This window comes from Methyloversatilis thermotolerans, assembly GCF_000372885.1.
GTDB lineage: Bacteria > Pseudomonadota > Gammaproteobacteria > Burkholderiales > Rhodocyclaceae > Methyloversatilis > Methyloversatilis thermotolerans.
This window is the reverse complement of sequence record NZ_KB889967.1, coordinates 1,319,719-1,548,200: the sequence shown is the minus strand read 5'-3', so window position 1 is coordinate 1,548,200 and position 228,482 is coordinate 1,319,719. Positions and strand designations below refer to the sequence as shown.

Sequence of the window (228,482 nt, the reverse complement as noted above, 5' to 3'; positions counted from 1 at the left end):
TGTAGCTCGATATGGCCGACAAGGGCTGGTTCAGTTCGTGGGCCAGCGTGGAGGCCATTTCGCCCATGGTGATGAGGCGGCCGGTGAAGGCCATCTTTTCCTGCTGCTGCCGATACAGCTCTTCCGCCTGCTTGCGTTCGGTGATGTCCTGCACCGAACTCATCCAGCCCACATGGCGACCGTCGGCATCGACCAGAGGCGCTTCGGTGATGAGCACGTCGAAGCGCTCGCCATTGCGGCGCACGAACTTCAGTTCGATCGCTTCATGCGACAACGCGCCGCCCTGCAGGATTTCGTCGTGCAGCGCACGTATCTCCTCGGCCTGCTCCGGTGCCCAGTAGGGCATGGGCGGACGCATGGCCATCAGTTCCCGTTCGCTCCACCCCACCATGCGGCAGAAGGCGGTATTGACATGGGTGATGCGTCCTTCGAGGTCGCGTGCGCGCAGGCCGATCACCAGCGAATTCTCCATCGCGCTGCGGAAGGCGTGTTCCGCCCGCAGCGCCTGCTCGGCCTCGAGACGGCGCGCGAGATGGCGGCGCAGCGCCCACATGCTCCACAGCATGGCCATGGCCAGACAGACGATGGTGGCCACCAGCAGCGCCGGCAGCAGCCGCGTTTCAGTGTGATAGGCGGTGACGCGCAGGCGCAGGCCATGTCCCGGAGGATCGAAGGACAGGGCGTAGCTCAATTCGTCCTGGCGCGCGTCGACCTTGGATTTGCTCGCCAGCACGGTTTCGACATTGTCGATCACGTCCAGCTTGTAGCGCTCGGCAAACCACCAGGGAATCGATTGCGCCAGCATCTGGCTGATCGCATAGCGTCCCCTGACCCAGCCTTCATCGCTGCCCAGTGGCACGAGGACATCGAAATGGACATCGCCGCCGATCAGATGAGGCGGCAGATAGACCGGTCGCCCGAGCTGGCTGGCGAGGCGGGCCGGACCGGCAAGATCGGGGTCGTCCACAACAGAGCTGTCCTGCGGCTCGACCGCAACCAGACCGTGACCATTGGCGATCAGGTTGCGCGCACGCAGTTCGAACGCGTACGCGTCGAGCTGCCGTTCCAGGCGCTCGCGGCCGAGCTGTGCCATGAGTTCCGCGTTGCGGTCGAGATGGAAGCGCAGGTCCTGCTCCATCCACAGCACATCGCTGATCATGGCCTGACGCTGGTCTTCGCGGTCCTGCTCGTGCAGCCACCCGATCAGCGCGGTAATGGCCAGCAGGAACAGCACCACCGCCACGCGCGGCAGCATCCAGTACCAGCCGTGGCTGGCAGCGGGCGGAGCGGGACGCAGCGGGGGATGCGGCAGCGAACTCATCAAGGGGATGTCGGGGCTTGAGGGAGCGTGCCGATCATACGTCGGAGCGGGAGCCCGACCGCTTCGGATATCCACAGTCACCGAACTCACGGCTGGTCGCGCCGGCGCGTGGAGATATCCCCGCATAAAGAGCTTAAGTCCGTACGCGTACAGGTCGTAAATGTGCCTAGAGGGGCAACGTCAATGTGCGACGGTCGCGCCGAACGGCCTCTATTGAGGGAGTGAAGAACTTGGCAAAAACCTTGCTGATATTGGCTCAGGGCATCGCGGCAGCGGGTGCGGGCGCACTCGCAGTCGTGCCGGCTGGCATGCCTGTTGCCGCCCGCGCGAGCGGGCTGCTCGTGCTGTGTGCGGTCGCAATATGGGCAGCCTTCAGACTTGGACGAACATCTGTTCAAGATATGCCCCGCGACATGGCGGAACCGGTCGGCGCCGATCCTGTGATCGGTGAACTGGAAAGTGACCTCAAGCTGGTGGCCGGCACCGCCGCCCCGATCTGGAAGCGACAGATATCGGTCGTGCGCCAGCAGGCCGAGGTGGCCATCGGCGAACTGGTACAGCGCTTCTCCGGACTGGCTTCGCGCCTCGACGCTGCGGTGTCGACCTCCGGCGCAGCATCGGCGGACGGCTCGCAGGCCGCGGTCGACCAGGTACTGAAGTCCTCGCAGAGCCAGCTCACCCAGGTGTTGAGCGGCATGTCCGGCGCGCTGGAAGACAAGAACAAGGTGCTGGCGCAGATACGCGAACTGGCCAGTTATGCGGAAGACCTGCGCGGCATGGCGACTTCGGTGCAGCAGGTGGCCGACCAGACCAATCTGCTGGCGCTCAATGCCGCGATCGAGGCGGCGCGCGCTGGCGAGGCAGGGCGCGGTTTCGCGGTGGTCGCCGACGAAGTGCGCAAGCTGTCGACGGCGTCCGGAGACACCGGTCGCAAGATCGCGGAAAAGGCGCAGCTCGTCAGTGACGCCATCGTGAGGTCGGCGCGCATGGTGGAGAACTCCACCAGCCGTGACATCGAATCCTTCAAGACTTCCGAGACCAGCATCCAGGGCGTGCTGTCCGATTTTTCCCGGCTGCTCGACGTGCTCGAGCACTCCAACGCGGAACTGCGGCATCAGGCCGAAGGCATACAGCAGGAAATCGCGGCCACGATGCCGCATCTGCAGTTCCAGGACCGCATAGACCAGGTGCTGGCCCATGTCTGCGCCAGCCTGGACGAGCTGGGCGAGCGCGTCGCCTCGGCTCCGGAAGGTCGGGCGCCCGACCTGAAGCCGCTGATCGACAACCTGGAACGCAGCTACACCACCCCCGAGGAACGGGGCAATCACGCAGGCGGCAAGGGTGGCCAGGCGGCCGCCAGTGACGATCTCGTCTTTTTCTGAGGAGTTCACGCGATGGCAAAAACAATCATGGTGGTCGACGACTCGTCGTCGCTGCGCCAGGTGGTCAGTCTTGCGCTGAAGAGCGCCGGCTATGACGTGTTCGAGGCGGCCGACGGCAAGGACGCGCTGTCCAAGCTCACCGGCCAGAAGGTGCATCTGGTGATCAGCGACGTGAACATGCCGAACATGGATGGCATCACCTTCGTGAAGGAAATGCGCAAGCTGGCCGCCTACAAGTTCACGCCGGTCATCATGCTCACCACCGAGAACCAGGAATCGAAGAAGGCGGAAGGCCAGGCGGCCGGCGCCAAGGCCTGGATGGTGAAGCCGTTCAAGCCGGACCAGATGCTGATGGCTGTGTCCAAGCTCTGCCTGCCCTGATCCGGGAGTCCGCCATGGAAATCGAACGCAGTGACGATGGCGCCACGGTAGAGCTGGCCATGATCGGCGAACTGACCATATTCGGCGCCGCGGAGACCTACGGCATGCTCACGCGCGTGCTGTCGGAAAAGCGCGATCTGCGCATCCACCTCGGTCGCGTGACCGAAATCGACAGCAGCGGCGTGCAGATACTGCTTGCCGCCAAGCGCGCCGCAGAAAAACAAGGTCATGCCTTTTCCCTGGTGGCACACAGCGAGGCCGTCCTTGAAGTGATGGATCTGATGCAGCTCAGCCCGGTGTTCGGCGATCCGGTCGTCGTTCCCGCACAGGCGGCCTGAGTCGCTGCCCCCGCACAGAAAGGACGGACTCATGAATCTGGAACCCGCACTCGAAGCCTTCTTCGCCGAAGCGGACGAGCTGCTTACCCGCATGGAAGAATCGCTGCTCGGGCTGGAAAGCGCGCCCGACGACAGCGAACTCATCAATGACATCTTCCGCGCCGCGCATACCATCAAGGGCACGGCCGGGGTGTTCGGCTTCGACGACGTCGTGCGCTTCACGCACGAGGTGGAAAGCGTGCTCGACCGCGTGCGCGATGGCGAAATCGCCGTCACGCCGGACGTGATCGGCCTGTTCCTGCGCAACAAGGACCATATCGGTGCGCTGGTGCGCGCGGTGGCGGAGAAGACCGACATCGACGACGCGCAGCGTGCCGACGGCGAAACGCAGCTCGCGGAACTGCGCGTATTGCTTGGCAAGCCGGCAGCGGTGCCCGCCGCGACGGGTCTGGTCGCTGCGGACAAGCCGGCGGTGGGTGCAAGCGCTCCGGACATGGAATCCGGCAGCGGCAACTGGCACCTGTCCCTGCGCTTCGGAACAGACGTGCTGCGCGGCGGCATGGATCCGCTGTCCTTCCTGCGCTATCTGCGCACGCTGGGCGACATCGTGCACCTGACCACGGTGATCGAGGCGCTGCCGAACTGGCTCAAGCTGGATCCGGAATCCTGCTACCTCGGTTTCGAGATCGATTTCCGCAGCGACGCGAGCAAGGCGGAAATCGAGGGCGTGTTCGAATTCGTGCGCGACGAATGCGTGCTGCACATCGTGCCGCCGCATGCCCAGGTTTCCGAATACATCAGCGTCATTCGCGCGCTTCCGGAAGACGTGACGATGCTGGGAGAAATGCTGGTCGCCAGTGGCGCGCTGACGCGCGCCGAACTGGAGCGCGGGCTGGCACTGCAGGCGGGCGCCGCGAGCGCCGCCGTCGAGCCGACAGCCGAGGGCGAACAGCCGGCAGCCGCGGTCGCACCGCCCCCGCTGGGTGAAATCCTGGTCGAGACCGGCGCAGTCAGCCCGGGCGTGGTCGACGCGGCGCTCACCCGGCAGAAGCAGGTGAAGGATGCCAAGGCGCAGGAGGCCCGTTCGCTGCGCATCGATGCCGACAAACTGGACCAGTTGATCGAACTCGTGGGCGAACTGGTGGTGGCCAGCGCCGGCGTGCAGAACGTTGCGCAGATGCTGGCGCAGAGCCAGCTCACCGAGGCGAGCGAAGTGCTGTCGCGGCTGGTCGAGGAGGTGCGCGACCAGGCGCTGTCGCTGCGCATGGTGCAGATCGGCGCCACCTTCCAGCGCTTCCAGCGCGTGGTGCGCGATGTGAGCCGCGATCTGGGCAAGGACATCGAATTGCAGATCAGTGGTGCCGACACCGAACTGGACAAGACCGTGGTCGAGCGCATCGGCGATCCGCTGATGCATCTGGTGCGCAATTCCATGGATCACGGCATCGAACCGACCGAGGTGCGCATCGCCGCCGGCAAGTCGGCGCGCGCCAAGGTGATGCTCAATGCCTATCACGAAGCGGGCAGCATCGTGATCGACGTGGCCGACGACGGCGGCGGTCTGAACCGCGCCAAGATTTTGCGCAAGGCGATCGAGCGCGGTCTGGTGCCCGAGGAGAACCAGCTATCCGATCGCGAGATAGACCGTCTCATATTCGAACCGGGCTTCTCGACCGCCGATGCGGTGAGCAATCTGTCCGGCCGCGGTGTCGGCATGGACGTGGTGCGCCGGGACATCGAAGCGCTGCGCGGCACGGTCGAAATCGACACCGAACCGGGCAAGGGGACACGCATACGCATCCGCCTGCCGCTGACGCTGGCCATCATCGATGGCTTCCGCGTCGGCATCGACAAGGCCAGCTTCGTACTGCCGGTGGACATGATCGTCGAATGCGTCGAACTGGCGGGTGCCACCCGCGATGCCGCGCGCATCCGCGGCTATCTGGACATGCGCGGCGAGGTACTGCCCTTGCTGTGGCTGCGCCAGGTGTTCGACATCCACAGCGATGCGCCCCCGCGCCGCGAGAACGTGGTGGTGGTGCAGTTCGGCCAGACCAAGGCCGGCATCGTGGTCGATCACCTGATGGGTGAACACCAGACCGTCATCCGTCCGCTGGGCAAACTGTTCAGTTCGCTGCGTGGCGTCAGCGGTTCAACCATCCTGGGCAGCGGCGAAATCGCGCTCATCCTGGATGTGGCGGGGTTGATGAAGATGGCGGTGAGCGGGACGACGGTGTCGCAGGCGGAATTGGCGGGATCGGCAGGTTGAAGATGAAGCGCGTTGCCGGCAGGCGGCGCATGGGGATATGGGAACGCAGGATCGTGGCTGAGCGGAGGCGAAAGCCAAACAGGGAAGGATGGAAAAATGTTCGGGAATATGAAGGTCGCCACGCGGCTGGCGCTGGGCTTCGGCATCGTGATCGCGCTGCTGCTGACCATATCGGTGATGAGCATCGTCAAGCTGGGCACGCTGAATGACAGCATGGATTTCATGCTGAAGGATCGTGTCGCGAAAGCCAGGATGCTGCAGGAACTCGTCAGGAACACGGTCGACAACGGCCGGCAACTGCGCAATATGCTGCTGGCCACCAGCGAAGCCGAGGCCGAAAAGAGCAAGGAAAAAGTGCTCGCCAATCGCGCGCGCAATTCGGAAGTGATGGCGACGCTGGAAAAGATGATCACGACCGATACCGGCAAGCGCTATATGGGGGTCATCCTGACTGCGCGCGCCACGCTCGGTGAGAAATACGAGCCGTTTTTCGCGATGGTCAAGGCGGACAAGGCCAAGGCAGTGGAGTTTCTGAAGGGCGACATGCTGCCGGCCAATACGGCCTACGAGAATGCGCTCAAGGATGTCGAGAAGTTCCAGGTCGAGCTGATGGAAAAGGATGCGCTGGCCGCCGCCGAAACCTTTCAGCAGACCAATACACTGGTGATCGGCATTTCCATCGGCGCGGTGCTGCTGGCGGCTCTGCTGGGTGTGCTCATCACGCGCGGCGTGCTGAGCCTGCTCGGCGGCGAACCGGGGTATGCGGTCGAGGTGATGAAGGAAGTGGCCGATGGCAATCTGGCGGTCGACATCGTGACCAAGCCGACCGATCGCAGCAGCCTGCTGTACGCGCTGCGCAGCCTGGTCGAACGCCAGGCCGAAGTGATTACCCAGGTGCGCGGCAGCTCGGATGCGCTGGCCAGCGCATCGGAAGAGGTGTCGGCGACGGCGCAATCGCTGAGCCAGGGCGCAAGCGAACAGTCGGCGGGCGTGGAACAGACCTCGGCATCGGTGGAAGAAATGTCGGCGTCGGTGAACCAGAACAGCGAGAACGCACGGGTGACCGACGGCATCGCGACGCAGGCCTCGCGCGAAGCGGCCGAGGGCGGCGAAGCGGTGAAGCAGACGGTGGAGGCGATGCGCAAGATCGCCGAGCGCATATCCATCATCGACGACATCGCCTACCAGACCAATCTGCTGGCGCTGAATGCGGCGATCGAGGCGGCGCGTGCAGGCAGCCATGGCCGCGGCTTCGCGGTGGTGGCGACCGAGGTGCGCAAGCTTGCGGAGCGTTCGCAGGTGGCGGCGCAGGAAATCGGCGGCGTGGCGAACGAATCGCTGAAGGTGGCGGCGCGCGCGGGCGAGGTGCTGGAGCAGCTTGTGCCGTCGATCCAGAAGACATCTGATCTGGTGCAGGAGATTGCGGCGGCGTCGGGCGAACAGGCCAGCGGCGTGACGCAGATCAACAGCGCGATGAGCCAGTTGAGCCAGACGGTGCAGCAGACGGCGTCGGCGTCGGAGGAACTGGCGGCAACGGCCGAGGAAATGAGCGGTCAGGCGCAGCAACTGCAGCAAGCCATGGCTTTCTTCCGGCTGCGCGGCGGCGCATCGGGCGGCACGCCGTCCGCACGTCGCAGCAGCGCGACCGTACGGCCGACCGCGGCACATCACGCGTCGGCGGCGGTGGATGGACCGTCCGAAACGGATTTCGCCCGCTTCTGAACATGAACAGCCCGGCGGACATGGCGACCGTCTGCCGGCATGCTGGATTGATCGGATCCTTGTCGCCCTTGATCGGAGGAGGTTGTGCAAATGAGTGATGCAAACGCAGGGCGATTCATCACACCGGGGATGCTGGGTTTCTTGGGCATTGCCGTACTCGCGGTGGGTGCCGGCTGGGCCGGCGTGCATCATCTCGACGGCCTGAAAAGTCTGGCTCTGATCAAGGATGCAGACGTAGCGGCGATCAACGACATGGCGAGCGATGGCCGCGGCCTGCTCATCGCGCTGAGCGCGGCGGTCGTTCTGCTGACGGCGGTGTGCGCCGCGCAGTTCGCGCGTCTGCGCAGCCGCACCTTGGGCGCCGAGCCGGCCTATCTGGCGGGTGTCGCGGAGCGTCTCGCTGCGGGCGACTTCTCCGCGGCGCGCGAACTGGGGGCCTCCCCCTCCGGTACCCTTGCCGCATCTCTGAATACCTTGTCGGCAAAGCTGGGTCTGCTGATGCAGCAGATGAAGCACATGTCCGCCGAGCACGACAAGGGCGATATCGATGTGGCGGTCGACCTGTCGCGCTTCGAAGGCGACTACCGCACCCTGGCGCAGGACGTGAACGATCTGGTTGCCAGCCACATCGCGGTGAAGAAGAAGGCGATGGCGGTATTCAGGGAATTCGGCGAAGGCAATATGGATGCGCCGATGGAAGCGCTGCCGGGCAAGAAGGCCTTCATCAACGACACCATCGAACAGGTGCGCCGCAACATCAAGACCTTCATCGAGGAAATGAATCACATGGCGGTCGAACATGATCGCGGTGACATCGACGTCATGATGGATGAGGGCCGGTTCAAGGGCGCCTACCGCACGATGGCGGAAGGGGTGAACCGCATGGTCGCCGGCCATATCGCGGTGAAGAAGAAGGCGATGGCGGTATTCAAGGAATTCGGCGAAGGCAATATGGATGCGCCGATGGAAGTGCTGCCGGGCAAGAAGGCCTTCATCAACGACACCATCGAACAGGTACGTCGCAACATCAAGACCTTCATCGAAGAGATGAACCACATGTCCGCCGAGCACGATCGCGGCGACATCGACGTCATGATGGATGGCGGCAAGTTCAAGGGCGCCTACCGCACGATGGCGGAAGGCGTGAACCAGATGGTCGCCGGTCACATCGCGGTGAAGAAGAAGGCGATGGCGGTGTTCAAGGCCTTCGGCGAAGGCAATATGGATGCGCCGATGGACGCGCTGCCGGGCAAGAAGGCCTTCATCAACGACACCATCGAACAGGTGCGCGGCAATATCAAGATGCTGGTCGCCGACACCGATCTGCTGGTGCAGGCGGCGCTGGCAGGCGACCTGGACAAGCGCGCCGATTCCGACAAGCACAAGGGCGATTTCCGCCGCATCGTGCAAGGCATCAATGACACGCTGGATGCGGTGATCAATCCGGTCAATGAAGTCATGACCGTGCTCGCGGCGATGGAGCGCAACGACCTGAGCATGCGGGTCGAGGGCAATTACCGCGGCAAGCTGCAGGACCTGAAGAATTCGGTCAACAGCACCAGCGACCGGCTGTCGCAGACCATAGGCGAAGTGATCAGCGTGGCCGACGGCCTCGCCAGTGCTTCGGAAGAGGTGTCGGCGACGGCGCAATCGCTGAGCCAGGGGGCGAGCGAACAGTCGGCGGGCGTGGAACAGACCTCGGCATCGGTTGAACAGATGTCTGCGTCGGTGAACCAGAACAGCGACAACGCGCGGGTGACCGACGGCATCGCGACGCAGGCTTCGCGCGAAGCGGCCGAAGGCGGCGAAGCGGTGAAGCAGACGGTGGAGGCGATGCGCAAGATTGCCGAGCGCATTTCCATCATCGACGACATCGCCTACCAGACCAATCTGCTGGCGCTGAATGCGGCGATCGAGGCGGCGCGTGCAGGCAGTCATGGCCGCGGCTTCGCGGTGGTGGCGACCGAGGTGCGCAAGCTGGCCGAACGTTCGCAGGTGGCGGCGCAGGAAATTGGCGGCGTGGCGAACGAATCGCTGAAGGTGGCAGGTCGCGCCGGCAAGGTGCTGGAACAGCTCGTACCGTCGATCCAGAAAACGTCGGACCTGGTGCAGGAAATCGCGGCGGCGTCGGGCGAACAGGCCAGTGGCGTGTCGCAGATCAACAGCGCCATGAACCAGCTCAGCCAGACGGTGCAGCAGACCGCTGCCGCGTCCGAGGAACTTGCCGCGACCGCGGAGGAAATGAGCAGTCAGGCGCAAACCCTGCAGGAAGCGATGTCGGTGTTCCGCCTGTCCGGCGAACAGCCGGGCTCGAAGCGATCCGCGCGCGGGCAGAGAGCGACCCACGAAGGCGTACGCGGCCAGGCCAGGCGCCTGTCGGGCACGGCCGAAGTGGATGCAGACAACGATTTCACCCGCTTTTGAGGAGTCGGCAACATGAATGCAAGAAATGCGCTGGCGCTGGCGGTGCCGGACGAGGATCCGGATGCCGACCAGCAGGAGCAGTACCTGACCTTCCGGCTGGGCGACGAAAGCTATGCGCTGGGCCTGCTGTCGGTGAAGGAAATCATCGAATACGGCGGCGTGACGCAGGTGCCGATGATGCCGGGCTTCGTGCGCGGGGTGATCAATCTGCGCGGTCGCGTGGTGCCGGTGATCGATCTTGCTGCGCGCCTGCGCAGCGAAAGCGCGGCGGTGACGCGGCGAACCTGCATCGTGATCGTGGAAGTTGAGAACGAGGGCGAAGCGCAGGACATGGGCATCATCGTGGATGCGGTGAGCCAGGTGGTGGACATACCGCCGGAGGCGGTGGAACCGGGGCCGTCGTTCGGTGCGAAGGTGAGGGCGGATTTCATCGCCGGCATGGGCAAGCTGGACGAGGGCTTCGTGATCATGCTGGATATCGATCGCGTGCTGTCCGGCGAGGACATGGCTGCAGTGAATGACATGAAGGCGGTGGCTTGATCGTCCGTGACACGGTCGATCGGTGACTGCGCGCAAACAGGAAGAATGGGTTCCGAAAAAAGGGGAATGAAATGACAGTCGCTCAGCGCTTGTATCTTCTGGTAGGTGCGGCCGTGCTCGGCTTGCTGGCCGTGGTCGGAGCGTCGCAGTATCAGATGCGCAAGGTGTTCGATTCGGCCAACTATGCGAACGTGAACACCGTTCCGAGTATCGTCCTGCTCGACGAAGCGATTCGCAATGTGATGAATCTGCGACTGTCCGTCATGCGACACGCGGTGAATACCGAAGCCGACAAGATGACGGAAATCGAGTCGCTGATCCGAAAGTACCGCGACGATGCCGAAGCGGCATTCAAGAAGTATGAAGGCGTGCTCTCGGACGACAAGGACAGGCAGCTCCTGGCGAACGATGTCGCCCAGCTTCGCGAATACGAGGCACTCATCGATCCCATCCTCGTCGTGTCCCGCGCGAACAAGAAGGAGGAAGTGCTCGTTCTGCTGGCCAAGGGCGCAGCAGTCGGTCAGCGCGCCAGCGATGCCATCGACGAGCACATGAAGTTCAACGTCGAACTGAGCGCAAAGGGGGCACAGGAGGCGACGGCCAGCCTGGACTCGGCGACCTGGCAGTCGCTGATCGTGGCGGTGCTCACCATGATTGCGGTGGCCACCATCGGCGTCATCATCATCCGCGCACTGTCGCGTCAGCTTGGCTGCGAACCGTCGGATGCCGCCGATATCGCGAACAGGATCGCGTCCGGCGACTTCTCGTCGGACATCAAGCTCCGCGCGGGAGACACGCAAAGCCTGGCGGTGAGCATGCGTGCCATGTCGACCGCCATCCAGCAGTTGCTGGCCGACATGCGCGACATGGCTGCGGCCCATGACCGGGGCGACATCGACGTCATGATGGAAGGCAGCAAGTTCAAGGGCGATTATCGGGCCATGGCCGACGGCGTGAATGCCATGGTGCAGGGTCATATCACGATGATGAAGGACGCCATGGCCTGCATACAGCAGTTCGGCGAGGGCAATATGGATGCACCGATGGCCAGGCTGCCGGGCAAGAAGGCCTTCATCAATGAAATGATCGAACAGGTGCGCACCAATATGAAGGCGCTGGTGAGCGACACCAATATGCTGGTCGAGGCGGCGCTGGCTGGCGAACTGGACAAGCGTGCGAATTCGGGCAAGCACAAGGGTGACTTCCGCCGCATCGTTCAGGGCATCAATGACACGCTGGATGCGGTGATCACGCCGCTGAACGAGGCGATGGGCGTGCTTGCCGCGATGGAGCGCAACGATCTGAGCACTTCGGTCACCGGCGATTACCGCGGCAAGCTGAAGGAACTGAAGGAGTCGGTGAACAACACCTGCGCCACGCTGTCGCGCACCATAGGCGAGGTGATGGGCGTGGCCGACGGCCTCGCCAGTGCTTCGGAAGAGGTGTCGGCGACGGCGCAATCGCTGAGCCAGGGGGCGAGCGAACAGTCGGCGGGCGTGGAACAGACCTCGGCATCGGTGGAACAGATGTCTGCGTCGGTGAACCAGAACAGCGACAACGCGCGGGTGACCGACGGCATCGCGACGCAGGCTTCGCGCGAAGCGGCCGAAGGCGGCGAAGCGGTGAAGCAGACGGTGGAGGCGATGCGCAAGATTGCCGAGCGCATTTCCATCATCGACGACATCGCCTACCAGACCAATCTGCTGGCACTGAATGCGGCGATCGAGGCGGCGCGTGCAGGCAGCCATGGCCGCGGCTTCGCGGTGGTGGCGACCGAGGTGCGCAAGCTGGCCGAGCGTTCGCAGGTGGCGGCGCAGGAAATCGGCGGCGTGGCGAACGAATCGCTGAAGGTGGCGGCGCGCGCCGGCGAAGTGCTGGAACAACTCGTGCCGTCGATCCAGAAGACCTCGGATCTGGTGCAGGAGATCGCGGCGGTGTCGGGCGAACAGGCCAGCGGCGTGACACAGATCAACAGCGCGATGAGCCAGTTGAGCCAGACGGTGCAGCAGACCGCGTCGGCGTCGGAAGAGCTGGCGGCAACGGCCGAGGAAATGAGCGGTCAGGCGCAGCAACTGCAGGAAGCCATGGCGGTGTTCCGCGTGAGCGGGGCGTCCGCGCCGTCATCGGCATCGCGCCGCAGCGCCACGGGCAAGACCGCGGCGCCACGGGTGACGCAACCGGCAGAGGGTATTTCCGAAGCCGATTTCGCACGTTTCTGATCGGGGAGAGGTGCGATGAGTCGTAGTGCATTGGCGCTGGCGGTGGCGGACGAAGATCCGGATGCCGATCAGCAGGAACAGTATCTGACCTTCCGTCTGGGCGATGAAAGCTATGCGCTGGGCCTGCTGTCGGTGAAGGAAATCATCGAATACGGTGGCGTGACGCAGGTGCCGATGATGCCGGGTTTCGTGCGCGGGGTGATCAATCTGCGCGGTCGCGTGGTGCCGGTGATCGATCTTGCTGCGCGGCTGCGCAGCGAAAGCGCGGCGGTGACGCGGCGCACCTGCATCGTGATCGTCGAGGTAGACAACGAAGGCGAGGCGCAGGACATGGGCATCATCGTGGATGCGGTGAGCCAGGTGGTGGACATACCGCCGGAGTCGGTGGAACCGGGTCCGTCGTTCGGCGCGAAGGTAAGGGCGGATTTCATCGCCGGCATGGGCAAGCTGGACGAGGGCTTCGTGATCATGCTGGATATCGATCGCGTGCTGTCCGGCGAGGACATGGCTGCGGTGAATGACATGAAAGCGGTGGCTTGAGCGGGGCTGGACCATGAGTGGCAGTGAGGTGATGAATGTCATGCCGGCGCAGCGCGCGCCGCAGTCCGAGTTCGGGCCCAAACCCATCAGCGAAACTGAATTCCGGCGCTTCCAGCGCTGGTTGCATGAGGTCGCGGGCATTTCGCTCGCCGATCACAAGAAAACCTTGTTGATGGGGCGACTGTCCAAGCGGCTTGCACCGTGCGGCGTGCGTGGTTGGGGCGATTACTTCGACCTGCTCATGAGCGGCACCCGTCCGGGCGAACTGCAGGTGGCGATCGATCTGCTGACCACCAACGAAACCTATTTTTTCCGCGAACCGGCGCATTTCACCTTTCTGGCCGAGCAGGTGCTGCCGCGGTACCCCGGTACCGAGCCACTCCGCGTGTGGAGTGCCGCCAGCTCGTCCGGCGAAGAATGCTATACGCTGGCCATGGTGCTGGCCGACACGCTGGGCATGGGGCGGCGCTGGGAGGTGTTCGGATCCGACCTGAGCACGCGCGTTCTTGAAACGGCTCGCCGCGGGCAGTATCCGATGCCACGCGCGGAAAAGATTCCGCTCGATGTACTCAAGCGGCACTGCCTGAAGGGGACCGGACCGCAGAGCGGCACCTTCCTGATCGACAGGCCGCTGCGCGAGCGCGTATCGTTTGCCCAGATCAATCTGAACGAGCCGCTGCCCGACATCGGCCAGTTCGACATCGTGTTCGTGCGCAACGTGATGATCTATTTCGACCTGCAGACCAAACAGCAGGTGATGAACCGCATCCTGGCCAAGCTCAAGCCACGCGGGTTCGTGTTCGTGAGCCATTCCGAGAACCTGCATGGCGTGACGGACCGTGTCGACATTGTCAAACCATCGATCTACCGGCTCAGGTAGCGCCATGTGCATGCGTCCTCCTGCGCTCACCGACATCTACCTGAAACCCGGAGACCTGTTCTTCGGTGACGGCATGATGCGGTTGCGCACGGTGCTCGGCTCCTGCGTCGCCATTACGATGTGGCATCCCAAGCGCCTGATCGGCGGCATGTGCCATTTCATGCTGCCGGGCGCCTCGCGCAACGCCGACAAGGACGGTCTGAGTGCGCGCTATGCGGACGATGCGTTGAAGGCCATGATCCGCGGTGCGCGAAGTTTCGGCACCGACGAGCACGATTACCAGTTCAAGCTGTTCGGCGGCGGCAACATGTTTCCGCATGTGCCCGGCAGTCGGCAGAAGCCGGTCGGCGAGGCGAACGTGAAGCATGCGCGCAAGCTGCTCGCGTCCCTGGGCGTGCAGCCCCTGGCCGAACATACCGGTGGCTTCGGGCAGCGGGTGCTGGTGATGGAGGTATGGAGCGGCGTGGTATGGGTGCGCCACGACGACACCCGTGCCGAAAAGAAGACCGATGCGCGAGGAGAATTGCCATGTTGACACCCGCAGTGGCCCGCTCGCCTGCGCCCGCCGGCAAGCACATCCGGGTGTTGGTGGTCGATGACTCCGCGGTGGTGCGTCAGGTGCTGTCCGAACTGCTGTCCGCCGATCCGTCGATCAGGGTGATCGCCACCGCATCGGACCCGCTGGTCGCCATCGAAAGGCTGAAGGTCGAATGGCCGGACGTCATCGTGACCGACGTCGAAATGCCGCGCATGGACGGGGTGACTTTCGTGCGGCGCATCATGTCGGAACGGCCGACGCCCATCGTGGTGTGTTCATCGCTCACCGAAAAGGGGGCGGAAACCACGATGGATGTGCTGGCAGCCGGCGCGCTCAGCGTGGTGACCAAGCCCAAGCTGGGCGTCAAGCAGTTCCTGCAGGAATCCGCCCACGCACTGACCGATGCGGTCAAGGCGGCGGCACGCGCCCGTGTGGGGCGGCCGCGGCCGGCCGTGGCGCCGGGGCCGAAATCCGGCCCCAAGCTCACGGCGGACGTGATGCTGCCGCCGGTGACCGGCGACGCGATGCGCATGACCACAGAGAAGTTGATCGCGCTCGGTACCTCGACCGGTGGCACGCAGGCGCTGGAAGCGGTGCTCACCCAGTTGCCGCGCGTGTCGCCCGGCATCGTGGTGGTACAGCACATGCCCGAGCAATTCACGGCGGCGTTCGCGGCGCGGCTCAACGGCATCTGCCAGATCGAGGTGCGTGAGGCGGTCAACGGCGACCGGGTGCGGCCCGGCCTCGCTCTGATCGCGCCCGGCGGCCGCCACATGATGCTCAAGCGCAATGGCGCGCTGTATGTGGTGGAGGTGAGCGACGGCCCCTTGGTGAACCGGCACAAGCCTTCGGTGGATGTGCTGTTCCGGTCGGTTGCGCGCTATGCGGGCAAGAATGCGCTCGGCGTCATCATGACCGGAATGGGCGACGACGGCGCGCGCGGCCTGAAGGAAATGCGCGACGCCGGCGCCCAGACCTATGCCCAGGACGAAGCCAGTTGCGTCGTGTTCGGCATGCCCAAGGAGGCGATCAAGCTGGGGGCGGTCGAGCACGTGGTCGGGCTGGACCAGATTCCCGGAGTGATCACGCGCTATGGCAAGTGAAGAGCCGCCATTCGAGCGCGTGAACGCATCCGGTGTGCTGGTGGTCGAGGACAGCCTGCCGCAACGGATGACGCTCGTGGCCATGCTGCGCGATCTGGGCGTACACGCGATCGAGGAGGCCGCGCATGGCCAGGAGGCGCTGCATGTCATGCAGGCCATGGACCGGGAGCCGGCGATCATGCTGGTCGACCTGGAAATGCCGGTGATGGATGGCGTGGAACTGCTGCACCGCGTGGCCGCGGCGGGCTACCGGCCCGAGGTCATCATTTCCAGTTCGCGGGAAGCCATGTTGCTCGAGTCGGTCGAGGCCATGGTGTCGGAACTCGGGCTGACGGTGCTGGCCACGCTGCACAAGCCGGTCACCGAAGCCGCTTTGCGTACCGCGTTGCTCCGGTATGGGGCTGCGGTGTCCGAGCCCGCGCTTCGCGCGCCGCGGGCTCGCGGTCATTTGCCCGAAGCGTCACCGCAGGCGCTTGCCCAGGCTCTGGACGAAGCGCGCATCGTGCCCTGGTTCCAGCCCAAGGTCGATCTGCAGACTGCGATGCCGCGCGGAGCGGAAGTGCTGGCGCGCTGGATCGAGTGCGACGGGAGCGTGATCGAGCCGGCCCGTTTCATCGACGTGGCGGAGCGCTGCGGGCTGATGCCGCGGCTGACGGTGGCCATGCTCGCGTCGTCGCTTGTGGCGCTGCGCAAGTGGGACAGTCGCGGCTTGAGATTGTCGGTCGCGATCAATCTGTCGCCGGTCACGTTTTCCGACCGCAAGCTGGCCGACGATCTGATCGCGCAGGTGGCGGACGCCGGCATAGACGCGTCGCGCATCACCTTCGAGGTGACCGAAACCGCGATGACCAAGGGTCCGGAGGCACTGAAAACCCTGCTCCGGTTGAAGCTGAATGGCTTTGCACTGGCCATCGATGATTTCGGCACCGGCTTCTCGTCGATGCAGCAACTGTCCAAGGTGCCGTTCTCGGAACTGAAGATAGACCGCTCCATCGTGCACGAGGCCTGGCGTCGCCCGGCGCGCCGCACCATACTTGAATCGGCGATAGACATGGGTCATCGTCTGGGCATGGTGACGGTGGGCGAGGGCGTGGAAACGCTGGAGGACTGGCAGTTGCTGTCGCAGCTCGGCTGCGATCTCGCACAGGGCTATTTCATGTCGCCTCCGGTGTCCTTCGACGAATTCGTACCGGTCACCACCCGCCTGCATCGCACGCTGCGCGATCGCCTGCCTACGCAGACCGACGCGGTCTGAGCCGGAGCCCGCCTCGGGTTGCGGATATCCACAATGGCCGGGCCGCACCTCTCTGTCCAGAATCCGCCCACCGCACCGCCTGCAAGGCGTGTGTCCACCGAGGAGGAGACATCATGAAACTGCATTCCCTGCTGTTCGGCCTGCTGACGCTGGCACTCACCCCCGCTGCGTTCGCGCAGCAACCCATCGTGATCAAGTTCAGCCACGTGGTGGCGACCGAAACGCCCAAGGGCAAGGCGGCAGAATTCTTCAAGAAGCGCGCCGAGGAACTGACCGGCGGCAAGGTGAAGGTGGAGGTCTATCCGAACAGCCAGTTGTACAAGGACAAGGAAGAGATGGAGGCGCTGCAGCTCGGTGCCGTGCAGATGCTGGCACCGTCGCTGGCCAAGTTCGGTCCGCTGGGCGTGAAGGAATTCGAGGTGTTCGACCTGCCGTTCATCTTCGACAGTTATGCCGAACTGCACAAGGTGACCCAGGGCCCGATCGGCGCCGGCATCCTGAAGAAGCTGGAACCCAAGGGCATCGTCGGTCTGGCGTTCTGGGACAACGGTTTCAAGTCCTTCTCCGCCAACACGCCGATCAAGGTGCCGGCCGACCTGAAGGGCAAGAAGATGCGCATCCAGTCGTCCAAGGTGCTCGAGGAACAGATGCGTTCGCTGGGCGCTCTGCCCCAGGTGATGGCCTTCTCCGAGGTCTACCAGGCGCTGCAGACCGGCGTGGTCGATGGCACCGAGAATCCGCACTCCAATATGTATACCCAGAAGATGCACGAGGTACAGAAGCATATGGCCGTGACCGATCATGGCTACCTCGGCTACGCGGTCATCGTGAACAAGAAGTTCTGGGATGGCCTGCCGGCTGACGTGCGCGGCCAGCTCACCACCGCAATGAAGGAATCGACCGACTACGCGAACAAGATCGCGAAGGAAGAGAACGACGGCGCGCTGGAAGGCATACGCAAGAGCGGCAAGACCCAGGTCTATGTGCCGACGGCGGAAGAGCGGCTGGCGTTCAAGAAGGCACTGGTTCCGGTGCACAAGAAGATGGAAAGCCGCATGGGCGCGGACCTGATCGAGGCCATCTACAAGGAAACGGCGTTCGACCCGGCCAGGCTCTGACCTGATTGCAGGCGTGCGGCCACCGGGTCGCACGCTCCCGCCTTTCGCGCATCCGCGCACAATCCCGAGCATCCACATCCGGGAGACCCATCTTGCTCCGCTTACTCGACCACATCGAGGAGTGGCTCATCACGCTGCTGATAGGCGTGGCCACCCTCATCATTTTCGTGGCGGTCGTGCACCGCTACGCGGCAGGACTGTCCATTCCGGGCCTGCAGGACTGGCTGCTTTCCGTCAATCTGGGTTGGGCGCAGGAACTGTGCATCATCCTGTTCGTATGGATGGCCAAGTTCGGCGCCGCCTACGGCGTGCGCACCGGCATCCATGTCGGCGTCGATGTGTTGATCAACCAGTTCAAGCCGGCGCTGCGCAACAGGTTCGTGGTGTTCGGTCTGGCGGCCGGTGCGCTGTTTACCGGCATCATCTGTGCGCTGGGTGCCCACTTCGTGTGGGAGAACGGTGCCGCCTACGCCGTGCTCAGTACCCTGGGGCGCGATACCGGCGATCTGTTCGAAGGTCCGACCACGCCCGATCTCGAGTGGCCGACCTGGATCGTCTACATGGCGATTCCGCTCGGTTCAGGCCTGATGTGCTTCCGCTTCCTGCAGGTCATGGTCACCTTCCTGCGCACGGGTGAACTGCCGCATCACGATCATTCCCATGTTGAAGGCATGGACGAGGTCAAGCCGGTGCTGGTGGGTGAAGCGATCGAGGACGCCGAACAGCGCGAACATGGCAGGGGAGGCCGGCCATGAGCGCAGCCATCATCTTCGCATTGCTCGTCGTACTCATGCTCACCGGCATGCCGGTGTCGATTTCGCTCGGGCTGACGGTGCTCACCTTCCTGTTCACCATGACCGACGTGCCGGTCGAATCGGTGGCGCTGAAGCTGTTCACCGGCATCGAGAAGTTCGAAATCATGGCGATTCCGTTCTTCATTCTTGCCGGCAATTTCCTGACGCATGGCGGCGTGGCCAGGCGCATGATCAATTTCGCCACGTCGCTGGTCGGCCATTTTCATGGTGGCCTGGGCATGGGGGGCGTCGTCGCCTGCGGTCTGTTCGCCGCAGTCTCCGGTTCCAGTCCGGCGACGGTGGCAGCGATCGGCGCCATCCTGCTGCCGGCCATGGTGAAGCAGGGTTTCCCGATGAAGTTCGGTGCCGGCATCGTCGCCAGTTCCGGTGCGCTGGGCATATTGATTCCGCCCTCCATCGTGATGGTCATGTATGCGGTGTCGACCAATTCGTCCATCGGCGCGCTGTTCATGGCCGGCATCATCCCCGGTGCGCTGCTGCTGTTCATGCTGGGCTTCACCACGTGGTGGCGGGCCAGATCGAACAACTATCCGCGCCTGCCCAAGGCACCGATGGCGGATCGCATCAAGGCTTTCCGCGAATCGTTCTGGGGCCTCATGCTCATCGTGGTGGTGATGGGCGGCATCTACACCGGCATCTTCACGCCGACCGAGGCGGCCGCGATGAGCGCGGTGTATGCCTTCATCGTCGCGGTGTTCGTGTATCGCGACCTGCCTCTGAAGCGCATCCCGAAGGTGCTGCTGGATTCGGCGAACATGAGTGCGATGCTGCTCTACATCATCACCAACGCCATCCTGTTCTCCTTCCTGCTCACCTCGGAGCAGATCCCGCAGGCGGTGGCGGCGTGGCTGGTCGAAAGCGGCATGGGGGCGCTCGGTTTCCTGCTGGTGGTCAACCTGCTGCTGCTGCTCGCAGGCAACATCATGGAGCCATCATCCATCATCCTGATCACCGCGCCCATCCTGTTCCCGGTGGCGATGGCGCTGGGTATCGATCCGGTGCATTTCGGCATCATCATCACGGTGAACATGGAAATCGGCATGATCACGCCGCCGGTCGGTCTGAACCTGTATGTTGGCAGCGGTATTGCGCGGCTCGGCATGACAGACATGACCAAGGCGGTGACGCCCTGGCTGGTCACCATGCTCATCTTCCTGGCCATCGTGACCTACTGGCCGACACTGTCGCTCTGGCTGCCCCGGACGCTTGGCATGGTCAGTTGAAGCCGTTCGCTGCAGCCACGAAAAAGCCACGCCCGGGGTGTGGCTTTTTCATTTTCCGGGTGCTCAAGTCCTTGCCTTCCCTGTCGTTAATCAGCCACGAGGAGATCATTGACGCCGGGCGACATCCGCGGCCGACCGACGCCATCAAATGACCGCCATTTCAGTTAGGCAGACATAGAGAGACCAAGGACCGGACCATGAAGAACATGCTGAGCATACGCAAGGCCTTCCTTTTTCATTCGATACTCGCGTCGGTGGTGTGCACCGCCGTGTTCACGACGCAGGAGCTGTTCTTCCCCGGTGTGGCCGGGGTGATCGTTGCGGCGGTGATCTGCACCGCTCTCATCATGGGCGTGGGTATCTGGTTCGGCACCGGCTTTGGTCAGCGCGCGGAACTGCTGGTCAATGCGATGCACGCACTGGCCGAAGGCAAGTTGAATCACAAGCTGAGCCTGTCCGGCAAGGACGATTTCGCGTGGCTGGGCTATGAATACAATCAGGCTTGCAAGTCCTTCCGCAAGCTGATCGAGAAAATGACGGTGCTGTCCTCGACATTGACGTCCTCGGCCGAGGAACTGTCGCGACTGACCGTGCATGCCAACCAGACCGGCGGCCAGCAGGCGGACCGCATCCGCACCGTTGCCGAGGCGATGGAACAGATGACCGCCTCGGCGCGTCAGGTGGCCGACCTGTCAGCCGACATGGATCGCATCGTGCGCGAAGCCGGTGACAGCACCCGCAGCGGCAAGAGCGATCTGGAAGTGTCGATGGAAGGCGTGAGCCGCATCGCCCGGGAGATGGAAGAGTCGCTCCAGGTGATCGAACGCCTGGTGAAGGACTCGGAAGAGATCGCCAAGATCAACGACGTGGTGAAGGATATTTCCGACCAGACCAATCTGCTGGCGCTGAATGCGGCGATCGAGGCCGCGCGCGCAGGAGAGCAGGGCCGCGGCTTTGCGGTCGTGGCCGACGAGGTGCGCAAGCTGGCACAGCGCACCCAGGGTTCCACCGCCGATATCGAACAGATCGTTGCCAAGATCCGCCACGACGCGCAGGAAACCGTGGAGCGCGTGGGACAGGCCAGCCAGCGCGTCAGCGGTGCCGTGACCACGTCGCGCGGCGCCGTGGAAACGTTCGAGAACATCCTCGGCCGCATGGAGGAACTGGTGAACAAGTCCGGCGAGGTCGCCACCAGCATGCGCGAACAGGACACCACCGCCAATTCCATCCTGCGCAATGCCGGGGAGCTGTCGGCGCTGTCCGAGGACAATGCGCGCGGTGTTGCGCTGACCGCGACCCAGGGCGAATCGGTGGCGTCGTCGGCGCGCGAACTCGAAGGCAGCCTGCGTACCTTCCAGATCTGATCCAGGCGGCAGGCGGGGGCAAGGAACGCCGGCATTGTTGCCGGCGTTTCTCTTTTGTACCTGCGGCTCGTCCCGGCGAGGTGGATGAACCGTCAGGGACCCGGTGCCGGCCCCGAGGTGACATGATGATCGCCAAGCTTTTCGGCGATGCGTGCCTCGATGAAGGTCTTGATCGCCCACACGCCCTCCTGTGGCATCACGCCTTCCCAGGGAGGCATGTGCTGCACATCGAGCACGCGTTTGCCGTGACGCACGCTTTTCACGAAGTAGTGATCGACGTCGGACAGGCAGCGCTTCAGCAGTCCGGATTCGCTCACTTTCTGGCAGCCGCGGTGCAGGCGCAGCAGATTGGGGCCGGGCTGGTTCTTCGGATTGCCGTCCATGCCATGACAGATGGCGCAGGATTCGTTGAACAGCGCGCGGCCGGTGGCGATCACCGCCGGATTGTCGCGGTAGGGATTGCTTTCCAGCCATCGTTCGCCCAACGCGGGCAGGGCGCTCAGATCGGTCTTCGGTTTTTCCGCCTGCATCGACGGATCCGCCGCGCCGGCACTTGCGCCCAGAGCCAGCAGCACGGTGGCGCACAGTCGTTTCATTCGTTTCTCCCTGCTGTGCGCGGTCACCATCCGACCGGACAGCCCTTGCAGTCCTCGAACGTGGCGTCCAGGAACACGGTGTAGCGGATCAGGCAACCTTCCATGATGGCGTGCCGGAAGTCGGCGCTGCCGAACTTGGTTTCCTGAAGATTGGCGTCGATCAGGCGTGCATACTGGAAGCGGGCGAACATGGGGCGGGAGGCCTCCAGGTTGGCGGCGGTCAGATCGGCGTAGCTGAAATCGGCGCGGAACAGGCGGGCAAACTCCAGATTGGCGCCGACCAGGCGTGCGCCGCGGAACCGGGCGACCGGCATACTGGCCTTCTGCATCTGCGCAGCGGTGAGATCGGCGCGATCCAGGATGGCGCCGGCCAGATTGGCGACGCGCAGATCGGCGCGCACCATGTTCGCGCCGGTGAAGTCGGCGCCGGATAGATCCTGGGCCGACAGGTCGGCATGGCGCAGATCGGCACCCGGACAGCGCGTGTAGGGCCAGATCGGACAGCCGTTGATCACCCGCGTTTCGCTGTCCTCCTCGGCGCATGCCGCCGCAGGCAGCCCAAGCGCGAACAGCAGGAGCCAGGCGTGGCGTCCCGATCCGGGACGCGGAGAAGGGAAGGGCATCGGAAGCTCCTGGGAAAGGCACCCGGTTGCCTGACCGCGAAGGGCCGGCAACCGGGCGCAACACCGGCTGCCTGGGCCGGCGGAGGAGAGGCCTCCCCGCGCATCGCGGGGGGAGGCAGGCATGCCGGGCGTTGTCAGCGCTTCGGCAGCTTGAAGGCCCAGAACGAACCGCCCTGGCTCACCTGTTTGGTCAGTTCGGCCATGTCGCCGCCCCACAGCGGCACGGCGCCGCCATAACCGGACGAAATGCCGATGAACTGCTCGCCATCCTGTTCCCACGTGATGGGGACCGATACCACGCCCGAGCCGGTCTGGAACTTCCAAAGTTCCTTGCCGGACTTCGCGTCGAACGCCTTCACGTAGCCGTCCGACGTTCCGGTGAACACCAGGCCGCCCGCGGTGGTCAGCGTGCCCGCCCACAGCGGGAACTGCTCCTTGTGCTCCCACGCGATCTTGCCTGTCTTCGGATCGATGGCGCGCAGCACGCCGACATGATCCTCGAACAGCTTCTTGATGCGGAAGCCCTGGCCGAGATAGGCCGCACCCGGCTTGTAGGTCACGTTCTCGGTCCAGTAGTCCATGGCCCAGTGGTTGGCCGGGATGTAGAACAGTTCGGTGTCCGGGCTGTAGGACATGGGCATCCAGTTGGTGCCACCGAGGAAGGGCGGCGACACGAAGATGCTCTCTCCCTTGTCGGCACCGGCCTTGGGCTTCGGCGGATACTGGCTTTCGTCCACGTTGGGCATGCCGGTCTTCGCGTCGAATCCCTTGGCCCAGGTGATGCCGTCGACAAAGGGCCAGGCACCGATCAGCGCCGTCTGCTTCCAGGGGTAGCCGGCTCCCTGGGCCAGCTTTTCGCGGTCGGTCACGAAGAAGTAGCCGTTGCGGTCGGCGTGAGCCGAAGCCTTCACCATCCTGCCGGTCTTGGGATCCTTGTATTCGAACAGCAGCACCGAGTTGTTGCCGGAGAAATCCCAGGCGTCGTTCGGGGTGTGCGAGAAGAAGCCCTTCAGTTCGCCGGTGGAGGCGTCGACATAGGCCTGGCCCGACGTGAACAGGCTGGGCCACCTGGTCGGGCTGTCGCCTTCGGCGGTGCGCTTCCAGGTGTTCCACGGCGCCGGGTTGCCGGTACCGATCACCACCATGTTCTGTTCCACGTCGAACGATGCGGTCTGCCACGGGGCGCCTCCGCCGTGACTCCAGGCCTCGACCTTGCCGGTCGCCGAATTCGGGTCGTTCGGCCAGCTCGGTGCCTTGGCGTCACCGGTTGGCGTACTGTCCTTGCCATTCAGGCGGCCCATATGACCTTCCACCATCGGACGGGCCCAGATTTCCTCGCCGGTGTCGACGTCGCGCGCGAACAGATAGCCGACCACGCCGAATTCGTCGCCCGATGAACCGTGCACCAGCATCACGCGACCCGACTTCGCATCCTTCACGATGAAGGGGGCGCCCGACATGGTGTAGCCCACCTTGTGGTCGCCCCACTTCTTGGACCACACCACCTTGCCGGTGTCCTTGTTCAGCGCCACCATGCCGGCGTCCAGCGTGCCGAAGAACACCTTGTCGCCATAGATCGCGGCGCCGCGGTTCACCACGTCGCAGCATGGACGGATGTCGTCCGGCAGGCGATGTTCGTACGACCACAGTCGCTTGCCGGTCCGCGCATCGAGCGCCACCATGCGCGAGTACGAGCCGGTCACGTAGATGACGCCGTCGTGCACCAGCGCCTGACCTTCCTGGCCGCGCTGCTTTTCGCCGCCGAAGGAATAGGACCAGGCCGGCACCAGACCGGCCACTGTCTGCGCATTGACCTGCTTGAGCGTGCTGTGGCGCTGGGCCTTCATGCCCAGGCCGTAGGTCAGCACATCCTTGGTCGTCTTGTCGTCATTGACGATATCGTCCCAGCTCACCGTCTTCGCGGCATGGGCGGGGGCAATCACGACAGCGCTCAGCGCGGCGGCGAGCACCGGATTGCGGAGGGAAAGCGTTTTCATCCTGACTCCTCTTTCAGTGGTGATGAATGGCGTGTCGGGTTCGCCCCGCTTGGTGAAATGAGTCCGGGGTCGGCAACACGAGCTGCAGACTAGGCAGTCGGCGCGCAGGATGTGCGGACGGTTTTCCCGTGGAAACAAGGAGTAAATCCCGTATTCGGGTGGTGTTCAGGCACTGGACATTTTTCTGTTCCAGCCTTGGACATGCGGTCGCGCCGCAAGCGTCGTGCCGTTTCATGCCCGTTCCGTGGGCGTGGTCCTGCTCTTGCTTCGGTCTGGCGAACGCGCCGCGGCAGCGGTGCGTCTGCGACGCCCGCGATGATGGGTTTGCGGGCGGTCGGACCTCGAAAAAAGAAGAAATGGAGGAGTGCCCCATGAGCAAGTTCATGCTGGTCCTGTGTGCCGGCCTGGTCTGCGGCATGCCGCTCGCAGCGCCGGTGAAGGATCCGCTCGATTCATCGCGCTGGCCCGACCTGCAGCGTCAGTATGTCGATGACGCCGATGTCCGCTTCGACCCGCGCGTCGAGGTGCTCGCGCCGCGCGTGGCCGAGGATTCGATGAACGTGCCGGTCACCGTCAGACTGCGCGATCTGCCCGATGTGAAGCGCGTGCTGGTGATCGCCGATTTCAATCCCATCGTGAAGGTGCTCGAGTACGAACCCTTGATCGCGCAGCCCGGTCTGTCCTTCCGCCTCAAGCTGCAGCAGGCCAGTCCGGTGCGCGCGCTGGTGCAGACCGGCGATGGCCGGTGGTTTGCCGGAGGGCAGTGGGTCGACGCCGCCGGCGGCGGCTGCACTGCACCGAGTGCCGGTCGCAGCGCGCCGGACTGGACGCAGAAGCTCAATCAGGTACAGACGCGCATCTGGCGTGACGGGCGCAACCAGCGCCTGCGGCTGCGCATCCAGCATCCGATGGATACCGGACTGGCGCCGGGCATCCCGGCCTTCTATATCGAGCAGCTCGCGGTGGTCGATGAAAAGGGGCAGCCCCTGTTCAGACTGGATACCTTCGAACCGCTCAGCGAAAATCCGGTGTTCTCGTTCGATCTGCCCGATACCGGCGACGCGCCGTTGCGCCTGGTGGGGCGCGACAATAACGGCAATCGCATCGATGCGCGGGTGCAGCCATGAGCGCGCGTGTCCTGCTGATCGCCTGTGCGCTGCTGTGTGCGTGCGGCGTCCGCGCGCAGGCGGGGTTGGATTACGGGCTGACCCCGGAACGCATTGCCGAGGACACCTGGGTGGTGGTCGGGCGCAGCGAGGACATCACCCGTGGCAACGGCGGCAATATCTCGAACAGTGCCTTCATCGTGACGCGCGACGGCGTGGTGGTGATCGATACCGGGGCCACCCGCCGCTACGGCCAGCAGTTGCGCGCCGCCATCGCCCGCGTGACGCCGCGACCGGTGATCCGCGTCTACAACACGCACCATCATCCTGACCATTTCCTGGGCAATCAGGCGTTCGCGGATGCACCGCTGCTGGCGCTGCCCGCCACCCGCGCCGGTCAGCGCGACGACGGCAACGCGTTTTCCGACAATGTGTATCGCATGGCGGGCGACTGGGCGTCGGGGACCGAAGCGCTGGTCGCGTCGCAGGACGCGCGCGCCGGCAGCGAGGACGTGGGGGGCCATCGTCTCGAACTGCTGGCGCTGCACGGACATACCGCCGGCGATCTCGTGCTGGTCGACCGGACCACGGGGGTGCTGTTCGCCGGTGATCTGGTGTTCCTCGATCGCGCGCCCACCACGCCGCATGCACACATCGCCGACTGGCTGGCTGCGCTCGACCGCATCGCCGCCGTCCGTGCGCGCCGCATCGTGCCGGGACACGGCCCGGTGCACGACGGCCTGCGCGGCGTGGAACAGACCCGCGACTGGCTGCGCTGGCTGGATGCCACGCTGCGCGACGCGGCCGAGCGCGGGCTCGACATGGCCGAAGTGATGCGTCTGCCCATGCCTGAAGGTCTGGCGGGTCTGCCGCTGGCGCGCAGCGAATACGAACGCTCGGTCAGTCATCTTTATCCCGGATATGAGGAGGATGCGTTCCGCCATCGCGCGGCAGCCGATGGACAGTCTGTGCAACAGAAATGAACACCTGAACCGTTTCGCGTCGCCGTCGGCGATGCCGGTCCGCGCCGCGTGCTGCCCTCCGGCTCCGCATGCCGCCCCGGTGGGTCCTCTACAGGACTTCCCGACCGCCACCGCGGGGTGCCGTCGATGCTGACCGGGTGGCCCGCTTCTTGCCAAGAGGCCTTCGCTTGCAAAGGGAAATCAACCCGGCGCAAGAAGGAAAAAATCATTGACGAGGAGAGGATGTATGAAAGGCTTGCGCTATTCCACGCTGTCCCGCTTGCTGTTCGCGGCATTTGCCGCCGCATCGGCACCGCAACTGATGGCCGGTGTGACCGATCGCGACATCGAGAACGATGCGCGCACGACCGGAGATGTGCTGTCCTGGGGAATGGGGACAGAGGGGCAGCGCTACAGCCCGCTCGACAAGATCAATGCCGGCAACATCAAGAATCTGGTGCCGGCCTGGTCGTTCTCGTTCGGCGGCGAGAAGCAGCGCGGCCAGGAATCGCAGCCGCTGGTGGTCAATGGAAAGATGTTCGTGACCGGCTCGTATTCGCGCCTGTTCGCGCTGGATGCGCGGACCGGAAGCAAGCTGTGGCAGTACGAACATCGTCTTCCCGACGGCATCATGCCTTGCTGCGACGTGGTGAATCGCGGTGCTGCGGTGTATGACAATCTGGTCATCTTCAGCACGCTGGATGCGCAGCTCGTCGCACTGAACCAGGACACCGGAAAGGTGGTCTGGAAGGAGAAGATCGACGATTATCAGGCCGGCTATTCGAATACAGCGGCCCCCATCATCGCCAAGGGCCTGGTGCTGACCGGCGTGTCCGGTGGTGAGTTCGGCATCGTCGGCCGGGTCGAGGCACGCGACGCCCGGACCGGCAAGCTGGTGTGGGTGCGGCCGACCGTGGAAGGCCACATGGGCTACAAGTTCGATGCCGCCGGCAACAAGACGGAGAACGGCGTCAGCGGCACCACCAATGCGAGCTGGCAGGGCGATCTGTGGAAGACCGGCGGCGCGGCGACCTGGCTGGGCGGCACCTATGATCCGAAGACCGGTCTGGCCTATTTCGGCACTGGCAACCCGGCGCCGTGGAACAGCCATCTTCGCCCCGGCGACAACCTGTACTCGTGCTCGACGGTGGCGGTCGACGTGGCCACCGGCAAGATCGTGTGGCACTTCCAGGGCACGCCGAACGACGGCTGGGACTACGACGGTGTGAATGAGTTCGTCACCTTCGATGCTGACGGCAAGCGCCTGGGCGGCAAGGCGGACCGCAATGGCTTCTTCTACGTGCTGGACGCGCAGACCGGCAAGTTCGAGCGCGGCTTCCCCTTCGTGAAGAAGATCACCTGGGCCAAGGGGCTGGATGCGAACGGCCGGCCCATCTACGACCCGGCCAACCGTCCCGGCGATCCGACGCGGGGCACCGATGGCAAGAAGGGTGAGGTGGTGTTTTCCGCGCCGTCCTTCCTGGGCGGCAAGAACCAGATGCCCATGGCCTACAGCCCCGATACCGGCCTGTTCTACGTGCCGGCCAACGAATGGGGCATGGAAATCTGGAACGAGCCCATCACCTACAAGAAGGGTGCCGCCTATCTCGGTGCCGGGTTCACCATCAAGACCATCGATGACAAGTACATCGGTGCGCTGCGGGCGATCGATCCGAAGACCGGCAAGATCGTGTGGGAGGTCACCAACAACGCGCCGCTGTGGGGCGGTGTGCTGGCCACCCGGGGCGGGCTGGTGTTCTGGGGCACGCCCGAAGGCTATCTGAAGGCGGCCGATGCCAGGACCGGCAAGGAAGTGTGGTCCTTCCAGACCGGGACCGGCGTGGTTGCGCCTCCGATCACCTGGGAGCAGGACGGCGAACAGTACATCGCGGTCGCAGCAGGCTGGGGCGGTGCGGTGCCGCTGTGGGGGGGCGAGGTGGCGAAAAAGGTGAACTTCCTGAATCAGGGTGGTTCGATGTGGGTGTTCAAGCTGCACCAGTAAGCGGGCACGCCGCTTGCATTGACGACGTCGGGGCGCGGCGCGCTTTCCGTTGTCATCATGACGGAGCGCGTTCAAGCCGGGGTGCGATCCACCCTGGCGGTGTGCTTCTTCTGAGCGACTGCGAAACTCCGGGTGGGGCAGTCGAACCAGACATGGCTCTTGGACCGGCTTGTCCAGCCGGTCTTTTTTTGCCTGTCCGGAAAACGGTCGGTGTGCCCGTCCGATCGCCGGACGAGCGTGGTCGGCAGTGGGGCTCAGCCCTCTTTCAGCTTGCGATAGAGGGTGGTGCGGCTGATGCCGAGTTCGCGCGCGGTCGCCGCCACATTGCCGTCGTGACGCGACAGCGATTCGCGTATCGCGCGCAGCGTCAGGCTGTCCAGGTCGCACGGGGCATGCGGGCTGAGGGATGGGGTGGCCGGGCGGGCGGATGCTGCCGGATCGCAGGATGCGCTGCTCAGTTCGTCGATGAAGTCGTCGGGCAGATGGTGGCGACGGATGCAGCCTTCTTCTGCAGCCATGACACCCGCGGTCCGCAACAGGTTTGCAAGTTGCCTCATGTTTCCGGGCCACGGATGCCGTTCGAACAGACCGACCACTTCGTTGTCGATGTGCAGGCCGCGTGGCAGCGACGCTTCCTCGTCCAGGATGCGATGAACCAGGGCCCGCAGGTCGCCTCGATCGCGCAAGGGCGGCAACATGACGGTGAGGCCGTTCAGCCGGTAGTAGAGGTCGGCGCGAAAGCTGCCCTGTGCGACCAGATCGCGCAGCTTGCGGTGGGTCGCGCAGATGACCGACAGATCGACCGGCGTGGCGCGCGCGCTGCCCAGCGGCGTTACCGTGCGCTCCTGCAGCACGCGCAGAAGACGCGCCTGCAATGCAAGAGGCATGTCGCCGATCTCGTCGAGGAAGAGCGTGCCGCCATCGGCCTGCATGATGCGACCAGGGTAGCCCTTGCGTCGTGCGCCGGTGAACGCGCCCTCTTCATAGCCGAACAGTTCAGATTCGATCAGGCCGTCGGGAATGGCCGCGCAATTGACGGCGACGAAAGGCTTGTCGTGACGCGGGCCGTCGTCGTGGATGGCGCGCGCCAGCAGTTCCTTGCCGGTGCCGGTTTCCCCCTGGATCAGGATGGGGATGTTGCGCCCGATCACGCGTCTGACTTTGTCCACCACCGTGTGCATCTGGGTGTCGCCCGTATTGAGCCGGTCCAGGCTTGCGCTGTCCGGATTGCATGCGGGCTGCCGCGCGTCCATGCTGATGACGCGCGCAGGGGGGCGGCTCTGGCTGCCCGGCTGCGGCCGGCCGTACAGAGTGCGCCCGCCGAACAGGCGCAGTTCGAGCAGCTCCGCGCCGCGCAGCAGCGGGTCGTACAAGGCCGACAGCGGCTTGTCGAACATGGACGCGAAACTGTGCGTCAACAGCTCGGCGTGGCTGCGTCCGATCAGCCGGCAGGCGCTCCGGTTGGCCGACAGCACGCGCCCGTCATGATCGAATGCCAGCAAGGCCTCGAATACGGTGCCTATCAGCTCCTGCTGGACATGGAAATGAAGCAGGAAGCCCTCCGGATAGGCATGGGCGAAAAGCTGGTTCTCTATCGTCTGCACCGCCAGGTTGATCAGTGCGAGGCTGTGATGCGACGGATTGCGCGAATCGCCGGTCACGTCCAGTACCCCGAGCATGCGGCTGCTCGGATCGAAAATGGGCGAGGCCGAACAGGTGAGGAAGTGGTTGGCGGAAAAGAAGTGCTGCGACCCGTGCACCGACACCGGCACCTTCTCGACCAGGGCCGTTCCGATCGCGTTCGTGCCCTTGTTTTCCTCCGACCATTCGACGCCCGGGGACAGGGCCACCTTCGAGGCGCGATCGAGGAAGGTCTGGTCACCGACCGAGTGCAGGATGAAGCCCGATGCATTGGTCAGCACGATCATGCTGCCCGAGCGGGCGATCTGCGCATACAGCCCGTTCATGACCGGTGCCGCATGCTTGAGCAGACAGGCGTGGCGGTCACGCTCGGACATGAGCAGGTCGCGCCGGGCACGCTCAACCTCGCGCGCGCTCCTGTCGGCATCAAGGCCACGGCTGATGCAGCGGCTCCACGATGTCTCGATCAGCGAGGGCAGCACGCCTGCCGGTATCTCGCCGGCGTTGCGCATCAGGCGGTGGGCCTGCTCGCTGCCCGCGAATTCGGCCTTGTTCGTTTCCATGATTCTCCTCCGGGCTTGCCGGCCGCCTGCTGACGGCTCTCGTCCGATGGTCGATTGCCCATGCTTTATATCCGGAATCCCCCGGCACTGCCAGAGCGCCGCGCCGCCGCTCGTCGGCGCGTGAACTTGACATGGACAACGCGCATCGACAGCGCAAACACGATGTTCAGCAAGAACAGTGCCGAAATCCGCCGGGCACGATGGCATGGATTCTGCAGGGATGTGCGCCGCTGATCGACATGCAGCGTCCATACATCGAAAAAAGGAGGAGTCATGAAGTCCATATGTGCAGTGTTCAAGCGAAGTTCCATGGTGTGCGGGGTGGCCGCATTCGGCGCGCTCGCCGCCGCGGGCGTGGGCGCACACGGTGATGTCGTGCCGCAGGCTGTCGATGTGAGCACGCTCAAACCGCTCGGCAGCGAGTGGCGCCACGAGAACCCTTACCGCGGCGACAAGGAAGCCATACGCATAGGCAGTTCGGCGTACAACCAGAACTGCGCGCGCTGTCACGGGCTGGAGGTGGTGAGCGGCGGCATCGCGCCCGATCTGCGTCTGCTGCCCATCGATGCGGAAACCGATGACTACTTCATCAACACCGTACGCCGGGGCCGCGTACGCAACGGCGCGGTGTACATGCCACCGTTCGAGCAGGTGCTGCCGCAGGAAGCGATCTGGGCCATCCGTGCATACATCGAAACCCGTCATGAAGACTAGGCGGCGGCAGCTCCTGCTCGGCGCAGCCGCCTTCGCCATGACCGGTCGAGCGAGGGCGGACGGCGATGGGCAGTGGTCGAGGATACGGCAGAGCGGTGTCCTGAAGGTCGCCTTCTACAATGACTTCGCGCCGTTTTCGGACGACGGCAAGGGGGTGGACGTGGATGTCGCCACCGCGCTTGTCGCTCGCATGGGGCTCAGGATGGCGCCGATGTTCTTCGATGCCGACGAGAACATGGACGACGATCTGCGCAATATGGTCTGGAAAGGGCATTACATGGGCTATGGCCCGGCCGACCTGATGATGCACGTGCCGGTCGATCGTGATTACATGGCGCGTCAGGACAAGGTGGACTTCATCGCACCCTATCATCGCGAACGCTATGCCGTGGCCTATGACCGCGACAAGGTGGACAGGCTGGAATCGATGCAGCCATTCGAGCAACTGGACTTCGGCGTAGTCGTCGATACCTTGCCTGACAGCTTGATGTTGTCGGCCGATGGCGGCCGCTACCGCAGCCGTATCCGCCATTTCCCGACGCTTGATCTGGCGGTGAAGGCGCTGCAGGCGGGGGAGGTCGCCGGCGTGATGGCCCTGCAGGGCGAACTTGAAGCGGCGCTGGCAGGCGCCGCGCGCTTCGCGGTCGTCGTGCCTCCGCTCGCCTTGCTGAACACGCGGCAATGGCCGGTGGGCATAGCGATCCGCCGGGGCGAGTCCGAACTGGGGCGCAGCATCATGACGGCGATGAACGATTTGACGACGAATGGCGAGATCGGCGACATCATGGCGAAACACGGGGTGGTCTGGCGCAAGCCCTGAGCGTTTCCCGGCATGTGTCCATCTGTCCAGTTTCTGGACAGATGGACACATGCCCGATGCGGCACACGATGCGATCCTGCGCTGTCCGCGAACCGCTGCAGCGGTATCATCCGCGCCTTACTGTTCAATCCCGTGATGTCGTGAGTGCGTCCAGGCAATCTTCACGTTCCGGCTCTGACGCGGTCGTCCGCATGCTCGGTCTGACGCGCGACGAGTTCTTCACCGCTTTGCCCTGCGCGGTGGATCTGCCCATGGTGCATCGGGCAGGTGGTGCGAACGGACGCGGTTGGTCGCTCGCGGTCGATATCCAGCCGCCGCTCAGCATCGCCCCGCAGGGCTTGCCGCGGCTGCGGGTGCAGATCGAGTTCACCGGGCGCGATGCGGCGTACATCGAGGCATTCATGGCGCGCTTCGATCGCCATTTCCGCCTGGCAAGCGCGTGAGTCCGGCGTCACTCTGGTCGAGCGGGGGCTTCCCGGGTTAATATTCGTTGTGGCGGGTCTCCCCGCATCGTGGCGCGGTGAACCTGGTCAGGTCCGGAAGGAAGCAGCCACAGCTGCTCACCACGAGTGCCGGGGGTCAGGCTCGCCACCCCCCGAATTCACCGTCTTCAGATTCGTCTGCCCGACTTCCCTCACACGCCAGCGTCCAGATGACTTATCAGGTTCTCGCGCGCAAGTGGCGTCCCCGCAGCTTCGAAACGCTGGTCGGGCAGGACCATGTGGTGCGCGCGCTGACACATGCGCTCGAACAGCAGCGGTTGCATCACGCCTATCTGTTCACCGGTACGCGCGGCGTCGGCAAGACCACCATATCGCGCATCCTGGCCAAGAGCCTCAACTGCGAGACCGGCATCACCGCAAAGCCCTGCGGTCAGTGCGCCGCCTGCACCGAGATCGATGCCGGGCGTTTCGTCGATTACGTCGAAATGGATGCCGCCTCCAACCGCAGCGTGGACGACATGGCCGCGCTGCTCGAGAAGGCCGCCTACGCGCCGGCGCGCGGCCGTTACAAGGTGTACATGATCGACGAAGTGCATATGCTCACCGGGCATGCGTTCAACGCGATGCTCAAGACGCTGGAGGAACCGCCGGAGCATGTGAAGTTCATTCTGGCCACCACGGATCCGCAGAAAATCCCGGTGACGGTGCTGAGCCGCTGCCTGCAGTTCAACCTGAAGCAGATGCCGGTGGAGGCCATCGTCGGCCATCTGGCCTCGGTGCTGGATGCCGAAGGCGTCGAGTACGAGGCGGTGGCGTTGCGTCCGATCGCGAAGGGCGCGGCGGGTTCCATGCGCGATGCGCTGTCATTGCTCGACCAGGCGATCGCCCACGGCGCCGGCCGGCTGGTCGAGCGCGAGGTGCTGGACATGCTGGGCACGGTCGGCGACGAGCACCTCTACCTCATCCTCGATGCGCTGATTGCCGGCGACGGTGCTGCGCTGATGGCGCTGGTCGACCAGATGCGGGCGCGCAGCGTCGATTTCGACCAGGCGTTGCGCGAACTTGCAGTGCTGCTGCATCGCGTTGCGGTATTCCAGCGCGTGCCGGATGCGGTCAGTGACGAAGCCGAGCGTGCCCGCCTCGAGCCCTATGCGCATTCGATGGATGCCGAAGGATTGCAACTGGCCTACCAGATCGTCGTCCAGGGCTGCAACGATCTGCCGCTGGCGCCGGATGAACTCACCGGTTTTTCGATGACTTTGCTGCGTCTGCTCGCGTTCCGACCGGAAACGCCGCCAGCCCTGGGTGCTGCGCCCCGCGGACAGAGTGCGGCCCTGCAGGCTCCCGCGCGCATCGCGCGCATGTCGACGCCGGTTCCGCCCGCTACGTCTCCGCGCGAACGCGTGCCCGGGGTGACCGGGGTGGCGGGATCCGATGCAGCGCCGGCGGACGGATTGTCCGGTTCGACGGCCGCCCCCGAAGCGGCGGCATCCTCGCTGGCCGAGGACAATCCGCCGCCGCCGCCCTGGGCAGAGGACGAGGATGTCGTCGGTAGCGAAACACCGGTGGCGACCGCCACCGAACCGACCGCCACCGAACCGACCGCTTTCCCGTCGCTGACCGCCGATGCTGTGATGCCGCGTACCAACGAGGACTGGCATGCGCTGGTCGATGGACTGGACGTCGGCGCATTCAGCAAGCAGCTCGCCCACCAGAGCGAATGGCTGGGCAGCGAGGGCGAAGTGATCCGTCTGCGCCTGTCGCGCGACATGTCGCACCTGATCGCCTCGGGCCAGGACAGGCTGCGAGCGGCATTGCAGACGCGGCTGGGCGGCGCGGTGCGGCTGCAGTTCGAACAGGGCGATCCCGTTGGACAGACCGTCGCGCAGAGACTGAGCGCCGAACAGAGTGCCCGCGAGGCGCAGGCGCGTGCGGCGATGAAGAACGACCCCTTCGTGCAGCAGGTGATCGAACAGTTCGGCGCCCGGCTGATCGAAGATTCAATCAAACCCGTTTGAGGATGCGATCATGATGAAAGGCGGTCTCGGTGGCCTGATGAAACAGGCCCAGCAGATGCAGGAAAACATGCGCAAGATGCAGGAGCAGCTCGCCAGCGTGGAGGTCGAGGGCCAGTCGGGTGCCGGCATGGTCAAGGTCGTGATGACCTGCAAGCACGACGTGAGGCGCGTGTCGATCGACCCGTCGGTGATGGACGACCGGGAAATGCTGGAAGACCTGCTGGCGGCGGCGGTCAATGATGCCGTGCGCCGGGTCGAAACGACCACGCAGGAAAAGATGGCCGGCTTCACTTCGGGCCTGAACCTGCCGCCCGGTTTCAAGCTGCCTTTCTGACCTACTGCATGTACGCATCTTCCGCCGCATGAATCCAGGCGTGCTCGACGAGCTGGTCGGTGCGCTGCGCTGCCTGCCATCGGTCGGACCGAAGAGCGCGCAGCGCATGGCCTTCCATCTCCTGCAGCGCGACCGTGCCGGCGCCGAACGGCTGGCACGGGCGTTGGGTGATGCACTGGCGCGCTTGCACAACTGTGCGCGCTGCAACACCTTCACCGAACTGGATGTCTGCGAACGCTGTACCTCGCCGCGTCGCGATGCCGGCCTTTTGTGCGTGGTGGAAACGCCGGCCGACATGCTCATGATGGAGCAGGCGCAGAGCTACAGTGGCCTCTATTACTGCCTGATGGGCAGGATTTCTCCGCTCGAGGGCATCGGTCCGCGCGAACTCCGGCTCGAGCGGCTGATGGAGCGTGCCGCCGATCCTGCGGTGCGCGAGGTCATTCTCGCCACCAATTTCACCAATGAAGGCGAGGCGACCGCCCACTACATCGGCGAAATGTTGCGCGCGCGCGGTGTGCTGGTCAGCCGCATCGCTCGAGGTCTGCCGGTGGGCGGCGAACTCGAGCATTCGGATATCGGCACGCTGGCGCAGGCGATGTCGGAGCGACGGCCGGCATGAAGGCGTCGCATGCCACGGCCGATGCGCCGCGTCCTCTCGACGGTCTGAAGGTGATCGAACTGGGCACCTTGATCGCCGGGCCCTTCGCATCCCGCATCCTCGCCGACTTCGGCGCAGAGGTGATCAAGATCGAGTCACCCGATGGCGGTGATCCGCTGCGCAAGTGGCGACTCATGTACGAGGGCACCTCGCTGTGGTGGTTCGTGCAGTCGCGCAACAAGAAGTCGGTTGCGCTGAACCTCAAGCATCCGGAGGCGCTGGATGCGCTCAGGGCGCTTCTGCACGACGCGGACGTGCTGGTCGAGAACTTCCGGCCGGGTGTCCTGGACAAACTCGGGCTGACTGAAGCGGTATTGCGCGAGCTCAATCCTGCGCTCGTGGTGGTCCGCCTGTCGGGCTTCGGGCAGACCGGACCGCTCGCGCAGCAGCCGGGCTTCGGTGCAATCGGCGAATCCATGGGCGGCCTGCGTTTCATTACCGGGTTCCCGGACCGGCCACCGGTCAAGGTGGGTATTTCGATCGGCGATTCGATCGCTTCGCTCTGGGGGGTGATCGGCGCGCTGATGGCCTTGCGCCACCGCGATGCGACCGGAGGCCGGCGCGCCGGGCAGGGGCAGACCGTGGATGTCGCTCTTTATGAGGCCGTGTTCGCGATGATGGAAAGCATGCTTCCCGAGTTCGACGTGTTCGGTTTTGTACGTGGCCGAACCGGCAACATCATGCCGGGCATCACGCCCTCGAACACCCATACCGCTCGCGATGGCCGGCACATTCTCATCGGCGGCAACGGCGACGCCATATTCCGTCGGCTCATGCACGCCATCGGTCGGCCGGACCTTGCGGACGACAGGACGCTGGCAGACAACGCAGGCCGCGATGCGCGCCGCGACGAACTGTATGCCGTGATCGACGCCTGGGTGGCGCGGCACGATGGTGCCGACGTGATCAAATGTCTGGAAGAAGCGGAAGTGCCGGTGAGCCAGGTGTATTCGATCGAGGACATCGCGCGTGATCCGCACTACCTTGCGCGTGCGGTGTTCGAACAGGCACATCTGCCGGATGGACGCGCATTTCGCATGCCGGCGCCGATGCCGAGGTTGTCGGCGACACCGGGACGAACCGAATGGACAGGACCTGCGCTGGGTCAACACACCGATGAAGTGCTCGTTTCACTGGGGTATGACCGGGACAGAATAGTGGCGCTGCGGCAGGCCGGCGCCATTGGTTGAAGGCCCCGAGGGGCGCTGCGCCGCCCGTCGGAGCTGTTTGCAGTGCAGCAGGGCTTTAAACGGGGTGTCGCTTGCGGATATAATCGCAGGTTGTGCCGAATCAATCGTCAAAACGGGAAAAAGCATGAGTGGCAATGAACGGACAGCGGACGGCGCCCGGCGCAGTCTGCTTGTGGCAACGGCCTGTGCGGGTGGCGTGGCCGGAGTTGCGGTGGCAGTGCCTTTTCTGACCAGTCTTGCGCCTTCCGAGCGCGCCAAGGCAGCCGGCGCCCCGGTCGAGGTGGATATCTCCAAGCTTGCGCCGGGTGAAATGACTACCGTCGAATGGCAGGGCAAGCCGGTATGGATCATGCGCCGTACGCCCGAGCAGATCGATGCCCTGGGCAAGATGGCGGACAAGCTGGCCGACCCGAACTCCGAGCGCAATCCGTCCGAATTCACGCCGGAATATGCCCGCAACGACCTGCGCTCGCGCGAGGACCACAAGGATGTTCTGGTCGTGGTCGCCATCTGTACCCACCTGGGCTGTTCGCCGTCCGGTCCGTTCGCGTCGGGCTCCAATCCGCAACTGGGTGGTGACGCCGGTTTCGTGTGTCCCTGCCATGGCTCCACCTTCGACCTTTCGGGGCGTGTGTTCAAGGCCAAGCCTGCCCCGGACAACCTGAAGGTACCGCCGTACATGTTCCTGTCTGACACGCGCATCCTGGTTGGCCAGGATACCAAGGAGGGTTGATCGAGATGGCTGGCGAAAAGGTTGTCACCACCACCGGCCTGCTCGGCTGGATTGACGAGCGCTTCCCGCTCACCACGCTCTGGAAGGAGCATCTGGCGGAATACTACGCGCCGAAGAATTTCAACTTCTGGTACTTCTTCGGCTCGCTGGCACTGCTGGTGCTGGTGATCCAGATCGTGACCGGCATTTTCCTGGTCATGCACTTCAAGCCGGATGCGTCGCTGAATGCAGCCGGCGTGCCGGTCGCGTTCGCGAGCGTCGAGTACATCATGCGCGACGTGCCGTGGGGCTGGCTCATCCGCTACATGCACTCGACCGGCGCATCGGCGTTCTTCATCGTCGTGTACATGCACATGTTCCGCGGCCTGCTCTACGGTTCCTACCGCAAGCCGCGCGAGCTGGTATGGATCTTCGGCTGTCTCATCTTCCTGTGCCTGATGGCGGAAGCCTTCATGGGCTATCTGCTGCCGTGGGGACAGATGTCCTACTGGGGCGCCCAGGTGATCATCAACCTGTTCTCGGCCATCCCGCTGGTGGGCAACGATCTGTCGACCTGGCTGCGCGGTGACTTCGTGATCGGCGACGCCACGCTGAACCGCTTCTTCTCGTTCCACGTGATCGCGGTGCCGCTGGTGCTGATCGGGCTGGTGGCGGCGCACATCATCGCGCTGCATGAAGTCGGCTCGAACAACCCGGATGGTGTGGAGATCAAGAAAACCAAGGATCCGGTCACGGGCATTCCGCTGGACGGGATTCCCTTCCATCCGTACTACACGGTGAAGGACATCGTCGGCGTCGTGGTTTTCCTGATCTGCTTCTCGGCTGTGGTGTTCTTCGCGCCCGAATTCGGCGGCTACTTCCTCGAGTACAACAACTTCATTCCGGCCGATCCGATGAAGACCCCGCCGCATATCGCGCCGGTCTGGTACTTCACGCCGTTCTATTCGATCCTGCGCGCCAATACGGTGAACTTTTTCTGGATCGACGCGAAGCTGTGGGGCGTCATCTTCATGGGCCTGTCGGTGATGATTTTCTTCGCGCTGCCCTGGCTCGACCGTTCGCCGGTGAAGTCCATCCGCTACAAGGGTCCGATCTTCAAGATCGCGCTCACCATATTCATCATCGCCTTCCTGATCCTGGGCTATCTCGGCATGCAGGCGCCGAGCCCCATGGGCACCCTGGTATCCCAGGTATGCACGGTCATCTACTTCCTGTTCTTCCTGCTGATGCCTTGGTACACGGCGATCGACAAGTACAAGCCCGAACCTGCGCGTGTGACCGGACATTGAGAGCTCGATGATGAAACAACTCAAAAAACTGCTTGTGGGTGTGCTCTGTGCGCCTGTGCTGGCCTTCGCATCCGGTGAGGCCGTCCATCTCGATCGCGCGCCCTCGGAAAAATTCCGCGACGCGCTGGCCATCCAGCGTGGTGCCCAGGTTTTCGTCAATTACTGCCTGAACTGCCACTCGGCGTCCTATATGCGTTACAACCGCCTGAAGGATGTCGGTCTGACGGAAGACCAGATCAAGGACAATCTGCTCTTTACCGCCGACAAGGTGGGCGAGACGATGAAGGTGGCGATGACGCGTGACGATGCCAAGGCATGGTTCGGCGCGGCACCGCCCGACCTGACGGTGGTTGCCCGCTCGCGTGCTTCCGGCGATGGCAGCGGTGCAGATTGGCTGTACACTTATCTGCGTACCTTCTACCGAGACGAAAACCGTCCGACCGGCTGGAACAATGTGGCGTTCTCCAACGTGGGCATGCCGCACGTCCTGTACGAACTGCAGGGCGAGCAGACCGCAAGGCACGTCAAGGTGTCCGACGGCCATGGTGGCGAGAAGGAAATCATCGAGCTGGAACTGAGCAAGCCTGGCAAACTGAGCAAGGCTGAATATGACTCGCTCGTCGGTGACCTGGTTGCCTACCTGGTTTACATGGGTGAGCCGGGAGCGGAAAAGCGCCGCCAGACCGGTCTCATCGTCATCCTCGGTCTTTCCGTCCTGCTGGTGCTGAGCTATCTGCTCAAGCGCGAGTTCTGGAAAGACGTCCATTAAACCTACACGCCCGAAAGTCATGCAAGCTCTCGGTCATCGCGAAGCGACCTCATCGCGCGTTCGACGCGTGGTGAGGGATGCCGAGTACTCCTGGGGTGTCACCACCATGATGAATCTGTACTCGGGGACAACTGATCCCTTTTCCCATCGTTGCCGGATAGTGCTCTACGAAAAGGGCATGGATTTCCAGGTGATCGATGTCGATCTCTATAACAAACCTGAAGACATCGCTGTCATCAACCCCTACAACCGCGTGCCGGTTCTGGTGGATCGCGACCTCATTCTGTACGACTCGAACATCATCAACGAGTACATCGACGAGCGCTTTCCGCATCCGCAACTGATGCCGCCGGATCCGATCATGCGTGCCCGGGCCCGCCAGTTGCTGCACACCGTGGAGAGCGAGCTGTTCTCGCACATTGACGCCCTCGAGAAGAATGCGCGTACGGCGGACAAGTCGCGCGCCCATCTGCGCGACCGGCTGACCGAGCTCACCGCCATCTTCGCGAAGCAGAAGTACATGCTCGGCGAGGAATTTTCCATGCTCGATGTGGCCATCGCTCCGTTACTATGGCGACTTGACCACTACGGCATCGAGTTGCCGAAGTCGGCAGCGCCGCTGATGAAGTACGCTGAGCGCATCTTCTCCCGGCAGGGATTCATCGATGCACTCACCCCGTCCGAAAAGGTGATGCGCCGCTGATTCCCCGACGGCTTTTTCCCTTATCCTGATGGACGTCATGAGTTCGGTTTCCACCAAGCCCTATCTGCTGCGCGCACTGTTCGACTGGTGTGCGGACCAGGGTCTCACACCGTATATCGCGGTCGTCGTCGATGACCGCGCAGGTGTGCCTCGCCAGTATGTGAAGGACGGCCAGATCATCCTGAATATCGGCCGCGAGGCGGTGCACCAGCTCGTGATGGGTAATGAGCTGATCACCTGCTCGGCCCGTTTTGGCGGCGTCGCGCAGGAGCTGACCATTCCGGTCGATTGCGTCGCTGCCATCTATGCGCGCGAAAACGGTCATGGCATGGCATTCGAGGTCACCCCGCCGGGCCAGTCCGCGCCCCGTGCCGATCTGGCGGCAGCGCCGGTCGCCGAAAAGCCCGAGCAGGGCGTGCTCACGACACCGGAACGGCCGCCCAGCAAGCCCCATCTGCGTCGTATCAAGTAAGCAAGGCCGGCATTCGCCGGCCTTGTGTTTTCTGTTTCCGCCCTCCGGCGGCGATCCGCACGATACGATCGTGTCAGGCGGGCTGACGCGCTAGAATTGCGCACCCTTGTTTCCGGTCAGCTTGATGAAAACCACCTTTCTCGATTTCGAACAGCCCATCGCCGAACTCGAAGCCAAGATCGAAGAGCTGCGTTTCGTGCAGGACGATTCGGCCGTCGACATATCGGAAGAGATTACCCGGCTCGAGGCAAAGAGCCAGGCGCTGACGAAGGACATCTATGCCAAGCTGACGCCGTGGCAGATCGCGCAGGTGGCCCGTCATCCGCAGCGTCCCTACACGCTGGATTACCTCAGGCTCATGTTCACCGATTTCCAGGAACTGCATGGTGATCGCGCGTTTGCCGACGATCACGCCATCGTTGGCGGCATCGCCCGCTTCAACGGGCAGCCCTGCATGGTGATCGGTCATCAGAAGGGCAGGGATACCAAGGAAAAGATCCTTCGCAATTTCGGCATGCCCCGTCCGGAAGGCTACCGCAAGGCCTTGCGTCTGATGAAGCTGGCAGAGAAGTTCGCCATGCCGGTGGTCACTTTTGTCGATACGCCGGGCGCCTATCCGGGCATCGATGCGGAAGAGCGGGGCCAGTCCGAAGCGATCGGTCACAATCTTTATGCCATGGCTGAACTGCGCGTGCCCATCATTTCGACCATCATCGGTGAAGGCGGCTCCGGCGGTGCGTTGGCCATCGCCGTCGCGGACACGCTGATGATGCTGCAGTATTCGACCTACTCGGTCATTTCACCGGAAGGGTGCGCATCCATTCTGTGGAAAAGCGCCGACAAGGCCGCGGATGCCGCCGAAATCATGGGTATCACCGCGTCGAGGTTGAAGACGCTGGGTCTGATCGACAAGGTGGTGAGCGAACCCGCGGGCGGTGCGCACCGCGATCACACGACGATTGCTGCGTCCCTGAAACGCGCACTCGCCGAATCGCTGCGTCAACTGGCGGACCTTACGCCCTCGCAGTTGGTCGAGCGCCGTTTCGAGCGCGTGATGGCCTATGGAAAGTTCAAGGAGCAGGCGGTCGCCTGACATGTATGCAGACATCGCCGCCTCGACTGCAGCGCACGTCGAGGACGGTGCGCCGCTGCTGATTGCCTTCAGCGGCGGTCTCGATTCCACCGTGTTGCTGCATGCTCTGGCGTCCGCGTCACGCTGGCGGCTTCAGGTCGCTCACGTTCATCACGGCTTGCAGACGGCGGCCGAGGCATGGGCCATTCACTGCGCCCGTCAGGCGGCCTCCCTCGATCTGCCGTTCTTTCTGCATCGCGTCGATGTCGCCTCGGACAGCCCCGATGGCATAGAGAGCGCGGCGCGCGATGCCCGTTACCGGGTGCTGGAGCGGCAGGCCCTGCAAACGGGGGCACGCGCCATCGTCACCGCTCATCACGCGAACGACCAGGCGGAAACGCTGTTGCACAATCTGGTGCGAGGTGCCGGTCTGATGGGCTTGGCCGGCATGCCCGAGTGGAGGCCGGCTGCGTCCGGCACCCCGGCGCGCCTGCGGCCGCTGTTGCGCCTGACCCGGGCGGAACTGGAGCAGATCGCGTGCAGAGAGCGGCTGTCCTGGATCGAGGATGGTTCCAACACCGATGTGCGTTTCGCCCGCAATTACCTGCGTCAGTCGGTGATGCCCCGGCTCGCGTCCCGCTGGCCGCGCGCTGCGCAGACGCTGGCCGGCGCGGCGCGACGGCTGGCTGAAGCGCAGTCATTGCTTGATTGCCTGGCCGATAGCGATGCCACAGCCCTGAAGGTCGAGACCGGATGGGGACATGCCTGGTCGATAGAAGGTTTGCGGGCGCTGGATGCCGCTCGCCAGCGCAATCTTCTGCGGCGGTTGATTCGTATAGCCGGTGCCCGCAAGGCGCCGGGCGAGGCATGGCTTGATGAGTGGCGCCGCCAGTTGATGACGGCAACGCCCGAGGCCGAATGCCCCGTCCGTCATGCCGGCATGGCGGGTTTCTGCCATCGCGGTCTTTTGTGGCTGGTAGCGGACCGGCCCGCGCCGGCGCCGCACGTCGTGCGGTGTGAAGACGAGCTGGAATCCGGAATCGAATGGGCGGGACGCCTGACTTTCGTCGCCGTACCGGGCGGCTTTGCCGCCGACCGCCTGCGGGCCGCGCGTGTCGAACTGCGCACGCGGCAAGCCGGAGACCGGATCCGGCGCGGGCCGGGCAGGCACCGGACCGGGGTGAAAGTGATCGCGCAGGAGATCGGCTTGCCCGGCTGGTTGCGCGAGCGGGCACCCATCATGGTGATCGATGGCGAGCCGGTCTGGATGCCCGGTTGCGAACCGGCCCCTCCGTGGCGCGCGGCGGCCGATGCGCCAGGCCTGATGCCGGTCTGGTCGCCGGCCATGTGATCAGGATATCGTCACGCCTTCATCTGCGACCCGCCGGACTGTCACCGTGTGGCGATATCATCCGGGGCTTTTGCACAGCCCCGATGGCCCGATGACTTCCCAATCGCCTTCCCTGTTCAATCGCGCTGTGCTTGCGCGTGCGCTGCCTTTCGCGATCTACATCCTGTTCCTGGCGATCGGCGCGCCGCTGGCCGATCTGCTCGGTACCGACGCGCGCTGGATGTATGCGGTACAGATCGCCTGCGTCGTCATCGCGCTCATTGTTTTCCGGCGCGATTACGTCGAACTGCGCGAGGTTGCGCCGGACGGACCGCTGCATGGCACGGCCGGCATCGTGGTCGCACTGCTGCTCGGTGCCGCCGTGTGGGCGCTGTGGATCTGGCTGGACTTCCCGCCCTTCGCATTCGGGCCGGGCGCGGGCTACCGTCCGCTGGACGAAGCGGGCATGCTCATTCTGCCCATGGTGGTGGTGCGCATTTTCGGCGCCGCGGTTGTCGTGCCGGTGATGGAAGAGCTGTTCTGGCGTTCCTTCATCCAGCGCTGGCTGGACAAGCCGGATTTCCTGTCGGTTGCAGCCCGTTCCGTCACGCTGCGCAGCGTGCTGATCGCCTCCGTGGTATTCGGTTTCGAACACGGGCAATGGGCGGCCGGCATTGTGGCCGGACTGGCCTATGGAGGCCTGTATCGGCTTACCGGTCGCCTCTGGCTGGCCATACTGTCCCATGCGCTGACCAATTTCATGCTCGGCATGTGGGTGGTTCATTCCGGGCAATGGCAGTTCTGGTGAGCGGACGGTCAAGCGGACGCCGTGCGCTGCCGTTAAACAGGAGATTCCCTGTGCCTGCCTTCCATGTCGCGTCAGCATCGACCTCATCGAGCATTTCACCGAGCCGGCCTCGCCTGCGCGGTATTGCTTTGCGCGATGGCACAGGCCACGGCATTCAATTACCAGGGCTATCTGCTGGCGGCGCGCACCGATCTGCAGCAGAGGATGAGCGCGCGGTTCGGCGACAAGGCAGGGCCACGCATGGTCGAACTGGCGGAAGCGCTGTCTGCGGCCGGTCGTATTGCCGATGAGGCGCAGCGTGTGGAGCGCATCAACCAGATCATGAATCGCGCGCGTTATGTCACCGATCCCCAGCTCTGGCAGTCGGAGGACTACTGGGCGACGCCGGCGGAATTCATCGCGCTTGCCGCCGGCGATTGCGAGGACTATTCGCTGGCGAAGTATTTCGCCTTGCGCGAGCTCGGCATGCCGGCCGACAAGCTTCGCATCACCTATGTGCGGCTGCTCAGACAGGGGCGACTGGAAAACCACATGGTGCTTGCCTATTACCCCGAACCCGATGCCGAGCCCTGGGTGCTGGACAATCTTGAGAAGCGCTTCCTCCCGGCACGCGAACGCCCCGATCTGACGCCGGTGTACAGCTTCAATGACGACCGCGTCTGGAAGGTGCAGACCGGCGGGGATCGCGAGCTCGGATCGCCGCAACAGTTGCGCAAATGGCGCGAATTGCTGGACAAGGTGAGGGCGGAGGTCAAGGAATGAACAGCCTGCGTGTGCGCCTGCTGGCCGCGCTCATCGGCGTGGGTGTGGTTGCTTTCGCGGCTGCGCTCGCCACCGCGCTCTGGGTGTCGCGCGACCGGGTGGAAGCGCAGATGGCGAGCCAGGCCCAGTCCATTGCGCTTTCGCTGACGGTGGCCTTGACCGCGGGTGGCGAACCGGCACTGCAGAACGCGGAAAGCCTGGTCGAGCCGGTGTTCGACCAGAGCTATCTGCGACGGATAGAAGTGCGCGATGCGCGTGGCCGGGTGGTGGCGTCGCGCCAGGCGGCTGCACGCTTGCCGGGTGGCGCACCGCAGTGGTTCGCCGACCTGCTGCCGCTGGCTGCCGGTGCCCAGACCTCGGACATCCTGCACGGCTGGCGCATTGCCGGCAGCGTTACCGTGGAACCTCATCCGCACTGGGCTCAGCTCCAGCTGTGGGCGGTTGCCGAAACGCTCTTGTTGTGGATGGGCGGGGGGCTGGCGGCAGCCAGCGTTCTGGGCATGCTGGCGCTGCGCTGGGGACTGCGGCCGCTCAAGCGCGTCCAGCGCTCGGCGGTGGCCGCCGCATCGCGCAAGTTCCGGCCGATCGATGAGCATCGCATGCCGCGCGAACTGCAGCCTCTGGTATCGGCGTTCAACCGCATGCTCGAGTCGCTGGCGCAGGCGCTCGAAGGGGAAGCGACGCGTGCCGCGCGATTCCGCGATCTCGCGCTGGTCGATGAACTGACCGGCCTGGCCAATCGGCGCGGTTTCCGGGCTGCGCTCGAGGCGCGCATCGAGGCCGGGCGCAGCGATGGCTGGCTCGCCTTGTTGCGGGTAGAGGGGCTGGAGGATCTGAACCATCTGTACGGACGGGAGGCGGTCGACGATCTGCTGGTTGAATCCACTGCCTTCATGCGCCAGATCGAGGGCAGTGCGCTGTGCGGCCGGGTCGAAGGCTCGTGTTTCGCGATGTTGCTCGACCGCGACATCGACCATGCACGATCGACGCTGACTGCCTTGCTGGCACGCCTGAACGGGCTCGCATCGGCAGCGGGCGCCGGTCAGGCCCAGGCCTGGCGCATCGGCGCCGCGGACTGCGCGGGCGAAGCGAATGCCGATGTCGGCCGCTGGCTGGCCGCCGCCGATCGCGCCTTGCACGGCTGGCGCGTCGAAGCGGGCAGCGAGCCGGTGTTCGAACATGCGCGCGCGCAGGAAGCGGGCGCGGGCACCTTGCGCAACCAGGTGCGCGAGCTGATCGGCGCGGGACGCATCGTGTTTGCCGCACAGACCACGCACGCACTGTCGCTGAACGATGGCGTAGCCTGCGTCGGTGCGCCACTGCACCGGGAATTGCGGGCGGCACTCGATGGTGGAGGCCGCCTCATACGCGCTGCCGAGTACATGAGTTACGCCGGCGAGGCGAGAGTGGCCGCTGCGCTGGACAGCGCCTGTCTGGTGCGCGCGCTCGATGTCATGCGTCAGCAGCGGGATCGCATGGCGACCGTGATCAATCTTGGCGCGGCCGCCCTGGGCGATGAGGGCATACGGCGCTGGATAGCGGGCTACCGCCAGGATGCGCGCGGCGGGACAGTCGTGCTCGAATTCCCGGAAGCGGTCCTGCTGTCGGATGTCGAGGCGGCCGAAACCCTGGCCCAGCAAGCGCATGCCCGCGGGCTGGTGCTGGGCATCAAGCACTTCGGTCTGCATGCGAATGCGCTCACGCTGCTGCGACGCGTGCGGCCGGGTCACGTCAAGTTTTCGCTCACGCTGACGCGCGAGGCACTGCTCAATCCCGATTCCGGCGCCTACGTCCGCTCGCTGGCGGGCATCGCATCCGCGCTGTCCATCACGCCGGTGGCGATTGCGGTCGAATCGCTGTCAGACCTTCAGGCTCTGTACGAACTGGGCATGCGCGGCGTGCAGGGTGCCGCGGTGGCGCCCGAGCAGATGCTGGCGGCAGGAACGCGGAGCTGAACCGCCTCGCCGCCTGGCGGCGGCTTGCCGACGCTCTCCGCCTCCGCGCTGCCGTCCTTGCCGACTAATGCAGCGACGGTCGATTGTCCGTATTCAGCCGGGCAAGAGGTTCCGCCAGATTCACGTGCAGCAACTTCGCGGGTGCGCCCACCCGCGGGCAGCGCGTTTCCGGACCGAATTCCCGGAAACCGAATTCCCGGCGGTAGTAACGGGCATGGCGCGGATTCACTTCGATCACGCAATCAGTGGCCGCGAGCGATATGTGGGCGAGCAACAGGGCGCGACGCATCAGTTCCGACGGCAGGTTGTCGGGCACCGGCTGCTCACGGTCGATCGCGAAACGCGTGTACTCCACCAGGCGCCGCCCGGAAGCGCGCAGCGCTTCGACGTGCTCGGAGTAGGCGGTTTCCGCCTGCAGGCGCAGACGGGTTCCGCTGCGAACGGTGAGGGTGCCGACCACGCGACCATCGATGCGCGCCAGCAGCGTTGTTTCGCCCGCAGCCGCTTCCGCCGTCATCGGTGCATCGTAGCCGCGCCACGCGTAGCACCGCGCAACCAGCTCCCATGCTTCGGCCAGTTCCTCCTGCAGGGTGGCAATCACGAAGTCGACGCGTGACCGGACCGGGGCTGCATGCGCTTCGATCGGCTGCGAGGGGGAGGAAAAACCGGAATCGTTGGCGGCGTCATGGCCGGTGGTGCGTGGAGACATGGTGTTCAAGACCTCGGCAGAGTTGTGTCTTTTGGCAAAGGTCCTGTCTTTCGTGATTCATTCCCTTGCTGGGCGCGAAGCATGTGCGGTGTCGGTTGCAGTCGCTTGATGACAGCTTGACGTTTTCATGTCAGGGGACAATGGTCCTCGATGATCCACCGCGGCAGGACGAGGGCATGACTGGGCGGCCGCTCGTCCGGGCATCACGCCTGCCCTTCGCCTGCAGTCAGACGGGCAGCGGCCGCCTCGAGCGCGCCGGTGCTCGCGGCCGATACGTCCACCCGGAGGCCGCTGCCATCGACCCGCATGCGCAGTCCCATGCCTTCGAATATCGCCATGACCCGGATGCGCAGCAGGTCGAGCTGCACGGCCCGATCCTCGTTCCGGCTGTTCGCGGCGCCGGCGAGCAAGGCGGAAATGCGCGGCCATTCGCGGGCGATGAAGGCGTTGTCCAGAGCGTCCTTCAATTCCGGGGCGATGTCCGCCACGGTACGCCCCAGGCCCGCGAGATAGCCCAGGCTGAAGGCGACGCTCTGCATCAGCAGGGCGAGCCGCGCCATGGAAAGTCCGGTCAAGGCATCCAGATCGCCGTCGAGCTGATAATCCGCGCGCGCCCGGTCGCAGGCCGCGGGCAGTTCCTGCAACAAGCCCATCAAGTGCGGCAGCAGGAGGTCCGAACGTCCGGGAAGCGACCACGCGCTCGCGCGATTCGCGCGATATTCGTCGAACATCAGATCGACGATGGGAGAGAACTGCGCCATCAGCGCATCCTCGTCTGCGCGCTTGGGCGCATGCTCTTGTGCCAGTTCACCACGCCACAGTTCCCGGTGCAGCAGATGCACCAGTTCGAGCACTTGTTCGGGGTCGCCGGCGAGCGCCTGTTCGGCGAATCGCGCGGACAGTGTCAGCCTGTAGCCGTCCGCAGTATCCGTGCGCTGCAACGGAGACCGTCCGGCCGCTTCCCCTTCGGTCGCCGTCTCGTCCGTCACGAGCAGGGAAGCAAGCCTGTGTGCGGGCAGCGCAGTGTCCCGGGCGTACAGCCGTTCCAGCGCATCGCTCAGCGTGGTGCGCAGGGCGGAAGCAGAGGCTTCCCGTCCAGGCATGTGGATATGAAGCGGGAACATGGTGCAAGTGATTGATTCGTCGGGGCGCGCAGCATAGCGTTGCGCGCACGGGGCGTCCACGGGCGGGGGCGCACGATGATTCACGTCACCCGCGACGGGGTGCCCGACATGCCCGTGCGCATCGGATGCGAGGATAATCCGCCCGGTCATGACAAACGGGCGGTGTTCGATGGCGAACAGATCGGTGGTTGCCTGGGCGGTGGCGCTCATGCTTGCGCTGGCGGCGGCCGCGGCGTGGTGGCAGTCCGCTCGCGAACAGGGTGTGGCCGGGATGCTCGCGGTGGGGGACGATCCGTCCTTGCCATTTTCGGTGCAGGGGTGCAGCGCGCGCAGCCGCGATGGCGGTCCTGCGCTCGCGGTCACGTTCAGTCGGCCGCTGGCTCCGCGCCAGTCCCTGTCGGAACTGATGCAGGTGACCGATCTGGGCGAGGCCGATGCCGGACGCGACGCGGCCGACAAGGTGGCCGGATCCTGGGTGCTCGGCGACAACCCGCGCCTTGCCTTCTTTTCCGGCGTGTTGCCCAAACGCCGCTATCGCATCGAGGTGGCGGCGGGCGTGGCCGCGCGCGGCGGCGACACGCTCGGGGCCGTCCATCGGTGCGAAACCCTCGTTGAGGACATGCCTCCGGCCCATTTCTTTGCCAGCCGCGGCACCGTACTGCCGGCCGGCCAGAATGGCGGGCTGCCGGTGGTGACCGTCAATACGCCGGAAGTCGACGTGGAGTTCCTGCGCGTCGAACCGGCCCAACTGCCGGCCTTCCTCGACAAGGTGTATGGAATACGCCGCGCTGACCCGGCGGAAGCCGACCAGGCCGGCTCCTACGATGAGGACGCGTACTACGGCGATGATGGCATGGATCTGCGCGGTCGTACTTCAGGCTGGTATCTGGATCGGCTGAAGGACCTGTCGAAGAGCGTCTATATCGGCCGTTTCCTGACCGACGACGGGAAGGACCGCCGGCATGTGAGCTTCCTGCCGGTCGAACGCATCAAGGAACTGCGGGAGCCCGGCGTCTATGTTGCGGTGATGCGTGCTCCCGGGAGTTTTTCCGGCGACTATCAGACCACCTACTTCTACGTCAGCGACATCGGTCTGCATCTGCACCGCAACGGAAGCCGCATCGACGCCTTCACCACGTCGCTGAAATCCGGCCGTGCGCTCGACGGTGTCGAGCTGGAACTGCTGGATGGCGAGGGCCGGCGCGTCGGCTCCGTCGCGGCCGATGGCGACGGTCGTGCCAGCCTGGGTTCGGTGCCGGCCAATGCACGACTGCTCATAGCCCGCCATGGACGTGAAATGTCCGTGGTGTCGCTGGCCGAGGCTGCTCTTGACCTGTCCGAATTCGATACCGCCGGTCTGCTGCCGGCGCAGACCCGGCTGTTCGTGTGGAGCGGCCGCGATCTGTACCGGCCGGGCGAGTCATTCGACGTATCGATACTTGCGCGCGACGCCGATGGCCGCACCATGGATGAACTGCCGCTGACGGCGGTGATCAAGCGCGCCGACGGTCGCATCGTGAGTCAGCGGGTGTGGAGGACTTCGGGCGAGCAGCCCGGCTATTACCGGCAGGCCATCACCCTCCCGCCTGACGCGCAGACCGGCAACTGGATGCTGGAACTTCGCACCGATCCGGCTGCGAAGAAACCGGATGCGCAGATGCGCTTCAAGGTGGAAGAGTTCATGCCGGAACGCATGAAGCTGGAACTGCGCGCCGACGAACGCGTGCTCACCGACGGCGCACCATTCGATATCGATGTGCAGGGCGATTATCTGTTCGGCGCACCGGCCGCCGGCAACCGCCTGCTTGGTGCGCTGGCGACCGAGCGCATGCGCTTTGCATTGCCGCAGAAGAAGCCTGGTTTCATTTTCGGCGACTTCGCCGATGACGCGCTGAAAGGACGGCGCGAACTGGAAGAGCGCGCACTCGACGAGCGCGGTACGGCCCGGCTGGAAGTTCCATATGACTCCGCTGCCGCGCGCTCGCCTCTGTCGCTGCGCGTGGCACTCAGTTTGCTGGAAAGCGGCGGTCGCCCGGTGGTGCGTTCAGTCGAGCGCGCCTGGTGGCCGGCACCCGCGCTCATCGCGGTGCGCCCGCTGTTCGAGCGCGACGTCGCTCGCGAATCCTCGCTGGCCGAGTTCGAAATCGGCCGCTTCGTGCCGGATGGCGGTTTCGCCCCGATCGCGCATGCCAACGTGCGGCTGTTCCGCGAGGAGCGTCAGTACTACTGGCGCTTCGACGACCAGCGCGGCTGGCATTCCGGCTTCAGCGAGAGCGATGAGCTGGTCGACAGCCGCGCCGTCGCACTGACGGCGCAGGCGAAGGTGGGTTTTCCGGTCGGCTGGGGCCGTTACCGGCTGGAAATCGACGATCCGCAAACCAGGCTTACCCTGCGCTATCGCTTCTATGCGGGGTGGGGCGCGCAGGATGACGAGGCCTTGGGCAACCGGCCCGACCGCGTGCAGGTCAAGCTGGACGGTGCGCCATACAAGGCCGGCGACACGCTGAAGGCCACCGTTACGCCGCCGCACGATGGCGAGGCGCTCGTGCTGGTGGAGGGCGACCGCGTGCTGTGGGCGTGGCGGGTAAGGGTGAGCGCTTCCGGCACCGATGTCCATGTGCCGCTGGACAAGGACTGGAACCGCCACGATCTCTATCTGTCTGTGGTCGCTTTCCGCCCGGGCAGCGAAGGCAACCGCGTTACGCCGGCACGTGCGCTCGGCCTGGCCCATATTCCGCTTGCGCGCGACGAGCGCAGGCTCAAGGTGGCACTTGATGCGCCTGCCAAGGTCGAGCCGGAAACGACGGCCACGGTGAAGGTCCGGGTCGAGGGCACTGGCGGGCAGGCTGCCTGGGTCACGCTGTCGGCGGTGGATGAGGGCATCCTGAACATCACGAAGTTCGCCACACCCGATCCGTTCGCCTATTTCTTCGGCAAGCAGCGATATGCCGCCGATCTGCTGGACATCTATGGCAGGCTGATCGAGAAGATGGATGGATCGCGCGGCAAGCTCAAGTGGGGCGGCGATTCGGGCATGCGAGATACGCAGGGCATGCCGAAGAAGGTGAAACTGGTCGATCTGTTCTCCGGCCCGGTCAAGCTCGATGAAAAGGGAGAAGCGGCCATCAGTCTGGCGCTGCCGGATTTCAACGGCAGCCTGCGACTGATGGCGGTCGCCTCGACGCCGGAACGCTACGGTCACGGTCAACGCGAACTTGTCGTCGCCGCGCCCATCGTGGCTGAACTGGCTACGCCGCGATTCATCGCGCCGGGTGATCGGGCGCGGGTTGCGTTGGATGTGACCAATCTGACCGACGCGCCGCAGCAGATTCGGCTGGCGCTGTCGGCCGATTCGCCGGTTCGCATTGCCGACGGCAGCCGCACGCTGATGCTGGCGCCGAAGCAGCGCGAAACGCTGCGCTTCGATGCCGAGGCGATCGAGGCCGAAGGTCTGGCTCGCATCCGGCTGAGGCTCGATGCCACCGGTGGCGGCAAGCCCCTGCATATCGAACGCGAGGTGGCTCTGCAGGTGACGCCGCCGGTCGCGCTCGAACGTTCGGCGGTGCGGGTCAAGCTGGAGCCGGGCGCGCGGCACGTCATCGATGGCGCACTGCTGGAGCGTTTCTGGCCCGCCTCGGCCACCTTGAATGCGAGCGCATCCTCGAGCCCCCCGCTCGACATACGCGACAACGTGCGCGGCTTGTTGCGCTATCCCTACGGCTGCGCCGAGCAGACGGTGAGTTCGGCCTGGCCGCACGTCATCATCGACGAGGCGTACGCCAGGGAACTGGGGCTGAAGGAATACTCGCGCGCCGAACGCACCGCGCTGGTCGAAGGCGCCATAGGCCGTCTGGCCGGCATGCAAGGTGCGGCCGGAGGCATGACACTGTGGGGAGGTGGCGAGTACGAACACTGGATCACCGCCTATGTCGCCGGCTTCCTGATCGACGCGAAAGCCGCCGGCTTCGCGGTGCCGGAAACGATGCAGAAAAGGATGGGCGACTGGATGTTGAAGGAGTTCCAGCTCGCGCCTTCGCAGATGCCCCGGCTGCCGGCGCAGGCGGGCAGTCAACCGGGCGAGAGCGAGCTGTTGCGCGGAGCACACGCGCGTTTCGCGCACGCGGCCCATATCGGCTATGTGCTGGCGCGCGAACAGCGGGCACCGCTGGCCACGCTGCGGCTGTTGCACGACGAACACCGGCATCTCGCGAAGTCGCCGCTGGCGCTTGCCCACCTGGGCCTGGCACTCAAGCTCATGGGGGATGAGGCGCGCTCAAGAATTGCGCTGGACGAGGCGCTGCTCAAGCCCTACGGGCTGCGCGGGAACGATGCCGAATACGAATGGCTGGGCGACTATGGCAGCGCATTGCGCGACCGCGCCATGCTTTACGCGCTGCTCGCGCGTCACGAGGTGAAGCTGGATCGCGCCGCCAATCTGCTGTTCGAACTTTCCGGCGACGCAGCAGGTCGCCGCTGGCTGTCGACGCAGGAACAGATCGCACTGGTGATGGCCGGCCGCGCGGCCGGCACAGGCACCAGCAAGCCGTGGAGGCTGGCCATTGAGGGCGGAGAAACGGTTCGCGGCGAAAAGGCGGCGATGCTGCCGGTGGACGCACACTCAGCCCGCAAGGGCGTAGCGCTCGCCAATATCGGCGATGCACCCCTTTACGTCGAAGTCGAGGCGGCCGGCTATCCGCGTCAGGCGCCGCCGGTGGAGGGCTCGCTGGGCTCCGCGCAGCGCACGCTTTTCGAAGCCGACGGCAGACCGTGGAACGGACGTGTGCTCAAGGTAGGCGATCTGATGCTGGTGCGGGTGGAGGTGCGTCCGGCGCGGCGCACGGACGACGCGTTGCTGGTCGATCGCCTGCCCGCCGGTCTGGAGATCGAGAACCAGAACCTGACGCAGGGATCCCAGGCTTCCGAATTCGCGCTTCAGCTCCCGAAGGGCGGGTCGCTGCGCGTAATGGATACCCTCACCGATCACCGTGTGAAACACCGCGAGTATCGGGATGACCGCTATGTTGCCGCTCTCAGGCTGGACAGCGCGCCGTTGAACGTCATCTATATGGTGAGAGTCGTCACGCCCGGACGTTTCACGGTGCCCGGAACCTTTGTCGAGGACATGTATCGCCCCGAGCTGCGTATCGTGGGTGAAGGGGAAGGAATGGTGGACATCGTGGACCCGCAGCCGGGTCGCTGGTAGGGGCCGCACGCAAGCGGCACGTAAAAAAAGGAAGGCGAAGCCTTCCCTTTTCCAGTCCGGGAACCGATCAGCCGGCCTTGCGATAGGCGCGGGCTTCCTTCTTCAGGCGCTTGAAGGTGTCGGGATCGGTTGCACGCAGGTACTCGACCACTTCCACGTCTTCGCGACGGATCTTGTTGATGTCGATCTGCTCGACATGAACCAGGCGGAGCAGGGCCTGAACCGGCTTGGGCATGTTGCGGCCACTTTCGTAGCGGGAGCCGCCACTCTGGGTCACGCCCAGACGGGACCAGAACTGCGACTGGTTCATACCCAGCTTCTTGCGAATTTCACGTGCGTCGATGTTGTCGGTTGCCTTCATGCTCGTTGTCCTTGCCTTGATATAAGTTGAACATCGAACCAGCCGCGCCGGGCACCGTGGGTATCTGGCATCCGGCTGAAAGCCGATTCGCGTGCTTGCTGCTCCCACACCTATGACTTAAATTATAGGCCAAATTCAGTATAAATGATCATGGCGTAAGCGGCCAAACAGCTTTGCATATGTTTGCAAGTCCGTCGGACCCCGTGTGGACCTTCGTGTAAAGAAATCGTTTCGCATTCTTCGATTTTGGTGCAGATCGTTGCGCAACGGCCCTGTTTGCGGTGGGTGACGGCGTCCGTCCAGGCCGCTTTCGGCGAGCGGGACGACCGGGTGGAGGGGCTGCGTGAACCGCCGGCCTTCGGTTCACGGTTTGCGATCGTGTTCGGGTGGGGCGGTGGGGGTGCGACGATGTCGCTCCTGGTGGATCGGTTACAATCGCCGGTTTTCGTACAACGGACCGGAAGTACAGATGGCTCTCATCGTCCAGAAATACGGCGGTACCTCGGTCGGCAAAACCGAGCGCATCAAGAGCGTCGCCCGCCGGGTGGCCGGTTACGTGGCCAAGGGGCACAAGATGGTTGTCGTCGTCTCCGCCATGAGTGGAGAGACCAACCGGCTGATCGGACTGGCCAGGGAGATTTCGCCGGCCCCGGATCCACGAGAACTGGATGTGATCGCCTCGACCGGTGAGCAGGTCACGATAGGCTTACTGTCGATGGCGCTGAAGGACCTGGGACTGAAAGCCCGCAGCTATACCGGCAGCCAGGTGCGCATACTGACTGACGACGCCTACACCAAGGCACGAATTCTCGCGATCGACGAACACAATATCCGTCGCGACCTCGACGAGGGATGCGTCGTCGTGGTGGCCGGCTTCCAGGGCGTGGACGCGAACGGCAATATCACCACTCTCGGTCGCGGCGGTTCTGACACCACCGGTGTCGCGCTTGCAGCGGCATTGCGCGCGGACGAATGCCAGATATTCACCGATGTGGACGGTGTGTACACCACCGACCCGCGCATCGTGCCGGAGGCCCGGCGGCTGGACCGCATCACCTTCGAGGAAATGCTCGAGATGGCCAGCCTGGGATCCAAGGTCCTGCAGATACGTTCGGTCGAGTTCGCGGGCAAGTACAAGGTCAAGCTGCGCGTGCTGTCGAGTTTCGAGGATGAAGGCCACGAAGGCCCTGGCACGCTGATTACTGTCGAGGAAGACGTCAATATGGAACAACCCATCATTTCCGGCATCGCGTTCAACCGCGATGAGGCAAAGCTGACCGTGCTGGGCGTGCCCGATCGCCCCGGTATCGCCTATCAGATCCTTGGGCCGATCGCTGACGCAAATATTGATGTGGACATGATCATCCAGAACGTCGGCCATGACGGCACCACGGACTTCTCGTTTACGGTGAATCGCGGCGAGTTCAACAAGGCGATGGAAATCCTCGAAAGCGTGCGCCAGCACATCGGCGCGCGCGAAATCAGGGGTGACAACAAGATCTGCAAGGTGTCGGCGGTGGGCGTGGGTATGCGCTCCCATCCGGGCGTCGCGAGCAAGATGTTCCGTACGCTGGCCGAGGAGGGCATCAATATCCAGATGATTTCCACTTCCGAAATAAAGGTATCGGTGGTGATCGACGAAAAGTATCTGGAACTTGCAGTCCGCGTTCTGCATCGCGCTTTCGAACTCGACCAGGTCGGGCAGTAGGACGACGGAATGATGCGCGATTCGGTTTGACCGGGCATGCGCTTCCCGGTATGATTCGCGCGCTTTGCAGTACCGGAGAGATGGCCGAGAGGTCGAAGGCACTCCCCTGCTAAGGGAGCATACGGGCCAAAACCTGTATCGAGGGTTCGAATCCCTCTCTCTCCGCCAAGTGTGAGTAATTGTCGAGCACTTGCAACACGTAAAAAACGTGCTATAGTTTCGCCTCTCTGCAGCGCGCCCGTAGCTCAGCTGGATAGAGTACTTGGCTACGAACCAAGGGGTCGGGCGTTCGAATCGCTCCGGGCGCGCCAAAATACCGCAGGGAATCAAAGAGATAGGCCAGTCGATTGACTGGCCTTTTTCTTTTCCGGCTTCCGGGGTTAGGCGGGTAGCCGTTTCAAGCGTCGTTCGTCACGACGAGTGAGGGCTGCGCGCCGCTCCTGCCGGCAATTTTCGGCGGAATGCCCGATTGCTTGTGCCGGGCCTGAACCGGGCTTTCCCAGCGGCCGTGACAGACTGCGAAGGGTTTGCGGTGCTCGCGGGCGGCTGTTCCGTGCGTCGGGCGCCGCTCATGACCTTCGCCGCCGCATCCGCCAGACAAATTCTCGCGATGGAGAGTTGGCCGTTCCGGGGACACGGATGGATCCCACTCCTGTCATTCTCGCCGGCACGTGCTCCGGAAATGTCGGGTGGATAATCTCGGGCTTCAGTCGCATCCGAATTCGCCGCGTCGCGTACTGTCGCGGTGCAGGGCTCCAGGCTTCGGCGGGTGCGACCCGAGCATGCCTGCTTCCGCATTCGCTCATTACCCCGCACAGTCCGTCATCCGGGTGGGCTCGAGCCTGTGCGCGCCGCGCGGCCAGGACGGAGCGAAGTGGCCGACGTTGTTGCCGCCGGCTTCCGTCGTTGCGACCTCGGGCAACATGTCTATCGATCTCCGCAGTTCCTGCGCGTCGTCCTCGGCCCGCGGAATTACAGAAATTCAGGAATCTCGCCGTATTGACCTGCAGGGCTGGCGAACCGTCCGCTTATCCCGTTATCATGACATGGGGTTATGCTGGAGGAAGGTATGTATAAGGGAAAGTTGGATAAGCGCAGCGATGTCCCGGCGCGTGACGTCACACCGATGGCCTGGTTGAAATCTTCTTTGGGGTTGCCCGATGCGGCGCAGTGGCTGGGTTTCGGGGTGCAGCGACTTCGGGACGAGTTCTTTCTCGTTGCTGCCGGCGCGGGTGCTGATGAATGGACCGAAGCCGTAGGCGAGGCGAACGGATTCCATAGCTGGCGCGATGTCGAGGCAGTGGCCGCCAGGCTGGAGGGTGTGCGCCTGGTGCTCATGTTCGATCTGGGTGATTGCGTGAAGGTGTTTCCGGCTCGTTGAGCGGGTCGGGGGCGCGCGCGACGCGTTTCAGGTGTCGCGCGCCGCTGGCGTTCACCCGTAGCGCAGTGCGGTCGCTTTGCCCCAGAAGACGCGGTGCGCGAAAAAGGTGTAGGCGAGGATGGTCGGTACCGTGATGGCGCATCCGGCCAGGATGAGGTTGAGCGACGCGGTCGAGCTTGCCGCCTGCCAGATCGTGATGCGATCCATCACGACATAAGGGTAGAGGCTGTAGGCAAGGCCGAGTCCGCCCATCATGAATACGCCCACGGTCAGCACAAAGGGCAGCCAGCACAGGCTGCCCAGCGCGCGCTGTCCATCCAGCGTCCACCACAGTGCGACGAAACAGGCGAGGGTGGCGAAAGGTATGGGCAGCAGGCCGATGAAGGCGGGAAGCGTGAACCAGCGCTCGGCGACAGTGTGGCTGACCCATGGCGTGGCGATCGAAATCAGTGCCATCCCGATGATGACCGGAATCAGCGCCAGTCTGCCCCAATGAGCGGCGCGCTGCTGCAGGTCGCCTTCCGTCTTCAATACCAGCCAGGTGGCGCCCATCAGCACATAGGCGCAAGGCAGGGCCAGCGCGATGGCTGCGGCGAACAGATCGAAATCCAAGCCTTCGGCAAAGCCGGTAATGAAGCGTCCCAGCATCCAGCCCTGTGCGAGCGCGGTGATGGTTGAACCGGCGAAAAAGATGAAATTCCAGCGCGGTTTGTGCACGTCCTGGGCCTTCACCCGGAAGTCGAAAGCCACGCCGCGCAGGATGATGCCGATGAGCATCAGGGCGATCGGCAGATAGAGCGCAGTCATCACGACGCCGTGCGCCTTTGGGAAAGCGATCAGCAGTATGCCGACGCCAAGTACGAGCCAGGTTTCGTTGGCATCCCAGAAAGGGCCGATCGATGCGATCATCATGTCCTTCTGGTCGTCGTCGGCCCGATGCAGCAGCATGCCGACGCCAAGATCGAAGCCGTCGAGTACGACGTAGAGGAACATCGCGAGGCCCATCAGTCCCATGAAAATGACGGGCAGGAATTCAGCCCAGCTCATGCTGCATTCTCCTTGTTCGCGAGTTGAGTGGCTCCCGGTACGATCGCGCCGCCGGAAGGCGCCGGGTCGTAGCTGTCCGAGGGCTTCTCGGCCATGTAGCGCAGCACGCTGATATAGGCTGCGATCAGCAGCACATAGGTGACCAGATAGCCTGCGAGCGTCAGCGCGATATGAGGCGCCGGCGTGCTGGAGGCGACGTCCGCCGTTCTGATCAGGCCGTGCACTATCCAGGGTTGGCGGCCGATTTCAGTCACATACCAGCCGGACACCGTGGCAATCCAGCCGGAGAAGGTCATGGCGGCGATCGATGCGATGAGCCAGCGTGGTGCGCGGTCGGGTTGCCAGCCAGTGCGCCTCAGCATCCAGCAGCCAAGCCAGCTCACCAGCAGCATCAGCCCGCCGATCGCCACCATGATGCGGAACCCGAAAAACAGCGGTTTCACCGGCGGATGCGCCTCGAACTCGTTCAATCCTTTCAGTTCGCCGTCCCATTCGTGGGTCAGGATCATCGACGCGAGTTTCGGGATGCCGACTGCGTAATCGTTGCGCCTTTCCTCTTCATTCGGAATCGCGAACAGAAGCAGCGGTGCTCCCTTCTCTGTTTCCCATACGCCCTCGATGGCTGCAATCTTCTGGGGCTGGTGATGCAGGGTATTCAGGCCGTGCATGTCTCCGACAACGATCTGGACCGGGATGAGGATGGCCGCCAGAGTGAGCGCAGCGCGCAGTGCCCGGGGTGTCGAGGGATTTGCCTTGCCACGCCAGACCTGCCAGGCGGAAACGCCCGCCACCAGGAAGGCCATGGTCAGGAAGGACGCCAGCAGCATGTGGGCGAATCGATACGGGAACGACGGGTTGAAGATGATTTCCATCCAGCTCCTGACGTGGAATTCACCGTCGATGATTTCGTAGCCGACCGGGGTCTGCATCCAGGAATTGAGCACGAGTATCCAGAAGGCGCTCATGGTGGTGCCGAAGGCCACAAGGAAGGTGGCGATCATGTGGACACGCTCGCTCACCCTGCCATGACCGAACAGCATGACGCCAAGGAAGGTCGCTTCGAGGAAGAATGCGGTCAGCACCTCGAAACCGAGCAGCGGGCCAGCGATATTGCCGACTTTCTCCATGAAGCCGGGCCAGTTGGTGCCGAACTGGAAGCTCATCGTGATGCCGCTCACTACGCCCAGTGCGAAGGTCAGGGCGAATACCTTGGTCCAGAATCGGTAGGCGGTGAGCCATGGGCGTTCGCCGGTCTTCAGCCAGCGCCAGCGCATGAACAGCAGCATCCAGCCCAGCGAAATGGATATCGTCGGAAACAGGATGTGGAAGGTCACGTTTGCCGCGAACTGCATGCGGGCGAGCAGTACGGGATCAAGTTCCATCTTGCGGTCTCACTCCTTGCTGCCGGATTTGAGCTGGCCGGTCAGTTCCAGCAGTTTCTGGACCCTTGCACCCATGCGCATCAACCTGGCCAGCGTCTGGGCGTCGAGTCTCTGTATGTCGTCGAACCAGTTGCTCATCATTTCGATGAGTTCGTGCATGCCGCGCATGCGTTCCTGCGCGACACGATCTTCATCATTCGTCGGGACTTCGAGCAGGGCGCTGCGCAGCATGGACAGCGTCGGCTCCATTTCGCGGCGGCGCCTTTCCTCGGCCAGCGTGCGGAAGATTTCCCATGCGTCGCTGGGCGCCTCGAAGTACTCGCGGCGGTCTCCGGCGATATGTCGCAGCTTCACCAGTCGCCATGACTGCAGCTCCTTGAGGCCCATGCTGACGTTGGAGCGGGAATAGGAGAGGGCGTCCGCGATCTCGTCGGCGCACAGTGGGCGTGGAGAGACGAAAATGAGCGCGTAGATCTGCCCGACCGTGCGATTGATGCCCCAACGGCTGCCCATCTCGCCAAAGTGGGCAACAAAGCTCTGGATGAGGGGAGTCATGTCCGCTTTTTCGGTTCCGCAAGACCAAACTGAAGTTCTTTTAGTTTATATCAAAGTTTCAGTAATTACTGAAAATTCATGCCGTCAGAGGGTGGCTGGCGGGTGCCGCTTGCCCGGCCGTTGCCGGCAAGACGTGAGGCGCCGCAATTGGTACAATCTCGGGTTGTCCTTTCCCATCCACACAAGCCATCACTGGAGATTTCCATGGCCGTTGAACGCACCCTTTCGATCATCAAGCCCGACGCAGTTGCCAAGAACGTGATCGGCAAGATCTACCAGCGCTTCGAAGATGCCGGCCTGAAGATCGTTGCGGCGCGCATGGCGCAACTGTCGCGCGCGGAAGCCGAAGGCTTTTACGCCGTGCACCGCGAGCGCCCCTTCTTCAAGGATCTGGTCGACTTCATGGTGTCCGGCCCGGTCATGATCCAGGTGCTCGAGGGCGAAGGCGCCATCCTGAAGAACCGTGACCTGATGGGCGCCACCGATCCGAAGAAGGCCGCTGCCGGCACCATTCGCGCCGACTTCGCGGATTCCATCGATGCCAACGCGGTGCATGGTTCCGACGCACCCGAAACGGCGGCAGTCGAAATCGCTTACTTCTTCCCGGCGCTGAACGTCTATTCGCGCTGAGAGCGACCGCGTGACCCGCACCAACCTGCTGCAGTTCGATGCCCAGGGCTTCGCTGACTTCTTCGCAAGTCTAGGCGAGAAGCCCTTTCGCGCCCGGCAGGTGATGCGCTGGATCCATCGCAATGGCGAGGGCGACTTCGAGGCCATGAGCGATGTTGCCAAGTCGCTGCGCGCCAGGCTGTCCGAGATCGCGTGCGTCGACGCGCCGGTGCCTGTTCGTGACTCGGTCAGCAGCGACGGTACGCGCAAGTGGCTGATCGACGTCGGCAACGGCAATGCGGTCGAAACGGTCTTCATTCCGGAAGAGCGCCGTGGCACGCTGTGCATTTCGACGCAGGCAGGATGTGCGCTGGATTGCGCCTTCTGCTCCACCGGCAAGCAGGGCTTCAACCGCAATCTGGAGGTTGCCGAGATCATTGGCCAGCTCTGGCTCGCGAACCGTGCCCTCGGTGCGGTTCGCGGTGGCGAGAATGATGGCGAACGTGTCATTTCGAACGTGGTCATGATGGGCATGGGCGAACCTCTTGCCAATTTCGATGCCACGGTGGCCGCTCTCAGGCTCATGCTGGACGACAATGCCTACGGCTTGTCGAGGCGACGGGTCACGGTGTCGACCTCGGGCATCGTGCCGGCCATCGACCGCCTGCGGGATGCCTGTCCTGTTGCTCTTGCGGTGTCCTTGCATGCACCGACCGATGCGTTGCGTGACGAACTGGTGCCCATCAATCGCAAGTATCCGCTGCGCGAACTTCTTGCCGCATGCGTGCGCTATCTCGATCGTGCTCCGCGTGATTTCATTACGTTCGAGTACGTGATGCTTGATGGTGTGAACGACAGCGACGAGCATGCGCGACAACTGGTCGATATTGCTCGACAGGTACCTTGCAAGTACAACCTGATTCCGTTCAACCCTTTTCCACAAGCGCCTTTCGGGCGTTCATCCAAGGAGCGCATCCGCCGTTTCTCGGAAATCCTGATGTCCGCAGGTATCGTCACGACCACGCGCAAGACGCGCGGAGACGATGTCGACGCAGCATGCGGCCAGCTGGCGGGTCAGGTGCTGGATCGCACCCGTCGTACCCGCAAGACCATACCCTTGCAGGAGGTTCCAGCACGGTGAAAAGATTCATTCCGGGCGTGTTCGTGGCTGTATGCCTGGCGTCCCTGCTTGCCGCTTGCGCCGGCACTCAGGGCGGGGCGAGCCCTGCATCTCCGGCCACTTCCGCGCCGGTGTCGGACTACAAGCCGGTCGAACCCGTCGTGACCGGTGCTTCGCGTACCCGCGCGAAGTCCCACACGGATCTTGGTCTTGCCTATCTTGAAGCCGGAAACGTCGCGGTGGCGCTGGAGGAGGCGAAAATGGCGCTGCGCGATGACAGCACCTATGGACCCGCCTACAACCTCAAGGCGCTCGCGCACATGTATCTTCAGGAGCGGCCGCTGGCACAGGAGAACTTCGAGAAAGCCTTGCGGCTGGCGCCGAACGATCCGGATATCAACAACAATTTCGGCTGGTTCCTTTGCCAGGGCGGGGACACCGCGCGTGCGATGGCGCTTTTCAACGCGGCGATACGGAACCCGCTTTACAACTTCCCGACGCGTCCGTACACCAACGCAGGGATGTGTGCGATGCGGGCGGGCGATCTGGCCACCGCAGAAGTCAATTTCCTGCGGGCGGTCAATGCAGATCCCAGGAATTCGCAGGCGGTCTACAACCTCGCGGATCTTTTCTACCGTCGCGGCAACTTCATCGAGGCGCGCAAGTATCTGAGCGAATTTCACGCCCAGCAGGATCCGGTTGCGGAAAGTCTGTGGCTGGCAGTGCGCATAGAGCGCAAGCTGGGCGACAAGGTGGCCGAAGCGGGGTTTGCCAGCCAGTTGCGGCGACGTTTCGCGGGAACGCCTGAGCATCAGGCGTTGATGCAGGGGAATTACGACTGATGACGATGGATGAGGTCGCCACGGAACAGACGGTGCTTGCGTCTGTGGGCGGAGTGCTGAGGCAGGCGCGCGAGGCACGCGGCATGTCGGTCGCGAGCGTTGGCGCGGCAATCAAGCTGTCTCCGCGGCAGGTCCAGGCGATCGAGGACGACGCCTACGATCGCCTGCTCAATCCAACCTATGCGCGCGGGTTCATCAGGAATTACGCGTCCTTGATGGGCCTCGATCCGCAGGCGCTGCTGGAGCAGCTCGATATCCAGCATGTCACGCCCAGTCCGTTGCTTGTTGAACGGCGGGATACCGGGGTGGCAATGCCGATGCAGTCCCCGCGTCGCAGGTGGATGCTGCCGCTCGTCGCGCTCAGCGTACCGGTCATCGCTGCCGTCGGGCTCTACGTCTGGTTTGAATACTGGCCTCAGACGGTGCCTGGCGAAGAGATGTCCGATCGCGCGGTCGAGGTGAATCCGGCCGGCATGCAGACGCAGGGACCGCCAGTCGATGAATCCGGGGCTGTTCAGGCCGATGCGTTCGCTTCACCTGACAGTGATCCGGGGACGCCGCTGGAGTCCGCGCCGGCGGAAACCGAGCCTGTGGTCATCGCGTCGGGGCAGGAGTCGCCTCGCGCGATGCAGGCGCCGGCCACCGGGCAGCACCAGCTTTCCTTTGCCTTCAGCCAGGATTCGTGGGTGGAGATCCGGGACGCCCAGGACCGCATTGTCGTGTCCGACCTCAACCGTGGCGGCAGCAGCCGCCAGATCAATGTGGCTTATCCGGTATCCATCGTCGTGGGCAATGCCCGCTCCGTAAAGCTGGAGGTCGATGGTGCTCCCTACGATCTGTCGCCCTCAACCAAGGTCGACGTCGCGCGTCTGAGGCTTGAATGATGAGCGAGTCATCGGCCATTCTTCGCCGGCGCACGCGAAACGTGCGTATCGGCCCTGTGCTCGTCGGGTCGGGTGCACCGGTTGTCGTGCAGTCCATGACGAACACCGATACCGCCGACCACATTTCGACGGCCATACAGGTCGCCCAGCTCGCCCGGGCAGGATCGGAAATCGTACGCATCACGGTCAATACGCAGGAAGCGGCGGCGGCCGTGCCCAAGGTGCGTGAGCAATTGCTGAAGATGAATGTGGAGGTGCCGCTGGTCGGCGATTTCCACTTCAATGGACACAAGCTGCTGCGTGACAACCCTGTGTGCGCCGAGGTGCTGGACAAGCTGCGCATCAATCCCGGCAACGTCGGTCGCGGCAGTAAACGCGACGAGCAGTACGCCGCGCTGATAGAGATCGCCTGCCGCCATGACAAACCGGTGCGCATCGGTGTGAACTGGGGCAGTCTCGATCAGGCCTTGCTGGCGCGCGTCATGGACGACAACGCTCGCCGTGCCGAACCGAAGGACGCGATCGAGGTCATGCGTGAGGCCATGGTCACCTCGGCGCTGGAAAGTGCGCAGCAGGCGGTCGAATGGGGGCTGTCACCGGACAAGATCATCCTGTCGTGCAAGGTGAGCGGGGTTCAGGACCTCATTGCCATCTATTCCGAGCTCGCTCGCCGCTGCGACTATCCGCTGCATCTCGGCCTGACCGAGGCAGGCATGGGCTCCAAGGGCATCGTGGCATCGACGGCGGCGCTTGCGGTGCTGCTTCAGCAGGGCATAGGCGACACCATTCGCGTGTCGCTGACGCCGGAGCCGAACGGCGACCGCAGCAAGGAAGTGATCGTCGCACAGGAAATCCTGCAGACCATGGGGCTGCGCGCCTTTACACCAATGGTGGCGGCCTGTCCGGGCTGCGGTCGCACGACCTCGACCTTTTTCCAGGAGCTTGCTGCCGATATCCAGACCTATGTGCGCGATCGCATGCCGGAATGGAAGACGCAGTACGATGGCGTCGAGCGGATGACGCTTGCGGTGATGGGCTGCGTCGTGAACGGACCCGGCGAGAGCAAGCACGCCAACATCGGCATATCGCTGCCGGGGACCGGCGAAACGCCCGTTGCGCCGGTGTTCGAGGATGGCGAGAAGACCGTCACGTTGAAGGGCGACAATATCGCCGCAGAGTTCCGCGCCATCGTCGATGCCTATGTGGCGCGCACCTATACCAGAAAGAACACCGGCCGGACCGGTGTCTGATCGAAACGAATGAACAGACTGCAAGCCGTTCGCGGCATGAACGACATCCTGCCGGACGAGGCGGAGCGCTGGGAAGCCTTCGAAACCATCGTTCGCGACTGGCTGCGGGCCTATGGCTATCGTCCGATACGCATGCCGCTGCTGGAACACACGCCGCTGTTCAAGCGGGCGATCGGCGAGGTGACCGACATTGTCGAGAAGGAAATGTATTCCTTCGAGGACGCGCTCAATGGCGAGAACCTCACGCTGCGCCCTGAAGGTACGGCGTCATGCGTGCGTGCGGTGACCGAGCACAATCTGCTGTACGACAGTCCGCGCAAACTCTGGTACATGGGGCCGATGTTCCGTCACGAACGTCCGCAGAAGGGGCGCTATCGCCAGTTTCACCAGGTGGGTGTCGAGGCGCTTGGCTTCGCCGGTCCGGACATCGATGCAGAGCTCATCATCATGTGCCAGCGCCTGTGGGACGAACTGGACCTGATGGGCGTGAAGCTCGAAATCAACTCGCTCGGTTCGACCGATGAGCGCAAGCTGCATCGCTCCGAGCTGATTGCCTATTTCGAGGCGCATCAGGCAGAGCTTGATGAAGACGCACGGCGTCGCCTGCACAGCAATCCGCTGCGCATCCTCGATACCAAGAACCCGGCCATGCAGGCCCTGGTCGAAGCGGCGCCAAAGCTTGCCGACTTCCTGGGGGCCGAATCGTCCGATCACTTCGCGGCCATTCAGGACATGCTGCGTGCGGCGAACATCCCCTATCGCATCAATCCGCGTCTCGTGCGCGGTCTGGACTACTACAACCTCACCGTATTCGAGTGGGTGACCGACCAGCTTGGCGCCCAGGGAACGGTGTGCGCAGGCGGCCGCTACGATGGACTGGTTGCCCAGCTTGGCGGCAAGCCCGCCCCGGCGGCCGGTTTCGCGATGGGGATCGAACGGCTGATGGCGCTGTGGGACAGCCGTCAGGCGGACGCGCTGATCGACCGTCCGGAGGCTTATGTGGTGCACGCCGGAAGCGGTTCGCAGCAGGTCGCACTGCGTCTGTCCGAAGGTCTGCGCGATGCAGGTTTCGCCGTGCTCATGCACTGCGGTGGAGGCAGCTTCAAGTCGCAGATGAAACGGGCGGATGCCTCCGGCGCAAACGTCGCCCTCATCCTGGGCGAGGACGAAATTGCGGCGGGAGAGGTGACGTTCAAGCCGCTGCGTGGCGGTGAGCAGCAGCGTGTCAGCATGGACGACGTCGCGGAGCACCTGGGCATGCTCCTGCTGGGCGGCGACAGCGAAGATTTCGAATAATCCACAGACAACCGGATGCACCGGGCAGGAGCCGACATAAATGGCAGCACTCGATCTCGAAGAACAGGAACAGCTTTCGGCAATCAAGGCGTGGTGGAAGCAGTGGGGCAACGCGATCAGTTGGGCCGTGATCGCCATCGCTGCAGTCATCATCGGCCAGCAGGCCTGGAACTGGTACAACCGTGACCAGTCGGTCCGGGCCAGCATGATTTTCGATGCCCTGCAGCAAGCTGCGTTGGCGGGCGATCTGCAGAAGACGCGGGAGGCGGCGGGGCAGCTCACCGAACAGTACGGCAGCAGCCACTATGCAACGCTGGGTGCCTTGCTGTCGGCCAAGGTGCATGTCGAGAACAGGGATACCAAGACGGCCCGCGCGCAGCTCGAATGGGTGAAGGAGAATGCCACCGATCCGGTGTTGCGCGATCTTGCCCGCCTGCGTCTTGCCTATGTGCTGATCGAGGATCAGGCGTTCGACGACGCGCAAAAGATGCTGGATGACGGCAAGCCGGACGTGTCGCTGGAAGTGCGCTACCTGGAAGCAAAGGGCGATGTTCAGCTCATGCGCGACAAACGCGATGAAGCGCGCAAGGAGTACAAGGCGGCGCTCGATCGTTTCGACGCGCTGGCGAAGGCGGGCGATGACACGACGCTCATGCTTGCCCAGCAAGGTTATCGCAATGTCATCGAAATCAAGCTCGACGCCGTGGGAGGACCGCAGTGAGGCGTACGGCCCTGTTTGCGGTCGGCGTGCTGCTGCTGAATGGCTGCTCCAGCCTGGACAGCCTGAATCCGTTCAGCGGCCCGGCCAAACCCAAGATTCCTCCGCTTGTTGCGATACAGCCAACTGCGCAGGTGTCCGAGGTCTGGCGTTTTGGTGCCGGCAAGTCGGAGAATTTCGTGTTTTCGCCCGCGGTGGTCGACGGTACGGTCTATGTCGCCGGTCGCGACGGGTCGCTGGCGCGGATCGATGACGGACGGCTGATGTGGAAGATCGATACCGGCCGCAAGTTGTCCGGTGGGGTGGGCGCGGACGACAAATTGGTTGTGGTCGGCACGGAAAAGGGCGACGTTCTCGCCTTTTCATCCGATGGCAAGCCACTGTGGCAGGCGGTGGTGACCTCCGAAGTCCTGAGTGCGCCGGAAGTGTCCGACGGCATGGTGTTCGTGCGCAGTTCGGACAGCCGCGTCCAGGCCTTTTCTGCAGCCGACGGGGCGCGGAAGTGGAATTACCAGCGTGCCAATCCCGCGCTGACGTTGAGGACCTCGGCGGGGCTGGTCACCACGCCGTCGCTGGTGATCGCCGGCTTTCCGGGCGGCAAGCTGGTGGCCATCAACCGCACGAGCGGTGCCGCCGTCTGGGAGGCCACCGTTGCCCTTCCGCGCGGAACGACCGAACTCGAGCGCATCGCCGATATCACCAGCACGCCGGTAGTGGCCGGACGCGAGGTGTGCTCCAGCGCCTTTCAGGGGCGTGTCGCATGTTTCGATCTGGCCAGTGGCAATGCCCTGTGGACGCGGGATATTTCCAGTTCCGCGGGCATCGACGTCGATGCCCAGAATCTCTATGTGAGTGATGACAAGGGCTCGGTCTATGCGCTGGATCGTGCCACCGGTGCCAGCCTGTGGAAGCAGGACGGCCTGGCCAAGCGTTATCCGGGCAAGCCGCTGGCACTGGAACGTTTCGTCGCGGTGGCGGATATCGAGGGTATCGTGCACCTGCTGCAACGCGAGAATGGTGCTTTCGCGGCTCGCGCGAGCGGCGATGGCAGCGCCATTGATGCACCCATGCAACCTTATGGCCGCGCCTTTGTGGCGCAAAGCCGTGCGGGCAGCGTGCGTGCGCTGTCTGCCCGGTAAGGATCTGATTTGAAGCCTGTTCTGGTACTTGTCGGGCGGCCCAATGTGGGCAAGTCCACCCTGTTCAACCGTCTGACCAAGACACGCGATGCGCTGGTCGCCGATTTTCCCGGGCTGACCCGTGATCGCCACTACGGCAACGGCCGCCTTGGTGATCGTCCTTTCCTCGTCGTCGATACCGGCGGTTTCGAACCGACCGCGCGCGATGGCATCATGGTCGAGATGGCTCAGCAGGCCGAACAGGCGATTGCCGAAGCCGATGTGCTGGTGTTCATCGTCGACGGGCGGGCAGGCCTTACCGCCCACGACAGGGAAATCGCTGCACGCCTGCGACGGAGCGGCAAACCGCTGGTGCTGGCGGTGAACAAGGCCGAGGGCATGCGTGGTGACATCGTGGCCGCGGAATTCCACGAACTCGGGTTACCGGACCTGCACGTGATTTCGTCCGCGCACGGCGAAGGCGTCCGCGCGCTGCTGGAACATTGCCTTGCACCTTTCCCGCAGGAGGGCGATGACGACGAGGCGCTGCAGGGACCGAGGATAGCGGTCGCCGGGCGCCCCAACGTCGGGAAGTCGACCCTGATCAATGCCCTGCTGGGCGAAGAAAGGGTGATCGCCTTCGACCAGGCCGGCACGACACGCGACGCCATCAGCATTCCCTTCGAGCGTGGAGGCAAGCAGTACACGCTGATCGACACGGCAGGCTTGCGTCGCAAGGGGCGCGTATTCGAGTCGATCGAGAAGTTTTCCGTCATCAAGACGGTGCAGGCGATCGAGCAGGCGAATGTGTGCGTTCTGGTGCTGGATGCGACTCAGGAGGTGTCGGATCAGGATGCGCACATCGGCGGTTTCATTGTCGAGACTGGACGCGCGCTGGTGCTTGCCGTCAATAAATGGGACGCGGTCGATAGCTATCGCCGTGAACTGTTCAAGCGGGAAGTTGCCCGCAAGCTCGCTTTCCTCGGGTTCGCGCGGCAGCTCTACATGTCGGCGCTGGAAGGGCAGGGAGTGAGCGGTGTGCTGGGGGCGGTGGATGGGGCGTACGCAGCCGCCATGATCAAGCTGCCGACACCGAGACTGACGCGTGCGCTGCAGGCGGCGATCGAGAAGCAAGCCCCTCCGAAGCATGGGCTTTTCCGTCCCAAGATGCGCTACGCGCACCAGGGCGGGATGAATCCGCCGGTCATCGTGATCCACGGGTCCGCGCTGGAACATGTGAGCGACAGCTACCGGCGCTTTCTGGAACGCAATTTCCTGGAAACTTTCAAGCTCCAGGGCACTCCCTTGCGTGTGGAGTTCAAGACTGCGCACAACCCGTTTGCCTCGCGAGGCGCGAGGGCCTGATTGTGTGTTTCAACATCCGGAGGCAGTACCATAGACGCTCCGGAATGTACTGGACGGGCGGCGGCATGGATTCCGGAAAGCGCGGACCACGAGATGCGCATTCTGCGTTTGGCCGCTCGCGTCCCTTGCCCGGAATGCGTTCCCGGCTGACCGTTACGGGCTGAATTGCAACCGTTGAATGCAAAGCTGCGGTGCATCAAAAAATCCAGTACAGTTGAATTTCAAAACCAACAAGAGGTGTTTCCATGAGCAACAAAGGGCAAATGCTACAAGACCCCTTCCTCAACACCCTGCGCCGCGAACACGTGCCGGTGGCCATTTATCTGGTCAATGGCATCAAACTTCAGGGCCAGATCGAATCCTTCGATCAGTATGTCGTCCTGCTGAAGAACACGGTCACCCAGATGGTGTACAAGCACGCCATATCGACGGTCGTTCCTGCGCGTCCGGTCAACATCCAGCACGACCAGGGCGAGGGCAGTTGATTCCCTCGAAGGCGCGTCTTTATCGGGTGAGCCCGGATGTTTGAAAGACCATCCGGAGGCGAACGCGCAGTCATCGTCCAGCTCGATCTGGGTGAAGGCGAGTATGAGAGCCGGCTGGACGAGTTCTCGCTTCTGGCGGGCAGTGCCGGCGCCGAACCCGTGGCGCGCGTGGGCGGCCGCCGGCAGAAGCCTGATCCGGCCACTTTTGCCGGCAAGGGCAAGGTGGCCGAAATCCTCGATCTTGCGATCGCGAACGAAGCGGACATCGTTCTGTTCAATCACGAGCTGTCTCCTGCACAGCAGCGCAACCTCGAACGCGCACTGTCGCGCAGGGTGGTTGATCGCAGTTCCCTGATACTCGACATCTTCGCACTGAGGGCGCGCAGCCACGAAGGCAAGCTGCAGGTCGAGCTGGCTCAGCTCGAACATCTCGCGACGCGGCTGGTCCGGGGCTGGACTCACCTTGAGCGCCAGAAGGGGGGCATCGGTCTGCGCGGGCCGGGCGAGACCCAGCTCGAAACCGACCGGCGCCTGCTCGGGCAGCGGGTGAAACTGCTCAAGGAAAGGCTGGCCAAGGTCGAACGGCAGCGGGGCGTGCGCAGGCGTTCTCGCGAGCGGCGGGAAACGCCGGTGGTGGCTCTCGTGGGGTATACGAATGCCGGGAAATCGACGCTTTTCAATGCATTGACGAAGGCGGGCGCCTACGCGGCGGACCAGCTTTTCGCTACGCTGGATACCACGTCGCGTCAGCTCTATCTGCCGGAATTCGGACGGGTTGTTCTGTCCGACACCGTGGGTTTCATCCGCGATCTGCCGCACGCACTTGTGGCGGCGTTTCACGCCACACTGGAGGAGACGGCCGGGGCCGACCTCCTGCTGCACGTCGTCGATGCCGCAGCGGCCGACCGGGAGGCCCAGATCGCTGCGGTGGATGAGGTGCTCGCCGAGATCGGTGCCGACGCTGTGCCGCAGATCCGCGTGCTCAACAAGATAGACCTGATGCCCGCCTTGTCTCCAGGGGCCGATCGGGAGCCCTGTGATACCATCCAGACCGCTCGTGTAAGCGCCCGGACAGGCGCCGGGCTGGCCGATCTGAGAACTGCTGTCGCAGGCAGGCTCGTCGCCGAACGACAGGCAGCCGCCCATCGTCGCCCGGTCAGCGATGATCCGCGTGGCATCGAACCGGAACCCTCGCCGGACAATGCACTCTCAGCGATCCGGTCTGAAGCTCAAGGCGTTGGTGCAAAGACCGGCAATACCTCCGATCCAACTTCAATTACCTATCCAGTCTGAACGTGCTCAATGCAATCTTGATGTCGCTGAATGACCCGCGTTGGGGCAATCAGGGCGGCAATGGCAACAAGGGCGGCAACCAGGGACCTCCCGATCTGGAAGATCTGTGGCGGGATTTCAATCGTCGCCTCTCCGGTCTGTTCGGTGGCAAGTCATCGGGCGGTGACGGGGGCGACGGCCGGCCGCCGGTCGGTGCCCGCCAGTTCGGTGGCGGGCTGGGCATCCTGATCGGCCTGGTCGTCATCGTCTGGCTGGCCAGCGGGCTTTACATCGTCGATGCGAGCCAGCGCGGCGTCGTGCTTCGTTTCGGCAAGCTGCACGAGACGACCGAACCGGGGCTGCAATGGCGCCTGCCCTATCCGATCGATTCGCATGAACTTGTGAATCTCACCGGTGTGCGCACGGTGGAAGTCGGCTATCGCGGCAGCGAGCGCAACAAGGTGCTCAACGAGTCGCTGATGCTTACCGATGACGAGAACATCATCAATATCCAGTTCGCCGTCCAGTATGTGCTGAAGGATCCCGTGGCATATCTGTTCAACAACCGCTTGCCCGAGGATACCGTCGTGCACGCCGCCGAAACCGCGATGCGCGAAATCGTCGGCAAGAGCAAGATGGATTTCGTGCTGTATGAGGGGCGCGAGCAGATCGCCGTGGATGCGCAGCGCATCATGCAGCAGATACTGGATCGCTATCAGACCGGTATCCAGATCAGCAAACTCACGCTGCAGAATGCACAGCCGCCGGAACAGGTGCAGGCTGCCTTCGACGATGCGGTGAAAGCCGGGCAGGATCTGGAACGGCAGAAGAACGAGGGTGAAGCCTATCGCAACGACGTGCTGCCGAAGGCCCAGGGTACGGCTTCGCGTCTGCTGGAGGAGGCGAACGGCTACAAGCAGCGCATCATCGCGTCGGCTGAAGGCGATGCGAGTCGTTTCAAGCAGGTACTTGCCGAGTATGTCAAGGCGCCTGAGGTCACGCGTCAACGCATGTACATCGACACCATGCAGCAGATCATGATGAATACCAGCAAGGTGATGCTCGATTCCAAGGGTAGCGGCAATCTGCTCTATCTTCCGCTGGACAAGCTGATGCAGCAGGCGGGCGCGTCCTCGCAGGCGAACGATCCGTCCATGCGCGCGGCAGAGCCGGTCACGCTGCCGCCACTGATCGGTGATCCTGCCTCGTCGGGCGATCTGCGCAGCCGCGATGGCCTGCGTTCGCGTGAGCGGGGAGAGCGCTGATGAGGGAAAAGCTTCCGCTGCTGATCGGTGGCCTCATTCTCGCCGCCATCGTCGCGTCCACATCGCTGTTCACGGTGGATCAGCGCCAGTTCGCCATCGTGTTCCAGTTGGGCGAGGTCCGCACCGTGGTCGAGCAACCGGGGCTGCACGTCAAGTGGCCGCTGGTCCAGAACGTGCGCCTGTTCGATCGCCGCATCCTGACCATAGATACCGCCGATCCAGAGCGTTTCATCACTTCCGAGAAGAAGAATGTCCTGGTTGACCTCTTCGTGAAGTGGCGCATCACCGATGTGAAGCAGTACTACATATCGGTGGGCGGCAACGAGAGGCTGGCCGAAACCCGCCTGCTGCAGACGGTGAATGCCGGTTTGCGCGAGGAGTTCGGACGCCGCACCGTGCATGAGGTCGTTTCCGGAGAGCGCGATCAGATCATGGAGGACATGCGGGCCAAGGCCAATGTCGACGCGGTCAAGATCGGCGTGGAAATCGTCGACGTGCGACTAAAGCGTGTCGATCTGCCGAGCGAGGTGTCGGAGTCGGTCTATCGACGGATGGAGGCGGAGCGCAAGCGTGTTGCCAACGAACTGCGTTCGAGAGGTTCCGCCGAGGCCGAGAAGATCCGTGCGGATGCCGACCGTCAGCGCGAAATCGTCCTGGCCGAAGCGTACCGTGAGGCGCAGAAGATCAAGGGCGAAGGTGACGCCCAGGCTGCGGCCATCTATGCCGATGCATTTGGCGCCAATCCCGAGTTCTATGCGTTCTACCGCAGCATGGACGCCTACCAGAAAAGCTTCCGGAGCAAGAGCGATGTGATGGTGCTCGAGCCCAACTCCGATTTCTTCCGCTATCTGAAGAGCGGCGCACGCCCCGGGGCGGCCGGCAAATGAGGCCCGCGATCGGCCCGACTCGGCGGCAACGGCCCGGAGGGGCCGGGCCTGCTGTATAGTCCACGGGTTGTTCCGAAGGAACTGTTCAAAGGCATCAGCCCGCTTGTGCGGGCTGTGCCTTTTTGTTTGATGGATTCGATCCTGCTTATCGCGCTGGGCCTCATGCTTGTCATTGAAGGCGTGCTGCCTTTCGTCGCGCCCCGGCTGTGGCGCGACACCTTCCGCCGCGCAACCGAACTGGCCGACGGTCAGCTTCGTTTCGTTGGCCTGACTTCAATGCTTATCGGTATCGCGCTGATTGCGCTGTTCAAGTGATGCGTCGCTGGTTGCTTCCCGAATCGATAGAAGACCTCCTTCCATCGGAGGCGCGGCAGGTCGAGCGCTTGCGCCGGGTCCTGCTCGACGAGTTCGCACTCCACGGTTACGAGCTTGTTGCGCCGCCGCTTGTGGAATACATCGAATCGCTGCTCACGGGCAGTGGGCGCGACATGGATCTGCGCACTTTCAAGCTGGTTGACCAGCTGTCGGGCCGTACGATGGGCCTGCGCGCCGACATCACGCCACAGGTGGCGCGCATCGATTCGCATCTGCTGAACCGCAATGGTGTGGTACGGCTTTGCTATTCCGGTTCCGTCGTGCACGCACTGCCGTCAGGCTTCAATGCCACACGCGAGCCGATCCAGCTTGGTGCGGAGCTATACGGCCACGCGGGCATCGAAGCCGACCTCGAGCTGATCGGTCTGTTGCTGCGCGCGCTCGAGGTGGCTGGAGTCCGGCCGGCGCGCGTCGATTTCGGTCATGTGGGGGTATTCCGGGCGCTGGCTGCCAGGCTGGAATCGCCGGCATTGCAGGGCGAGGATGGTCAGCAGGACCTGTTCGCGGCGCTGCAGTCCAAGGACATGCCGGGGCTGCGCGCCATGCTGGCCGGCGAGTCGGACGTGCTGCGGCAGGCGTTTCTCGCGCTGCCTGGCCTGTACGGGCGCGGCGAGGTGCTGGCGCGCGCGCGTGCCGTATTGCCGGCCTGGCCCGAGATTGCCCGGGCGCTCGATGCCCTGGAGGCGGTGGCCGACACCTTCGACGCTTCGGTCGCAGGCTTCGATCTTGCCGATCTGCGTGGCTATCACTACCACAGCGGTGTGAGCTTTGCGGCGTACTGTGCAGGCCAGGCCCAGGCGGTGGCGCTTGGCGGCCGCTATGACGAGGTGGGCAAGGCTTTCGGACGTTCCAGGCCCGCCACCGGCTTCAGCCTCGATCTGAGGCAGCTTGCTCAGCTTGCTCCGGACAGTGTGCGCCCCCCGGCCATTCTTGCACCGGCTCTGCGCGAGCCGGCGCTGCTCGACACAATCCGTGCGCTGCGCGCCGCAGGGGAGGTTGTGATAGCCGGATTGCCCGGGCACGATGCCGATGTGCATGAGCTGGCCTGTGACAGAAAACTTGTGTTTGTTGAAGGCGAGTGGTGCGTCGTGCCGCTCGAAGGAAAGGTTTGAGCATGGCAAAGAACGTAGTCGTCATCGGCAGCCAATGGGGCGATGAGGGCAAGGGCAAGGTTGTCGACTGGCTGACCGACCACGCGCAGGGCGTGGTCCGCTTCCAGGGCGGCCACAACGCCGGTCACACGCTGGTGATCAAGGGACAGAAGTACGCGCTGAACCTGATTCCCTCCGGCATCATGCGTGACGGCGTGGCCTGTTACATCGGCAATGGCGTCGTACTGTCGGCATCCCATCTGTTGTCCGAGATCGCGAAGCTCGAGGCGGGCGGTATCGAAGTGCGCTCGCGGCTGAAGGTGAGCGAGGCCTGTCCGCTCATCCTGCCGGTGCATAGCGCGGTCGATCTTGCGCGGGAAGCGGCGCGCGGTGGCGCCAAGATCGGTACCACGGGCAAGGGCATCGGTCCCGCCTACGAGGACAAGGTCGCACGACGCGCCTTGCGCGTATTCGATCTTTTCCATCCCGAGCGATTCGCCGAAAAGCTGCGTGAAGTGATGGATTTCCATAACTTCCTGCTGGAGAAGCAACTCGGTGCGCAGGCGGTGGACTACCAGCAGACACTGGACGCGACCCTGGCGCTCGCGCCCGAGCTCCAACCCATGGTGGCCGATGTATCGGCACTGCTGCACACGGCTCACAAGCGGGGCGACAACCTGCTGTTCGAGGGGGCGCAAGGTACGCTGCTCGACGTTGATCACGGGACCTATCCGTACGTGACGTCGAGCAACTGCGTGGCCGGTGCGGCCAGTGCCGGTGCAGGCGTGGGGCCCGGCATGCTGCATTATGTGCTGGGTATCACCAAGGCCTACACGACGCGTGTGGGCTCGGGACCTTTCCCGAGTGAATTGCCGATCGAGGAGGAAGGCAGCGTCGGCCATCATCTGTCTACGGTGGGGCATGAGCGCGGCACCGTGACCGGACGCGTGCGTCGCTGCGGCTGGTTCGATGCGGCCGCTCTGCGTCGTTCCATCCAGATCAATGGCGTAACCGGTCTGTGTCTGACCAAGCTCGATGTGCTCGATGGCATCGAAGAGCTGCAGATATGTACCGGTTACCGCGTCAATGGAGAGGTATCGGAACTGCTGCCGCTGGGATCGGAGCGCGTCGGTGCTTGCGAGCCTATCTATGAAACGATGCAAGGCTGGACCGAAAGTACCGTGGGCGTGAAGCGGGTCGAGGATCTTCCGCCCAACGCGCGTGCCTATATTTCCCGGATAGAGACCTTGTGCGAGGTACCGGTTGACATGATTTCGACCGGTCCAGACCGCGAGGAAACCATCGTGCTGCGCCATCCTTTTGCGTAAGGCGCACGGGCGGTCCGTGTGCCCCATGTCCTGCACAGGGCATGGGGAATCATTTGAGTGTGCCGGCGTACAAAACAAAAAAGCCGACGTTTCCGTCGGCTTTTCTGCTGGCTTGTTTGGTGCCCAGGAGAGGACTCGAACCTCCACACCTTGCGGCACTAGTACCTGAAACTAGCGCGTCTACCAATTTCGCCACCTGGGCAAGAGGCTGCGCATTTTATACTAGGTATCCACGTTGTCAAGAGAAAAAGCCAAAAAAGTGAATCACAGTCCGATCCGCAGAGCGGATCCTTTCTTCGAGCGCGAAACCGCGCGCTATGAAAACCCATTGCCCAGTCGCGAGTACATCGTGCAAGTGCTTGAGCAGGCGGCGGTGCCGATGAGCGCGGATGAACTGATCGATGCGCTCGACATACAGGCACACGAACGCGAGTATTTCCTACGTCGTCTGGCCGCGATGGAAAGAGAAGCGCAGCTCATGCGCAACCGTCGCGACGCCTACATCATTCCGGACAAGGCGGATCTTATCGCAGGCCGGGTCGAGGGCCATCCTGATGGATTCGGCTTCGTCATCGCCGGCGACGAGAAGACGAGCCTGGTCGCCAAGGCGGATCGCAAGGACATCTTCCTGAGCGCGCAGGAAATGCGCAGCGTGCTGCACGGCGATCGCGTGCTGGTGCGGGTGATCGGCGTCGACCGGCGCGGGCGGCCGGAGGGCAAGGTGGTCGAGGTGACCGAGCGCGCCAATACGCGCCTGATCGCCCGCGTCGTGGAAGAGCATGGTGTGCAGTTCTGCGTCGCCGAGAACCGCCGCATCCGGCAGCAGATCGTGCTGGCCGCGCCCGAGAAGGGAAAGCGCGCGCTCAAGGCTGGCGCAGGCGCTGTGGTCGAGGTGGAGCTGATCGAACAGCCTACGCGCTACACGCCGCCCATTGGCAGGGTTGTCGAGGTGTTGGGCAATTACGGCGACTCGGGCATGGAAATCGAGATCGCGCTGCGCAAGCATGACATGCCACACGAATTTTCGTCCCGTGTGATGGCTGCCGCGAAGCGCCTTCCGGACGACGTGCGCGAGAAGGACTGCTCAGGACGGGTCGATCTGCGCGATCTGCAGCTGGTCACCATCGATGGCGAAACTGCAAAGGATTTCGACGATGCGGTTTATGCCGAAAAGCAGGGGCGCGGGTTCCGTCTGGTGGTCGCGATTGCCGATGTGAGCCACTATGTGAAGCCCGGTACGACACTGGACGATGAAGCATTCGAACGGGGCAATTCGGTCTATTTCCCGCGGCGCGTCATCCCGATGCTGCCGGAGAAACTGTCGAACGGACTGTGTTCGCTGAACCCGCAGGTCGACCGTCTGTGCATGGTGTGCGACATGGATGTGTCGGCGGCTGGCGCGATCCAGCGCTATCGCTTCTATGCCGCGGTGATGAATTCCAAGGCGCGGCTCACCTATACCGAGGTGGCTGCCGCCCTTTATGACAAGGATGCCGACGCACGCAAGCGTCTCAAACCGCTGCTGCCCAGGCTTGAGGCGCTGGATGCCGTGTTCCGTGCTTTCGAGAAGGCGCGCGCCAAGCGGGGGGCGATCGATTTCGAAACGCTCGAAACCCAGATGCTGTTCAACGAGGACGGCAAGATCGAGCGTATCGTGCCCTATGCCCGCAACGATGCGCACCGTCTGATCGAGGAGTGCATGCTGGCAGCCAATGTCTGCGCATCACGCTTCCTGGAAGAGCACGATCAGCCCACGCTTTACCGTGTGCACGAGGGGCCGAGCGAGGACCGGTTGCAGAAGTTGCGTGCCTTCCTTGGTGAGTTCGGATTCCAGCTTGGTGGCGGTGACAAGCCGCACGCGAAGGATTACGCGGCGCTGCTGGAGCGCATTGGCGACCGTCCCGATCGCCTGCTGCTGCAGACCGTCATGCTGCGTTCGCTGCGCCAGGCCGTCTACAGCCCGGACAACGTCGGCCATTTCGGGCTGGCGTACGAAGCCTATACGCACTTCACGTCGCCCATCCGCCGCTATCCCGATCTGCTGGTGCATCGGGCGATCAAGGCGGTGCTGGCGAAAAAGAAATATGAACCGGGCGACTGGTCCGACATCGGCCTGCACTGCTCGACCACCGAGCGTCGTGCCGACGAGGCGAGCCGCGACGTCACGAGCTGGCTGAAGTGCTACTTCATGCAGGACCGCGTTGGCGAGGAATTCGACGGCAGCGTGTCGGCGGTCGTGCCGTTCGGCCTGTTCGTCACGCTGGACGATGTGTTCATCGAGGGGCTTGTGCACATTTCCGACCTCGGCGCCGATTATTTCCACTACGACGAAGGCAAGCACCGTCTGGTCGGCGAACGCAGCGGACGCATCTACCGGCTGGCTGATCGCATCCGCATCCAGGTCGTCCGGGTCGATGTCGACAACACACGCATCGATTTCCGTCTCGCCGGCGGCGGTGAGCGCGACTTCGGCCGAGTGCCCAAGGGTTCGTTGCTGAAGGCGAAGCCCGTGATGTCCTCGGGCCCGGAGTCGCGCCGCAGAGTTGTGAAGGACGGTGCCCCACCGCCTGTGTTGGAGGATGGTGCGCGCCCCGCAAAAGCGGGTTCCCGGGCAAACGGGAAGAGCAAGGCTGTCGCGATGGCTGCCGCGAGCACAGCGGACGACCGGGAACGGGCGGCGCGCGCAGGAAGGAAGGCACGTCAGTCCGGGGATGCCGCCCCCGCGGCCGGCAAGTCTAGCAAGGTCCGGAAGACGTCGGCCGACAAAGGGACGGCCACGAAGAAGAGTGCGAAGGCGGCACCGGCAGGCAAGCGGGCCGCCACGAAGAAGGTGTCTGCCAGGAACGCCGCGGCCGGCAGCAGCGCGGGGAAGAAAAGCGCCGTGAAGAAAGCCCCGGCCCGCAAGACTTCATCTGCGGCCAGCGCCGGCAAGCGGAGGGTACGTTCGTGAGCGACACGCGCTATATCTTCGGCTTTCATGCAGTGACCGCGAAGGTGAGGCATGCGCCCGACGCGGTGAAGGAGGTGTTCGTATCCACCGCCCGTCAGGATGGCCGCATGCGTGACCTGGTACGTGCAGTCGAGGCGGCCGGCATCAAGTGGGTGCAGATGGATCCGGCACGCCTCGATGGTCTGGCTGGCGGCGCGGCGCGGCATCAGGGCGTGGTTGCTCGAGTGCTGGCACAGATTCCGTATCGCTCGCTGGACGACGTGCTCGACACGCTGGCCGAGCCAGCCTTGCTGCTGGTCCTCGACGGCATACAGGATCCGCATAACCTCGGTGCCTGCCTGCGGGTGGCCGATGCGGCGGGGGCCCATGCCGTGGTCGCTCCGCGTGATCGTGCGGTCGGGCTGAACGCGACCGCGATCAAGGTGGCCAGCGGCGCCGCCGACACGGTGCCCTATGTGACGGTGACCAATCTTGCCCGCAGCCTGCGCGAACTGAAGGAACGCGACATCCTGACGATAGGCGCGGCAGGAGAGGCCGGGCAGTCGATGTACGACCTCGATCAGTCCGGGGCCGTGGCCTGGGTTCTGGGGGCGGAAGGTGACGGCATGCGCCGGCTCACGCGTGAAACCGTGGACGTGCTGGCCTCCATCCCCATGCATGGTTCCGTGGAAAGTCTGAACGTATCCGTGGCGAGCGGTGTGTGCCTGTTCGAGGCACGACGCCAGCGCGCAGTCCGCACCGGGCACTGACGCGCGGCCTTGATACGCGCGCTGGTGGCGCGCTATACTCGTGGGCTTACCCTTGCCTCACCGGATTCGCATGCCGGGAGGCGTAAACCGCCGGACGGGAATTCCCGTGTCCGGTACTGAACCGCAAGGAGACTTCATGCGACATTACGAAGTGGTATTCATCGTCCATCCGGACCAGAGCGAGCAGGTGCCCGCAATGGTCGAACGCTACCGCACGCTGGTCACCGGCCGCGGCGGCAACATTCACCGCCTGGAAGACTGGGGGCGTCGCCAGTTGGCCTACCCGATCCAGAAGGTTCACAAGGCCCACTACGTGCTGATGAATATCGAGTGCGACGGCGAAACGCTGGCCGAACTCGAGCACGCATTCAAGTTCAACGATGCCGTTCTGCGCCACCTTACCATCAAGATGCGCAAGGCAGTTGCCACTGCGTCGCCGATGATGAAGGAAGAGAAGTCGCGTTCGCTGCTGGCGCCGGCGGCCGAAGCCGCTCCGGCCGCGGAACAGCCGTCGGCTTGACCGAGGAGCAGGGCGCGATCGGCCCGGCTGCCAACAGCTTCAAGCTGGCTGCCACGCTGATCGAATGCGATGCGCTGAGGCTCACGCCCGCCGGAGTACCTGTGTTGAAGGGATGTCTGGAACATCGCTCCCTGCAGACAGAGAACGGCATGCAGCGCGAAGTCAGGTTCGAAACCGATTTCGTGCTGCTGGGTGACCAGGCCAGGCTGCTCGCGCAAGCCCCGCTCGGAACGTCGTTGATTGCAAGTGGATTCATGGCGGCCCGCAGTGCGCGAAGCAGGCAGGGCGTCATGCACATAACCAGTATCGAGTTCGTGGCATCGGGTGGATGAACCCGGGCCGCACACGTGGAAGGACACACCATGGCTTTCAGACCGAAGACCGGCAAGAAGAAGGATGATCGCGGCTCCCGCAGCATGTTCAAGCGCCGCAAGTTCTGCCGTTTCAGCGCCGAGAAGATCGAAGAGATCGATTACAAGGATGTCGATATCCTCAAGGACTTCATTTCCGAGAACGGCAAGATCATGCCGGCCCGCCTGACCGGCACCCGCGCTCACTACCAGCGCCAGCTGTCGACCGCGATCAAGCGCGCCCGCTTCCTGGCACTGATGCCCTACACCGATCTGCACCAGTAATTCGAGGACACGACCATGCAAGTTATCCTGATGGACAAGGTCGCCAAGCTGGGCGATCTGGGCGATGTGGTGAAGGTGCGCGACGGCTATGCCCGCAATTTCCTGATCCCGACCGGTCGCGCCAAGCGCGTGACGCCGGAAAACCTCGCAGCATTCGAAGCGCGTCGCGCCGAGCTGGAAAAGGCGGCTGCCGAGCGCCTGGCTGCTGCCAAGGCGGTGGCCGAGAAGCTGGAAGGTTTCATGGTGCAGATCACGCGCAAGGCCGGCGTCGATGGCCGTCTGTTCGGCTCGGTGTCCACGGCGGACATCGCCGAAGCGCTGACCGCACAGAGTTTCGTCGTGGACAAGTCCATGGTGCGCATGCCGGATGGTCCGATCAAGGCGGTGGGCGACGCCCAGTTCGAGATCGCGCTGCATTCCGACGTGGTTGCCACGGTCACCGTGTCGGTGCTCGGCGAGCATTGATCGGCGCCCTTCGGGCACAGAGAAGGGCCACCTCAGGGTGGCCCTTTTCGTTTGCATGGACGGCCCGCGCCGGGCCGCCTGCTTGAATCCACAGCAAAGCCCACAGTTTTTCCACAGCTTGTCCCGTTGTGGCGGATCGATCCGGTCGCTAGATTGGAGGATTGCCGTCGCGGCGGACATTGAACAGATCGGAACACCATGAGCACCGTGCGCAACGCTCCGGACAGCGACAATCCGCCGGTCGATCGCCAGATCGCCGCGCTCAAGCTGCCGCCGCATTCGATCGAAGCCGAACAGTCCCTGATCGGCGGCCTGCTGCTCGACAACAGCACCTGGGACCGCGTCGGCGACCAGGTGAACGAAGCCGATTTCTATCGCGACGATCATCGTCGCATATTCCGCCACATTGCCAGGCTGATCGAACAGGGCAAGCCGGCCGACGTCGTGACGGTCTATGAATCCATAGAGAAAGCGGATGAGGTACAGCAGACCGGCGGTCTTGCCTACCTCGCGGAAATCGCGAACAACACGCCGTCGGCGGCCAACATACGTCGCTATGCGGAAATCGTCCGCGAGCGCGCCATCCTGCGCAAGCTGGTCAGTGTGGGCGATGAAATCGCGGCCAGTGCGCTGACGCCGCGCGGGCGCGACGCCAAGACCCTGCTCGACGAGGCGGAATCGAAGATTTTCGAGATCGCGGAAGCCGGGGCATCGTCGTCCACCGGCTTTGTCGCGATCCAGCCCATCCTGGTCGAAGTGGTGAACCGCATACAGGAGCTGTACGACCGCGACGACGCGTCGGACGTGACCGGCGTGCCGACCGGCTATGTGGACCTCGATGCCAAGACGGCCGGCCTGCAGGCCGGCGACATGATCATCGTCGCCGGTCGCCCCGCCATGGGCAAGACCACCTTCGCGCTGAACATCTGCGAACACGTGGCGATCGAACTCGGTCTGCCGGTGGCGATCTTCTCGCTGGAAATGCCGGGCACCCAGCTCGCGATGCGCTTCGTGTCCTCGGTCGCCAAGGTGGATCAGGGGCGCTTGCGCACCGGCCGTCTGACCGACGATGACTGGGGGCGGCTGACCATGGCGCTGGGCAAGCTGCACGAGGCGCCCATCCATATCGACGAAACCGGCGGCATCAACCCGACCGATCTGCGCGCGCGGGCTCGTCGGCTCTATCGCCAGTGCGGCAAGCTCGGCCTCATCGTGGTCGATTACCTGCAGCTCATGTCCGGCACGCGCGAAGGCGAGAACCGCACTTCGGAAATTTCCGAGATATCGCGCGCCATCAAGTCGCTGGCCAAGGAACTGCACGTGCCCATCATCGCGCTGTCGCAGTTGAATCGCGCGCTCGAGCAGCGTCCGAACAAGCGGCCGGTCATGAGCGATCTGCGCGAATCCGGCGCCATCGAGCAGGATGCCGACATCATCATGTTCATCTATCGCGACGAGGTGTACAACCCGGACAGCCAGGACAAGGGTCTGGCGGAAATCATCATCGGCAAGCACCGGAACGGTCCGACCGGCACCGTGGTGCTCGGATTCCAGGGCGAACACACCAAGTTCGTCAATGCCGCCCGTCCCGGTTCGTACTGAGCGCACCATGAACCGCGGCACCCGCACCGGACGCTGGCTGCGCGTCGTCGCGCTCACGCTGGGCGCGCTCGTGCTGGTGGTGCTGGCTGCCTGGCAGTTCGCGCTGCACGCGCTCAAGGGCCGGGTGGAACAGGCGCTCGGTCCGCGTGGCGAGGTGGCGCAGGTCGAGGTCGGACTGCATGCGGTGGTGGTGCACGGTCTGCGTGTACGCGCCGATCGACCGGGCGGGGCGGGCTGGCCCGCGGAAGACGAGTTGCGCGCCCGGCGCATCGTCATCGTTCCTCGCTGGACCGACCTGTTGTCGGCACGGCCTCGCGTCGAAAGCGTGCGGGTCGAGGATGCGTACGTGTCGCTGCTGCGCACGCGCGACGGCCGGCTGCGCGTGCTGCCCGCGCTGCTCGATGGCCCGGCGGGACCGCCCGGAGCGTCGTCTGCGCTGGTGATCGACAACGTCGAACTGCGCAGCAGCACGCTCGACCTGTACGACGCCACCGTCGCGCGCACGCCTTATCGCATTTCGCTGCAGGCGCTGACTGCCGATATCGGACCGGTCGTACTGCCGGCACTCGATACGCGTGTGGACATCGACCTGTCCGGCATCGTGAAGGGGCCGCGCGGTGACGGACGGCTCGCGCTCAAGGGATGGCTGGTTCCGGCGTCGAAGGATGCCGAACTTGCGGTATCGCTGCGCGATGTGGACCTGCGTGCCTTGCAACCCTATCTGGTCCGCGCGGCCGAGACCGATGTAAAGCAGGGGCGCATGGATCTGGATCTGCAACCCGTCATCAGGGCGCAGCATCTGAAGGCGCCCGGCGTGCTCACGCTGCACCAGCTCGAGCTGGCATCCGGCAGCCGCTTCATGGGCCTTCCGCGCGAGGCGCTGGTGTCACTGATGAAGGATGCCAACGAGCGCATAAGGATTGCCTTCACGCTCGAGGGGCGCATCGACGATCCGGCCTTCTCGCTGAACGAGAATCTGGCGACGCGGCTGGCCAGTGGACTGGCGGAATCGCTGGGCGTCAGTTTCAGCGGCCTGGTGCGTGGCGTCGGCAGGGCCGGCAGCGCAGTGGTCGAGGGCGTGGGGGACGCGTTCAACGGCCTGTTCGGTGGCGACGGCAAATAGGCCTCTGTGGGTGCCGATGAGCCCGGGCGTCAGCCGGCGTGTGGCCACACCTGATCGTCGCCGATCCCCTTGAGCTGGGCGCTCAGCTTCTGCAGCTCGATGCGCATGCGCGCCACTGCGTCGGGCGGCAGCCCCGACTGCCGGGCGACTTCGGCATGCACTTCCTCCGCCCGTTCGCGCAGGGCGCGCCCGGCGTCCGTCAGGCGTATTTCCAGCGCCCGTTCGTCGACCCGGCTGCGCGCACGCGTCAGGTAACCGCTTGCTTCCAGGCGCTTGAGCAGCGGGGTGAGGGTGGGTGAATCGAGATCCAGCCGTTCCGCCAGCGCTTTCAGCGTCAGCGCATCGTCCTGCCACAGCACCAGCATGACCAGGTATTGCGGATAGGTCAGGCCAAGCGCCTTGAGGCCCGGCGTGTAGCAACGCGTGATCGCGTGCGTGGCCGCGTAAAGGGCGAAGCACAGTTGCTGATCGAGCAGCATGGGGTCAATGAAGGTCATGGCTCTGTCCTCCGGTCACGATGTCCTGTACTGGTCGGGTCCCGATTACAACACTTCTGCCGCGTGATCCGCCAGCCGCGAGCGTTCGCCACGCTGCAAGGTCACATGTCCGCTGTGCGGCCAGCCCTTGAAGCGGTCGACGACATAGGTCAGTCCCGAACTGCCCTCGGTCAGATAAGGCGTGTCGATCTGCGCGATATTGCCCAGGCAGATCACCTTGGTGCCGGGCCCGGCACGCGTGATCAGCGTCTTCATCTGCTTCGGCGTCAGGTTCTGCGCCTCGTCGATGATGAGGAACTTGTTCAGGAAGGTGCGGCCGCGCATGAAGTTCAGCGATTTCACCTTGATGCGGCTGCGGATGAGGTCCATGGTTGCCGCGCGGCCCCATTCGCCCGAGCCATTCGGGTCGTCGGTCTTGTTCAGCACGTCCAGGTTGTCTTCGAGCGCGCCCATCCACGGCGTCATCTTCTCTTCCTCGCTGCCCGGCAGGAAGCCGATGTCCTCGCCCACCGGCACGGTGACCCGGGTCATGATGATTTCGCTGTACAGCTTGCTTTCCAGTACCTGTGTCAGACCTGCCGCCAGCGTGAGCAGGGTTTTGCCGGTGCCCGCCTGGCCGAGCAGCGTGATGAAATCGACCTCGGGATTCATCAGCAGGTTGAGCGCAAAGTTCTGTTCGCGATTGCGTGCGGTGATGCCCCACACCGAATTCTTGTGGTGGCTGTAGTCCACCAGCGTTTCCAGCACCGCGGTCTTGCCGCTGCGTTCGCGTACCAGTGCATGAAAGGGCTTGTCCTGCTTCGGGCCGGCTTCCTTGTACACGAATTCGTTGATCAGCAGATCCGGGCACAGCGGGCCCTTCACGCGGTACATCGTGCGGCCGTTCTCCTTCCACGATTCCAGGTTGCCGCCATGCTCGTCCCAGAAACGATCCGGCAGCTCGCGCGTGCCGGTGTAGAGCATGTCGGTGTCTTCGAGCACCTTGTCGTTGAAGTAATCCTGCGCATGCAGGCCCAGTGCACGGGCCTTGATGCGCATATTGATGTCCTTGGACACCAGAATGACCTGGCGCCCGGGGTGGCGCTGCGCCAGATGCATCACCACGCCGATGATCTGGTTGTCCGCCTTGGCGGTCGGCAGCGCGCTGGGCAAGGTGCCGTTGATCGCCTCGGTCTGCAGCAGCAGATGGCCGCTGGCCAGTTCGCTCGATGCGGCCGCGAGCGGAATGCCCTCGGCGATCTTGTCCTCGGCGCCGCTCACGATCTCGTCGAGCAGGCGGCTTGCCTGGCGCGCGTTGCGCGCCACCTCGGTCATGCCCTTCTTGTTGTTGTCCAGTTCCTCGAGCGTCATGATGGGCACGAAGATGTCGTGTTCCTCGAAGCGGAACAGCGATGTCGGATCGTGCATCAACACATTGGTGTCGAGGACGAAAAGCTTGGTGGCGGGCGGGGTCTTGCGGCTGCGGCGGGCGGGGGCTGCGGCGGGGCGTCGGGTTGCCATGGGGTCCTGTCGGGTTGTACTGCGCGATATCAGAGCGAGCGGATGAATTCGAGCACTTCTTCCGCATGGCCGGCAACCTTCACGCCGCGCCATTCGCGCAGGATACGGTTGTCCTTGCCGATCACGAAAGTGCTGCGCTCCACGCCGCGTACCTGCTTGCCATACATGTTCTTCATCTTCATCACGCCGAACAGTGCACACGCGGTTTCGTCCGGGTCGGACAGCAGTTCGAACGGCAACTCGAGCTTGGTCTTGAAGTTCTCGTGCGATTTCAGACTGTCGCGCGAAATGCCCACCACTTCCGCACCGACCGCCTTGAACTGTGTGTACAGGTCGCGGAAGGCGGCGCTTTCGGTCGTGCAGCCGGGCGTGCTGTCCTTGGGGTAGAAGTAGACGATCAGCGGACGCGGCGCGTCGGCCAGCGAAAAATCTCCGCCGGTCGACGGCAGCGAGAAGTCGGCAATCTGTTCGGTCATGATGGGGCTCCAGTATCGTTTGCGTGCCTGTCTCCGCCTGCCGGGTCGAGCAGCAGTGCGGCAGCGACGGCCCGGCCCTCCGACACCAGGATGTTGTAGGTCCGCGCCGCGGCGAGAGTATCCATGACCTCGACGCCGATGCGCGCATCGATCAGCGGCCGCAGCAGGGAGGGATGTGGAAACTGCTGTGTCGGTCCGGTGCCCAGAAGCAGGATCTGTATGTCCAGCGCGACGATGGCGGCAAAGTCCTCGCTGCTCAGATCGGCCAGGCGGGACGCGCCCCAGTCGTCACGAACGAGGCCCGGCGCGAGCAGCACGGTGCGGCTTACGCGGCGTTCGCCGATCTGCAGGTAGTCGTCGCCGAATCCGGTGACGAGCGCGATGGTGGGACGAGGGGTCTGGTGCAGCTTCACGGAAAATGTCTGTCGCGGATACGGGGCCGGATGGCACGCACGGTTTTGCCCTGCCATCCCTGGTCGCTTACAATCATACCTTTTTCGTCCGCCGGGCATGGCCCGCGGTCAATCCGCTCCGCCTGCCGGACGGTTGCCGGTCGCAGGCTTCCGTGCCGCGACGGCGTGGATGACCGAATGCCGCCCCTGCCACCGTCGCCGCCATCGTGTCATCCGAATCCGCCATCGTGCAACCGCCGGTCACCAAGTCATCCAAGCTCGCCAACGTCTGTTACGACATCCGGGGCCCCGTGCTTGCGCGCGCCCGCCAGATGGAGGAGGACGGCCATCGCATCATCAAGCTGAATATCGGCAATCTTGCGCCCTTCGGTTTCGACGCGCCGGAAGAAATCGTGCAGGACGTGATCCGCAATCTGCCCGATGCTGCCGGCTACACCGACTCGCGCGGCCTGTTCGCGCCGCGCAAGGCCATCATGCAGTACTGCCAGGAAAAGAGGATCCCGGGCGTCGGCGTGGACGACATCTTCATCGGCAATGGTGCGTCCGAACTCATCGTGATGGCGATGCAGGGCCTGCTCAACAGCGGCGACGAAGTGCTGGTGCCGGCGCCCGACTACCCGCTGTGGACCGCCGCAGTCACGCTGGCCGGGGGCACCGCGCGTCACTACATCTGCGACGAGGCGGCTGACTGGATGCCCGATCTGGCCGACATTCGCGCCAAGATCACGCCGGCGACCCGCGCCATCGTCATCATCAACCCGAACAATCCGACCGGCGCGCTCTATTCCGATGCCCTGCTGCGCGACCTGGTGCAGATCGCGCGCGAACACCGGCTCATCGTGTTCGCCGACGAGATCTACGACAAGACGCTGTATGACGGCGCCACCCACACGTCCATCGCGTCGCTGGCCGACGACCTGCTGTTCGTCACCTTCAACGGTCTGTCCAAGAACTACCGTGCGTGCGGCTACCGTGCCGGCTGGATGGTGGTGTCCGGCGACAAGCGGCATGCGCGCGACTACATCGACGGGCTGAACATGCTGGCGTCGATGCGACTGTGCTCGAATGTTCCCGGCCAGATGGCGATACAGACCGCACTGGGCGGTTACCAGAGCATCAACGATCTGGTGAAGCCGGGTGGCCGGCTGGCCCGACAGCGCGACGTCGCGTGGGAACTGCTGACCGCCATTCCGGGCGTGAGCTGCGTCAAGCCGCGCGCCTCGCTCTATCTGTTCCCGCGACTCGATCCGAAGATGTATCCGATCGAGGACGATCAGCGCTTCATTCTCGAACTGCTCGAGGAACAGCGTGTGCTGCTGGTGCAGGGGACCGGTTTCAACTGGCCGCGTCCGGATCACTTCCGCGTCGTGTTCCTGCCGCACGAGGACGATCTGCGCGAGGCGATCGGCCGCATTGCGCGCTTCCTGGACGGTTACCGCAAGCGCCATGGTGGCTGAGCTTGCGGTGATCCGCGTGGCGACCGCGCGCGCGGTGCTGGAGCCGGACTGGCTGACCCGGGCCGAGCCGGTGCATCGCGCGCTGCGCCCCGATCTGCCTGCGGATTACGCCGGGCTCATGCGTGACATCGTGGATGATGGCGGCGAAGTGGCGGTGGCCGTCAGCGCCGCGGAGGTGCTGGGCGTGACGGTGTTCCGCTGTTACAGGAACACTTCCAGCGGTCTGCATTTCTATGTGGACGATCTGGTGACCGCACCGCGGGCGCGCTCGCGCGGCGTCGGCAAGACCTTGCTGGACTGGCTCATGAACGAGGCGCAGACGCGCGGAGCGAGCCGGTTGCGGCTGGATTCGGCCACCCATCGCTTCGACGCGCACCGTTTCTATCACCGCGAAGGCATGCACATCGCCTGTTTTCATTTTTCTCGCGACCTGGTCTGAGCGGCCGGGCGCAGCCCAACCAAGAAGAGGGACAGCATGAAACCGATCAACGTAGGCCTGCTCGGCATCGGCACCGTAGGTGGCGGCACCTGGACCGTGCTCACCCGCAACCAGGAAGAGATCACCCGTCGTGCCGGACGTCCCATCCAGATCACCGTCGTCGCCGACCGCGACACTGTCCGTGCCGGCACCCTGACCGGCGGCGCCGCACGCGTGACCGCCGATGCTTTCGAAGTGGTGCGCGATCCGAGCATAGACATCGTGGTCGAACTGATCGGCGGCTACACGGTTGCGAAGGAACTGGTGCTCGAGGCGATCGCCCATGGCAAGCACGTGGTGACCGCGAACAAGGCGCTGCTTGCGGTCCACGGCCAGGAAATCTTCGCGGCTGCGCAGGCCAAGGGGGTCATGGTGGCCTTCGAGGCGGCGGTAGCCGGCGGCATTCCCATCATCAAGGCGGTGCGCGAGGGCCTGACCGCGAACCGCATCGAGTGGATCGCCGGCATCATCAACGGCACCACCAACTACATCCTGTCGGAAATGCGCGACAAGGGGCTCACCTTCGCCGACGCGCTGGCCGACGCGCAGCGGCTGGGCTACGCCGAAGCCGATCCCACCTTCGACATCGAAGGGGTGGATGCGGCGCACAAGATCACGCTGCTGTCGGCGCTGGCCTTCGGCATTCCGGTGCAGTTCGATCGCGCGCACATCGAAGGCATCACCAAGCTGACGGCAGAGGACATCCGCTATGCCGAAGCGCTGGGCTACCGCATCAAGCTGCTGGGCATCACCAAGCGCAAGGCCGACGGCTTCGAACTGCGCGTGCATCCGACACTCATTCCCGCCAAGCGCCTGATCGCCAATGTGGAAGGCGTGATGAATGCCGTGGTGGTCAAGGGCGACGCCGTCGGGGCCACGCTCTACTACGGTCGCGGCGCGGGTGCCGAGCCCACGGCCAGCGCGGTGATCGCCGACCTGGTCGATGTCACGCGCCTGCACACGGCCGATCCGGAACACCGCGTGCCGCATCTGGCATTCCGTGCCGACCAGCTGTCCGACACGCCCATCCTGCCGATCAGCGAGGTGGAGAGCGCCTATTACCTGCGTCTGCGCGTTCAGGACAAGCCGGGTGTGCTGGCCGACATCACGCGCATCCTCGCGGATCAGGGCATCAGCATCGATGCCATGCTGCAGAAGGAACCGTCGGAAGGCGAGCAGCAGGTCAATATCATCATGCTGACTCATGTCACCCGCGAGAAGCAGGTGGACGCGGCGATCGCGCGCATCGAGTCGCTGGACAGCACCGTGGGTGCGGTCACCCGCCTGCGTCTGGAAGAGCTGAACGGCTGAACGGTCGTGGCGCTCAGGCGCCGGCGATCGCATCGGCGATCTGCACGCGGTGATAGAGCGCGGCGACCAGGTCGCCGCGATCCAGCATGCCGACCAGCCTGTTCTCGGTGTCCACCACCGCGATCGCCGGTTGATGCCGGCCGGCGAGCAGTTCGGCGGCCGCAGCCACACTGTCGCTGGTGTGCACGGTCTTCAGGCCGTTGCGCGGCTCGCGCATCATCTGCCCGACCACTTCGGCCTTGTCGGAATGGCTGGCCGGACTGGCGGACAGAAACGCCTTCATCGCAGTGCCCAAACGACCCTCCGTCCCGGGCGTGACTGCGCGCAGGAAATCCTCCAGCGCCAGCATGCCGATGACGCGGCGGCTGCGATCCACCACCGGCAGCGCATCGACTGCGGCACGGCGCATGAGCAACCAGGCCTCGCTCAATGGCGTCGCGAATTCGACCATCGGAGACGGCGTGTCGGGCTCGATCAGATCGCCGCAGCGCACACCGTGCATGCGCTCGAAGGCCCGGCGCAGCGTGCGTTCATACAGGTCCACCAGATCGTCCTCGCGTACATCGAGAAAGCTGTCTATTTCACCCAGCGCGGCAGCGAGATCCCGATGGCTGAGCGCAGGCGGAGACAGGTGCTCGCGCACCTGGGCGGCAGGGGGCGTGCCCTGCGGGTAGCGGCGACCGGGCACACCATTGTTGACGACCATGACCGCGATCATGATGGCGATGGTATTGGCCAGTACCGAAAACATGGACACCTCGAAAGACAGCCCCTGACTGGCCGCCGCCGCCATGGTGAGCGCCATCGCTCCGGCCGGAGGATGGATGCAGCGCGCCCACGCGGTGAGCCACAGGCTGGCAGCAAGTGCGCACGCCATCACCCAGGGGCCGGCCGGCAGCCAGCAGCCACAGGCATAACCGACCGGTGCCGCGATCAGCAGGCCACCGATCACCGACCACGGCTGTGCGAGCGGGCTGTGCGGCAGCGCGAACAGAATGACCGAGGTGGCGCCGAGCGGCGCCAGCACATGCTTCTCGTCCGGCGCCACAGGCAGCACGAACAGCACGCCTTCGAACAGCAGCAGGCCAGCGAACCCGGCCAGCGTACTGCGCCAGCGCTCGGCCCGACTCAGCGGCGGAGCATCCGACACCAGGTAGCGGCGCAGCAGCGAGGGCAAAGCGGACATGGGCGATGCGCACACCGGCGCGTGGACGATGGACGGCGCCGCAGTATGACCGGTTACCCCGAATCTGTGCACCACGACGGTGCGTTATGGTCACATGTGCCGATTCCTTTCGTGACGCCGCCGGCCGTTTCGGCGTATAGTCGCGGCCTTTTCGCGGCATGGCCGGCTTTCCCCGTCGCCGGAGGTCGTCCGGTCAATATGTCTGGCGGTCACGCCACCGCGCGGACCTCGTGTTGATCGAGACGGATACGATGCGACGCCGAGCCGGCCGGTGATCGTTGTGTGCCGTATCCGGGCTCCGCTGCCACCATGAACCTGTTGTCCACCCTGCTGATCGCCTTCGCCATGTCGACCGACGCCTTTGCGGCCGCGGTGTGCAAGGGTGCCAGCCTGGCGCGCCCGCGCTTTTCCGAAGCGCTGCGCACGGGTCTCATCTTCGGTGTCATCGAAACGCTGACACCGTTGCTGGGCTGGTTGCTGGGCAGTGCCGCCGCACCGCTGGTAGAGGCCTGGGACCACTGGATCGCTTTTGCGCTGCTGGGCGGGCTGGGCCTGCACATGATCCGCGCCGGCCTGTCGCCCGACGAGGACGAGGCGGACAAGCCGGCGCGGCATGGCTTCTGGCGCCTGGCGCTGACCGCAGTCGGCACCAGCATCGACGCACTGGCCATAGGCGTGGGCCTGGCTTTCCTCGATGTGAACATCTGGGTGACCGCGCTGGCCATAGGTTGTGCGACCACCCTCATGGTGACGCTGGGTGTCATGGTCGGGCGCCTGCTCGGATCCATCGCCGGCCGGCGCGCGGAAGTCGCGGGCGGCGTGGTACTCATTGCGATCGGAACCGGGATACTGGTCGATCATCTCGGACTGCTTGCACGCACCTGAAGCCCGTGCCCCCGTCTGTGCCGGCTTTCCCGCAGACATCATCCCCCCGCCTGCACGCGCCCTCATCGTCCACCTGGACGCTCACAGTTCGACCTGCGGTCGGTATCCGGCGGCCGATTTTCGTACGCCCTGCGTGTTGCGCCGCAGCGTGTTCATGCAGCCATGAAGGCGTGAAGCCCGCCTTGTGCGCAGATCATCGTGCATGCGTTGCACAAGGAATCGATCGGCACACCCCTTGCTGAACGGGTAGGTGACGACGCCGGTCCGGCGTGCGCAGAACGTGTAGCGACAAGGAGGAGGCGGATGAAGAAGCTCTACCCGAATGCGCGCCTGGCGCTCGATGGCTTGCTGATGGACGGTCAGACGATCGCCGTGGGGGGATTCGGCCTTTGTGGCATCCCGGAGCAGTTGATCGATGCGGTGGTCGATAGCGGTACGCATGATCTGACCGTCATCAGCAACAACGCGGGCGTGGATGGCATCGGCCTGGGCAAGTTGCTGTACAGCCGTCAGGTGCGCCGCATGATCGCATCCTATGTCGGCGAGAACGAGGAATTCGAGCGCCAGCTCCTGTCTGGAGAACTGGAGGTCGATCTCACCCCGCAAGGCACGCTGGCGGAAAAGCTCAGGGCCGGCGGCGCAGGCATCCCTGCCTTCTACACCCGCACCGGGGTCGGCACACCTGTGGCCGAGGGCAAGGAAACACGTGAATTCGGAGGGCAGCGCTATCTGCTGGAGCATGCGCTGGTCGCCGACGTGGCGCTGGTGAAGGCGTGGAAGGCCGACTGCGCCGGCAATCTCGTGTATCGCAAGACCGCGCGCAACTTCAATCCCATGATTGCCACCGCCGGCCGGACTACGGTCGCCGAGGTCGAGGAAATCGTGCCGACCGGTGAGCTGGATCCGGACCAGATCCATACGCCAGGCATTTTCGTGCAGCGCGTGATCGTCAATCAGGCGCCTGCGAAGCACATCGAAAAACGCACGACGAGGAGCGCCTGACATGGCCTGGACACGGGACGACATGGCGCGCCGCGCGGCGCGCGAACTGCGCGACGGCTATTACGTGAACCTGGGCATAGGCATGCCCACGCTGGTGGCCAATCACATACCGGAAGGCATGGACGTGTGGCTGCAGTCGGAAAACGGTTTGCTGGGCATAGGCCCCTTCCCGACCGAGGAGGAGGTCGACGCGGATCTGATCAATGCCGGCAAGCAGACGGTGAGCACACTGCCCGGCAGCAGCTTCTTCAGCAGCGCCGATTCGTTTGCCATGATACGCGGCGGTCACATCGATCTTGCCATCCTGGGCGCAATGCAGGTGAGCGAGCGCGGTGATCTGGCGAACTGGATGATTCCCGGCAAGCTGGTGAAGGGCATGGGCGGTGCCATGGATCTGGTGGCCGGCGTGCGACGTGTCATCGTCATGATGGAACACTGCAGCCGCAGTGGCGAACACAAGATTCTGAAACAGTGCGACCTGCCATTGACCGGTGCCGGTGTGGTGAGCCTGATCATTACCGATCTGTGCGTGCTGGCGGTGACGCCGGAGGGCCTTGAATTGCGTGAACTTGCCCCGGGAGTGAGCATAGACCACGTGTTCGAAAGGACGGGCGCGCCGGTGCGCACCGCGCCGGTGGTGCTGTGCTGAGCCGCACCGGGACGGCCGGGGAGGCCGCAGCACGTGCCCAACAGACGTCGAGCGAGCTCACGCTGGAGTGCCTGGTCAAGGGCTATGGCATCCCCCTTGGCCGGCTGGTGGCACTCGAAGACATGGGCATCATCCGCGAAGTGGATGCGGACCGCTTCCACTGTGACGACGAGGACCGGCTCATCATCGTCGCCGCCGCGATACAGCTTGGATTCACGCTGCGCGAACTGCGCGAACTGATGGACCTGTATGCCGAGGCGTCGCCGGCACGCCGCGCCTTGCCCAGCTTCATGAAGTTGCTCGCCAGCTACCAGAGGTTGATGGCCTGGCGCGAGCCGGATTCCGGCGTAACGGCGCAGCCGCCGGCAGGACGGCAGCGCCGTCCGTTCCGCGCGCGTGACTTCCGTCCGGGGGTCGTGCGCAAGGACAAACCGGCATGACGCCTCTGGTCGGTCGGCGCGCGCCGGACTTCACCGCGGACGCCGTGTGGGCCGACGACGGAATCCGTCCGTTTACTCTGTCCGATGTGCGTGGTCGCCATGCAGTACTCATTTTCTACCCGCTCGATTTCAGCTCGGCCTGTCCATCCGAACTGCTTGCCTTCGAGCGCTCGATGCCCGAATTCGCGCGCCGCGCGGTGGATCTGGTGGCCTGTTCCATCGATTCCGCCCATGTGCATCTCGCGTGGAAGAGGACACCCTGCGAGCAGGGCGGTGTGGGGGCGCTGAGTTACCCGCTGGTATCCGATCTGACGCATGAAGTGGTGCGTGCCTATGGCGTCGAGGGCGTGTCAGGGGCTGCGCTGCGCGCCACCTTCGTGATCGATCGTGAAGGCGTCGTGCAGTATCAACGTGTGAGCAATCTGGGGCTGGCGCTTGAAGTTCACGAATTGCTGCGGGTGCTCGATGCCGTGCAGCAGGGCGAGGTCCGTCCGGACGGCTGGCAGGAAGGGCGACGCGGCGCGGCGCTTACAGAGCGCGGAGCGGCAGCCTATCTTGCCGAGCATTCGGACATGTTGTGACGATGGAACGGGAGAAGGCAGACATGAAGCTGTACGACTGGCACGCAGCACCGAATCCGAAGCGGGTACGCATGTTCCTGGTCGAGAAAGACCTGGATCTGACCATCGTCGAAGTGTCCGGCGACAATCTCAGGTTGCGTGCCGACTACATCGAGAAATTCCCGCAGGCCATGGTGCCCATGCTGGAGTTGCCGGATGGACGGCAGATCGGCGAATCCATGGCGATCTGCCGCTATCTGGAAGAGCTTCATCCTGCGCCGCCCATGCTGGGGCGCAATGCTTACGAGCGCGCCATCGTCGACATGTGGGAGAGGCGCGCGTTCGACGAGGGCATGATGGCGGCAGGCGAGGTGTTCCGGAATACCGCGGATGCATTCCGTGATCGCGGTCTGCCCGGGTTTGCAACGCCGGTGCCGCAGATTCCGGCGCTGGCCGAGCGCGGACGGGAACGGCTCGGGCATTTCTTCCGCAAGTTCGATCGCCAGCTCGGCGCACAGCGTTTCATCGCCGGCGAGCATTTCACGGTGGCGGACTGCACCGCCTTCTGCAGCATCGAGTTCGCCGGATGGTCGGATATCGGCATTCCGTCCGACTGCGGCAATCTCCTGCGCTGGCATCGCGAGGTCAGCGCGCGCCCGAGCGCGCGCGCGTGAGCCCTGCGCGTTCGCGCTGACCCTCCGGGGCGGCGAAAGCAGCGGACGCTGCCTTCGCCGCCTTCGTCTTCTGCATCGGTCGCAGAGCCCGCTGCGCGGCCGTCCCGTTCCCCGCATGCGCAACCGTGCCGACGGCACGCTGTCACGGACGCTGTCCGCCCAGGCGGGCGCGCCGCTCGCGGGCGTTCGTCCGGTGGCGGTCCAGCCGTCCGCATGCCGGGCACACATAGATCTCATTGCTTCGTTCGTGTTGCGGCGCACCACGTCCATCGGGCTGAAACGACCGTCCGACGCGGGTTTCCGGACAGTCCGATCGCACTACGGTCGATCGGCTGGCAGCCGTCCGAATTCCATCCGTACGCTGCCATGCAGCCTGACACTGTCCTGTACGCCGTCATTTTTTGTTCATACGAATCAGTTGCTTGAGCGAGCACGCGAAGCTGCGCTTCGCACTGGCACCGTCCTTGCGAACAGAGCTGTGTTCGATCGCGGCCAGATCGATCAGGCACTACCGACGCCCCTGCGTCGGGGCGAAGAGCAGTTGGACACATTCAAATGGAGACGTGGAGATGACGATCGATAACTCGTCGGTTCAGGTGCTGGGCATCGATGCCGGCGGCACCATGACCGACACCTTCTTTGTCCGTGCGGACGGCCGCTTCGTGGTCGGCAAGGCACAGAGCAATCCGGGTGACGAATCGCTGGCGATCTACAACTCGTCGGTCGACGCGCTGGCGCACTGGGGTCGTGAAGTCGATGAGGTGTATCCCGAACTGGTGACTTGCGTGTATTCGGGGACCGCGATGCTGAACCGCGTACTCATGCGCAAAGGTCTGGACGTTGGCCTGATCTGCAATCGCGGCTTCGAGCAGGTGCATTCGATGGGGCGCGCGCTGCAGAGCTATCTGGGCTATGCGCTGGAAGACCGCATCCACCTGAATACCCACCGCTACGACGAACCGCTGGTGCCGGTGTCGCGCACCCGCGGCGTGACAGAGCGTACCGACGTGCAGGGCAAGGTGGTGATTCCGCTGCGCGAAGCCGAAGTACGCAGCGCCGTGAAGGAACTGGTGGACGCCGGTTCCAAAGCCATCGTCATCTGCTTCCTGCAGTCGCACAAGAACGGCAGCAGCGAACAGCGCGCGCGCGACATCGCGAAGGAAGAGCTGAAAAAGCTCGGTGTGGACATTCCGGTATTCGCGTCGGTGGACTATTACCCGCAGCGCAAGGAAAGCCATCGCATGAACACCACCATACTCGAAGCCTATGGCGCCGAACCGTCGCGCCAGACGCTGAAGAAGGTGAGCGACCGCTTCAAGAAGCATGGCGCGAAGTTCGACCTGCGCGTGATGGCCACGCACGGCGGCACGATCAGCTGGAAGGCCAAGGAACTGGCGCGCACCATCGTGTCCGGCCCGATCGGCGGCGTGATCGGCTCCAGGCTGCTGGGGGAGGCGCTGGGTGACGAGAACATCGCGTGCTCGGACATCGGTGGCACCTCGTTCGACGTGGCGCTCATCACCAAGGGTTCGTTCGCCATCAAGTCCGATCCGGACATGGCCCGTCTGGTGCTGTCGCTGCCGCTGGTGGCGATGGATTCGGTGGGTGCCGGTGCGGGCTCCTTCGTGCGCCTGGATCCGTACTCGAAGTCGATCAAGCTCGGCCCGGACAGTGCCGGCTACCGGGTCGGCACCTGCTGGCCGGAGAGCGGCCTGGAAACGGTGTCGGTGTCGGATTGCCACGTGGTGCTGGGCTATCTGAACCCGAACAACTTCCTCGGCGGTGCGATCAAGCTGGACGTGCAGCGTGCGCGTGACCACATCAAGGCGCAGATCGCCGATCCGCTCGGCCTGTCGGTGGAAGATGCGGCCGCCGGCGTGATCGAGCTGCTCGATCTCACGCTGTCCGAATACCTGCGCGCCAACATCAGCGCCAAGGGCTACAACCCGGCCGAGTTCACCTGCTTTTCCTACGGCGGTGCCGGCCCGGTGCACACCTACGGCTACACCGAAGGCGTGGGCTTCAAGGACGTGGTCGTGCCGGCCTGGGCCGCCGGCTTCTCCGCCTTCGGCTGCGCCTGCGCCGACTTCGAGTACCGCTACGACAAGTCGGTCGACCTCGGCGTGGCGCAGCTCGCCAGCGATGCCGACAAGGCTGCCGCGTGCAGGACGCTGCAGGACGCCTGGAGCGAGCTGGCCGGCAAGGTGATCGAGGAATTCGTGATCAACGGCTTCAAGGCCGAGGACGTGATGCTCATCCCGGGCTACAAGATGCAGTACATGGGTCAGCTCAACGATCTCGAAATCATTTCGCCGGTGCCCACCGCCCAGAGTGCGGCCGACTGGGACAAGATCGTCGAGGCCTTCGAGAACACCTATGGCCGCGTCTACGCCAGCTCGGCGCGCTCGCCCGAACTGGGCTTTTCCGCGACCGGCGCCATCATGCGCGGCACGGTCGCGACGCAGAAGCCGGTGCTGCCGGAAGACCCCGACTGCGGTCCCACACCGCCGCCGGAAGCCCGCATCGGCACCCGTCCGTTCTACCGCCACAAGAAGTGGGTGGATGCGGTGATCTGGAAGATGGAAGCGCTCAAGGCCGGCAATCACATCGTCGGTCCCGCCATCATCGAATCGGATGCCACCACCTTCGTGGTGCCGGATGGCTTCGAAACCACCATCGACAAGCACCGCCTGTTCCACCTGAAGGAAGTCAGGTAAGCGCCGGGACGCAGCGCAGGCTGCCGGCGCCCGAGCGGTGCCGGCGGCACGATCCGGACCACACTCCCAAGGAGAGACCGCATGAACATGATGACCCCCAACGAGACCGGCTTTGCCGATCTCCTGAAGAACGGCCAGACGCTGAAGCAGTTCCGCGACGGCATCATCGAGCGCACGCAGAAGACCGGCCACTACAACGGCCTGGAAAAGCTGGAACTGCGCGATGCCGACCCGATCGGCTACGAAAAGCTGTTCTCCAAATTGCGCGGCGGCCTGGTGCACGCCCGCGAAACCGCGAAGAAGATCGCCGCCAGCCCGATCGTCGAGCAGGAAGGCGAACTGTGCTTCACGCTGTACAACGCGGTGGGCGACTGCGTGCTCACCTCGACCGGCATCATCATCCACGTCGGCACCATGGGCGCGGCGATCAAATACATGATCGAGAACAACTGGGAAGCCAACCCCGGCATCAATCCCGGCGACATGTTCACCAACAACGACTGCTCGATCGGCAATGTGCACCCGTGCGACATCGCCACCATCGTGCCCATCTTCTGGGAAGACCGGCTGATCGGCTGGGTAGGGGGCGTGACCCATGTGATCGATACCGGTGCGGTGACCCCGGGCTCGATGTCCACCGGTCAGACCCAGCGCTTCGGTGACGGCTACATGATCACCTGCCGCAAGACCGGCGTGAACGACACGCCGCTGCGCGACTGGCTGCACGAATCGCAGCGCTCGGTGCGCACCCCCAAGTACTGGATTCTCGACGAGAAGACCCGTATCGCCGGCTGCCACATGATCCGCGAACTGGTGGAGGAAGTGATCCGTGCCGATGGCATCGAGGCCTACGAGAAGTTTGCCTACGAGGTGATCGAGGAAGGGCGCCGCGGCCTGCAGAGCCGCATCAAGGCGATGACGCTGCCCGGCAAGTACCGCAAGGTGTCCTTCGTCGATGTGCCGTACAAGCACGAGGACGTGCAGGTGTCGAACGCCTTCGCCAAGCTCGATTCCATCATGCATTCGCCGTGCGAAATGACGATCAAGGGCGACGGCAAGTGGCGCCTCGATTTCGAAGGCGCGAGCCGCTGGGGCTGGCATACCTTCAACGCCCACCAGGTGGCGTTCACCTCGGGCATCTGGGTCATGATGTGCCAGACCCTGGTGCCCACCCAGCGCATCAACGATGGCGCCTACTTCGCCACCGAGTTCCGCCTGCCCAAGGGCACCTGGTGCAACCCGGACGATCGTCGCACCGGCCACGCCTATGCCTGGCACTTCCTGGTGTCCGGCTGGGCGGCGCTGTGGCGCGGCCTGTCGCAGGCCTACTTCAGTCGCGGCTATCTGGAGGAGGTGAACGCCGGCAATGCCAATACCTCCAACTGGCTGCAAGGGGGCGGCATCAATCAGGACGGCGAAATCCACGCGGTGAACAGCTTCGAGGCCTCGAGCTGCGGCACCGGTGCATGCGCGGTCAAGGACGGCCTGAATCATGCCGCCGCCATCTGGAATCCGGAAGGCGACATGGGCGACATCGAAATCTGGGAAATGGCCGAACCGCTGCTCTACATGGGCCGCAACGTGAAGGCCAACTCCGGCGGCTACGGCAAATACCGCGGCGGCTGCGGTTTCGAGACGCTGCGCATGGTGTGGAACGCCCAGGACTGGACCATGTTCTTCATGGGCAATGGCTTCATGAACAGCGACTGGGGGCTGATGGGCGGCTACCCGTCAGCCACCGGCTATCGCTTCGAAGCGCACAAGACCGGCCTGGAACGGCGTATCGCCAACGGCGAGAGCCTGCCTCTGGGCGGCGATATCGATCCGTCGGCGCCGACCTATGAGCACAACATCGACGCCACGGCGCAGGTCAAGCGCGACAAGCAGTGCATGACCACCGAGGACTGCTACGCCAACCATGACCTGTACCTGAACTACCTGCGCGGCGGCCCCGGCTTCGGCGATCCGATAGACCGCGAGCCGGCGGCGATCGAGAAGGATCTGAACGAGCGCTTCCTGCTGCCCGAATACGCCGGCAAGGTCTATGGCGCGGTGTTCTCGCAGGACGCGAAGGGCACGTACACGGTGGATGCCGCGAAGACCCGCGCGCGTCGCGCCGAAATGCGCAAGGAACGTCTGGCGCGCGCGGTGCCGGTACGCGAATGGATGAAGGAAGAGCGCGAACGCATCCTGAACAAGCATGCCTCGACCGCCGTGCAGCACATGTTCGCCACCAGTTTCGCGCTGTCCGAGAAGTTCACGAAACAGTTCAAGGACTTCTGGAACCTGCCGGCGGACTGGATGGTGAGCGAGGACGAGCTGGGCGTGCCGTCCTACGGCTCCAAGCACCGCATGGACCTGTCGCTGATGCCGGACGTCACCACTGTCGTCCAGGTCGAAGAGTGAGCACACCCCCGAACGATCACGCGAATCAAGGAGCATAGAGATGTCGACTTACACCAATGAGCAGGTCGCTCACCTGGTCGAAGGCACGCTGGACTGGGAAACCACCTTCCGCATGCTGTCCATGCCCAAGGACAACAGCCGCTTCAAGCAGTACGTCGAGGCACTGCAGAAGAAGGTGAGCTTCAAGGACCGCATCGTGCTGCCGCTCGGCCCGCACCTCTACATCGTGCAGACCGACCGCAAGCAGTGGGTCACCAAGTGCGACTGCGGCCACGAGTTCTGCGACTACCGCGAGAACTGGAAGATGCACGCCCACATCTATGTGCGCGATACCGAGGAGGCGATGACCGAGGTGTATCCGAAGCTGATGGCGCCGGATACGCAGTGGCAGGTGTATCGCGAGTACTACTGCCCGAGTTGCGGCGCGCTGCACGACGTCGAAGCGCCGACCCCCTGGTATCCGGTCATCCACGACTTCGAGCCGGATATCGAAGCCTTCTACAAGGAGTGGGTGAACCTGCCGGTGCCCGAACGGGCGGCGTGATGCGCCCCCGGGGCGCCTGACAGGCGCCATGGACGGCCGGCCGGAGGAGGCCGGTCGTCCGGGCGGTGGCCATGCGGCATCGGTCGCTTCCCGCCGGACACCCTGACAACGGATGCAAGGACATGCGGCCCGGGCGATTTCCGGGGCTGCAGGGGACGGCTCGCGCCGCGCATTCCGCCAGGTCATGACAAGCGTCGAGCGCGCAGCGCAACGGCGCCAGAAGGAGATCGACATGCTTCACTCGCTCAAGCAGTTCGGCAGCGGCGCGCGCGCCGCGGTCAATGTGGTCACCTCCGCGCTGCCCATTGCCATCATAGGCGGCCTGCTGTACGCGGGCTTCTTCGTGAAGGCCGAGGCGGTCATCAACAAGGTCGAGCCGAAGGCGGTCGAGCGGCGCGACAACTTCTTCAGCGTGGTTGCGCCCGATGCGCAGATCGCGTGGGCCGCCGGCACCGGCGGCAAGATCGTGCGCAGCGACGACGGCGGTCGCACCTGGCACCGGCAGGACAGCACCACGCTGGAAAACCTTCAGGGCATCGCCGCCTGGGATGCGCAGCATGCGGTGGTGGCGGGCAATCACGGCGTGGTGCTTTACACCAGCGACGGCGGCAGCACCTGGAAGCACGCGCAGGTACCCAAGTCCGACAACCCCAACAAGCTGTTCCGCGTGCACATCTTCGACGGCGTTGCCTGGGCGGTCGGGGAGTTCGGATCCCTGCTGCGTTCCGACGACAAGGGGGCCACCTGGACGCGGGCGATGGAAGAGAAGGATCGCGCCTGGAACGACGTGTTCTTCCGCGGGCGTCTGGGCTGGCTGGTGGGCGAGTTCGGCACCGTTATGCGCAGCACCGATGGTGGCGCGACCTGGAGCGAAACCGCACTCGACAACAAGGTAAGCCTGATGGGTGTGGACTTCCGCGACGATCTCAACGGCGTGGCGGTGGGGCTGACCGGCACCGTGCTGGTGACCTCGGACGGGGGCCAGACCTGGCGCGAGGTTGCACGCCCGACACGGGAGCACCTGCTCGACATCGCATGGGACGAGAAGCGCTGGGTCGCGGTGGGCGACAAGGGCGTGATGGTCACGTCGGATGCCGCCGCGAACGAATGGAAGGCCGCGCGCATTTCCGAAGGCGACGTGTCCTGGCGCACCCAGATCACCCGCGCCGGTGATCGTCACTACGTGGCGGGCGCCAATCTGGCCGTGCTCGATGGCGGCACGCTCACCATCGTCGGTCGCTGACAACAGGGCAGGGAGAAAGCCGTGAAGAACGAAACGTTCAGCAAGGTGGAGCGACTGTTCGCGACACTGATCCGTCATCGCGCCTGGGTGGTGCTGACGGTGGCGGTGATGACCGCCTTCATGGGCTGGCTGGCCAGCCATGTCGAAGTGAAGACCGTATTCAGCGACCTGTTGCCGAAGAACCATCCTTATGTGGCGGTGAACCAGCGCTTCAAGTCCACCTTCGGCGGATCCAACATGGTGAGCATCATGCTGGAGGTCAAGGACGGCACCATCTTCGACCCGGCCGTGCTGGCCAAGGTGCAGAAGATCACGGTCGGTCTGCAGCAGGTCGACAGCGTGGACACCTACCAGATCATTTCCATCGCGTCGAAGAAGATCAAGGAAGTGCGCGCGTCGACCGAGGGCGTGGAGTCGCGGCCCATCATGTGGCCGGAGCTGCCGAAGGGACCGGCCGAGATCGCGGTGCTGAAGGAAGCGGTGCTGAACAATCCGTTGATCTACGGCCCCTATGTATCGATGGATCTGAAGGCCACGCTGATCACCGCCGACTTTCTCGACGGGGACATCAATTACAGCCGTGCCTTCGACCAGATCATGAGCCTGGTCGGACAAGCCGACGGCGATGGCGTCATGGTGCGCGTGGTCGGGGAACCGGTGCTGTACGGCTGGGTAAACTTCTATCTGGACGAGACGATACGCATCTTCTTCGCGGCCATCGCTTCGCTGGTCATCATCCTGCTGCTCATCACGCGCACCTGGCATGGCACGGTGCTACCGCTGCTGGCCGGCGTGGTGAGCGCGATCTGGGCGCTGGGTGCGGCCAGGCTGATGGGCTTCCACCTCGATCCGCTGGTCATCGTGGTGGCCTTCCTGATCACTGCGCAGGCGATTTCCAATTCGGTACAGCTCATCTCCCGCTACGACGACGAAATCGCCCAGGGGGCGAGATCGTCCGCCGCAGCGGCGGTGGCCAGCGCGAAGAACCTGTTCAAGCCCAGCATGCTGGCCATCGTGTGTGATGCCGGCTGCGTGCTGGTGGTCGCGCTCACGCCCATCCCGATGCTGGAAAAGATTTCCTACATCGGCACGGTGTGGATCCTGTCCATCTTCGTCAGCGCGCTCATCCTGACGCCGGTCATGCTGTCCTTCTTCCGGCCGGGCGGCGGACCGGTGCACCCGATCAACATCCGGCCGGTGCTCGACGCCATCCTGCGCACCTGCGCCGGCATTGTCACCACGCGCATGCGCTACGTCGTGCTCGGGCTGACCGGCATCGTGTTCCTGGTATCCGGCTGGTACGCCTTCAACCTCAAGGTCGGTGACGCCAATCCGGGTTCCCCCATCCTGTGGCCGGACTCCTCATACAACCAGGACGCGACCGACATCAACCGTCAGTTCCAAGGGTCGGACCGCATGTTCGTCGTGGTGGCCGGCAAGGAAAAGGGGGCGCTGCGCGAACCGGAGGTGCTCGCCAGCATGGCGAACTTCCAGCGCTACATGGAGGCACAGCCCGAGGTCGGCGGCAGCATCTCTCTGGCCGACATCCTGCCGCAGGTGCGCCGCGTGCTGCGCGAAGGCAATCCGATGTACGCGGAACTGGGTAACGACGCCGCCGAGAATTCGGAACTGACCTATATGTTCGTGTCCGGCTCCGACCCCGGTGACATGGACCGCTACGCCGACGCCGACGCCAGGAACGGCGCGGTCACGCTGTTCTTCCGCGATCACCAGGGCGAAACCATCCGCACCGCGGTGGCGCGCGTGCAGGACTACGTGGCCAACAACCCGATCGAAAAGGCCGAGTACCTGCTGGCCGGCGGTCTGGTCGGGGTGCTGGCGGCGGTGAATGAAGTGATCCTGGCCGGCCAGATCGAGGCCATCGCGCTCGCGCTTCTGGTGCTGGTCGTGTGCTGCACGGTGACCTACCGCTCAACGGTGGCCGGCGTGTTCTTCATGATCCCGGTGATGCTGTCCAACACCATCACCTTCAGCTACATGGCGCTCAACGACATCGGCATGAACATCAATACGCTGCCGGTGGTCGCGCTGGGCATCGGTCTGGGGGTCGACTACAGCTTCTACATCGTCGATGGCATACGCGAGGAGCTGCACCACAACCCCAACGTCGAGCGCGCCATCGTCAAGGCGCTGTCCAGCGCGGGTCGGGGCGTGCTGGTGACGGCGCTCACGCTGATCACCAGCGTGGGCCTGTGGAGCTTTTCATCGCTCCGCCTGCAGGCCGACATGGGGCTGCTGATCGCGCTGTGGCTGTTCATCTCCGCCTTCAGTGCGCTGTTCATCATGCCAGCCATCGTCTATGTGTTCCGCCCCGCCTTCGTAGTGGGCAGCAAGCAGCGTCCGATCGAACGCGCAGAACCTGCAGTCGTTGTGTGAGGGCAGCCCGTCGCGCCCGTCGGCGTCTGCCGACGGCGACGGGCGTGCGCGGGCGGCTCATGGGTAGTCCCTAACAGGAGGGAGTGGAGACATGAGAAGAAGCAGAACCTTCAGGCGGACCGGCACCGGTCTTGCGGTGACGGCGGCACTGGCGATGACGGGAGCACCCGCAGCGCATGGCGCCGAGGAGGCAGCCAAGGAAGGCGGCAACTGGGCGAGCAGCAGCGACTCCAGTTTCCAGTTGTCGGGCTATGTGCGCGCCTGGGCCTCGTTCAACCTCGAGGACCAGCCGGAACTGGGCGCAGTGGGCAAGGACAGCGCGGGCAAGCTGTCCATGCTGCGCGGTTCACTGCTGCTCGACGCCGATGCGAGGACAGGGCCGGTGAAGTGGAAGGCGATCGGGCGTCTGGATCGCGAATACAAGACCGGTTACCTGGAAGACCTGGAAGATCTGCGCGCCACCAATGGCACGGCCGGCGGCCGCAGCATCACCGAGAACTACAACAACGGCGACATCCGCGAGTTCTGGGCGGAGATTCCGATCGGTGACCGGGTGACAGTGAAGGCCGGCAAGCAGCAACTGGTGTGGGGCGAGTCGGACTTTTTCCAGGCCATGGACCTGGTTCACGGCTACGACTTCAGCTGGCGGCTGTTCTTCGAGGGCGAGAACGAGGAGTGGCGCAAGCCGCTGATCATGATTTCGACCAAGATCCGGGTGCCGGAAGCCAAGGGCATGCTGGCCGCCTTCGTGCGACCGGGCTGGGATCGCTGCGAGGACATCGGCAACACCTACGATATCCGGGGCGGGCGCTGGTTCTTCCAGCCTTACCGCGGCTACGACCTGTCGCAGGTGACCGACAAGAACTGCGATCACAAGGATGGCGACATGGATGACGTGACCGGCGGCATCCGCTGGTCCGGGGAGGCGTTCGGGCTGAATTACTCGGTCGCCTACCTGACCACCTTCTCCGCCGATCCGGTCGCCAATTCCTCCTTCCGTCCGTACAAGGAAGCGGTGCTCGATCCGGGCAATGTGTTCGATCTGATCCATCCGAAGATCGACGTGCTCGGCGCCACGGTGAGCGGCTACAGCGAAACGCTGGATGCCGTGATCAGTGCGGAAGTCGCCTATACCAAGGACCAGCCCTACAACGTCGGAAGTGGCGCCTTCAACCCCGGCAATGCCGCCAACCCGGGCATAGGCCTGAACGGCATCAAGAAGAAGGACACGCTGCGGACCATGATCCGCATCGACAAGGACCTGAGTCTGGAGAACATCTTCGGTACCTCGCGTCCGTCCTTCTCGTCGGTCCAGTTGTTCAACACCCAGGTGCTGAACTACGACGGTGACGAGGATCTGGTACGCCTGTTCGCCTACGGCACCAAGCTGAACGAGCACAGCACCATCCTCACCATGTTCACCACGCTGAACTACAGGAACGACACGATCAACCCCGGTCTTGCCGTCGGATTCGATCTGTCCAACGGCGGCGGCTTCGCCATCCCCAGCGTCGCGCTCACCTTCTCCGACAAGTGGCTCGCGAAGATCGAGGCGGACATCTTCTGGGACGGTGGCAAGAGCAACCGCACCCAGTTCAGCAACGGTGAATCGCAGTTGTTCGGCTACTTCAGCCGGGCGAGCCAGCTCGTGTTTCGCCTGACCCGGCAGTTCTGACCCAAGGAGGAAAACAACATGAACCTGTTCACTACATTCGCCCACGCCGGTCCGTCGCGCCGGCACGCCCTGGCAAGCACGCTGGCACTGATGGTGGGTCTGGCGTCCGGTCTCGCGCAAGGCAAGGAGCTGGAAGCCGGCTTCGTGATCGACAAGAGCAATTACGACAGCATCAAGAACGACACCTTCGAGAACAAGACCATTGCCTCGATGGTGCCGGAGAAGCTCGAGTGGATGATCAAGAACTACAACCTGACCATCAAGCTCGCCCACTCGAAGAAGATCGAGATGGACCCGAAGTATGTCGAGTGGTCGAAGAAGAATGTCGGCACCGTCAAGTTCAATCCGGCGGACCGCACCGTGTCGGGCTGGCAGGCGGGCATGATGTTTCCGCCGGAAACCATCAAGATGGATGATCCGCATGCCGGCGACAAGGTGATCTGGAACCTGCGTGCCGCCACCTATGGCGCGACGATGGACCTGCGCGACATCGCCTGGGCCTTCCTTGACGCGAAGAAGGGCTATGAGCGCGTGCAGGCCTTCCAGTCCCGTCGCTACTACATGGAAGGCCGTCTCGACGGCGGCCCGATCACGGTGGGTGACGGCACGATCGCGCAGAAGACCTACTTCGTCGCCCACTACCCGCAGGACATCCGCGGCCTGGGCACCTTCTCGGTGCGCTACAACCAGGCCGATTCGAAGAAGCCGGACGACTCCTATGCCTATCTGAAGTCGGTGCGCCGGGTGCGTCGCCTGTCCGGTGGCGCGTGGATGGATCCGATCGGCGGTACCGACCAGTTGTACGACGACTGGGACATCTGGGATGCCGCGCCCACCAAGTACAAGTCGAACAAGCTGATCGAGAAGCGCTGGGTGCTGGCCATCGCGCACAGCCCGGAAATGAGCGTCGACGTGTCGCAGCCCTGGACCGAACCGCAGAAGCGCTTCCCGCGCATCAACATGAGCGAGCCGCCGTACTTCAACCCGGCCAAGGACATCGGCTGGGAGCCGCGAGAGGTCTACGTGGTCGAGGGCATTCCGCCGGACGAGCATCCGTACAGCAAGAAGGTGGTGTACATGGAAGTGGATTTCCCGCGTCCCTACCTCGGCTACGCGGAAGACCGCAAGGGCGAGTTCTGGAAGATGTTCATCTTCCAGAACCGGCCTGACATCGGCGACGACGGCTACAAGGCGGTCATGCCGGTGATCGGTCACATCATCGACGTCAAGCGCGGTCACGCCACCAACTGGTCGTCCAACATGAAATCCAATCCCAAGGGCGTCAAGGAAACCGACGTTTCGCTCAACGTACTCGAGGAAGTGGCGACCGGTACCGGCAAGTGAATGCAGTTGGATATCGTGCTGGCCCTCCTCCCGGCATGTTTCGCCCGGTCCCGCCCGTGCGGGGTCGGGCATTTTTTACCGCGGTATGCGCGGGCCGGTGAGCCGGCACTGAAGGGGAACAGATGATGAAAGTCTTCACGCCCTCGGCGTACGAATGGCGGGACACCCGGCTTGCCCGCTTCATAGAGAAGTATGGCTATCGATCGCTCGATCAGTTGCAGGAAGAGGCGGAGCGCGAGCCGTCCGTATTCTGGGACCGTGTGGTCGAGGAAGTCGGCCTGGAATGGGTGGTGCCCTATACGCAGACGCTGGACATGTCGGAAGGGCCGATGTGGCCGCTGTGGTTCATCGGCGGTCAGCTCGACCTGGCGGACAACCTGATCGGCAAGCATGCGCGGTGCGACCCGCACAAGCCGGCATTGCGATGGGAAGGCGACGGCGGAGAGGAGCGCTGCATCCGCTATGGCGAACTGGAGCGCGAGGTGGCTTCGGTGGCGGCTGGCTTGCGCGCGCTGGGCGTGGAGCAGGGCAGTCGCATCGCGCTCTACCTGCCCATGGTGCCGGAGGCGGCCATCATGCTGCTGGCCGCGGCCAGCATAGGGGCCATCTCGGTGCCCATGTTCTCGGGCTATTCCGCCGATTCCGTCGCGCAACGGGTGCAGGACGCCGGCGCATCGCTGCTGGTATGCGCGAACGGTTATTTCCGGCGCGGCAAGCAGGTGTTCATGCTGGCGGACGCACTGAGCGCGGCGGCCGCGTGCGACTCGATCGAACATGTCGTCGTGGTTGACCGGCTGGGTTCGGGCATCGGCGAACGGGCGCGCCCGGACCCGGGCTTCGCGCTGCACGATTACGCCACGCTCGCGCGGTCGCGGCCGCCACTCGACGCAAGCAGGTGCTTCGCGCCCGCCACGCCGCTCATGCTCATCTACACCTCCGGCACCACCGGCAAACCCAAGGGCGTGGTGCACACGCATGGCGGCTTCGCGCTGAAGGCGGCGCAGGACATGGCAATGGCGTTCGATCTGCATGCCGATGACACGCTCATGTGGGTGACCGACATGGGCTGGCTCATGGGGCCGTGGATGGTATTCGGCGGCTTGCTGCTGGGCGCCACCATCGTGCTGTGCGAAGCGACGCCGGATCATCCGGACGCCGGCCGCTTGTGGCGCATCGCACAGCGTCACGACGTGACCCACCTCGGGCTTTCGCCCACACTGGTGCGCCTGCTCATGGGGCGTCGCGATGCCCTGCCCGAAGCGTCCGCGCTGGGTTCCCTGCGCGTGTTCGGCTCCACCGGCGAGGCCTGGAACGAAACGCCCTGGCTGTGGCTGTTCGAAGCGGTGGGTCAGGGCAGGCGACCCATCATCAATTACTCGGGTGGCACCGAAATCGGTGGCGGCATCCTGGCCTGCTTCCCCGGACTGCCGCAGACGGCCTGCGGCTTCAACGGACCCATCCCCGGCATGGCGGCCGACGTGGTGGATGCGGAAGGGCAGCCGGTACGCGGCAGCGTGGGCGAACTGGTGCTGCGCCAGCCCTGGCCGGGCATGACGCAGGGCTTCTGGAACGATCCGGCGCGCTACGAGGACAGCTACTGGTCCACCTTGCCCGGACTGTGGGTGCACGGCGACTGGGCCAGCATAGACAGCGACGGCTACTGGTTCGTGCATGGCCGCAGCGACGACACCATCAAGGTGGCGGGCAAGCGGCTGGGGCCGAACGAATTCGAGTCCGCGCTCGTGTCCCATCCCCTGGTGGCCGAGGCGGTGGCGGTTGGCGTACCGGATGCCATCAAGGGGGAGGCGGTCGTCTGCTTCGTCACCCTGCACGACAAGCGCAGTGGACATGAGGGCTGGAGCGTGTGGGAAACCGAGCTGTCGGAACATGTGACCCGGCTGCTCGGCAAGCCTCTGCGGCCGGCGCGCATCCACGCGCTGGCGCAGATACCCAAGACGCGCAACGGCAAGATCCTGCGCCGCGTCGTGCGCAATGCCTACATCGGACGGCCGATGGGGGACCTGTCGTCGATGGAGGATCCGCGCGCGGTGGACGAGGTGATGAAGCTGCGCGGCGCCCCGGCATGAGCGCTACCCGTCCGATATGCATACGGTCATGCGTCCGTTTTCCGGACGCATGACGATCTGAATCGGACGTCTGTCGGAGCAGGTCATTGAAATGAAATATTTTTTCTATCAAGCACGGGTGGCGCGGAACTTGCGCGTAGCTGCGTCTGCCACGTGCCGGCCGGGCCATTGCCGTGCCGGCAAAAGGAGGTCGTGTTGAATCCGGACAGTGAAGCCATCGTCGTCGTTTCGGCCTGCCGCACCCCGTTGGGCGGCTTTCTCGGCAGCCTTGCCCCGGCCAGCGCGCCACAGCTCGGCGCCGTCGCACTCAATGCCGCCGTGCAGCGGGCCGGTATCGCGACGGCCGACGTCGATCAGGTCTATATGGGCTGCGTACTGCCGGCGGGCCTCGGTCAGGCGCCCGCGCGCCAGGCCGCGCTGGGCGGGGGACTGCCCGACAGCACGGCGTGCACCACGGTGAGCAAGGTGTGTGGTTCCGGCATGCAGGCGGTCATGCTGGCCCGCGATACGCTCAAGGCGGGCTCCGCGGACATCGTGCTGGCCGGGGGCATGGAATCCATGAGCAATGCGCCCTATCTGCTGGCGCGAGCGCGCACCGGCTATCGCCTCGGCCACGACCGGGTGATGGACCACATGTTCCTCGACGGTCTGGAGGATGCCTATGGCGAGCGCGGATCGCTGATGGGCGTGTTTGCCGAGCGCTGTGCCGACGAGTATGGCTTCTCGCGAACCGATCAGGATGAGTGGGCTCTGCGTTCGCTCCATCGCGCCGTTGCCGCGACCGAGGGCGGGGCATTCGACTGGGAAACCTGTCCGGTCGAACTGGCTGGCGCGCGCGGTGCGGGGCCTGTCACAGTGACTCGCGACGAACAGCCGGGTACCGCGAAACCGGAGAAGATTCCACTGCTCAAGCCGGTGTTCCGCAGCGACGGTACGGTGACTGCCGCCAATTCCAGTTCGATTTCCGATGGCGCGGCAGCACTGCTGCTGATGCGCGCATCGACCGCCGCCGCGCGCGGGCTGAAACCTCTCGCTACGCTGGTCGCCCAGGCCGGACATGCCGGCACACCGGCACGCTTTCCGATGGCGCCGGCGGACGCGATCCGCAAGGTGCGCGCGCGCGCCGGCTGGTGTCCGGCGGATGTCGATCTGTACGAAATCAACGAAGCGTTCGCGGTGGTGACACTGGCCGCGATCAAGGACCTGGGGCTGGATCCGGATACGGTGAATGTGCATGGGGGCGCCTGCGCGCTGGGTCACCCCATAGGCGCGACCGGCGCCCGCCTGCTGGTGACACTGATCGGCGCGCTGCGCCGTGGCGGCGGGCGGCGGGGCATTGCCAGCCTGTGCATAGGCGGCGGCGAAGCCACCGCGATCGCACTGGAGTTGAACGAGAATTGAGCTAACCTGATCTGACCGGCCCTCCTGGCGCCGGGACGTTACACCTGGGCCGGCGCGGAAAAAGCGACCCGGCACGCACATGGTTTCACAAGATCCGGCGAGACAATGCGCCTCGAAGCGCGTCGCTACGTCGGAACAGGAGGAGAGGGTTCCGGCCCGGCGCATCGTTGCCGGGACACGTGCCGTCGACCTCCAACCACAAACAGGAGGTGGCCATGGAACTGACGGACGAAGATCAAAGCCAGATGTTTTCGCGACCGGAACGCGACAGCGACGTGATGCGTCACTGGGAGCGTCTGCTCAGTGGAGAGGAATGCAGTTCCGACGCGCTGAGACGCCTGATCGACGATTCCTGGCGGCGCTGCCTGAACGCCCATGTCGATCCCGGTCGCGATCAGGCTCCCCCTCCACTGAGCGAGAATTCGCTCTATTCGCTGCACCAGAAGCATGGCGACCTGCTCACCGCGAGTACCCCGGTCATGGCGATGGCGCGCGATTTCCTGGCCGAGACCGGGACCATCATGGTGCTCACCGACCACAGCGGCACCATACTCAGTCTGGAGGGCGATCCGGCCACACGCAACGAAGCGGGCATCATGAACATGATGCCTGGCGCGAGCTGGAGTGAAACCGCGTGCGGCACCAACGCCATCGGCACCGCGCTCGCGGTGCGCCACCCGGTGCAGATCCATTCGGCCGAGCATTACTGTGCCGGCATCAAGCGCTGGACCTGTTCGTCCACCGTCATTCTCGATCCGTACGACAACAGCGTGCTCGGCGCGATCGATGTGTCCGGTCTGCAGCAGACCTACAACAAGCACAGCCTGGCGCTGGTCGTGGCCACCGCCAGCAAGATCGAGGGCCGGCTGGCCAAGCACGAAATGGGCATACGCTTCAGGCTGCTCGAACGCTGCATGCACCGGCTCACGCATTCCAGTTCGGATGGCGTCATCGTGTTCGACCGGCGCGGCAATCCGGTCAAGGCCAACGAGCGTGCCGAGCAGGCATTGAACCAGCTTGCCGAAGGGCGCATCGGTTCGCGTCGCATGGACATTGCCTCGCTCACGCTGGGGCATGCCACCGATGATGGTCTTCCCGCGGGTCTGCAGGGCTGGATCAGGCCGGAATGGCTGGAGCCCGTATTCGACAACGGCCAGCGCATCGGCACCTTGCTCACCATCCCGATCTTCCGGCCGCGCGCCATTCCGGGCGTACCGCAGCCGGTCGGTCCGGGCGCGGCCGCCCATGAGCCCGGCAAGCTGGACTGTGTGGTCGGCAAGGACCCGGTGCTGCTGGAAGCGGTTGAACGCGCGCGTCATCTGGCACGCTCGAACGTGCCGGTGCTGCTGCTGGGCGAGACCGGCGTCGGCAAGGAGGTGTTCGCGCGTGGCATCCACGACTGCGGCAGCGCCAGGACGGCGCCTTTCGTGGCGGTGAATTGCGGCGGACTGTCGCGCGAACTGCTGGCCACCGAACTGTTCGGCTATGCCGAAGGGTCGTTCACCGGTGCACGCCGCGGTGGCATGACCGGCAAGATCGAGGCGGCCAATGGCGGTACGCTGTTCCTCGACGAACTGGGAGAGATGCCGCTGGACATGCAGCCTCATCTTCTGCGCGTGCTGGAAGAGGGCGAAATCTACCGGCTCGGCGAGAACGTGCCGCGCAAGGTGAAATTCCGCCTGATCTGTGCCACCAACCGCGACCTGCGCCAGGAAGTGACCGAAGGGCGCTTCCGCATGGACCTCTATTACCGGGTGGCGGTGACCAGTGTGCGTATTCCGCCGCTGCGCGAGCGCCTCGGCGACATTCCCGTCCTCGCGCGCGCGCTGATGGAAAAGCTGGCCGCCCAACATGGCGTGCCGGTGCCGCACTTGAGCGCACTGGAACTGGGCGAGCTGGCATCGTATTCGTGGCCGGGCAATGTCAGGGAGTTGCGCAATGTGCTCGAATCCATGCTGCTGACCGGCGAGCGGCCGCGCTCGCTCATGGCGCAGGGAAGTCCGCGCGGGCCGGCGCTGGATGTGACGCCGACCGTCGATCGTGCGCCGGGCTTCGCCGGCGATCATCGCGAGAGCCGTCGCCTTGAGCAGGCCGAGCTGGAGGCGATCCAGAGCGCGATCGATGGCAGCCACGGCAATATGGCGCTGGCCGCGCGTTCGCTCGGCATCGCGAAGAGCACCCTCTATCTCAAGCTGAAGAAATTCGGCCTGGACAATCAGGTCGAACGCGTGCGGGAGGTCAGCGCACGCGCGCGTTGAGGCGTGCGGCGCAAGGCGTCGCGAGCGCCTTCCCCGTGGTTCCGCCCATTGCCAGTCAAGGCCGTGTGCGGGTTGCGCGCGGACGCCTTCCGCGCGAGCGTTTCACGCGCGACATGCGAAGGCGATGCGGGGATGCGCGCGATGCGTGAAATTCTCGCTGCGCCGGCTCAGCCGGCGAGCGCCTGTTCCAGGCTGGCCACCATGCGGGCGACGCGCTCGGACAGTTGCTCGCTCGACAGCCGTTCGCGCAGCCGTGCCACCAGCAGCGGAAAGGCGAATGGCGTCGTGGCCGGCGGGCGGCTCAGGCGCCTGTGCGCGACGCGCATCGCGGCCAGCGTGTCGCCGATGCGTGCCGCGTCCAGCTCCTCCCGCAGGGCTTCGCCGCGCGCCTGGCGCAGCAGCAGGTTGTGCGGATCGTGGCGGCTGAACACGTCGAACAGCAATTCGCTGCTCACCTGCAGTTGGCGCGCCGACTTGCCCTGACCGGGATAGCCCTGGAAGGTGAGGCCGGCGACGCGGGCGATTTCGCGAAAGCGCCGCCGCGCGAGCTGGGCGGCATTCAGGCAGTGTTCGATGTCCTCTTCCAGCCCGTCGCCCGACAGCAGGCCGGCGTCGATTTCCGCGGCCCAGTCCACCGCCTGCGCGGACAGCAGCTCCAGGCCGTAGTCATTGAACGACAGCGAGAAGGTGATCGGCCGGTGGCGCGCGATGCGCCCCGCGAACAGTGCCGCCAGGCCGGCGTGTACCGGTCGGCCGGCGAATGGATAGATGAAGGCGTGATGGCCCTCGCGCGACTGCATGCACTCGATCAGCAGCTCGTGTTCCTGCGGCAGCGCGGACCAGCGTGCCTGCACTTCGAGCAGCGGCCGCAAGGCGCGCATTTCCGGCTCGGGATGCTCGCCGCGCGCCGCCAGCCCGACCAGGTGACGGATTTCGCGCGCCAGTTCGCTGGACAGCGGCATGCGGCCGCCGGCCCAGCGCGGCACCGTGCCGCGCGCCGGGTTACCGGTACGCACCAGCGCCTGCATGTCGCGTACCGCCACCAGTTCCAGCACGCGTCCGGCGAACAGGAAGCAGTCGCCCGGTCTGAGCCGGCCGATGAAGGATTCCTCGACCTGGCCGAGCCGGCTTCCGGCAAGTGCGGCGCCGCTTCCCTGGCGTCCGCCGCGCGCCCAACGCACGTCCACCGCCGAATCGGCGGTGATGGTGCCGATCTGCATACGGTGGCGGCGGGCGATGTCGCGCCGCGGCACCCGGTACAGGCCGTCCGCGTCGTGTTCCACCTTGTGGTAATCGGGATAGGCCTGCAGAGCGGCTCCACCGCGCGTAACGAAATCAAGTGCCCAGTTCCAGGTGGCGTCGTCGAGCTGTCGGTAGCTCCAGCAACGCATGACTTCGGCGCGCAGCGCGTCGGCGTCGAAACCGCCCGCCAGCGCCAGTGTCACCAGATGCTGGGTCAAAACGTCGAGCGGCGCCTCCGGGGCGGTGCGCGGCTCGATGCGACCGGCCTGTACCGCTCGCCGCGCCGCCGCGGCATCGATCAATTCCAGTCCGTGGCCCGGCACGCAGGTGGCGTGCGGCGTGCGCCCGGGCGCGTGGCCGGCGCGTCCGGCGCGCTGCATCAGTCGCGCCACGCCCTTGGGTGAGCCGAGCTGCAGCACGCGGTCCACCGGCAGGAAGTCCACACCGAGATCCAGGCTCGAGGTGCATACCACGGCGCGCAGCCGACCGTCCTTCAGGCCGGCCTCCACCCACTGCCGCACCTCGCTCGCCAGCGAACCGTGGTGCAGCGCGATGAGGCCGGCCCAGTCCGGTCGCGCCTGCAGCAAGGCCTGGTACCACAGCTCGGCCTGCGAACGCGTATTGGTGAACAACAAGGTCGAGCCGCTGGATTCCAGTTCGGCCACCACGGCATCGACCAGTTGCACACCCAGATGTCCGGCCCAGGGGAAGCGGTCCACCCGTTCCGGAATCAGGCTGTCCAGGCGCACCGGGCGTTCCATGTCGCCGGCGACGCGCTGGCCGCCTTCGCCGCACAGCACCTGCATCGCGTGGTCCGGATTGCCCAGCGTCGCCGACAGGCCCCAGACCGGCAGCCCGGGCTGCCAGCCGCGCAGACGGGCCAGCGCGAGCTGAACCTGAACGCCGCGCTTGTTGGCAATCAGTTCATGCCATTCATCAACGACCACGGCGCACAGACCGGACAGCTGTTCGCGGCTGCCGGCGTGCGACAGCAGCAACGACAGGCTTTCCGGCGTGGTGACCAGGGCCTGCGGCAGTGCGCGCGCCTGCCGTGCCCGCTCCGCACTGCCGGTGTCGCCGGTGCGCAGCCCGACCTCCCAGTCCAGTGCGAGCCCGTTGGCCGATTGTTGCAAGGTGAGCGCGGTGTCGGCGGCGAGGGCCCGCATCGGCGTGATCCACAGCACGCGCAGTGTGCCGCCGCCGGTGTCCGACGCGGCGCAGCGCAGCAGGGCGCCGATCCATACCGCGAGTGTCTTGCCCGAGCCGGTGCCCGCATGCAGCAGACCGGAGCGTCCGGCCGCCAGCGCGTCCCATACGGTGCGCTGGAAATCGAACACGCGCCAGCCGCGCGAGGCATAGAGCGCCGCGACGCGCGCTTGCAGTTCGTCGGCATCGGGCAGATCGCCCGATGCACGGCGGCGGCCGGGCGTCCGGCGTGCCGTGGCGGGACCGGACGGACGCGCACGCGCTGCGCGCAATTGCCGGGCCAGCGTCGAGCCGGCGACCATGCGACGCAACTCGGCGGGCGAGGGTTCGCGCGGCTGATCGGTATCGAGGGGCGTATCGTCGGACGGCGGTGCGGTCATGTCGGCGTAGTCGGGCAAGCGTCGCGCGCAAACATCGCGGGCGAGGTCGACGACTGAGAGCGTGTGACGCGCCGCGCGTTCAACCCGCCGCGTGCGACGTCCACCGCAGGGGGCGCGCTCGCTCAGCCCACCGGCCGTATCAGCTCGCGATGCCGGAAACAGTCGACCAGGTGGTCGTTCACGATGCCGACCGACTGCATCCATGCATACAGTATGGTGCTGCCGACGAAGCGGAAGCCAAGTTTGCCCAGATCCCGGGACAACTGGTCCGACAGGTCGGTGCGCGCAGGGCAGTCGGCCAGCGAGCGCCAGTGATTCACCATCGGCTGGCCATCCACCCGGTCCCACACCAGCGAGGACAGCGACTGGCCGCGTTCATGCAGCGCCAGCAGTGCGCGCGCGTTGCCGATGGCGGCGTCGATCTTGAGCCGGTTGCGCACGATGCCGGCATCGCCCAGCAGCCGCGCGCGATCGGAATCGTCATAGCGCGCGATGCGCTGCGGGTCGAAACCGTCGAAGGCTCGCCGATAGCCCTCACGCTTGCGCAGTATGGTGATCCACGCCAGGCCGGCTTGCGCACCCTCGAGGATGAGGCGCTCGAACAGCGCCTGTTCGTCGCGCACCGGCACACCCCACTCCTCGTCGTGATAACTCACGTAGAGCGGATCGGTGCCGCACCAGCCGCAGCGCATCGGCCCGCTCATGCGCTGCGCAGCAGCAGTTCGCCATTGACCAGCGAACTGTCCTCGGGGTCGCGGCTGATATGGAAGCCCAGGCTTTGCACGAAGCGCAGCATGCGCTCGTTGTTCGCGAGGAACACGCCTTCCATGACGCGCAGACCGCGCTCGCGCGCGGTTTCGATCAGCAGGTTCATCATGATGCGGGCCAGTCCCTGGCGCTGCCAGGCATCGGCGATGACGATGGCGAATTCGCAGCTTTCGCCATCGGGATTGACCACATAGCGACAGACGCCGAGCTGTTCCGCATCGTCGTCGGCAATCGCCACCAGCGCCATTTCGCGGTCATAGTCGATCTGCGTGAGCCGGGCCAGCAGTTGCGGCGGCAGTTCCTTGATCGTGCTCATGAAGCGCAGGTAACGGGTTTCCGGCGACAGCTCGCGCACGAAACGCGCCTCGCGATCGGCGTCCTCCGGGCGTATCGGCCGGATCAGCGCGCGCGTGCCATTGGGCAAGGTCACCACGTGCTCCAGCCGCGCCGGGTAGGGGTGGATGGCCATGTGCGAATACGGCGTGGCGGTCGGCTGCACGTCGGCCAGCGTGATGCGCGCATCCACCGCCACGCAGCCGTCCTCGTCGACCAGCAGCGGGTTGATGTCCATCTCGCGTATCCATGGCAGCTCGCACACCATTTCCGATACGCGGATGAGCACCCGCTCCAGCGCATCCATATCTATCGGCGGCATGCCGCGGAACTCGCCCAGCATGGCGGCGGCGCGCGTGCGCTGTATCGCGTCGCGCGCCAGTTCGACATTGATCGGCGGCAAGGTGACCGCGCGGTCGCCCAGCACCTCGATGCGCGTGCCGCCGTAACCGAAACTGATGACCGGCCCGAACACCTCGTCATTGACCACGCCGACGAACAGTTCGCGCGCGTTGCGCTTGATCACCATGGGCTCGATCGATACGCCGCGCAGCTTGGCTTCCGGCCTGCGGCGACCGACTTCGCTCATCAGTTCCTGCCAGCAGTCGCGCACCGAGCGCAGATTGTCCACATGCAGGCGCACGCCGCCCACATCGCTCTTGTGGGAAATGTCCGGCGAGTCGATCTTCATCGCCACCGGCAGCCCCATCTCTTCCGCATACACCATGGCTTCGGTCGCGCTGCGCGCGACCACGGTCTGCGCGATCGGAATGCGGAAGGCCGCCAGCAGCGCCTTGGATTCCATTTCGGTCAGCGTGGTGCGGCGTTCCGACAGCGCGGTTTCGATCACCAGGCGTGCCGATTCGACCGAGGGCGGATCCAGGTCCTGCGCCAGCGATGCCGGCGCCTGGCGCAGCAACTGCTGGTTGCGGTAGTAGGAGGCGATGTGATGGAACAGTTCGACCGAAGGCTCCGGCGAGCGGAAGCTGGGAATGTGGGCGGCCTCGAACAGTGCGCGTGCCTCACGCACCTGTTCGCAGCCCATCCAGCAGGTCATCATCGGCTTGCCGGCGGTCTTGGCCAGTTCGATCACCGTTTCGGCGATGGAAGTGGGCTGCGTGGAGACCAGTGGCGACAGCAGCGTGAGCACGCCATCCACGCCCGGGTCGGCCAGCACCGCTTCAAGCGCGGCATGATAGCGCGCGGCATCCGCGTCGCCGCCAAGATCCACCGGATTGCCGCGCGACCAGGTCGGTGGCAGTGCACGGTTCAGCACATCCAGCGTTTCCGGCGCCAGCATGGCGACCGGAATGCCCAGATCGGTCGCGCGGTCGGTCGCCATCATGGCCGGTCCGCTGCCATTGGTGACGATGGCCAGCCGCTTGCCGGCTGGCTTGAAGCCGGTAAACAGCGCATTGGCGGCGGAAAACATCTGGCCCAGCGAATACAGCCGTACCACGCCGGCGCGGCGCAGTGCGGCATCGAACACATCATCCGAGCCGACCAGCGCGCCGGTGTGCGATTCGAAGGTGCGCGCGCCGGTGGCGTGACGGCCGACCTTGATCGCGAACACCGGCTTCACGCGGGCGGCCGCGCGCACGGCGCTCATGAAGCGGCGCGCATCGCGCACGCCCTCGATGAACATGAATACGCTTTCCGTCTTCGGGTCGGCGATCATGTAGTCGAGGATTTCACCGAAATCCAGGTCCATGGCGCCGCCCAGCGACACCACGGTGGAAAAACCGACGCCATTCGACTGCGCCCAATCGAGCAGGGCCGCGCATACCGCGCCGGACTGGGAAATGAGGCCTATGCTGCCGGGCTTGCCCGAGGAACGGGTATGGCTGGCGTTCAGGCCGAGTGAAGGCCGCAGCAGGCCGAGACAGTTCGGACCGATCACCCGCACACCGCCGCGCTTGGCCGCGCTGCGCGTGCGTCGCAGCAACTCGGCACCGGCTGGCCCGGCTTCCGTGAAGCCGCCGCTCACGATGATGGCGGCCTTGATGCCGGCGCGACCGCATTCCTCGATCAGACCGGGGATGGTGCGTGCCGGCGTGCACAGGATGACCAGGTCGGGACGCTTGCGCAGATCCTCCAGCCGGGCCACGCAGGGCCGGCCGAACACCTTGTCGTGTTTCGGATTGATCGCATGCAGCTCACCGGCGAAGCCGCTGTCGATCATGTTGCGCATGATGACCGAGCCGCAGGCCCCGGCTCTTTCGGTCGCGCCAAGCACCGCCACCGACTGCGGCTCGAACATCGATTTCAGGTAATGCTCGTACTGCATCGTCAACTCCCGTCGCCATGCGTGCGTCCGGTGTGGCTGGACAGTTCAGTGAGCAGACCCCGCGGACCCGCCAGGCGGGTGGGGCGGCCTTCATGCAAAGGACGTCCGACTCAGTATATTGCATTGCAGCAATCGTGCGGATTACGGACATCCACAGTCGCGCCACCGCACGGAACGTGCCGGCCGGGGTCGCCGGATCGTCAGTTTGCCGGATCCGGCAGCGTGAAGAAAAAGCTCGCGCCCTTGCCCGGGCTGCCTTCGGCCCAGATGCGTCCTCCGTGGCGTGACACGATGCGGGCGACGGTGGCCAGACCGATGCCGGTGCCCGTGCGGTCGCCCTGGTCGTGCAATCGGTTGAACGGCTTGAACAACTGTGCGGCATGCGCCATGTCGAAGCCCACGCCATTGTCGCGGATATGGAACACCACTTCCCTGTTGCGCAGACGGGCGTCGAATTCGATTTCGGCCGGCGTGCGCTCGGAGGTGAATTTCCAGGCATTGCGCAGCAGGTGCTCCAGCATGACCCGCGCCAGCACTGGATCCACACGTGCCATCAGGTGGGTGCCGATGGCCAGCTTGCCTTCGCGCTCCGGCGATTCGGCCAGCAGGTCGCGCATGATGGCGCGCGCCAGAGCGGACATGTCCACTTCGGTACGGCTGATCGGTGCGCGGCTGAGGCGGCCCAGTTCCAGCAGGTCGTCGATCAGTGCGGACAGTTTCTGCGATGCGGCGCGTATGCGGTTCAGGTGGCTGTGGGCGGTCGTGTCGAGCCGGTCACCGTAGTCCTCGATGATGATCTGCGAAAAGCCGTCGATGGCGCGCAGTGGATTGCGCAGGTCGTGCGACACCGAATACGAGAAGGATTCGAGTTCCCGGTTGGACGCTTCCAGTTCGGCGGTGCGGCGCTTCACGCGGCGCTCCAGCTCGGCATTCAGGTCATACAGCGTGGCTTCGGCCTGTTTGCGCTGGGTGATGTCTTCTATGCTGCCGGACAGGCTTTCCAGCTTCCCGCCGGCATCGAAGCGGGCGCCGATGGCGATTTCCAGCCAGCGCGCCGATGCGCTGCCGGTACCGGTGCGCACTTCGATCTGCATGGATTCGCGACGCCCCTGCAGCAGAGGCTCCAGCCGTGACAGCAGGTAGCGCGCTTCGTCCTTGCTGAGCCAGCGCAGCACGCGCTGGCCGATCGCCTGGCTCACCGGCTGGCCGGTGAGCGCTTCCCACGCCCGATTGAGATAGGTGAAGCGGCCGCGCGCATCGATGCGGAACACGACTTCCCGCAGATGATTCACCATTTCCCGGTGGCGGGTTTCCAGTTCGCGAAGCGCGCGCGTCGATTGTACGAAGGCGGTTTCGTCGCGCCCGGTGCCGCGATATCCGACCAACTGACGGTCCCGGTTCCGCACCGGTCGTCCTCGCAGTTCGATGTGGCGCAGAACGCCATCGGGCAGGCGAAGCACCAGATGCAGCCACAGCGGCTGGCCCTGTTCGAGCTGGCGATGGCATTCTTCCCAGTCGCCATGTACCGGCGCCAGACCTTCGATCTCCCACAGGCGACGCCCGGCGACGGCCTGCAGCCCGAGCTGGGTGTGCAGCGGTTCCTCGGCATGCGCGTGACGCATGCGCAGCTCGGCATCGGTTTCCCAGTGCCAGTCCGTCGCAAGTTCGGTGTAGTCGCGCAGACGCACCGCTTCCACGCGCTGCGCTTCGGCGTGATCGTCGAACTGTTCGAAGTTGCGCAAGGTGATGGAAATGATGGCCATGCACATCGCGAACACGGCCAGTCCGATGGGCAGCGATTCGGTGCCGGCCAGCACGCCGGCAATCAGGGCGAGCGGCATCGCCCGCCACAGCAGCGAGGTCCTTGCACCCGCAAAGGGCGCCGCCAAATCCTTCTTGAGGGGCATTCGTGTCCTTGGAGAGCCTTCCGTCCATCGGGTGCCCGTGTGTCCGGGATGCGGAGACCCCACTCCTGCCATCGATCATAATGTGTCCGCAATATTGCCTGAACCCCGAATAAGAGCCCGCGATGCCGTCTCATTCACACTTTCAGCCAGCGCCTCCATCGGACTGGGTGGTCCGTTTTTCCGGTCTGCTGCCGCGGGGCGCCCGTGTGCTCGACTACGCGTCGGGCAGTGGCCGTCACGCGCGCTGGCTGGCGGGGCACGGGGCGCATGTGCTGGCGGTTGACCGCGACGCGCAGGCGCTGGCCACGCTGCACGACGTAACCGGCGTGGATACGCTGTGCGTCGATCTTGAAAACGGTGTGTGGCCGTGGTCGGCCGAGGGCGGCGAACGCGCGGGCTTCGATGCCGTGGTGGTGACGCGCTATCTGTTCCGGCCGCGGCTGGGCTGGCTCGCCGACCTGCTGCGGCCGGGCGGCATGCTCATCTACGAAACCTTCATGGCGGGCAATGAACGCCTGGGCAAGCCATCCAGTCCCGATTTTCTGCTGCATCCGGATGAGCTGTACGACTGGGCGCGGGGCTGGGGCCGGGTGATGGCATTCGAACAGGGGCGGGTGGACCGGCCGTCCCCGGCGGTGGTTCAGCGCATTTGCGCGATCACGGCCGGCGACGCGGACGCCGGCCGCTTGCCGCCATCCAGCGCCAGCACCTGATCGACGAGCGTATCCAGCCCGGCATCGTCAACGCGGTCGACGGTGAGGACGGGGGCGTCTGCATGCTGCCGGAAGCGCCCGCCCTGCGAGCGTGCGTACAGCGGGTCGTAGTGCGAGGCCAGCAGGTCGGTCACCAGTTCCGTCCAGCGCCCGGCGCGCGCCAGATCGCTCCAGCGCGTCACCGTTTCGCGGCCGCGCAATTCGGTCAGTCGCGCAAGTTGCCCGATCAGGTTCTCCACGTCATCCATCATGTAGCGGTAATCGCGCAGCAGGAATTCGGTGCGTACCGGCGCAGGCAGTTCCAGTCGCACGCACGGTGCATTGTGCAGGGCGTCCAGCAGCGACTGCGGCAGCGTGATCAATCCGACGCGCTTGCTTTCCGCTTCCACATGAACCGGACGGTCCGGGTCCAGTCCAGCCAGGCGGTGTACCAGCCGGGATTCGAACAGCTTCTGCGAAGGCTGGGTCATGCCGGGCTGACGGCCCAGCACCGATCCCTTGTGCGCGGCCAGCGCCTCCAGATCGAGCGTCTGTGCGCCGCGCGCGGCCAGCCGTTCGAGCAGTCGGCTCTTGCCGCTGCCGGTCGGGCCGCTGATCACCCGGAAGCGGAAGCGCCCGGGCAGCGTGGCCAGCGCTTCCAGCACCGAGCGGCGGTAGGACTTGTAGCCGCCTTCGAGCTGGTGCGCGTCCCAGCCGATCTGCCGGAACACGGTGACAAAGGCGCCGCTGCGCCGGCCGCCGCGCCAGCAGTAGATGAGGGGGCGCCAGTCCGGTCCTTCGTCCTGGAACCGGTCCAGCAGATGGCGGCCGATATTGATGGCCACCAGCGCGGCACCGCGCCGACGGGCGACGAAGGGCGATACCTGCTTGTACAAGGTGCCGATTTCGGCGCGCTGCGCGTCGTCCAGTGCGGGACAGTTGATGGCGCCGGGCATGTGGTCGAGCGCGAATTCGGCCGGCGAGCGCGTATCGATGATCATGTCGAAGCCCTGCAGTTCGCCGATGCGGGCGATGCCGGCGGGGCGGCGCGGGGCATTCATGCGGGCGCCTCCTTCAACGTCCGGCGACCGGTTTGCCGAGCAGTGGCCTGAGTACCGGCCAGATGTTGTCGACGATGCGCGGCTGCGCGGCGGCAACCGGATGGATGCCGTCACTCTGGAAGCTGGCCCGATCGGTGGCGAAGCCGTCCAGCAGGAAGGGCAGGTAGCCGGCCTTGTGGGCGCGCGCCACGGTTGCGAAGGTGGCGAAGAACTTTTGCGTGTAATCGGGGCCGTAGTTCGGCGGCAACTGCATGCCGGCGATCAGCACGCGGGCGCCGACGGCGGAGGCCTTGCTCGCCATCGCGTCAAGATTGCCCTGCATGGCCTTCAGCGGCTGCCCGCGCAGACCGTCGTTGGCGCCCAGCGCAAGAATGACCACCGACGGGCGATGTGCGGACAGCGCGGCATCGATGCGCGACAATCCGTTTGCCGTCGTGTCGCCGCTGGTGCTGGCGTTCACGACGACGTGCGGATATCCGGCCTGCTTCACGCGTTCGCCGAGCAGCACCGGCCAGGCCTCCTGCTGACGCAGCCCGTAACCGGCCGACAGGCTGTCACCCACGACCAGTATCGTCTGCGCGTGGGCGCTCAGGCCGATCTGGCAACACACACATAACAGAAAGACGAACAGCTTATTCATGCACGCAGACACTCCGGTTCAGCAGCCCCTGCTCGAGGTGAGCGGATTGGGCAAACAGGTGAGCAGCGGCGGCGAGCCGCTGCGCATACTCGAGGATATCGCCTTCTCGGTGCAGTCCGGCGAAGCGCTGGCCATCGTGGGCGCAAGCGGCTCCGGCAAGTCCACGCTGCTCGGACTGCTTGCCGGTCTGGACCTGCCGAGCGCCGGTTCGGTTCGCATCGGCGGGCAGGACATTTTCGCGCTCGACGAGGATCAGCGCGCACGGCTGCGCGGAGAGCACGTCGGTTTCGTATTCCAGTCCTTCCAGTTGCTGCCCGCGCTCACCGCGCTGGAAAACGTGATGCTGCCGCTGGAACTGGCCGAAGCGGAGCAGGCGAGACAGCGGTCCGCGGCTTTGCTCGAGCGGGTGGGGTTGGGTGGCCGGCTGCATCACTATCCGCGCCAGCTCTCCGGCGGCGAGCAGCAGCGGGTGGCGCTGGCGCGCGCCTTCGCACCGCAGCCGCGGCTGCTGCTGGCGGACGAGCCGACCGGCAATCTGGATGCGGTGACTGGCGCGGCGGTGATCGATCTCATGTTCAGCATGAATGTCGAGCAGGGAACGACGCTGGTACTGGTGACGCACGACGAGGCGCTGGCGGGGCGTTGTGCCCGCCGCATCCGGCTGGCCGCCGGCCGCATGGTCGGGCAGGACTGAGTGCCGTTCAGGCCGCCTCATCGGGTTCGAAGCGGCCATAGTGCAGAAGCAGCGTCGGCAGCACCAGCAGGTTGAGCAGGGTGGATGTGGTGAGGCCGCCGACAATGATGGCGGCCATCGGACCTTCAATCTCGCGTCCCGGCTCGCCTGAACCCAGCACCAGAGGCATCAGTCCGAGGCCGGTCACCAGCGCGGTCATCAGGATGGAAGGCAGGCGCTGCACTGCGCCCAGCACCGCGGTATCGAGATTCCACGGGTGCCCCTCCGTTCCGACCAGATGCTGATAGTGCGACGTCAGCATGATCGAGTTGCGCAGCGTGATGCCGAACAGTGTGACGAAGCCGACCACCGAGCCGAGCGACAGCCAGCCGCCGCCGGCCAGCGCGGCGAGTACACCGCCGATCAGCGCGAAGGGCAGGTTCACGAAAGTGATGGCCAGATTGCGCGCGCGACCGAAGGCCAGCATCAGCAGCACGACGATGGCGGCGGCGGCGAGCAGCGAGTGGGTGAGCAATTCCCGACGCGCACGCGCCTGCGCTTCGGCGGCACCGGTCACCGTGTAGTAGCTGCCCGGACTGAACTTCACGTGTTCGCGCAGCGCGCGCTGCACGTCGTCGTTGAATTGCGCGAGATCGTGGCCCGCAGCCAGATTGGCGGTGATGGTCTGAACCCGTTTTCCGCCCGCGTGCAGGATTTTGTAGCGACCGTTCTCGAGCGCGATGTCGGCGACGTCGCGCAACTCGATCAAACGGCCGTCCGGGGTACGCAGCGGCAGGCGCCCGACTTCGTTGGGCGAGCGGCGGTGTGCCGGATCGAGCGTCACCACGACCGGCGTGGGCAGCGGACCGCGATAGACCTCGCTCACCCGGGTACCGGCGAAGGCGGTCTGTGCCGCCCGCAGCACATCATCGGGCGACAGACGCCAGACGGCGAGCTTGTCCAGGCGCGGCCGGATCACGATTTCCGGGGTACCCGGCGGCGCCAGTACCTGTATGTCGGTGGCGCCGCGTACCCGTTGCAGGGCCTGTGCCACGGCGTCGGCGTCCGCATCGAGGCGGTCCAGATTGCTGCCGAACACCTGTACCACCAGCGTGGCGGGAAAGCCCGACGCCGTCTCGCCAATGCGCTCGGTCAGGAAGGTGTTGACCGAAAAGGACAGCCCCGGGAAACCGAGCGTCTGCTGCGCCTCTTCGTCGCGGCGGTCCTGGTCGCCGTCGTCGCCGGTCACGGTGCGCCGGATGTCGGCCAGTATGCGTGCCTGTTCGGCAGCGTCGAGCGGACCGATCTCGATTTCCACCTCGCTGTAGTGTGGCCCGAACGGATCTGCGCCGTTCTGTGCGCGACCGACCCACTGCGCGACCGACTTCACGCCGTCGATGGCGAGGATTTTCTCGGTCACCCGCTGTCCTACGCGCAGCACTTCGCCGGGAGCCGTGCCCGGAATGGTGGACAGGTGGACGATGTAGTGGCCCTCGCGCAGCGGCGGAATGAACTCGCCGCCGAACAGCGGCAGCACGCCGATGCCGGCCGTGAGCAGCAGCATGACCGCGGTGATCACGCCGTGCGGGCGCCGCTCGATGCGGCGCAGCGTCCGCTCGTAATGCGGCCGCAGCCAGCGTATCAGCGGCGGGTCATCGTCCGGCAGTTCGCTCCGGCCGAGCAGCAGCCAGCTCATGGCCGGCGTGACGGTCAGCGCCACCAGCAGCGACGCCAGGATGGCCAGGATGTAGGCGGTGCCCAGCGGCGCGAAAAGCTTGCCGGCCACGCCGGACAGCGTGAGCAGCGGAACGAATACCAGTGCGACGATGAAAGTGGCGTAGACGACAGAGCTGCGCACCTCCATCGATGCATCGAATACCACCTTCCAGGTCGCTACCGGCGAGCCCAGATGGCGGTTCTCGCGCAGGCGGCGATAGATGTTCTCGCAGTCGATGATGGCGTCGTCCACCACCTCGCCGAGCGCGATGGCCAGGCCGCCCAGCACCATGATGTTCAGGCTGGCGCCGGCCTCGAGCAAGGCAAGCACGGCGGCCAGCAGCGACAGCGGGATGGCGGTTGCCGAAATGAGCGCGGTGCGGATGTTGTACAGGAACAGGAACAGCACGACGATGACCAGCGCGGCGCCGATCAGCACGTCGGCGCGGACGTTGCCGAGCGCGGTTTCGATGAAGTTGGCGGGCCGGAACAGGGCCGGGTGCAGCGTGAGCTGTTCGCGTTCGAGCAGCGGTGCCAGTTCAGCGAGCGCTTTTTCCAGCAACACGGTCACGCCCAGCGTATCCGCGCCCAGTTGCCCCTGCACCATCATGAAGACGCCCGGCGTGCCGTCGATCTGTGCCGCACTGATCGACGGCGCCGCGGCCTCGCGCACCTTGCCGAGATCACCCAGCGACAGCGTACGGCCATCCGGCAGCGTGATGGACAGCAGCTCGAGCGCGCGCGCGCTGGCCGGGGTGGCATCGACGGCGATCAGCAGGCGCTGGTTCTCGTTCTCCACATGGCCGGCACCGGTCACCGAAGCGGCGCCGAGCGCGGCGGCCTCGACGTCGGCCAGCGTGACGCCCAGGGCTCGCAAGCGCGATGGATCAAGCTGGATCTGCCATTGCCGGACATCGCCTCCGAATACGTTCACGTCGGCCACACCGGGTACTGCCAGCAGGTGAGGACGGACCACCGAGTCCACCAGGTAGCGCATGTCCATCAGCGACCGGTGTTGCGACGTGATGCCGACGCCCAGCAATGTCGAGGCGGACGAGGTGAGCGGCGTGATGACCGGTGTTACGCGTGGCGGCAGTGCAGCGCCCAGCGTGGTGAGCCGCTCTGCGATCAGTTGCCGGTTGACGAATACGTCGGACTTTTCGTCGAAAATGACGGTGACCACGGACAGGCCGGGAATCGATTGCGAGCGCAGTTCCTTGAGGCCCCGGGTGCCGGATACCGCCGCCTCGATCGGCGTGGTCACCCTCGCTTCGACCAGATCGGCCGGCAGGCCGGGCGCTTCCGTCTGGATCACGACCTGTGCCGGCGCGAATTCCGGAAACACGTCGAGCCGTGCCTGCGGCAGGCGGCTCAAGGCATAGAGCGTGGCCACCAGCGCGAGCGCCAGCACGATGCCCGGCCGGCGGACGGAAAAGCGCACCAGGGCCGCGATCACCGGGCGTCTCCGGGGCGTCCGTACCGGGGCGTGCGCTCAGTCATCGTTCTCGTCCGCCAGCGAATGCTTGAGTTCCTCAGACAGCAGCAGCTGCGCGCCGCGGGTGACGATGCGCGCGTCGTCCTCGAGCGAGGGCGCGAGCCATCCATCGGGCCGTTGCGATTCGGCGGGCAGCGCCTGGCGGATGAACTCCTCCGGTTCGTCGTCATCGCGCACATAGATCCATGGCAGACCGGCGTACCAGACCACCGCGCTGTTCGGCACCAGGTGCATCAGCTCGCTGCCGGTGATGCCGCGTGCAGCCAGCCGCAGGCCGCTCGGCAGCGCGCGTTCGGTGCGGTAGAGCCAGGTCTCTCCGGCAGCGAACGACAGGTTGCGCGGCGCGGGGCCGATACGTCGCGCATCGATCAGGTCCGATCCATCCGGCAGTCGCAACTGCATCTGCACCGGGATGTCCCCTTCGCCGCGCAAGGCCACGGCGACCAGCGAGGCGCGACGCTGCGCCAGCGCCTGCAGATCGGGGTGTCCGCCGTCCTCGTCGCCCATCGTGCCGAGCGTGCCCCAGCCCTGACGCAGACTGGCCTGCAGACCGCCTTCACGCGCGCGCGCCGCCTGAACGGCGGCACGGTCCTGTTCGACCTGGCTGCGCGCCGTCTGCAGGGCGCGTTCGGAGGCATTCCGGTCATCGTCGAACAATGCCTGCACGCGTGCGCGTTCATTTTCCGAACGCGCAAGCTGAGCAGCCAGCCGCACCGTTTCGGCGCGCGCCTCCTGCGCCTGGGCGCGCAGCGCGAACAGCGGTTCGACATCGAGCACGGCGGCCTGCGCCTCGCGTTCCATACCGGCCCGCACCGCGAGCGGCTGCGCAATCTCTATGCCGCTGGCCTTCTGCGCCGCCGGTGTCAGGCGCACGCTCGGCATGCCGCTCTCGTCGCGCTCGACCAGCGACGGCGGGCGCAGCTCATCCTCTGCCGCGTCATGCAGCCTCAACTCGTCACGCGCGAAGTAGATGAGCGCCCAGACGAGCCCGATGATGACCAGGCCCATCAAGAACAGCGCGCGCTGCGGGGTATAGATCTTCATGGCGTGGCTCCCTTGCCTGCCGGCTCGACGAGTGGGCGCTGCAGGGCGTTCTCGATGGCGAGCACGGCGGACAGGCTGCGCGTGCGCGCCTGCAGCAGCCGGATGTCCGCTTCGAGTGCGCGCACTCCGGCGAGCAGGTTATCCAGCCTGTCCGCATCGCCACGTCCGAAGCGTTGAGCCATGCGAGCCGCGTGCCGGCTCGCCTCGTCGCGTTCGTTGCGTGCGCTGCGCGTATCCAGTCCGGCCTCCATCCATCGGCTGCGCGCGACGTCCAGCGCGGCGAGCGCCTGCGACTGCAGCGCCAGGAAGTCCTGCGCTGCCTCATCGCGGCGCGCGATGGCCTCGGCGATCGGGCCGGCTTGTCTCTGCGTCATGAACAGGGGCAGCGCGGCGCCGAGCTGCCAGACCGTCGCGCCCTGGTCCCACAGCAGTCCGGGCTGCAGCCGGATTTCCGGGTACTGGGCACGCAGTTCGATCTGCAGCGCTGCTTCGCTCGCCGCATGGCGGGCGAGCGCCCGCCTCAGGTCGATGCGGTTAAGCGTGGCGCCCGCGCGCAGCGCGGCCAGCGAGGGAAGTGCAGGGGTGCTGTCCGGGACCGGCGCGTCCTCGAACTCGCTGAAATCCAGGCGCAGGCCGCTCAGCGTATCGAGCGGAAGGGCCAGGGCGTCCGCCAGCTCGCCGTGCGCCATCAGCACGCGCTGGCGCGCTTGTATCCTTCTCGATTCCGCCCGCATTGCTTCGCTGCGCATCAAACCCAGCTCCAGCGCATCGCTGGCGCCCAGGTCGTAGCGCGACTGCACGGCGGTCAGCGCCGACTGCCAGCGCTGCGCCAGTTGCGCAAGAAGCGCCAGTTCGCCCTCCGCCGACCACAGCTCCAGCAGCCCACGGCGGGCGCGGCTGCGCACATTCCAGACCACCTCGGCCTGGTCGAGAACCGCCGCATCCACCAGCCGCTGCGCGCGCTCGATGCGCGCTTCCCGCACGGACTGACCGGTGAGCGCAAGGTCGAGCGCGAGCCCGATGCTCCACGCGGACTGTCCGGCATCGCGTTCGTTGCTGCGCTCGATGTCTGGTGACAGCGTCATGCGCGGACGCAGGCCTGCGGTCTGTACCGCGCCGCGAGCGGCGCGCGTGGCGGCCGCGGCGCGAGCCAGCGCGGGATGTTCGCGCAGAGCCGCGGTCACCAGTGCGTCGCCGTTCCACGCCGGCAATGGCCACGCCGATACGTCGATATCGCGCTGCGCAAGCCAGTCGCGCGTCGCGTCGTCGTCCAGCGCACGCGCGCGATAAAGCGATTCGCCTTCGAGCGGATCGATGGGGGAACGCTCGACGTGCCGGACGGCACATGAGCTCAGGACCAGCAGCAGGGCAATCGGCAGCAGTCGTCGTGTCGGATGCGGCATTCGTATTTGTTATTCTGCCCGGGTCCTCCGGAGCATGGCATTGATCCCGCTGCGCGCCTCCGGCGCCGCAACGCAACGATGGCCCGGTGGACAGATGTACGTGGGGATTCCGGTATCCTCGGTCCGGGACTTTTTCCTAATGCTAGCCATGCCCTTCATCAAGCGCAATTCCGGTGCGCGCACAGCGTCGTTCGCGGCCCGTCTGCTCATTGTCCTGTTGTCCATTGGCGCCGCGCACGCGGTCGAACCGCTGCCGGTCGATGAAATTGCTCCCGGTGTATTTGTCTTCCACGGTGTCACCGCAGAACAGGATGCACACAATCGCGGCGCGATATCCAATGCCGGATTCGTAGTCGGCAGCCGCTGCGTGGCAGTCATCGACACCGGTGGATCGCCCAGCGTGGGCGCCGCGCTGCGCGCAGCGATCCGCACGAGGACGGCCTTGCCGGTGTGCTACGTGATCAACACGCATGTGCACCCCGACCACATCCTGGGCAATCAGGCCTTCATTCCGGACAAGCCGGAATTCATCGGCCACGCCCGTCTGCCGGCTGCGCTTGCGGCGCGCGCCCGCAGCTATATCCAGTCGGCGGAGCGCCAGATGGGAGAATTCGGACGCGGACTGGAGTTGATCCCGCCGACGCGTACTGTGGCGGATCGCGAGGAACTGGATCTGGGCGGGCGAACGCTGCGCCTGCGCGCCTGGCCAACTGCCCACACGGACAACGATCTGACTGTGCTGGACGAGGCGACGGGTACGCTGTTTGCCGGCGACCTGCTGTTCGTCGAGCACATGCCGGTGATCGACGGCAAGCTGAAGGGCTGGATCGCGGTGACTGCGGCGCTGGCCGGTGGCGACTACACACGCGTGGTCGCCGGCCATGGCGAGCCGGGTTCAGGCTGGCGCGACGCGCTCGAACGGCAGCGGCGCTATCTGCAGAAGGTGGCCGACGAAACGCGCGCCGCCATCAAAGGCGGGCGTTCGTTGTCGCAGGCAGTGACCGAGGTGGCGCTCGACGAGGCCCGGCGCTGGGCGCTCGCCGATCTGTTCCACAGACGCAATGTCACGACCGCCTATGCGGAACTGGAGTGGGAGGATTGATCGCATCGGGCTCTGGACCCTTCAGCGCGCGCCTGGAGCTTGACGGCCGGTGGCGCGGACAGGGCGGCGGCCCGGCGTTCGATCTCAGCGGCTGTTGATGAAGCAGGCCTTTTCGCCCTTCTTCACGATATCCAGATAGGTCTTCTTGGCCTCTTTCATATTTTCCGGGTCGCGAAACACACCGCCGCGTTCGCCGCCCATCTGCGAGTAGCGGTTGATGCTGGACATGTCGATGAAATCGTCCTGCTTGAGGGTCTTGGAGATTTCGTCGATCAGGCAGGAACACTTGTACAGGTATTCATAGGCGCCGCCGTGCGACTGCATGCACTCGAGAACGAATTCGACCCGCGTCTGGGTCGAATAGTCGTGAGCCGATGCCAGTCCGGGGAATGCGAGCACGGCAGCCGTTGCGACGGCGACAGGAAAACGATGGAATTTCAAGCGGATTCTCCTCGGTTGTTATCGACGGTCCCGCACCGGGGCGGTGCCGGGACGGTTTTCTCGGGTGCGCGAGAGGCTAGCACAGCAGCGAAGACCGGTGCTTCGGTTCCCGAGTTTCGCGGGATTGTGTCCCGTCTTCTGTGCGCCGTCATCGCGATTTTCTGGCTGTCGTGTGTAGCGGGCGCCGCCGACGCTGCCGCGCAGCCCGCGACGCTGCCGCCGCTCCGGCTCGAACAGGTGGCATCTGGAATACACGTGCTGCGGGCGCCCGGTTTCGAGGTCGATGCAGCCAATGCCGGTTTCGTCAGCAATATCGGCGTGATCGAGGATGGGCCGGGGCTGGTGCTGATCGGCTCGGGCACCAGCGCGCGGTTCGCGCGGCATCTGCAGGACTTCGTGCAGCGGACGCTCGGCAAGCCGGTGGTGCTGGTCGTGAATCTGCACGGAGGCGGCGATCATGTGCTGGGCAACGGCGTGTTCGAGGCGCAGGGCATCCCGGTCGTGGCCCATCGCGAAACCGACCGTTTCATCCGTGCCAGTTGTCAGGGCTGTGTGGACCGGCTGACCTCGGCCCTGGGTGCGGCGATGATGAGCGACACGGAGCCGGCAGCGGCAACCCTGCTCATGGATGGCACGGGTCGATTGCCCATCGTGAGCCGACGTCTGCGGCTGATCCATCCGGGCCACACTTTCCAGCCCGGCGCTTGCGCGCTGTACGACGAAGCAACCGGTGTACTGTTCGCGGGCGAACTGGCCGCGCACGGCTATCTGCCCGATCTGTACAACGGCCGTGAGGTGCAGTGGCGGGATGCGCTGGTCGAGCTCCGCGCCCTGCATCCGGGCGTCGTCGTGCCTTCCCGCGGTGCGCCGGCCGATGCCTCCATGCTGGCCGAAACCCATCGTTACCTGGCGGAACTCGTCCGTCAGACCGACGCATTGTTCGAACAAGGGGCTTCGCTGCAGGAGGTCACGCAGACACTGGACATACCCGGGTTCGAGGACTGGTACGGGTATGCCCAGTGGCATCGGCGCAACGTCCACTTTGCCTATCTGCATCGCGAGCAGCGGGAATTCAGTCCGGCTGCGGCACCCGACACGCGCGGTTCCGCGCGCCTTCCTTGACGCAAGGCAAGCACAAGACTGTTGCAATGCGATAAACAGCTTGCAAACATACATGCCTGTCTGTAAAGTGCGCAACTCGTGCTTTCTACCTCTGCCCGCACGGCAGTCCCTCCCGGTTCACCCCGGCGCTGGCACGATGAGTTATCGTCCCTGGCCCGTCTTTTCCTCCCGCCCGTTGTCTATGCGTGGTTGATCGGTTAGTGCCGATAGAACGTCGGAAACTGATCCGACCAACCCGCTTTCACCGCGCTGTTTCCGCAGCGCGGCGCAAGCCATTGTCTGGAAGCAATACATGGAATTCGCTGATCTAGGTCTGCACGACACCCTTCTTGGTGCCATCGTGGAGGCTGGCTATCCTCAACCCACTCCGGTTCAGCAGCAGGCAGTGCCTGCTGCACTCGCAGGTCGCGACCTCATGGTGTCGTCGCAGACCGGCTCCGGCAAGACCGCCGCATTCATGTGGCCCGCACTCAATCGCCTGACCGCGGATTCGGCCGTCAAGGCGCGCGGTCCGCGCGTGCTGGTGTTGACGCCGACCCGCGAACTGGCCATCCAGGTGACCGACGCCTGCCGCAAGTATGGCCGCGGCCTGCGCTACGCCAAGGCGGTCAGCGTCGTCGGCGGAACCTCCTATGTGATGCAGAACAAGCTGCTGGCGCAGCCCTATGAGGTGCTGGTGGCCACTCCGGGTCGCCTGATCGACCAGATGGACAGCGGGCGCATCGATTTCGGTCGTCTGGAAATGCTGGTGCTCGATGAAGCCGACCGCATGCTGGACATGGGTTTCATCGAAGACATCGAAGCCATTGTCGACCGTCTGCCGGACAACCGTCAGACTCTGCTGTTCTCGGCCACTTTCGAGCCGCGCATCATGCGTCTGGCCGAACGCCTGACCAAGGACGCGCAGCGCATCGAGATCCAGGCGGCTGCCAACCGTCACGAGAACATCGATCAGCGCCTGATGTTCGCCGACGGTCTGAGCCACAAGCAGCGTCTGCTGGATCACCTGCTGCGCGGCGAGGATGTGGAGCAGGCCATCGTATTCACCGCAACCAAGCGGGATGCCGATCAGCTCGCCGAAACGCTCGGCGAGAACGGTTTCCTGGCGGCGGCGCTGCATGGCGACATGCACCAGGGCGAACGCAACCGCACGCTCGGCCATCTGCGGCGCGGCGCGCTGCGCGTGCTGGTGGCCACGGATGTCGCGGCGCGTGGCATCGATGTGGCAGGCATCAGCCATGTCATCAACTTCGATCTGCCGAAGTCGGCGGAAGACTATGTGCACCGTATCGGCCGCACCGGCCGTGCAGGACGTAGCGGTGTCGCGGTCAGTCTGGCATCGGGTGACGATGTGCGGCGCGTCAAGACGATAGAACGCTTCATCCGCCACACCATTCCGGTGCACACCATCCCGGGCCTGGAACCGCGGGTTCAGCCGCGTACGTCGGCTCCGCGCGGACCGCGCACCGGCGCCGGCCGTCCCGGTGGCTGGGGCAGCAAGCCGGGTAATGGCCCGCGTCGGCCCGGCGGTGGCGCTCCGCGCAGCGACGGCGGCTGGCGTGGCAACGGCGGCGGGCGCAGCGATCGCGGCCGGCGCGCCGATTGACCGCTGAGTGTTGAGCCAGCACAGGGGGCGTCCAGCAGGGCGCCCCCTGTGCTTTTCAGGACTGTATCCATTCATTGCTGCGCGGGGTAGAATCCGCGCCTTTTTCCGGGCCGAAAAGGCCGGCGAAGGATCGAGCCGATGAGCGCTGAAGACAAGGATCGCGCGCCGCTGGTGGGTGTCGTGATGGGATCGAATTCCGATTGGGACACCATGCGCGCCGCCTGCGCGATGCTGGAGCAGTTCGGCGTGCCGTTCGAGGCACGTGTCGTGTCGGCCCATCGCACGCCCGATCTGCTGTTTTCCTACGCCGAGGTCGCGCGCGCTCGCGGATTGCGCGCCATCATCGCCGGCGCGGGTGGCGCGGCTCATCTGCCGGGCATGCTCGCAGCCAAGACCACCGTGCCGGTGCTCGGTGTGCCGGTACAGACGCGCGCACTCAATGGCATGGATTCTCTGCTGTCCATCGTGCAGATGCCCAAGGGCATTCCGGTGGCCACCTTTGCGATCGGTGAGGCCGGTGCGGCGAATGCCGGCCTGTTTGCGGTGGCACTGCTCGCGGGTGAAGATGCGGCTCTGGCTGCCGCACTCGAAGCCTTCCGCGCACGTCAGGCACAGACCGTGCTCGACATGAAGCTCGAAGGCTGAATCCACCCGCCGACCACTCTCGGTCCGTTTTTGGTCTTGATCCGCGCTCATCCGCGCGTTCCGCGTTCAGCCCGCGGTCGGCACGAGATGAGCCGACGTTTCCCGGAGCCATTCAGATGATTCTTCCTCCCGCAACCCTGGGCATGCTCGGCGGCGGTCAGCTCGGTCGTTTCTTCGTGCTGGCCGCGCACGAGATGGGCTATCGAGTCATTGTCCTCGACCCGGATCGCAACAGTCCTGCCGGCAGGGCGGCCGATGAGCATCTGTGTGCGGCGTTCGACGACAAGGACGCGCTCGAACGCCTGGCGGGCAGTTGCGCCGCAGTCACCACCGAATTCGAGAACGTGCCGGCCGATACGCTGGACCACTTGGCAAAGTTCATCCCGACGCGACCGAATGCGGACTGTGTGGCTATTGCCCAGAACCGCATCGCGGAAAAGACCTTCCTGTCCGACCGCGGCTTCGCGGTCGGCCCCTTCCTGCCGGTGCGCAGCGCCGCCGATATCGAGGCCGCCGATTCTTCGCTGTTTCCGGCGGTGATCAAGGTGGCGCGTTTCGGCTATGACGGGAAGGGACAGGCGCGAGTGGCGAATGTGGCCGAAGCGAAGGCGGCGTTCGAAAGCTTCAAGCGCGAAGCCTGTGTGCTGGAAAAGCTGCTGCCGCTGGACATGGAGGTGTCGGTGGTGCTGGCGCGCGATGCGGCCGGTCGTGTCGCACCGTTCCCGGTGGCCGAGAACAGCCACCGCAACGGCATTCTCGACGTGACCATCGCACCGGCCCGCATCACCGGGGCGCAGGCCGCGGAAGCGACGGACATGGCGGTGGGTATTGCCGCCGAGCTGGGCTACGTCGGCGTGCTGGGCGTCGAGTTCTTCGTGTCGGGCGGTCGCCTGCTGGTCAACGAGATGGCACCGCGGCCGCACAACAGCGGTCACTACACGATAGATGCCTGCGTCACCGACCAGTTCGAGCAGCAGGTGCGCATCCTGTGCGGCTTGCCACTGGGTGACGCGCGCCAGCACTCGCGCGCGGTCATGGTGAACCTGCTGGGAGACCTGTGGTACGGGAAGGATGCACACACCGCGCATGAGCCGGAATGGTCTCGTCTGTTCCGGGTTTCGGGTCTGAAGCTGCATCTTTATCGCAAGCACCACGCGCGCCCCGGCCGCAAGATGGGGCACTTCACCGTGCTGGGCGAAAGTGGTGATCCGGTCATCGATATCGCGATGAATGCGCGCAACGCGATAGGCATTGTCGACTGACACCATGGAGGCGTCGGACCAGGACATCGCGGAGGCGGTCCGCCGGCTCAAGGCCGGCGGTCTGGTCGCGCTGCCGACCGAAACCGTGTATGGCCTGGGTGCCGATGCGATGAACCCGGTCGCGGTGCGGCGCGTGTTCGAAGCCAAGGGGCGTCCCGCAGATCATCCGCTCATCGTGCATCTGTCCGACGCGGATCAGCTCACGTCCTGGGCGCGCGACATTCCGCGCGAGGCGATCGCGCTGGCGCGCGCCTTCTGGCCCGGCCCGCTCACCCTCATTCTGAAGAAGGAAGAGGACGTTCCGGACGAGGTGACGGGTGGTCAGGATACGGTGGGGCTGCGCGTGCCGGCGCATCCGGTCGCGCAGAAGTTGCTGCGCGCCTTCGGTGGCGGTATCGCGGCACCCTCTGCAAACCGGTTCGGGCGTATCAGCCCCACCACCGCGCAACACGTGCGCGATGAATTCGGAGCCCAGGCGGGGCAGGGCGGGCACGAGGTGTTCGTGCTGGAGGGCGGCGCAAGCGCGGTGGGCATCGAATCGACCATACTGGAACTGTCCGGAAGTACGCCGCGCATCCTGCGTCCCGGGGCAGTGACCGCCGAACAGATCGCCGCTGTCATCGGGCGTCGGCCGGAGGAGGGCAGTGGCGATGCGGAGGCACCACGTGTGTCCGGTTCACTCGCTGCACACTACGCGCCACGCACGGCCATGCGCAAGGTCGCTGCGGAGCGCCTGCGCGATTTCGTGAATGCCTTCCGTCACAGTGGCCGGCGCTGCGCCGTGATCGCGCACAGCCAGCCCCCGCTTGCCGAATATCCGCATCACTGGATCATGCTGCCTGCCGAGCCGGCTGGCTATGCGCGCGGGCTCTATGCCGCCCTGCGCGAAGCCGATGCGGCGGGGGCGGCCATCATCGTGATCGAGGCGATTCCGACGGGGGCAGACTGGGTTGCCGTGAATGACCGGCTCGGGCGCGCACTCGCCGGGGCAGGTATCACGCCTGTGTGAAGGTCTGCAACTCCCACACGATCCAGTCCTCGCGCAACAGCGGTGCGCGACTGCGCATGCGCTGCTGGTAGCTGCCCGACCATTCGCGTCTGATCCAGCGCCTGATTTCCGGTGCGTACCACAGTTCTTCGCGCCGCTCCGAGAACATTCGGAAGAAATCCGGATGTTCGAACTTGATCAGGCGACGTATCCGCAGAGCATCGAATTCGCCCGCCGGCACCGTCACCCTCTCCTCGCCCAGCACATCAAGCTGCACGTGCCAGCGGCGCGCCCTGTCCTTGGGGTCATCGATCACCATGGATTGCCAGGATTCGCGGACGCCGGGTTCCAGAACGGTCGGCAACACCGGCAGTGGCGGTTCGTATCGATTGTCGCGGTCGTATACCGTGTCCTGGGCCACCACCCAGGGTGCGGCATACCGCTCGATCTGGCCGGAACGCAGCGCGCTGAGCGGTTTGCCGTCTACCTCCACCTCCAGTTCCAGCGGCGTCGTGCCGCGCACCGTGTAGCGGACGTCGGCCACGCGCTCGCGGTTGTAGCCATTGATTTCGCGATAGCTCCAGGCATCGCCGACAGACACCTTCAGGCCGTCCGGAGGCGCATCGGCGTGTTCGTACAGACGCGCACTGACACAGCCGGCAAGGCCCAGCGGCAGCGCCCCCATCAGTACGAGACCGGGTGCACGCGTGAGCATGCGGCGACGGATCGGATCATGCGAATTCATGAGTGTCAGAAAAGAATCAACACCGGCATGTGACTGCGACCGGTGCGTCGCGTTCCTTCACATTCGGAGTGACCTCCACTATAATCTCGCCGCATCGGGGGGGTAGCTCAGCTGGGAGAGCGTCGCGTTCGCAATGCGAAGGTCGGGAGTTCGATCCTCCTCCTCTCCACCAAGACAAAAGCCCAACCTTTATCGGTTGGGCTTTTTCATTCGGGCTTTCCCCTGTCCTTGCCTCTGTAAACCGTCTCCTTTGCTGAGTGATTGAATGCAGGCAAGGAGAACAGCCATGACGAAGCCGAATGCGTTGCCGAGGGCGCGCCACACGTTGGAATTCAAGCAGCGGGCGGTGCGCCTGGTCGCGGGTGACCAGAGCATTGCTGGGGTGGCCAGGACGCTGGGCGTGGTGGATCAGACCTTGTTCAAATGGGTCAAGGCTATCCGCGAAGGCACGCTTGTCGGCGCGGCCAGCAAGTCGAGCAGATGGAGATTGCCCGGCTGCGCGCGGAGCTGACGCGGGTGAAGATGGAGCGCGACATCCTGGAAACAGCGACGGCGTACGTCGAAAAGGCATCGAAGTGAAGTACGCCCTCATTCAGCGCCATCGATGTGTGGGGCCGGTTCCGGTGCAGTGCCGTGTGCTCAAGGTCAGCGTGGCCGGATGCCACGAGCGCTTCGTGCGCCGCGCCAGCAACACTCAACGCCGCCCGCTCGGCGACGAGGCGCTGCTGGCACACATCGGGGCGATCCACGCACAGACACGTGCGTGGCTACGGCTGGCCGCGCATATAGGTGGAAGTGCTGGTCCGTGGCACTCGTGTGGGCAAGGATCCGTTGCAGAAACCGATGCAGCAGCACGGCTCCGCGTCAGGGGCAAGCCGCGATTCAAGGTCTCCACCGACAGCCCGCATGACCCGCTGATCGCGCCGAATCCGCTCAACCGCAAATTCGCGATGTCGGAGTCATATAAGTTGTCGGAGCGCAACATCACCTGCATTCCCACCGACAAGGGATGGCTGTTTCCGGCCGTGGTGATCGTCCTGTTCAGCCGTCACGTGGTGGGCCGGACATTGCGCGAGGACATGCGGCGTGACATCGTGATCGACGCCTTACGCATGACATGGTTCAAACGCCATCCCGGCAAGGTTACGTGCCTGCTCGTTCACTGCGACAGAGGCAGCCTGCACGCCAGCAAGAACTTCCGTGATGTGCTGCTGGAGGAGTACGGCATCTCCGCCTCGATGAGCCCCTGCGGCAACTGCTGGGATAACACCTGCAGTGAGACCCTGTTCGGCTCGTTGGAGGTGGAGCGGCTGTACTCGACGCTGGACTATGTCAGCCCAATGCGGTTCGAAGATGACTGGCGCACTGAACAACCTCGGCAAGCCAGCGCGTAGACCGGCCATGAGATATGGACTACAGGGGGAAGTTCACAAAAGTGTCTGCCAGAAAAGCATTCAGCACAGACGAGGGCGAAAAACTTGAGTCGGATCAGTAGAAACTTGATTCGGAGCGTGCAGAGTGAAGCAGTCTGTGCGTGGAAGTTGCTCAAAATTTAGGCAATCTGCCATGAAAACCCGCTAATGACATAAAAGTGCGGAAGGCGCTGCATTGATAGATTTTAGGACAACTACGGACGATCAAATGAAGAAAGCCATTATTACCGGCATTACAGGCCAAGACGGCGCATATCTAGCTGAACTGCTCCTTGAAAAAGGCTACGAAGTTCACGGCATCCGTCGCCGCGCCTCGTTATTTAATACTGATCGTATTGATCACCTCTATCAAGACCCGCACCTGCCAGGAACCCGAATGTTCTTGCATTACGGGGATCTAACCGATACGTCCAGCCTTGTTCGCATCATCCAGCAAGTACAGCCGGACGAAATCTATAACCTTGCTGCGCAAAGCCACGTTGCAGTAAGTTTTGAAGAGCCTGAATATACTGCCAACTCCGATGCGTTGGGTGCGCTACGAATTCTCGAAGCTATTCGACTTCTTGGGCTGGAAAAGAAAATCAAATTTTATCAGGCGAGCACCTCTGAACTCTACGGCCTTGTTCAGGAAACTCCCCAGAAAGAAACGACGCCGTTTTACCCACGCAGCCCGTATGCAGTTGCCAAGCTCTACGCTTACTGGATAACGGTGAATTACAGAGAAGCTTACGGCATCTACGCATGCAACGGTATTCTTTTCAACCACGAGAGCCCGCTCCGCGGAGAAACATTCGTCACTCGGAAGATCACCCGCGCACTAACCCGAATTAAGCTGGGCCTCCAAGAGTGTGTTTATCTTGGCAACCTCAATGCAAAACGTGACTGGGGGCATGCCAAGGATTATGTTGAAATGCAATGGTTGATGCTTCAACAGGAACAGCCCGAGGACTTTGTCATAGCAACTGGTGTTCAATACAGCGTACGCGACTTCATCAACGTGGCAGCCAAGGAATTGGGTATGCAGATCCGCTGGGAAGGGGAAGGGGTTGATGAAAAAGGCTATGATGCTCACGGCAAATGTGTAGTGGCCGTTGATCCACGTTACTTCCGTCCGACTGAAGTTGAAACCCTGCTCGGGGATCCAGCCAAAGCCAAGGAGAAACTGGGGTGGACGCCGAAGATCACCTTCGAAGAACTCGTTGCCGAAATGGTCCGCGAAGATTTAAAGTCCTCAGAACGTGATGAGCTTATCAAGCGCCATGGCTACAAATCGATGGATTTCCACGAGTAACTTTAGCCATGCAACGTCGCGCGCTGATTTGCGGGATTTCGGGACAGGATGGCGCCTACCTGGCCCGCTTGCTGTTGTCCAAAGGTTACGAAGTATGGGGGACGTCACGCGATGCAAAAAATAATGGATTCGAGGGGTTGAAGGTATTAAGCATCTTCGACAAGGTAAAAATCCTGTCAATGTCGCCCGAGGATTTCTGTAGCGTACTTCAAGTTTTTTCCGAGGTAAGGCCACATGAAATCTATAACCTTGCTGGCCAATCCTCAGTTGGACTTTCTTTTGAACAGCCACTCGAAACGATGTCAGGCATCGCTTCCGGAACACTTAACCAACTTGAAGCTATTCGGATTGTTGATAAGTCTATCCGCTTTTTTGGAGCAGGTTCCAGTGAGTGTTTTGGTGACACAGGTGGGTTGCCGGCAAATGAGTCGTCATTGTTTCGGCCGCAGAGCCCTTATGCGGTTGCAAAAGCGGCGTCCACATGGCACGCGTCGGTTTATCGGAAGTCTTATGATCTCTTTGCATGCACGGGCATCCTGTTTAATCACGAATCCCCTTTGCGTCCAGAACGTTTCGTAACAAAAAAAATTGTTTCGGCGGCGAAGCGGATTGCATCTGGAAGCAACGAGAAACTTAAACTCGGAAATATTGATATTCGTCGGGACTGGGGGTGGGCTCCGGAATATGTGGATGCCATGTGGCGTATGCTGAACCTTGATGCTCCAGAGGATTTTGTTATCGCAACAGGTGTGTCGCAAAGTCTCCGCGAATTTGTCCAAGTGATTTTTGAAGAGGCTGAACTCGACTGGCGCGAACATGTGATCGCTGATCCAACCCTGCTGAGGCCCTCCGATCCACTTGAGTGCATCGGCGATTCAGCCAAAGCAAAAATACGGCTGGATTGGCGGCCTGCGGTTGTCGGTGCAGAAGTCCCGAAGAAAATTTTTCACGACAGTTTTTCGATTATGTAACTCCGGAGAAGTTATGTTTAGGAAAGATGAAATAGGAGAAGAGCCGTTTGTAATCGCGGAGGTCGGCCAGAATCACAATGGCGATCTCGACTTGGCAAGGGAATATATTCGCATCTTTGCCTTCGAAGGCGCGGATGCGGTTAAATTCCAGACCCGGAACAACAAGTATCTGTTCTCGCAAGACGCCTACGATGCACCCTATACAAGCGAAAATGCATTCGCGGCAACCTACGGTGCCCACAGGGAAAAATTGGAACTCAAGCCAGAGTGGCTGCCGATCCTCAAGGGGGATTGCATTAAGCATGGTGTCAAGTTCATGTCCACGCCGTTTGACGAACCCAGTCTGGAGTTGCTGAAGTCAATTGATGTCGATATTCTTAAGATCGCCTCTTTTGATCTGGGAAACCTTCCGTTGATCCACCGCATTGCCGCCCTCGGGAAACCGGTCGTCATGAGTGTTGGTGGAGGCAAGATCAACCAGATCCGATCCAGTGTCGAGGTTCTGCTCGACCATCATGACGAGGTCGCTGTCCTTCATTGTGTTTCAGAGTACCCTTGTGAATACAACCGATTGGGCTTGGATAATATTGAGGTGTTGATCAGGGAGTTTCCTCGGTGCACTATTGGCTCTTCGGATCATTTTAATGGCATTCTATCAGGGCCCGTTGCCTACCTGAAAGGGGCCCGTGTTTTCGAAAAACATGTCACCTTGAACCGAGCGTCCAGGGGTACGGATCATAGTTTTGCCCTTGAGCCAGAGGGGTTCCGAAAATTCGTACGTGATATCAAACGCGTTCGCCATATGCTTCCACCGAAACCGGCAGATGACCTGGGGAATGAAAATGTGTTCAAGAAGCTGGGCAAATCTCTGGTTGCATACAAGGACATAAAGGCCGGTGAAGAAATAACCTTGGATCACCTTTCCGGCCGTATTTTTAATACCCAGTACATCCCGGTGCGCGAGTCTAATCAAGTAATTGGCAGCATTGCTAAACGTGATATCGCCAAGGGTGAGCCGATTCACTACACTGATATCAACGGTTGAGACACGCTTTTCCATGCTGAGTATCGACCTGCTATCGACAGTTCGCCTGATCGCATTTGACTTCGACGGCGTCTTTACGGACAACACTGTCTATGTCAGTCAAGATGGCGTCGAGAGTGTCCGTTGCTGGCGCAGCGATGGGCTTGGTTTGGCAAGATTGCGGAGCTTAGGGGTACAGGCCTTTATCATCTCCACGGAAGCGAACCCGGTTGTGTCGGCTCGAGCACAAAAACTTAAGTTACTCTGCAAGCAAGGCGTTGAGGATAAAGCGGCTGCAATCCTCGCCACATGTAGAGAACTGCAAGTCGATCCGCAACAGACCATGTTTGTCGGTAACGATATCAACGACATACCGGCGTTTCAGTCGATTGGCATTCCGGTGGGCGTTGCGGATGCGTATCCTGAGATTTATCCTTATGTCCTTTATCGCACGCAGAAGCCCGGTGGATTAGGGGCAGTAAGAGAGATTTGCGATCTTGTGTACAACGCCATGAACGTTGGTGCCGACGGAATATAAGTTATGAGCGACAGCCTTTTCGATGTCAGTCAGGACATCGTGTTGATCACCGGGGTCTCTGGGCAATTGGGTGCGGAATACGCGAAGGCCTTTCTTTTGCGTGGCGCCAAGGTGGTTGGTCTGGATGTTAGCCCTTCAGCCAGAAGCGATGCGCTGACAGCGGAGCATGCAGCAAACTATCAGTTTCTATCCGCCGATGTCACCGATAAGGCTAGCCTTCAAAGCGCGTTGGCACAAACTAACGCCAGGTTTGGCACGCCGACCGTGCTTATTAATAACGCAGCTATCGATTCACCTCCATCGGCTCCGCCAGAAGAAAATGGACCCTTCGAAGACTACCCTGAGACATCGTGGGATAAAGTCGTTGATGTCAATTTGAAGGGTGTCTATCTGTGCTGTCAGGTTTTTGGAGCGTCCATGGCCAAGGCGAAAAAGGGTTCCATCATCAACGTCGCTTCCATCTACGGTGTGGTGTCGCCTGACCAGAATCTTTATGAATATCGGCGAAATCGCGGTGAAGTCTTTTACAAACCAGTCGCCTATGCAGCGTCCAAATCCGGCATCCTCAATCTCACCCGCTATTTGGCTGCCTACTGGGCCAAACAGAATGTGCGGGTAAATTCTTTGACAATTGCGGGTGTGTTCAATAATCAGGAACAAGCCTTCCTTGATGTTTATTGTGGACGGATTCCAGTGGGTCGCATGGCCAACCCCGACGAATACAACGGATCTGTTCTGTTCCTTGCCAGCAGAGCTTCGCGTTACATGACCGGTCACAATCTGATTGTCGATGGCGGCTGGACGGCTATCTGACCATGGCTATGCTTCAGCATATTCCAAATTGGCTCAACGGTCAGGAAACTCAGCCTTCCAGCAACGCTTGGCTTGATAAATACAACCCCCATTCTGGCCGTTTGCTCTCAAAAGTTGCCGATTCCTCGGCGATCGATGTCCAAAATGCCGTCGGAGTTGCCGGTGACGCCTTCGCCGCCTGGGCCGAACTTACACCGGTTAGGCGTGGGCAGGTACTCGCCGACATCGTCGCCAATATGAGATGCCGCGCCGACGAACTGGCAGAGTGCATCGCATTGGAAACGGGCAAGCCACCGCAGGATGCCAAAGGTGAAGTCGGCGGTGCCATTCTCCAGGCTGAATACTGGGCCGGCGAAGGCATGCGTCTCTACGGTCGCTCGCTCACTTCGGGCACGCCTGGAAAATACAGCCATACCGTACGTCAGCCGCGTGGGGTTGCCGGCCTGATCGTTCCAGCCAATACACCTATCGCTAACATTGCCTGGAAAACCTTCCCAGCGCTAATCTGCGGCAACACCGTGGTGATAAAAGCGGCTGAAGATTCGCCGCGAATTGCCCTTCTATTTGCTCAACTGACCAAAGAGGCCGGCCTGCCTGACGGCGTTTTCAATGTCATTCAAGGGCATGGGCAACCATCTGGCGCGGCATTGGTGAAAGATCCTCGTGTGGCCGTTATCAGCTTTACCGGCTCCACCGAAGTAGGCCGTTGGATTGCCGAAGTCGGTGGAAGGCGTCTGGCGCGTGTATCTCTTGAACTTGGAGGTAAAAATCCGTTCGTGGTCTGCGACGATGCTGACCTCGATCTGGCCGCACACTGGGCTTCTCTCTCAGCCTTCAGCAATGCAGGTCAGCGCTGTGCAGCGGGCAGTCGGATTATCATTTTCAAGAGCATTTACGATCAGTTCAGAGACAAGCTGGTTGCCAAGGTCAATAGCCTCAAACTCGGTACAGCCGTGGGTTGCGACCTCGGTCCGGTCATCAATCAACGCCAGCAGCAAAACATCCTGGCCGCCATTGAACGCGCAAAAGCAGAAGGTGGAACTGTAGTCTGCGGCGGCAACGTTCCTAATGCTCCGGAGCTGGTCAACGGCTACTACATCCAACCCACCGTTATCGAAGGCTTGCTACCCTCCGCCGAACTGAGTTGCAAAGAAATTTTCGGTCCATTAGCTACTCTGCACCCCGTGGCCGATATCCAAGAAGCGCTGGCACAGGCAAACGCTACTGAATACGGCCTTAGCGCAGCCATTCACACCCGCAATGTCGATCGCGCCATGTGGTTTGCCCAGCGCGTTAAGGCAGGGGTTGCCAACATTAATCTGGGTACATTCGGCAGCGAACCCCACATGCCGTTTGGTGGCTTCGGTTCATCGGGTAATGGCACGCGCGAGCCGGGTATCGAGGCTCTGGATGTTTATTCCGAACTCAAGAACATCTCCTTCCTTACCCGCAACCAATTCATCTGAAGCCATGAGACCCAAATCGGTTGCTTTCATTCCCGCTCGTTCAGGTTCAAAGCGTGTTCCCAACAAGAACATCAAGCCCTTGGGCGGCCACCCAATGATGGCGTACACGGTGCGGGCGGCCATCGACAGCGGTGTATTCGATGCCGTGATTTGTGCAACCGATAGCCAACTGTATGCCGACGTCGCCACCTATTACGGCGCAGAAGTGCCATTCTTGCGCTCTGCCGATATTTCCGGCGACAAGTCCCCGGATATCGAATGGGTGGTCTGGTTGCTTAAGCAGTTAGAGGCTCATGGCAGAAGCTATGAAATATTCAGCATACTGCGCCCCACCAGTCCATTTCGCCTGCCAGAAACAATTCAGCGGGCATGGAAAGTCTTCAGGGAAGACCCCAGGGCAGACTCACTGCGGGCAGTGGAAAAGTGTAAGCAACACCCCGGGAAGATGTGGGTCGTGCGTGGTCAGCGCATGTTGCCGGTCATGCCCTTCAACATCGACGCTACCCCATGGCATAGCAGCCAGTATGCCAATCTTCCAGAAATCTATGCCCAGGATGCCAGCCTCGAAATCGCCTGGTCACGAATCGCCTTGGAACACAACACCATAGCTGGCGAGGCGATCATTCCATTCTTCAGTAAAGGGCTGGAAGGGTTCGATATCAACGAACCGGAAGACTGGCTGCTGGCAGAACATTATCGGACCAATGGGCAGGCGCGCCTGCCCGCCATCAGCCAGACCCCCTTTGAAATTAATGAATAAAGGAGCCCTCAGTGGGTGATCAAGTTGGCGTCGCGGTCAGCGGTACTTTGTATTACGTACCGTATAAAGAATTTGAGCGTATCCTTTCTCTGTCCCTTGACCCGGTAAAAAAAACCACGTTGTTTGCCGCGCTCTGCCGGATCAATACTCTATACATGATCGCCCGTGCCGGATCTGGTCACATCGGTAGCAGTTTCAGCAGCATGGACATCATGGCCTGGCTGCAACTCAATGAACTTCGCACGGGTACGCTGAATGATACAAACAGCCTAAACGATATCTTTTTCTCTTCCAAGGGCCACGACGCGCCCGGTCTTTACAGCACTTGGATTGGCCTTGGCAAACTGGAATTCGACCTGATTCACCGACTACGGCGACTCAACGGTTTGCCTGGTCACCCCGACGTCTCGATACCCAATGTCGTGACCAATACTGGCTCTCTGGGCATGGGGGTTTCCAAAGCGAAGGGCATGATCCTCGCAAAGCGCCTGCAGAAAACTTCTGGCAAGGTGTATGTCCTGACCGGCGATGGCGAACTACAGGAAGGTCAGTTCTGGGAATCGCTGATTTTCGCGGCCAATCACAAGCTCCACGAATTGACTGTCATCATCGATCACAACAAACTGCAATCCGACACTCTCGTATCCAAAGTCAGCGACTTGGGCGATCTCGAAGCCAAACTTGCCGCCTTCGGCTGGCATGTCAGCCGTTGTGATGGCAATGATCTGGACGCTTTTTCCAAAACACTCACTGCATCAAAGAGTGCGGTAGACAGGCCCAAGATCATCATTGCCGATACCATTAAGGGGCGCGGGGTCTCCTTCATGGAGCACACTTCAATCGACTCCGATGTGGAGTTTTACAAGTTCCACAGCGGCGCCCCAACAGATGATACGTACGTTAGGGCCGCGCAAGAATTGATTGACGCCGCCAATGCAAAGCTCGCCGCTTCCCAGGCAGGTGCATTGGAGCTCGAGACCGTCACCCGTCCGGCTGCCATCCAGGGGGAAAACCCGCAGCGATTGATCCAAGCCTATTCTAACGCCTTGCTCAATCAGGCCAGGAAGAACCCCAAGATAGTTGCCCTGGATGCCGACCTGATTCTCGACACTGGTCTGATTCCCTTCAAACAGGAGTTTCCGCATCGTTTCGTCGAATGCGGCATCGCAGAGCAGGACATGGTCTCTGTGGCAGGGGGAATGGCGTTGAGTGGCTTGCTTCCCGTCGTACATTCTTTTGCCTGCTTCTTGTCAGCTCGCCCAAATGAACAGGTTTATAACAACGCCACTGAAAGAACAAAGGTGGTGTACGTGGCCTCTCTTGCTGGCGTAATACCGGGTGGGCCGGGACATTCCCATCAGGCTGTCCGAGATATTTCCTCGCTAGCCGCGGTACCTGGTCTGACTATGATAGAGCCCAGCTGCGAAGCCGAAGTCAGTTTACTTCTCAACTGGGCGTTAAATGTTAATCCACTGAGTAGCTACTTGCGTTTGGTCAGCCTGCCAATGGTTCTCCCTTATCAGCTTCCCGATAACTACGTGCCCGAGTACGGCAAGGGTGTGGCACTGACGGAGGGCGATGACATTATGATTATCGCCTACGGTCCAGTTATGCTGACGGTGGCGGTTGACGCCGCAGATATTCTCAAACTGGAACATGGCATTGGAGCCAAGGTGGTGAACCTGCCCTGGTTGAACCATGTTGATTCTTCATGGCTGGCATCAGAAGTGGCCAACTACAAGGCTATCGTTTCATTAGATAACCATTATCGGCAGGGTGGCCAAGGCGACCGTATAGGCGATGCCCTGCACGCCATTCGCCGTGATTGTTCGGCACCCCTTCCGAGCTTCGCTCGGATCGCGCTTGAGGAGATTCCGGAAAGTGGCAGCAATCTGGAAGTTCTTGGTCGCCACAAGCTTGACCGTGACAGCGTAGTGAAAACGGTCCTAAGTGCTTTATGTTAATTAAGAAACAAAAATGTTTTTAGGAAAACTGAGAAACAAGTTTGGTTCAATCACGAACCTCATGGGCAAGACGTCAGTCGCGTTGCGGAGGGCACGTTACGAGACGTTGCGCGACGCCCGTTTGCAAGCATCGCCTAAGGGTGTTGCGGGCTACGGTTACAAAGTGTTTTCGCAAAGCGACGAGGACGGCGTTATCAACCAGATATTTCGTCGCATCGGTCTGACAAATCGAATTTTTGTGGAGTTCGGGGTTGGCGATGGCCTCGAGAACAATACCGCAGCGCTGCTGTTTGATGGTTGGTCCGGCTTGTGGATCGAGGGGTCAAAGGCCTATAGTGACCGGATAATTTCAAACATGTCCAACCTCATCGATGCCGGCCGCCTAAAGGTGGTAAATGACTTCGTATATCCTGATAATATTGATCGCCTGATTTCTTCTAATCTCGAGGTGGAAGAGATAGACCTGCTCTCGGTTGACATTGATGGTAACGACGCCCACGTGGTGAAAGAGATAAAGTGCATCAATCCCAGGGTGATCGTGGTTGAGTACAACGCGAAATTCGGTCCTTCGATCGACTTCTGCATGAAGTACGATCGGAACCATGTGTGGCGTAAATCTGATAATTTCGGCGCATCGCTGAAGAATTATGAGAAGCTGATGTCCATGCGCGGATACAGTCTGGTCGGATGTAATGTCGTCGGCACCAATGCGTTTTTTGTAAGAAGCGACTTGGTTGGCGAGCTGTTCGATCAACCCTACACGTCGGAGCATCACTACGAGCCCGCGCGTTATGAGTTGGTCGGCCTTCCGGCTGGGCACCCTGCGATCCATAGCACCTTCCAGTCGATTTTATGAGCTATAAGGACGAGCTTTATGAAGCGTACGTCAACACCCATATTCGTCATCGCAAGAAGGCGGGGGATATAGGTGATTTCTCCCGACGTGCGCGCGCCTATCAGCGAATTTTCGGCAATTTTCTTCCGAACGATAAATCTGCAAGGATCGTAGATTTGGGTTGTGGTCCGGGTAGCATAGTCTGGTGGCTTCAGCAGCGCGGATATGACAACGCGAGCGGAATTGATATTAGCCAAGAACAAGTCGATGTCGCGCACGGACTGGGGGTGCGCTCCGTTGTTCAGGGCGATATTTTCGAATTTCTGCGCATGGAAGAGGAGTACGACATGCTTTTCGCGCGTGACGTACTCGAGCACATGGACAAGGAGTCGGCGTACCAATTTGTCAAACTGTCCCAGACCCGATTGAAGCCTGGTGGCCGGCTAATCCTGCAGGTTCCCAATGCGGAGTCTCCGTTCTTCGGCCGAATCCGTTATGGAGACTTCACACATGAATTGGCCTTCACCCCTTCGAGCGTTTCCCAGATAGGGTACGCAGCGGGCTTTCGCGAAATTTTGGTCTTTCCTGTTCGCCCGATCCCCATTGGGGTGCGGTCCAGCATCAGACGTTTTTTCTGGTTTTTTGTCGAGGCTGCTCTCAAGTGGTTGGTCAGACTTGAGTCTCCGGGCGCCGGCTCCGTGGTGACGACCAATCTGCTGGTTGTTGCGGTTAAGTGATGAAAAACATCCTGTTGATCGGAAACCATCCGCCTCCCTATGGCGGAGTACCTGTCCATATTGAACAGCTGGCACCATTCCTCGTGCAACGGGGTTGGAAGGTTGTGGTGCTCTCGTTAATGTCGCAGGCCCCCTCTGACCTACCTGAGGTTCAGGAACATCCGGGCGGTTATACGATCTACCGCCCGCGTCTGAAGCATAAGGCGCTTGCGATGTTCTCACCACAAGGAGCGATGCTCGCGCCCCTTATGGCGCTACCCTTCCTGCGCAAGTCGTTAACCACCTATCTTAGCCATATCGGCGTTGGCTTCTACGCGCGCCGCTTGGTGAGACGACACGACATTCGTATCGTTTCGGCTTATCACGTTCTTACCGCAGGATTACTCGGTGCCTGGCTTAAGCATGTGACCGGGATCCCGCTTGTCACGACGATATTCGGCGAGGCATATCGTGAACGCGAACTATATTCGCGTCTTGCAAAACTCGTGAACGACGTAGTGGAATCCAGCGACGTGCTACTTTCCTGCAGTGACCACTGCGCGAGAAGCCTGTCCTCTCTCGGTTATCAGAAATCTGTCCAAACCGTCATTTACGGCATAGACATCGATCGGTTCAAACCGGAAAACTCAGGTGCAGAGGTGCGCAGGAGCCTGGGAATTCCCCCTTCCGCCTTGGTCATTGGTTTTGTTGCGCGCATGGTCAGGGAGATGGGGTTGCATGTGATGCTATCCCTCGCCAAGCAAATGCTCGAGGCTGGCCGGCCGGTTCATTTCCTCATCGCCGGCACCGCCGGTGAACTAACCGCTTCCGCCAACCAGTTGCATGACGAATACCCGGACAAGGTGCACGTTACGGCAAATCTCTCTGCGGATCTGCTTCCCAAGTACTATGCAGCCAGCGACATCGTGGTAGTTCCGAGCATCAACGAGCGTGCTTGCCTAGGGTTGGCTATTGCAGAGGCTATGGCTACCGGTAGGACGGTTGTCGCGTCCCGGGTTGGTGGGCACCCGGAAGTCATCACCGATCAGAAAAACGGCTTGTTGGTTGAGCCTGATTCTGCAGAGTCCCTCGTGTCCGCGATCGAAACCTTATTGGCCGACAAGACTGGCCTGATGGAGCGCCTGAGATCGGCGTCACGACAGGAGGCGCTGGCTCGATTTGATATGCGGGATACCTTGAATCGGATGGAGAGAATCTTCTGCGAGCTTCAGTGAAGATTAACAAGACCTTTCTTTGGGCGATTGCCCTGCGCACCAGCCCAGCGTTAATCAACTTCTTTTTTTTCCTCATTCTGGCGAAGCTGATGGGCCCTGCCGAATTCGGAGTGCTGGCCCTCGCACAAGTTTGGCTTGGCGGCTTCCGGATCCTTGGCAATAGTGGATTCTCTGGTGCAGTGATCCAGGCTAGGAATCTAACCGACCGGCAGCTGAGTTCGGTGTTTTTCCTTAATCTCGGTATCTCGCTGCTGCTGGTGCTACTGTGTTCCGCTTCAGTGTGGATTTTTCCCACAGACCCGAGTGTGGGCGATTTCCCGCAGGTTGTTTCACTCATGTCCTTGACGCTGATGATTTCCGGGGTCGCTCTGGTTCAAGAGGCGCTGGCCTATCGCGGCATGAGGCTCCGCTTTCTTGCCCAACGCGACCTGATTTCTGCCCTCGTCGGTGGCGCTGTCGGCATCGCGCTGGCACTACATGGGTGGGGTGTTTGGGCGCTGGTCATGCAAGCATTGGTGAGCTCATTGGTGGGGGTGATTCTGCTCTGGCACGGAGCAAACTGGTTACCCAAATGGCGTGAGTTTTCCCTTGCGGATGTGAAACCACTTCTGAAGTTCAGCCTCTGGATGTTGGCGTTTCAGTTGTTCGCTTATTTGGCTAGAGAGTCCGACAAGACCATGATAGGTTTTATGGTCGGGATTACGGCGCTGGGGATCTATACCCTCGCGAACAAGTTCATCCTGTTGCCCTCCATGATCTTCGCAGATGCTTTGAACAGCTACCTGTTCCCAAAGCTGTCTTCGCTACAGACCAACCCTGACGACATGAGTCGGGTATATGCGGGGTCTGTGTACCTGACGATGAGCATCGTGCCACCTTCAATATTTGCACTGGGAATCGTTATTTACTTATATGGAGTCCCCGCCTTCGGCCCTCAATGGGAAGGGGTGGACAAGGCGGTTCCCTACGTGGCAATCATTGCAGCGTGTCAATCCTACATTTCGCCGGCAGGTTCGGTACTAAAGGCGCTGGGTCGGGTTTCTCTACTGTTCAAGTGGGCGGTCTTTGTTTTCTGCCTTATGGTCATCGGCGTGCTCGGGGGCGTGGCTTTCGGTATTGAAGGAATCATGGCAGGCCTGGTTTGCGCAAATCTGATCTGCACAATTGCGGTGAGCCTCTTGCTGCATCAACTGATCGGAAAGACGTCGATGATGAAGCAAGTGGTTCACTTTTATGCCATCATCGGATTCGGCCTTGGTCTGGCTGCGGTCACCATCAATTCTATTGCGTCACTGGGTGTTCAAAATTTCGCGATCAGTGCGGTGGTGACTTTTGCGTCAGCGCTATTTTACTTTTCTACTGTATTCTTGGTGCTCAGAAAACGAATTGGGCACTACCTGAAATTGAATTGAGACTCTTTTTGCCTATGGTCTAAATCACCATGCTCGTCGTTATTTCTGCAGGTTTAACCGTGGCCAAGTATCTTCATGTCTGCAAAATCGCCGCTTAGAGTCCTTCTGGTCATACGTCATCAATTGTTCCTTCGTCTGATTGAACCTTGGGTGCGAGGGTTGATCGAACGCGGCGATACTCTCGAAATTTGTGTTACGACCATGTCCGCTGACACGGTCATGGATAACGCGGCGCTACATTCCATTGTCGGAGGGGCTAGCATCATTCAAGCTCCGCTTGGTGGGGGTAGGAGGGGACGTCTCTTGTTGTCCATTCGCCTGCTCCAGGACTACCTGAGATATCTTGACCCGATCTACGATGAATGCGAAGCGTTGCGTAATCGGGCAGCTGCCCCAATTCCGTGGTTTTTACGGGCTGCGCTTAATTTGCTGGGAGCCCGGTTGCATGGCATCAGATGGTTCTTCATATCGTTGCTTAGAACGCTGGATTGGTTTCTACCGTGTGACCCTTTGGTGCGGGACTTTCTGGCAAAAAGATCTTTCGATGTGCTATTGGTAACGCCGCTGGTTGATCCCAATTCAGGTGAGTGCGAGTATTTGAAATGTGCTATTCAACGCGGTGACAAGACTGCGCTGATAGTAGCAAGCTGGGATAATCTTACCAACAAGGGCCTGGTTCAGTTTGTGCCGGACAGGATCTTCGTTTGGAATCGGCTAATGGCCGAGGAGTTGGAACGACTACACCGTATTTCCCGCGAAAAGGTGATTGTCACAGGTGCTCCGGTTTTCGATCCTTGGTTTGTCATGAAGCCGCGCGCGTCCCGAGAAGGTTTCTGTGCAGCATTGGGTCTGGATCCATCCAAGCCCATAATTTTGTACTTGTGTTCGTCCAAGTTCATCGCCGCGAATGAGGCTGAATCGATCAGTAGCTGGGTTAAGAAGGTCCGAAACCATCCGGATCCCGTTATTCGTCACGCCAATGTGCTCATACGTCCACATCCAGGTAACCTTCAGCAATGGGGGGATATCAAGACGCTCGATAATGTAGTCGTGTGGCCGCCGCAGGGAGAACAAGTGATCGATGCCGAGACGCGATCTCGATATTTCGACAGTCTCCACCACTGTGCTGTCGTCGTTGCGATCAATACAAGCGGTATGCTCGAATCGGCGATCGTCGGAAGGCCTGTACTCATGCTCAGTGATAGCCGATCCCACCTCACTCAGGAGGGAACGCTACATTTTCGTCATTTACTGAATGGCCGCTTGGTTCACCTTGTCACTTCAGAAGTACATCATTTCGAACAATTAGGGGCTTTTCTGGAGGGGCGGGATCGTGGTAGGGAGCAGAGGGATCGATTCGTTCTCGAATTCGTTCGCCCCTTTGGCAGGGACGTAAAGCCAGCATTTGTTGGTTTGCGAGCGCTGGATGCTCTGTGCGATCGACATGAGTGAGCACCGCCTGTTAGTCCTTGGTCTGCCATTCGTAATCCCTAGGAAATTACATTGCTGAAATCCCTCGTCTTCAAGCTAGTGAAGCATTTTCCAATAATCGACAGTCGGCTTCAGTTGTTTCGCCGGAGAATGCTGGCACGAGGGCGAGCCTATCCTGCCTGGAATACCATGCTTGCAGAATCGGTATCTGCTACCTATCCAACGGCACAAAGACCTGTACGTGTCCTGATAGCAACCAGCATAGGTTCCCATGTCCCTGCCATGCAAATGGAGACGACGCTCGCCGTTGCTCTCGCGTTGCGTGGGGCAAAAGTGCAAGCCTTGTTGTGTGATGGCATTTTGCCGGGCTGTCAAATGTGCGAGCCGCGTTTCTTCTCAAGTAGTGCGCGTTTCGCCAAGTTCGGGCCCAGCAAGGATCTGTGTGGGCACTGTTTTTGTCCGGGACGCAAGGCCTATCTGGATGCCGGTATTCCGGTTTGCGCTTATTCCGAGCTGCTGTCCAACGAAGATCGGCAATGGGTAGAACAGCTTGCATCTACCATTCCGATAGCCGACATCGAGCCCTACATGCTCGAAGGCATGCCTCTGGGTGAGCATGCCAAGGCAGGTGCGTTACGTTTCTTCGCCCGCGCCACGATTGACAACGAGCCCTGCGCGGAAACCGTACTGCGTCGTTATTTCAAGGCTGCCCTTCTGACGGCAAGAGCTGTTGAGGGGCTTCTGCGCAAGGAGCATTTTGACGTCGCGGTTTTTCACCACGGAATCTATGTACCACAGGGCGTAATTGGGGAGGTGTTGAGGCGTCGGGGTGTGCGCGTAGTCAATTGGAATCCGGCTTATCGCAAGAACTGTTTCATCTTCAGCCACGAGGACACTTACCATCACACCCTGATGACCGAGCCGGTTGCTGCATGGGAGAATATAAAGTGGTCCGAAATTGAAGATGAGCGAATTTCAGATTATCTGAGGAGTCGCTGGCAGGGTGAGAATGACTGGATTCGCTTTGTCGAGAATCCTCAGTTTGGAAAGGGGCAAATTCTGGATGAAATCGGCTGTGATCCCGATAAGCCGATCATTGGGTGTCTGACGAATGTCATGTGGGACGCTCAGTTGCACTATCCTGCTAATGCCTTCATCAATATGCTTGAGTGGCTGGTGCATACCATACGTTATTTCCAGACGAGGCCGGATTTACAACTTGTCATACGCGTGCACCCTGCGGAGATAAGGGGGGCGGTCCCTACCAAGCAGCCCGTGGTGGGTGAGATACAGAGACTTTTTCCCTCGCTGCCGAAGAACGTCTTCGTTGTTCCGCCAGAGAGCCGCGTGAGTACGTATGTTCTCGCTGAGCTCTGTGACTCAGTCATTATCTACGGCACCAAGACTGGTGTCGAACTGACCAGCGCGGGGATCCCTGTTATCGTCGCCGGCGAGGCTTGGATCAGAAACAAAGGAGTGACTACGGATGCCTCGTCCCCAGAGGAATATGATCGAATCCTTGCCTCACTTCCCGTGGGACGCAGGTTGGATGGGGACCTCATTTCGCGGGCTAAAAAGTACGCCTATCACTTCTTCTTTCGAAGAATGATTCCCGTCAATATCTTCGACTCGAATTCGGGTATTCCGCTTTATTCGTTCAATGGCCCTATTTCCAAGCTGGAGCCTGGTTACGATAAAGGGCTGGACTGCATTTGCGACGGAATTCTGATGGGTACCCCGTTTATTCATGATGACTGATCGCGACACCGGTGGGACAATGATGAATCAATTCGTCTCCCTTTCAGGTTATGCCAATCGCGCTTCATTGTTGGTGTTTTCAACGGCACGGCTCCTAGTGCGCCGGATGGGTAAATTTCTTTGCTCGTCTGGAAGACGGATTACTTCTTTTCTTTCGCGATCATCTTCTGTTTTTCTGTTCTAATCTGATCGACCGGATCAAGCCAGTCGGCGAATCTGCCGCTTTTTGTGGTTGTTGGTGTGGCCACGGCTTTGCGTCGCACTAACCGAGGTTTGGTGAAATGGCAATACGCCGTAATTGCGATCGCTGGCAATTTCACATTTTTTCCGCTTCTTAAGGGGAGCACGCCGGCGTGCTTGATATGCTGCTGCCCCGGGACGTCAGTTATGAAAAATGCGTGCTGCCAGGATGAGCGTTTATCCGACAAACGTCTTTAGACTCTTTGGTGCGCGCAGTTCATTTTCTCGCTTTCAGTCGATATGCCTTCTTGCCCCGATCCTGCCTTGGGTCCGCTGGAATCAGGTCAGGCGCCAAAAGTTGTTGCTGCTGAACAAGGATCCGGCCTGCTTGTTCCTCGCGATGTTGCCGGAACGTCCACCGGTTGCCGTGCTTCCCATTCTATCGCTTGTCGCTATCATCAGCGGCAAGGCGTGGCAGCGCCGTGCCGGTTGAGCAGGAATCGCGGTTGCCGTGACGCCTGCAGGAATCTTGGATTCTTTTGCGGAGAGACCTTGTGGAACGAAAGCGATGCTCAATTCCGGAAGAGAAATATGTTGACGCTCCAGATAGAAAGAGATGCATCTGTCCACCAGCGCCTGAAAGTTTGGGGGGCATGCGGAATTTGATCGCGTCGGGAGGCGTTTTGAAGGGGGAGCCCTGCAGCATTTTTCCTCGGAAACGAGGCATGGAACGCGTGGTGACACCTGTCGCCCCAAAAAGTTTACCTGTCCTTCGTGCTAGCCTGTGGTGTCGTTGGCCTGGTGCTCCATTTTGGCTTGCTGGCACTACTAATCTGCTCCGTGGCTCCCGATGGACGATTAACTCCAGTTTGATATCCGGCCTTAGCGTCGCCTATCTATTCGTCGGCTTTTTTCATCTGGGCTTCTGAGCAAGCCCGGTTTTCTCTTCTACTGGATTTTGGGGCTCGCCATGGCTGATTGCGATGCGGACCACTTGCCCATCGTTTGCCACTACGGTGCAAGTTCGCGGTTGCCGGTGCAAAGATGGCGAAATGAAGCAGCGAGGAGTAGGGTTTGAAGGTAATCATTTCCATTGACCAGATTAAGCCACCCCTCACTGGGGTCGGTCGCTATTCTTACGAGTTGGTAAAAGCGCTTCGCAACTTACCCCAGATCGAATCTTTACGATACTTCCGCGGTACTGGGTTCGACACGGATCTCGTTCGTGTGCAGGGGCAAGCCGGACGTTTGACAGGTTTTGGCCGGCGCTTGTTAGCGGCCCCGGGAGCAATCGACCTGTATCGCAAGATTACTGCTTTCCGTCAGACTCGCGTCTTGCGAAACTTCGAGGATCACCTCTTCCACGGCACCAGCTTCTATCTGCCTCCTTTCCCGGGACGGAGCGTGGTTACCATTCACGATCTTTCTCCTTTTGTCTGGCCTGAGTGTCATCCCCCAGAACGGGTGCGCTACATGGAAGTGGAAGTTGGTCGGTCGGTTGAAAGAGCCAGTCTATTGATCACCGTTTCGGAATTCACTCGCGAGCAGGTTGCAAAATATTTCGGAAAACCTCTCGACGAGATTCGTGCAGTTCCTCTAGCTAGCGCTTCCAGTTTTTTTCCTCGGGAAAAAAAACAGCTTGAGGCCTGTCTGAACAAGCACGGCCTCGCTTACCAGCGCTATAGCCTTTTTGTCGGCACGATTGAGCCGAGGAAGAACCTTCTCGTACTGCTTGACGCCTACGAGCGCTTGCCCGCAAGGCTACGCAATCAATGGCCTCTAGTGCTGACAGGATACAGGGGATGGCGCAGTGAGGGGATACATGCGCGCATAGCGCAAGGTGTTCGCGCAGGATGGGTTAAGTATCTTGGATTTGTCGATGGCGAGGATCTCCCTTTGCTTTACGCCGGAGCTTGGCTGTTCGTATTTCCCTCACTCTACGAGGGATTCGGTTTGCCCGTGCTAGAGGCTATGTCCTCGGGCATTCCTGTGGTTTGTTCGCGGTCCTCTTCTTTGCCGGAAGTGGCTGAGGGAGTCGCGTTGATGTGCGAAGCGAATGATGTGGACGCGCTCACGGAGTCTATAAAGCGCGCTCTTGAGGATGATTCCTGGAGGGTTAAAGCGATTTTGGCTGGATTGGTTAAATCCAGAAATTATTCATGGCCGCGTTGCGCACAAGCAACGGCGGATATCTATGTCAGCGCATTGAGAAAGTCAGGATCTTGAAAGTTTTACATGTGTATAGAACGTATTATCCGGATCCGCCAGGGGGGCTACAAGAGGCCATTCGTCAGATCTGCCTGACGACGAAGAAATATGGGGTCGAAAATACAATTTTTGCGCTTTCTCCGCGCCCTGAGCCAAAAACTATACTCCGAGAGGAGGCGAGGGTCGTGCGCGCGAGGTCGTGGTTTGCCCCAGCTTCGTGTGACATAGGCGGGATTGAGGCGGTGTCGACTTTTCGCCGCCTTGTCCAGCAAGCCGATCTCGTTCACTATATGTTTCCTTGGCCGTTCGCGGATGTGCTTCATCATGCTTCGGGCAATGACAAACCGTCGGTGCTTACTTATATCTCGGATGTGATTAGGCAGCGCAGCCTTAACACACTATATGCGCCATTGATGTGGCAGACACTAAAGAGCATGCGTGCGGTTGTTTTTAACGCTCCGCGCTACGCGACGTCAAGTCCAGTTTTGTCGGATTCACAGCTTTATGACAAGCTCCGCCAGATACCTTTGGGTATAGACGAGGCGTCCTACGCGAAAAGCGGTGATGACAGTATTTTTGATCGGCTCGGATTCGACGGTTCGTCGCAGTATTTTCTATTTGTCGGGGTGCTTCGCTATTACAAGGGTGTGCAGTACTTGATTGAAGCTGCTTCCAGTGTGCGTGTCCCGATCGTTATCGCAGGTTCAGGCCCCATGGCGCGGTCTTTGATGAATCAGGCGAGCGCTCTCGGTTTATCTAATGTGATATTCGCTGGGCAGGTTTCGGATGGCGAAAAGATTTCACTCATTGGACGATGCACGGCATTGATTCTGCCGTCCCATTTGCGGTCTGAGGCGTATGGCATGGTACTCGTTGAGGCTGCGATGTATGGGAGGCCGCTAATCAGTTGTGAGATTGGAACCGGTACGTCATACGTTAATGCACATGATGAGACAGGATTCGTTATTCCGCCGGCGGATCCAGCTGCTTTGGCTGCAGCAATGAATAGACTTCTTGATCAACAAGGGTTGGTGGAAAAATTTGGTTTTGCGGCTCGGCGACGATACGAAGAATATTTCTCCGGTGAGGTTATGGGGCAAGCATATGCGTCCCTGTTCAGTGAATTTGCTGCGCGGTGACTGATCCTGGGGCAGCACTGATAAAGCTACTTCTCCTTGATTTTTCGCGGTTGAGAGGAATCTGGAGTCGATATTTTCATGACGCTGAATTTTGCCTTCTCTTCATCCCCGGATCATTGGCCGGAGGCCTTTTCAGGGCCATCGCCCCGAGTTATCCGCCGTATGCATTCGTTTTGCAGCGCCCGCACTGACTTCGCTACGGGAGTTTGTGTAATGCTCGATGTGTCGCGCATTCTGTGGGGACGGGATTGGATCGGTGTTTCTCTGGCGATCAACGCGTCATGAAACTGCGCCGCAGGTCGCGCTCAACACCTTGTTAGTTGGACTTTGCGTGCAGCTCGCGACGCCCTGTCCGGTTGAACCTTCCCCCGCTTGCGTTCATGATGTGGCCGTGACGCGCTTCACTTCGTTTGTATCCAGGCAAGGGATCCCCCGCAGGAGCACACCATGACTGATCAGACAGGCGACGACCGGCAGATCGAATCGTTGAGACGGATGCTCGATATCGTGAGTGACGGCGGTCGCGACATGATGCGCATCCAGACCCGGTCACTGGCTGCTCTGGGAGGCTTGCTGGCAGAGGCCGGGCAGGGCGATGTGGCGATGCCGATGGGCACGCAGATGTCGCGTCTCAGCACCCGCTTGATGCAGGACGGCGCCGAAGCCCTGCGCGTGTCGGCGCACATGGTGCTCGATCTGCAGCGCGCTGCGATAGACATGGCTTGCGACAGCATGATTGCCCACGCGGCGGCGGTCGACAGCGGCGAAGACGGTGCCGCAGCCATCCGGCTCGAACGCCGTCAGCGTTCGGTCGTGATCAGTTTTCCGGATCGCCGTCGCGCTGCCGGCTGATATCGGGGCGCCGGACGCGCCAGCCGGTACTCAGCCGGGTCTGGTCATGCACCCATTACCGGCGCACATCTTGCCTTCAAGATAAAATCCGTCGCTTTCGCGCGCGCCGGATGCGATCGCCGGTCGCGCACCTTCATTGCTCCACATTCGCTCCAGATTCCCAACACGATGACAACACTGACCCATCTGCAAAGGCTGGAGGCCGAGAGCATCCACATCATGCGCGAGGTGGTGGCCGAGGCGGAAAACCCGGTCATGCTCTATTCGGTCGGCAAGGACAGCGCCGTCATGCTGCATCTGGCGGCCAAGGCCTTCTATCCTTCGGTGCCGCCGTTTCCGCTGCTGCATGTCGATACGACGTGGAAATTCAGGGCCATGTACGAGTTCCGCGACGCGATGGCGCGCAAGCTGGGCATGGACCTGCTGGTGCACATCAATCCGGAGGCGAAGGCGCGCAACATCAACCCCTTCGATCACGGCTCGGCGCTGCATACCGACATGTGGAAGACCGAAGGCCTGAAACAGGCGCTGGACAAGTACAAGTTCGACGCCGCCTTCGGCGGTGCGCGCCGCGACGAGGAAAAGTCGCGCGCCAAGGAGCGCATCTTCTCCTTCCGTACTGCCCTGCATCGCTGGGATCCGAAGAGCCAGCGGCCAGAGCTGTGGAAGCTGTACAACGCGCGCAAGCATCCCGGCGAGTCGATCCGCGTGTTCCCGATCTCGAACTGGACCGAACTCGATATCTGGCAGTACATCCATCTCGAGAACATTCCCATCGTGCCGCTGTACTTTGCGGCCGAGCGGCCGGTGGTGGAGCGTGATGGCACGCTCATCATGGTCGACGACGAGCGCATGCCGCTGCGCCCGGGCGAGACGCCGATGATGAAAAGCGTGCGCTTCCGCACCTTGGGCTGTTATCCGCTGACCGGTGCGGTCGAATCGACCGCCGCCACGCTGACCGACATCATCCAGGAAATGCTGCTCACCACGACGTCCGAGCGCCAGGGGCGCGTGATCGACCACGATTCCGCCGGTTCGATGGAAAAGAAGAAGCAGGAAGGGTATTTCTGATGTGCCTCCACTCCCACATTCGTTCCTTGCCCCGCGCGGGCGCTCCGACCTCGTTCGGGACCGTGAAGCAGGAGGCCCGCTGACATGGCACACGTTTCCGACCTCATCGCGCAGGACATTGGCGCCTATCTGAAGCAGCACGAACACAAGAGCCTGCTGCGCTTCATCACCTGCGGCAGCGTGGATGACGGCAAGAGCACGCTGATCGGCCGTCTGCTGTACGAGTCGAAAATGCTGTTCGAGGACCAGCTGGCCGCGCTCGAAGCGGACTCGAAGAAGGTGGGCACCCAGGGCGGTGACCTCGATTTCGCGCTGCTGGTCGATGGCCTGGCCGCCGAGCGCGAACAGGGCATCACCATCGACGTCGCCTACCGCTTCTTCTCGACCGACCGGCGCAAGTTCATCGTCGCCGACACGCCGGGCCACGAGCAGTACACGCGCAATATGGTGACCGGCGCCTCGACCGCCGATCTGGCCATCATCCTGGTCGACGCGCGCCATGGCGTGCAGACGCAGACACGCCGCCACAGCTTCCTGGTGTCGCTGATCGGCATCAAGCGCGTGGTCGTCGCCATCAACAAGATGGATCTGGTCGGCTACTCTAAGGATGTGTTCTATCGCATCGAGAAGGACTATCGCGAATTCGCGGCACAGATCGGCCTGACCGACATCCTGTGCATTCCGATGTCGGCGCTCAAGGGTGACAACATCATCGAGAAGAGCGCAGCCACCCCCTGGTACGCCGGCCCGGCGCTGATGGACCACCTGGAAACGGTGCAGATCGAGGACGACCTGCAGGCCCGCCCCTTCCGCCTGCCGGTGCAGTGGGTGAATCGTCCCAATCTCGACTTCCGCGGCTTTTCCGGACAGATCGCGTCCGGCTCGCTGCGTCCGGGCGACCGTGTGCGTGTGCAGCCCTCCGGCCGCGACACCACGGTCGAGCGCATCGTGCTGTCCACGCAGGATCTGGATGAGGCGGTCGCCGGCCAGTCGGTGACGATCACCTTTGCCGATGAAATCGATTGCTCCCGCGGCGACGTCATCGTGGCGGCGGATGTGCCTGCGCTGGTCGGTGACAGTTTCGACGCCACGCTGGTCTGGATGAGCGACGAGGCCATGGCCACCGGCCGCAGCTATCTCATGAAATGCGCGACCCGCACCGTCGGCGCCACGGTCAGCGCGATCGAGCACCGTGTGAATGTCAATACGCTCGAGCGCAGCCCGGCCTCGACGCTGGCACTGAATGAAATCGGGCGCGTGTCCTTGTTGACCGATCGACTGCTCGCCTTCGATCCGTATGAATCGGTGCGCGACACCGGCAGCTTCATCCTGATCGACCGGCTGAGCAACAACACGGTGGGTGCCGGGTTGCTGCACGCGTCGCGCAGCCGTCCGCGTGATCTGAGCTGGACCGCGCTGGACACCGGTCGTGCCGCGCGCGCCGCGCTCAAGCAGCAGTCGCCCTTGCTGTTGTGGGCAGGGCAGGGGCTGGATGCCGGCAAGCTGGAGCAGAAGCTCATGTCGCTCGGCCATCACACGATCACCTTGCCGGCGGCGACGGCCGATCTGCCGCGCATTGCCGGCATCCTGCTCGACGCCGGTCTCATCGTGGTGATCGACGCCGACTCGGCCCGGCCGGACAGCCTCGTGGCGGGACTTCCGGGCGGCGAGCACATCGAGCTCCGGCTGGATCCGGATGTGCGTCAAGCCGGCTTCGACGCATCGGGGCAGCGGCTCTCGCTGGCTCCGGCGGCTGCCGAGGAGCAGATCGAGCAGGTGGTCGAGGTGCTGCGCCGAGCCGGTCGGCTCGGCTGAGCAATGAGCATGTCGGCTGACGATGCAGCGCCGGAACCTCGCCTGACCTCGTTGTCGCACGGCGGTGGCTGCGGCTGCAAGATCGCGCCGGGCGTGCTGTCTGACATCCTGAAAAGCACGGCTGCGCTGCCGATGCCGCCGGAGCTGATGGTGGGCATCGAAACGTCGGACGACGCGGCGGTGTATCGCCTGAACGATGAACAGGCGCTCATCGCCACCACCGACTTCTTCATGCCCATCGTCGACGACCCGTTCGACTTCGGGCGCATTGCGGCGACCAATGCCATCAGCGACGTCTACGCCATGGGGGGGCGGCCCATCCTCGCGCTGGCGCTGGTCGGCATGCCGATCAAGGTGCTGTCCGCTACGACGATAGGCCGCATCCTCGAAGGCGGCAGCGCGATCTGCCGCGAGGCCGGCATCGTCATCGCCGGAGGCCACACCATCGATTCGGTGGAGGCCATCTACGGACTGGTCGCGCTTGGCATCGCCCATCCAGAGCGCATCCGCCGCAACGCGGATGCGCGACCCGGCGATCTGCTCGTGCTGGGCAAGCCGCTGGGGGTAGGCATCATGTCGGCCGCGCTGAAGAAGGGTGTGCTCGACGAAGCCGGCTACGCACGCATGATCGCCAGCACCACGCAGCTCAATGGGGTGGGCCCCGATCTTGCCGCGCTGCCCGGCGTGCATGCGATGACCGACGTCACTGGATTCGGACTCGCCGGGCACGCGCTTGAAATGGCGCGCGGGTCAGGCTGCGACATCCACATCGACTGGGCGTCCGTACCCCTGCACGCCGGCGTACGCGAACTGGCCGGGCAGGGGCACGTTACCGGTGCTTCCGGTCGAAACTGGTCGGGCTACGGCGAACGGGTGCATCTGGATGAAGGACTTACGGCGACCGATCGCGCGCTGCTCACCGATCCGCAGACCAGCGGAGGGCTGCTGGTGTCGTGTGCGCCCGAGTCCCTGGATGCCGTGATCGCGGTGTTCCGCACACACGGCTTCGACGCTGCCGCCGCGGTCGGCCGCATCGGTGACCCATCGGCTTTGCCGGCGCTGTACGTACGCTGAGGCCCGGCACACATCGGTGGCATACTCGCCGCCTCGACCGTCCGCCCGGATGGTGAAACTGGTAAACACAGCGGACTTAAAATCCGCCGCCGCAAGGCTTACGGGTTCGAGTCCCGTTCCGGGCACCACCTTCCAGTGTCCTTCGACGTGTCGGCGCCGTCCGACACCTGTTCGGACAGGCCGCCTACCGGCGGTGTTCCGGCGGTTCCCTAGACTGGAATCGTGAATCGCACCGGCGCAGCGTGCGCCTGCTGAGCGACCCGAATCAGGAGAACATCGATGAAATTCCCGAACACGCTGGGCAAACCGGTTGCCATCATCGCCCTGGCCATCAGCATGAGTGCCTGCGCCGGCATGACGCGCAGCGAGCGCAACGCAATGATCGGCGCCGCTGCAGGCGGCGTGGCGGGCTCGGTTCTGACCGGCGGCAGCACGGTTGCCACGGTAGGAGGTGCCATCGCTGGCGGCGCCATCGGCAACGAACTGGGCAAGAAGAAGCGCTGACCTTGCAGACCGCCGTGCCATGTACCGGATTCGTCCGGCACCCGCGAACGGCGCCGCGCAGACCCTGCGTAGGGGCGGCATCCTGGTACATCCCTTCATGCCGGGGACCCGGCCGGCCCGGACTCCGCCGCCCGGGTCCTTGTTTTGTCCGGCATGGCCGTTATGCTTCACGCCATGTTGATCGATACGCACTGTCACCTTGACGCACCGGAGTTCGACGCTGACAGGACGCTGGTGATCGAGCGGGCCCGCGGCGCAGGCGTGGCGGGCATCGTCATCCCTGCGGTGGCGCGGAACAATTTCTCCGCCGTCAGTGATCTGGCGGGCGGAGCACGCGACCTTCACTATGCCCTTGGTATTCATCCGCTCTACGTCGATCGAGCGCACGCAAGCGACCTGCTGGCACTGAGCGAAGGCCTGACGCGGCCGGACGTTGTGGCCGTCGGCGAGATCGGGCTGGATTTTTTCGTCGACACCATGGATCCCGCGCTGCAGGAGCACTATTTCGTGTCCCAGCTCGGACTCGCGCGGGATACAGGACTGCCGGTGCTGCTGCATGTGCGCCGCAGCCAGGACCGCATACTCAAGCATCTGCGCGCGGTGTTCGGTCGCCGCGGACCCGGCGGCATTGCCCATGCCTTCAACGGCAGTCGTCAGCAGGCGGATGAATTCATCAAGCTTGGCTTCGTACTGGGCTTCGGTGGCGCCGCTACCTGGGTGCGCGCGTTGAACCTGCGTCGCTTGCTGACCGAGCTTCCGCTCGAGTCCATCGTGCTGGAAACCGATGCGCCCGACATCCCGCCGGAGTTCGCCGCCCGTGAACGCAACGAACCCGCGCATCTGCCGCGCATCGCGCATATCCTCGCCCAGGTGCGCGGCATTTCCGTCGAGCAGCTCGTCTCCGCGACCGGGGCAAACGCGCTGCGCGTATTGCCCCGGATGGCGGCGGCTTACAACGCGTAGGACGCGGACAGGCCGATCAGCCAGGTACGTTCGGCGGCGGGGGCGTAAAAGCGACCGTTTGCGTCGTTCACGTACACGGAGCCGACGTACTCCTTGTCGAACAGATTGTCTATCCGCGCGAATTCGGTGAAGGTCCAGCTCCCGGATTTCTGCGTGAATCCTCCACGGATGCTCGCGATGCCATACCCCCCGACGCGATCTGCATTGGTGTCGTTTGCATACATGCGTCCGCTCGCCCTGTATTCGATTCCGCCAAGAAAGCCGCTTGCTGTGTGACGATAAGTAATCTCACCATAGAACGACTTGTTGGCGACGCTTGCGAGCTTGTTGCCAGCGGAAACCTCGATGTTGGGGGTAGTGCAGGGCGGCGCGCCGCAGGTCAGGAAGCTATCTTCGAACTTCGCGTCGAGCAGCGTGAGCGACGCATATGCACCGACAGCGTCGGTGATGCGTGAATCGATCGCAAGCTCAAAGCCTTTGCGACTCGTATCGCCCGCGTTCTGGTAGGACACACGGCCGCCGCTATTCGTGCCAACCACGATTTCGTCTTCGGTGTCGATATAGAAAACCGACGCGTCCAGTCGCGTACGGTCCGTCAGGAAGGTCTTTGCACCTATCTCGTACTGCATGCTGGTCGACGGCTGTAGGCCGAGATTCAATCCGCTGCCGCCATCGGGGCGGTAGGCCAGTTCGACCAAGGTCGGGGCTTCGAAAGCGCGGCCTACGTTGGCATAAAGATTCGTCGTTTGCGTGACTTTCCAGAGTGCACCAAAGGCCGAAGTCCACGCCCCATGATGAGTCGAGCCGCTGTCGTCACCGTTTGCTCGTGAGAGCTGCGCCGCGCCTGCTGCACCGGAGCAGTTGCTGGAGCAGATGAAGTTGTCGTCGGTACTGAAGTCAACGCGCGTGTAACGCAGGCCACCGGACAGTGATATGTCAGGTCGGAGAGTCCATTCGCCCTGGAAAAAGGCCGCCGTCTGTTCCGCGACATTCCGTTCGTCCCGCTTCAGGGCGCCGCGGAATCCGTAGTCGCTGCTTGTCGACGTGTTGTCGGTGGCTATCGTGCTGCCATTACGATAGCCGCGACGTGCTTCGTCGGCGCGTTCATACTCGGCTCCAACCGTGAAGGTGACGGCTTCCACCCTGCGCGTCCAGCGCAGGTTGGTACCCCAGTAATCGCGATCGAAGGTCGAAAGCCCGCCAGAAGCAGTTGCGTTGCTCTGGGTAACCGCGTTCAGCGCAAGGTACTGTGCGTTCTTGCGATTGCCGAGATAGACCATGGCGCGCAAAGTGTCTTGGCTGCTGAGCGCGGTTTCGAACACAAAACCGCCCTGGCTGTTCTCGAGCGAACGGCGGGCGCCGAAGAATTCAGCCGTCCGCAGGCCATTTGAACCGGACAATGAGGCTTGCCCCTGCTGCCTGCGATCAGAGCTCAATTGATCAATTGTCAAACCGAGCGGGTCCTGCCCTTCCTGACTGAGGTAATTCCCCACCATGGTGAGTGTACTGTGCTCATTGAGCCGAAGCCTCGCCTTGAAGTTGGCCTGCTGCTTTTCCGACCTGCTGTAATCGCGATAACCATCGGTATGGAAATCCGACACGCTGGCGCTGTAGTTGAAGTTGCCGACGGTGTCGCCGAACTTCAGACCATAGCGCGTGGTGCCAGGGCTGCCGGCCTGGAAGCTGGGCGTGAGGGTGAAGTTCTCCGGGCCGTCCTCGGTGAATATCTGCACCACCCCGCCGGAATGGTTGCCGTACAGCGCGGAAAACGGGCCGCGCAGCACTTCGATGCGGCTCGCCGAAGCGAGATCGAACAGCCCGGTGCCACCCTGGCCGTCCGGTGTGCTGGCGGGAATACCGTCGGCGAACAGCTTCACGCCGCGCACGCCGAACTGCGAACGCGCGCCGAAGCCGCGGATCGTGAGCGACTGTTCCTGGGTGTAGTTTTCCTTGCCGGCAGCCGCAACGCCGGGCACGCGATTGATCACTTCCGACAGATTGACGTTGGCGCGCTGTTCCTGGATGGTCGCGCCATCGATGGCGTCGATCGCCATCGGCAGATCGAAAGAGTTCTGTTCTACGCGGGTGCCGGTGATGACGACGGTGGGCGCGATCACCGATTCGTCTGCGGCGGCCGGCGCACCGATCAGTGCGAGGGCCAGTGCCAGGGGCGTATGGCGTGAGGTCTTCATGACGTGGGTCTCTCTCCGGGAAGGCTTGTATGGGCGTGTGCGTCTCGGCGCACTCGTCGAAAAACGGCGGAGTATAGGCAGGGGCCGGCTTACAAAGCCTCACGAAAAACTTGAATCTGCGTGCGCGCCAATGCCTGTCGGGCTGGCGGGGGCGGGCATTGATGCGCGCGCATCGTTTCGCGACCACGCATGTTAGGTTCAGCCCGCACTGCAAGCCGGCGGACCGGGCCGCGCTGGCGCGCGCGCCGAGTTGCCCGCTCAGTTCGGGGCGGACGGCGGCAGCAAGCTTGCAAGCGCGGGGGGCGCAATGATCTTCAGGTGGGCGGGGCAGAGCCGGTGGCGTCCCAGTCGCAGGACCGCCTTGTCGCGCGATATCAGTGCATCGGCGCGCGCGCGGACGGCCAGATCAAAGAACTTCTGATCTTCCCGGTCCCGGCAGCGCGGCAGCGCCGAGTCGCTCAGCAAGGGCAGGGCGACCTCTTCGATCAATGCAAGATAGCGCTGGTAAAGCGTCGCTGCCGCAAGGTCGTCGAGTCCGAACTTCGCATAGCGCAGCACAGTGCGCAATTCGCGCAGGCAGGCCGCGTCGGTCAGCAGCGTGACGCTGCCCGAGGCGAGCGCCTGCGCCAGCGGCTGCATGTCGGTGTTGTGCCAGAGCAGCAGGTCGAGCACCGCATTGGTGTCGAGCACCACACGCTCCAGCGGTAGGGGCGGGGAATGATTCATGGTGCGGATTGTCGCCGCTGAGGGGGTTCGTGTCAGGACCGTCTCCCCGTTGCGACGCCGCGCGCGAACACGCCTGCCCGTGACGGGCCCGTTACCGGGCATGCGTGACGCCGGTCCGCCTCAAGTATCCTGTGCGCCTTGCCGGAGGCGAGATATCCATTCAGAGGAGGACACCCTATGTTCAAGGCGATAGTGCTGGAACAGGATGCTGACGGACGCACCATCGCTCGTCTGACGCGGCTTGACGACGGATCCCTGCCGGATGCGGACGTGCGCGTGCAGGTCCGCTGGTCCAGCCTCAACTACAAGGATGCGCTGGCCATCACGGGACGCAGTCCGGTGGTTCGCAAGTGGCCCATGGTGCCGGGCATCGACTTCGCCGGTACCGTTCTCGAGAGCGCGCACCCGCTCTGGAAGGCAGGGGACGAGGTGGTGCTCACCGGTTTTGGTGTCGGCGAGAACCACTGGGGGGGATTGTCGGAACAGGCCCAGGTCCGCGGTGACTGGCTGGTGCAACTGCCGCAGGGGCTGGATGCGCGCCGTGCCATGGCGGTCGGCACAGCGGGTTTCACCGCCATGTTGTGCGTCATGGCGCTCGAGAGACACGGCCTGCAGCCGGGCGATGGCGAGGTGCTGGTGACCGGGGCCAGCGGTGGCGTCGGCTCGGTCGCGGTGGCGCTGCTGGCCCGCCTCGGGCACCGCGTCGTGGCAAGCACCGGGCGGCTCGAAGAAGCCGACTACCTCAAATCGCTCGGTGCGGAGTCGGTGATCGACCGCGCGACGCTGAGCGCGCCCGGCAAGCCGCTGGCACGCGAGCGCTGGTCGGCCGTGGTCGATAGCGTGGGCTCGCATACCCTGGCGAATGCCTGCGCGGCCACGCGCGAGAACGGCGCCGTTGCCGCCTGCGGTCTGGCCCAGGGCATGGACTTCCCGGCGACCGTGGCGCCCTTCATCCTGCGTGGCGTCACGCTGTATGGCATCAACAGCGTTACCGTACCGCGCGCGCCGCGTGAAGAGGCATGGCGCCGCATCGCGCGCGACATGCCGCTGGATCTGCTGGATCGCATGACGACCACCGTGCCTCTCGAGCAGGTGATCGATATCGCGCCGATATTCCTCGAAGGACGCGTACGCGGACGCATCATTGTCGACCTGTCCGGGGCTTGACGGGGGGCGGCCTCCGGGCGCGGCCTGCTCCGCGCAAACCGGCGGCCGTCATGCGCCTGCCGTCGGTGGACGTCCATGACATCGGGAATGCCCGGTCGCGTATACTACTGTTGCAGCGCAGTATTTTTGACGCTCGTCAAGTACTTGACTACACTCGGCGCGGTTCCGCAGCAAGCAACTCAACCATCAGGAAGAGGAGACTCGATGAGTGCCAGGACTCTTGTCGCTGTCGTAGCCGTATGCGTCAGCACGGTAGCCTTCGCCGTTGAAGGCAATGCAGAAGCCGCCAAGGACAAGGTATCGATGTGTGTCGGGTGCCACGGCATCCCCGGCTATCAGACCGCCTTTCCAAAAACCTACAAAGTGCCGCGCATCGGTGGACAGTATCCTGAGTACATCGTGTCCGCGCTCCAGGCCTACAAGAGCGGAGACCGCAAGCACCCCACCATGAACGGCATCGCAGCCAGCCTCAGCGAGCAGGACATGGCCGATATCGCCGCGTATTACAGCGCGCAGAAGTGAGGAGGGGGGCATGATCAAGCACATCGCAATCACCACGTTCGCGCTGTCCTTCCTGCTGGGCACATCCGTTGCCCACGCGGGTGATGTCGCGCGAGGCAAGGAAAAATCCGCCGCCTGTGCGGCCTGCCATGGCGAGGACGGCAACAGCAAGGCGCCGTCCTTTCCGCGCATCGGCGGGCAGCACGAGGATTACCTGCTGCAGGCGCTGAAGGCGTACAAGAAGGGCACACGCAAGAACGCCATCATGGGCGCCCAGGTCACCGCCCTGAGCGAGCAGGACATGGCGGATCTTGCGGCCTACTTCGCATCGCAGAAGGGGCCGCTGGTCACCCAGCGCTGACCTCGGGCGGGCCGGGGAAACCCGGCTTGCCGAGCGTGCCGCAGCGAGGCAGACAGCCTTCTGCGGCGTGGTCAGAAGGTCAGTTCGCCCGCCGGACAGTGACCCGCCTGTTCCAGCCGGCTCAATGTGGGCAGCAGATTCAGGCCGGTGTCACTGCGCAGCGACTGGGCGCGCTGGCGCAGCGTGATCATGTCGACTCGCGTGCCCAGTTCGGTGCCGGTGACGCAGATCGCATTGCCCTCATCCAGCGACGGCAGGATGAGGGCATGTCCGGCGTACGCATCGAGCAGGCGTCTGGCGCTGGCCTTGAATCCGCGCGTGCGTCCGAACAGGTTCAGGCATGCGCGCCCCTCGTAGGCAAGCCGCGCGCGGCAGTCGCGATGGAAGGTCTCGCTGTCCAGCGCGTTGGCGCGTGCGCGGTGGTCATAACCGTCCACCAGGATGAGATCCCAGCGTTGATCGCTTGCCGCGACATAGCGAGCACCGTCGCCGATCACGATCTGCAGCCTGTCGTCCTCGTCCGGCAGGCGGAAATGCATGGCCGCGACCGCCGGCATACGCGGATCGATCTCCACCACGGTAAGCCGGCTCTGCGGACAATTGCGGTGCAGAAACTTCACCACCGAAGCGGCCCCCAGACCGATCACCAGCACCCGCGCGGGCCACGCCGCATGCGGCGCGAGCAGCAGCGGCAGCATCATTTCGCGCGTGTATTCCAGCTCCAGGGCGTAGGGCCGGGCGACGCGCATCGCGCCCTGTATCCATTCCGATCCGAAATGCAGGTAACGCACGCCGGCCGCCTCGGACACGTCTATCGAGTGGCGTGGCGGCCGGTCGCGGCCACCGAACAGCGACGACAGCGTCAAGGGCGCTGCTCGGGCAGGACGATGTTGACCTCGAGCACTTCGTAATTGTCCTGCTTCTCGAGCTGGACCTTGATGTCTTCCGGATTCACCCGCACATACTTGGAAATGACGGCCACCAGTTCCTGTTGCAGCGCAGGCAGGAAGTCCGGCGTGCCGGCCGAATTCTCGCCGCGTTCGCGCGCGATGATGAGCTGCAGGCGTTCCTTCGCGATCGAGGCGGTCTTGGGCTTCTGGCCGAACAGAAGGGACAGCAGGGACATGCTCACTTCCCTCCGAACAGACGCTTGAGCAGGCCGGGCTTCTCGTAGTCGACGAAGCGCAGCGGACGGTCTTCGCCGAGAAAGCGCGCCACGACGTCTTCGTAGGCCTGGGCGACGTCAGTGCCATTCATGTGGATGGCCGGCGTGCCCTGGTTCGACGCCTGCAACACCACTTCCGATTCGGGAATGACGCCGAGCACCGGAATGCGCAGGATTTCCTGCACGTCGCCGTGACTCAGCATTTCACCTTCCACCGCCCGCTTCGGCGAGTAGCGGGTGACCACAAGATGCTCCTTGACCGCCTCGCGGCCTTCGCGCGCGCGGCGCGATTTCGATTGCAGGATGCCCAGGATGCGGTCGGAATCGCGTACCGAACTCACCTCCGGATTGGTCACGATGATGGCTTCATCGGCGAAGGTGAGGGCCATCACCGCTCCGTGTTCGATGCCGGCCGGCGAATCGCACACGATGTAGTCGAAACCCATGTCGGTCAGGTCCTTGAGTACCTTTTCGACCCCTTCCTCGGTCAGCGCATCCTTGTCGCGCGTCTGCGAGGCAGGCAGCACGAACAGGTTGTCGCAGTGCTTGTCCTTGATCAGCGCCTGGGTCAGATTGGCTTCGCCGTGGATCACGTTCACGAAGTCGTAGACCACGCGCCGTTCGCATCCCATGATGAGGTCGAGGTTGCGCAGACCGACGTCGAAATCGATCACTGCGGTCTTCTTGCCGCGCAGTGCCAGACCGGACGAAAAAGCGGCGCTGGTCGTGGTTTTGCCCACCCCCCCCTTGCCGGATGTCACGACGACGATACGGGTCACTCTGTTCTCCCTCTTGTGTTTCAGTTGGTCGCCAGAGCGGCGACACTCAATACCTGTTTGTCGGAATGGCTCTCGAGTCGTACGTGCGCAGGGCGTCGCAGCAGTTCGCCGGCGGACTGTTCGAACGTACGGTACACCCCGGCAATCGACACCAGCTCGGCCTCGAAGCAGGTCGTGAAGATGCGTGCTTCCATGTCCCCCGATGCGCCGGCCAGGGCGCGTCCGCGCAACGGTGCATAGATGTGGATGTTGCCGTCGGCGATCACCTCGGCCCCCGCGCTGACCATGGCGAGCACCACCAGATCGCCGCCGCGTGCGTAGATGCGCTGGCCCGAACGCAAAGGTCTGTCGACGATTTCGGTGCGTCGCACGGACTGCACCGACGGCTCCGGCGCCAGCGGCTCGGCGACCGGCGCCGCGTGTGGCGCGACCGCTTCCGGTTCGACGCGGGCGGTTTCCCCCGGCTCGGCGCGTGCATGTGATCGTGCCGACGTGCTCTCCGCTGCCATGACTGCCCAGCCAAGCGACTGTGCGCGTTGTGCAAGGCGTTCGTCGGCAGTCTGGAGGGCAACGGCGGTCAGTTCATGCCTGGCCAGCACATCGCGCAGCGCAACAAGATCGGGGGACGTACCCGCCGGCAAATCGCTGCAATCGATCACCACCGGCTCCCCCGAGAAGAAGCCCGGCATGCTTCCCAGCCGGGCTTCCAGCGCCGCGATGACTGTGGCGTCGTCCGGCGAGCGGAGGATGGCACGCATCGCTTCCAGCGTGGCGCTCTTGAGTTCGATGACCGATGTGTCGGGCTTGCGCGCCATGAATGATCCGGAAGAAATATCAAAAGTTTACCGACAGCATGCATCCCGGGCAATCGCCGGGTGCCGCCCTGCCGGAGGTCTCAGCGGACGGTCCTCAGTGGACCGCCGGAGGTGGATCTCCAAACAGGCGTGCAATGTCGCCGGCGTCGAAACGATAGTCGTGATTGCACATGTCGTCGTGGATCAGCACTTCGCCCTTCTCGGCAAGGATGGACTCGACCTCGGCGCGCCCCAGGGACAACACGAGACGTCGCACCTTCTCCTCGTCGCGCGGGCAATGATGGCGCGGCTCGACCGGGTCGAACACGCGTATGCCCCCGGCAGCGATGTCTTCGTGAAACAGGCGCATCAGCAGCGACCCGGTGTCCAGCGTCTTCATCTCGGCCGGCGTGAGGGTGGCGGCGAGATGGCAGATGCGCGCCCAGCCATCCGCATCCCGCTGATCGGCGCCCGGCAGCTTCTGCAGGAACAGGCCGCATGCAACGGATTCGTCGGCGGACAGCCAAAGTGCGGTGGGTTGCTGTTCCGACTGTTCGAGAAAGCGCTCGAACACTTCCGTCACCGTGGCGCCTTCGAGCGGCACCACGCTCTGATAGGGCGTGGGCGATGCGTCCGTCTGCACCGTCACGACCAGTTGGCCGTCACCCAGCAACGCGGGGAGCGGGGCATCGGCGAGATCGTGCGCGCCTGTGGCCATGCCGCGCAGCCTGAGCCGCTCATCGCAATCCACAACCAGCAGGCCGAGGGCACCATTGCCGCGCACCTGCGCCGTCAGCCGGCCGGGTTGTTTGAGCTGGCCGCCTATCATCAACGTGACCACGGTCATTTCGCCGAACAGGCGCGACAGGACTGGCCCGTAACTGCGTCCGCGCAGCATCGACTGCCAGCCGTCGGTCAACCGGACCAGCGCACCGCGTATGTCCAGGCCCTCGAACAGAAAGCGCTGGACGAAATCGCCTCCGCTCATTCGAACACCTTACTCCATCGCCCGGCATCGAAGCCGATGAGCAGATCGTCGCCCAGGTCGACGATGGGGCGTCGTATCGCGGACGCATGTGCCTTCAGCAGCGCCAGTGCCTTGCCGTCGTCGAGATCCGCAGTCAGCGCGGGTGGCAGCTTGCGGAAGGTGGTCCCCCGTGCATTCACCACCGACTGCCAGCCGGCGCGCCGTATCCAGTCGGCCAGCAGGGACTCGGGGACACCGTCCTTCTGGTAGTCGTGCAAGCGGAAATCGATATGGCGATCACGAAGCCAGGCCATGGCCTTTGACATGGTGTCGCAGCGTTTGATGCCGTAGATGTGCAGCATGGGAAGTCGAGGTCTTGCAGGCAATCCGGCATTGTACGGTGAGCGCGCCCGGCGCGGCGCCGGCAGAGATGACGGCGCCTGCAACGAACAAAAATGTGGCGCCGACGCGTTTCAATGTTTAAGATCTGAAAAAATTATCCGAAACAAACAAATATCGCAGGATGTTGATCGAATTTTTCAGATCGGGCCCTGCTTGTCCAGAAACCGGAATGCTGCGGCGGCGCCTGACGCGGACGCGCGCACCGGTCGTTCTCAACGTGGAGATATTTGCATGACAGTCAGTCGCTGGGGAGCCGTTGTGCTTTCCGTGCTCTTCGGATGTGTGTTGTTTCCGGTTTCGGAGGTCGAGGCGGCGCGTACCGTCGCCAGCGGCAAGCAGGTGAAGTCGGCGGTGCGCCCCGCTGCCAAGGTCAGTTCCAAGACCCGGGTGGCGACCGCAACCAAGACCAAGCGGACATCCGCTGTCGCCGCGGCTCCGGTCTTCCGTCCGCCCAAGCCGCCCGCGCAGCGGCATTACGCGGTCGATGGCACGACCTTCTATGCCGATGGCGTACGGGTCCGTGCGGCGGGTATAGACAGTCTGGAAATGGCGGGCGCCTCGGGCATCGCCAAACAGCGCCTGCAGCAACTGCTTGACTCCGGACGCGTCAGCATAGAACCGCTGGGTAATGAAGGTGGCGATACCGTTGCCCGCGTGAAGATCGACGGGCGGGACCTCAGCGAGCTGGTTTCCGGGCGCTGAAGAGGGACCGCCCCGCCAGGCCACGACGGGCGCCGGGTGCGCCCGTTCTCATGTCTGCCGGGCACGCGCTGTTGGACGGGCGGGACATCGAGCGACTTGACGCGCGCGGCGTCGTTGCGGCGCTCACCCGGCCGTAAGAGCGGGATTTCTCTGATGGGAGGAGTCACCGTGCTGGTTTTCCGGCTCGCCACCCTGGTCAGGCGCGGGTTCGGCGGTCTGTTCGCTGTCCTCGGGCGGCCGGTGCGACTTCACTTTCTTCGACCCGGCATTCGGTGGAATGCTCGGTAACACGACATCGATCTTGTTCTGTGTCATGTAGTCGTTCATTTCGCGCCAGCCCGCGAAGATGGCCGCCTTCGAAGCCTTGGGATTCAGGTTGTAGCAATCCTCGAGCGCACGCCCTGCGTGACGGCACGCCCCCCCGATGGCTTTCGCGTCCTGTTCCTTCTGCATTGCCTGCTTGTTGGGATCGGGAATGGGCAGCCGATCGCAGGCGGCTGCGAGCACGGCGCAGAGGCTGATCAACGATGCTTTGATGGCGACATTCACCTTGGACGACTTCTGGATTGACGATACACAAGGTGTTTACGGCGGGTGTCCCTCCTGCTTGAGGGACACCCTTCACGCTCGTCAGAGTGCGTCTTTGGAATACTCGCTCAGCAGGGTTTCCTGGGCACAGTGGCGAGCGGCGCGGGATACCCGGCGGCGATAGCGTCCGTCCGGTTCCATTTCCCAGGATTGGCTGTTGTCCAGCAGATAGGGACGCACACCTTCTTTCATGATGCGGCGCTTGAGCTTGACGTCGAGTATCGGGAAGGCGACCTCGATGCGCCGGAAGAAGTTGCGTTCCATCCAGTCGGCGCTTGCCAGGTAGAGCTTCTCCTCGCCATCCGCATGGAAGTGGTAGATGCGGGAATGCTCGAGAAAGCGGCCGACGATTGACCTTACCGTGATGCGCTCCGACAGGCCGGTGACGCCCGGGCGCAGCGCGCACACGCCGCGCACGATGAGGTCGATATCCACGCCGGCCTGGCTGGCCGCGTAGAGCGCCTCTATCGTATCGTCTTCCACCAGCGAGTTCATCTTGGCGATGATGCGTGCCTTGCGGCCAGCGCGGGCGTTTTCCGCTTCCTGGCCGATGGCGGCGATGACATTGCTGTGCAGTGTGAACGGTGCCTGCCACAGATGGGTGAGCGTGCCTGCATGGCCCAGCCCGGTGAGCTGCTTGAATACCTCGTTCACGTCCTCGCCGATCTGTTCGTTCGCGGTCATCAGACCGAAATCGGTGTAGAAGCGCGCGGTGCGCGGATGGTAGTTGCCGGTGCCCAGGTGCACATAGCGGCGGAAGTGGATATTGCCGTCCATCTGTTCCCGGCGCACCACCATGAGCATCTTGGCGTGTGTCTTGTAGCCGAACACGCCATAGACCACATGGGCGCCCGCATCCTCCAGACGCGATGCCCAGTTGATATTGGCTTCCTCGTCGAAGCGCGCCATCAGTTCCACCACGACGGTCACTTCCTTGCCCTTCTGCGCGGCACGCACCAGCGCCTCCATCAGCACCGAATCGGTGCCGGTGCGATAAACCGTCATCTTGATCGCGACCACGTCCGGGTCATCTACCGCCTGCTGTACCAGATCGATCACCGGCTTGAAGGACTGGAAGGGGTGGTGCAGCAGCACGTCCTGCTTGCGGATCGTCGCGAAGATGTCGTAACGCTTTTCCATGGCGCGCGGCAGCAGCGGCACGAAAGGCGGGTACTTCAGGTCGGGGCGGTCCACCCAGTCGGGGACCTGCATGAGGCGCACCAGATTCACGATGCCCGGTGCGCGATAGAGGTCGTCGCGGGTGAGACTGAACTGCTGCAGCAGGAAGTCGGCCATCTGCTCCGAGCAGTTGTCCGCGACCTCGAGACGCACGGCATCCCCGTAGTGCCGTTGTGGCAGCTCGCCCTGCAGCGCCTGACGCAGGTTCTTCACCTCTTCCTCGTCGAGGAAAAGATCGGAGTTGCGCGTGACGCGGAACTGGTAGCAGCCGAGCACGTTCATGCCTTCGAACAGGTCGCCCACGTTCTGGTGCATGGCCGAGGACAGGAAGATGAAACCGTGATCGACGCCGGTCAGCTCCCTGGGAAGCTTGATCACGCGCGGCAGCGCGCGCGGGGCCTGGACAATGGCGAAGCGCGAACTGCGGCCGAACGCGTCGCGACCTTCGAGCTCGACCGCGAAATTAAGGCTCTTGTTGAGCACGCGGGGAAAGGGGTGGGACGGATCCAGACCGATCGGGGTCAGCACCGGCATGAGCTCGCGCGTGAAGTAGTCGCGCACCCAGGCATGCTGCGCCTCGGTCCAGTTGCCGCGCCGCAGGAACACGATGCCTTCCTTCTCCAGCAGAGGCAGGATGACTTCGTTGAGCAGGGCGTACTGCTCGGCGATGAGCTGGTGCGCTTCGGCCGCGATCAGACGCAGCGCGTCCTGTGCCGACCTGCCATCGGACGTGACCCCGCGCGCGCCCAGCCGTATCTGTTCGCGCAGTCCGCCGACCCGCACCTCGAAGAACTCGTCCAGATTGCTGGACACGATGCACAGGAACTTCAGCCGTTCCAGCAGCGGCACGCGCTCATCGGCAGCCTGGGCGAGTACGCGCCGGTTGAATGCGATCAGCGACAGTTCGCGATTGATGAAGTGGTCGGGTGCGTAGCGGGGAACCGGCAGGATGGACGGCATAGGAAGGCTGTTTCGGCACGGGTGAGGGCGGGTCGCCATTTTGTGACATCAGTACTGTGGAATTATTACAGTGATCGGCTGCGCGCGGCGGGGCGGCGCAGCGTCGGCACGCTGCTAAACTCCGCGTGATTCCTTTATTGCATTGCCGCATGAGCTACGAACTTCTCGCCGCCGTCGATCTGGGGTCCAACAGTTTCCGGCTCCAGGTCGCGCGAGTGGTCGACGACCAGATCTATCCTCTGGATGGCGTCAAGGAAACGGTGCGCCTGGCAGCCGGCCTGGGTCAGGGCAAATTGCTGGATGCCGCTTCGCAGATGCGGGCGCTCGAGGCGCTGTCGCGCTTCAATGAGAGACTGCGCGGTTTTTCTCCCGACCAGGTGCGTGCGGTGGCGACCAACACGCTGCGCGTCGCCAAGAATGCCTCGCAATTCCTGCCCCAGGCAGAAGCGGCGCTGGGTTTTCCGATCGAGGTGATCGCCGGCCGTGAAGAAGCCCGGCTCATCTACGTGGGTGTCGCACATACGCTGCCCAACCCCGCGAACCAGCAGCTCGTGGTCGATATCGGCGGAGGGTCGACCGAATTCATCATCGGCCGCAGTTTCGAGCCGCTCGCGCTCGAGTCGCTGTACATGGGGTGCGTTGCGTTCAGCCTGCGCTTCTTCCCGGATGGACGCATGGACAAGAAGTCGCTGCGCGAGGCGGAACTTGCAGCACGACGCGAACTGGAAACGATAGAGCACGACTACCGCACGCACGGTTGGGACGAGGCGGTGGGTTCCAGCGGAACCGCGCGCGCGCTGCTGGACATCATGGAGCTGAATGGCTGGGCGGAAGGCGCGCTCACGCGCGACGGGATGGAGAGGTTGCGCGCACTGCTGTTGCGGGCGGGTGACGTAAACAGGCTCGATATTCCCGGTTTGCGCTCCGATCGCCTGCCGGTGCTGCCAGGCGGCTTTGCCATCATGTCCGCGGTGTTCGAAACCTTCCGCCTGGAGCGCATGAGTTTCTCCGAAGGCGCGCTCAGGCTGGGCGTGCTGTACGACCTGCTGGGCCGCTACCACCACCGGGATCTGCGCGACGCTACGGTTCTGCAGTTCATGCGCCGCTATCAGGTCGACCAGAAGCAGGCCGCGCGCGTGCATGACACGGCACTCGCTCTTTTCCGGCAACTTCACCTGGATGCCGCCGACGACGATGCGGAACTCCATCTGTTGAGCTGGGCGGCCAGGCTGCATGAGCTGGGCATTTCCGTCGCCCACGCGGGGTATCACAAGCACAGCGCCTACATCGTCGGCAATGCTGACATGCCAGGCTTTTCTCGCAGGGACCAGGCGCGCCTGGCCCGACTGGTGCTCGCCCATCGCGGCAAGCTGGAGAAGGTGCACACGCTGGCCGATGGCCGCGACTGGCCGCTCATTCTTTGCCTGCGCCTGGCGGTGCTGTTGCATCGCAGCCGCGACGATTTTGCCGATCTTCCGGTGCGCCTCGAAGCCAGTGCGCACGGTTTCGTACTGTACGGCGGCGCCGACTGGCTCACGGCTTCACCGCTGACCGCCGCCAGCCTTCAGGACGAACAGAAGCAATGGCAGTCCCTGGGCATGGACCTCAAGTTGAGGTCGGTGCGCAACAAGGGCGTGAGCGCCGCCTGATCGCCGCATGAACGTCGCGACGCCATCCGTGGAGGTGACGGGCGATGACGGGAGTGTGCGTCTGGCCGGGGAGTGGACGCTCGCCGGTCTGCAGGGACGCTTGCCGTCGCTGCGGCAACGGTTGACGCGGGCCTCGGCCGGCGCGCGGACATGGGATCTGTCCGGCGTGCAGCGCCTCGACACGCTGGGCGCGAGCGTGTTGTGGCGTACCTGGGGCGAGCGTCTGCCCGAGACACTGATCGCCGATGAAGCGCTGCGCGGAATGTTCGCGGCGGTGAGCGTGCTGGGACCGCGGCCACCCGCTGCGCCCGACAGGGCATCGATACCGGGTCGCATCGCCGGACTGGGTCGGCGCGGACTGGGCGCGCTGTCCCAGATGCTGGGCGTCGTCGGCGTGCTCGGGCAGGCGGCGCTGGATCTTGTCCATCTCGCACGAAGGCCGCAGGATGCGCCGCTGCGAGAATTGTCGGCCAATCTGTACAAGACCGGTGTCAGCGCACTGCCGATCACCGCATTGGTCGGCTTCCTCATCGGCATCGTGCTGTCCTACCTGTCCGCTCTGCAATTGAAAAACTTCGGTGCGGACGTGTTCATCATCGACATCCTGGGCATCGGCATCACGCGGGAGCTCGGCCCTGTGCTGGTCGCGGTTCTGGTGGCGGGGCGTTCCGGCTCGGCAATGACCGCACAGCTCGGGGTGATGCGCGTAACCGAAGAAATCGACGCGCTCGCGACGATGGGGGTGCCGGCCGGGCTGCGTCTCGTGCTGCCCAAGGTGCTGGCCTTGCTCATCACCATGCCGCTGCTCGTCGCGTGGACATCTTCGGCCGCAATTGCCGGCGGCATGGTGGCGGCCGCTTTCCAGCTTGACATGTCCTTCGGCTTCTTCCTCGACACGCTGCCACGCGTGGTGCCGCTCGCCAATGCCTGGATAGGTCTGGCGAAGGGGCTGGCGTTCGGCATGACGATCGCGCTGGTGGCCTGCCATTTCGGGCTCAACGTGAAGCCGAACACCGAAAGCCTGTCCGAGAATACGACGCGCTCGGTGGTCAGCGCCATCACGCTGGTCATCCTGGTGGATGCCGTATTCGCGATCGCGACACGCAATATGGGGATGCCTGGATGAAGCCGGTCATCGAGGTGTCGGGGCTGGTGACCCGCTTCGGCAGGCAGACCATACACGCGGGACTCGACCTTGCCGTCCTGGCAGGCGAAGTGGTGGCTCTGGTCGGCGGGTCGGGCAGCGGCAAGACGACGCTGTTGCGTCAGATCGTGGGCTTGCTCCGGCCAGCCTCGGGCGAGGTGAAGGTACTCGGCCAGCCGGTGCTGTCAGGAGATCCTCTGGCAGATCGCGCCCTGCGCCGTCGTTTCGGGGTTCTGTTCCAGCAGGGGGCACTGTTCTCCGCGCTGAACGTGTTCGAGAACATCGCCTTTCCCTTGCGGGAGCTGCGCTGGCTGGACCGCGACACGGTGCGCGATCTCGTCATGGTGAAGCTCGCCATGGTGGAACTGGAGGCGCAACACGCCTGGCTCATGCCGGCAGAATTGTCCGGCGGCATGGTCAAGCGCGTCGCTCTGGCCAGGGCGCTGGCTCTGGAACCTGAACTGTTGCTGCTGGACGAACCGACCGCCGGTCTCGATCCGGATCGATCCGCCGCCTTTGTCGAACTGATCCGGCGGCTGCGGCAACAGCTTGGACTGACCGTCGTGCTGGTGACGCATGACCTCGATACGCTGGCTGCGCTGGCTACCCGTGTCGCTGTCCTTGGCGAGCGACGTATACTGGCTTACGGCACACTTGAACATGTCATGGCACAGGATCACCCCTTCATTCGCGGGTTCTTCGCGCTGGACCGCATGGAACGCGCGCTCGCTCGGGCGAGGAGCTGACGATGGAAAGTCGCGCGCATGCCCTGGCCGCCGGGCTTTTCCTGATCGTGCTCGGTGCAGGGGTGGTATTCGGGCTGTGGTATCTGTCCAGTGGTGATGAAAGTGGTCGCGACTATCTCCTGGTGACTACCGCCGATGTCGGCGGGCTCAATCCGCAGGCGCAGGTGCGCTATCGCGGGATACGCGCGGGCAAGGTCAGCTCGATCGGAATCAATCCGGCGAATCCCAGGGAAATCCATGTCCGCATTTCGCTGCCGGAGCGTTTTCCGGTCACCCAGTCCATGCGCGCGGAACTGGGCTATCTGGGCGTGACCGGTCTGGCGCTGGTGGAGCTGTCGGACGACGGCTCGGACACGACATTGCTGAAGCCGGGTGATGACGGAGAGGTGCGGATACCGATGAGAGGGTCGGCGTTCGGTACCCTTGGCAGCAATATGAACGACACCATGGACGCCTTGCGGAACGTGCTGGCCCGGCTGCATGTGCTTCTCGACGACGAGAACGCCGCTCACATATCGGCGACGGTCCGGAATCTCGCGTCGGCGACCGGGCATCTTGATCGTACGCTGGGTGCGCTGCCAGGACTGACTCAGGATCTGCAGCTCACGCTGCAGCGTATCCAGGCGGTGCTGTCGGACGACAATATCCATCGCGCAAGCGAGATTCTGTCCCGTCTCGAGTCGCTTGCCGCGGCGGGTGAGCCGCTGGCTTCCGAACTGCGCCTGTCGCTCGCTTCGATCCGGGCATTGTCGTCGGAACTGGAAAAGCTGAGTCGGCACACTGGCCGCGAGCTGAGTGCGGAGACCCTGCCCAGGTTGAATCGCCTGATCGACGAGGCGGTGCGGGATTCGCGTCGCTTGCGCAGGATGCTGGACGATGTCGACAGCTCACCGCAGATGTTCCTGCTGGGCCGCGATGCGGTGAGCCCCGGTCCGGGCGAATCCGGTTTCGAAGCACCGGGCGAGGGAGGAGTGAAACCATGACAGGACGCCTGCTTTGCATCGCACTGATGCTGCTGCTGACGGCCTGTGGCAGCGTGATTCCGCGAGCACGCGCGCCCGGGCTGCACGATCTCGGTACCGAAGCGCCGGTGATCGCGGTGCGCAACGCGCCGGGGGAAGTGGATGTGTTTGCGCCGACATGGCTTGAAAGCACGGCCATGGCTTACCGGCTCGACTACGACAGTCCGACGCGACGCCACCGCTATGCCGAAAGTCGCTGGGCGGCGGCCCCTGGCGAATTGTTGCAGACCCGTCTCGGCGACGTTCTTTCGGTGCAGGGCCACGGGCGCGGATGTCGTCTGGTGATCGACCTGAGCGAGTTCATCCAGGTGTTCGACAGTCCTTCGTCATCGACGGCGCTGATCAGTGGCATGGCAACGCTGGTGGACGGGACAGGACATGAAATTCTGGATCGTATGAGGTTTTCGATCCGTGAGCCGTCGGAGCAGGCGGATGCCCGGGGCGGGGCGCAGGCGTTTGCGCGTGCTTCCGTTTCGCTTGCCGGCCGCATCGCAGGCTGGATGGATCGCGACGGCAGTCCCGCCGCGGGGAGGTGCGCGTCATGAAGGGAAAGAATGTCGAAGGCTTGCCGCCCGGTTTCATCCAGCAAGCGCTCGATTCTGTCGCCGATCTGTGCTGGCAGCGCCTTGCCGCCAGCCGTCTGAGCATCCTGATGGCCGATGGTCTGGGCGGACAGGCGTCGCTCGCGCTCGCCGTGTGGCGGGGCGATCTGCGCGACGAACTGCACAATGTACGTATCGATGGCGGCGATTCGGTCGCGCTCCACGTCATGAGCAGCGGTCGCACCGTGCGGGTTGAGCATGCAGATGCGACGCCTTCGGGAGAGCACGGCCATATCGGCGAGGGGGGCTGTTTCATGTGCGCACCCATCCTGCTCGATGGTCATGCGCTCGGCGTCATCTGTTTGCGTCGCGGCCAGGGCCAGCCCCCGTTCACCGAATCCGACGAGCGCGAATTCGATGCCCTCGCCCTGTTCGCCGGCAAGGCGGTCCAGGCTGCTCAGCTCTCCTTCCTTCTCGAGTCGGAGTTCGCGCGCCGCGCGGTACAGGCCGAAGGCGGGAACCCGCTCGCACAGGTGTTGGCAAGCGGTCTCGCACAACCGGCCCAGCTTGCGCGCATGCTTGCGAAATCCTTCTACCGCGAGATGAAAGCCGCCGGTTTCGGCGACGACCAGATCGTCGGTGCCGCCGGCGAAATCATCGACCAGTTGTCGAGCAGCCTGCGCAAGCACGGCCGCCGCATTGGCCGTGGCCGGAGCTGAGCCGCCCCGGCGAGCTCAGTCGAGTGATGCGCTGTAGGCCGTGGCGTCGAGCAGTTGATCGATCTCGGACGCACTGTCAGGGCGGATCACGAACATCCATGCGCCATACGGATCCTGATTCACCTGTTCAGGCTGTTCGCTCAATGCGGCGTTGACCGACACCACTGTGCCGGCGACAGGTGCATGGATGTCAGAAGCGGACTTGACCGATTCGATCACCGCCATCGCCTCGCCGCGCGAGACCTGGCGGCCGACGTCCGGCAGTTGCAGGAATACCACGTCGCCCAGCGCATCCTGCGCGTGATCGGTGATGCCGACGGTGAGCGTGCCATCCGCCTCGGTCCTGACCCATTCGTGCGTGTCCGCGTAGCGCAGCGTATCCGGATGATTCATTGCGTTTCCCTGGTTGCAAATGATGTGGATTGTAGCGGTGCGAGGCGCACTGCGTCGGCCTGATAGAATCGAAGGTTAATGAACGCCGACCTGCACTGCCACTCCTGTCACTCCGATGGCCTGTTGTCGCCTGTCGAACTGGCGCGCCGGGCTCATGCCAATGGCGTGAATCTCTGGGCGCTCACGGATCACGACAATCTCGGCGGTCTGGCCGAAGCGCGTGCCGAGGCAGTGCGGCTCGGTCTGGATTTCGTCGACGGCGTCGAGATTTCGGTCACCTGGATGGACATGACAATACACGTCGTCGGGCTGGCCATCGATCCGCGCCACGCGCCGTTGTCGGAAGGCCTGGCGCAGGTGCGCAGCGGGCGTGATGCGCGGGCGTTGCGCATGGCCGAGGCACTGGAATTGCTCGGCGTCCGTGATGCCTATCAGAACGCGCTGCGACTGGCCGGCAATCCGTCGCTGGTCGGGCGCTCCCATTTCGCGCGCGTGCTGGTGGAGCAGGGATATGCTGCGGATGTGCATGCAGTGTTCCGCAGCTACCTGGTGCGAGGACGACCGGGTTACGTCGAACATCGGTGGACTTCGCTTGCCTGTGCGGTGCAGTGGATACGTGGCGCCGGAGGTGTGGCGGTGATCGCGCACCCGGGGCGCTACCGCCTGTCAGGTGACCAGATGCGGCGCCTGTTGGCGGAGTTCCAGGCCGCTGGTGGAGAGGCGATCGAAGTGGTGTCCGGTTCGCACGGCGAGCCGGAAATGCGTGCGTTTGCACGAATGGCTCGCGAGTTCGGCTTCTACGCCTCGCGTGCTTCCGATTTTCACGCACCGGACGAAAGTCCGGTCGATCTCGGCCGCGGCGCGCCGCTGCCGGATGGCTTGACCGCTGTGTGGCATGCGCCGGCTCTCCGGTTCGCCTCCGAGGGGCATCCGGCATGACAGGCAGCGTCGGCTGACTTTATTCGACAGGTATCCGTGGCCCAGCTCTTTTCGCTCCATCCCGACAATCCCCAACCCAGACTGATACGCCAGGCGGCAGACATCCTTCGTGCCGGAGGGCTGGCCGCCATTCCGACCGACTGCGCGTGGTCGCTGGTCGGACACATGGGGGACGCGCGCGTACTTGATCGCATCCGTCGCATACGGGGTGTCGATGAACATCACCACTTCACGCTCATGTGTCGCGATCTGTCCGAAATCGCGACCTTTGCGCGGGTGGACAACGCCCAGTTCCGTCTGCTCAAGAGCGCCACGCCGGGGGCCTATACCTTCATTCTGGAAGCCACGCGCGAGCTTCCGCGACGCATACTGCACCCCAAGCGCAAGACCATAGGTCTGCGCGTGCCCGATCATCCGGTCGTGTCGGCGCTGCTGTCCGAACTGGGCGAACCCCTTCTGGGTTCGACCCTGCTGCTTCCGGGCGAGGAACTGCCGCTGACCGATGCCGAGGACATCCGCGAGCGCCTGCAGCACGAACTGGATCTGGTGCTGGACGCCGGTCATTGCGGCACCCGGCCCACATCGGTCATCGATCTGTCGTCCGGCAGCCCCGAACTGGTTCGCGCCGGGGGTGGCGATCTCGCGCGTTTCGGGCTTGACTGACGCCATGCCCGCCTTCTGTTAGCATCCCGCGGCTTATGGACGAAAGCATCGCGCGACTGGCGGTCATCGTGCTGCCGATCGTGTTGGCGATCACTCTGCACGAAGCTGCTCATGGATACATGGCAAGGCTGTTCGGGGATCCGACCGCCGCGCTGGCCGGGCGCATTTCGCTGAATCCCTTGCGGCATATCGATCCGGTCGGCACGATAGCGGTACCTCTGCTCATGTACTTCGGCAGCGCGCTTGCCGGACATGAAGGCCTGCTGTTCGGTTGGGCCAGACCGGTGCCGGTCAACTTCTCACGTCTGCGAAATCCCAAGCGCGACATGCTGTGGGTGGCGGCAGCGGGACCGGGCGCGAACCTGCTCATGGCAATCGGCTGGATGCTGGCGTTCAAGATGTCGTTGGTGCAGCCGCCCGAGGCGCTGTTCGGTGAACCGCTGCGACGCATGGCGGAAGCGGGCGTGGCCATCAACCTGGTGCTCATGCTGCTCAACCTGCTGCCCATTCCGCCGCTGGACGGCGGACGCATCATGATCAGTCTGCTGCCGGGGCGGGCTGCGATGGCATTTGCCCGGATCGAGCGCTACGGATTGTTCATCCTGCTGGGGCTGCTTGTTCTGGGCGGCCTGGACCTGATCCTGGCGCCCATGCTGCAGGTGTCGAAGTCGCTGTTGCTTTCGCTGTTCTTCTGAATCGGACACTTTGAATATGTACGCAGAACGCGTTCTTTCCGGCATGCGGCCCACCGGTCGCCTGCACCTCGGCCACTACCACGGCGTGCTCAAGAACTGGGTGAGGTTGCAGCACGAATATCCCTGTCTGTTCTTCGTTGCCGACTGGCACGCACTGACCACCAGCTACGAGGACACGCAGGTGATCGAACGCAGCGTATGGGACATGCTGATCGACTGGCTCGCCGCAGGCGTGGATCCGACTCAGGCCACGCTGTTCATCCAGTCGCGCGTGCCGGAACACGCAGAACTGCACCTGCTGCTGTCCATGATGTGTCCGCTGGGCTGGCTGGAACGCGTACCGACCTACAAGGACCAGCAGGAAAAGCTCACCGACAGGGATCTGTCTACCTACGGTTTTCTCGGTTACCCCTTGCTGCAGTCCGCCGACATCCTGATTTATCGGGCCAATCTGGTGCCGGTAGGTGAGGATCAGGTGCCGCACGTCGAACTGACACGCGAGGTGGCGCGCCGCTTCAATCATCTCTACGGCCGGGAGCCGGGTTTCGAGGACAAGGCACGCGAGGCGGTCAAGAAGCTGGGCGGCAAGCGCGGCAAGCTGTATGACGAACTGCGCACGCTGTACCAGCAGGAGGGGCGTGAAGAGGCGCTGGCCCAGGCCAAGGCCCTGCTCGAGGAGGCGCAGAGCCTCAGCCTTGGCGACCGCGAACGCCTGTACGGCTATCTGGAGGGCGGTGGCAAGATGATTCTCGCCGAGCCGGGCGCGCTGCTGACCGAGGCTGCCCGCATGCCGGGCCTGGACGGGCAGAAGATGTCCAAGTCCTACAACAATACGCTCATGCTGCGGGAGGATCCGGAGGTCGTGACCAAGAAGATCCGTGGCATGAAGACCGACACCCAGCGCGTGCGCCGGACTGATCCGGGGGAACCGGAACGATGCCCGGTGTGGCAGTTCCACGTGATCTATTCCGACGATTCCACGCGGCAATGGGTGCAGGAAGGTTGCCGTTCGGCCGGAATCGGCTGTCTTGAATGCAAGCAACCGGTGATCGACGCCGTGCTGAAGGAGCAGGCGCCGATCCACGAGCGGGCGCGACAGTACGAGGAGGATCCCATGCTGTTGCGCAATATCGTTGCCGATGGCTGCGAGCGTGCCCGCAAGCTTGCGTCGGAAACCATGCGCGACGTGCGTGAAGCCATGGGGCTGAATTACGCCTGATGGTCGCGCAGACCGTCATTGCGGGGGAGGGTGACGAGGCGGTCCTGCCCCATCCCACGGCGCGCTTGTATGGCGAGACGCTGGAAAAACTTCCGCTCGACCTGTACATTCCGCCCGACGCGCTCGAAGTGTTCCTGGATGCTTTCCAGGGGCCGCTCGATCTGCTGCTGTACCTGATACGCAAGGCGAACGTCGATATCCTCGACATTCCCATGGCGCCGCTGACGGCCCAGTATCTGGCCTATGTCGACGCCATGCGCACACACCGGCTCGAGCTTGCTGCCGAGTATCTGCTGATGGCGGCCATGTTGCTGGAAATCAAGTCGCGCATGCTTTTGCCGCGGCCGCCGCGCGAATCCGGGGAAGACGTCGAGGATCCGCGTGCCGAACTGGTGCGCCGGCTCATCGAGTACGAGCAGATGAAGGCCGCCGCCCTCGCGCTGGACGGGATTCCGCGCATCCAGCGCGAACACGAGTGGGTCGGGGTGCAGGTGGCGGAAAGGCTGGCCGAAATCCAGCCGGATGTCAGCGCAACCGATCTTCAGCTCGCCTGGCTGGCGTTGATGAGACGGGCGGACATGACTCGCCATCACAAGGTGAGCCGTGAGGCCCTGTCGGTGCGTGAATTCATGTCCGGCATCCTGCGCCGGCTGCAGGAGGAGGGTGATCTGCGTTTCGATCAGCTTTTCGAGCGCAACCCGACCGCTGCGCACATGGTTGTGAACTTTCTTGCCGTGCTCGAACTGGCACGCGAGAACCTGATAGAACTGCTTCAGCTCGAAGCTTTTGCGCCGATCTATGTCAGAACTGCCCGAAACGACACAGCCGACGTCGTCGCCGAGCCCGGCTGACATCAAGCGCGTGCTGGAAGCGGCCTTGCTTGCGTCGCAGGATGCGCTGGGCACCGCCGATCTCCGGAAGTTGTTCGAGCAGGATCTGGATCACGCGCTGCTGCGGCGCTTGCTCGACGAATTGCGCGAAGAGTGGTCGGGTCGCGGCATCGAACTGGTCCAGGTGGCTTCCGGCTGGCGCTTCCGCACTACGGCGGACATGCAGCCCTATCTGGACAGGATGAGGAACGAAAAGCCGGCGAAGTATTCGCGGGCTGTGCTGGAAACACTGGCGATCATCGCATACCGCCAGCCAGTGACCCGCGGTGACATCGAGGACATCCGTGGTGTCGCGGTGTCGCCGGGCATCATCAAGGCGCTCGAAGGTCGCGGCTGGATAGACAGCGTGGGTTACCGCGAAGTCCCCGGCCGTCCGGCGCTGTATGCAACGACAAGACGTTTTCTCGACGATCTGGGCCTGCGCACGCTCGCGGAGCTGCCGCCGCTGGCCGAACTACAGAAGGTGATGGAATTCAATGATGCAAGGTAGACGCAGACCGGGTGGCGATGTGAATGGCAATGTTGCCAACTACCGATCGCCGGACAGCAAGTCGAAACGCCGCGGGCCGGTGGTGTTCAAGGAGCCGCAGAAGCTGCACAAGATGCTGGCGGACATGGGGCTGGGTTCGCGGCGTGAGCTCGAGGAGTGGATCATCGCCGGCCGCGTCAGCGTCAATTCGATGCCGGCTCACGTCGGGCAGCGCATCGGTCCCGAAGACAAGGTCAGGGTCAATGGCAAGCTGATACAGATCCACTTCGCGCAGCGTGCGCCGCGCGTCATGCTCTACCACAAGCCGGAAGGCGAGATCGTGTCGCGCGACGATCCGGAAGGCCGTCCTTCGGTTTTCGACAAGCTGCCCAAGGTGAGTGCCGGTCGCTGGATCGCGGTCGGTCGTCTCGACTTCAACACTTCAGGCCTACTGGTATTCACCACCAATGGCGAGCTGGCCAACAAGCTGATGCATCCGAGTTTCGAGCTGGAACGCGAGTACGCGGTGCGTCTGCTGGGTGAGCTGACCCCTGAGCAGGCGAAGCAGCTGGTCGACGGCATGGAGCTCGAGGATGGCATCGCAAAGTTCAACTCGCTGGTCGACGGCGGTGGTGAAGGGGCCAATCACTGGTATCGCGTCACGCTCTCGGAAGGTCGCAACCGCGAGGTGCGCAGGATGTTCGAAGCCATCGGGCTCACGGTGAGCCGCCTCATGCGTGTGCGCTATGGCCCTTTCGAATTGCCCAAGCACCTGGCGCGTGGCAAGACCCTGGAGCTGAAGGCCGAGGAGGTGACACGCCTCATGTCGGTTGTGCCGGGCAAGGGCAAGCCTCGCAAGGGCGGCGCATCTCCCGCCGTCGAGGCCGAAGGGGCCGGTGCGGCCGATGCGCCATCCGCTGCCCGGCGCGGTCGCCGGCGTGGGCCACGCAAACCTCGCGTGGCTGGAGAGGGGGCTGCGCCGGCGCCGCAGGCTGTCCGTGCCGACGGTGGGCCGGTCGAGGCGGAAGGGACCGCGCGCAAGCGCCCGCCGCGCCGGCGCCGACGTCCGGCCACGCGTCCTGCCGGGCAGGGCGAGGCTTGATGGCTGTGGTCATCCAGGGGGCGACCTTCCTTCCGGCTTGAAGGGAGTGTCGCCCTCTGTTACACTCGCGTTCTTGCTGCGCTGGCAGTTTTGGCGCGTTTCGATGGGCGGTCCGCCCATTTTTTATTTGTATTTCCGGAAGTTGTCGCAGGAATGAATGTCGCGGAACTGATCGAACAGGCAGTGAGCGGACTGGGCTACGAGTTCGTCGACCTCGAAACATCGCCCAGGGGCCGTCTTTTGCGCGTGTTCATCGATATCCCGAAGGGCATCACGGTGGACGACTGCGTAACGGTGAGCAATCACCTTACCCGCCTGTTCATGGTCGAGAACGTCGATTACGACCGGCTGGAAGTGTCCTCTCCTGGGCTTGATCGTCCCCTGCGCACGACTTCCGATTTTGTCCGCTTCACAGGCCAGGAGGCGCAGGTGCGTCTGCGCGTGCCGGTCGGCAATCAACGCAATTTCACCGGCCGTCTGGCGGGGGTTGCGGATGATCGGCTGACGCTGGACGTGAAGGGCGAAGCCTATGAGTTCGAGCTTTCCAAGATCGAGCGTGCAAGGCTGGTGCCGGACTTTGAACGCAAGCAGGAGTTGAAACGATGAGTCGCGAGATTCTGTTGCTGGTCGACGCACTGGCACGCGAAAAGAACGTGGCCCGCGAAGTGGTGTTCGGAGCGCTCGAAACGGCGCTGGCTTCTGCGACCAAGAAGCGCATTCATGACGATGCCGACGTGCGCGTGTCCATTGATCGGGAGACGGGCGAATACGAGGCTTTCCGGCGCTGGCACGTGCTGCCGGATGAGCTGGTCGAGAACGACGAGGCGCAGATCGGCATCATCGATGCCCGTGATCAGATTCCCGATATCCAGGTCGATGAGTACATCGAAGAGGCGCTGGAGCCGGTCGATTTCGGTCGTATCGGTGCGCAGGCGGCCAAGCAGGTCATCCTGCAGCGCATCCGCGACGCTGAACGCGAGCAGATCCTCAACGATTTCCTGGAGCGCAAGGATCATCTGGTCACCGGAACGATCAAGCGCATCGAGCGTGGCAACGCCATCATCGAAGTCGGTCGCCTCGAAGCGCTGCTGCCGCGCGAGCACATCATTCCGCGCGAGAACCTGCGCGTGGGCGACCGCGTGAAGGCGGTCCTGCTGCGTGTCGACCGTCAGGCGCGCGGCCCGCAGATCATCCTGTCGCGTACCGCACCGGAATTCATCATCAAGCTGTTCGAACTGGAAGTGCCCGAAATCGAGGACGGTCTGATCGAGATAAAGGGGGCGGCCCGTGATCCGGGCATACGCGCCAAGATCGCCGTCAAGTCGAACGACTCACGCGTGGATCCGCAAGGTACCTGCATAGGCATGCGCGGCTCACGCGTGCAGGCGGTGACCAATGAGCTGGGCGGCGAGCGGGTCGATATCATCCTGTGGTCGCCCGATCCTGCGCAGTTCGTGATCGGTGCGCTGGCGCCGGCGGAAGTCGCTTCCATCGTCGTTGATGAGGATGCGCACTGCATGGATGTCGTGGTGAATGAAGATAATCTCGCGATCGCCATCGGCCGCAGCGGGCAGAACGTGCGTCTCGCTTCCGAACTGACCGGCTGGAAGATCAACCTGATGACGGTCGAGCAGTCGGCGGCGAAGTCCGATGCCGAGAATGCCGCCATCCGCCTGCTGTTCATGTCCAAGCTGGACGTGGACGAGGAGGTTGCGAACATCCTGATCGACGAAGGTTTCTCGACGCTGGAGGAGGTGGCCTATGTGCCACTCGCCGAAATGCTGGAGATCGAGGCCTTCGATGAGGACACGGTCAATGAGCTGCGCACCCGTGCGCGAAATGTGCTGCTGACCGAGGCCATCGTGGACGAGGAACAGCTCGAGCAGGTGGATGATGCGCTGCTTGCGCTCGATGGCATGGACAAGCAGCTGGCCGCCCAGCTGGCGCGTGCGAATGTGCGCACGCGTGACGATCTGGCCGATCTGGCGGTGGACGAACTGGTGGAGATCGCGGGCATCGATGCCGCGCGTGCGACATCGCTGATCACCACTGCGCGAGCGCACTGGTTTGAATAATTGAGGACGGTATGGCGTTGATGAGTGTTTCCCAGTTTGCAACCGAGCTGAAAATCCCGGCGTCGGCCCTGCTTGAACAGCTGAGGCAGGCCGGCGTGGACAAGAAGAGCGAAGGCGATTCGCTGACCGAGCAGGACAAGGCACGTCTGCTCGACTACTTGCGTCGACAGCACGGTGAAACGGCGGGAAAGACCAAGATCACGCTGACGCGTCGCCAGACCACCGAGATCAAGGCCACCAATTCGTCCGGTCAGGCGCGTACCGTCCAGGTCGAAGTGCGCAAGAAGCGTGTGCTGGTCAAGCGCGATCCGGCGGACATCCTGGCGGAAGAAGCCGCGCAGGCCGCTGGCGTATCCGAGGTTTCGCCGCCGGCTGAAGAGGACAGGACCCCTTTGCGCGAGCCTGAGCCGGTAGTCGAGGCGATTGCACCCGAGCCGGTGGTGGTCGAGCTTGCGCCCGAGCCTGAGGTGGTTCCGGAACCGGAGCCTCCGCTCGAAATCATGCCGGAAGCGGTCGCTGTGGCTGAGCCCGAGGTTGCAGAGTCGGCTCCCGCGGCAGAGGTCGAGGCTGCCGAGCCGGCGCCGGCGGTCGAGCGTCCGATGTCGGCGCGCGAACGCGAGGCCAAGCGTCACGCAGAACTTCTTGCCATCCAGGCGCGCGAACTGAAGGAGAAGCAGGAGCGCGAGGTGCGCATGCGCCATGAGATGGAGGCGCGACTGGCCAAGGCGCAGGCGGAGGCGGAAGCCAAGGCAAAGGCGGAAGAGGATGCCAAGGCGGCTGCCGCGAAGGCGCCTGCGGGCACCCTGCACAAGCCGGCCAAGGCCGATGACAAGGGGGCAGCCAAGACGGCCAAGCCGGCCGCCGCGCCGGCCAAGGGCAAGCCGGGCACCAACTGGAAGGACGACGCCGCCAAGCGCCGCCAGATCAAGACGCGCGGCGATGCCGGTACCGGCGGCTGGCGCGCGGGTCCGAAAGGTCGCCATCACCGAGACCACGATCAGGCGCAGGCCGCGCCTGCGGAGGCCGTGGTGCGCGAGGTTCTGGTGCCGGAAACCATTTCGGTCGCCGATCTGGCTCACAAGATGTCGATCAAGGCCACCGAGGTGATCAAGGCGCTGATGAAGCTGGGTCAGATGGTCACCATCAACCAGGTGCTCGATCAGGAAACTGCGATGATCCTGGTCGAGGAAATGGGCCATGTCGCCAAGCCGGCCAAGCTGGATGATCCGGAAGCCTTCCTCGGCGAGGCCGATGACGCGCACAAGGATGTCGAGTTGCTGCCGCGTGCACCGGTAGTTACGGTCATGGGTCACGTCGACCACGGCAAGACCTCGCTGCTCGACTACATCCGCCGAGCCCGGGTGGCCGCGGGCGAAGCGGGTGGCATCACGCAGCATATCGGCGCCTATCACGTCGATACGCCGCGCGGCATGATCACTTTCCTCGATACACCGGGTCACGAGGCGTTCACGGCGATGCGTGCGCGCGGGGCCAAGGCGACCGACATCGTCATCCTGGTGGTGGCGGCGGACGACGGCGTGATGCCGCAGACGCGCGAAGCCATCCATCACGCGAAGGCGGCCAATGTGCCCATCGTGGTGGCCATCAACAAGATCGACAAGCCGGAAGCCAATCCGGACCGCGTGAAGCAGGAACTGGTGGCCGAAGGTGTGGTGCCGGAAGAATACGGCGGCGATTCGCCCTTCATCCCGGTGTCGGCCAAGAAGGGAACCGGCATTGACGACCTGCTCGAGAACGTGTTGCTGCAGGCGGAAGTGCTGGAACTGAAGGCGCCCAAGGATGCGCCCGCGCGCGGTCTCGTGATCGAAGCGCGACTGGACAAGGGCAAGGGCCCGGTGGCGTCGGTGCTGGTGCAGCAGGGCACGCTCAAGCGCGGCGACATCCTGCTGTGCGGCCAGGTGTTCGGCCGGGTGCGTGCGATGCTGGATGAGTCGGGCAAGGCGGTCAGTGAAGCCGGTCCGTCCATCCCGGTTGAGATACAGGGCCTGTCCGATGTGCCGGCAGCCGGAGATGAGGCGCTGGCACTCGCCGACGAGCGCAAGGCACGCGAGATCGCGCTGTTCCGTCAGGGCAAGTTCCGTGATGTGAAACTGGCCAAGCAGCAGGCTGCCAAGCTGGAATCGATGTTCGAGCAGATGGGCGAGGGCGAGGTGAAGGTGCTCCCGCTCATCATCAAGGCCGATGTGCAGGGTTCGCAGGAAGCGCTGGTGCAGTCGCTTACCAAGCTGTCCACCAGCGAGGTGCGGGTGCAGGTGATTCATGCTGCGGTCGGTGCGATTTCGGAAACCGACGTCAACCTCGCCCAGGCATCCAAGGCGGTGGTCATCGGCTTCAATGTGCGGGCCGACGTCGGCGCGCGCAAACTGGCCGAGAATTTCGGTGTTGATCTGCGTTACTACACCATCATCTATGAGGCTGTGGATGAGGTGAAGGCGGCACTGTCCGGCATGCTTGCGCCGGAGAAGCGCGAGCATGTGCTCGGTACCGTGGAAATCCGTCAGGTGTTCCGTATTTCCAAGGTCGGCACGGTGGCCGGCTGCATGGTCACCTCCGGCATGGTGAAGCGTTCGGCCAGCGCGCGTCTGTTGCGCAACAACGTGGTCATCTGGACCGGCGAGCTCGATTCGCTCAAGCGGTTCAAGGACGATGTGAAGGAAGTGAAGGAAAGCTACGAGTGCGGGCTGTCGCTGCGCGGCTTCAATGAGATCGAAGAGGGCGATCAGCTCGAAATCTTCGAGATCCAGGAAGTGGCGCGCAAGCTCGCCTGAGCCGGAACGCCGTAGACGATGAGCGAACGTTACTCCCGCAGCGACCGTGTTTCGGAGGCGATCCGGCGCGAACTGGCGCAGTTGATCGCCACCGAACTGAAGGACCCGCGGGTCGGCATGGTGTCGCTCACCGCGGTCGACATCACGCCGGATTACGCGCATGCCAAGGTGTATTACAGCACGCTGGCCGAAGGCGACGCGCAGAAGCAGATTCACGAGGGTCTGGTGCGCGCGTCGGGTTTCCTCCGTCGTGAGATCGGTCGCCGCGTGCGCATCCACACGACGCCCCAGCTTCATTTCGTGCATGACCAGACCATGGAGCGTGCCGACCAGCTGTCGCGCCTGATCGACAAGGCGCTGCATTCGGGACCTTCCGGCGCAGAGGACTGAGTTGCAGACCCGATCGCGCTGGAAGGCGATACACGGCGTACTGCTGCTCGACAAGCCGGTCGGTCTCAGTTCGAACGACGCGTTGCAGAAGGCCCGCCGTCTGTTCCAGGCGGCCAGGGCGGGCCACACCGGCACGCTGGATCCGCTTGCCAGCGGGCTCTTGCCGATCTGTTTCGGTGATGCGACGCGCTTTGCCGGACTGATGCTCGACGCGGACAAGGAGTACATCGCCGATGTGCGCCTGGGCGTTCGTACCGCCACCGGCGATGCAGAGGGCGAGGTGCTGTCGGTGCGTCCGGTACTGTGTGATGTCGCCGCACTGGATGCGGCCATCAAGGCGCACACCGGCGAGATCTGTCAGCTTCCCCCCATGCATTCGGCGCTGAAGCGCGACGGCAAGCCGCTTTATGAGTACGCACGCGCGGGTATCACGGTCGAGCGCGAGCCGCGTCATGTCATCGTCCGCCGTATCGACCGGCTGTCGACCGATCTGCCGGATTTTTCGATGCGCGTGCTATGCAGCAAGGGCACCTATATCCGCACGCTGGCCGAGGACATCGGCGAATCGCTTGGTTGCGGTGCGCATCTGACCGGTCTGCGTCGCACTGGCACCGGCGGATTGACGCTGCAGGACGCCTTGACGCTCGAAACCCTCGCCGGCATGGATGAGGCGGCTCGGCTGGCTCGGCTGCAACCTGCCGACCTGCTGGTTCGCGACATGCCGCACTGCGCGCTTCCCGACAGTGCAGCGCTTCGGTTGGGCAATGGACAGACCGTTGCACTGGACGCACTGCTGGCCGGACCCGGTGAGCTGCGTGAAGGCATGACGCTGCGGGCCTACGGGCCGGCCGGTTTTCTTGGGCTCGCGAGCGTGCAGTCCGGATGCCTGCGCGCGAAGCGGCTGATGCCCACAAATGCAATCCACAAGCCGGAAAGTACTTGAGCTTGCTCAAGTCTGGCGTATAATTTCGTGTTTTCCAAACGAGAGAGTTTAGATCAATGGCTATCGTTACCGCCGATAAAGCCCGCATCGTTGCCGAATACCAGCGCGCGGCTGGCGATACGGGGTCGCCCGAAGTTCAAGTCGCCCTGCTGACCGCACGCATCAATGACCTGACCGGTCACTTCAAGGAGCATGTCAAGGACCACCACTCGCGTCGTGGTCTGCTCAAGATGGTCAGCCAGCGCCGCAAGCTGCTCGACTACCTGAAGCGCACCAATGCCGACAGCTACCGTTCGCTGATCGGTCGCCTGGGTCTTCGCAAGTAATTGCTGCCACAGGCAATGTCCAGGCCCATCGAGGCTTGACACCCATACCGGCGTGAGTCCTGGCGACTCCCGCCGGTTTGTTTTTTGTGGCGGGCGGACGATGCCTGCCACCCATCGAATCGAAAGGAATGAACTTGCTCAACGCAATACGCAAGGAATTCATGTTCGGCACCCAGAAGGTGGTGCTCGAAACCGGAGAGATCGCCCGACAGTCCAGCGGTGCGGTCATCGTGAATATCGAGGAAACAGTCGTGCTGGCCACGGTTGTCGCGCAGAAGTCGGCCAAGCCCGGACAGGATTTCTTTCCGCTTACCGTGGACTACGCCGAAAAGTTCTACGCGGCCGGCCGTATCCCCGGCGGTTTCTTCAAGCGTGAAGGTCGCCCTTCCGAAAAGGAAACGCTTACTTCTCGCCTGATCGATCGCCCGATCCGTCCGCTGTTCCCGGACGGTTTCTACAACGAAGTCCAGGTCATCGTTCAGGTGCTTTCGCTGAACCCTGAAGTCGATGCCGACATCCCGGCGATGATCGGCGCCTCCGCTGCGCTGGCCATTTCCGGCATCCCGTTCAACGGCCCGATCGGGGCCGCCCGTGTCGGTTACGCCAACGGCCAGCACATCCTGAACCCGACCGCCTCGCAGCTCAAGGACAGCCAGCTCAATCTGGTGGTTGCCGGTACCGAAGCCGCCGTGCTGATGGTCGAGTCGGAAGCGATGGAACTGTCCGAAGAGGTCATGCTGGGCGCCGTTGTGTATGGCCACGAACAGATGCAGGCGGCGATCAATGCGATCAACGAACTGGTCGAAGTGGCCGGCAAGCCGGAATGGGACTGGCAGGCACCGGCTCGCGATGAGGCCTTGTGGAACCGCATGGCCGGCATTGCCGATGCCAAGCTGCAGGAGGCCTATCGCATCACGCAGAAGCAGCAGCGCAGTCAGCGCGTGGACGAGATCCGCGACGAAGTGATCGCTGCGCTGACCGCCGATGCCGACAACGCGCCGGACGTGAACACCGTCAAGAACTACTTCTTCGAGATGGAAGCCCGCATCGTGCGCGGCCGCATACTGAACGGCGAACCGCGCATCGACGGCCGCGATACGCGCACCGTCCGCCCGATCGCGATCCGCAACAGCGTGATGCCGCGCACGCACGGTTCGGCGCTGTTCACCCGCGGCGAAACCCAGGCACTGGTCATTGCGACGCTGGGCACCGGCCGTGACGAACAGATCATCGATGCGCTGGGCGGCGAATACCGCGACCGCTTCATGCTCCACTACAACATGCCGCCGTTCGCGACCGGCGAAACCGGCCGCTTTGGCGCGCCCAAGCGCCGCGAGATCGGCCATGGCCGCCTGGCCAAGCGCGCGCTGATTGCGGTGCTGCCGTCGGCAGAGGAATTCAGCTATTCCATGCGCGTGGTGTCGGAAATCACCGAATCGAACGGTTCGTCGTCGATGGCTTCGGTGTGCGGCGGTTCGCTCGCGCTGATGGATGCCGGTGTGCCGCTGAAGGCGCATGTCGCTGGCATCGCCATGGGTCTGATCAAGGAAGGCAACCGCTTTGCCGTGCTGACCGACATCCTGGGCGACGAGGACCACCTCGGCGACATGGATTTCAAGGTGGCGGGTACGGATTCCGGCATCACTGCGCTGCAGATGGACATCAAGATCCAGGGCATTACCCGGGAAATCATGCAGGTCGCCCTTGCGCAGGCCAGCGAAGCCCGCAAGCACATCCTGGGCATCATGAAGGAATCGGTCAGTGGCGCACGTGAAGGCGTGTCCGCCTATGCACCGCGTCTGCTGACCATGAAGATCAATCCGGAAAAGATCCGCGACGTGATCGGCAAGGGCGGTGCGGTGATCCGCGCCCTGACCGAGGAGACCGGTGCCACGATCGACATCGGCGACGACGGCACCATCACCATCGCCTCGGTGAACGCCGAAGCGGCCGAGCACGCCAAGCGCCGCATCGAAGCCATCACGGCAGAGGTGGAAGTGGGCAAGGTGTATGACGGTACGGTGCTTCGTCTGCTCGATTTCGGCGCCATCGTGAGTGTGCTGCCCGGCAAGGACGGTCTGCTCCATATCTCGCAGATCGCCAATGAGCGCATCGCCAACGTGGCCGACCATCTGAAGGAAGGCCAGCAGGTCAAGGTGAAGGTGCTCGAGACCGACGAGAAGGGCCGCATCCGCCTGTCGATGAAGGCGCTGCTGAATCCGCCGGAAGCGAGCGGCGACCAGCAGGGCTGAGGCAGGGCGGCAGGCAAAAAAATATCTTCGCAACCCTGCCGCAAGCATTGACCGCACCCCGGGGGCTCTGTAATATCTCGGCCTCTCGGGGTGTAGCGCAGCCCGGTAGCGCGCTTGCTTTGGGAGCAAGATGTCGGGGGTTCGAATCCCTCCACCCCGACCAGAATATCGGTCCGCAACGCCGTACTTAGTACCTGCCCGTAGCTCAACTGGATAGAGCAACGGCCTTCTAAGCCGTAGGTTGCGGGTTCGATTCCTGCCGGGCAGGCCATCCGGGGCCTGCAAGTTTCAAGCATCCGTCGTTCGACGGCTGTTCAAGTGGTGGCTGTAGCTCAGTTGGTAGAGTCCCGGATTGTGATTCCGGTTGTCGTGGGTTCGAGTCCCATCAGCCACCCCACAGATTTCGTTTTTCCCGCTGCTGTGTCGGTACTGCTTCCGTTGCGTTGCCTCGGCATCGTTGCGTCCTGATGCCGGCTTTTGCGGGTTCTCATGCGTGCGCCTGTGCCGTCGCGCGACCGCTTCCGGTGCGTCCAGGAAACGGGATATCGAGATATCTGGCTCTGGCGTGCTTCACCATGTGCGGGCGTGACTGCCCTCAGCGGAGGCGGGGCAGCGTGGACGAGGCGCCGTCGGGGCGCCTGTCACGAGGCCTGCCTGCATGTCGCTCGGCGATCCGGCGCCGGTCGCGTGCGGGTGGCGCAGAGCGCGCAAGCAGGTTTGATGCGCCATCGCGATGGCAAGCACGATGGAAGCGGGACGTTCTCGCTCTTCGCCGGTTCTCAGCCCGCCGCGCTCTGCAGGTAGTTCTGTTCGCCCAGCAGCTTGATCAGGCGCAACTGCTGTTCCAGCCAGTGCGCGTGATCCTCTTCCGTGTCCTTGAGCATGGGCAGCAGGAGGTCGCGCGTGACGTAGTCCTTCTCCTTCTCGGCAAGCGCCATCACTTCGCGCAGGTGCTTGACGACGGACAGTTCGACCGCGAGGTCATTCTCGAAAATGCTGATCACGTCGTGACCCACGTTCAGCGCTGCCGGCTTCATGTCGGGCGTGCCGCTGAGCATCAGGATGCGGCGGATCAGCGCGTCGGCGTGGCCGGTTTCATCCTCCATCTCGTGGGCGATGCGGGCGGCGGCCTTGCTGAAGCCCCATTCGTCCAGCATGCGCGAGTGGATGAAGTACTGGTCGCGCGCGGCCAGTTCATAGACGAGGAGGGCGTTGAGCTGATCGAGGATGACTTTCTTTCCCTGCATGGCACTGTTCTCCAGATTGCGGTTCGCCGGAGGCGAAAACAGATGGATGATGCACCTTTTCTGGCTTCAGTGCTGGGTTTCAGCGTGTTTCACGTAGCGGGGTTGCGAACCATTTTCGTTCGCAATCTCTGTGCCGTGCGCAGGAGCGCATGCATGTCACGTCAGCGTGCGACGCCGCCAAGCGCCTCTTCGAGATGGTCGATCAGGCGACTCAGCTCGCCGGTCATGAGTGCGAAATCGGCGTCGAACCGCTCCGCCTCGTCGCCGCTGCCATCGCTGTTTTCGGTCAGCACATCCAGCGGTGCCACGCGCTTCACCGCAAGGTTCTCGGTCAGCGTGAAGGACACGCGTTCCATCCAGGTCAGCGCGAGCCGGGTGCACTGCTTGCCGGCCTCGATGTGGCGGCGCAGGTCGTCCGCTTCCAGCGCATGGCGCACGTAGCGCACCGTCGCCTTGGACTGGGTGCTGGAACGCAGTTCAGTGTCCTGGTCTATGCTGAAGCCGGATGGGGCTTCGTCGGACGCCAGCCATGCGGTCATGGCAGATACCGGCGACAGCGCCGTCTGCAGAGGACGCGCGCCGAGATGTTCGACGCACTCGTTCAGCAACTGCATGACCTCGTCGCCCTTGGCGCTTGCCGCGGCGTCGACCACGATGCGACCCCTGACCGGATCGATCCACACAGAGGTGTCGCGCCAGATTGCGAAAGCGCGCGGCAGCAGCTCGTTGGTGACGGCGTCCTTCAGTTCGCGCATTTCCTTGCGGCCGGGCTTGTAGCCCTGCTTTTCCTCGATGTCCTGCGCACGCGCACGGGTGACCTGGTTGATCACGGTGGCCGGCAGGAGCTTCTTTTCGGTACGCAGTGTCATCAGCATGTGTCCGCCCACGCCATGAACCAGGCGGTCGTTGTCGCGCGGCGACATCCAGCCCATGCGTTGCATCTCGATGCTGCTGCCCGGCTGGAAGGCCTTTGCAGCGAGTTTCTCGTCAAGCTGTTCGACCGCCAGCGCGAACGGTTCGGTGAGTCGGTAGATCTGCAGATTCTTGAACCACATGGTGAGGGTCGGGGCAAAAAGGGCGTGAGTGTACATGAGCACGCTGCCGTATCCGCCCCTCGCATGCCCGGCGCGCTCGCCCTTGTCAATCTCGACGGCAGCGCTCGCGCGCTGCACACTAACGCCCGTTCGCGCGGCCTTCGCCGCGCGCCGAAGCACGAATCCACCCGACGATGAGCAAAGCCAGCAGTTACAACGCTTCCGAAATCCAGGTGCTGGAGGGCATTGCGCCCATCCAGAAGCGTCCGGACATGTACACCCGGACCGACAGTCCCAACCATATCGTGCAGGAAATGATCGACAACGCCTGCGACGAGGCGCAGGGCGGATTCGCGACCGGCCTGCGCGTGGTGCTGCATGGCGATGGTTCGGTATCGGTGGAGGACAACGGCCGGGGCATTCCGGTGGACATCCATCCCACCAAGGGCGTGCCGGCGATCGAGGTCATCTTCACCATCCCCCATTCGGGCGGCAAGTTCGAGGGCAAGGCGTACAAGATTGCCGGTGGCCTGCATGGCGTCGGCGTCACGGTGACCAACGCGCTATCGACCCGGCTCGAGGCGACCGTGAAACGAGGCGGGCGCGAATATGCGATCGCCTTCGAGAAGGGCGTGTCACAGGGGCTGAGCGAGGTCGGCAGTTGTACGAAATCGCATACCGGCACGCGGGTGCGCGCCTGGCCGGACCCGAAGTATTTCGCCAGTGCAAAGATACGACGTGCCGACATCGAGCGTCTGTTGCGGGCGCGCAGCGCCATGCTGCCCGGTGTGCGCATCCGCTTCGAGGACGAAGAGAGCGGTGCGGTCCAGGAATGGGTGTATCCGGAGGGCCTGCGCGACTATCTGCGGGAAGAACTGGCGGACGTGAAGTGCGAATTGTTCTGCGGCGCACGCACCGCGATAGCCGGCTATGACGAGGGCGAAGGCGCCGAGTGGGCCATCGCCTTCCCGGAAGGCGTTTCGGTGCGCGAATCCTTCGTGAACCTGATACCGACGCCGGGTGGCGGCATGCACGAATCCGGCATGCGGCAGGCGCTGTTCGAATCGGTCAAGGACTACGCGACCCACCACGGCCTGATGCCGGCCAAACTCGCGCTTCAGTCCGAGGATGTATCGCAGCACGCCAGCTATGTGCTCAGTGCCAAGGTACTGGAGCCGCGCTTCCAGGGGCAGACCAAGGACAAGCTGAACAACCGCGAGGCGGTCAAGCTGGTCTATGAATGCATCAAGGACACGCTGGATCGCTGGCTCAACGACCATGCCGCCGAAGCGCAGCGCATCTGCGGTCTGGCCATCAGAAGCGCACAGACCCGCGCGCGCGCGGGCAAGGTGGTGGAGAAGCGCACCGGTTCCGGCGTCACGCTGCTGCCCGGCAAGCTCACCGACGCCACCGGCACTTCGCCACAGGACAACGAACTGTTCCTGGTGGAGGGCGATTCCGCGGGCGGCAGTGCCAAGCAGGCGCGCGACCGGCAGTTCCAGGCGGTACTGCCGCTGCGCGGCAAGGTGCTGAACACCTTCGAGATCGATTCCACCGAAATCTTCGCCAACAACGAAGTGCACGACATCGCGGTGGCGTTGGGCATCGATCCGCACAAGCCGGATGCACCCGATGCCGTGCTGGACGGCTTGCGCTATCACAAGATCATCATCCTGTCGGATGCCGACGTCGATGGCGCGCACATCCAGACCCTGCAGCTCACCCTTTTCCTGCGCCATTTCCCCAAACTGATCGAACGCGGCCACGTATTCATCGGCCAGCCGCCGCTGTATTGCGTCAAGATCGCGCCGACCAAGACAAGACCGGCACGCCGGCTCTATGCGCTGGACGAGGCCGAGCGCGACAGCATCCTGCAGAACCTGATCGCTGACGGCATCGCCGAAAGTGCGCTCACCGTGAGCCGTTTCAAGGGGCTCGGTGAAATGAATCCGGACGAACTCAAGGAAACCGCGATGAATCCGGAAACGCGCCGCCTGATCCGCATCACGCCCGGCCACGATCCGGACCTCGTGCTGAACACCTTCACCATGCTGATGGGCAAGAAGGAGGCGGAACGCCGGCGCCGCTGGATGGAAAGCGAAGGCGACAAGGTGGTGCCGGATGCTTGAGGACAGAGGCTAGGAGCCAGGGGCCAGGAACTGGAGCGCCGCGCGGTGTTGCGTTCATTCCGTGAGGCGAAGCCACACCTCTTCCCCGGCCCCTCATCCCTGACCCCTGGCCCCTCCAGACAAACAACGAAACACCCGGAGCACTCCGTTGACTGACAATCTGTTCGAACCTGACATCGCCGACGTACCGGTCGATGCGCATGCGTCCCAGGCTTACCTGACCTATGCCATGTCGGTCGTGACCGCGCGTGCGCTGCCCGGCCTTGAGGACGGCATGAAGCCGGTACAGCGTCGCATCCTGTTCGCGATGGACGGCTTTGCCCGACCGGATGCCGCGCACAAGAAGTCCGCGCGCGTCGTGGGCGACGTGATCGGCAAGTACCACCCGCATGGCGACTCGTCGGTGTATGAAGCGATGGTGCGTCTGGCCCAGCCGTTCACGCTGCGTTATCCGCTGATCGATGGCCAGGGCAATTTCGGATCCATGGATGGCGACAACGCCGCCGCGATGCGCTATACCGAGTGCCGGCTCACGTCTTTCGCGCGCCATGTGCTGCTGTCGGAGCTGAACGCCGGTGTGGTCGAGTTCCAGCCGAATTACGACGGCACCCAGCAGGAGCCGGCGCTGTTGCCGGCGCGGCTGCCAGTCGTGCTGGCCAATGGTGCGTCCGGCATCGCGGTGGGCATGGCCTGCGAAATTCCGCCGCACAACCTGCGTGAACTGGGCGAAGCCACATGCCGGCTGCTGGTCGATCCGCGCATGCCGGACGACGACATCATCGACTGCATACAGGGTCCCGATTTCCCGAATGGCGCCACCCTCATTTCGCCGCGCGAAACCGTGGTGGCGGCCTACAAGGAGGGACGCGGCGCCTTCCGCATGCGCGCGAATTACGAGATCGAGGCGCTGGCTCGTGGTCAGTGGCAGATCGTCGTGACCGCACTGCCGCCGGGCGTAAGCACCGGCGGCGTCATGAGCCGCATCGATGATCTGGCCAATCCCAAACCGAAGGGCGACAAGAAGAAGATCAGCGACGACCAGGCGCGCACCAAGACGCTGGCGACGTCGCTGATCGATTCGGTGCGCGACGAATCGGATGCGCGGCATCCGGTGCGGCTGGTGATCGAACCGAAATCGCGGGCGGTCAGCCAGGAAGACCTGCTTGCGTTCCTGTTCGCCTATACCGATCTCGAGTGCAACGCCAGTCTGAACCTTACCCTGCTGGACACCCGGCGACGGCCGGGCCAGATCGGTCTGCCGGCGCTGCTGCGCCAGTGGTGTGACTACCGGCTCGGCGCGGTGACGCGGCGGCTCACGCAGCGCATCGCCGACATCGACGAGCGCATGCACATCCTGGACGGTCGCCTGGCCATCCTGCTGGACATCGACCGCGCGATCGCCATCATCCGCGCCGCCGATGATCCAAAGGTCGACCTGATGGCGGGCTTCGGCATTACCGAGCGCCAGGCGGAGGATGTGCTGGAAATCCGGTTGCGCCAGTTGGCCCGGCTGGAAGCCATCAAGCTGCAGGGCGAGCGCGATGCGCTGGATGCCGAGCGCACCGGCCTGCTCAAGGTGCTGGGCAGCGATGCGGCGCTGCGTGCCTTCGTGCGCGATGAAGTGGCGGCCGATGTCCAGCGTTTCGGCGACGAACGGCGCACGCTCATCAATGCCGATGTCCAGGCCACGCGCGCGCGCGAAGTGCCGCAGGTCGATGAAGCAGTGACCGTCATCGTGTCGCGCGGCGGCTTCGGCCGCCTGCGCTCCGGTCACGATGTCGACGAGGCAGCGCTGAACTGGAAAGCGGATGACGGCCCGCTGGCGGTGCTCAAGTGCCGCACCGTCTGGCCGGTCATCCTGATCGATGGCGACGGCCGCAGTTACACCATCAAGCCGACCGACCTGCCGACGGGCAAGGGCGATGGCGTGCCGGTGTCCTCGCTCGCCGATCTCGCGGGCAAGAAGCTGGTGGCGGCGTTGAGCGCAGAGCCGGGCAGCCGCTTCCTGGTGGCATCGGATGCGGGCTATGGCTTCATCTGCACGCTGGAGGACATGGTGACGCGTCAGCGGGCGGGCAAGGCCTTCCTCAACACCGATGGTGGAACGGCGCTGCCGCCGATACGTCTGCATGACACCGACCGCTGGGTGGTGGTGCAGGCGGCCGATCGTCTGCTGGCTTTCCCGCTCGATGAAATGAAAGTGCTGTCCGGCGGCAAGGGCGTCAAGCTCATGACGCTGCCGGAAGGCGAAACCGTGCGTTCGCTGCAGGTGCTGCGCGATCGCGTCACGGTGGTCGTTCCGGGAGTGCGCGGGCGCAGTCGTACGCTCGCACTGGACGAGGCGACGCTGCAGCCATGGAAGGGTGTGCGCGCGACCAAAGGGCGCAAAGTCGAATGATGTTGATTCAGGTCTGGTTGCATCGGGTGCGTCGGTCAGCGACCGTCCGCGCCGGCGTGACGCCCTGTCCGGACCCGCAGCGCGCGGCGGACGCCGGCCGCGAGAAGCGGATGGCGGACCTCGCCCGGTTGATTGAACGGAGCCCGGCTTGAAGCGGGCAGGTCTGTCGATCGGACGTCGTACGCTGCTGTGGGGAGCAGGTGTGGCTGCACTCGGCAGTCTCGCAGCGCTGTTGCACCGTTCGCCCGGGAGGCGTCTGGACGCGCCGGCCGGACGCACGCTGCGCGTTGTCGGCCCGTGGGAGCTGACCGGCCTGGAGCCGTCACGTGCGGGCTACATGTTTACCCGGCTCGAAATCAGCGAAACCCTGTTCGATTGCGATGCAGCCGGGCACATCAGCGGCGGGCTGGCAAAGTACTGGGAATATCGCAACGATGGACGCGTATTGAGCATCCGCCTGCGCGACGATCGACGCTTTCACGATGGCCGCGCGGTAGACGCGGAGGCGGTGAAGCAGTGCCTGGAGCGCGTGCGACTGCAACCCGGTGTGCTTGGCCGCACGCCGCTGCGAGCCATACGCGCAAGGGATGATCTGCACCTCGACCTGGAACTGGATCGGCCTTATGGCCTGTTGCCTGCCGTCCTGTCTCATTACAGCACCCAGATACTTGCGCCCTCGGCTTACGCGCAGGACGGTCGCGTGCGCAAGCTGGTCGGCAGCGGGCCCTATCGGGTCGAGCGCATCGATGCTTCGTCCTATCTCAAGGCGGTGCTCGCCGACACCTGGTCGGGCGAGCGGCCGCAGATCGAGGTGTTCGAGTATCTGGCGGTCGGGCGCGCCGAATCGCGCGCCCTGATGGCGGAAAGCGGGGAGGCCGACCTGGTCTATGGGCTGGACGCGCCCAGTGTGGCTCGCATGCGCCGTGCAGGGCATCGTGGCCTGCTGTCGGTCCGGCTTCCGCGAACCCTCTATCTGAAGGTGAATTCGGGCCATCGCTGGCTGCAGGATGAGCGGGTGCGACGCGCGCTCAGTCTGGCGCTCGACCGGCGCGGGATTGCGACCGCGGTGATGCGCGATGCGCTGCTTGCCACTGACCGCCTGCTGCCGATGAGCTTTCCGGACTGGCATCCCCAGCACGGCAAGGACGAGGGGCTGCCGACGCAGGATGTCGAGGGCGCGCGCGCCTTGCTGGCGGAAGCAGGTTGGTTACCCGGCGACGACGGCGGACTTTCGCGCACGCATGAAGGGGCGCTCGAACGACTGACGCTGAAGCTCATCACCTTTCCCGACCGTCCTGAACTGCCGGTGATCGCGGCGGCCATCCAGGAGCAGTTCCGGCAGATCGGCATCGCGCTCGCGGTTTCGATCGGGAATTCGGGCGACGTGCCGCTTGCGCATCAGGATGGGTCTCTTGAACTTGCCCTGGTTGCGCGCAATTTCGCATTGGTGCCCGATCCGCTGCTTACGCTGCTGCAGGATTATGACGTGGGCGGTGGTGACTGGGGGGCGATGAACTGGAGGGATGCGGAACTCGAGGCGGCGCTGACGGAACTGCAGCGGATCGCACCTGATGCAAGCGGAGAGGAGGCCGCACGGTCGGCTCGCTTCACGATAGGTCGTCGCCTGGCCGACGCACTGCCGGTCATTCCGATCTGTGGCTATCGTGCGCACGCCGCCGCTGGGTCGCGGGTAAGCGGCGCCCTGGTCGATCCGTTCGAGCGTTCATACTTCATCAGTCGCGTGAGGTGGACGTGATCAGAACTTTCTTCTCCGGACTGGGACGTCATGTGCTTCAGGCGCTTGTGCTGGCGCTTGTCGTCTCCACCGCGTGTTTCGCGATGCTGCGCACCTTGCCGGGCGATCCCGCCTATCGCGTGGCGGCCGGCCGCTATGGCTACGACAATGTATCGGTTCGTGCGGCCGAAGCGGTGCGTGCAGAACTTGCGCTCGATCGCCCGTGGCCGGAGGCGCTGATCGATTGGTGGGGGCGCGTTGCCTCACTCGATTTCGGTCTGTCCATGGTGACCGGTGAGCCGGTCATGGACGAGCTGGTGCACCATCTCGGGCATACCCTCTGGCTGGCCGCGTTGGCCACCGTGCTGGCGTGGCTGATCGGACTGCCGTTCGGCATTCTGGCCGGACTGCGTCCGGGGGGCTGGATTGACCGCGCCTGTCTGCTGATCACCGTGCTGCTGCGCGCGGCGCCGCCTTTCCTCATTGCGATCGCGCTGGTCGTCGTCTTTTCGGTGCAGCTCGGTGCGCTGCCGGCCGCCGGTCATCGCGCGCCGAGCCATGTTCTGCTGCCGGCACTCGCCCTTGCGCTCGCGCTGGCCGGTGGCACCGCACGCGTTGCGCGCGAGGCGGTGGTCGATGTCATCCGCAGCCCGTATTTCGATTTCGCCCTCAGCCGCGGTTTGTCGTCGCGGCAGGCGCTGTGGCGGCACGGTTTGCGCAATGCGGCGCTGCCATTGCTTGAGTATGGCGGCATGCAACTGGTGCTGCTGGTCGAAGGCGTGGTGGTGGTGGAGACCCTGTTCGCCTGGCCCGGGCTTGGTCACGCGCTGGTGCACGCGCTGTTCTGGCGTGACGTGCCGACGCTGCAGGCCAGCGTACTGGTGCTGGCGCTGGCCTTCGTCCTGTTCCACGCGCTGGTCGACTGGTTGTGCCGGCTTCTCGATCCGCGGCGGAAGAGGGTGGAACAGCCATGAGACTGTCTTCGTCCGCGGGAGAGCCGTCATCGTCCACGACCCGACATCTGCTCGCGTGGATACTGCTCGCCGCTCTCGCCGTATTCGCTTTCGGCTGGCCCCTGTTCGCCGGAGGCGACCCTGCCAGTCAGCAATTGCTCCGTTTCCTGGAACCCCCGTCGCTGCAGACGCCCCTTGGATTCGATCATCTCGGGCGCGATATGGCGCTCCGGCTGGCCTATGCCATGAGGCTGTCCATCGGGCTTGCCATGCTGAGCGTGCTCAGCGCCGCACTGTTCGGTACGGTGGCCGCCTTGATCGCAGCCTGGCAGGGGGGCTGGGTCGATCGCCTGTTCGGGCTGCTGGCCGACGCGGTGCTCGCCCTGCCGGCACTGCTGCTGGTGCTGCTGTTTGCTGCCTTCGCGCAGGGCGAAAAATGGCCGCTCTACGTCGGATTGGCGCTCGCCGCATGGGTGGAGTACTTCCGCGTGCTGCGGGCGGGAGCACGCAGCGTACTGGCAAGTCCTGCGGTCGAAGCGTCGCGTCTGCTCGGTTTCGGAGCTGCCTACATCGCTCGTGTTCATGTGTTGCCGGCGTTGTGGCCGGTCGCTTCCGCATTGTTCTGTCTCGGGGTTGCCAACGCCATCCTGGCCGTCGCCGCGCTCGGTTTCATCGGCGTCGGCATCCGTCCGCCGACGCCGGAGCTCGGTGTCATGATGGTGGAACTCCTGCCCTATTACGATGAAGCGCCCTGGCTGGTGCTGTCCCCGGTCGTGGTACTGGCCTTGCTGCTGCTTTCCCTGGTCATGTTGACCGAAAGGGGTGGGCGGGACAGTGCGGTCCGCCGGGAGCGCGAAGCATGAGCCCACGTTGCGTCGTACGTGGCCTTACCGTGCGGGTGGGCCCGCATGCCTTGCTGGATGACATCGACCTCAGGCTGGAGCCCGGGCGGGCGCTGGCGGTTCTCGGTGCGAGCGGCGCCGGCAAGTCACTGCTGCTGCGCAGCGTGCTCGGGCAGGTGCCGGACGGCCTTCGTGCATCCGGCGAGGTCGAGATCGATGGCCAGGTATTTGCCGCCGACGATGTCGAAGGACGCGCCCGGCTGTGGGGACGGCGGATCGCATGGTTACCCCAGGAACCCGGACTGGCCCTGGATCCGACCATGCGCATCGGCAGTCAGATCGCGGAGGCGCCGCATTATCTCCAGCATCTGCCGTGGCGGGCCGCGCGGGAACAGAGTGCACGACTGCTGGCGCGCTTCGGGCTGGGCGACGTGACACGCCATTTCGCTCACGAGTTGTCGGGCGGCATGGCACAGCGCGCGGCCTATGCGGCCGCCCTGTCCGCCGACGCGCCACTCCTGTTGGTGGACGAGCCCACCAAGGGTCTGGATGGCGTCATCCGTTCGGCCGTTGTCGAACAGTTCCGCACCGCGCTTGAAGCGGGCCTCGCACTGCTGGTGGTGACACATGATGTCGACCTGGCACTCGAACTGGACTGTGACGTGCGCATACTGCAGGGCGGTCGTTGCGTCGAGACCGGACCGGCACGCCAGGTATTTGCACGCCCTGCGCATGAGGCAACGCGCACGCTGCTGGAAAGCCAGACCTCACGCTGGCCCGAACATGTCCCGCCGACGCCGGGTCAGCCGCTGCTCGAGGCGCTGGACATTTCCAAGTCCTTTGACGGTCGCGCCGTGCTGCAGTCGGTGTCGCTGACTGTCCGCGCCGGAGAGCGGGTGGCGCTGATGGGACCGAGCGGGGCCGGCAAGACCACGCTGGGCAATATTCTGCTCGGGCTGCTCGCACCGGATGCGGGGCAGATAAAGCGGCGCAGCGGTCTGTCGCCAGTGGCCTTCCAGAAGCTCCACCAGGAACCGGCTTCAGCATTTGCGCCCGGGCGCCGTCTTGGTGCGGCGCTCGACGACGTGCTGCGGCTTAGAGGACGCAATCGTCAGGTGCTCGACCACTTGCTCGATGAACTGGAACTTGAGCGTGACCTGCTGCAACGTCTGCCGCACCAGGTGTCGGGGGGGCAATTGCAGCGCATCGCACTGGTGCGTGTGCTGCTCGTCGAACCCGCACTGCTGGTCGCGGATGAACCCAGTTCCCGTCTCGACCCGCTGATGCAGCGCACTGCCATGGAGTTGCTGTTCCGCATTTCGGGAGAGCGGGGCATGGCGCTGGTGCTGGTGACGCATGACGAGCACATTGCGCGCAGCGCGGGCGCCACCGTACTGAATCTCGAGCCGCGAGGCTGAGCCACGATACCTTGTCCCCGTCGGTCCTGCCGCTCACCCCGGCATCGCCGCAGCCGGACCGGCGTTATCCGCGCAGGCGACGCTCGCTGGGCCGGGCGAAGTAGAACCACTCATTGCCCGGCGTGGCGTCCGGATGCGGAAACAGGATGAAGCCGTCCTGTCCGGCCCGGACTTCGCTGCCATCCGCGCGCAGTCCTATCGTTTCGCCGGCCCGCACCGGATCGAAGCTGTGCCAGTCGCGCACGAAACGGTCCTGTTCGTGCAGGCGGTCGACCACCTCGCACATCCTGAGCAACCGGTGGTCGTCGCGCGCCGCAGGGGGGGCCTCGTCACTCAGCCCGAGATGGGCCAGCGTGTTGTGGATGGCGCGCCAGGCGAACTCAGGGGCCATCGGATCATCGTGTTGACCACACTCCAGCGTGATGCCGCAACCGCCGACACGCCGCATGTACTCGGTCGTGCCTACCCCGTAATCCGGATCGGTGCCGAGCAGGCCCGCACGTGCGTCCGGCCGCGTGCGCGCGAGACGCTGCCTGACGCCTTCGGCATAGGTATCCAGCCAGCCCTCGACCAGGCGTCGCGCACCCAGGCGCAAGGCGAGAGCCTCTTCCTCCGCTGCGCGTGAAAAGGGCTCGAGTGTCCCCTGGTTATCGGGCGGACCTATCATCGCGAACGGTTCGCCCGGTGTGTGGAAGGAGTGCAGATCCAGCAGTATGTCGTGCGCTGCCAGCAGCCGGCACAACACATTGGCCACACCATCCTCGAAGTCCTGCGGATGCGCCTTCGGTCCGAGATTGCGGTTCAGATTGCGTTCACCTGCACGTTCTCCCTTCGCGCAGGCGAGCGGATTGGCGCGCGCCACGAAGGTGACCGTCCCGCGCACGATGCCGAGCCTGTTGCGCTGCAGTTCGTCCAGTGCTCGCTCTATGCCGAGCGTGCCGCAGGTCTCGTTGCCGTGCACTCCGCCCAGCACGATGAGGCGGGGGCCGGGCGCGAGTCCGTGAAAGGTCTGCGCGTGCAGGTGGGTCGGCATCATGAGCTGCATGACAAGGCGGAACAGCCCGGCTTGTGGCGCGCCCATTCCGGCCGCTTTCCGGCCAGATCGTCGAATCCGGGCTGTTCGTCGTAGGGCGTGCGCATCATGACGAGCAGGCGCTCCAGCATGGCCGTGTCGCCGGCCGCCGCATCGTCGATGGCGCGCTGCGCCAGCCAGTTGCGGACGATGTACTTCGGATTGGTGGCATTCATGCGCGTCCGTCGCGACACATCGGTTTCGCCGCCTGCGCGTATGCGTTGCGCCCATTGCTGCAGCCATGCAAGCCAGGCACGCGCATGCTCGGGCGAGGGGCTGCCGGGGCTGTAGAAGGCTTCGAGCAGCGGGTCGAGGGCGGACACCTCGCCGCTCAGCGCGGCGTCCACATCGACCTGCGCGAGCCGCCGGAAGAAGATCGTGAAGTCGGTTTCTTCCTGCTGGAGAAGCACGAAAAGCTGGCTGCGCAACGCCTGTTCCTGCTCGTCCTCAGGCGTCGGCAGAGGCAGGCCGAGCTTGTCGGACAACATGCGCGACCAGCCTTCGGCAAAGGTCTGTTCATAGCCTGCCAGCGCCGCGTCGAGCGCATCGCGGTCATTGATCAGCGGTGCCAGTGCGCCCGCAAGCCGGGTGAGGTTCCAGTAGGCGATCTGCGGCTGTCGGCCGTAGCAATAGCGGCGACCCTGGGCATCGGTGGTGTTCGGCGTCCACATCATGTCAACACCCTCGAGCCAGCCATAGGGGCCGTAATCGATGGTCAGACCGAGGATGGACATGTTGTCGGTATTCATCACCCCATGCACGAAGCCCACACGCATCCAGTCCACCATCAGGCGGGCCGTGCGGCAGCAGATTTCGGCGAACCAGTCGGCGGGATCGCTCAGTCCGGGATAGTGATGATGCATGACCCAGTCCACCAGTTGCTTCAACAGTCCGGGTTCGTCGTTGGCCGTCAGTATCTCGAAGTGGCCGAAGCGCACGAAGCTGGGGGCGACACGGCACACGATGGCACCCGGCTCGTGTTCCGGGCGGCCGTCATAGAACATGTCGCGCACCACCGTATCGCCGGTCGCCACCAGGCTCAGGGCACGCGTGGTGGGGATGCCCAGGTGGAACATGGCCTCGCTGCAGAGGAATTCGCGCACCGATGAGCGCAGGACCGCGCGGCCGTCGGCATGGCGCGAATAAGGTGTCGGGCCGGCACCCTTGAGCTGCAGTTCCTGCCGTTGCCCATGCCGGTCCATCATTTCGCCCAGCGTGATCGCGCGCCCGTCGCCGAGCTGCCCCGCCCAGTTGCCGAACTGGTGACCGCCGTAGCGTGCTGCGTAAGGCTGCATGCCTGCAAGAACACGATTGCCCGCCAGAGCCTCGACGGCGGCATCGCGAGGTGCCGGGCGCCGCAGCCCCAGTTGATCGGCCAGCCGTTCTGACCAGGCAAGAAGCTGCGGCGCGCTCACCGGCGTTGGTGGCGTAAAGGTGTAGGCGGCGTGGCGTACCTGTCGCGGACGGATGTCCGGGGATGGATCCGCCGGCAGGCTGCGTACGAACAGATTGTCGAACTCGATTTCCTCGAGGCGTCGCGGTGGAGTGGACATGTCGGAATACCTGGAATTCTGTCTGACTGCATTGTGATCCATGGCGCCGCCCGTGGGTTCAACCGTCACGCAGCCGCTCCAGCCAGCGGCGAGCGCGGCCCTCGTGTCCTTCTTCGCCGTGCAGGCTGATGCAGACAGCCACCGAGTCGCCCGTGGCGAACGCCTCGTCCAGTGACTGCGCCGGGTACAGCAGGTGCTGTACGCCATGTACGACGACCCATCCGAGCGCATCGACATGAAGGATGGCTTTCATGCGCAGCAGCGCACTGTCCGCGACTTCGGGCCAGGCCGCCAGCCACGCTTCATAGCGAGCGCGTGGAATCGGCGATGGCAGCGCGATGCTGTCAGTGCGTACGGAATGGGGCCGTGCCTCGCACGCCGGGACCGGTCTGAAACGGGGTGGCGGCAGCGGTCGCATGAGTGCGTCGAGCGATGGCGCCGCTGCGCTGTCGATCACGTCGGCCCAGGGATTCAGCGCTGCCAGTCTCGCCTGAAGAGAGGTCAGCGCGTCCGGATTCGCGTGCTTGGTCTTGTTCAGCAGCAGGCGGTCCGCCACCACGATCTGGCGCAGCGCCTCGGTGTGATGTTCCAGTGTGCGTCCGGCCAGCGGCGTATCGACAACAGTCAGCGTGCACGCCAGACGGTAGTGACGCGCGACCTGCTCGTCCTTGACCAGGGTGCGCAGTATCGGCGCTGGATCCGCCAGTCCGGTGGTTTCAACGATCACGCGCCGGAATTGCCGCACGCCACCTCGCGCGAACCGCCAAGGCGCTTCGCGCAGCGTACGTGCCAGATCGCCGCGCAGCGTGCAGCACACGCATCCGCTGGCCAGTTCCACCACAGCCTGTTCGGGTACATGGCTGACCAGCCGGTGATCGAGCGACACCTCGCCATACTCGTTGATGATGACCAGGCTGTCCTGCATGTCCGGCGCTGCCAGCCATGCATTGAGCAAGGTGGTCTTGCCGGCGCCGAGAAAGCCGGTGAGCAGCACCAGAGGAACGCGTTCGCCGCTCATGCATCCGCTCCTTCCAGCAGGGCCAGTCGCGTGCGGGGGCTGGCCAACTGCTGCAGCCACCAGTCCAGCGCACGGCCGCGTGAGCCTGCGCTGCGCCAGGCGATGGCGAAATGTGCGATGCGCTGCTCGCCGGTGTCCTTGACCACCAGTTCGCCGGATTCGATGTGACGGCGCACCCGCGATTCCGGCAGGAAACCACAGCCCAGCCCGCGCAGTTGCGCGGCGATCTTCAGGTCCAGGCTCGGCACGGTAAGAACGTCCTGACCGGGCAGCAGATTGCGCGATACCGGTGACAGTCGTGACGCACTGTCTGCAATCGCCACCGCGCGATGGGCGCGGATCTGCGAGGGGTCGAGCGGTCCGCGCACGCGCGCGAGCGGATGGTGAGGTGCTACCGCGAACACGAAGCGCACCGAACCGAGTTCCTCACGCTGTATGCCTTCGGCACGCCGGTCGTCGGCATCGATGCCTATCGCCAGATCGGCGCCGCCGCTCAGCAGCGCTTCCCAGGTACCCGCCAGCACCTCCTGGCGCAGCCGCACCCGGGTCGGGGGAGGGCGCTGCTCGCTGTCGCGCTGCGCGTAGAAGGCGGCGATCAGGTCCAGCAAGGCCCGCGGACACATGAGGCCATTGGCGGCGATCGCGAACTGCCCCTCCCAGCCGCCGGCCACCCGCCTGACGCGACTCGTGACGGCGTCGAGTTCGAACAGCAGCCGTCTGCCCTCCTGCAGCAATTCACGCCCGGCGGCGGTCAGTACCGCATTGCGGCTGGCGCGGTCAAACAGCAGCACATCGAGCGCTTCCTCGAGCTGGCGCACGCTGTAGCTCAATGCAGACGGTACCTTTCCGAGCGCGCGCGCCGCGGCGGCGAAGCTGCCCGCTTCGTCGATGGCGGCGATCAGTCGGATCGCATCAGGTGTCAACGGATGATCGGGATTCACTCGGGCACATCATTCAAATTATTCGAATGATGATATCAGCGCGGCTGGATCATCCGGCGGGCGCGCTTTGCAAGAATGCGTCGTGCGTTGCGGATGTTGCGGACGGTCCGCTCATCCGACCTGAATCAGATCAAGGAGAAATCACATGGCCCAGATTGCCATCGTCTATCACAGCGGTTACGGACATACACGCCGCATGGCGAAAGCGGTTGCCGAAGGCGCCGCCCGTCATGCCCAGGTGCACGACATCGAAATCGATGCCGAGGGCAATGTGCCGGAGGCGGCATGGCAGACCTTGCAGCAGGCGGATGCCATCGTTTTCGGCAGTCCGACCTATATGGGCAGCGTGTCCTGGCAGTTCAAGAAGTTTGCCGACGCCAGCTCAAAGGCCTGGTTCACGCAGCAATGGAAGGACAAGCTCGCAGCCGGTTTCACCAATTCCGCCTCGATGAACGGTGACAAGCTGTCGACCCTGCACTATCTGATGACTTTCGCGATGCAGCACAGCATGCTGTGGACCGGTACCGGTCTCATGCCGAGCAACAGCAAGGCGGCCACCCGTAACGATATCAACTATGTCGCGTCCTTCAGCGGGGCGATGGCGGCAACGCCGTCGGACGCTTCGGTCGACGAAATGCTGGAAGGCGATCTCAGGACGGCCACGCTGTTCGGCGAACGGGTGGCGCAGCAGGCGGTCAGGGTGAGCCGCGGCTGACGGAAACACCCGGTTCCCCGACTGCGATTCAGTGCAGTTCGGGAAACCGCTCCAGCCAGGTCCATGCAATGAACAGCAGCACCGCCACGATGCCGCTCCATGTGCCGGTCACGAAGCAGCACGCCGCCGGAATCACCAGACCGGCGGCGGCATCGAACATGAGCCCGAAGCTGAACCAGAATGCGGTAAACACCAGCCACTTGACGATGAAGCCCGGCAGGTGGCGGCGCATCGACCGGTTGTGACGGTAGCTCTGCACGCGTTCCAGCGTGCTGCCGCGCGTGCAGTCGCGAAAATAGACGAAGGGCCAGATGTAGCGCCACCACAGGCGCAGCATGGGCTCCTGCGCCTGGATGACACGGGCACCTCCGGATGGCTTTTCGCGCTGCATGGCGTGTTCCTCCTTCATCAGGGCACTGACCGTGATTACGGTCGAATGATCCCGGAGATTGAGGCGGACGCGCCCGCAGGCGAGCGCGCCCGGATTACTTCACGGTCGCCTTCTGGCGCAGTTCGTTCACGTGTGCGGCGATCGCCTGCTGTTCCAGGCGCTGCGCGATCTGAGGCTTGGCCTCATCATAGGACGGAAGCTTCAGGTCGCGCACGTCTTCCAGCTTGATCACGTGGTAGCCGAAGTCGGTGCGGATGGGCTGCGGCGTGAACTTGCCCTTCTCCAGCTTGGTAAGCGCTTCCGCAAACGGCTTCACGTATTGGGCGGGGGCGCTCCAGCCCAGTTCGCCACCGCGGTCCTTGGAACCCGGATCTTCCGATTCCTTGGCCAGATCCTCGAACTTCTCGCCCGCCTGCAGCTTGCCGATGATTTCCTTCGCCTTGTCCTCGGTCTTCACCAGGATGTGGCGCGCCTTGTATTCCTTGTTGCCCAGGCCGGCCTTGATCTTTTCGTACTCGGCCTTGATGGTGTCTTCGCTGATCGGATGGTTGCGCATGTAGTCCTGCAGATAGGCCTGGATCAGCACCGCCTGACGGGCCAGGTCTGCCTGCGCCATCAGCGCGGCGTTCTTGTCCAGGCCCTTGGAAGTGGCTGCCTGCGTCAGCACTTCGCGGCGGATCAGTTCCTCACGGACTGCTGTACGCAACTGCTCGCCGTCCTGCTGGCCCTGTGCGACCTGGTTTCGGATCATCACATCGGCACGGCCTTGCGGAATGGGCTTGCCATTGACCGTCGCCATCACTCCGCCCTCGCTCGCCGCGGCAGGCGCCGCAGCCTTTTCCTTGGCCTTCTGCTGGGCGAAGGCAGGGGAGGACAGCGCAGTGAGCAGCGCAACAGTCAGTACGGGAAGCGTCTTCTTCATTGATATACCTTTCGGTTGGGGTCCGGTGGCTGCTTTCAGGGGCGATGACGTGTCATCGCGTGGTTTCATCGGGAGAGCGCGCCGTGATGGACAATGCATGGATGTCGCGCTGCATCAGGTCGCCCAGTGCGGCATACACGAGCCTGTGCCGCTCCATGGTGCGCAGGCCGGCAAACGAGCCGGACACGATGTCCAGCCGGTAGTGCCTGCCACCCGAACGAGCGCCGGCGTGGCCGGCATGCAGATGCGACTCGTCGACCAGCTCCAGCGCGACGGGAGACAGCGTCGACAGTCTTTCCCGCAGCAGGGTTTCCACTGCGGAGGGATCGCTCATGATGGAAACACCTTGCGGAAAGGTTTCACCGTGATGCGTGCGAACACGCCGCCGGTCGCGTAAGGGTCGGCATCAGCCCAGTCCTGCGCGTCCTCGAGCGAATCGAATTCCGCAACAACCAGACTGCCGGTGAACCCGGCGCTGCCAGGGTCCGGTGAATCGACAGCGGGCAGCGGACCGGCAAGCAGCAGGCGGCCTTCATCCTGAAGCGCCTGCAGGCGGGCGAGATGTTCCGGACGTATCTCCATCCGCCTTTCCAGACTGGATGGAACGTCCTCTCCGATGATTGCGTAAAACATGAAGCCCTCGATTAAATCAGGAATTCGTTTCTTCGATGTGACGGGACAGCATGAAACCCTGGCCGATCACGAACAGAAGCATGAGGCCCATGCCGCCGTACAGCTTGAAATCGACCCAGGTATCCTCGCTGTATGAAAAGGCGACATAGAGGTTCAAGGCGCCCATCACCGCGAAGAATGCGATCCACGACAGGTTGAGTCGCGCCCAGACCGGTTCGGGCAATTGCACCTGCTGTTCCATCAGGGCACGGATCAGATTGCGCCTGAAAACCAGCGCGGATACGAGAAGGGTGCCTGCAAACAGCCAGTAAAGCACGGTGGGTTTCCACTTGATGAAGGTCGCATCGTGCAGTACCAGAGTCGCGCCACCGAACACGACGATGAGTGCGAGGCTGATCCACAACATCGTATCGACCTTGCGCCCGCGGGCGAGCAGCCAGATCACCTGACCCAGGGTAGCCAGTATGGCGACCGCGGTGGCGATCAGTATGGGTGCCTGGCTGGCCACGATGCTGTCACCCAGTACCCGCATGGCGAGGTCAGCCGAGGCATCCGGCGAACCGCCGGCGATCTTGTACGCTGCGAAAAAAAGGATGACCGGCAGCAGGTCGAACAGGAATTTCATGGACACTGATTATGCACGGGTCGCCCCAAAAGATGTGCAAATGGGACTGTGTTGCGGTGCACACCCCGGTCGGCGCACGCTTCACGGGCACAATTGCCCGGCAAAGCGCGCGAATTCATGAAGAAAGTCCGGATACCCGCTTGTGGAGCGCGCCCGGCCTCACTATCATCGCGACAGGTTTTCCCGCGCGCCCTAGCGTACAACCAAGTAGGAGACGTAGATGAACAAAGCAGAACTGATTGAAGCACTCGCGAAGAAAGCTGATGTATCCAAGGCTGCGGCAGGCCGTATGCTCGACGGCTTCCTCGAGTCCGTCACCACTGAACTGAAGAAGGGCGGCAAGGTCACCCTGGTCGGCTTCGGCACTTTCGCCACCGGCAAGCGCGCGGCCCGTACCGGCCGCAACCCGCGCACCGGCGCCACCATCAAGATCCCGGCGGCGAAGACCGCCAAATTCACCGCGGGCGCTGCGCTGAAGAAGGCGATCAACAAGAAGTAATTGAAGGAATTCCGGACCGGAGCGACCTGCTTCAAGGCGCGCCCCGGGCAGAAAGAGCGGAACGGGCAGGTCGGCAGCGACCTGCCCGTTCTGTTTTCCGGCCACGTGCCCACCATCAGGCCGTGGCTGGCAGCGTCCCGATGTGGCACGGCGCATTCCCGCGACCGTGCGAATGGCGTGGCGAGCGCAGTTGCGGCGAGCCACGTTACCATCGCGATTCCGCATTCAGCTGTCCTGCCATGATCATCGCACTGTCTCCCGCGAAGTCGCTCGATTACGAAACGCCCTTGCCGGTCAGCGCATATACACGCCCGGATTTCCTCGCGCATTCGGCGGAACTGATCGAGATGCTGCGACGCCGGTCCCCGGCGGAGATCGCTTCCCTCATGTCGATATCCGATGCGCTGGCCGCGCTCAACTTCGAGCGTTTCGCGTCATGGACCGCGGACTACGGCCCGGAGCGCGGACGCCAGGCGGCGTATGCCTTCAACGGCGACGTCTACGAGGGACTGAATGTGCGCACGCTGGATGCAGCCGCGGTGGACTGGCTGCAGGGACATGTACGCATCCTGTCCGGTCTGTATGGCGTGTTGCGGCCGCTTGACCTGATGCTGCCTTACCGGCTCGAGATGGGTACCCGCCTCTCCAACGCGCGTGGCAAGGATCTGTACGCATTCTGGGGGGATCTGCCTGCGCAGGCGCTGAACGAGGCGCTTGCGAACGAAAACGCTCAGGTCCTGGTCAACCTCGCCAGCGACGAGTACTTCAAGTCGGTGCGACGCAAGGTACTGCGGGCCGAGGTGATACAGCCGGTGTTCCAGGACTGGAAGGGCGAGGGCTACAAGGTGATCAGCTTCTTCGCAAAGCGTGCACGCGGACTGATGGCGCGTTACGCGGCGCAGCGGCACATCACCGATCCGGAGGCGTTGCGCGGCTTCGATGTCGAGGGCTATGCCTTCGACGCCTCGGTGTCGACCGCCTCGGAATGGATATTCAGAAGACGTGTCGAGTGACACATGACAACGACCGAGGAGAGCGGACCATGACAACAAGAGGGATCGTGCAGGGCGTGGGGCTGGCGCTGCTGCTGCTGACAGCGGGGGCGCATGCCGGGGAAGGCGAATCCGATCGCTTCTTCCGTGAATGCAGGGCCGCCTGGGCGAACAACCAGATCGGGTCGGCCGACGAGCTGTGCTACAAGTCGCTGACCGCATCCGACTTCAAGGAGGTGCCGGCGGAATCGCGTTCACTCCGCATCTACAACTACGCCCAGCTCAAGCGGATGATAGGCAACTGGGAGGCGGCCGAGGAATTGCTCCTTGAGTCGCTCGCGCTGGAGGACGTACGCATTGCCGGCAAGCCGCTCGATCTGCCCTATGCCAGGCGGCTTGCCGAACTGTCCATCGCCTATGCCGCGCAGGACAAGTGGCCCGAAGGTCTCAAGACCCTCGAGCGGCTGCTGCCGGTTGCCGACCAGTTCCAGGGGCGCGAACGGTCTGCGGTCAGCGAGATATTCCGCAACTATGTGCCGCAGGCGGCGAGCGCAGGGCGGCAGGACATGGCCAGGCAATTGCTCAAGTATGTGGAGGAGTCGCCGGCACCCGAGCCTGCCTTCATCAAGCCTTGAATCGACAGCACGGAGGAGGTCACATGGATGACAGAGCAATCCTGACGCGAAGAGACTTCCTGTTGCATGCCGGCGCCTCCGGTTTTGCGCTGGCGGTGCAGCCGGTGGTTGCGCAACAGGTGATCACGACGCCCGCCACCGGTCTGAAGGTGGGCGATGCCTCGGTGCGTGCGGCCGATGGCAAGACCTTGCCGGTCTATTTCGCGCGCCCCGATAACGGCGAAAGAAGCGCAGTGGTCCTGGTGGTACAGGAAATATTCGGCGTGCATGAGCACATTCGCGATGTGTGCCGCCGCTTCGCCCGGGCAGGCTATCTGGCCATCGCCCCGGAGCTGTATTTCCGTCAGGGTGACCCGTCTTCGCTGGCCAGTGTGCAGGACATTCTTGAACGCATCGTGTCGCGTGTGCCCGATGCCCAGGTCATGTCGGACCTCGATGCCTGCGTGGCATGGGCCGATGGGCAGGGCGGCGATGCGAAGCGCGTGCATGTGACCGGTTTCTGCTGGGGGGGCCGGGTGACCTGGCTGTACGCTGCACATCGCGCAGGACTGCGCTCCGGCGTGGCCTGGTACGGGAGGCTGGATGGCGTACCCAACGATGTCACGCCGGAACATCCGCTGGACATCGTCGCGAGCATCAAGGCGCCCGTACTGGGACTTTACGGCGGCAAGGACCAGGGTATTCCGGTCAGCGATGTCGATGCCATGCGGGCGGCGCTGGCGCAAGGCACGGCGCCCGCGGCCGCGCGCGCATCCGAAATCGTGCTCTATCCCGACGCACCGCATGCCTTCCATGCCGACTATCGTCCGAGCTATCGTGCCGCTGAAGCTCAGGACGGCTGGAAGCGCTGCCTGGACTGGATGCAGCGGCACGACGGCTGACTGAAGCCGGTCGCCCACCAGCACCGCGTCGCGAACGGACTGCCGCGCGAGGGGGTGGCTTGCGTGCGCCGCGGCCCGATTTCAGTGAGCGGTGTGCGCCAGACCCAGGGACACTGCAGCCTTGGCATGCGTCATGTCGCGCGCCGCCCCGCTTCCGTACAGGCAGGCGGCCAGCTGGTTCTGGACCGGGTGCGGAATGGCGCGATGCCCCTCGAGCATTTCACTGATGCAGCGCGATGTGGCGTCGATATCATCCGCCGGGGGCAGCGGATGACTTTGTGGCGGCGTTCCGCTCTCGGCTGCGAACAGTGTGCGCACGCTCATGCGCTCGAAAAGATCGATGCGCGGGCGGCGCAGCGGGTCGGTGAACGAATCTTCATCGGGTGCCCGCATGAGCAGCGCGCGCTCCGGTCCGCGCAGCAGGACTTCGTGCAGTCGCGACATCAGATGCGCGTCAGCCAGGCAGATCAGCCGCAGGCTGTGCAGTGGGGCCGGGTCCAGCAGCTTGGCGGCCACGTGCGCCGTATTGCGATGGCCCATGCGGTCGCGCAAGCGCACCAGACTGTCCAGCGCCGGATTCAGCACTTCGGTCGGGACCAGGGCACAACGCCCGGCGTGCAGGCTGTTCGCCGCTTCGGACAGCGTGCTGCATGCCGTCAATCCCAGCCGCTCGAACACTTCCATATTGCCCGCTGGAGCCCCGCGTCCGTAAAGCCCATGCACCATGACCGGTACGCCCATGCGGGCAAGCATCATGGCGAGCAGCGGCATCAGGTTGGGCGCGCGACCCGCGCACGCATAGCTGGGTATGACGACGGTACGCGGCAAGTGAGGCGGCAGTTCAAGCGTGGGAATCCGTTCATTCAGGGCGCGTGCGAATCCCGCAAGTTCGTCTGCGCTCTCGTGCTTCCAGCGCAGGCTGGCCAGCAGTGCACCCAGTTCCAGAGCCGGAATCCTTCCATCCAGCATGTCGGCGAACAGGCTGTAGGCCTCGGATTCCGCGAGATCGCGCGTCTCCTTGCCGCCGCGTCCGAGCGCGGACAGCATGTCGGTCAGCTTCTGTTGGCTCAACATTCCCGCAAACTCCCCTCTGTCGCCGTGATCAGGCCGCCCGCCGCCCGGCCTCCAGCATTCTCTTGATTTCCGGTACGCAGGATCCGCATGAGGTGCCGCAGCGCAGCGTGTCCTGCAGTTCGCTCAGCTCCGCGCCGCGCGCAATGGCCGCCAGAATGTCCGGCTCGGCCACGTTCAGACAGTTGCAGACGATGCGCCCCCGCTTTTCGGCGGCGACCGGCGGCGTGGTGAGCGGTGCGAAAATCCAGCGTCTCAGGTCGGCGGTCGGTCGCTGTTCCACCATCACGTCGCGCAACCAGTCGGCCGCCGCGGTTTCGCCGGTCAGCCGGATGCCGGTCAGCAGACCATCCTCGATCAGCGCGCGCTTGGTGATATCCCGTCGCGCATCGCGATAGACGAGGCAGCGGCCGTCGTTCAGCCCGAACAGGTGGTCCAGTTCCGCCAGCCAGTCCTGCGGAATTGCGTCGGCATGGGCGATGCGCAGCACCACGGCCGGACGTTCGCGGCCGGCCAGTGCGACCGATGCGTAGCCGAAGCGCGACAGCACAGGCGCGAGCGCATCCATTCTGAGCAGGGCCTTCGCGCACGCGCGCTCGTCGTCCGCTTCGGTACGCATGAGCAAGGCCTGGAACGGAAGATCGGCGCGCGCGACCTGTATCGCAGCGTGCTTGAGCTCAGGCTGTTTCGAGAACGGATCGGTACGTCCGGCGATCAGCGCATTCGCGCCGCTGTTCGACAGCATGTTGCGGCCCCAATGCATGGCCACGAAAACGCTGCCCGGGCGCTGGGCCTCGCTTGCGCGCGCGCGCAGCACGATCTCGCCGCGCCGGCTGCGCAGCTTCACCAGATCGCCGTCCTTCAGCCCGCGACGCGCGAGGTCGTCGGCATGCACCTCGACGCGTGGTTCGTCCACATGGCTGTACAGCCGCGCTACCTGTCCGGTGCGACTCATGCAGTGCCAGTGGTCGCGCAAGCGGCCGGTGTTCAGATGCAGGGGGTGACGCGCATCTATCCTTTCCGCCGTGGTGCCGCTGGCCGGCACTACGAAGCGGGCGCGGCCATCCGGCGTTGCGAATATGCGGTCCTGGTACAGGCGCTGGCGGCCGGACGAGGCACCTTCCGGGTAGGGCCACTGCTGCGGGCCATGCGTCTCGAGCAAGGCGTGGCTCAGCCCGGTGATGTCCAGATCCCGCCCACGCGTGCTTTCCGCGTGCTCGGCGAATATCTGTGCGGTGCATTCGTACGGGAACAGTGACGATGCGTCACGGCCGAGGTGCGTGCCGAGCCGGCGCGCGAAATCGCGCGCGATCATCCAGTCGGGGCGTGCTTCGCCCGGAGCCGGCACCGCTGCCTGTACACGCGTGATTCTCCGTTCCGAATTGGTCACCGTACCGTCCTTTTCGCCCCAGGCGCTTGCCGGCAACAGCACGTCCGCGAAACCCGCCGTTTCGGTATTGCGGCAGGCATCCTGCACGACCACGAAATCGGCCTTTCGCAATGCCTCGACGATGCGGCTCTGATCAGGCATGGAATGGGCCGGATTGGTACAAGCGACCCAAACCGCCTTCACCTTTCCTTCGTGCAGCGCGTCGAACAACTCGACCGCGGTCAACCCTGGTTGCGCGGGTACCTCCGGGACCCCCCACAGCCGGGCTACTTCGGCGCGATGGTCAGGATTCGCCAGGTCGCGGTGCGCCGACAGCAGTGTGGACATGCCGCCCACTTCGCGTCCGCCCATGGCATTCGGTTGGCCGGTCAGCGAGAAAGGACCGGCGCCCGCGCGTCCGATCTGGCCGGTGGCCAGGTGCAGCGCAATGAGTGCAGCGCCACTGTGCGTGCCGTGATGCGACTGGTTGAGGCCCTGGCACCACATGGACATCGCTGCGTCCGCTTCACCGAACCAGCGCGCTGCCGTGACGATGTCATCGGCGCGCAGGCCGCACACTTCGGCGGCAACCGCTGGCGTCACTTCTCGTACATGCGAGCGCAGCGCGGCAAATCCGGTGGTGTGCTGCGCGATGAAATCTTCATCGATCAGACCTTCCCACAGCATCACGTGCAGCATTGCGTTGTACAGCCATATGTCCGTACCCGGCAGCAGAGGCAGGTGCAGATCGGCGTCCGATGCGGTGTCGGTGCGGCGCGGATCGACCACGATCATCTTCATCCGGGGTTTCGCTGCGCGTGCGGCTTCGATGCGGCGATAGACGATGGGGTGCGCGTAGGCCGGATTGCCGCCTGCGATGAGCAGACAGTCGGTGTGGTCGATGTCCTGGTAACTGCACGGAGGCGCATCGGCACCCAGTGTCTGCTTGTAGGCCATCACGGCCGAGCTCATGCACAGTCGCGAATTGGTGTCGATGTTGTTGGTGCCTATCAGTCCCTTGGCCAGCTTGTTGAAGACGTAGTAGTCCTCGGTCAGCAACTGACCGGACACATAGAAGGCGACGGCATCGGGCCCGTGGCTGCGGATGATGTCGGCGAAGCGCGCCGCTGCGTGATCGAGCGCACCCTCCCAGCTGGTCCGCTCCCGCGGCAGTGCGCGCGAGCCGCGCATCTCTGGATGCAGCGCGCGCAGTTCGCGACGCGTGGTCAGATGCAGCGTCGCACCCTTGGTGCACAGCCGGCCGAAATTGGCCGGGTGGTCCGGGTCGCCGCGTACATCGACGATGCGTTCGCCGTCATGCTGGATGATGACGCCGCACCCGACGCCGCAGTAGCAGCAGGTCGAGCGGGTGTGTTGATGCGTGCCGGTCATAAGAGTCTCCGCTCGATCTTTAGCAAGGGGTGTGCCACGTCCATGCGGCGCGCATGTGACGCGAATCTCCCCGATCGTCCTGACCTACGCTCCGCCAAGGGGCGCGCGTGGACGAGGTGTGCATGGCTGTGGTGCGCGTGTCCGGCCGATGGGGTTGGGCGGGCCGGCGTCATGCGAACAGGGCGCCGGCCAGCAGAAGGTTGCCGAGCAGCGACAACATGAGCAATGCACGCAGTACGCGCTCCGGCATGCGCTGGACCAGTGGCAACGGCCGCGGCATTGCCAGCGGGCGATGCGCGCCGCGCTCCAGAGCCAGCAGGAATTCTTCCGCAGTTTCGAAACGGGCTTCCGGAGAGCGGGCGATCGCCTTGAGCAGGAGCGCTTCCAGCCAGGCCGGAATGTCGGGCCGGTAGCGCGTCGGTGGTATGGGTTCTCCGAAACGCGGACGCTGGAACGGCTCGATTTCCCCCCACGGGTAATGGCGCGTCAGCAGTTCGTACAGCGTGACGCCCAGCGCAAACAGGTCGCTCGATTCGCTTGCGAGCTGGCCTGAGAACAGCTCGGGTGCCATATAGCTCGGTGTACCGGGATTGTTGATCTCGCGGAACGCTTCACTGTCGCTCGCCGCCACCCCCAGATCCAGGATGCGTAGCGTACCGTGGAGATCGAGGTGCAGGTTGTCCGGCTTGATGTCGCGATGCACGATGCTGCGGCGATGCAGCACAGACAGCGCTCGCAAGGTGGTGCCAGCCAGTCTGACCACTTCGTCGATCGTGAAGTGTCCACCGGCATCGAGGCGCTGGCGCAGGCTGCATCCCTCATGCCAGCTCATCAGGTAGTACAGGTGACTGCGAGAGCCATTGCGGATGACCGACGGGAAATGCGGCGACACCACGCTGCGTGCCAGCCATTCCTCGTGTACCAGCGCCGCAATCGCGTCAGGACCACAGTTCGTGCGCAAGGTTTTCAATACGCGCAATTCGTCGCTGACCGGATCGCGCACGCGATAGAGCAGGGTTTCGCGCGAGGCATGCAGCACGGCCTCGACCACGAATCCATCCAGCGTCTGGCCTGGCGACAATGCAGGCGGCAGTGGCAAGCGTTCCGATTCCGCCAGGCGGTCGCGCAGCGCCGCGTGGGGCAGGGCGGTGACTTTCGCGACCAATGCCGTGCAGTTGTCCTGGGCGCCGCGCGCTTCCGATTGCATCACCAGTTCGGTGGCCAGTGCGTCCATGTCCAGGTGCGCGCGCCCGATCGTGCGCTGGATGCCGGCATCCAGCAGGGTGTTCCATACGCCGTCGGTCACCAGCACGAAAATGTCGCCTGCCTGCAGTTCTCCATCGAAATGATCGATATTGAGGCGCGGATCCAGACCCACCGCGCGGTGCAGCACATTGTCGAGTTCCGGATGCGGCCACGTGTGGTCATCGGTCAGACGGCTCAGCAGGCCGTCCCGGTAGAGGTAGATGCGCGAATCGCCGACATGGGCGACGTGCCAGCGCGTACCGCGCAATACCAGCGCTGACAGCGTGGTGGCCATGCCGCAGCTTTCGCGGCTGTGTGCGGCGTGCGCGAGCAGCCAGCGGTTCAGTGCGCACAGCACGGTATCCAGCGCATCCGCGACGCGCCAGGTTTCGGGTGTTGCGTAGTAGTCGTTCAGCAGGCCGCGCACCGTGTACTCCGCGGCCTCCCGTCCCTTGGCATGCCCACCCACTCCATCGGCCACCGCACAGAGCACGCCCCGGGCATCGAGGCTCTGGCCAGCGGGCGTGACGGCGCCGGCGAAATCCTCGTTGCGACTGCGTGCGCCGGCGCTGCTGTGCTGGCTTATCGCGACTTCCAGTGCCATGATCGGCGCCGCTCAGATGCGGGCGGACGTAAGGTGGGCGGCGCCCCAGGTGGTGCGCCAGCGCGTCTTGACGCGGGTGAGGCCGATCAGCGCGGCCACGGCGAGCAGCGCGAACACGACGAAACCGGCCTGATAGCTGCCGCTCACTTCGCGCGACCAGCCCAGCGACGAGGCGAGATAGAAGCCGCCCACGCCACCGGCCATGCCGACCAGGCCGGTCATGACACCGATCTCCCGGCGGAAGCGCTGCGGCACGAGCTGGAACACCGCGCCATTGCCCATGCCGAGCGCGAGCATGGCCGCCACGAAGGCGATCACCGCCATCCAGGCCTGCGGCAGGCCGAAACTCGCGACGAACAGGAAGACGGCGGCCAGTATGTACATGCAGCTCAGCGTGCGGATGCCGCCGATGCGGTCCGCCAGATTGCCGCCAACCGGACGCACCAGCGAGCCGGCAAATACGCAGGCGGCGGTGAAATAGCCAGCCACCTTG

Annotated in this window: 202 protein-coding genes, 8 tRNA genes, 1 other RNA gene and 1 pseudogene (2 of these 212 only partly in view); 158 read left to right on the top strand and 54 right to left on the bottom strand. The window is 63.6% G+C overall.

Annotated features, from left to right (window positions below; genetic code table 11):
* On the bottom strand, nt 1–1,321 hold the 5' portion of the coding sequence (locus tag A3Q7_RS0106605) for a sensor histidine kinase (protein ID WP_018411070.1). The gene continues 602 nt to the left of window position 1, outside the view; 1,321 of the gene's 1,923 nt are visible here — the first part of the coding sequence; its start codon is at nt 1,319–1,321; its stop codon lies beyond the left edge, outside the window.
* Nucleotides 1,322–1,734: 413 nt separating this feature from the next.
* Between A3Q7_RS0106605 and A3Q7_RS0106600 the strand changes: the two genes are divergently transcribed.
* The 17 genes from A3Q7_RS0106600 (at nt 1,735) to A3Q7_RS0106520 (ending at nt 21,432) form a co-directional block, all read left to right on the top strand.
* The gene (locus A3Q7_RS0106600) at nt 1,735–2,703 is read left to right on the top strand and encodes a methyl-accepting chemotaxis protein (protein ID WP_232417848.1); all 969 of its coding nucleotides are present in this window, start codon (nt 1,735–1,737) and stop codon (nt 2,701–2,703) included.
* A gap of 12 nt (nt 2,704–2,715) precedes the next feature.
* Nucleotides 2,716–3,084, top strand: coding sequence for a response regulator (locus A3Q7_RS0106595; RefSeq protein ID WP_026224570.1), 369 nt, complete (start codon nt 2,716–2,718; stop codon nt 3,082–3,084).
* A 14-nt stretch (nt 3,085–3,098) separates the two neighbouring features.
* Entirely contained in the window at nt 3,099–3,422 is a 324-nt protein-coding gene (locus A3Q7_RS0106590) for an STAS domain-containing protein (RefSeq protein ID WP_018411067.1), read from the top strand.
* Nucleotides 3,423–3,453: 31 nt separating this feature from the next.
* Entirely contained in the window at nt 3,454–5,691 is a 2,238-nt protein-coding gene (locus tag A3Q7_RS0106585; protein WP_018411066.1) for a chemotaxis protein CheA, read from the top strand.
* Between the two features lie 108 nt (nt 5,692–5,799).
* Nucleotides 5,800–7,413: a methyl-accepting chemotaxis protein gene (locus tag A3Q7_RS0106580; RefSeq protein ID WP_018411065.1), complete on the top strand. Its 1,614-nt coding sequence runs from the start codon at nt 5,800–5,802 to the stop codon at nt 7,411–7,413.
* Nucleotides 7,414–7,542: 129 nt separating this feature from the next.
* Nucleotides 7,543–9,837, top strand: coding sequence for a methyl-accepting chemotaxis protein (locus A3Q7_RS0106575; protein WP_018411064.1), 2,295 nt, complete (start codon nt 7,543–7,545; stop codon nt 9,835–9,837).
* Nucleotides 9,838–9,849: 12 nt separating this feature from the next.
* On the top strand, nt 9,850–10,377 hold the full coding sequence (locus tag A3Q7_RS0106570) for a chemotaxis protein CheW (RefSeq protein WP_018411063.1): 528 nt from the start codon (nt 9,850–9,852) through the stop codon (nt 10,375–10,377).
* A gap of 71 nt (nt 10,378–10,448) precedes the next feature.
* On the top strand, nt 10,449–12,596 hold the full coding sequence (locus tag A3Q7_RS0106565; protein WP_018411062.1) for a HAMP domain-containing methyl-accepting chemotaxis protein: 2,148 nt from the start codon (nt 10,449–10,451) through the stop codon (nt 12,594–12,596).
* 15 nt (nt 12,597–12,611) lie between these two features.
* The gene (locus A3Q7_RS0106560) at nt 12,612–13,136 is read left to right on the top strand and encodes a chemotaxis protein CheW (RefSeq protein ID WP_040570679.1); all 525 of its coding nucleotides are present in this window, start codon (nt 12,612–12,614) and stop codon (nt 13,134–13,136) included.
* 13 nt (nt 13,137–13,149) lie between these two features.
* Nucleotides 13,150–14,016, top strand: a complete 867-nt coding sequence (locus tag A3Q7_RS0106555; RefSeq protein WP_018411060.1) for a CheR family methyltransferase — start codon at nt 13,150–13,152, stop codon at nt 14,014–14,016.
* Nucleotides 14,017–14,020: 4 nt separating this feature from the next.
* Nucleotides 14,021–14,551 (top strand): chemotaxis protein CheD, encoded by a 531-nt coding sequence (locus A3Q7_RS0106550; RefSeq protein ID WP_018411059.1) that lies wholly within the window; start codon nt 14,021–14,023, stop codon nt 14,549–14,551.
* Nucleotides 14,545–15,657: a protein-glutamate methylesterase/protein-glutamine glutaminase gene (locus A3Q7_RS0106545; protein WP_051079112.1), complete on the top strand. Its 1,113-nt coding sequence runs from the start codon at nt 14,545–14,547 to the stop codon at nt 15,655–15,657. The genes A3Q7_RS0106550 and A3Q7_RS0106545 overlap by 7 nt, the downstream gene beginning before the upstream one ends.
* Nucleotides 15,647–16,912 (top strand): EAL domain-containing response regulator, encoded by a 1,266-nt coding sequence (locus A3Q7_RS0106540; RefSeq protein ID WP_018411057.1) that lies wholly within the window; start codon nt 15,647–15,649, stop codon nt 16,910–16,912. Before A3Q7_RS0106545 ends, A3Q7_RS0106540 begins: the two co-directional genes overlap by 11 nt.
* A 113-nt stretch (nt 16,913–17,025) precedes the next feature.
* Nucleotides 17,026–18,030: a TRAP transporter substrate-binding protein gene (locus A3Q7_RS0106535; RefSeq protein WP_018411056.1), complete on the top strand. Its 1,005-nt coding sequence runs from the start codon at nt 17,026–17,028 to the stop codon at nt 18,028–18,030.
* Nucleotides 18,031–18,122: 92 nt separating this feature from the next.
* A complete protein-coding gene (locus A3Q7_RS0106530; RefSeq protein WP_018411055.1) occupies nt 18,123–18,785 on the top strand; it encodes a TRAP transporter small permease in 663 nt (220 codons plus the stop codon).
* Nucleotides 18,782–20,068 (top strand): TRAP transporter large permease, encoded by a 1,287-nt coding sequence (locus tag A3Q7_RS0106525; RefSeq protein ID WP_018411054.1) that lies wholly within the window; start codon nt 18,782–18,784, stop codon nt 20,066–20,068. Before A3Q7_RS0106530 ends, A3Q7_RS0106525 begins: the two co-directional genes overlap by 4 nt.
* A gap of 197 nt (nt 20,069–20,265) precedes the next feature.
* Nucleotides 20,266–21,432 carry a methyl-accepting chemotaxis protein gene (locus tag A3Q7_RS0106520; RefSeq protein WP_018411053.1) on the top strand — a complete coding sequence of 389 codons (1,167 nt, stop codon included), beginning with the start codon at nt 20,266–20,268 and terminating at the stop codon, nt 21,430–21,432.
* 92 nt (nt 21,433–21,524) lie between these two features.
* Here A3Q7_RS0106520 and A3Q7_RS19530 read toward each other — a convergent pair whose 3' ends face one another.
* The 3 genes from A3Q7_RS19530 to A3Q7_RS0106505 form a co-directional block, all read right to left on the bottom strand.
* Nucleotides 21,525–22,028 carry a c-type cytochrome gene (locus A3Q7_RS19530; protein WP_018411052.1) on the bottom strand — a complete coding sequence of 168 codons (504 nt, stop codon included), beginning with the start codon at nt 22,026–22,028 and terminating at the stop codon, nt 21,525–21,527.
* A 23-nt stretch (nt 22,029–22,051) separates the two neighbouring features.
* A complete protein-coding gene (locus tag A3Q7_RS0106510) occupies nt 22,052–22,651 on the bottom strand; it encodes a pentapeptide repeat-containing protein (protein ID WP_018411051.1) in 600 nt (199 codons plus the stop codon).
* Between the two features lie 134 nt (nt 22,652–22,785).
* On the bottom strand, nt 22,786–24,648 hold the full coding sequence (locus tag A3Q7_RS0106505) for a methanol/ethanol family PQQ-dependent dehydrogenase (protein WP_018411050.1): 1,863 nt from the start codon (nt 24,646–24,648) through the stop codon (nt 22,786–22,788).
* A gap of 371 nt (nt 24,649–25,019) precedes the next feature.
* Here A3Q7_RS0106505 and A3Q7_RS0106500 point away from each other — a divergent pair, with 371 nt between their 5' ends.
* The 3 genes from A3Q7_RS0106500 (at nt 25,020) to A3Q7_RS0106490 (ending at nt 28,718) form a co-directional block, all read left to right on the top strand.
* Nucleotides 25,020–25,775, top strand: a complete 756-nt coding sequence (locus A3Q7_RS0106500; protein WP_232417847.1) for a quinoprotein dehydrogenase-associated SoxYZ-like carrier — start codon at nt 25,020–25,022, stop codon at nt 25,773–25,775.
* Nucleotides 25,772–26,737 carry a quinoprotein relay system zinc metallohydrolase 1 gene (locus A3Q7_RS0106495; protein ID WP_018411048.1) on the top strand — a complete coding sequence of 322 codons (966 nt, stop codon included), beginning with the start codon at nt 25,772–25,774 and terminating at the stop codon, nt 26,735–26,737. Before A3Q7_RS0106500 ends, A3Q7_RS0106495 begins: the two co-directional genes overlap by 4 nt.
* A gap of 226 nt (nt 26,738–26,963) precedes the next feature.
* Nucleotides 26,964–28,718 (top strand): PQQ-dependent methanol/ethanol family dehydrogenase, encoded by a 1,755-nt coding sequence (locus A3Q7_RS0106490; RefSeq protein ID WP_018411047.1) that lies wholly within the window; start codon nt 26,964–26,966, stop codon nt 28,716–28,718.
* 254 nt (nt 28,719–28,972) lie between these two features.
* Here A3Q7_RS0106490 and A3Q7_RS0106485 read toward each other — a convergent pair whose 3' ends face one another.
* Nucleotides 28,973–30,922, bottom strand: a complete 1,950-nt coding sequence (locus tag A3Q7_RS0106485; RefSeq protein ID WP_018411046.1) for a sigma-54-dependent Fis family transcriptional regulator — start codon at nt 30,920–30,922, stop codon at nt 28,973–28,975.
* A 273-nt stretch (nt 30,923–31,195) separates the two neighbouring features.
* Between A3Q7_RS0106485 and pedF the strand changes: the two genes are divergently transcribed.
* The 18 genes from pedF (at nt 31,196) to A3Q7_RS0106395 (ending at nt 46,995) form a co-directional block, all read left to right on the top strand.
* The gene (gene pedF, locus A3Q7_RS0106475) at nt 31,196–31,636 is read left to right on the top strand and encodes a cytochrome c-550 PedF (RefSeq protein WP_018411044.1); all 441 of its coding nucleotides are present in this window, start codon (nt 31,196–31,198) and stop codon (nt 31,634–31,636) included.
* Nucleotides 31,626–32,456 carry a substrate-binding periplasmic protein gene (locus A3Q7_RS0106470; RefSeq protein WP_018411043.1) on the top strand — a complete coding sequence of 277 codons (831 nt, stop codon included), beginning with the start codon at nt 31,626–31,628 and terminating at the stop codon, nt 32,454–32,456. Before pedF ends, A3Q7_RS0106470 begins: the two co-directional genes overlap by 11 nt.
* A 191-nt stretch (nt 32,457–32,647) precedes the next feature.
* Entirely contained in the window at nt 32,648–32,899 is a 252-nt protein-coding gene (locus A3Q7_RS0106465; protein WP_018411042.1) for a hypothetical protein, read from the top strand.
* Between the two features lie 51 nt (nt 32,900–32,950).
* Nucleotides 32,951–33,049, top strand: an RNA gene (gene ffs, locus A3Q7_RS20480) — signal recognition particle sRNA small type.
* A gap of 59 nt (nt 33,050–33,108) precedes the next feature.
* Nucleotides 33,109–34,917, top strand: coding sequence for a DNA polymerase III subunit gamma/tau (gene dnaX / locus A3Q7_RS0106460; RefSeq protein ID WP_018411041.1), 1,809 nt, complete (start codon nt 33,109–33,111; stop codon nt 34,915–34,917).
* 13 nt (nt 34,918–34,930) lie between these two features.
* Nucleotides 34,931–35,251 carry a YbaB/EbfC family nucleoid-associated protein gene (locus A3Q7_RS0106455; RefSeq protein ID WP_198289194.1) on the top strand — a complete coding sequence of 107 codons (321 nt, stop codon included), beginning with the start codon at nt 34,931–34,933 and terminating at the stop codon, nt 35,249–35,251.
* A 28-nt stretch (nt 35,252–35,279) separates the two neighbouring features.
* On the top strand, nt 35,280–35,873 hold the full coding sequence (gene recR, locus A3Q7_RS0106450; RefSeq protein WP_018411039.1) for a recombination mediator RecR: 594 nt from the start codon (nt 35,280–35,282) through the stop codon (nt 35,871–35,873).
* Nucleotides 35,870–37,102 carry a CaiB/BaiF CoA transferase family protein gene (locus tag A3Q7_RS0106445; RefSeq protein WP_018411038.1) on the top strand — a complete coding sequence of 411 codons (1,233 nt, stop codon included), beginning with the start codon at nt 35,870–35,872 and terminating at the stop codon, nt 37,100–37,102. The genes recR and A3Q7_RS0106445 overlap by 4 nt, the downstream gene beginning before the upstream one ends.
* Nucleotides 37,103–37,226: 124 nt before the next feature.
* Nucleotides 37,227–37,835, top strand: a complete 609-nt coding sequence (gene petA / locus A3Q7_RS0106440; protein ID WP_018411037.1) for a ubiquinol-cytochrome c reductase iron-sulfur subunit — start codon at nt 37,227–37,229, stop codon at nt 37,833–37,835.
* A 5-nt stretch (nt 37,836–37,840) separates the two neighbouring features.
* Complete coding sequence (locus tag A3Q7_RS0106435) at nt 37,841–39,124, top strand: cytochrome b (RefSeq protein ID WP_026224566.1); 1,284 nt, start codon at nt 37,841–37,843, stop codon at nt 39,122–39,124.
* 10 nt (nt 39,125–39,134) lie between these two features.
* Entirely contained in the window at nt 39,135–39,893 is a 759-nt protein-coding gene (locus tag A3Q7_RS0106430; protein ID WP_026224565.1) for a cytochrome c1, read from the top strand.
* A gap of 106 nt (nt 39,894–39,999) precedes the next feature.
* Nucleotides 40,000–40,596 carry a glutathione S-transferase N-terminal domain-containing protein gene (locus tag A3Q7_RS0106425; RefSeq protein ID WP_026224564.1) on the top strand — a complete coding sequence of 199 codons (597 nt, stop codon included), beginning with the start codon at nt 40,000–40,002 and terminating at the stop codon, nt 40,594–40,596.
* A gap of 28 nt (nt 40,597–40,624) precedes the next feature.
* The gene (locus A3Q7_RS0106420; protein WP_018411033.1) at nt 40,625–41,068 is read left to right on the top strand and encodes a ClpXP protease specificity-enhancing factor; all 444 of its coding nucleotides are present in this window, start codon (nt 40,625–40,627) and stop codon (nt 41,066–41,068) included.
* 124 nt (nt 41,069–41,192) lie between these two features.
* On the top strand, nt 41,193–42,161 hold the full coding sequence (locus tag A3Q7_RS0106415) for an acetyl-CoA carboxylase carboxyltransferase subunit alpha (RefSeq protein WP_018411032.1): 969 nt from the start codon (nt 41,193–41,195) through the stop codon (nt 42,159–42,161).
* Nucleotide 42,162: 1 nt separating this feature from the next.
* Complete coding sequence (gene tilS / locus A3Q7_RS0106410) at nt 42,163–43,491, top strand: tRNA lysidine(34) synthetase TilS (protein WP_018411031.1); 1,329 nt, start codon at nt 42,163–42,165, stop codon at nt 43,489–43,491.
* Between the two features lie 91 nt (nt 43,492–43,582).
* The gene (locus tag A3Q7_RS0106405) at nt 43,583–44,278 is read left to right on the top strand and encodes a CAAX prenyl protease-related protein (protein ID WP_018411030.1); all 696 of its coding nucleotides are present in this window, start codon (nt 43,583–43,585) and stop codon (nt 44,276–44,278) included.
* A gap of 135 nt (nt 44,279–44,413) precedes the next feature.
* A complete protein-coding gene (locus tag A3Q7_RS0106400; protein ID WP_018411029.1) occupies nt 44,414–45,040 on the top strand; it encodes a transglutaminase-like cysteine peptidase in 627 nt (208 codons plus the stop codon).
* Nucleotides 45,037–46,995 carry an EAL domain-containing protein gene (locus tag A3Q7_RS0106395; protein ID WP_018411028.1) on the top strand — a complete coding sequence of 653 codons (1,959 nt, stop codon included), beginning with the start codon at nt 45,037–45,039 and terminating at the stop codon, nt 46,993–46,995. Before A3Q7_RS0106400 ends, A3Q7_RS0106395 begins: the two co-directional genes overlap by 4 nt.
* Nucleotides 46,996–47,059: 64 nt before the next feature.
* On the opposite strand, the gene A3Q7_RS0106390 is transcribed toward A3Q7_RS0106395, so the two are convergent.
* Complete coding sequence (locus A3Q7_RS0106390; RefSeq protein WP_040570830.1) at nt 47,060–47,704, bottom strand: N-acyl amino acid synthase FeeM domain-containing protein; 645 nt, start codon at nt 47,702–47,704, stop codon at nt 47,060–47,062.
* Between the two features lie 203 nt (nt 47,705–47,907).
* Nucleotides 47,908–48,828 (bottom strand): hypothetical protein, encoded by a 921-nt coding sequence (locus tag A3Q7_RS0106385; protein WP_157278116.1) that lies wholly within the window; start codon nt 48,826–48,828, stop codon nt 47,908–47,910.
* 169 nt (nt 48,829–48,997) lie between these two features.
* Here A3Q7_RS0106385 and A3Q7_RS0106380 point away from each other — a divergent pair, with 169 nt between their 5' ends.
* The gene (locus A3Q7_RS0106380) at nt 48,998–54,031 is read left to right on the top strand and encodes an alpha-2-macroglobulin family protein (protein ID WP_018411025.1); all 5,034 of its coding nucleotides are present in this window, start codon (nt 48,998–49,000) and stop codon (nt 54,029–54,031) included.
* Between the two features lie 67 nt (nt 54,032–54,098).
* Here the strand turns inward: A3Q7_RS0106380 and A3Q7_RS0106375 are convergent, their stop codons facing one another.
* Nucleotides 54,099–54,392, bottom strand: coding sequence for a helix-turn-helix domain-containing protein (locus A3Q7_RS0106375; RefSeq protein ID WP_018411024.1), 294 nt, complete (start codon nt 54,390–54,392; stop codon nt 54,099–54,101).
* 469 nt (nt 54,393–54,861) lie between these two features.
* On the opposite strand from A3Q7_RS0106375, the gene A3Q7_RS0106370 reads away from it, so the two are divergent.
* The 4 genes from A3Q7_RS0106370 (at nt 54,862) to A3Q7_RS0106350 (ending at nt 57,481) form a co-directional block, all read left to right on the top strand.
* On the top strand, nt 54,862–56,100 hold the full coding sequence (locus A3Q7_RS0106370; protein ID WP_018411023.1) for an aspartate kinase: 1,239 nt from the start codon (nt 54,862–54,864) through the stop codon (nt 56,098–56,100).
* Nucleotides 56,101–56,174: 74 nt separating this feature from the next.
* A tRNA-Ser gene (locus tag A3Q7_RS0106365) sits at nt 56,175–56,268 on the top strand.
* A gap of 66 nt (nt 56,269–56,334) precedes the next feature.
* Nucleotides 56,335–56,411, top strand: a tRNA-Arg gene (locus A3Q7_RS0106360).
* Between the two features lie 743 nt (nt 56,412–57,154).
* Nucleotides 57,155–57,481, top strand: a complete 327-nt coding sequence (locus tag A3Q7_RS0106350; protein ID WP_018411022.1) for a hypothetical protein — start codon at nt 57,155–57,157, stop codon at nt 57,479–57,481.
* A 51-nt stretch (nt 57,482–57,532) separates the two neighbouring features.
* Here the strand turns inward: A3Q7_RS0106350 and A3Q7_RS0106345 are convergent, their stop codons facing one another.
* The 3 genes from A3Q7_RS0106345 to A3Q7_RS0106335 are packed head-to-tail and all read right to left on the bottom strand — an operon-like array spanning nt 57,533 to nt 60,465.
* On the bottom strand, nt 57,533–58,528 hold the full coding sequence (locus A3Q7_RS0106345; protein ID WP_018411021.1) for a cytochrome d ubiquinol oxidase subunit II: 996 nt from the start codon (nt 58,526–58,528) through the stop codon (nt 57,533–57,535).
* Nucleotides 58,525–59,910 (bottom strand): cytochrome ubiquinol oxidase subunit I, encoded by a 1,386-nt coding sequence (locus A3Q7_RS0106340; RefSeq protein WP_018411020.1) that lies wholly within the window; start codon nt 59,908–59,910, stop codon nt 58,525–58,527. The genes A3Q7_RS0106345 and A3Q7_RS0106340 overlap by 4 nt, the downstream gene beginning before the upstream one ends.
* Before the next feature lie 9 nt (nt 59,911–59,919).
* Nucleotides 59,920–60,465, bottom strand: a complete 546-nt coding sequence (locus tag A3Q7_RS0106335; protein ID WP_026224560.1) for a GbsR/MarR family transcriptional regulator — start codon at nt 60,463–60,465, stop codon at nt 59,920–59,922.
* Between the two features lie 204 nt (nt 60,466–60,669).
* On the opposite strand from A3Q7_RS0106335, the gene ndk reads away from it, so the two are divergent.
* From ndk to A3Q7_RS0106255, 16 genes are all read left to right on the top strand, one after another.
* Nucleotides 60,670–61,095: a nucleoside-diphosphate kinase gene (gene ndk, locus A3Q7_RS0106330; protein ID WP_018411018.1), complete on the top strand. Its 426-nt coding sequence runs from the start codon at nt 60,670–60,672 to the stop codon at nt 61,093–61,095.
* 10 nt (nt 61,096–61,105) lie between these two features.
* A complete protein-coding gene (rlmN, locus tag A3Q7_RS0106325; RefSeq protein WP_018411017.1) occupies nt 61,106–62,215 on the top strand; it encodes a 23S rRNA (adenine(2503)-C(2))-methyltransferase RlmN in 1,110 nt (369 codons plus the stop codon).
* On the top strand, nt 62,212–63,036 hold the full coding sequence (pilW, locus tag A3Q7_RS0106320; protein ID WP_026224559.1) for a type IV pilus biogenesis/stability protein PilW: 825 nt from the start codon (nt 62,212–62,214) through the stop codon (nt 63,034–63,036). The genes rlmN and pilW overlap by 4 nt, the downstream gene beginning before the upstream one ends.
* Nucleotides 63,036–63,920, top strand: a complete 885-nt coding sequence (locus A3Q7_RS0106315; RefSeq protein ID WP_018411015.1) for a RodZ domain-containing protein — start codon at nt 63,036–63,038, stop codon at nt 63,918–63,920. Before pilW ends, A3Q7_RS0106315 begins: the two co-directional genes overlap by 1 nt.
* On the top strand, nt 63,917–65,170 hold the full coding sequence (gene ispG, locus A3Q7_RS0106310; protein ID WP_026224558.1) for a flavodoxin-dependent (E)-4-hydroxy-3-methylbut-2-enyl-diphosphate synthase: 1,254 nt from the start codon (nt 63,917–63,919) through the stop codon (nt 65,168–65,170). Before A3Q7_RS0106315 ends, ispG begins: the two co-directional genes overlap by 4 nt.
* Nucleotides 65,171–65,179: 9 nt before the next feature.
* Nucleotides 65,180–66,466 (top strand): histidine--tRNA ligase, encoded by a 1,287-nt coding sequence (hisS, locus tag A3Q7_RS0106305; protein ID WP_018411013.1) that lies wholly within the window; start codon nt 65,180–65,182, stop codon nt 66,464–66,466.
* 40 nt (nt 66,467–66,506) lie between these two features.
* Nucleotides 66,507–67,187, top strand: a complete 681-nt coding sequence (locus tag A3Q7_RS0106300) for a YfgM family protein (RefSeq protein ID WP_018411012.1) — start codon at nt 66,507–66,509, stop codon at nt 67,185–67,187.
* Entirely contained in the window at nt 67,184–68,323 is a 1,140-nt protein-coding gene (bamB, locus tag A3Q7_RS0106295) for an outer membrane protein assembly factor BamB (protein ID WP_018411011.1), read from the top strand. The genes A3Q7_RS0106300 and bamB overlap by 4 nt, the downstream gene beginning before the upstream one ends.
* Before the next feature lie 9 nt (nt 68,324–68,332).
* Complete coding sequence (der, locus tag A3Q7_RS0106290) at nt 68,333–69,667, top strand: ribosome biogenesis GTPase Der (RefSeq protein WP_026224556.1); 1,335 nt, start codon at nt 68,333–68,335, stop codon at nt 69,665–69,667.
* 245 nt (nt 69,668–69,912) lie between these two features.
* The gene (gene hfq, locus A3Q7_RS0106285; RefSeq protein ID WP_019917982.1) at nt 69,913–70,152 is read left to right on the top strand and encodes an RNA chaperone Hfq; all 240 of its coding nucleotides are present in this window, start codon (nt 69,913–69,915) and stop codon (nt 70,150–70,152) included.
* 36 nt (nt 70,153–70,188) lie between these two features.
* Complete coding sequence (hflX, locus tag A3Q7_RS0106280; protein ID WP_018411008.1) at nt 70,189–71,445, top strand: GTPase HflX; 1,257 nt, start codon at nt 70,189–70,191, stop codon at nt 71,443–71,445.
* A gap of 20 nt (nt 71,446–71,465) precedes the next feature.
* Nucleotides 71,466–72,689 (top strand): FtsH protease activity modulator HflK, encoded by a 1,224-nt coding sequence (gene hflK, locus A3Q7_RS0106275; RefSeq protein WP_018411007.1) that lies wholly within the window; start codon nt 71,466–71,468, stop codon nt 72,687–72,689.
* Nucleotides 72,689–73,576, top strand: a complete 888-nt coding sequence (gene hflC, locus A3Q7_RS0106270; RefSeq protein WP_018411006.1) for a protease modulator HflC — start codon at nt 72,689–72,691, stop codon at nt 73,574–73,576. The genes hflK and hflC overlap by 1 nt, the downstream gene beginning before the upstream one ends.
* A 129-nt stretch (nt 73,577–73,705) precedes the next feature.
* Nucleotides 73,706–73,891 carry a DUF2065 domain-containing protein gene (locus A3Q7_RS0106265; protein ID WP_018411005.1) on the top strand — a complete coding sequence of 62 codons (186 nt, stop codon included), beginning with the start codon at nt 73,706–73,708 and terminating at the stop codon, nt 73,889–73,891.
* Nucleotides 73,891–75,063: an ATP phosphoribosyltransferase regulatory subunit gene (locus tag A3Q7_RS0106260; protein WP_018411004.1), complete on the top strand. Its 1,173-nt coding sequence runs from the start codon at nt 73,891–73,893 to the stop codon at nt 75,061–75,063. Before A3Q7_RS0106265 ends, A3Q7_RS0106260 begins: the two co-directional genes overlap by 1 nt.
* A gap of 2 nt (nt 75,064–75,065) precedes the next feature.
* A complete protein-coding gene (locus A3Q7_RS0106255) occupies nt 75,066–76,370 on the top strand; it encodes an adenylosuccinate synthase (protein WP_018411003.1) in 1,305 nt (434 codons plus the stop codon).
* A 117-nt stretch (nt 76,371–76,487) separates the two neighbouring features.
* Here A3Q7_RS0106255 and A3Q7_RS0106250 read toward each other — a convergent pair.
* A tRNA-Leu gene (locus tag A3Q7_RS0106250) sits at nt 76,488–76,572 on the bottom strand.
* Between the two features lie 57 nt (nt 76,573–76,629).
* On the opposite strand from A3Q7_RS0106250, the gene rnr reads away from it, so the two are divergent.
* The 8 genes from rnr to A3Q7_RS0106210 all read left to right on the top strand — a co-directional run bounded on the left by rnr (nt 76,630) and on the right by A3Q7_RS0106210 (nt 84,414).
* Complete coding sequence (gene rnr, locus A3Q7_RS0106245; protein ID WP_018411002.1) at nt 76,630–79,320, top strand: ribonuclease R; 2,691 nt, start codon at nt 76,630–76,632, stop codon at nt 79,318–79,320.
* Nucleotides 79,317–80,069 (top strand): 23S rRNA (guanosine(2251)-2'-O)-methyltransferase RlmB, encoded by a 753-nt coding sequence (rlmB, locus tag A3Q7_RS0106240; RefSeq protein WP_018411001.1) that lies wholly within the window; start codon nt 79,317–79,319, stop codon nt 80,067–80,069. Before rnr ends, rlmB begins: the two co-directional genes overlap by 4 nt.
* Nucleotides 80,070–80,205: 136 nt before the next feature.
* Complete coding sequence (gene rpsF / locus A3Q7_RS0106235; protein WP_018411000.1) at nt 80,206–80,589, top strand: 30S ribosomal protein S6; 384 nt, start codon at nt 80,206–80,208, stop codon at nt 80,587–80,589.
* Nucleotides 80,586–80,921 (top strand): primosomal replication protein N, encoded by a 336-nt coding sequence (gene priB / locus A3Q7_RS0106230; RefSeq protein WP_018410999.1) that lies wholly within the window; start codon nt 80,586–80,588, stop codon nt 80,919–80,921. The genes rpsF and priB overlap by 4 nt, the downstream gene beginning before the upstream one ends.
* A gap of 30 nt (nt 80,922–80,951) precedes the next feature.
* Complete coding sequence (gene rpsR, locus A3Q7_RS0106225) at nt 80,952–81,224, top strand: 30S ribosomal protein S18 (RefSeq protein ID WP_026224555.1); 273 nt, start codon at nt 80,952–80,954, stop codon at nt 81,222–81,224.
* Nucleotides 81,225–81,239: 15 nt separating this feature from the next.
* Nucleotides 81,240–81,689 (top strand): 50S ribosomal protein L9, encoded by a 450-nt coding sequence (rplI, locus tag A3Q7_RS0106220; protein WP_026224554.1) that lies wholly within the window; start codon nt 81,240–81,242, stop codon nt 81,687–81,689.
* Nucleotides 81,690–81,887: 198 nt separating this feature from the next.
* Entirely contained in the window at nt 81,888–83,291 is a 1,404-nt protein-coding gene (gene dnaB, locus A3Q7_RS0106215; protein WP_018410996.1) for a replicative DNA helicase, read from the top strand.
* A gap of 7 nt (nt 83,292–83,298) precedes the next feature.
* The gene (locus A3Q7_RS0106210) at nt 83,299–84,414 is read left to right on the top strand and encodes a DUF748 domain-containing protein (protein ID WP_018410995.1); all 1,116 of its coding nucleotides are present in this window, start codon (nt 83,299–83,301) and stop codon (nt 84,412–84,414) included.
* Between the two features lie 29 nt (nt 84,415–84,443).
* On the opposite strand, the gene A3Q7_RS0106205 is transcribed toward A3Q7_RS0106210, so the two are convergent.
* From A3Q7_RS0106205 to A3Q7_RS0106190, 4 genes are read right to left on the bottom strand one after another with little or no spacing between them, the layout of a single operon-like run.
* Nucleotides 84,444–84,911, bottom strand: a complete 468-nt coding sequence (locus tag A3Q7_RS0106205; RefSeq protein WP_018410994.1) for a MarR family winged helix-turn-helix transcriptional regulator — start codon at nt 84,909–84,911, stop codon at nt 84,444–84,446.
* 45 nt (nt 84,912–84,956) lie between these two features.
* Nucleotides 84,957–86,411, bottom strand: a complete 1,455-nt coding sequence (locus A3Q7_RS0106200; RefSeq protein ID WP_018410993.1) for a PhoH family protein — start codon at nt 86,409–86,411, stop codon at nt 84,957–84,959.
* Nucleotides 86,412–86,440: 29 nt separating this feature from the next.
* Complete coding sequence (locus A3Q7_RS0106195; protein ID WP_018410992.1) at nt 86,441–86,887, bottom strand: peroxiredoxin; 447 nt, start codon at nt 86,885–86,887, stop codon at nt 86,441–86,443.
* A complete protein-coding gene (locus A3Q7_RS0106190; RefSeq protein WP_018410991.1) occupies nt 86,884–87,300 on the bottom strand; it encodes an Mth938-like domain-containing protein in 417 nt (138 codons plus the stop codon). Before A3Q7_RS0106190 ends, A3Q7_RS0106195 begins: the two co-directional genes overlap by 4 nt.
* A 206-nt stretch (nt 87,301–87,506) precedes the next feature.
* Between A3Q7_RS0106190 and A3Q7_RS0106180 the strand changes: the two genes are divergently transcribed.
* From A3Q7_RS0106180 to A3Q7_RS0106170, 3 genes are read left to right on the top strand one after another with little or no spacing between them, the layout of a single operon-like run.
* The gene (locus tag A3Q7_RS0106180) at nt 87,507–88,757 is read left to right on the top strand and encodes a pyridoxal phosphate-dependent aminotransferase (RefSeq protein ID WP_018410990.1); all 1,251 of its coding nucleotides are present in this window, start codon (nt 87,507–87,509) and stop codon (nt 88,755–88,757) included.
* The gene (locus A3Q7_RS0106175) at nt 88,747–89,196 is read left to right on the top strand and encodes a GNAT family N-acetyltransferase (RefSeq protein WP_018410989.1); all 450 of its coding nucleotides are present in this window, start codon (nt 88,747–88,749) and stop codon (nt 89,194–89,196) included. Before A3Q7_RS0106180 ends, A3Q7_RS0106175 begins: the two co-directional genes overlap by 11 nt.
* A gap of 36 nt (nt 89,197–89,232) precedes the next feature.
* Nucleotides 89,233–90,546 (top strand): homoserine dehydrogenase, encoded by a 1,314-nt coding sequence (locus A3Q7_RS0106170; protein ID WP_018410988.1) that lies wholly within the window; start codon nt 89,233–89,235, stop codon nt 90,544–90,546.
* Nucleotides 90,547–90,559: 13 nt separating this feature from the next.
* Here A3Q7_RS0106170 and A3Q7_RS0106165 read toward each other — a convergent pair whose 3' ends face one another.
* Nucleotides 90,560–91,732, bottom strand: a complete 1,173-nt coding sequence (locus A3Q7_RS0106165; protein WP_018410987.1) for an HPP family protein — start codon at nt 91,730–91,732, stop codon at nt 90,560–90,562.
* A gap of 309 nt (nt 91,733–92,041) precedes the next feature.
* Between A3Q7_RS0106165 and mntP the strand changes: the two genes are divergently transcribed.
* The 16 genes from mntP (at nt 92,042) to A3Q7_RS0106085 (ending at nt 114,014) form a co-directional block, all read left to right on the top strand.
* Nucleotides 92,042–92,617: a manganese efflux pump MntP gene (gene mntP / locus A3Q7_RS0106160; RefSeq protein WP_018410986.1), complete on the top strand. Its 576-nt coding sequence runs from the start codon at nt 92,042–92,044 to the stop codon at nt 92,615–92,617.
* A gap of 303 nt (nt 92,618–92,920) precedes the next feature.
* Nucleotides 92,921–93,619 carry a CoA transferase subunit A gene (locus A3Q7_RS0106155; protein WP_018410985.1) on the top strand — a complete coding sequence of 233 codons (699 nt, stop codon included), beginning with the start codon at nt 92,921–92,923 and terminating at the stop codon, nt 93,617–93,619.
* Nucleotide 93,620: 1 nt separating this feature from the next.
* Nucleotides 93,621–94,268 (top strand): 3-oxoacid CoA-transferase subunit B, encoded by a 648-nt coding sequence (locus A3Q7_RS0106150; RefSeq protein WP_018410984.1) that lies wholly within the window; start codon nt 93,621–93,623, stop codon nt 94,266–94,268.
* On the top strand, nt 94,262–94,708 hold the full coding sequence (locus tag A3Q7_RS0106145) for a hypothetical protein (RefSeq protein WP_026224553.1): 447 nt from the start codon (nt 94,262–94,264) through the stop codon (nt 94,706–94,708). Before A3Q7_RS0106150 ends, A3Q7_RS0106145 begins: the two co-directional genes overlap by 7 nt.
* The gene (locus A3Q7_RS0106140) at nt 94,705–95,289 is read left to right on the top strand and encodes a peroxiredoxin (RefSeq protein ID WP_018410982.1); all 585 of its coding nucleotides are present in this window, start codon (nt 94,705–94,707) and stop codon (nt 95,287–95,289) included. Before A3Q7_RS0106145 ends, A3Q7_RS0106140 begins: the two co-directional genes overlap by 4 nt.
* Before the next feature lie 2 nt (nt 95,290–95,291).
* A complete protein-coding gene (locus A3Q7_RS0106135) occupies nt 95,292–95,942 on the top strand; it encodes a glutathione S-transferase family protein (RefSeq protein ID WP_018410981.1) in 651 nt (216 codons plus the stop codon).
* A gap of 569 nt (nt 95,943–96,511) precedes the next feature.
* Nucleotides 96,512–98,659 (top strand): hydantoinase/oxoprolinase family protein, encoded by a 2,148-nt coding sequence (locus A3Q7_RS0106130; protein WP_018410980.1) that lies wholly within the window; start codon nt 96,512–96,514, stop codon nt 98,657–98,659.
* Between the two features lie 81 nt (nt 98,660–98,740).
* On the top strand, nt 98,741–101,065 hold the full coding sequence (locus tag A3Q7_RS0106125; protein ID WP_018410979.1) for a hydantoinase B/oxoprolinase family protein: 2,325 nt from the start codon (nt 98,741–98,743) through the stop codon (nt 101,063–101,065).
* 40 nt (nt 101,066–101,105) lie between these two features.
* A complete protein-coding gene (locus A3Q7_RS0106120; protein ID WP_018410978.1) occupies nt 101,106–101,609 on the top strand; it encodes an acetone carboxylase subunit gamma in 504 nt (167 codons plus the stop codon).
* 232 nt (nt 101,610–101,841) lie between these two features.
* Nucleotides 101,842–102,852 carry a WD40/YVTN/BNR-like repeat-containing protein gene (locus A3Q7_RS0106115; RefSeq protein WP_026224551.1) on the top strand — a complete coding sequence of 337 codons (1,011 nt, stop codon included), beginning with the start codon at nt 101,842–101,844 and terminating at the stop codon, nt 102,850–102,852.
* A 21-nt stretch (nt 102,853–102,873) separates the two neighbouring features.
* Nucleotides 102,874–105,249 (top strand): efflux RND transporter permease subunit, encoded by a 2,376-nt coding sequence (locus A3Q7_RS0106110; protein WP_018410976.1) that lies wholly within the window; start codon nt 102,874–102,876, stop codon nt 105,247–105,249.
* 91 nt (nt 105,250–105,340) lie between these two features.
* Nucleotides 105,341–106,924 (top strand): DUF1302 family protein, encoded by a 1,584-nt coding sequence (locus A3Q7_RS0106105; RefSeq protein ID WP_232417845.1) that lies wholly within the window; start codon nt 105,341–105,343, stop codon nt 106,922–106,924.
* Nucleotides 106,925–106,942: 18 nt separating this feature from the next.
* Nucleotides 106,943–108,268: a DUF1329 domain-containing protein gene (locus A3Q7_RS0106100; RefSeq protein ID WP_018410974.1), complete on the top strand. Its 1,326-nt coding sequence runs from the start codon at nt 106,943–106,945 to the stop codon at nt 108,266–108,268.
* A 122-nt stretch (nt 108,269–108,390) separates the two neighbouring features.
* The gene (locus A3Q7_RS0106095) at nt 108,391–110,355 is read left to right on the top strand and encodes an AMP-binding protein (protein WP_018410973.1); all 1,965 of its coding nucleotides are present in this window, start codon (nt 108,391–108,393) and stop codon (nt 110,353–110,355) included.
* Between the two features lie 195 nt (nt 110,356–110,550).
* Complete coding sequence (locus A3Q7_RS0106090; protein WP_018410972.1) at nt 110,551–111,756, top strand: acetyl-CoA C-acyltransferase; 1,206 nt, start codon at nt 110,551–110,553, stop codon at nt 111,754–111,756.
* A gap of 215 nt (nt 111,757–111,971) precedes the next feature.
* Complete coding sequence (locus tag A3Q7_RS0106085; protein WP_026224548.1) at nt 111,972–114,014, top strand: sigma-54-dependent Fis family transcriptional regulator; 2,043 nt, start codon at nt 111,972–111,974, stop codon at nt 114,012–114,014.
* 167 nt (nt 114,015–114,181) lie between these two features.
* Here A3Q7_RS0106085 and A3Q7_RS0106080 read toward each other — a convergent pair whose 3' ends face one another.
* The 4 genes from A3Q7_RS0106080 to A3Q7_RS20265 form a co-directional block, all read right to left on the bottom strand.
* Complete coding sequence (locus A3Q7_RS0106080) at nt 114,182–116,842, bottom strand: ligase-associated DNA damage response DEXH box helicase (RefSeq protein ID WP_018410970.1); 2,661 nt, start codon at nt 116,840–116,842, stop codon at nt 114,182–114,184.
* A gap of 122 nt (nt 116,843–116,964) precedes the next feature.
* Nucleotides 116,965–117,546, bottom strand: a complete 582-nt coding sequence (locus tag A3Q7_RS0106075; protein WP_026224547.1) for a DNA-3-methyladenine glycosylase I — start codon at nt 117,544–117,546, stop codon at nt 116,965–116,967.
* Nucleotides 117,543–120,230 carry a bifunctional acetate--CoA ligase family protein/GNAT family N-acetyltransferase gene (locus A3Q7_RS0106070; RefSeq protein WP_018410968.1) on the bottom strand — a complete coding sequence of 896 codons (2,688 nt, stop codon included), beginning with the start codon at nt 120,228–120,230 and terminating at the stop codon, nt 117,543–117,545. The genes A3Q7_RS0106075 and A3Q7_RS0106070 overlap by 4 nt, the downstream gene beginning before the upstream one ends.
* 200 nt (nt 120,231–120,430) lie before the next feature.
* Complete coding sequence (locus A3Q7_RS20265; RefSeq protein WP_018410967.1) at nt 120,431–122,137, bottom strand: sensor histidine kinase; 1,707 nt, start codon at nt 122,135–122,137, stop codon at nt 120,431–120,433.
* 122 nt (nt 122,138–122,259) lie between these two features.
* On the opposite strand from A3Q7_RS20265, the gene A3Q7_RS0106060 reads away from it, so the two are divergent.
* A complete protein-coding gene (locus A3Q7_RS0106060; RefSeq protein ID WP_040570677.1) occupies nt 122,260–122,850 on the top strand; it encodes a class I SAM-dependent methyltransferase in 591 nt (196 codons plus the stop codon).
* On the opposite strand, the gene mnmH is transcribed toward A3Q7_RS0106060, so the two are convergent.
* Complete coding sequence (gene mnmH / locus A3Q7_RS0106055) at nt 122,778–123,890, bottom strand: tRNA 2-selenouridine(34) synthase MnmH (protein ID WP_018410965.1); 1,113 nt, start codon at nt 123,888–123,890, stop codon at nt 122,778–122,780. The genes A3Q7_RS0106060 and mnmH overlap by 73 nt on opposite strands.
* Nucleotides 123,891–123,903: 13 nt before the next feature.
* Nucleotides 123,904–124,530, bottom strand: a complete 627-nt coding sequence (locus A3Q7_RS0106050; RefSeq protein WP_026224546.1) for an arylesterase — start codon at nt 124,528–124,530, stop codon at nt 123,904–123,906.
* On the opposite strand from A3Q7_RS0106050, the gene A3Q7_RS0106045 reads away from it, so the two are divergent.
* Nucleotides 124,529–125,224 (top strand): ABC transporter ATP-binding protein, encoded by a 696-nt coding sequence (locus tag A3Q7_RS0106045; protein ID WP_018410963.1) that lies wholly within the window; start codon nt 124,529–124,531, stop codon nt 125,222–125,224. The two genes, A3Q7_RS0106050 and A3Q7_RS0106045, sit on opposite strands and share 2 nt — an antisense overlap.
* Before the next feature lie 7 nt (nt 125,225–125,231).
* On the opposite strand, the gene A3Q7_RS0106040 is transcribed toward A3Q7_RS0106045, so the two are convergent.
* Genes A3Q7_RS0106040 through A3Q7_RS0106030 form a run of 3 tightly spaced genes read right to left on the bottom strand, consistent with a single transcriptional unit; the run spans nt 125,232 to nt 130,861 of the window.
* Entirely contained in the window at nt 125,232–128,375 is a 3,144-nt protein-coding gene (locus tag A3Q7_RS0106040) for an efflux RND transporter permease subunit (RefSeq protein WP_018410962.1), read from the bottom strand.
* A 36-nt stretch (nt 128,376–128,411) separates the two neighbouring features.
* Nucleotides 128,412–129,458, bottom strand: a complete 1,047-nt coding sequence (locus A3Q7_RS0106035) for an HlyD family secretion protein (protein ID WP_018410961.1) — start codon at nt 129,456–129,458, stop codon at nt 128,412–128,414.
* Nucleotides 129,455–130,861, bottom strand: coding sequence for a TolC family protein (locus tag A3Q7_RS0106030; protein ID WP_018410960.1), 1,407 nt, complete (start codon nt 130,859–130,861; stop codon nt 129,455–129,457). Before A3Q7_RS0106030 ends, A3Q7_RS0106035 begins: the two co-directional genes overlap by 4 nt.
* A 139-nt stretch (nt 130,862–131,000) precedes the next feature.
* On the opposite strand from A3Q7_RS0106030, the gene A3Q7_RS0106025 reads away from it, so the two are divergent.
* The gene (locus A3Q7_RS0106025; RefSeq protein ID WP_232417844.1) at nt 131,001–131,963 is read left to right on the top strand and encodes a quinoprotein relay system zinc metallohydrolase 2; all 963 of its coding nucleotides are present in this window, start codon (nt 131,001–131,003) and stop codon (nt 131,961–131,963) included.
* A gap of 84 nt (nt 131,964–132,047) precedes the next feature.
* On the opposite strand, the gene A3Q7_RS0106020 is transcribed toward A3Q7_RS0106025, so the two are convergent.
* The gene (locus A3Q7_RS0106020) at nt 132,048–132,404 is read right to left on the bottom strand and encodes a hypothetical protein (RefSeq protein ID WP_026224545.1); all 357 of its coding nucleotides are present in this window, start codon (nt 132,402–132,404) and stop codon (nt 132,048–132,050) included.
* Between the two features lie 126 nt (nt 132,405–132,530).
* On the opposite strand from A3Q7_RS0106020, the gene A3Q7_RS0106015 reads away from it, so the two are divergent.
* The 5 genes from A3Q7_RS0106015 to A3Q7_RS0105995 all read left to right on the top strand — a co-directional run bounded on the left by A3Q7_RS0106015 (nt 132,531) and on the right by A3Q7_RS0105995 (nt 138,048).
* Entirely contained in the window at nt 132,531–133,526 is a 996-nt protein-coding gene (locus A3Q7_RS0106015) for an MBL fold metallo-hydrolase (protein ID WP_018410957.1), read from the top strand.
* Nucleotides 133,527–133,818: 292 nt separating this feature from the next.
* Nucleotides 133,819–135,132, top strand: a complete 1,314-nt coding sequence (locus A3Q7_RS0106010) for a DEAD/DEAH box helicase (RefSeq protein ID WP_018410956.1) — start codon at nt 133,819–133,821, stop codon at nt 135,130–135,132.
* 138 nt (nt 135,133–135,270) lie between these two features.
* Nucleotides 135,271–135,777 (top strand): 5-(carboxyamino)imidazole ribonucleotide mutase, encoded by a 507-nt coding sequence (gene purE, locus A3Q7_RS0106005; RefSeq protein WP_018410955.1) that lies wholly within the window; start codon nt 135,271–135,273, stop codon nt 135,775–135,777.
* Nucleotides 135,778–135,893: 116 nt separating this feature from the next.
* The gene (locus A3Q7_RS0106000) at nt 135,894–137,039 is read left to right on the top strand and encodes a 5-(carboxyamino)imidazole ribonucleotide synthase (RefSeq protein WP_026224544.1); all 1,146 of its coding nucleotides are present in this window, start codon (nt 135,894–135,896) and stop codon (nt 137,037–137,039) included.
* A complete protein-coding gene (locus A3Q7_RS0105995) occupies nt 137,029–138,048 on the top strand; it encodes an L-threonylcarbamoyladenylate synthase (RefSeq protein ID WP_232417843.1) in 1,020 nt (339 codons plus the stop codon). The genes A3Q7_RS0106000 and A3Q7_RS0105995 overlap by 11 nt, the downstream gene beginning before the upstream one ends.
* Here A3Q7_RS0105995 and A3Q7_RS0105990 read toward each other — a convergent pair.
* A complete protein-coding gene (locus A3Q7_RS0105990; RefSeq protein WP_018410952.1) occupies nt 138,035–138,772 on the bottom strand; it encodes a DUF3108 domain-containing protein in 738 nt (245 codons plus the stop codon). The two genes, A3Q7_RS0105995 and A3Q7_RS0105990, sit on opposite strands and share 14 nt — an antisense overlap.
* Nucleotides 138,773–138,868: 96 nt before the next feature.
* On the opposite strand from A3Q7_RS0105990, the gene A3Q7_RS0105985 reads away from it, so the two are divergent.
* From A3Q7_RS0105985 to A3Q7_RS0105870, 26 genes and pseudogenes are all read left to right on the top strand, one after another.
* Nucleotides 138,869–138,944, top strand: a tRNA-Ala gene (locus A3Q7_RS0105985).
* Nucleotides 138,945–139,058: 114 nt separating this feature from the next.
* Nucleotides 139,059–140,166, top strand: a pseudogene (locus tag A3Q7_RS20640) (IS3 family transposase).
* Nucleotides 140,167–140,413: 247 nt separating this feature from the next.
* Entirely contained in the window at nt 140,414–141,496 is a 1,083-nt protein-coding gene (gene gmd / locus A3Q7_RS0105970) for a GDP-mannose 4,6-dehydratase (protein WP_018410951.1), read from the top strand.
* An 8-nt stretch (nt 141,497–141,504) separates the two neighbouring features.
* On the top strand, nt 141,505–142,467 hold the full coding sequence (locus A3Q7_RS20475) for a GDP-mannose 4,6-dehydratase (RefSeq protein WP_018410950.1): 963 nt from the start codon (nt 141,505–141,507) through the stop codon (nt 142,465–142,467).
* 13 nt (nt 142,468–142,480) lie between these two features.
* Nucleotides 142,481–143,512, top strand: coding sequence for an N-acetylneuraminate synthase family protein (locus tag A3Q7_RS0105965; protein ID WP_018410949.1), 1,032 nt, complete (start codon nt 142,481–142,483; stop codon nt 143,510–143,512).
* Between the two features lie 13 nt (nt 143,513–143,525).
* Nucleotides 143,526–144,029 carry a KdsC family phosphatase gene (locus tag A3Q7_RS0105960; protein ID WP_018410948.1) on the top strand — a complete coding sequence of 168 codons (504 nt, stop codon included), beginning with the start codon at nt 143,526–143,528 and terminating at the stop codon, nt 144,027–144,029.
* A 3-nt stretch (nt 144,030–144,032) separates the two neighbouring features.
* Nucleotides 144,033–144,842, top strand: a complete 810-nt coding sequence (locus tag A3Q7_RS0105955) for an SDR family oxidoreductase (RefSeq protein WP_026224543.1) — start codon at nt 144,033–144,035, stop codon at nt 144,840–144,842.
* 2 nt (nt 144,843–144,844) lie between these two features.
* Nucleotides 144,845–146,308: an aldehyde dehydrogenase family protein gene (locus tag A3Q7_RS0105950; protein ID WP_026224542.1), complete on the top strand. Its 1,464-nt coding sequence runs from the start codon at nt 144,845–144,847 to the stop codon at nt 146,306–146,308.
* Nucleotides 146,253–147,068: an acylneuraminate cytidylyltransferase family protein gene (locus A3Q7_RS0105945; protein WP_232417842.1), complete on the top strand. Its 816-nt coding sequence runs from the start codon at nt 146,253–146,255 to the stop codon at nt 147,066–147,068. The genes A3Q7_RS0105950 and A3Q7_RS0105945 overlap by 56 nt, the downstream gene beginning before the upstream one ends.
* A gap of 11 nt (nt 147,069–147,079) precedes the next feature.
* On the top strand, nt 147,080–149,032 hold the full coding sequence (locus tag A3Q7_RS0105940) for a transketolase C-terminal domain-containing protein (RefSeq protein WP_026224541.1): 1,953 nt from the start codon (nt 147,080–147,082) through the stop codon (nt 149,030–149,032).
* Nucleotides 149,033–149,093: 61 nt separating this feature from the next.
* Nucleotides 149,094–149,888, top strand: coding sequence for a hypothetical protein (locus A3Q7_RS0105935; RefSeq protein WP_232417841.1), 795 nt, complete (start codon nt 149,094–149,096; stop codon nt 149,886–149,888).
* Entirely contained in the window at nt 149,885–150,604 is a 720-nt protein-coding gene (locus A3Q7_RS19510) for a class I SAM-dependent methyltransferase (RefSeq protein ID WP_018410939.1), read from the top strand. Before A3Q7_RS0105935 ends, A3Q7_RS19510 begins: the two co-directional genes overlap by 4 nt.
* On the top strand, nt 150,604–151,818 hold the full coding sequence (locus A3Q7_RS0105925; RefSeq protein WP_077231321.1) for a glycosyltransferase family 4 protein: 1,215 nt from the start codon (nt 150,604–150,606) through the stop codon (nt 151,816–151,818). Before A3Q7_RS19510 ends, A3Q7_RS0105925 begins: the two co-directional genes overlap by 1 nt.
* A complete protein-coding gene (locus tag A3Q7_RS0105920; protein ID WP_018410937.1) occupies nt 151,815–153,230 on the top strand; it encodes a lipopolysaccharide biosynthesis protein in 1,416 nt (471 codons plus the stop codon). Before A3Q7_RS0105925 ends, A3Q7_RS0105920 begins: the two co-directional genes overlap by 4 nt.
* Nucleotides 153,231–153,305: 75 nt before the next feature.
* Nucleotides 153,306–154,682: a hypothetical protein gene (locus A3Q7_RS20760; protein ID WP_157278112.1), complete on the top strand. Its 1,377-nt coding sequence runs from the start codon at nt 153,306–153,308 to the stop codon at nt 154,680–154,682.
* A gap of 51 nt (nt 154,683–154,733) precedes the next feature.
* Nucleotides 154,734–156,419 carry a capsule biosynthesis protein gene (locus A3Q7_RS0105910; protein ID WP_198289158.1) on the top strand — a complete coding sequence of 562 codons (1,686 nt, stop codon included), beginning with the start codon at nt 154,734–154,736 and terminating at the stop codon, nt 156,417–156,419.
* Between the two features lie 409 nt (nt 156,420–156,828).
* A complete protein-coding gene (locus A3Q7_RS20900; protein WP_198289157.1) occupies nt 156,829–157,092 on the top strand; it encodes a hypothetical protein in 264 nt (87 codons plus the stop codon).
* Between the two features lie 581 nt (nt 157,093–157,673).
* Nucleotides 157,674–158,825 carry a glycosyltransferase family 4 protein gene (locus A3Q7_RS20470; RefSeq protein ID WP_077231319.1) on the top strand — a complete coding sequence of 384 codons (1,152 nt, stop codon included), beginning with the start codon at nt 157,674–157,676 and terminating at the stop codon, nt 158,823–158,825.
* Nucleotides 158,759–159,946, top strand: coding sequence for a glycosyltransferase (locus A3Q7_RS20465; protein ID WP_077231318.1), 1,188 nt, complete (start codon nt 158,759–158,761; stop codon nt 159,944–159,946). Before A3Q7_RS20470 ends, A3Q7_RS20465 begins: the two co-directional genes overlap by 67 nt.
* Before the next feature lie 447 nt (nt 159,947–160,393).
* Nucleotides 160,394–160,798 (top strand): hypothetical protein, encoded by a 405-nt coding sequence (locus A3Q7_RS20260; protein WP_018410934.1) that lies wholly within the window; start codon nt 160,394–160,396, stop codon nt 160,796–160,798.
* 168 nt (nt 160,799–160,966) lie between these two features.
* Nucleotides 160,967–161,869 carry a sulfate adenylyltransferase subunit CysD gene (gene cysD, locus A3Q7_RS0105895; RefSeq protein ID WP_018410933.1) on the top strand — a complete coding sequence of 301 codons (903 nt, stop codon included), beginning with the start codon at nt 160,967–160,969 and terminating at the stop codon, nt 161,867–161,869.
* Nucleotides 161,870–161,953: 84 nt separating this feature from the next.
* Entirely contained in the window at nt 161,954–163,684 is a 1,731-nt protein-coding gene (gene cysN, locus A3Q7_RS0105890; protein WP_018410932.1) for a sulfate adenylyltransferase subunit CysN, read from the top strand.
* Between the two features lie 3 nt (nt 163,685–163,687).
* Nucleotides 163,688–164,758: a selenide, water dikinase SelD gene (gene selD / locus A3Q7_RS0105885; protein ID WP_018410931.1), complete on the top strand. Its 1,071-nt coding sequence runs from the start codon at nt 163,688–163,690 to the stop codon at nt 164,756–164,758.
* A 43-nt stretch (nt 164,759–164,801) separates the two neighbouring features.
* A tRNA-Leu gene (locus A3Q7_RS0105880) sits at nt 164,802–164,886 on the top strand.
* 151 nt (nt 164,887–165,037) lie between these two features.
* Complete coding sequence (locus A3Q7_RS0105875) at nt 165,038–165,262, top strand: glycine zipper 2TM domain-containing protein (RefSeq protein ID WP_018410930.1); 225 nt, start codon at nt 165,038–165,040, stop codon at nt 165,260–165,262.
* 174 nt (nt 165,263–165,436) lie between these two features.
* The gene (locus tag A3Q7_RS0105870; RefSeq protein ID WP_018410929.1) at nt 165,437–166,225 is read left to right on the top strand and encodes a TatD family hydrolase; all 789 of its coding nucleotides are present in this window, start codon (nt 165,437–165,439) and stop codon (nt 166,223–166,225) included.
* On the opposite strand, the gene A3Q7_RS0105865 is transcribed toward A3Q7_RS0105870, so the two are convergent.
* Together A3Q7_RS0105865 and A3Q7_RS0105860 are read right to left on the bottom strand one after the other, a co-directional pair.
* Nucleotides 166,213–168,417 carry a TonB-dependent receptor family protein gene (locus A3Q7_RS0105865; protein ID WP_018410928.1) on the bottom strand — a complete coding sequence of 735 codons (2,205 nt, stop codon included), beginning with the start codon at nt 168,415–168,417 and terminating at the stop codon, nt 166,213–166,215. The two genes, A3Q7_RS0105870 and A3Q7_RS0105865, sit on opposite strands and share 13 nt — an antisense overlap.
* 258 nt (nt 168,418–168,675) lie before the next feature.
* Nucleotides 168,676–169,143, bottom strand: a complete 468-nt coding sequence (locus tag A3Q7_RS0105860; protein ID WP_026224538.1) for a putative toxin-antitoxin system toxin component, PIN family — start codon at nt 169,141–169,143, stop codon at nt 168,676–168,678.
* Between the two features lie 177 nt (nt 169,144–169,320).
* Here A3Q7_RS0105860 and acuI point away from each other — a divergent pair, with 177 nt between their 5' ends.
* The 3 genes from acuI (at nt 169,321) to A3Q7_RS0105845 (ending at nt 171,172) form a co-directional block, all read left to right on the top strand.
* Nucleotides 169,321–170,310 (top strand): acrylyl-CoA reductase (NADPH), encoded by a 990-nt coding sequence (acuI, locus tag A3Q7_RS0105855; RefSeq protein WP_018410926.1) that lies wholly within the window; start codon nt 169,321–169,323, stop codon nt 170,308–170,310.
* A 204-nt stretch (nt 170,311–170,514) separates the two neighbouring features.
* On the top strand, nt 170,515–170,832 hold the full coding sequence (locus A3Q7_RS0105850; protein ID WP_018410925.1) for a c-type cytochrome: 318 nt from the start codon (nt 170,515–170,517) through the stop codon (nt 170,830–170,832).
* A gap of 10 nt (nt 170,833–170,842) precedes the next feature.
* Nucleotides 170,843–171,172, top strand: a complete 330-nt coding sequence (locus A3Q7_RS0105845) for a c-type cytochrome (RefSeq protein ID WP_018410924.1) — start codon at nt 170,843–170,845, stop codon at nt 171,170–171,172.
* A 71-nt stretch (nt 171,173–171,243) separates the two neighbouring features.
* Here A3Q7_RS0105845 and A3Q7_RS0105840 read toward each other — a convergent pair whose 3' ends face one another.
* The 6 genes from A3Q7_RS0105840 to A3Q7_RS0105815 all read right to left on the bottom strand — a co-directional run bounded on the left by A3Q7_RS0105840 (nt 171,244) and on the right by A3Q7_RS0105815 (nt 175,239).
* Complete coding sequence (locus tag A3Q7_RS0105840) at nt 171,244–172,038, bottom strand: fused MFS/spermidine synthase (protein ID WP_018410923.1); 795 nt, start codon at nt 172,036–172,038, stop codon at nt 171,244–171,246.
* The gene (minE, locus tag A3Q7_RS0105835) at nt 172,035–172,298 is read right to left on the bottom strand and encodes a cell division topological specificity factor MinE (protein WP_018410922.1); all 264 of its coding nucleotides are present in this window, start codon (nt 172,296–172,298) and stop codon (nt 172,035–172,037) included. The genes A3Q7_RS0105840 and minE overlap by 4 nt, the downstream gene beginning before the upstream one ends.
* Nucleotides 172,299–172,300: 2 nt before the next feature.
* Nucleotides 172,301–173,116: a septum site-determining protein MinD gene (minD, locus tag A3Q7_RS0105830; protein WP_077231317.1), complete on the bottom strand. Its 816-nt coding sequence runs from the start codon at nt 173,114–173,116 to the stop codon at nt 172,301–172,303.
* A 20-nt stretch (nt 173,117–173,136) separates the two neighbouring features.
* The gene (minC, locus tag A3Q7_RS0105825; RefSeq protein WP_018410920.1) at nt 173,137–173,931 is read right to left on the bottom strand and encodes a septum site-determining protein MinC; all 795 of its coding nucleotides are present in this window, start codon (nt 173,929–173,931) and stop codon (nt 173,137–173,139) included.
* Nucleotides 173,932–174,025: 94 nt separating this feature from the next.
* Nucleotides 174,026–174,898: an Hsp33 family molecular chaperone HslO gene (hslO, locus tag A3Q7_RS0105820; RefSeq protein WP_018410919.1), complete on the bottom strand. Its 873-nt coding sequence runs from the start codon at nt 174,896–174,898 to the stop codon at nt 174,026–174,028.
* A complete protein-coding gene (locus tag A3Q7_RS0105815; RefSeq protein ID WP_018410918.1) occupies nt 174,895–175,239 on the bottom strand; it encodes a Spx/MgsR family RNA polymerase-binding regulatory protein in 345 nt (114 codons plus the stop codon). The genes hslO and A3Q7_RS0105815 overlap by 4 nt, the downstream gene beginning before the upstream one ends.
* Before the next feature lie 322 nt (nt 175,240–175,561).
* Here A3Q7_RS0105815 and A3Q7_RS0105810 point away from each other — a divergent pair, with 322 nt between their 5' ends.
* Nucleotides 175,562–175,981, top strand: coding sequence for a thermonuclease family protein (locus A3Q7_RS0105810; protein WP_232417839.1), 420 nt, complete (start codon nt 175,562–175,564; stop codon nt 175,979–175,981).
* A 123-nt stretch (nt 175,982–176,104) separates the two neighbouring features.
* Here A3Q7_RS0105810 and A3Q7_RS0105805 read toward each other — a convergent pair whose 3' ends face one another.
* Nucleotides 176,105–176,530 carry a hypothetical protein gene (locus tag A3Q7_RS0105805; protein ID WP_018410916.1) on the bottom strand — a complete coding sequence of 142 codons (426 nt, stop codon included), beginning with the start codon at nt 176,528–176,530 and terminating at the stop codon, nt 176,105–176,107.
* An 81-nt stretch (nt 176,531–176,611) separates the two neighbouring features.
* On the bottom strand, nt 176,612–178,708 hold the full coding sequence (gene ppk1, locus A3Q7_RS0105800) for a polyphosphate kinase 1 (RefSeq protein WP_018410915.1): 2,097 nt from the start codon (nt 178,706–178,708) through the stop codon (nt 176,612–176,614).
* A gap of 149 nt (nt 178,709–178,857) precedes the next feature.
* Here ppk1 and ppx point away from each other — a divergent pair, with 149 nt between their 5' ends.
* From ppx to A3Q7_RS0105770, 6 genes are read left to right on the top strand one after another with little or no spacing between them, the layout of a single operon-like run.
* Complete coding sequence (ppx, locus tag A3Q7_RS0105795) at nt 178,858–180,357, top strand: exopolyphosphatase (protein ID WP_018410914.1); 1,500 nt, start codon at nt 178,858–178,860, stop codon at nt 180,355–180,357.
* A 7-nt stretch (nt 180,358–180,364) separates the two neighbouring features.
* The gene (locus tag A3Q7_RS0105790; protein ID WP_018410913.1) at nt 180,365–181,483 is read left to right on the top strand and encodes an ABC transporter permease; all 1,119 of its coding nucleotides are present in this window, start codon (nt 180,365–180,367) and stop codon (nt 181,481–181,483) included.
* The gene (locus A3Q7_RS0105785; protein ID WP_018410912.1) at nt 181,480–182,247 is read left to right on the top strand and encodes an ABC transporter ATP-binding protein; all 768 of its coding nucleotides are present in this window, start codon (nt 181,480–181,482) and stop codon (nt 182,245–182,247) included. Before A3Q7_RS0105790 ends, A3Q7_RS0105785 begins: the two co-directional genes overlap by 4 nt.
* Before the next feature lie 2 nt (nt 182,248–182,249).
* Nucleotides 182,250–183,230 carry an MlaD family protein gene (locus A3Q7_RS0105780; protein ID WP_018410911.1) on the top strand — a complete coding sequence of 327 codons (981 nt, stop codon included), beginning with the start codon at nt 182,250–182,252 and terminating at the stop codon, nt 183,228–183,230.
* Nucleotides 183,227–183,814: an ABC-type transport auxiliary lipoprotein family protein gene (locus A3Q7_RS0105775; RefSeq protein WP_018410910.1), complete on the top strand. Its 588-nt coding sequence runs from the start codon at nt 183,227–183,229 to the stop codon at nt 183,812–183,814. The genes A3Q7_RS0105780 and A3Q7_RS0105775 overlap by 4 nt, the downstream gene beginning before the upstream one ends.
* Nucleotides 183,811–184,530 (top strand): GAF domain-containing protein, encoded by a 720-nt coding sequence (locus A3Q7_RS0105770; protein ID WP_018410909.1) that lies wholly within the window; start codon nt 183,811–183,813, stop codon nt 184,528–184,530. The genes A3Q7_RS0105775 and A3Q7_RS0105770 overlap by 4 nt, the downstream gene beginning before the upstream one ends.
* Nucleotides 184,531–184,545: 15 nt before the next feature.
* On the opposite strand, the gene gcvH is transcribed toward A3Q7_RS0105770, so the two are convergent.
* Nucleotides 184,546–184,923: a glycine cleavage system protein GcvH gene (gene gcvH / locus A3Q7_RS0105765; RefSeq protein ID WP_018410908.1), complete on the bottom strand. Its 378-nt coding sequence runs from the start codon at nt 184,921–184,923 to the stop codon at nt 184,546–184,548.
* Between the two features lie 78 nt (nt 184,924–185,001).
* Here gcvH and A3Q7_RS0105760 point away from each other — a divergent pair, with 78 nt between their 5' ends.
* The 17 genes from A3Q7_RS0105760 (at nt 185,002) to A3Q7_RS0105680 (ending at nt 200,072) form a co-directional block, all read left to right on the top strand.
* Complete coding sequence (locus A3Q7_RS0105760; RefSeq protein ID WP_018410907.1) at nt 185,002–185,862, top strand: 3',5'-nucleoside bisphosphate phosphatase; 861 nt, start codon at nt 185,002–185,004, stop codon at nt 185,860–185,862.
* Between the two features lie 36 nt (nt 185,863–185,898).
* Nucleotides 185,899–186,525 carry an L-threonylcarbamoyladenylate synthase gene (locus tag A3Q7_RS0105755; protein ID WP_018410906.1) on the top strand — a complete coding sequence of 209 codons (627 nt, stop codon included), beginning with the start codon at nt 185,899–185,901 and terminating at the stop codon, nt 186,523–186,525.
* Nucleotides 186,526–186,560: 35 nt separating this feature from the next.
* A complete protein-coding gene (locus tag A3Q7_RS0105750; RefSeq protein ID WP_018410905.1) occupies nt 186,561–187,220 on the top strand; it encodes a site-2 protease family protein in 660 nt (219 codons plus the stop codon).
* Nucleotides 187,221–187,236: 16 nt separating this feature from the next.
* Nucleotides 187,237–188,439: a tryptophan--tRNA ligase gene (locus A3Q7_RS0105745; RefSeq protein WP_018410904.1), complete on the top strand. Its 1,203-nt coding sequence runs from the start codon at nt 187,237–187,239 to the stop codon at nt 188,437–188,439.
* A complete protein-coding gene (locus A3Q7_RS0105740) occupies nt 188,439–189,290 on the top strand; it encodes a segregation and condensation protein A (RefSeq protein WP_018410903.1) in 852 nt (283 codons plus the stop codon). The genes A3Q7_RS0105745 and A3Q7_RS0105740 overlap by 1 nt, the downstream gene beginning before the upstream one ends.
* Nucleotides 189,238–189,819 carry an SMC-Scp complex subunit ScpB gene (gene scpB, locus A3Q7_RS0105735; protein ID WP_018410902.1) on the top strand — a complete coding sequence of 194 codons (582 nt, stop codon included), beginning with the start codon at nt 189,238–189,240 and terminating at the stop codon, nt 189,817–189,819. Before A3Q7_RS0105740 ends, scpB begins: the two co-directional genes overlap by 53 nt.
* Nucleotides 189,809–190,900, top strand: coding sequence for a 23S rRNA pseudouridine(2605) synthase RluB (gene rluB / locus A3Q7_RS0105730; RefSeq protein WP_040570820.1), 1,092 nt, complete (start codon nt 189,809–189,811; stop codon nt 190,898–190,900). Before scpB ends, rluB begins: the two co-directional genes overlap by 11 nt.
* Nucleotides 190,901–191,053: 153 nt before the next feature.
* Complete coding sequence (rimP, locus tag A3Q7_RS0105725; protein WP_018410900.1) at nt 191,054–191,506, top strand: ribosome maturation factor RimP; 453 nt, start codon at nt 191,054–191,056, stop codon at nt 191,504–191,506.
* Complete coding sequence (gene nusA, locus A3Q7_RS0105720; RefSeq protein WP_018410899.1) at nt 191,503–192,975, top strand: transcription termination factor NusA; 1,473 nt, start codon at nt 191,503–191,505, stop codon at nt 192,973–192,975. Before rimP ends, nusA begins: the two co-directional genes overlap by 4 nt.
* 20 nt (nt 192,976–192,995) lie before the next feature.
* Nucleotides 192,996–195,764, top strand: a complete 2,769-nt coding sequence (infB, locus tag A3Q7_RS0105715; protein ID WP_018410898.1) for a translation initiation factor IF-2 — start codon at nt 192,996–192,998, stop codon at nt 195,762–195,764.
* Between the two features lie 18 nt (nt 195,765–195,782).
* Entirely contained in the window at nt 195,783–196,154 is a 372-nt protein-coding gene (rbfA, locus tag A3Q7_RS0105710; RefSeq protein WP_018410897.1) for a 30S ribosome-binding factor RbfA, read from the top strand.
* A 1-nt stretch (nt 196,155) separates the two neighbouring features.
* A complete protein-coding gene (truB, locus tag A3Q7_RS0105705) occupies nt 196,156–197,097 on the top strand; it encodes a tRNA pseudouridine(55) synthase TruB (protein ID WP_018410896.1) in 942 nt (313 codons plus the stop codon).
* A gap of 56 nt (nt 197,098–197,153) precedes the next feature.
* On the top strand, nt 197,154–197,423 hold the full coding sequence (gene rpsO / locus A3Q7_RS0105700; RefSeq protein WP_008059129.1) for a 30S ribosomal protein S15: 270 nt from the start codon (nt 197,154–197,156) through the stop codon (nt 197,421–197,423).
* A gap of 161 nt (nt 197,424–197,584) precedes the next feature.
* Entirely contained in the window at nt 197,585–199,675 is a 2,091-nt protein-coding gene (gene pnp, locus A3Q7_RS0105695; protein WP_077231398.1) for a polyribonucleotide nucleotidyltransferase, read from the top strand.
* 86 nt (nt 199,676–199,761) lie between these two features.
* A tRNA-Pro gene (locus tag A3Q7_RS0105690) sits at nt 199,762–199,838 on the top strand.
* A 31-nt stretch (nt 199,839–199,869) separates the two neighbouring features.
* Nucleotides 199,870–199,946: transfer RNA gene (locus tag A3Q7_RS0105685), tRNA-Arg, on the top strand.
* Nucleotides 199,947–199,996: 50 nt separating this feature from the next.
* Nucleotides 199,997–200,072: transfer RNA gene (locus A3Q7_RS0105680), tRNA-His, on the top strand.
* 382 nt (nt 200,073–200,454) lie between these two features.
* On the opposite strand, the gene bfr is transcribed toward A3Q7_RS0105680, so the two are convergent.
* Both bfr and A3Q7_RS0105670 read right to left on the bottom strand, forming a co-directional pair.
* The gene (bfr, locus tag A3Q7_RS0105675) at nt 200,455–200,922 is read right to left on the bottom strand and encodes a bacterioferritin (RefSeq protein ID WP_018410894.1); all 468 of its coding nucleotides are present in this window, start codon (nt 200,920–200,922) and stop codon (nt 200,455–200,457) included.
* A 161-nt stretch (nt 200,923–201,083) separates the two neighbouring features.
* Nucleotides 201,084–201,977: a recombination-associated protein RdgC gene (locus tag A3Q7_RS0105670; protein WP_018410893.1), complete on the bottom strand. Its 894-nt coding sequence runs from the start codon at nt 201,975–201,977 to the stop codon at nt 201,084–201,086.
* Between the two features lie 173 nt (nt 201,978–202,150).
* Between A3Q7_RS0105670 and A3Q7_RS0105665 the strand changes: the two genes are divergently transcribed.
* The 6 genes from A3Q7_RS0105665 to A3Q7_RS19500 all read left to right on the top strand — a co-directional run bounded on the left by A3Q7_RS0105665 (nt 202,151) and on the right by A3Q7_RS19500 (nt 211,431).
* Nucleotides 202,151–204,085 (top strand): DNA topoisomerase IV subunit B, encoded by a 1,935-nt coding sequence (locus A3Q7_RS0105665; RefSeq protein WP_018410892.1) that lies wholly within the window; start codon nt 202,151–202,153, stop codon nt 204,083–204,085.
* Nucleotides 204,086–204,233: 148 nt separating this feature from the next.
* The gene (gene parC, locus A3Q7_RS0105660) at nt 204,234–206,483 is read left to right on the top strand and encodes a DNA topoisomerase IV subunit A (RefSeq protein ID WP_018410891.1); all 2,250 of its coding nucleotides are present in this window, start codon (nt 204,234–204,236) and stop codon (nt 206,481–206,483) included.
* A 148-nt stretch (nt 206,484–206,631) separates the two neighbouring features.
* Nucleotides 206,632–208,239 (top strand): ABC transporter substrate-binding protein, encoded by a 1,608-nt coding sequence (locus tag A3Q7_RS0105650; protein ID WP_018410889.1) that lies wholly within the window; start codon nt 206,632–206,634, stop codon nt 208,237–208,239.
* Nucleotides 208,236–209,192: an ABC transporter permease gene (locus A3Q7_RS0105645; protein WP_232417838.1), complete on the top strand. Its 957-nt coding sequence runs from the start codon at nt 208,236–208,238 to the stop codon at nt 209,190–209,192. Before A3Q7_RS0105650 ends, A3Q7_RS0105645 begins: the two co-directional genes overlap by 4 nt.
* A complete protein-coding gene (locus A3Q7_RS0105640; RefSeq protein WP_018410887.1) occupies nt 209,189–210,034 on the top strand; it encodes an ABC transporter permease in 846 nt (281 codons plus the stop codon). Before A3Q7_RS0105645 ends, A3Q7_RS0105640 begins: the two co-directional genes overlap by 4 nt.
* The gene (locus A3Q7_RS19500; protein ID WP_040570675.1) at nt 210,031–211,431 is read left to right on the top strand and encodes an ABC transporter ATP-binding protein; all 1,401 of its coding nucleotides are present in this window, start codon (nt 210,031–210,033) and stop codon (nt 211,429–211,431) included. Before A3Q7_RS0105640 ends, A3Q7_RS19500 begins: the two co-directional genes overlap by 4 nt.
* 64 nt (nt 211,432–211,495) lie before the next feature.
* On the opposite strand, the gene A3Q7_RS0105630 is transcribed toward A3Q7_RS19500, so the two are convergent.
* From A3Q7_RS0105630 to A3Q7_RS0105615, 4 genes are read right to left on the bottom strand one after another with little or no spacing between them, the layout of a single operon-like run.
* The gene (locus tag A3Q7_RS0105630; protein ID WP_018410885.1) at nt 211,496–212,512 is read right to left on the bottom strand and encodes a M14 family metallopeptidase; all 1,017 of its coding nucleotides are present in this window, start codon (nt 212,510–212,512) and stop codon (nt 211,496–211,498) included.
* The gene (locus tag A3Q7_RS0105625; RefSeq protein WP_018410884.1) at nt 212,464–214,056 is read right to left on the bottom strand and encodes a protein adenylyltransferase SelO; all 1,593 of its coding nucleotides are present in this window, start codon (nt 214,054–214,056) and stop codon (nt 212,464–212,466) included. Before A3Q7_RS0105625 ends, A3Q7_RS0105630 begins: the two co-directional genes overlap by 49 nt.
* A gap of 58 nt (nt 214,057–214,114) precedes the next feature.
* The gene (locus tag A3Q7_RS0105620; RefSeq protein WP_018410883.1) at nt 214,115–215,074 is read right to left on the bottom strand and encodes a CobW family GTP-binding protein; all 960 of its coding nucleotides are present in this window, start codon (nt 215,072–215,074) and stop codon (nt 214,115–214,117) included.
* Nucleotides 215,071–216,015 carry a LysR family transcriptional regulator gene (locus A3Q7_RS0105615; protein WP_018410882.1) on the bottom strand — a complete coding sequence of 315 codons (945 nt, stop codon included), beginning with the start codon at nt 216,013–216,015 and terminating at the stop codon, nt 215,071–215,073. The genes A3Q7_RS0105620 and A3Q7_RS0105615 overlap by 4 nt, the downstream gene beginning before the upstream one ends.
* 145 nt (nt 216,016–216,160) lie before the next feature.
* Between A3Q7_RS0105615 and A3Q7_RS0105610 the strand changes: the two genes are divergently transcribed.
* A complete protein-coding gene (locus A3Q7_RS0105610) occupies nt 216,161–216,730 on the top strand; it encodes a flavodoxin family protein (RefSeq protein ID WP_018410881.1) in 570 nt (189 codons plus the stop codon).
* Nucleotides 216,731–216,758: 28 nt separating this feature from the next.
* On the opposite strand, the gene A3Q7_RS0105605 is transcribed toward A3Q7_RS0105610, so the two are convergent.
* From A3Q7_RS0105605 to A3Q7_RS0105585, 5 genes are all read right to left on the bottom strand, one after another.
* Complete coding sequence (locus A3Q7_RS0105605; protein WP_018410880.1) at nt 216,759–217,139, bottom strand: hypothetical protein; 381 nt, start codon at nt 217,137–217,139, stop codon at nt 216,759–216,761.
* A gap of 76 nt (nt 217,140–217,215) precedes the next feature.
* Nucleotides 217,216–218,043, bottom strand: coding sequence for a peptidylprolyl isomerase (locus tag A3Q7_RS0105600; RefSeq protein ID WP_018410879.1), 828 nt, complete (start codon nt 218,041–218,043; stop codon nt 217,216–217,218).
* 52 nt (nt 218,044–218,095) lie between these two features.
* The gene (locus A3Q7_RS0105595; protein ID WP_018410878.1) at nt 218,096–218,377 is read right to left on the bottom strand and encodes a BolA family protein; all 282 of its coding nucleotides are present in this window, start codon (nt 218,375–218,377) and stop codon (nt 218,096–218,098) included.
* A complete protein-coding gene (locus tag A3Q7_RS0105590) occupies nt 218,374–218,676 on the bottom strand; it encodes a YciI family protein (RefSeq protein WP_026224528.1) in 303 nt (100 codons plus the stop codon). Before A3Q7_RS0105590 ends, A3Q7_RS0105595 begins: the two co-directional genes overlap by 4 nt.
* Before the next feature lie 16 nt (nt 218,677–218,692).
* Nucleotides 218,693–219,301, bottom strand: a complete 609-nt coding sequence (locus A3Q7_RS0105585; protein WP_018410876.1) for a septation protein A — start codon at nt 219,299–219,301, stop codon at nt 218,693–218,695.
* Nucleotides 219,302–219,521: 220 nt separating this feature from the next.
* On the opposite strand from A3Q7_RS0105585, the gene A3Q7_RS0105580 reads away from it, so the two are divergent.
* The 4 genes from A3Q7_RS0105580 to A3Q7_RS0105565 all read left to right on the top strand — a co-directional run bounded on the left by A3Q7_RS0105580 (nt 219,522) and on the right by A3Q7_RS0105565 (nt 222,308).
* On the top strand, nt 219,522–219,800 hold the full coding sequence (locus A3Q7_RS0105580; RefSeq protein WP_018410875.1) for an HU family DNA-binding protein: 279 nt from the start codon (nt 219,522–219,524) through the stop codon (nt 219,798–219,800).
* A 239-nt stretch (nt 219,801–220,039) separates the two neighbouring features.
* On the top strand, nt 220,040–220,813 hold the full coding sequence (gene yaaA, locus A3Q7_RS0105575; protein WP_018410874.1) for a peroxide stress protein YaaA: 774 nt from the start codon (nt 220,040–220,042) through the stop codon (nt 220,811–220,813).
* A 29-nt stretch (nt 220,814–220,842) separates the two neighbouring features.
* Nucleotides 220,843–221,427, top strand: coding sequence for a hypothetical protein (locus A3Q7_RS0105570; protein WP_040570674.1), 585 nt, complete (start codon nt 220,843–220,845; stop codon nt 221,425–221,427).
* A 23-nt stretch (nt 221,428–221,450) separates the two neighbouring features.
* Nucleotides 221,451–222,308: a dienelactone hydrolase family protein gene (locus A3Q7_RS0105565; RefSeq protein ID WP_026224527.1), complete on the top strand. Its 858-nt coding sequence runs from the start codon at nt 221,451–221,453 to the stop codon at nt 222,306–222,308.
* An 81-nt stretch (nt 222,309–222,389) separates the two neighbouring features.
* Here the strand turns inward: A3Q7_RS0105565 and ybiB are convergent, their stop codons facing one another.
* The 4 genes from ybiB to A3Q7_RS0105545 all read right to left on the bottom strand — a co-directional run.
* Entirely contained in the window at nt 222,390–223,382 is a 993-nt protein-coding gene (gene ybiB / locus A3Q7_RS0105560; RefSeq protein ID WP_018410871.1) for a DNA-binding protein YbiB, read from the bottom strand.
* 28 nt (nt 223,383–223,410) lie between these two features.
* Complete coding sequence (locus A3Q7_RS0105555; protein WP_018410870.1) at nt 223,411–226,140, bottom strand: nitrate reductase; 2,730 nt, start codon at nt 226,138–226,140, stop codon at nt 223,411–223,413.
* A 169-nt stretch (nt 226,141–226,309) separates the two neighbouring features.
* Nucleotides 226,310–227,989, bottom strand: coding sequence for a bifunctional protein-serine/threonine kinase/phosphatase (locus tag A3Q7_RS0105550; protein WP_018410869.1), 1,680 nt, complete (start codon nt 227,987–227,989; stop codon nt 226,310–226,312).
* 12 nt (nt 227,990–228,001) lie between these two features.
* Nucleotides 228,002–228,482: the 3' end of a nitrate/nitrite transporter gene (locus A3Q7_RS0105545; RefSeq protein ID WP_018410868.1), read on the bottom strand. Its footprint extends 734 nt past the window's final position; 481 of the gene's 1,215 nt are visible here — the last part of the coding sequence; its start codon lies off the right edge, out of view — the gene reads right to left on this strand; the stop codon is at nt 228,002–228,004.

What these genes read in the sequence shown, in the direction of transcription:
- A3Q7_RS0106010 (WP_018410956.1), top strand. Translation starts at nt 133,819, where the DNA reads ATGGAATTCGCTGATCTAGGTCTGCACGACACCCTTCTTGGTGCCATC.
- A3Q7_RS0106165 (WP_018410987.1), bottom strand. Translation starts at nt 91,732, where the DNA reads ATGTCCGCTTTGCCCTCGCTGCTGCGCCGCTACCTGGTGTCGGATGCT.
- A3Q7_RS0106375 (WP_018411024.1), bottom strand. Translation starts at nt 54,392, where the DNA reads ATGAAGGCAACCGACAACATCGACGCACGTGAAATTCGCAAGAAGCTG.
- A3Q7_RS0106210 (WP_018410995.1), top strand. Translation starts at nt 83,299, where the DNA reads ATGAACCGCGGCACCCGCACCGGACGCTGGCTGCGCGTCGTCGCGCTC.
- A3Q7_RS0105570 (WP_040570674.1), top strand. Translation starts at nt 220,843, where the DNA reads ATGACAACAAGAGGGATCGTGCAGGGCGTGGGGCTGGCGCTGCTGCTG.
- rplI (WP_026224554.1), top strand. Translation starts at nt 81,240, where the DNA reads ATGCAAGTTATCCTGATGGACAAGGTCGCCAAGCTGGGCGATCTGGGC.
- acuI (WP_018410926.1), top strand. Translation starts at nt 169,321, where the DNA reads ATGTTCAAGGCGATAGTGCTGGAACAGGATGCTGACGGACGCACCATC.
- A3Q7_RS0106500 (WP_232417847.1), top strand. Translation starts at nt 25,020, where the DNA reads ATGAGCAAGTTCATGCTGGTCCTGTGTGCCGGCCTGGTCTGCGGCATG.
- gcvH (WP_018410908.1), bottom strand. Translation starts at nt 184,923, where the DNA reads ATGAATCATCCGGATACGCTGCGCTACGCGGACACGCACGAATGGGTC.
- A3Q7_RS0106510 (WP_018411051.1), bottom strand. Translation starts at nt 22,651, where the DNA reads ATGCCCTTCCCTTCTCCGCGTCCCGGATCGGGACGCCACGCCTGGCTC.
- A3Q7_RS0106370 (WP_018411023.1), top strand. Translation starts at nt 54,862, where the DNA reads ATGGCTCTCATCGTCCAGAAATACGGCGGTACCTCGGTCGGCAAAACC.
- A3Q7_RS0106030 (WP_018410960.1), bottom strand. Translation starts at nt 130,861, where the DNA reads ATGCCGCATCCGACACGACGACTGCTGCCGATTGCCCTGCTGCTGGTC.
- pedF (WP_018411044.1), top strand. Translation starts at nt 31,196, where the DNA reads ATGAAGTCCATATGTGCAGTGTTCAAGCGAAGTTCCATGGTGTGCGGG.
- recR (WP_018411039.1), top strand. Translation starts at nt 35,280, where the DNA reads ATGAATCCAGGCGTGCTCGACGAGCTGGTCGGTGCGCTGCGCTGCCTG.
- A3Q7_RS0106600 (WP_232417848.1), top strand. Translation starts at nt 1,735, where the DNA reads ATGGCGGAACCGGTCGGCGCCGATCCTGTGATCGGTGAACTGGAAAGT.
- rpsO (WP_008059129.1), top strand. Translation starts at nt 197,154, where the DNA reads ATGGCTATCGTTACCGCCGATAAAGCCCGCATCGTTGCCGAATACCAG.
- A3Q7_RS0105965 (WP_018410949.1), top strand. Translation starts at nt 142,481, where the DNA reads ATGTTTAGGAAAGATGAAATAGGAGAAGAGCCGTTTGTAATCGCGGAG.
- A3Q7_RS0106070 (WP_018410968.1), bottom strand. Translation starts at nt 120,230, where the DNA reads ATGCAGTACGAGCATTACCTGAAATCGATGTTCGAGCCGCAGTCGGTG.
- A3Q7_RS0106255 (WP_018411003.1), top strand. Translation starts at nt 75,066, where the DNA reads ATGGCAAAGAACGTAGTCGTCATCGGCAGCCAATGGGGCGATGAGGGC.
- A3Q7_RS0106485 (WP_018411046.1), bottom strand. Translation starts at nt 30,922, where the DNA reads ATGGAAACGAACAAGGCCGAATTCGCGGGCAGCGAGCAGGCCCACCGC.
- A3Q7_RS0106195 (WP_018410992.1), bottom strand. Translation starts at nt 86,887, where the DNA reads ATGACCGAACAGATTGCCGACTTCTCGCTGCCGTCGACCGGCGGAGAT.
- selD (WP_018410931.1), top strand. Translation starts at nt 163,688, where the DNA reads ATGAGCATGTCGGCTGACGATGCAGCGCCGGAACCTCGCCTGACCTCG.
- A3Q7_RS0106170 (WP_018410988.1), top strand. Translation starts at nt 89,233, where the DNA reads ATGAAACCGATCAACGTAGGCCTGCTCGGCATCGGCACCGTAGGTGGC.
- hflC (WP_018411006.1), top strand. Translation starts at nt 72,689, where the DNA reads ATGAGGGAAAAGCTTCCGCTGCTGATCGGTGGCCTCATTCTCGCCGCC.
- A3Q7_RS0106140 (WP_018410982.1), top strand. Translation starts at nt 94,705, where the DNA reads ATGACGCCTCTGGTCGGTCGGCGCGCGCCGGACTTCACCGCGGACGCC.
- A3Q7_RS0105550 (WP_018410869.1), bottom strand. Translation starts at nt 227,989, where the DNA reads ATGGCACTGGAAGTCGCGATAAGCCAGCACAGCAGCGCCGGCGCACGC.
- A3Q7_RS0106465 (WP_018411042.1), top strand. Translation starts at nt 32,648, where the DNA reads ATGCTCGGTCTGACGCGCGACGAGTTCTTCACCGCTTTGCCCTGCGCG.
- A3Q7_RS0106545 (WP_051079112.1), top strand. Translation starts at nt 14,545, where the DNA reads ATGTTGACACCCGCAGTGGCCCGCTCGCCTGCGCCCGCCGGCAAGCAC.
- A3Q7_RS0106495 (WP_018411048.1), top strand. Translation starts at nt 25,772, where the DNA reads ATGAGCGCGCGTGTCCTGCTGATCGCCTGTGCGCTGCTGTGTGCGTGC.
- A3Q7_RS19510 (WP_018410939.1), top strand. Translation starts at nt 149,885, where the DNA reads ATGAGCTATAAGGACGAGCTTTATGAAGCGTACGTCAACACCCATATT.
- A3Q7_RS0106050 (WP_026224546.1), bottom strand. Translation starts at nt 124,530, where the DNA reads ATGAATAAGCTGTTCGTCTTTCTGTTATGTGTGTGTTGCCAGATCGGC.
- A3Q7_RS0106405 (WP_018411030.1), top strand. Translation starts at nt 43,583, where the DNA reads ATGACTTCCCAATCGCCTTCCCTGTTCAATCGCGCTGTGCTTGCGCGT.
- A3Q7_RS0106415 (WP_018411032.1), top strand. Translation starts at nt 41,193, where the DNA reads ATGAAAACCACCTTTCTCGATTTCGAACAGCCCATCGCCGAACTCGAA.
- A3Q7_RS0105580 (WP_018410875.1), top strand. Translation starts at nt 219,522, where the DNA reads ATGAACAAAGCAGAACTGATTGAAGCACTCGCGAAGAAAGCTGATGTA.
- A3Q7_RS0106380 (WP_018411025.1), top strand. Translation starts at nt 48,998, where the DNA reads ATGGCGAACAGATCGGTGGTTGCCTGGGCGGTGGCGCTCATGCTTGCG.
- tilS (WP_018411031.1), top strand. Translation starts at nt 42,163, where the DNA reads ATGTATGCAGACATCGCCGCCTCGACTGCAGCGCACGTCGAGGACGGT.
- A3Q7_RS0106080 (WP_018410970.1), bottom strand. Translation starts at nt 116,842, where the DNA reads ATGACCGCACCGCCGTCCGACGATACGCCCCTCGATACCGATCAGCCG.
- rpsF (WP_018411000.1), top strand. Translation starts at nt 80,206, where the DNA reads ATGCGACATTACGAAGTGGTATTCATCGTCCATCCGGACCAGAGCGAG.
- A3Q7_RS0106435 (WP_026224566.1), top strand. Translation starts at nt 37,841, where the DNA reads ATGGCTGGCGAAAAGGTTGTCACCACCACCGGCCTGCTCGGCTGGATT.
- A3Q7_RS0106025 (WP_232417844.1), top strand. Translation starts at nt 131,001, where the DNA reads ATGCTAGCCATGCCCTTCATCAAGCGCAATTCCGGTGCGCGCACAGCG.
- A3Q7_RS0106105 (WP_232417845.1), top strand. Translation starts at nt 105,341, where the DNA reads ATGAGAAGAAGCAGAACCTTCAGGCGGACCGGCACCGGTCTTGCGGTG.
- A3Q7_RS0105610 (WP_018410881.1), top strand. Translation starts at nt 216,161, where the DNA reads ATGGCCCAGATTGCCATCGTCTATCACAGCGGTTACGGACATACACGC.
- infB (WP_018410898.1), top strand. Translation starts at nt 192,996, where the DNA reads ATGAGTGTTTCCCAGTTTGCAACCGAGCTGAAAATCCCGGCGTCGGCC.
- A3Q7_RS0105925 (WP_077231321.1), top strand. Translation starts at nt 150,604, where the DNA reads ATGAAAAACATCCTGTTGATCGGAAACCATCCGCCTCCCTATGGCGGA.
- A3Q7_RS0105760 (WP_018410907.1), top strand. Translation starts at nt 185,002, where the DNA reads ATGAACGCCGACCTGCACTGCCACTCCTGTCACTCCGATGGCCTGTTG.
- A3Q7_RS0106385 (WP_157278116.1), bottom strand. Translation starts at nt 48,828, where the DNA reads ATGTTCCCGCTTCATATCCACATGCCTGGACGGGAAGCCTCTGCTTCC.
- purE (WP_018410955.1), top strand. Translation starts at nt 135,271, where the DNA reads ATGAGCGCTGAAGACAAGGATCGCGCGCCGCTGGTGGGTGTCGTGATG.
- A3Q7_RS0105625 (WP_018410884.1), bottom strand. Translation starts at nt 214,056, where the DNA reads ATGTCCACTCCACCGCGACGCCTCGAGGAAATCGAGTTCGACAATCTG.
- A3Q7_RS0105630 (WP_018410885.1), bottom strand. Translation starts at nt 212,512, where the DNA reads ATGGGCGCGCCACAAGCCGGGCTGTTCCGCCTTGTCATGCAGCTCATG.
- A3Q7_RS0105605 (WP_018410880.1), bottom strand. Translation starts at nt 217,139, where the DNA reads ATGAAGGAGGAACACGCCATGCAGCGCGAAAAGCCATCCGGAGGTGCC.
- minE (WP_018410922.1), bottom strand. Translation starts at nt 172,298, where the DNA reads ATGTCCCTGCTGTCCCTTCTGTTCGGCCAGAAGCCCAAGACCGCCTCG.
- A3Q7_RS0105845 (WP_018410924.1), top strand. Translation starts at nt 170,843, where the DNA reads ATGATCAAGCACATCGCAATCACCACGTTCGCGCTGTCCTTCCTGCTG.
- minC (WP_018410920.1), bottom strand. Translation starts at nt 173,931, where the DNA reads ATGGCGCGCAAGCCCGACACATCGGTCATCGAACTCAAGAGCGCCACG.
- A3Q7_RS0106300 (WP_018411012.1), top strand. Translation starts at nt 66,507, where the DNA reads ATGGCAGCACTCGATCTCGAAGAACAGGAACAGCTTTCGGCAATCAAG.
- rpsR (WP_026224555.1), top strand. Translation starts at nt 80,952, where the DNA reads ATGGCTTTCAGACCGAAGACCGGCAAGAAGAAGGATGATCGCGGCTCC.
- A3Q7_RS0106200 (WP_018410993.1), bottom strand. Translation starts at nt 86,411, where the DNA reads ATGGCAACCCGACGCCCCGCCGCAGCCCCCGCCCGCCGCAGCCGCAAG.
- A3Q7_RS0106335 (WP_026224560.1), bottom strand. Translation starts at nt 60,465, where the DNA reads ATGACTCCCCTCATCCAGAGCTTTGTTGCCCACTTTGGCGAGATGGGC.
- A3Q7_RS0106045 (WP_018410963.1), top strand. Translation starts at nt 124,529, where the DNA reads ATGCACGCAGACACTCCGGTTCAGCAGCCCCTGCTCGAGGTGAGCGGA.
- A3Q7_RS0106470 (WP_018411043.1), top strand. Translation starts at nt 31,626, where the DNA reads ATGAAGACTAGGCGGCGGCAGCTCCTGCTCGGCGCAGCCGCCTTCGCC.
- A3Q7_RS0105950 (WP_026224542.1), top strand. Translation starts at nt 144,845, where the DNA reads ATGGCTATGCTTCAGCATATTCCAAATTGGCTCAACGGTCAGGAAACT.
- A3Q7_RS0105780 (WP_018410911.1), top strand. Translation starts at nt 182,250, where the DNA reads ATGGAAAGTCGCGCGCATGCCCTGGCCGCCGGGCTTTTCCTGATCGTG.
- A3Q7_RS0106115 (WP_026224551.1), top strand. Translation starts at nt 101,842, where the DNA reads ATGCTTCACTCGCTCAAGCAGTTCGGCAGCGGCGCGCGCGCCGCGGTC.
- A3Q7_RS0105590 (WP_026224528.1), bottom strand. Translation starts at nt 218,676, where the DNA reads ATGTTTTACGCAATCATCGGAGAGGACGTTCCATCCAGTCTGGAAAGG.
- hfq (WP_019917982.1), top strand. Translation starts at nt 69,913, where the DNA reads ATGAGCAACAAAGGGCAAATGCTACAAGACCCCTTCCTCAACACCCTG.
- A3Q7_RS0105945 (WP_232417842.1), top strand. Translation starts at nt 146,253, where the DNA reads ATGTTTATTCCGAACTCAAGAACATCTCCTTCCTTACCCGCAACCAAT.
- A3Q7_RS19530 (WP_018411052.1), bottom strand. Translation starts at nt 22,028, where the DNA reads ATGAAACGACTGTGCGCCACCGTGCTGCTGGCTCTGGGCGCAAGTGCC.
- A3Q7_RS0106455 (WP_198289194.1), top strand. Translation starts at nt 34,931, where the DNA reads ATGAAAGGCGGTCTCGGTGGCCTGATGAAACAGGCCCAGCAGATGCAG.
- A3Q7_RS0105865 (WP_018410928.1), bottom strand. Translation starts at nt 168,417, where the DNA reads ATGAAGACCTCACGCCATACGCCCCTGGCACTGGCCCTCGCACTGATC.
- A3Q7_RS0105555 (WP_018410870.1), bottom strand. Translation starts at nt 226,140, where the DNA reads ATGACCGGCACGCATCAACACACCCGCTCGACCTGCTGCTACTGCGGC.
- A3Q7_RS0106095 (WP_018410973.1), top strand. Translation starts at nt 108,391, where the DNA reads ATGATGAAAGTCTTCACGCCCTCGGCGTACGAATGGCGGGACACCCGG.
- A3Q7_RS0105585 (WP_018410876.1), bottom strand. Translation starts at nt 219,301, where the DNA reads ATGAAATTCCTGTTCGACCTGCTGCCGGTCATCCTTTTTTTCGCAGCG.
- A3Q7_RS0106580 (WP_018411065.1), top strand. Translation starts at nt 5,800, where the DNA reads ATGAAGGTCGCCACGCGGCTGGCGCTGGGCTTCGGCATCGTGATCGCG.
- A3Q7_RS0106400 (WP_018411029.1), top strand. Translation starts at nt 44,414, where the DNA reads ATGGCACAGGCCACGGCATTCAATTACCAGGGCTATCTGCTGGCGGCG.
- A3Q7_RS20465 (WP_077231318.1), top strand. Translation starts at nt 158,759, where the DNA reads ATGGCCGCGTTGCGCACAAGCAACGGCGGATATCTATGTCAGCGCATT.
- A3Q7_RS0106125 (WP_018410979.1), top strand. Translation starts at nt 98,741, where the DNA reads ATGAACATGATGACCCCCAACGAGACCGGCTTTGCCGATCTCCTGAAG.
- A3Q7_RS0106535 (WP_018411056.1), top strand. Translation starts at nt 17,026, where the DNA reads ATGAAACTGCATTCCCTGCTGTTCGGCCTGCTGACGCTGGCACTCACC.
- dnaB (WP_018410996.1), top strand. Translation starts at nt 81,888, where the DNA reads ATGAGCACCGTGCGCAACGCTCCGGACAGCGACAATCCGCCGGTCGAT.
- A3Q7_RS0106575 (WP_018411064.1), top strand. Translation starts at nt 7,543, where the DNA reads ATGCTGGGTTTCTTGGGCATTGCCGTACTCGCGGTGGGTGCCGGCTGG.
- mntP (WP_018410986.1), top strand. Translation starts at nt 92,042, where the DNA reads ATGAACCTGTTGTCCACCCTGCTGATCGCCTTCGCCATGTCGACCGAC.
- A3Q7_RS0106130 (WP_018410980.1), top strand. Translation starts at nt 96,512, where the DNA reads ATGACGATCGATAACTCGTCGGTTCAGGTGCTGGGCATCGATGCCGGC.
- A3Q7_RS0105620 (WP_018410883.1), bottom strand. Translation starts at nt 215,074, where the DNA reads ATGAGCGGCGAACGCGTTCCTCTGGTGCTGCTCACCGGCTTTCTCGGC.
- A3Q7_RS0106570 (WP_018411063.1), top strand. Translation starts at nt 9,850, where the DNA reads ATGAATGCAAGAAATGCGCTGGCGCTGGCGGTGCCGGACGAGGATCCG.
- hisS (WP_018411013.1), top strand. Translation starts at nt 65,180, where the DNA reads ATGAACAGACTGCAAGCCGTTCGCGGCATGAACGACATCCTGCCGGAC.
- A3Q7_RS0106205 (WP_018410994.1), bottom strand. Translation starts at nt 84,911, where the DNA reads ATGACCTTCATTGACCCCATGCTGCTCGATCAGCAACTGTGCTTCGCC.
- yaaA (WP_018410874.1), top strand. Translation starts at nt 220,040, where the DNA reads ATGATCATCGCACTGTCTCCCGCGAAGTCGCTCGATTACGAAACGCCC.
- A3Q7_RS0105665 (WP_018410892.1), top strand. Translation starts at nt 202,151, where the DNA reads ATGAGCAAAGCCAGCAGTTACAACGCTTCCGAAATCCAGGTGCTGGAG.
- A3Q7_RS0106525 (WP_018411054.1), top strand. Translation starts at nt 18,782, where the DNA reads ATGAGCGCAGCCATCATCTTCGCATTGCTCGTCGTACTCATGCTCACC.
- A3Q7_RS0106175 (WP_018410989.1), top strand. Translation starts at nt 88,747, where the DNA reads ATGGTGGCTGAGCTTGCGGTGATCCGCGTGGCGACCGCGCGCGCGGTG.
- A3Q7_RS0106155 (WP_018410985.1), top strand. Translation starts at nt 92,921, where the DNA reads ATGAAGAAGCTCTACCCGAATGCGCGCCTGGCGCTCGATGGCTTGCTG.
- A3Q7_RS0106265 (WP_018411005.1), top strand. Translation starts at nt 73,706, where the DNA reads ATGGATTCGATCCTGCTTATCGCGCTGGGCCTCATGCTTGTCATTGAA.
- A3Q7_RS0106100 (WP_018410974.1), top strand. Translation starts at nt 106,943, where the DNA reads ATGAACCTGTTCACTACATTCGCCCACGCCGGTCCGTCGCGCCGGCAC.
- A3Q7_RS0105815 (WP_018410918.1), bottom strand. Translation starts at nt 175,239, where the DNA reads ATGCTGCACATCTACGGCATCAAACGCTGCGACACCATGTCAAAGGCC.
- hslO (WP_018410919.1), bottom strand. Translation starts at nt 174,898, where the DNA reads ATGAGCGGAGGCGATTTCGTCCAGCGCTTTCTGTTCGAGGGCCTGGAC.
- dnaX (WP_018411041.1), top strand. Translation starts at nt 33,109, where the DNA reads ATGACTTATCAGGTTCTCGCGCGCAAGTGGCGTCCCCGCAGCTTCGAA.
- A3Q7_RS0106060 (WP_040570677.1), top strand. Translation starts at nt 122,260, where the DNA reads ATGCCGTCTCATTCACACTTTCAGCCAGCGCCTCCATCGGACTGGGTG.
- gmd (WP_018410951.1), top strand. Translation starts at nt 140,414, where the DNA reads ATGAAGAAAGCCATTATTACCGGCATTACAGGCCAAGACGGCGCATAT.
- pnp (WP_077231398.1), top strand. Translation starts at nt 197,585, where the DNA reads ATGTTCGGCACCCAGAAGGTGGTGCTCGAAACCGGAGAGATCGCCCGA.
- A3Q7_RS0105565 (WP_026224527.1), top strand. Translation starts at nt 221,451, where the DNA reads ATGGATGACAGAGCAATCCTGACGCGAAGAGACTTCCTGTTGCATGCC.
- ndk (WP_018411018.1), top strand. Translation starts at nt 60,670, where the DNA reads ATGGCCGTTGAACGCACCCTTTCGATCATCAAGCCCGACGCAGTTGCC.
- A3Q7_RS20260 (WP_018410934.1), top strand. Translation starts at nt 160,394, where the DNA reads ATGACTGATCAGACAGGCGACGACCGGCAGATCGAATCGTTGAGACGG.
- A3Q7_RS0105935 (WP_232417841.1), top strand. Translation starts at nt 149,094, where the DNA reads ATGGGCAAGACGTCAGTCGCGTTGCGGAGGGCACGTTACGAGACGTTG.
- A3Q7_RS0106120 (WP_018410978.1), top strand. Translation starts at nt 101,106, where the DNA reads ATGTCGACTTACACCAATGAGCAGGTCGCTCACCTGGTCGAAGGCACG.
- ppk1 (WP_018410915.1), bottom strand. Translation starts at nt 178,708, where the DNA reads ATGCCGTCCATCCTGCCGGTTCCCCGCTACGCACCCGACCACTTCATC.
- A3Q7_RS0105600 (WP_018410879.1), bottom strand. Translation starts at nt 218,043, where the DNA reads ATGAAGAAGACGCTTCCCGTACTGACTGTTGCGCTGCTCACTGCGCTG.
- A3Q7_RS0105640 (WP_018410887.1), top strand. Translation starts at nt 209,189, where the DNA reads ATGAGACTGTCTTCGTCCGCGGGAGAGCCGTCATCGTCCACGACCCGA.
- scpB (WP_018410902.1), top strand. Translation starts at nt 189,238, where the DNA reads ATGTCAGAACTGCCCGAAACGACACAGCCGACGTCGTCGCCGAGCCCG.
- A3Q7_RS0106075 (WP_026224547.1), bottom strand. Translation starts at nt 117,546, where the DNA reads ATGAGCGGGCCGATGCGCTGCGGCTGGTGCGGCACCGATCCGCTCTAC.
- A3Q7_RS0106420 (WP_018411033.1), top strand. Translation starts at nt 40,625, where the DNA reads ATGGACGTCATGAGTTCGGTTTCCACCAAGCCCTATCTGCTGCGCGCA.
- A3Q7_RS0106350 (WP_018411022.1), top strand. Translation starts at nt 57,155, where the DNA reads ATGCTGGAGGAAGGTATGTATAAGGGAAAGTTGGATAAGCGCAGCGAT.
- A3Q7_RS0106390 (WP_040570830.1), bottom strand. Translation starts at nt 47,704, where the DNA reads ATGTCTCCACGCACCACCGGCCATGACGCCGCCAACGATTCCGGTTTT.
- petA (WP_018411037.1), top strand. Translation starts at nt 37,227, where the DNA reads ATGAGTGGCAATGAACGGACAGCGGACGGCGCCCGGCGCAGTCTGCTT.
- A3Q7_RS19500 (WP_040570675.1), top strand. Translation starts at nt 210,031, where the DNA reads ATGAGCCCACGTTGCGTCGTACGTGGCCTTACCGTGCGGGTGGGCCCG.
- A3Q7_RS0106560 (WP_040570679.1), top strand. Translation starts at nt 12,612, where the DNA reads ATGAGTCGTAGTGCATTGGCGCTGGCGGTGGCGGACGAAGATCCGGAT.
- A3Q7_RS0105740 (WP_018410903.1), top strand. Translation starts at nt 188,439, where the DNA reads ATGGTCGCGCAGACCGTCATTGCGGGGGAGGGTGACGAGGCGGTCCTG.
- ppx (WP_018410914.1), top strand. Translation starts at nt 178,858, where the DNA reads ATGAGCTACGAACTTCTCGCCGCCGTCGATCTGGGGTCCAACAGTTTC.
- A3Q7_RS0105850 (WP_018410925.1), top strand. Translation starts at nt 170,515, where the DNA reads ATGAGTGCCAGGACTCTTGTCGCTGTCGTAGCCGTATGCGTCAGCACG.
- cysD (WP_018410933.1), top strand. Translation starts at nt 160,967, where the DNA reads ATGACAACACTGACCCATCTGCAAAGGCTGGAGGCCGAGAGCATCCAC.
- A3Q7_RS0106135 (WP_018410981.1), top strand. Translation starts at nt 95,292, where the DNA reads ATGGAACGGGAGAAGGCAGACATGAAGCTGTACGACTGGCACGCAGCA.
- A3Q7_RS0106000 (WP_026224544.1), top strand. Translation starts at nt 135,894, where the DNA reads ATGATTCTTCCTCCCGCAACCCTGGGCATGCTCGGCGGCGGTCAGCTC.
- A3Q7_RS0105770 (WP_018410909.1), top strand. Translation starts at nt 183,811, where the DNA reads ATGAAGGGAAAGAATGTCGAAGGCTTGCCGCCCGGTTTCATCCAGCAA.
- mnmH (WP_018410965.1), bottom strand. Translation starts at nt 123,890, where the DNA reads ATGAATGCCCCGCGCCGCCCCGCCGGCATCGCCCGCATCGGCGAACTG.
- A3Q7_RS0106505 (WP_018411050.1), bottom strand. Translation starts at nt 24,648, where the DNA reads ATGAAAACGCTTTCCCTCCGCAATCCGGTGCTCGCCGCCGCGCTGAGC.
- A3Q7_RS0105785 (WP_018410912.1), top strand. Translation starts at nt 181,480, where the DNA reads ATGAAGCCGGTCATCGAGGTGTCGGGGCTGGTGACCCGCTTCGGCAGG.
- rbfA (WP_018410897.1), top strand. Translation starts at nt 195,783, where the DNA reads ATGAGCGAACGTTACTCCCGCAGCGACCGTGTTTCGGAGGCGATCCGG.
- cysN (WP_018410932.1), top strand. Translation starts at nt 161,954, where the DNA reads ATGGCACACGTTTCCGACCTCATCGCGCAGGACATTGGCGCCTATCTG.
- A3Q7_RS0105775 (WP_018410910.1), top strand. Translation starts at nt 183,227, where the DNA reads ATGACAGGACGCCTGCTTTGCATCGCACTGATGCTGCTGCTGACGGCC.
- A3Q7_RS0105875 (WP_018410930.1), top strand. Translation starts at nt 165,038, where the DNA reads ATGAAATTCCCGAACACGCTGGGCAAACCGGTTGCCATCATCGCCCTG.
- A3Q7_RS0106425 (WP_026224564.1), top strand. Translation starts at nt 40,000, where the DNA reads ATGATGAATCTGTACTCGGGGACAACTGATCCCTTTTCCCATCGTTGC.
- A3Q7_RS20760 (WP_157278112.1), top strand. Translation starts at nt 153,306, where the DNA reads ATGTCTGCAAAATCGCCGCTTAGAGTCCTTCTGGTCATACGTCATCAA.
- ybiB (WP_018410871.1), bottom strand. Translation starts at nt 223,382, where the DNA reads ATGTTGAGCCAACAGAAGCTGACCGACATGCTGTCCGCGCTCGGACGC.
- A3Q7_RS0106585 (WP_018411066.1), top strand. Translation starts at nt 3,454, where the DNA reads ATGAATCTGGAACCCGCACTCGAAGCCTTCTTCGCCGAAGCGGACGAG.
- A3Q7_RS0106150 (WP_018410984.1), top strand. Translation starts at nt 93,621, where the DNA reads ATGGCCTGGACACGGGACGACATGGCGCGCCGCGCGGCGCGCGAACTG.
- nusA (WP_018410899.1), top strand. Translation starts at nt 191,503, where the DNA reads ATGAGTCGCGAGATTCTGTTGCTGGTCGACGCACTGGCACGCGAAAAG.
- A3Q7_RS0105745 (WP_018410904.1), top strand. Translation starts at nt 187,237, where the DNA reads ATGTACGCAGAACGCGTTCTTTCCGGCATGCGGCCCACCGGTCGCCTG.
- A3Q7_RS0105750 (WP_018410905.1), top strand. Translation starts at nt 186,561, where the DNA reads ATGGACGAAAGCATCGCGCGACTGGCGGTCATCGTGCTGCCGATCGTG.
- A3Q7_RS0105960 (WP_018410948.1), top strand. Translation starts at nt 143,526, where the DNA reads ATGCTGAGTATCGACCTGCTATCGACAGTTCGCCTGATCGCATTTGAC.
- A3Q7_RS0105860 (WP_026224538.1), bottom strand. Translation starts at nt 169,143, where the DNA reads ATGAATCATTCCCCGCCCCTACCGCTGGAGCGTGTGGTGCTCGACACC.
- A3Q7_RS0106520 (WP_018411053.1), top strand. Translation starts at nt 20,266, where the DNA reads ATGAAGAACATGCTGAGCATACGCAAGGCCTTCCTTTTTCATTCGATA.
- bfr (WP_018410894.1), bottom strand. Translation starts at nt 200,922, where the DNA reads ATGCAGGGAAAGAAAGTCATCCTCGATCAGCTCAACGCCCTCCTCGTC.
- A3Q7_RS0105670 (WP_018410893.1), bottom strand. Translation starts at nt 201,977, where the DNA reads ATGTGGTTCAAGAATCTGCAGATCTACCGACTCACCGAACCGTTCGCG.
- A3Q7_RS20475 (WP_018410950.1), top strand. Translation starts at nt 141,505, where the DNA reads ATGCAACGTCGCGCGCTGATTTGCGGGATTTCGGGACAGGATGGCGCC.
- A3Q7_RS0106550 (WP_018411059.1), top strand. Translation starts at nt 14,021, where the DNA reads ATGTGCATGCGTCCTCCTGCGCTCACCGACATCTACCTGAAACCCGGA.
- A3Q7_RS0106445 (WP_018411038.1), top strand. Translation starts at nt 35,870, where the DNA reads ATGAAGGCGTCGCATGCCACGGCCGATGCGCCGCGTCCTCTCGACGGT.
- A3Q7_RS0106540 (WP_018411057.1), top strand. Translation starts at nt 15,647, where the DNA reads ATGGCAAGTGAAGAGCCGCCATTCGAGCGCGTGAACGCATCCGGTGTG.
- A3Q7_RS0106395 (WP_018411028.1), top strand. Translation starts at nt 45,037, where the DNA reads ATGAACAGCCTGCGTGTGCGCCTGCTGGCCGCGCTCATCGGCGTGGGT.
- A3Q7_RS0105790 (WP_018410913.1), top strand. Translation starts at nt 180,365, where the DNA reads ATGAACGTCGCGACGCCATCCGTGGAGGTGACGGGCGATGACGGGAGT.
- A3Q7_RS0106555 (WP_018411060.1), top strand. Translation starts at nt 13,150, where the DNA reads ATGAGTGGCAGTGAGGTGATGAATGTCATGCCGGCGCAGCGCGCGCCG.
- A3Q7_RS0106595 (WP_026224570.1), top strand. Translation starts at nt 2,716, where the DNA reads ATGGCAAAAACAATCATGGTGGTCGACGACTCGTCGTCGCTGCGCCAG.
- A3Q7_RS0105870 (WP_018410929.1), top strand. Translation starts at nt 165,437, where the DNA reads ATGTTGATCGATACGCACTGTCACCTTGACGCACCGGAGTTCGACGCT.
- A3Q7_RS0105990 (WP_018410952.1), bottom strand. Translation starts at nt 138,772, where the DNA reads ATGAATTCGCATGATCCGATCCGTCGCCGCATGCTCACGCGTGCACCC.
- rluB (WP_040570820.1), top strand. Translation starts at nt 189,809, where the DNA reads ATGCAAGGTAGACGCAGACCGGGTGGCGATGTGAATGGCAATGTTGCC.
- rimP (WP_018410900.1), top strand. Translation starts at nt 191,054, where the DNA reads ATGAATGTCGCGGAACTGATCGAACAGGCAGTGAGCGGACTGGGCTAC.
- A3Q7_RS0106035 (WP_018410961.1), bottom strand. Translation starts at nt 129,458, where the DNA reads ATGAAGATCTATACCCCGCAGCGCGCGCTGTTCTTGATGGGCCTGGTC.
- ispG (WP_026224558.1), top strand. Translation starts at nt 63,917, where the DNA reads ATGATGAGCGAGTCATCGGCCATTCTTCGCCGGCGCACGCGAAACGTG.
- A3Q7_RS0106490 (WP_018411047.1), top strand. Translation starts at nt 26,964, where the DNA reads ATGAAAGGCTTGCGCTATTCCACGCTGTCCCGCTTGCTGTTCGCGGCA.
- A3Q7_RS0106345 (WP_018411021.1), bottom strand. Translation starts at nt 58,528, where the DNA reads ATGAGCTGGGCTGAATTCCTGCCCGTCATTTTCATGGGACTGATGGGC.
- A3Q7_RS20900 (WP_198289157.1), top strand. Translation starts at nt 156,829, where the DNA reads ATGAGCGTTTATCCGACAAACGTCTTTAGACTCTTTGGTGCGCGCAGT.
- A3Q7_RS0106315 (WP_018411015.1), top strand. Translation starts at nt 63,036, where the DNA reads ATGACGATGGATGAGGTCGCCACGGAACAGACGGTGCTTGCGTCTGTG.
- A3Q7_RS0106565 (WP_018411062.1), top strand. Translation starts at nt 10,449, where the DNA reads ATGACAGTCGCTCAGCGCTTGTATCTTCTGGTAGGTGCGGCCGTGCTC.
- A3Q7_RS0105955 (WP_026224543.1), top strand. Translation starts at nt 144,033, where the DNA reads ATGAGCGACAGCCTTTTCGATGTCAGTCAGGACATCGTGTTGATCACC.
- A3Q7_RS0105595 (WP_018410878.1), bottom strand. Translation starts at nt 218,377, where the DNA reads ATGAGCGATCCCTCCGCAGTGGAAACCCTGCTGCGGGAAAGACTGTCG.
- A3Q7_RS0106340 (WP_018411020.1), bottom strand. Translation starts at nt 59,910, where the DNA reads ATGGAACTTGATCCCGTACTGCTCGCCCGCATGCAGTTCGCGGCAAAC.
- A3Q7_RS0106430 (WP_026224565.1), top strand. Translation starts at nt 39,135, where the DNA reads ATGAAACAACTCAAAAAACTGCTTGTGGGTGTGCTCTGTGCGCCTGTG.
- A3Q7_RS0106590 (WP_018411067.1), top strand. Translation starts at nt 3,099, where the DNA reads ATGGAAATCGAACGCAGTGACGATGGCGCCACGGTAGAGCTGGCCATG.
- A3Q7_RS20265 (WP_018410967.1), bottom strand. Translation starts at nt 122,137, where the DNA reads ATGCCCCTCAAGAAGGATTTGGCGGCGCCCTTTGCGGGTGCAAGGACC.
- A3Q7_RS0106085 (WP_026224548.1), top strand. Translation starts at nt 111,972, where the DNA reads ATGGAACTGACGGACGAAGATCAAAGCCAGATGTTTTCGCGACCGGAA.
- hflK (WP_018411007.1), top strand. Translation starts at nt 71,466, where the DNA reads ATGTCGCTGAATGACCCGCGTTGGGGCAATCAGGGCGGCAATGGCAAC.
- A3Q7_RS0106260 (WP_018411004.1), top strand. Translation starts at nt 73,891, where the DNA reads ATGCGTCGCTGGTTGCTTCCCGAATCGATAGAAGACCTCCTTCCATCG.
- hflX (WP_018411008.1), top strand. Translation starts at nt 70,189, where the DNA reads ATGTTTGAAAGACCATCCGGAGGCGAACGCGCAGTCATCGTCCAGCTC.